Origin of the sequence: Embleya scabrispora (genome assembly GCF_002024165.1) — a bacterium.
GTDB classification, from domain to species: Bacteria; Actinomycetota; Actinomycetes; order Streptomycetales; family Streptomycetaceae; genus Embleya; species Embleya scabrispora_A.
In genome coordinates this window covers 344936-575621 of record NZ_MWQN01000003.1, presented here as the reverse complement: position 1 = coordinate 575621, position 230686 = coordinate 344936, and the positions used below count along the sequence as shown (strand labels likewise).

Below are 230686 nucleotides of genomic sequence, written 5' to 3'. Positions count from 1 at the left end.
GTGCCGTTCCACTCCGCCGTCACCGGCACAGTGGTCGAGGGCACCACCCTGGACGCCGAATACTGGTACACCAACCTGCGCCGGACCGTACGCTTCGACGAGACCGTCCGGGCCCTGCTGGACCAGGGTCACGACACGTTCGTGGAGGTCAGCGCCCATCCGGTGCTGACCACCGGCGTTGTGGAGACGGTCGAGGCGGCCGGTTCGCGGGCCGCGGTCCTGGACACCCTGCGGCGCGGCGAGGGCGGTCCCGACCGGTTCACCGGCGCCCTCGCCCGGGCGTACGCGCACGGCGTGCACGTCGACTGGCGGGTCGCCTTCGCCGACACCGAGCCGAGGGTGACGGACCTGCCCACCTACGCGTTCCAGCGGGAGCGGTACTGGCTCCGGGGCGACTCGGGCACCGCGACCGACGCGCGGGGACTGGGCCTGACCGCGACCGGACACCCCGTTCTCGGCGCGGCGATCGACCTGCCCGACGCGGCCGGGATCGTCTTCACCGGACGCGTCGGCCGGCACACCCATCCGTGGTCGGCGGAGTCGCCGTTCCCGGGCGCGGCGCTGCTGCCCGGCGGGGCCTTCGTCGAACTCGCCCTGCACGCGAGTCGATCGACCGGGCTCGGCACGCTGGAGGAGCTGACCCTGACGGCGCCGCTGCCGCTGCCGGAGCGCGACGGGGTACATCTGCGGGTGGTGGTCGGTGCGGCCCGCCCCGACGGCCGCCGGACGGTGGCCGTGCACTCCCGGCCGGACGCCCCGGCGGAGGCCGGTACCTGGACCCGGCATGCCGAGGGCCTGCTCGCCCCCGATGAGAGCGCGGGGGAGGACGCGTCCGGGCCCGAGGACGACCTGCTCGTCTGGCCTCCGATCGGTGCGCTGCCGGTTCCGATCCCGGTGTTCGTACCGACCGGTGACGAGGGGGCGGACCCGGCCGACCACGTGCTGCGCGGCGTGTGGCAGTCCGGGGCGATCCGGTACGCGGAGGTCGCGCTCCCCGCCGACCGACGGCAGGACGCCACCGGCTACGGGCTGCATCCGGTGCTCGTGACGGCCGCGCTGCGAGCCCTCGGCACGGGGGCGGCGGCGGGGGAGAGCGACGCGACGACGCGCATGCCGTTCGTATGGTCCGGCGTCACGCTGCACGCGCCCGGCGCGACCTCGTGGCGGATCCGGTTGGAGGCGGCGGGCGACGACTCGGACACCCTGTCGCTGGTCGCGGCGACCGCGACCGGCGCGGCGGCCTTCACGGTGCGCTCGCTCGTACTGCGCGCGGTCTCGCCGGAGCGGCTCCGGGCCGCGCTCGCCGAGGCGCGATCCTCGGCGGCGAGCGATTCGGTCCTGCCGCCGCGGCCCGTGGCGGTTCGGACGGTGGACGACGCCGCGGTGCGGGACGAGGCCGGCGCCCTGCCGCGCCGGCCGGCCGCACTGGGCGGGGCGGATCGGCGGCGGGCGTTGCGCGACCTGGTGGTGGCCCATGTCGCGGCCGTCCTGGGGCGGCCCGAAGCGGGCGTGCCCGCGGACAAGCCGCTGCGCGACCTCGGCCTCGACTCGATGGCCGCGGTCGAACTGCGCGGTCGGCTGAGCACCGCCCTCGGCCTGCACCTGCCGGTGACCCTCGTGTTCACTCACCCCACCGCGGCCGCGCTGGCCGCCCACCTGGACACCACCCTCGATCCCGAGACCGCGACCGAGGCCGGTCCGGCGCCGATGGCGTTCGGCCGGCTGGAGCAGGCGCTGTCCCGATTGCCCGCCGACCCGGCGACACGGGCGGCGGTCGCCCGGCGCCTGGAGACCCTGCTGTGGACCTGGCGCGACCCGTCGGACGCCGAGGCGTCGGACGCCGTCGCCCTGGACGGGGAGGCGCTGGCCGCCTCCTCCGCCGAAGACATGTTCGACCTGCTCGACCGGGAACTGGGGCCCGACAGCGCCTGACCCGACGTATGAGGACTCCCTCCGGCTTCCCTCCGGCCACCTGGCGAAAGTGGGCTCGCGTGTCGACCAACGCATCGAGCGACGCACCGATGGACGCATCGACCAACGCTTCGACCAACGCTTCGAGCGACGTATCCACGAACGCTTCGAGCGACGCATCGACGAACGCGTCGACCACCGAGGGAAAACTCCTCGACTACCTCAAGCGGGCCACCGCCGATCTCGGCCGGACCCGCCGCAGACTGCGCGAGGTCGAGGCGGCGGCACACGAGCCGATCGCCGTGGTCGCCACCGCCTGCCGCTACCCCGGCGGGGTGGACACGCCCGAGGAGTTGTGGCGGCTCGTCGCCGAAGAGGCCGACGCGGTAGGCGACTTCCCGCGCGACCGCGGCTGGGACGTCGACGGCATCTACGACCCGGACCCCGCCCGAGCCGGGCACACGTACACCCGGCGCGGCGGATTCCTCGCCGGCGCGGCCGACTTCGACGCCGAACTGTTCGGCGTCAACCCGCGCGAGGCACTGGCCATGGACCCGCAACAGCGGTTGTTCCTGGAGACCTCCTGGGAGGTGATCGAGCGCGCCGGCATCGATCCGACCTCGCTCGGCGGCAGTCGGGTCGGGGTGTTCGCCGGCGCCGTCTCCTCCGGCTACGCCGAGCGGATCGCCGACGTGCCGGAAGAGGTCGAGGGATACCTCGGCACCGGCGGCATGGTCAGCGTCGTCTCCGGGCGCGTCGCCTACACCCTCGGCCTCGAGGGGCCGGCCGTCACGGTCGACACCGCGTGCTCGTCCTCGCTCGTGGCCGTCCACCTCGCCGTGCACGCGCTGCGTCGCGGCGAGTGCACGATGGCACTGGCCGGCGGGGTGACCGTGCTGTCCACGCCCGGCATCTTCGTCGAGTTCAGCCGGCAGCGCGGCCTCGCCCCCGACGGGCGCTGCAAGGCGTTCGCCGCGGCGGCCGACGGCACCGGCTGGGCCGAGGGCGCGGGTGTGCTGCTGCTCGAACGGCTCGGCGACGCGGTCCGGGCCGGACACCCCGTACTGGCCGTCATCCGGGGCAGCGCGGTGAACCAGGACGGCGCCAGCAACGGCCTGACCGCCCCCAACGACCTCGCCCAGGAACGGGTCATCCGCCAAGCCCTCGACTCCGCACGGCTGAATGCCCACGACGTCGACGCGGTCGAGGCACACGGCACCGGTACGGTCCTGGGCGACCCGATCGAGGCACGGGCCCTGCTGGCCACCTACGGCCGCGACCGGCCCGCCGGACGACCGCTGCGCCTCGGCGCGGTCAAGTCCAACATCGGCCACACCGGCGCGGCGGCGGGCGTGGCCGGCGTGATCAAGATGATCGAGGCCATGCGGCACGAACTGCTGCCGCGAACACTGCACGTGGACGAGCCGACCCCGCACGTCGACTGGTCGTCCGGCGGCGTCGAACTCCTCACCCGGGCCCACCCCTGGCCGAGCGACGGCCGTCCGCGCCGGGCCGGGGTCTCCTCCTTCGGCGTGAGCGGCACCAACGCACACGTGATCGTGGAGGAGGCGCCGCGGTCACCGGCGGAGCCGGCACCGGGCGAACCCGACATGCCGACCGGCGCGGATATGCCGGCCCTGCCGTGGGTTCTCGGTGCCCGGGGCGACGAGGCGTTGCGGGATCAGGCCGCTCGGCTCGCCGCGCATCTGCGGGCGCGGCCGGGGTTTCGTCCGGCCGACGTGGGCTATTCGCTGGCCGTGTCGCGGGCCGCCCTCGACTCCCGTGCCGTCGTCGTGGGCACCGGTTCCGACGACCTGCTCGCCGGGCTCGACACGCTGGCTCGGGGCGAGGACTCGACCCGCGTCGTGCGCGGTCGGGTCGGCCAAGACTCCCGTGTGGCCTTCCTGTTCACGGGCCAGGGCAGCCCGCGTCCGGGCATGGGCCGGGAACTGTACGCGGCCTGGCCGGTGTTCGCGAGCGCCTTCGACGCGGTGGCCCGGGAACTGGACGCCCGGCTGGCCGGACACGTCGAACGGCCGCTGGCCGAGGTCGTGCTGAGCGTCGACGATCCGGGCGCGGGGGAACTGCTCGGACGGACCGTCTACGCGCAGACCGGCCTGTTCGCGCTCCAGGTCGCCCTCTTCCGACTCTACGAATCGTGGGGCGTGCGACCGGAGTTGCTGCTCGGGCACTCGATCGGCGAGTTGTCGGCCGCCCACCTGGCCGGGGTATGGCCGCTGCCCGACGCCGCGGCGCTGATCGCGGCCCGTGCGCTCGCGATGCAGGAATTGCCCTCCCGCGGCGCGATGGTCGCGGTCGCCGCGAGCGAGGCGGAGATCCGCGCCGCGATCGCCGAGCACGGCGTCGCGGCGGACGTGGCGGCGGTCAACGGCCCGGCCGCCGTCGTGGTCTCCGGCGACACCGAGCCGGTGCTCGCGCTGGCCCGGCGATTCGCCGAACAGGGCCGGCGAACCCGACGGTTGGCCACGAGCCACGCGTTCCACAGTGCGCACATGGACGGCCTGTCCGATCGGTTCCGCAAGGTGGCGGCGAGCGTCTCGGCGTCGGCCCCGCGCATCCCGGTGATCTCCGACCTGAGCGGCCGCCCCCTCACGGCGGAGGAGGCGGGCAGCGCGGACTATTGGGTCCGGCACGTGCGCGGGACGGTCCGGTTCGCCGACGGCGTCGCCGCACTTGCCGACGCGGGCGCGACCGCGCTGATCGAACTGGGCCCGGACGGGGTGCTGACCGCGCTCGCCCGGGACTTCCTGGCCACCCGGTCGTCCGGATCCGCCGCGATCCCGGTCTGCGTCCCGGCCCTGCGCCGGGGCCGACCGGAGGCGGTCACCGCGGTGCACGCCCTCGGCGCCCTGCACGCCTGCGGCAGCCGGATCGACGGCGAGCGGTTCTTCGCCGGCACCGGCGCCCGTCGGATCGACCTGCCGACCTACGCGTTCCGCCGCAGGCGATACTGGCTCGACGTCGACGCGGGCGCGCCGATGGGGGCCGGCCCGGGGGCGACCGCCACCGGTCACCCGCTGCTCGGCGCCGAACTGAGCCTGGCGGCCGGCGACGGACCGGTCCTCACCGGACGCCTGTCCCGACGTACCCACCCGTGGTTGGCGGACCACGCCGTCGGCGGCAGCGTGCTCTTCCCCGGCACCGCGTTCGTGGAGGTCGCGATCCGGGCCGGTGACCGGGTGGGCTGCCCGCACGTGGCCGAACTCATGGTGGAGGCACCGCTCGTCGTTCCCGAGGACGACGCGGTGTGGATCCAGGTCACGGTCGGACCGGTCGAAGAGGCCGGCCGCCGTCGGGTGGAGGTGCACTCCCGGTGCGAGGACGGCGGTGGTCACGGGTCGGGTACGAACGACGCGTGGACCCGGCACGCGGTCGGCGTACTCACGTCCGAAGCCGCCGTCGAGACCGCGCCCGACGCGGATCCCGTCACCTCGGGGCCGTGGCCGCCACCCGGGGCCGAACCGGTCGACCTCGGCGGCTTCTACGCCGACCTCGCGGCCGGCGGCTTCGGCTATGGCCCGTCCTTCCGCGGTCTGCGCGCCGCCTGGCGGCTCGACGACCACGTGTACGCCGAGGTGTCCCTCCCCGCCGAACGCCGTGACGAGGCAGCCGGCTTCCTCCTGCACCCGGCGCTGTTCGACGCCGCCCTGCACGCCGGCGGCCTGATCGAGCACGGGCACGATCCCGGGCAGCCGCGACTGGTGTTCTCCTGGCGCGGGGTGAGCGTGCACGCCGTCGGCGCCGGGGCACTGCGCGTACGCATGTCGGTCACCGGCGCCGACGCGGTCGAACTGGTCGCCGCCGACGGCGCCGGCAACCCCGTCGTCTCGGTCCGCGAACTGGTGACCCGCCCCACCCACCCCACCGGCCCCGCCGAGACGGCCGGCGGCGAGCTGTACCGGCTCGACTGGATCCCGCTCGCCGCACCCGAGCGGCCGCAGGACCCGGCCGGCGGCCCGTGGGCCGTGCTCGCCCCCGATCCCTTCGGCGTGGGCGGCGCACTGGAGCGGGCCGGGATCGCGGCGCGTGAGCATCCCGAACTCGCGGCGCTCGCCGACGAGTCCGTGGCCCCGGCGGTGGTCCTGCTCCCGCTCGCCCCCGAGCCCCCGGCGGCACTGCCCGACTCGGCCGGCCGGGCCGTGGAGCGCATGCTGCACACCGTCCGACAGTGGTTGGCGCACCCCGCGTGGGCGGCGACCCGCCTGGTCGTCCTCACGCGCGGCGCCGTCGCGGCCCGCCCCGGTGAGGGCGTCGCCGACCCGGCCAACGCGTCCGTCCGGGGCCTACTGTGTTCGGTACAGGCCGAACACCCGGGGCGCTTCCTGCTCGTCGACATCGACCCGGACGCCGACACACCGACCACGCTGCCCGACGCCGTCCGGACGGCGTTCGCCGCCGGCGAGTCGCAGATCGCACTGCGCGCGGGCGCGGCGCTGGTCCCGAGGATCGTCCGGGGCGACGATTCCGGACTGCTGCCCCTCGCCCCCGACGGCCCCTGGGTGCTCGACACCACCGGCGCGGGCGACCTGGACCGCCTCGCGCCGCTGCCCTTCCCGGACGCCGCCCGCCCGCTCGCCCCGCACGAGATCCGGCTCGCGGTCCGCGCCGCCGGCCTCAACTTCCGCGACGTGCTGGTCGGTCTGGGCGTGGTACCCGCGCACGTCGGCATGGGCACCGAGGCCGCCGGGATCGTCACCGAAGTCGGCTCGGCCGTTGGCGACCGGCGACCCGGCGACCGCGTGACGGGCCGGGTGCCCGCCGCGCTAGGCCCGGTCGCCGTCGTCGACCACCGGGCCGTCGTGCGCATTCCGGCGGGATGGACGTTCGCCGAGGCCGCCGGCATGCCGGTCGCCTTCCAAACCGCCCACCACGCCCTGTTCGAGGTCGCCGACCTCAAGCCGGGCGAATCCGTCCTGATCCACGCGGCCGCCGGCGGCGTGGGCATGGCCGCCGTACAACTGGCCCGACACCTCGGCGCCGAGGTCTACGCCACGGCGAGCCCCGGCAAGTGGGACATTCTACGCGAACTCGGCCTGGACGACCGGCACATCGCCTCCTCCCGCTCGCTCGACTTCGAGCACGCCTTCGCCGGCGCGGGGGACGGCCGCGGCGTCGACGTCGTCCTCAACGCGCTGGCCCGGGAGTACGTGGACGCCTCGCTGCGCCTGCTGGCACCCGGCGGCCGGCTGGTGGAACTCGGCAAGACGGACCGGCGCGACCCCGAAGCCGTCGCCGCGCGGTACCCGGGGGTGACCTACCACCCCTTCGTCGACCCCGGCCCCGAGCGCATCGGCCGCATCCTCACCGAGATCGTCGACCTCGTCGAGGGCGGCGCCCTGCACCTGCTCCCGGTGCGCACCTGGGACATCCGGGAGGCTGCGCACGCGTACCGGTACATGAGCCAGGCCAGGCACATCGGCAAGATCGTGCTGACCGTGCCCGCCGCACCCGACCCCGACGGCACCGTACTGATCACCGGGGGCACCGGCGCCCTCGGCGGCCTGCTGGCCCGGCACCTGGTGACCGAGCACGGCGCCGAACACCTGCTGCTCACCGGTCGGGCCGGCGAGCGGGCCCCGGGCGCGCGGGCACTGCGCGAGGAACTGTGCCGGCTGGGCGCCCGGCACGTCGAGATCGTCGCCTGCGACGTCGCCGACCGGGAGCAACTGGCCGACGTACTGGGCCGGGTGCCCGCCGCGCATCCCCTGACGGCCGTCGTGCACGCCGCCGGCGTGGTCGAGGACGGTGTCGTCACGTCCATGACCGGCGACGGGCTGCGCCGGGTGTTGCGCCCGAAGATCGACGGCGCGATGAACCTGCACCGGCTGACCGCCGACGCGGACCTCGCGATGTTCGTGCTGTACTCGTCGGTGGCCGGGGTGCTCGGCGGCGCGGGACAGGGCGCCTACGCGGCGGCCAATACCTTCCTGGACGCACTGGCCCACCACCGCCGGGCGGCCGGGCTGCCCGGCGCGTCGCTGGCCTGGGGGTTGTGGGACCAGGCGAGCGGGATCACCGCCGGCCTCGGTCCGGCCGACCGGGCCAGGGCGGCGCGCTCCGGGATGGTGCCGTTGTCCGCCGCGCAGGGGTTGGCCCTGTTCGATGCCGCCACGAACCTGCCTGATCCGCTGCTGCTGCCGCTGCGTTTCGACGGCGCGGCCCTGGAACGCGGCGCCGGCCCGGTGCCCGCCGTGCTGCGCGGCCTGGTGCGCGGCCCGGGGCGGCGAAGTGCCCGCACCACCGCCCGAGCGGAGCCGGCCGCCGATCTGGGGCGGCGCCTGGCCGCGTCGACCGAGGCGGACCGGCGCAGGCTGCTGATCGACCTGGTCCGCGGCCACGCGGCTACCGTGCTGGGCCTCGGCGGCGCGGACGCGGTGGACCCTTACCGAGGCTTCACCGACATCGGCTTCGACTCGCTGACCGCCGTGGAACTGCGCAACCGCCTGGACGCCGCCACCGACCTGCGGCTGCCCGCCACCCTGGTCTTCGACCACCCGACTCCGGCCGACCTCGCGGACCACCTGTACGCCGAACTCGTCCCCGACACCGACACCCCCGCCGTAGTACCCGCACTGCTCGCCGAACTCGACCGCCTGGCCGTCCGGCTCGCCGAGGTGCGGGCCGACGAGGACGACCGCGCCGAGATCGCCGGCCGGCTCGACCGGCTGCGCACCGAGTGGCGCGGCCGAGAGGAGTACGCCGCCGGAGCCGCCTCGACATCCGTCGCCGCGCGGCTCGAGGAGGCGAGCGCGGACGAGGTGCTGGACTTCATCGACCGTGAACTCGGTTCGCCCTGAACCCGGTTCGCCCGGCTCTGTTCAGCCCGTAGAGCCCGTATGGCCCGTACAGCCGTACAGCCGTACAGCCGTACAGCCCGTACAGCCCGTACAGCCCAGGAAGGATCGACACGACCATGCCGGACCGCGACCCGCCGGACAATCGGAAGCTGGTCGGCTACCTCAAGCGCGTGGCCGCGGAACTGCATGACGCGCGCGCGGAGTTGCGTCGCGTGGAGGAGCGGGAGAGGGAGCCGATCGCGATCGTCGGTATGGCCTGCCGCTTCCCGGGCGGCGTCGGCTCACCCGAGGACCTGTGGCGCATGCTGGCCGACGGCCGCGACGGACTGACCGACTTCCCCACCGACCGGGGATGGCCGCTGGACGGGCTCTACCACCCCGACCCCGACCATTCCGGCACCAGCTACGTGCGCTCGGGCGGTTTCGTCGAGCACGCGACCGACTTCGACGCGGGCTTCTTCGGCATCTCGCCGCGCGAGGCGTTGGCGATGGACCCGCAACAGCGCCTCCTCCTGGAGACCTCCTGGGAGGTGTTCGAACGGGCCGGGATCGATCCCGCCACACTGCGCGGCTCCGACACCGGCGTGTTCGTGGGCGCCGTCGACATCGGCTACCCGACGGGAATGCGGGTGCCCGACGAACTCGGCGGCTACCTCGGCACCGGGAATACCGCGAGCGTCGCCTCCGGCCGCCTCGCCTACACCTTCGGCCTGGAGGGCCCGGCGATCACGGTCGACACCGCCTGCTCGTCCTCGCTGGTCGCGCTGCACCTGGCCGGTCGGGCGCTGCGTGGCGGGGAATGCTCCATGGCGCTGGCCGGAGGTGTCACGGTGTACGCGAACCCGGCGGCGTTCGTGGAGTTCAGCCGGCAGCGGGTGCTCGCCGCCGACGGCCGGTGCAAGCCGTTCGCGGCCGCCGCCGACGGTACCGGCTGGTCGGAGGGTATCGGCATGCTGCTTGTCGAACGACTGTCCGACGCGCGCCGCAACGGCCACCGCGTGCTGGCGACCATCCTCGGCTCGGCCGTCAACCAGGACGGCGCGAGCAACGGCCTGACCGCGCCCAGCGGGCCCGCGCAACAGCGGGTGATCCGGAAGGCGTTGGCGAACGCCCGACTGAACGCGCGGGACGTGGACGCCGTCGAGGCACACGGCACCGGCACCCCGCTCGGCGACCCGATCGAGGCCCAAGCCCTGATCGCCACCTACGGCCGGGAACACCACGCGGACGAGCCGGTCCGATTGGGCTCGCTCAAGTCCAACATCGGCCACACCACCGCCGCCGCGGGCGTGGCCGGAGTGATCAAGATGGTGTTGGCGATGCGGCACGGCGTGCTGCCGAAGACGCTGCACGTCGATGCGCCGACGCCACACGTGGACTGGTCCGCCGGCACGGTGGAGTTGTCGACCGAGGCGCGTCCGTGGCCGGAGACGGGCCGGCCGCGTCGGGCCGCCGTGTCGTCGTTCGGGATCAGCGGGACGAACGCACACACCGTGCTCGAATACCGCCCGCCCGAGCCGGCCGACGCGCCGAGCGCCGATGCGCGGGTCGACCCGGGCGTACTGCCGTACCTGCTCTCGGCCACGACACCGCAGGCGCTTCCCGCCCAGGCCGAACGGCTGCACACGCACCTCACCGGCGAAGGCGCCGGGATCGCCCCGGACGACCTCGCCGCCGCGCTGGCCGGCAGCCGCGCCGCACTGGAGCACCGGGCGGTGGTGACGGCCGTGGACCGCGCCGAGTTGCTCACCGGCCTTGCCGCCCTCGCGACAGGAGACCCGATCGGCACCGTCACCGTCGGCCGCGCACGGGCCGACCGCCGACCGGTGTTCCTCTTCGGCGGGCAGGGCGGTCAGCGCGTCGGGATGGGACGGGAACTGCACGCCGCGTACCCGGTGTTCGCGGCGGCCTTCGACGAGGCCGTGTCCGCGTTGGACGACCGGTTGGCCGGGCACGTGGCGTATTCGGTGCGGGACGTGGTCTTCGGGACGGAGGGCACCGAAGGGCTCCTGGACGAGACGGTGTTCGCCCAGGCCGGCTTGTTCGCGGTGGAGTGCGCGCTGTTCCGCCTGGTCGAATCGTTCGGTGTGCGGGCGGAGTTGCTGCTGGGCCATTCGATCGGGGAGTTGGCCGCCGCGCATGTCGCCGGTGTGTGGTCGCTTGCGGATGCGGCGACGGTCGTGGCGGCGCGGGGGCGGTTGATGCAGGCGCTGCCTGCGGGTGGGGCGATGGTCGCGGTGCGGGCCGCGGAGGACGAGGTGCGCGGCGTCCTGGACGGGCGCGGCACGGTGAGTGTGGCCGCGGTGAACGGGCCGGCGTCCGTGGTGGTTTCGGGGGACGAGGGCGCCGTACTGGCGGTGGCCGCGCGCTTCGCGGAGCGGGGGCGGCGAACCAGGCGGCTCCGGGTCGGGCACGCGTTCCACTCGGCGCGGATGGAGCCGATACTGGCCGACTTCCGCGCCGTGCTGGAGGGCGTCTCCTACGCCGACCCGCAGACCCCGATGTTGTCCAACCTCACCGGCGCCGTGGCCGGCGACGGCGAGCTGGCGAGCCCGGACTACTGGCTGCGCCAGGTACGCGAACCGGTCCGCTTCGCGGACTGTGTCGCCTCGGCGCGGGCTTTGGGCGACCTCGTACTGGTCGACGTCGGGCCCGACGGGACGCCGACCGCGATGGCCCGCGAATGCCTCGGCCCGGCCGTCCGGCCGGCCGACGAGGCACCGGCCGACGAGACGCCCACCGCCGCGCTGCTTCGCCGGGATCGGCCGGAACGGGCCACGCTCATCGCCGCTTTGGGTGCGCTGCACGCGTACGGGACACCCGTCGACTGGTCCGCACTGCTCACCGGGCGCGGTGCGGCGGTCGACCTGCCCACCTACCCGTTCCAGCGACAGCGCTACTGGCTCGACCCGTTGCCCGACACGCGCACGACCGGAGACCCGGACAGGTGGCGCTATCGCGCCGAATGGGCCCCGTGGACCGAACGATCCGGCGTCGAACCGTCCGGCACCTGGCTCGTGCTGAGCCATGCGACGAGCCCGTATGCCAACGCATGCGTGCAAGCGCTCGAAGGGCGCGGTGCCGCCGTGATCCCGCTTCGGGTCGACGCGGCGCAGTGCGATCGCGGCGTCCTCGCCGAGCACCTGCGCCGCCTCGGCCCACTCGACGGTGTGCTCTCGCTCCTGTCCGACCTGCCGGGCGAACGCGCCGACCTGCCGGGGCTCACCCACGGCTTGGCGGCCACCCTCGCCCTCGTCCGGGCATTCGCCGACACCCGACCCGGAGGCAGATTGTGGTGCCTGACCTCCGGCGCGGTGTCCGTCGCGGAGCGTGACCCGCTCGGCTCCGCCGACCAGGCCCGGATCTGGGGCTTCGGCCGTACCGCCGCGCTCGAACTGCCCGGCCTCTGGGGCGGTCTCGTGGACCTCCCCGACCCCACGCGGCCCGCGGTCGACGCCGTCGCGGAGGAGTCCGACGCCGTCCGGTCCCGGCTCGCCGCCGTGCTCGCGCACGCCGCCGAGGACCAGGTGGCGATCCGTGCCGACGGCGTCCACGTGCGCCGCCTGGTCCGCGCGCCCGCCGCCGGAACCGCCGACCGGCCCTGGCGGCCCGCCGGCACGGTACTGATCACCGGCGGCACCGGCGGCCTCGGCGCCCGGGTGGCGCGCTGGGCGGCGGGCGCGGGCGCGGAACGTGTGGTCCTGGCCGCGCGTCGGGGTGCGCGGGCCCCGGGCGCGCAAGACCTCGCGGCCGAACTGTCCGCCCTCGGCGTCGCCGTGCTGATCGAGAGGTGCGACACGGCCGACCGGCACGCCGTGGAGCGTCTGATCGGGCGGATCGACGCCGACGGGCCGCCGCTGAGTGCGGTGGTACACGCCGCCGGGGTGGTCCAGGCCGCCCTGATCGCGGACACCGATCCGGTCGAGGCGGCGCGCGTGATCGCGGGCAAGGCCGCCGGCGCCGCCCACCTGGACGCCGTGCTGGGCGAGCGCCCGCTGGCGGCCTTCGTGCTCTTCTCGTCGATCGCCGGCATCTGGGGCAGCGGCGGCCAGGCCATCTACGCGGCCGCCAACGCACACCTCGACGCGATCGCGCGGGACCGTCGCGCGCGCGGCCTGGTCGCCACGTCGATCGCCTGGGGCCCGTGGGCCGGGGGCGGCATGGTCGAGCAGGCCGACGGGGACCGGCTCGCCCGGCTCGGCCTGCGCGCGATGGACCCACAGGCCGCGGTAGCCGCGATGGCCCGCGCCGTGGGCCGGGACGACGCCGATGTGGTCGTCGCCGACGTCGACTGGCGCGCCTTCGCCGCGAGTTTCACGTCGTCGCGCCCGAGCCCGCTGCTCCGCGGCCTGCCCGAGGTCGACGCCGCGCTCGCCGCACCGGCCACCGGCGCCGGCTCGGCGGACCCGGGCCTTGTCGGGCGGTTGGCCGCGGCGGGACCGGCGGAACGCGAGACGATCCTGCTCGACCTCGTACGCCGACAGGTCGCGGCCGTCCTTGGCCACGCCTCGACCGAGCGGATCCGGGCCGACCAGGCGTTCGGCGACCTGGGCTTCGACTCGCTGACCGCCGTCGACCTGCGCGACCGGCTCGGTCGGGCGACCGGCGTCGAGCTGCCGAGCACGCTGGTGTTCGACCATCCGACACCCGTTGCCCTGGCCGCCCGGCTGCGGGCCGCGCTGACCGACGGCGACGAGTCGGTACTCATCCCGGTGCTGGCGGAACTCGACAGCCTGGAGGCCGCGTTCGACCGGGTGGCCGACGAGGACCCGCAGGTCCGGGCTCGGGTCGCGCTGCGCATGCGGCGCTTCGTCGAACGGCTCGGCGCCCTCGACCGGCACGACACCACGAGCCTCGACGGAGCCGGCGTCGAGGCCGCCTCCGACGACGAACTGTTCGCCCTGCTCGACCACCATCTCGAAACCCCCGGGCAGGCCCCGAAAGGTGACCACTCATGAGCGGCGGCGAAGACCGACTGCGGGACTACCTCAAGCGCGCGATCGTCGACCTTCAGCGGGCCCGCGCCCGCATCGCCGAGTTGGAGCGGCCACCCGAGCCGATCGCCGTGATCGGTATGGCCTGCCGCTACCCCGGCGGCGTGCGCTCGCCCGAGGACCTGTGGCGGCTGGTGGCCGACGGCGTGGACGCGGTGAGCGGCTTCCCGAACGATCGCGGCTGGGCAGTGGACGACCTGTACCACCCCGACCCCGAACACCGGGGCACCAGTTATACGCGGGAGGGCGGATTCCTGGCCGAAGCGGGCGAGTTCGATCCCGGATTCTTCGGGATCTCGCCGCACGAGGCGCTGGTCATGGACCCGCAGCAGCGGTTGCTCCTGGAGACCTCGTGGGAGGCGTTCGAGCGGGCCGGGATCGATCGGCGCGCCCTGAAGGGCAGTTCCACCGGAGTCTTCGTCGGCGGCACCCCCAGCGGCTACGGCTTCGGGGTCGAGCGCCTGCCCGACGGGGTCGAGGGATACGCGCTCACCGGCGGGGTCGGCAGCGCGATGTCGGGCCGGGTGTCCTACGTGCTCGGCCTGGAAGGCCCGTCGCTGACCGTGGACACCGCGTGTTCGTCCTCGCTGGTGGCGCTGCACCTCGCCGTGCGGGCGCTGCGGGGCGGCGAGTGCACGATGGCGCTCGCGGGCGGGGCGAGCGTCATCGTGAACCCGGCCGTCTTCGTCGAGTTCAGCCGGCAGGGCGTGTTGTCCGCCGACGGCCGGTGCAAGTCGTTCGCCGCCGCGGCCGACGGCACCGGGTGGGCCGAGGGGGTCGGGATGCTCCTGGTCGAGCGGCTGAGCGACGCGCGCCGCAGGGGCCACCCCGTACTGGCCGTGGTACGCGGCAGCGCGGTCAACCAGGACGGCGCGAGCAACGGCCTCACCGCCCCCAACGGCCCCGCACAACGGCGGGTGATCGAGGCGGCGTTGGCGAACGCGGGCCTGGCTCCCGCCGACATCGACGCGGTGGAGGCGCACGGCACCGGCACCCGGCTCGGCGACCCGATCGAGGCCCGGGCGCTGATCGCCACCTACGGCGGCGGCCGGGACTTCGAACGGCCGCTGTGGATCGGCTCGGTGAAATCCAACATCGGCCACACCGCCGCCGCCGCCGGCGCGGCCGGGGTCATCAAGATGGTGATGGCGATGCGCCACGGCGTGCTGCCCGGGACGCTGCACGTGGATGCGCCGACCCCGCACGTCGACTGGAGCGCGGGCGCCGTCGAAGTACTCGCCGAGGCCAGGAGTTGGCCCGGCGAGGGAACACCGCGCCGCGCGGGCGTGTCGTCCTTCGGGATCAGCGGTACCAACGCGCACCTGATCCTCGAACAGGCCCCCGAGGCGGCCCCGGTCGCCGGCGCGGAAGGGGAGCCCGGCGCACCGGTGTTGCCCGACCCCGCCGTACTGCCGTTCGTCCTGTCCGCGGACAGTCCCGAGGGCCTGCGGGCCCAGGCCGCGCGCCTGGACGCCCACTTGGACACCGACGCCGGCCGGGACGCCACACTGCCCGACCTGGCCCACTCCCTGCACGCCACCCGGTCCGCGCTGGACCACCGCGCCGTGGTTCGGGTCGGCGGCCGTGACCGACTGAGAGAGGCGCTGGCGGGCCTCGCCGCCGGCACCCCGACCGCCGCGGTGACCAAGGGCCAGGCCCGATACGGCGAACGCGTCGTGTTCGTCTTCCCCGGCCAGGGCTCCGAGTGGTACGGGATGGCGGTCGAACTACTCGACCGCGCGCCGGTGTTCGCCGCGCAGATAGCGGCGTGCGAGCAGGCCCTCGCACCGCATGTGGACTGGTCCCTCGAAGAGTTGCTGCGCGCCGACGCCGACACCGCGCGGGCGTGGATGACCCGCGTCGACGTCCTGCCGGCGGTGTTGTGGGCGGTGATGATCGCGCTGGCCGAACTGTGGCGCGCCTGCGGCGTCGAACCCGCCGCCGTGGTCGGCCACTCGCAGGGGGAGATCGCCGCCGCCTACGTCGCGGGCGCCCTGAGCCTGGCCGACTCCGCGAAGGTCGTCGCCCTACGCGGCAAAACCGTCGCCGTATTGGCCGGCCGCGGCGGCGTGCTCTCCGTCGGGGAATCCGCCGCCCGGGTCGCCACGCGGTTGCGACGGTGGCCCGGCCGGTTGTCGATCGCCGTGATCAACGGCCCCGGTTCCACCGGGATCTCCGGCGACACCGCCGCCCTCGACGAACTCACGGCGCAATACGCGGCCGAGCGCATCCGCCACTGGCGCATCCCCACCACGTACGCCTCGCACAGCCCCCAGGTGGAGGAGATCCGTGACCGGCTGGTCGACGTCCTCACCGGGATCGAACCGCGCCCGGCCCGCATCCCGTTCCACTCGACGGTCACCGCCGGCCGGTACGACACCACCGGCCTCGACGCCGACTACTGGTATCGCAACCTGCGGCAGACCGTGCGCTTCGAGGAGACCGTACGCGGCCTCGTCGACGCCGGACACACCGCCTTCGTCGAGGTCAGCCCGAATCCCCTGCTGGTACCGGGCATCGAGCAGATGCTGGACGAAACGGACCGCACCGCGGTCGCGCTCGGCACGCTGCGCCGCGGCCGGCCGGACGTCGCCCGTTTCCTCGGCTCGCTCGCGGAAGCCCACGTGCACGGGCTGCCGGTGGCGTGGAACGCGGTCCTGGGCGCCGGATTCGGACGGCGGGTACCGCTGCCGACGTACGCGTTCCGGCACCGGCACTACTGGCTGGAATCCGGCGGTGGCCGGGCCGGCGCGGACGAGGTCGGCCTCGCCCCCGTGGACCATCCGCTGCTGCGCGCCGGAACCACCCTGTCCGGCCTCGGCCGGTCGGTGCTGACCGGGTCGATCTCGGCGCGTACGCACCCCTGGGTCGCGGAACACGCCATCGGCGACGCCGCCGTGCTGCCCGCGACGGCCCTGGTGGAACTGGCGATCCGGGTGGCCGACGAGGTGGGCTGCGGCCGTGTCGACGAACTCGACCTCGACGCGCCGCTGATCCTGCCGCCGACCGGCGGAGTGCGGCTACAGGTCGTGGTGGACCCGCCGGACGGGACGGGCCGTCGCGAACTGACCGTGCACTCCCGCCCGGTCGGCAACGGCGGCTCGGCCGAAGGCGGTTGGCAGCGCAACGCCACCGCCGTACTCGATCCGCGGGGCACCGCGGCGGACTTCGACCTCACCACCTGGCCGCCGACCGATGCGGTCGCGGTGGACACCGATGCCGTCCGGGATCGGGCTCGGGCAGGCGGCCGCCCGTACGGGCCCGCCTTCCAGGGTCCGGAACAGGCCTGGCGGGTGGGCGAGGAGGTGTACGCGGAGGTCGTGCTCGGTGAGCGGGAGCGTGCCGAGGCCGGGCGCTACGGCCTGCATCCGGTGTTGCTCGACCTCGCGCTCCGGGCGTACGACCGGATCGAGTCGGGCGCTCCGGGCGACGGGGTCCCGCTGCCGTGTGTCTGGCGTGGCGTCTCGCTGCACGCCTCGGGGGCACGACGGCTGCGCGTGCGACTCGTTCCCCGGGGTGTGGACGCGGTCACCGTGCTGGCGGCCGACGGCACGGGTGCTCCGGTGTTGCGTGCCGAGTCCGTGGAGATGCGCCGGGTTCGGGTCGAGCGGGCGATCGGTGGCGATGTGCCGCGCGCTCCCGCCCGGAGGCCGGCTCGGCGGGTGGCGGCGGACGAGACGACGGGCTCGGGGCCCTCGCTCGGGCGGCGGTTGTCCGGACTGTCCGCGACGGACCGGGAGGACGTCCTCGTCGACATGGTCCGCGCGCAGGTCGCCGCGGTGCTGGGCCACGGGTCGGCGGGCGCGGTGGATCCGGACCGGGCCTTCCGCGACCTCGGCTTCGATTCGCTCACCGCCGTGGAACTGCGCAACCGCCTCACCGCCGACACCGGACTGCGGCTGCCCGCGACGCTGGTCTTCGACTACCCCACGTCCGTCGACCTGGCGCGTCGACTGCTCGCGGGTCTGGCTCCGGAACCGGCCGAAGGGCCACCTCCGGGCACGGCGGGTGCGGACACATCGGGTACCGGCGACGCGCCGGCCCTCGACCGCACCGAGGAGGTGGTGGCGTCGATCGCGCGGATGGACGCCGACGAACTCGTGCGCCTCGCGCTCGACGGGCTCGAGGAAGGCTGAGTGCGCGGCCGGGCTCGCCCCGGCCGTCGTGCCGCGACGGGAGTACGGCGCGACGTCACCGCGTCCGCGACGCGCCCAGCCAGTACGGCTCGCGTTGGAACGGGTAGGTCGGCAGGTCGATCCGCCGGGCGGGTACGTCCCGGAACAGCGCGGCGGCCTCCGGGTCGGCGCCGGCGGTGTACAGCCGGGCCACCGCCAGCGCCACCGCCCGAGGGGCAGGCAGCGTGTCCGACAGCAGGTACACCGTGCCCGGCCGGTCGAGGCCGGGGGCACCGAGTACCACGACGAGGTCGGCGCCGGGCGTCCCGATCGCGGCGCCGTGCCCCTCGCCCGACGCCCGGACGTCGCTCGCGGCACCGGTGTCGCTCGCCGACCCGGTGTCGCTCATCGCACCGGCGTTGCTCGTGGCACCGGTGTCGCTCGCCGCCCGGGCGTTGCCTACCTCACGGACGCCGCGCTCCGCACCGGCGAGCAGCGCCGTGACGTCGAGCCGCGTGCCGTCGTCCGCCGCCAGGACGGGAACGCGCGGCGGCGCGACCGCGCGGTCGTTCGGGCCGGCGGCACCCCGGGCCGCCACGGCGGCGGCCTGCCGCAGGGTCAGGCTGCCGCCGAGGTGGGCGGCGGCGAGCCGGCCCGCGCCGTGCCCGGCGATGGCGTCCGGGTGCAGCCCCAGGCTCTCCAGCAGCCGATACGCGGCGATGTGCGCCGCGAACGCGGCGGCGCCGGTGTGCGGTTCGGCGTCCTTGCCCGGCGTGGGCAGCGGTCGATCCAGGTGGGGGGCGAGGGCGCGGGCGGCCTCGTCCCAGGCGTGCGCGTAGGCCGGGAACGCCGCGTAGAACTCGGCCTCGGCGGCGGGCGAGCGCTCCTCGGCGGCGGGCAGCAGTGCCACCAGGCGGGCATCGTCTCCGCCGGCCCGGCCGGTGAGCACGGCGGGATGCCCGGTGCCGGCAGCCAACGCGGTCAGAGCGTCCAGGAGTTCCACGCGGTCCGCGGCCAGGATCGCGGCGCGTTCCTCGAACGTGGTGCGGGTGGTGGCCAGCGACCGGGCCACCTCGGCCGGGGTGGCGGTGTCCGCGCCGGCCGCCAGGTGCTCGCGCAACCGGCGGGCCTGTGCGGCGAGCGCGGGTGCGCTGCGGGCCGACAACAGGCAGGGCGGCGAGGACCATCCGGCGTCCGGTACCGGCGTCGCGGGCTCCTCGGGCGGCTGCTCCAGGATGAAGTGCACCTTGGTGCCGTTGCCGCCGAACGAGGACACCCCGGCACGACGCGGCCGTCCCGTCTCCGGCCACGGCACCGCCCGGTGGGGCAGGGCGATGCCGCTGTGCTCCCAATCGACGTCGGGCAGCGGCTCGGCGGTGTGCAGGGCCTCGGGTACGACGCCGTGTCGCATGGCCAGGATCGTCTTGATCACGCCGATCACCCCCGACGCGGCGTGCGGGTGGCCGATGTTGGCCTTGACGCTGCCCACCCACAGGGGCTGGTCGGCGGGACGGTGCCGGCCGTACGCGTCGATGATCGCCTCGGCCTCGACGGCGTCGCCGAGCGGCGTTCCGGTGCCGTGCGCCTCGACCATGTCGATGTCGACCGGACCGAGTCCGGCCTCGGCGAGCGCGAGTCGCATCACCCGGCTCTGCGACGGGCCGTGCGGTGCGGTCAGCCCGTTGCCGGCGCCGTTGTGGTTCAGCGCCGAGCCGCGGATCACCGCGAGTTCCGGGTGCCCACGCCGGCGGGCCTCGGAACGCCGTTCGACGATCAGTACGCCGGCGCCCTCGCCCCACCCGGTCCCGTCGGCGGCGGCCGAGAACGACTTGCACCGGCCGTCGGGCGCGATGCCGCCGAGGTTGTCGAAGGCGGCCGGGAACGCCAGTACGGTCACCCCGCCGACGAGCGCGGAGTCGCACTCGCCGCGCCGCAGCGCCTCGCAGGCCAGGTGCAGCGCGACAGCGGAGGACGAGCACCCGGTGTCGACGGTGAGCGTGGGCCCCTCCAGACCGAACGTGTAGGCCACCCGGGCACAGGCGAACGCCGAGCCGGAACCGGAGGACACGTAGGGCAGGCTCGCCGGCGGAACCGCCCCCGGGTCGGAGACATAGTTCTGGTGGAAGGTGCCCAGGTAGGCGCCGGTGCGGCCGGTGTCCACCCGCCGGGGGTCCTGCCCCGCGCGTTCCCACGCCTCCCACACCAGTTCCAGCAGCAGCCGCTGTTGGGGGTCGATCACCAGTGCCTCGTCCGGCCCGATGTCGAAGAACGCCGGGTCGAAGCCCGAGGCGCCGGTGATGAACCCGCCCTCGGGCAGCAGGCCGACGCCCGGCATGGCGTCGGTCAGGGCGGCGAACCGGTCCCGATTCCAGCCGCGATCGTCCGGGGCGGGCCCGATGGCGTCGCCACCGGTCGCCAGTAACTCCCAGAGTGCTTCCGGTGATTCGATGCCGCCGGGGAGGCGGCAGCTCATTCCGACGACGACGACCGGATCGTCCTCGCCGACCGGCTCGGTGTGACGGCGGGCGGTGCCGACCGGGGCGGGTTCGTCCGCATCCCCGATGAGTCGGGTGCGCAGGTGTCGGGCGACGGCGCCGGGTGTGGGGTGGTCGTAGATCAGGCCGACCGGTAGGCGCAGTCCCGTGCCGGCGGCCAGCCGGTTGCGCAGGTCGACGGCGTTGAGCGAGTCGAAGCCCAGTTCGCGGAAGGGCCGCCCGGGGCCGACCGCGTCGCCGTCGGTGTGGCCGAGGACGGCGGCGGCCTGGGCGCGGACGAGGTCGAGCAGGATCCGGGTGCGCTCGGCGGGCGGTTCGCCGGCCAGTCGGGCGGCGAGGTCGGCGCCGTCACCCGCGCCCGCGCTCGCGCCGGCGCCGACGGCACGGCGCAGCGGGGCGCGGATCAGGCCGCGGTACAGCGGCGGCGGGGCGGTGCCGGCGAGTTTGCGGGCGAAGGCGTCGAGGTCGATGCGCAGCGGTACGAACAGCGCGGTGTCGGTGCGCAGCGCGGCGTCGACGACGGCCATGCCCTCCGCCGTCGACAGGGCCAGGACCCCGGCGTCGACCATGCGCTCGCGGTCGGCGCTCGACACGCGGCGGGTCAACTCGCTCAGCTCCGCCCACGGGCCCCAGGCCAGCGAGGTGGCGGGCAGGCCGTGCGCGCGGCGGCGGGCCGCCAGGGCATCCAGGAAGGCGTTCGCGGCGGCGTAGTTGGCCTGCCCGGCGGTGCCCAGCACGCCGGCGGCCGAGGAGTAGAGCACGAACGCGGCCAGGGGCGCGTCGCGGGTGAGTTCGTCGAGGTGCACGGCGGCGTCCACCTTGGGGCGGAAGACGGTGGCCAGGCGCTCGGGGGTCAGCGCGTCCACGACGGTGTCGTCGACGGCCGCCGCGGCGTGCACGACGGCGGTGAGGGGGTGCTCTGCGGGGATGGCGGCCAGGACGGCGGCGAGCGCGTCCCGGTCGGCGGCGTCGCACGCGGCCACGGTGACGTGGGCGCCCGACTCGCGTAGTTCGGCGGCCAGTTCCTCGGCGCCGGGGGCGGTCGGGCCGCGCCGGCCGAGCAGGACCAGGTGCCGGATGCCGTGCCGGGACACCAGGTGGCGGGCCACGAGTCCGCCGAGGGTGCCGGTGCCCCCGGTGATCAACACGGTGCCGTTCGGGTCGAGCGGGGTGTGTTCGGGCGCGGGGGCGGTCACGGCCCGACCGAGGCGGGGCGCGCGAAGGGCGCCGTCGCGCACGACCAACCGGGGTTCGCCGACGGCCAGGGCGGTGCGGAGGAGGTCGGCACAGAGCGGGGCGGCGGGGCCGGTGCCGGTGCCGGTGTCGGTGTCGAGCAGCAGCAGGCGTCCGGGGTGCTCCGCGGCGGCCGAACCGATGAGCCCCCACAGGGGCGCGAGGTCCGGGTCCGGGATCTCGCCCGCGTGCGCGGCGATCGCCGCTCGGGTGAGCAACACCAGTCGACTGTCCGCGAGTCGGTCGTCGCGCAGGAACGCCTGTACGGTCGCCAGGGCGGCGCGGGTGGTGGCCTCGGGCCCGCCGTCGCCGCCCGGGAGCGGTACGACGACGGCGTCCGGGACGCGGGCGCCCGCGGCGACGGCGGCGCTCAGCGCGTCCTGGTCGCGGTGGACCCGAACCTCGGCGCCGGCGGTGCGCGGAGCGGCGGACGGGCCGATTCGGTCGGGGACTTCGGTGAGCAGCGCCCACTCCGTCGGTGCGTCGTCCGGCGTCGCGGTCACCGGGGCCCACTCGACGCCGAACAGCAGGTCGGGCGGGAGCGAGGTCGCCGGGGCCGCCGTGGCGACCCGCTCGAAGGCCACCGGGCCGAGGTCGGCGAGGGGTTGCCCGGCGGCGTCGGCGAGCGTTGCGGTGACCGTGCCGTCGACGCCGGGGCGAAGGCGGACGCGGGCGGTGTCGGCACCGACGGCGTGTACGGCGACCCGGCCGAGCGAGGTGGGCAGGAGGTCGCGGCCGCTGCCGTCGTCCAATGCCGGTCGAGCGAGCCGCCAGGACCGAAGCGCGGCGTCGAGCAGCGCGGGATGGATGCGGTAGCCCCGTACCTCGCGGGCGTCGGCATCGAGCGCCACCTCGGCGAACACCTCGTCCCCGCGCCGCCACAACCCGCGGATCGCCGCCGACCCGCCTTCCGGGTCGGACGGTACGAGCGCGTCCGCGCCGCGCGGCGGCCACTCGTGCTCCACCGCGACCGGGGGCGGCACCGGTTCGGCGAGGGCGGCGCCGGCGTACCGGACCCAACGGCCGTCCCCGACGTCGGGGTGGCGGGCGTGCACGGTGAGCGTACGGGCGGCGACGGTCACCTGAATCCGGGTCGCCCCCGTCGGGGACACCACCAGCGGGCGGTCCAGGGTCAACGCCGCGACCGTGCGGCGCACCTCGTCGGCGGCGCGCACCGCCAACTCCGCCAACGCCCCGGCGCCGAGCGTGGGTACGCCGCGCGGGTCGGGTCGCACGCACGGGTCGAGAGCGGCGACGGCGCCGGTCAGGACGACCTCGTCGCGCTCGGCCGACTCCAGCACGGCACCGAGGATCGTATGGTCGGCGGCCTCCAGTCCGAGTGCGGCCGGCTCGCCCGCCGGGCCGCCCGGCATCAGCCAGTAGCGGGTGCCCTGGAACGGGTAGGTGGGCAACTCCACGTCCGCCGTGTCGACTTCGGCGAACAGCGAGCCGAGATCGATCCGGGTGCCGCGCACCGCCGCCTCGGCCAACGAGGTACGAAACCGCAGCAGGGAATCGTCGTCGCGGCGCAGCGTCGCGAGCGCGACGGCATCCGCCTCGGTGCTCTCGATGCACTCCTCGACGGCCGCCGTGAGCACCGGGTGCGGTCCCATCTCGACGAACACCCCGTGCCCGTGTTGCCGGAGCAGCGCCCGCACACCCTGCTCCAGCAACACGGGCCGGCGCAGATTGCGGTACCAGTAGTCGGCGTTCAGGTGCGCGGTGTCGATCCAGTCGCCGGTGACGGTGGACCACATCGGCACCTCGCCGGCGCGGGGCACGAGGTCCGCCAATTCGGCGATCAGTTGCTCGCGCACGACCTCGACCTGCGGCGAGTGCGAGGCGTAGTCGGCCGGGATGCGGCGCACCCGCACATCGTCGGCCTCGCAGGCCCGGACGAAGGCGTCGAGGCGGTCCGGCGGGCCGGAAACCACGGTGGAGCGCGGGCCGTTGTGGGCGGCGACGGACAGTTCGGTATTGGTGACGGCGATCCGGGTCAGGACCTCGTCGGCGGTCAGGGCGACCGAGGCCATCGCGCCGCGACCGGCCAACGCGGCCACGGCTCGACTGCGCAGCGCGACGACCTTGGCGCCGTCGGCCAGGGACAGCGCGCCGGCGACGCAGGCCGCGGCGATCTCCCCCTGGGAGTGGCCGAGTACGGCGGCCGGCCGCACGCCGTGGTCCTGCCACAACCGGGCGAGGGAGACCATGACCGCCCACAGCGCCGGCTGTACGAGGTCGACCCGGGCGAGCGCGGCCTCGTCGTCCAGCACCCGACCGAGCGGCCGGTCCAGCCAGGGCGCGAGGGCTTCCTCGCAGGCGGCCAAGTGGGCGGCGAACGCGGGGCATTCGGCACGCAGCCGGGTCGCCATCCCGGTCCACTGGGAACCCTGGCCGGGGAAGAGGAAGACCACTTTGCCGCGGACGGTGGCCGCTCCCTCGACCGACAGCGGCGACACGGCGCCGGATGCGAGCGCGCGCAGCGGCTCGAAGGCCCGGTCGAGGTCGTCCACAAGGACCACCGCCCGGTGCTCGAAGGCGGCCCGGCGACAGGCCAGGGCGGCACCGACCGCGACGGGGTCCGGCCGGGGATCACGCGCGCACCACTCGGCCAGTTGCCGCGCGCGGGACCGCAGCGCCTGCGGGGTGGCCGCCGACAGCACCCACGGCACCGCTCCGGTGCCGAGCGGACCCTCGGGACGCCGCTCGCGGGGTACGGCCGGCGGCGGATCGTCCGCGGGGTCGGCCTGTTCGAGCACGACGTGCGCGTTGGTGCCGCTGACCCCGAACGAGGAGACCGCGGCGCGGCGCGGCCGCTCGGTGTGCGGCCACGGGTGGGCCTCGTCGGCGAGCCGGACGTCGCCGGCCGACCAATCGATGTGCGGCGAGGGCGCGTCGATGTGCAGGGTGCGCGGCACCTGCCCGTGGCGCAGCGCCAGGACGGCCTTGATCACGCCGGCGACCCCCGCCGCGCCCTGGGCATGGCCGATGTTGGACTTGATCGACCCGAGCCACAAGGGCCGCCGCGGATCGCGTCCCTGCCCGTAGGTGGCCAGCAGGGCCTGCGCCTCGATCGGGTCGCCGAGCGTGGTGCCGGTGCCGTGCGCCTCGACGAGGTCGACCTGATCGGGCGTCAGCCCCGCGTCGGCGAGGGCGGCTCGGATCACCCGCTGCTGGGACGGGCCGTTGGGCGCGGTCAGTCCGTTGGACGCGCCGTCCTGGTTGACCGCCGAACCGCGCAGCACGGCCAGTACCCGCCGGCCGTTGCGGCGGGCGTCCGACAGCCGCTCGACCAGCAACAGGCCCACGCCCTCGGCCCACGCGGTTCCGTCGGCCGCCGCGGCAAAGGGTTTGCAGCGGTTGTCCGGGGCGCGCAGGCCCTGGTCGCCGAAGCCGTGGAAAATGGCGGGGGAGGCCATCACGGTCACCCCGCCGGCCAGGGCCAGCGAACACTCGCCGGAGCGCAGCGCCCGAACCGCCAGGTGCAGTGCGACGAGGGAGGACGAGCAGGCGGTGTCCACCGTGACCGCCGGGCCCTCGAGGCCGTAGACGTAGGAGAGCCGGCCCGAGAGCACACTGCTGGACGCGCCGCTGAGCAGGTAGGTGGCCACGCCTTCGGGCACCTCGGCGACGCCGTGGCCGTAGTTGCTGACCGTGGCACCGACGAAGACGCCGGTGGCACTGTGCTTGAGCGAGGCCGGCACGATGCCGGCGTTCTCCAAGACCTCCCAGGAGGTCTCCAGGAGCAGCCGCTGCTGGGGGTCCATCGCCAGCGCCTCGCGGGGCGAGATGCCGAAGACGGAGGCGTCGAAGTGGTCGGCGTGGTGGAGGAATCCGCCCTGGAGCCGCGAGTCGATGCCGAGCCCGGCCGCGGCGAGGTCGGACAACTGCCGTTCCCAGCCGCGATCGTCGGGTGGGTCGCCGATGGTGTCGACGCCGTCGGCGAGCACCCGCCACAGGTCCTCGGCGGAGGACACCGACCCGGGCAGGCGGCAACCCATCCCGACGATCGCGATCGGTTCGCTTGCGGCGGCGGTCAGTTCCGCGTTGTGCGCACGCAGCCGTTCGTTCTGCGTCAGGGCCGCCCGAAGCGCCTCGACGAGCCGATCGGAAGGAGCGTTGGCACGCGGGGGTGTGGCACTCACGCCGAACTCCGCTCGTCGCAGTGAACAGGCCGGCACCGGCACGGGCCCCGGGGGAGAACAGAACCGTCCCCAACCTAATCGCCGCGATCCGCGATCCCCGACCCCACCTTCCCGCCCCCGGACCCCTGCCCACCGCGCCCCGACCCCTATGGTCGGGGAATTCCGGCCAGACCCCTGATGAAGACGTCGAGGCCGAATTCGATCCTGGCCTCGCGGTCTCCGCTGACCATGTGCGGCATGAGCGCGACCAGGGTCGGGAAACGTTCCGGCGGTAGGGCGGTGATGACCTCGCCCAGATACGCCTGCGCCATCGCCATCGGGTTCTCGCCCTCTTCGGCCCGCGACAGGTACAGCGCCGCCTCGAAGACGTCGGCCGATATGTAGAGCTGAAGCACGTCCAGCACCCACGCGCTCGCCTGCTCCGGCACGCCGCCGCCGCGCATGACGGCCAGCAGCCCCTCACTGATCCGCAGGGCGTTGGGCCCCGACGGGATCGCGGCCAGCGCCGCGCGGCCCAGGTCGTTGTGCGAGGCCAGGACGCGACGGAAGTCCAGTACGACCTCCTTGAGTTGCTCCTGCCAGCGGGCGGGGTCCGGCGCCGGGATCCGCACCTCGCCGAGCACGTGGTCCAAAACCAGTTCGAGCAACTCCTCCTTGCCCGACACGTGGACGTACAACGACGCCGGCCCGGTGTGCAGCTCGTCCGCGACCCGGCGCATGCTCACCGCCTCCAGCCCACCGGCGTCGAGCACGGACAGCGCCGCCGCGACGATCGAGTCCCGGCTCAGCGGCGGTCGCACCGGCCCGGCGCGACGTCGGCGCCACGGGGGCGCGGGCAGGTCCGGTGCGTCCGTGGCGGTGGATTCCGGTTGCCGGTCGCCGTTGGCGCGGGGCCCGGTCCGCGACGTTTTCGCCATGTGATGCCCGTCCTGCGTCGATCGAGGGTTGCGATCAGCGTAGTTGACCCGAACACTGGCAGACGAAGGAACGCCGTTCGTTGTAACGAACGCCATTCGTAAAGGAGTTGCCATGAACACGGACCCCACCGGCACGGGAGCCACCCGATGACGTACGACGTCGACGTCGCGGTCCGCGAGGAGGACCGCGACGCCGCGGCGGACCTCCTCGCCGAGCACTACGCCCTCGGCACGCTGGACAAGGAGACCCTGGAGGCCCGACTGAGCGACGTGCTGGGCGCCGCGACGCTCCGCCAACTGTCCGCGGCGACAGCCGACTTGCCCACACCCCGGCCAACCCCCACCCCGCCGACCTGGACCACCCGACGGCGGCACGAACGCCCGGGCCACTCCACCTCCCGGCATCGAGGCAGCCGCAAATACGCCCTCGCCGCCCTGCTGGTCGTGGCACTGTGCCTGGTCGTCGAAGACCCCACGGCCCGAATCCTCGTCGCGATCCTCGCGGCGACAGCCCTCACCCGAAAACTGCACCACCACCGAAGGACCTGACACCACCGACGGCGATCGCGAGGCGGGCGGGGCGAGGATCCGGCCTCCCGAACCCTCGCCCCGGTCGTGTGCGCCGGCGACATCACCCGCCCCAGCCCCACGCGTAGCCGGCCGAGCCTACGAAACGCGACAACGCCGGCGGTGGCGAGCGCGGCGGTGTTCGGAGGGCTCGAAGTCTGCGAACCCCGGCATTGCTCTATCTCTTCTCGCGCTTCGGAACGCGGGAATACCCGGCGTCACAGATTCTCCGATCCTCCCGATCTGCACGACTGCCTCAGTCGGTTGTGGTGATGTCGGAGGTGGTGGGGCCGTCCGTCGTTACGGCGGACTTGCCGCCGATGGCCGACATGCACGCGGGGCACAGGAGGTCGGACAGGGCGTCGTCGACCGCCGCCGTGGTGTGGTCCGGCAGCCCGACCCCACACGCGGCGGTGCGGAAGTGCGCGACGGCGTGCCACCAGCGGGTGTCCTTGCTTTCCACTGCTCGCAGGATGTGCATGACAACCTCCAGGGTGTCGGATCATCGCCGTCGTCCATGCAACTACCGCCGCTCGCCGGCCGCACCCGCACCGTGGTGTCGGGTCCGGTCGCAGAGCCGGGCAGGCGGGACACGGCCCGGAACCGGCCCACATCCGCCGGTGTCGGCCGAACGGGTGCGGCGCGGCCGGACACGCGGGCCGTCCGCGTCGTGCCCGAGTGCGTCCCCTGCCGCTCGGCATCGCGCCGGAGGCGGGAGAGACGCCGCCGATTCCCGACGGATTCCCGGCGGCGCCGGCTTGTTTTCACTGCCGCCGCCGGGCCGTCGAAATTTGACCATCGGGACGGGACGATCTTCTCGTGAATTTCGATCCCGCGAGATATGCGAAAAAGGGCGGGGCGCGCCCCGAACTCGATATACCGAGTCGAGCCGCGCCCCGCCCTGACGTTACGGCAGCGGTCTACCAGCGATACCAGCGCCCCCGCCTACCGCCGGTGCCCGCCGAGCGGAAGACGAAGCCGAGGGCCCAGACGACCAGGACGATCACGGCTATCCACCACAGAGCCTTCAGTGCGAAACCTGCGCCGAAAAGGATCAGCGCGAGAAGCAGGACTACCAAAAGGGGAATCATTGTTTTTACCTCCGACCCACGTCTGCCCCGCCCGCCGAGACACATTCCCGGGAATTACCTTGTTTTGTCTGCCGCTTCCCGGAAAGACTCCGCCGATGCCCACGTGCGCCCGGCCTCTAAGGTGTGGGAACCATGGGACTGGTTGAGATGGAGACGGCCCGGTACGACTGGAAGGCCATGTCCTGCGGATGCGGCGACACCGCCGAACACCTGGCGCCGGACCTGCTGCGGCTTGCGGGCGCCGATCCCGGACGGGAACCGCGCCCGGTCGACTTCGAGGAGCACGTCTGGTCCCCGGTCGTCCTGTGGGAGCCGGCTCCCGCGGTGACGTCGGTGGCCCTGGCAGCCCTCGCGGACGATGTGGCGCCGACGGCACGGGAGTGGTTCCTCGACCTCCTGCAGCACATGGTGGCGGGCGAGGGCACGGATTTGGCGTCGGCTCGACGAGGCCTGGATCTGCCCGAATCGTGTCGAGAGGCCGTCGAGCAGGGCCTTTGGCTTCTCTATCGCGAGGTGCTGTCGAATCCGTCGGTCGGGGCCGCCGGTGCCGCGTTCGAGATCCTTGCCGTGGTGGAGGCCGACCGGGTTCGGCTGCGCCGGGTTCGCGAGATCGCGGCCGAGCGGCTGCCGGTGTGTTGCCGAGCCGGACTGTGTGACGACGACTCGCGTGGGCCGGGTTGATCGTTGAGACCGGAAACGCTCGCGGAGCGCCGGGCCGGCGTCGACCGCGGCCACGCTCGGGGCCGCCGTTCGGGTCGGTTTGTAGGCCGCGTCCGTCGCGTTCCGTGCCAGGCGGGTGGGGCTTCGTGCATCGTGGGGAAGTGGCCCGAGCGGAGCGAATCGGGTCCACGACATGGGCGCGGCGGATGGGCTGGGGTGGGGTCGAGTGCGGGCAGGGCGTGCGGCGGTTCCGGGATCGGGCCGGGTGTCGTCGGAGCGGCGGTGGGTTGCCGTTCCGCCCGCGTTCGGGTCGGTGGTGATGGCCACGGGCATCGTGTCGATCGCGCTGTTCGCCGCCGGATTCCGCACGCTGTCGGCATTGTTCATGTGGCTCGACGTCGGTGTGTGGGTGCTGCTCGCGGCGGCCTTCGGCACCCGTGCGCTCGGTGACCCGCAGGGCTGGAGGGCCGCCGCCGCCACGCCGCCGGCGCTGACCGCCATCGCCGCGACGACCGTTCTCGGTACCCGGCTCGTGCTTTTCGGGTGGACGGGTACCGCCTGTGTGCTCCTGGCGCTGGCCGTGGTCGTCTGGCCGGTTCTGCTCGTCGACGTCGTCACCCACATGGGGCATCGCATGCCGGGCGCGGTCTTTCTCGTCTGTGTCGCCACCCAGGGTCTCGGCGTCCTGGCCGGCCAACTCGCCCTCGTGGGGGAGGGCGACTGGCTCGCGTGGGCGGCGCTCGTGGTGTACGGGCTCGGGTTGGCGCTGTACGCCCTCGCCTGCACGCGCTTCGACTTCCGGCAGGTGCTCACCGGCGCGGGGGATCACTGGGTCGCGGGCGGTGCCCTGGCCATCTCCGCCGTGGCCGGATCGAAACTGGTCGCCTCACCCGTGTGGACCGGGCTCGCGCACGACACGCTGCGTACGCTCACGCTGGCCGTCCTCGGCCTGGCCCTCGCCTGGTACGCGGTACTCGCGGTGGGCGAACTCGTGCGTCCACGCCCGCGTTACGACACGCGCCGCTGGGCCACCGTCTTCCCCCTGGGCATGACCGCGGCGGCCTGCCTGCTCCTGTCCACCGCCGCGCACGTGTCGTGGCTGGACCCGCTGGGCCGGGTCCTGCTGTGGATCGCGGTGGCGGCGTGGACGCTGACCGGTATCGGGCTCCTGCGTTCCCTGGCCGGCCGCGGCGCCCTCGGGTAGCTCCGAGCGCCGCCGACCCCGAGGACGCCGCGCCTTCACTGCCGGGCGGCGCGGCGTTCGCGCTGGGGGATCACCGTGTACTTCGGATCCTCCGCCGAGGCCATGCCCGCGGCGAACACCCCGAAGCGGGTGCACACCGAGCCCGCGAGCAGGGCGGTGCCGGCGACGGCGGCGGTGACGCGGCGGGTGGTGGGCGCGCCGCGGAGCACCCCGGACAGGGCCGCGCCCACGGCCCCGGTGACGGTGAGGGCTTCGGCGGCGCGGGTCAGCCGGCCGGCCCTGCCGGTGCGGTAGGTCTCGGCGACGACGCCCATGCGGGCGCGCATGCGGCGGGCGGCGAGCAGGTCGAGGAGCGCGCCGCCGATCGCGGTGCGGCGGGCGGGACCGGCCTGGTGGGGCGGGACCGTGAGCAGGGCCAGGCCGGATGCCGCGCCGGCGGCCGATCCGGCGAAGAGGAAGGGCAGTTCGCGGTAACCCTCGTGCCAGGCCGGTACGGCCGTGTCGGCGAACAGGACCGCGGTGTAGGTGGCCACGGCCGGGCCGAGCAGGGCGGCGCCCGCCGTCGCGGCCCGGCCGAGCCCGGGCAGCCGGCCGCTCACGTCGGTGGCCGCCGCGACGCCCGCGGCCGGTCCGTACGCCGCGAGCAACCACGAGCCCATGTTCATCGGCGAGGTCGGCTTGAACACGCGCAGCATGTTGACGAAGCGCTCCGGCCGGCCCAGGTCGTGCACGAGCGCGACGACGGACAACGAAATCCCGCCCAGCGCCGCCACCTTGCCGGTCCGCGCCAGCGCCGGCCGCCCCGTCGCCTCCGCGCCCGCCGCGAGCAGCGAGGACGCGCCGGCCAGGCCGCCCAGGAAGACGTAGCCGGCGATGTCGGTCGCCGCCCACACCGGAGCCTTGATGATCGGCCGGCCGTAATACGACGTGGTCTCGACCTTCGGCACCATCCGCGCCTCGCCGCGCGTCATCGCCGTCCTCCCCGGGACCCGAAGGCGAGCGCGACCCCGGCCGCGAGCGTGAGCGCCGCCGCACCCGCGTGCCGCCACATCGCCGGCAGGTCACGCGTGGTGACCACCGGATCCGGCGGCAGCCCGTAGACCTCGGGCTCGTCAAGCAGCAGGAAGAACGCCCCGTCGCCGCCCACGCCGTCCTCGGGATCGTGCCCGTACAACCGGGCCTCCGGGACACCGTCGGCATGCAGATCGCGCACCCGCGTCTCGGCCGCCGCGCGCAACTCGTCCAGTGGGCCGAAGCGGATCGACTCGGTCGGACACGCCTTCGCACACGCCGGCTCGGCCCCCACGCCCAGCCGGTCGTAGCACATGGTGCACTTGAACACCCGCCCGTCCTCGGGCCGTTGGTCGATCACCCCGTACGGGCAGGCGGGTACGCAGTAGCCGCAACCGTTGCAGATGTCCTGCTGCACCACGACCGTGCCGAACTCGGTGCGGAACAACGCGCCGGTCGGGCACACGTCCAGGCACGCGGCGTGCGTACAGTGCTTGCACACGTCGGAGGACATCAACCAGCGCATCGAATCACCCGAGCCCGAGCCCGAGCCCAAGCCCGAACTCGAACTCGAACTCGAACCCGACTCCGACCCCACATTCCCGTCGGCCCCGACCGCCACCGGTCGTTCCTGTTCGATGAACGCGACGTGGCGCCACCTGTTCGCGCCCAGCCCCTCGCTGTTGTCGTAGGACATCCCGGTCAACGCGAGGCCGTCCTGCGGCACGGCGTTCCACTCCTTGCACGCCACCTCGCACGCCTTGCACCCGATGCACACCGACGTGTCGGTGAAGAAGCCCATCCGCGGCGGGTGTTCGTCCCCCCATCCGGCCGCGCCCGCCGGGTCGCCCGGTCCGTGTCCGATCCCGCCGATGAACTGTGCCATGTCAGACCTCCGTCCCGGTCTGCTCGGTGATCCCCGCCCGATGCCGGTAGTCGGCGACGAACCGCAACAGCTCCGGCCCGCGCGGGCGTCGACCCGGTCGGATGTCCGCGCTCATCGCCTTGACCTCCTGGATGTGCACGTTGGGATCGAGCGTGATCGACGCCAGTTCGTTGGCCGCGTCGCCCCGACTCATTCCGTTGGGACCCCAGTGGAACGGCAGCCCGATCTGGTGCAGCGTGCGCCCGTCCACGGTCAGCGGACGCATGCGGCGCGTGATCATCACCCGGGCCTCGATGGCGGTGCGCGCGGTCACGATCGTCGCCCATCCCATGTGTTCGAGTCCGCGTTCGGCCGCCAGTTCGGGGGAGACCTCGCAGAAGAACTCCGGTTGCAGTTCGGCCAGATACGGCACCCAGCGGCTCATCCCGCCGGCGGTGAAGTGCTCGGTGAGCCGGTGCGTGGTCACCACGTACGGAAACACCTCGCTGCCCGGCTCGTCCCCGCTGGGATGCGAACGGTTGTGCCGCCGGCTGAACACCTGCCGGACCGGGTTGCGCGAGTGCTCCGGGTGCAGCGGATTGGTGAACGGCGAGTCCTGCGGCTCGTAGTGCGTGGGCAGCGGGCCGTCCACCAGCCCGCCCGGCGCGTACAACCAGCCCTTGCCGTCCGACTGCATGATGAAAGGGTCGTCGCCCGCCAACGCCTCGACGCCGCGCGCCCCTTCGGGAGGGCGATAGTCGGGGGCCCGGTCCGGTGGGAAGTCCGGGACGTCGGGCCCGGTCCACCTCCCCGCGTCCGCGTCCCACCACAGCAGCGCCTTGCGTTCGCTCCACGGCCGACCCTCCGGGTCGGCGGAGGCGCGGTTGTACAGGATGCGCCGATTCGCCGGCCACGCCCAGGCCCACTCGGCCGCGAGCCAGTCCTGTTCGGTGTGCGGCCGGCGCCGCGCTGCCTGATTGACGCCGTCGGCGTATACGCCGCAGTAGATCCAGCACCCGCACGAGGTGGACCCGTCGTCGGCCAACTCGGTGTAGGCCGAGAGGTGTTCACCCTTCGGCCCGAAGCCGTTGATCTCCGCGAGCACGGCCTCCGCGCTCGGGTCGTCGTAACGCCCCTCGGTCGGGTAGTCCCAGGTCAGATCGAGCACCGCGCGGTCCATCGGGTCGACGGAGTCCGCGAGTTCGGCGCGGATCAGCCGGCCCAGGTGATAGGTGAACCACAGGTCGCTGCGTGCGTCGCCGCGCGGTTCGACCGCCTGGTGGTGCCATTGCAACCAGCGGTTGGTATTGGTGAACGAGCCGGACTTCTCGGTGTGCGCCGCGGCCGGGAAGAAGAACACCTCGGTGCCGATCTCCTCGGTGCGCAACTCGCCCGTCTCGATCTCCGGGCCGTCCTTCCACCACGTGGCCGACTCGATCAGCGAGAAGTCGCGCACCACCAGCCAGTCCAACTCGGCCATGCCCAACCGCTGCATGCGCGCGTTCGCCGAGCCGACCGCCGGGTTCTCGCCCATCAGGAAGAAGCCCTTGCAGATCCCGTCCAGTTGCGCCATCACCGTGTCATAGGTGCTGTGCGATCCGGTCAGGCGCGGCAGATGCCCGAAACAGAAGTCGTTGTCGGCGGTCGCCGCGTCGCCGTAGTACGCCTTGAGCAGACTCACCGTGTACTTGCGCATGTCGGCCCAGTAGCCCTTGTCGGCCACCATGGTCTCGATGTAGGCGTCCAGGTCGTCGTCGACGTGCGCGTGCGGCATCGGCAGGTAGCCGGGGAGCAGATCGAACAGGGTCGGAATGTCGCTGGATCCCTGGATGCTCGCATGCCCGCGCAGGGCCTGGATGCCGCCGCCGGGCCGACCCACGTTGCCCAGCAACAGTTGCAGGATCGACGCGGTGCGGATGTACTGCGCGCCCACCGAGTGCTGCGTCCAGCCCACCGCGTAGACGAAGGCCGAGGTGCGCTCCCGACCCGAGTTCTCGGTCAGCGCGCGACACACCGTCGCGAACGCCTCCCGCGACACGCCGCAGGTGCGTTCGACGAACTCGGGGGTGTAGCGCGCGAAATGGCGCTTCAGGATCTGGTACACGCAGCGCGGGTGGGTCAGCGTCTCGTCGCGCGGCCCGTCCGCGTGCATCTGTGCGCCGCCCGAACCGTGTGACTCGCCGCGACCGGCCTCCGCGACCGACTCGCGTACCTCGCCCACCCGTTCGTCGTAGCGCGCGTCGCGGTCGCCCACGGCCGGCTGGACCGAACCGCCTTCGTAGGCCCACGACGTCTGGTCGTAGTGCCGATGCTCGGCGTCGAGGCCGGAGAACACGCCGCCCAGGTCCTCGGTGTCCCGGAAATCCTCGCGCACCAGTGTGGCGGCGTTGGTGTACGCGAGCACGAACTCGCGGAAGTCCTTGCCCTCGGTGAGCACGTGATTGATCACGCCGCCCAGGAACGCGATGTCGGAGCCCGCCCGGATCGGTACGTGCAGGTCGGCGAGCGCACTGGTGCGGGTGAACCGGGGATCGATGTGGATCACCGTCGCGCCGCGCTTCTTGGCCTCCATCACCCACTGGAAACCCACCGGGTGGGCCTCGGCGTAGTTCGAGCCCTGGATCACGATGCAGTCGGAGTGCTGGAGATCCTGCATGAACATCGTCGCGCCGCCGCGGCCGAACGTGGTCCCCAGACCGGCGACCGTCGAGCTGTGACAGACCCGGGCCTGGTTCTCCACCTGCACCATGCCCAGGCCCGTGAACAGCTTCTTGATCAGGTAGTTCTCCTCGTTGTCCAGCGTCGCCCCGCCCAGACTGGCGATGCCGAGCGTGCGGGCCACACGCATCCCCTCGTGTTCCCACTGCCAGGTCTCGCGCCGGGTGCGCACGACCCGTTCGGCGACCATGCGCATCGCGGTGTCCAGGTCGAGTTCGCCCCAGTCGCTCGCGTACGGCGCCCGGTACAGGACCCGGTCGCGGCGGGCCGAGCCCGTGGTCAACTGAAGCGTGGCCGAGCCCTTGGGACACAACCGGCCCCGGCTGACCGGCGAGTCCGGGTCGCCCTCGACCTGGACCACTCGTTCGTCCTTGACGTAGACCTGCTGTCCGCAGCCCACCGCGCAGTACGGGCACACCGAACGCGCCACCCGGTCCGCGTCGGCGATCCGCGGCCGCAACCCGGCGGTCGCGGCCGAACGCGCCGCGGCGCCGCGGCCGAGCCGATCGGCTCCGGCGAATTGGCGCCGCACGGGCCAGTCGCGCCACCACGTGCGTGGGTCCACGTCAACTCCTTGCCGGATCCGGGGCATCGACGCGGGGCGACTACCCGGGGTGACGGCGGGCATGCGCCGCGGCTGGGCCGAATGGGATCGGGCCCGGAGCGGGGGAGCGCGGCGTCAGCCGGCACCGGGGAGGCGTACGCGCAGTTCGTCCCCGTCCACTCGCGTCTCGAAGACCGGTTGCGGGGCCGTCGCCGGGCCGTGTACGACCTCCCCGGTGCACAGGTCGAAGACGCTGTCGTGCCAGGGGCAGGTCACTCGACCGTCGCGGACCTCGCCCTCGGACAGGGGGCCGGACAGGTGCGCGCACCGATCGGCCAGGACGTCGACCCGATCCGCGCCCCGCACCACCAACACCGGCGTCTCACCGACGAATCGGCGCACCGGCTTGCCGACCGGCAGCGCGGACAACAGGCCGATCGAGTGCCACCGCGACCCGTCGCCGACCACGTGGGGCACCTGTTCCGCGTGATTGACCCCGGTGGCCTGCCGGTACGCCAGATGTCCGCCGAGCAGGCCGCCGACGCCCACGGCGGTCAGGCCGGTCAGGGCCAACAGGCGCCCGCGGATCGGGCGTCCGCGCAGGCGGGCCCACAGGGATGCGGTGTACAGCCCGACGGCGACCGAGTTGGCGGCGGCGTGGACCAGGCCGACGCGTTGCTGCTGTTCGTGGGTCTGCGCCCAGTCGAGGGCCCCGGTCGCGGCGGCGGGCAGCGCGGCGCCCAGACCGACGGTGATCAGGACACCCGACGCGGGGCCGGTGCGCGGTACGAAGTCCAGCACCGAGGCGGAGATCCAGGCGCCGATGGGGACCTGAACCAGCACCGGGTGCACGGGGTGTCCGATGGGGACCCCGTGTGCGATGTCCCGGATCCTTCCCGCGGGCACCCGCCCGACGAGGCCGCGCAGCACGGAGGCGGGCCGATCGAGGCCCCGGGCCTCCTCCAGTCGGGTCGTGATCGCCGTTGTCATTCTCATGCCCGTCCGCTGCCCCGGGATCGGCACACCATGTCCGGCAGGCGGATGAACGGCGGGCGGGGCGAGGGCGGGTACGACGATCGACGACCCGACCCCTCGCGCCCGCCGCCCCGCCGCCGCGGTGCGTGCACGGCTCGGCTCAGGCCGTGATGACCTTGTGGTCGGCGCCGCCGCCGATCGAGATCTTGCGCGGCTTGGCGCGCTCGGCGATCGGGATCCGCAGCGTCAGCACGCCGCTTTCGTAGTCGGCGCGGATGCGCTCGGTGTCGAGCGTGTCGGCGAGGACGATCTGCCGGGAGAAGACGCCGACGGGTCGCTCCGAGAGCTCCATCTGTACGTCCCTGCCCTTGTCGCCGTCGTTGCCCCTGGCGATCGGCTCGCGCCGGGCCTTGACGGTGAGCATGTTGCGTTCGACATCGATGTCGATCGCCTCGGGGGTGACACCGGGCAGATCGAAGACGACCACGTACTCCTCGCCGTCACGGTAGGCGTCCATGGCCATCGCCGTCGGCCGGGCCGGGGTGCCGGGAACGAGGAGCTGCTGCGCGAGCCGGTCGAGCTCGCGGAAGGGGTCGGTACGCATCAACATCGCGAAAACACCTCCGAAAGTTTCGGTCGGAAGCGCCCTGTCGGGCTGCCTGGAACTGTTGTAGCATGTCATCGAAGCGATGACAAATGAAGACGTCATCCAAAGAGTGACGGGTGATCAGGTCGTCGAAACGATGACCATGCGGAGGTCATCCGAATGATGACGAACCGAGAGGAGTCCGATGGATACGATCGACCCCCGACGCGAACCGACCGCCGACGTCGCCCACCAGGTGGGGCCGGCCTCCTTCCTCGCCGCCGCGGCGGCCCTGGAGGTCATCGACGAGGCCGTCCGTGGCGCGCAGGAGCAACGGGGCAGGCAGTCCGGAGCGGACGCGGACCCCCGTCGGGCGCTGGCCTCGCTCCTGCTGCTGCGCGAGATTCGCGAACGACTCGCCGGATGGGAGACCGGATTGATCGAAACGGCCCGTGACGCCGGGGCCAGTTGGGCCGATCTGGCCGGGCCGCTGGGCGTGGCCAGCAGACAGGCGGCCGAGCGCCGCTATCTGCGCCTGCGTCCGGGGCCGGTCGGCAGCACCGGCGAGCAACGGGTCACCGCCACCCGCGAACGCCGGGCCGCCGACCGCGCCGCCACCGCCCGCGCCCGCGACAATGCGGCCGACCTGCGCCGCCTCGCCGGGCAGATCACCGCGCTCACCGACCTGCCGCCCGGCTCCCGGGCCCTCGTCGCCAAACTCGATCGGGCGCTCGGGGCGGACGACCCCGCCGCACTCCTGGACCCCCTCGGCGCGGCCCGCCCGCATCTGGCCGCCGCCCACCCGGATCTGGCCACCCGGATCGACGCCCTCGTGGACCCGGCGGGCGAGGGGCCGGCCGGGACCTGAGAGCCGTGTCGATCGCGGGACGGGGGCGGATCAGGCGAAGTCGGCGACGTGGTCGGCCGCCCAGCGGGCGTAGGTGCGGGGTGTCGCGCCGGTGAGGCGGGTCAGGGCCGGGGTGATCTCGGGGCGGGTGTCGACGGTTTCCTCCATCAGGTCGAACAGCGCGTGGACGAAATCGGCGTCCATGAACGTGGCCATGCCCGCGCGCACCGAGGCGGCGTCGGCCTCCTCGAAGACGAGCCGTCGGCCGAGCGCCTCGCCGAGCAGCCGCACCTGGTCGGCCTGGGTCAGCGCCTCGGGGCCGGTCAACAGGTAGGTGCGGCCCGCGTGTCCCTCGTCGGTGAGGACCCGGACGGCGGCGTCGGCGACATCGCGCTCGTGCACCGGCGCGGTGGTCGCGCCCGCGTAGGGCGCCTGCACCACGTCGCCGTGGGCCAACTGCATCGCGAACGCCAGCGAGTTGATCGCCGGGAAGAACAGCCGCAGGAACGTGTGCGCGATCCCCGTCGCGGCCACCGCCCGCTCGACCCGGGCGTGGTAGGCGGCGATCACGTTCGGCTGGACGGGCGCGCCGTCGACCACCGCGCCCGAGGACAGGAACACGACGCGGCGCACCCCGGCCTCGCGGGCGGCGTCGAGCAACGCGTCCGGGGCCGCTCCGTACGGCAGCGTCAGGAACAGCGCGGTCACCCCGTCGAACGCCTCCGTGAGCGTGGCGGGATCGGTGAAGTCGCCGCGGACCACCTCGGCCTCCGCCGGCAGCCCGGCCCGCTCGGGGTCGCGGCTCAGGGCGCGCACCGGGATCTTCGCCGCGGCCAGCGCCTCGACGGTCTGCCGGCCGAAGTGTCCGGTGGCTCCGGTGACCAGGATCATCGTCGTTCCCCTTTCGTGACGGGCGAGGACTTCGTTGGGGTCCCCGTCCCGCTCGACAACGACAGTAGGACGCCATTAGGAACATTACGTTCCGCATGGCGCCGTCGGTCCGCACGGGCCGGCCGGACCCCCGGGGATGAAGCGGGCGCCCACGGGGCACACGACGCCGGTACCGATGGCCGACATCCCCGTGTCGGCCCGTTCGCAGGGAACGAAGGGAACACGGCATGAAACTCCGGAAGAAGGCCGCGCTGCTCGCCGCGGCGACGGCGCTGCTCGCGGCACCCGGCGTCGCGGCAGGTCAGGCGGCGGCCGCGGCCGCACCCGGTCCCGGCTGGCACCACGTGCAGGACTTCGCGCCCGAAGACCTCGGCGGATGTCACACGAGGGGGCAGTGGTATCTGGAGAACGGGGCGAACAGGTACGAGTGCCGACCCGCCGGCGTATGGCAGTTGTGGGTGCTCACCGACGGGTGACCGGCACCTCGCGCGCCCGTGGTCCCGGGGCACCCTCGGCGCCCCGGGATTCCACACGGATTCCACACCCGGCCGCGTCCCCACCCCGACGCGGGCGTTACGGCCGGCCCGGGACGCCGAGTGCGAGCAGCGCGGTGTCGTCGTCCAAGCCCTCGCGGAAGCTCTCCAACAGTCCGGTGAGCGCGGCGATGATCGACGGCGCCGTCGCGGGGGCGTGCTCGGCGGCGAAGGTGAGCAGGGCGTCCTCACCGAAGAGGTTTTCGCGCGTGGCGCCGGTGCGGGCCTCGGTCAGGCCGTCCGTGTAGAGCACGAGGGTGTCGCCCGGTGCGAGCGTGGTGTGCGCGGAGCCGAAGCCGGCGTCGGGGAAGACGCCGACGAGGAGCCCTCCGGGCGTGGGCAGGAACTCGGCGCGACCGTCGGCCCGCATCACCAGCGCGGGCGGATGACCCCCCGAGGCCAGGTGCACGCCGGCCGGGCCGCCGTCGGTACTCGGCTCGACGACGCCGAAGACGACGGTGCAGTAGCGGGGGTCGGTGCCGGCGGCGTACCGCTCGTGCAGGACGGCGTTCAGCGTGGCCAATACCGCGGCCGGTTCGGAAGTGTGCAGCGCCGCCGCCCGCAGGGTGTACCGGGTCAGCGACGTGACGGACGCCGCCTGCGGGCCCTTGCCGCACACGTCGCCCATGAAGAACGCCCACCGGCCCCCGCCCAGGGGGAACAGATCGTAGAAGTCGCCGCCCAGAAGATCGGGTGCGGCGGTGTGATAGTGCGCGGCCGCCGCCAGGCCCGGCACGGTGGGCAGCGACGAGGGCACGAGGGACTGCTGCAGTACGGCGAGCGCGTCCGCCAGCCGCTCCCGGTCCGCCTCGGCCTGCCGACGGGCCTGTTCCGCCTCCAGTTGCGCCCGCTGCGCCTCGGCGCGGGCCTGCTCGGCGTCCCGGCGACGGCGCAGCAGCTCCTGCTCGTACGCGCGCCGGTCGGAGGCGTCGAAAACGGTGGTGCGGATCAACAGTGGTTCACCGCCACCGCCGTGCTTGAGCACGGAGGAGACCAGCACCGGCAGGCGGCGCCCGTCGGTCCCCTTCAGCTCCAACGCGATGCCGCGGAGTTCGCCCTGCATGCGCAGCAGCGGCGCGAAGTGCGTTTCGTGGTAGAGCTTCCCGCCCACGGTGAGCAGATCGGGGAAACGCAGCCGGCCGACCACCTGCTCGCGGTCCATGCCGAGCCAGTCGAGCAGGGTGGCGTTGATCTTGGCGATGGTGCCGTCCATCAGCGTGGACAGATAGCCGCAGGGCGCCGCCTCGTACAACTCCTCGGCACTGTCTTCGAGCAGCGCGGTGAACGCGGCGTCGGTGTCCCAACCCTGCGCGGGATCCGGCTCGTCGCCGGAGCGGCACATCACCGGTGGGCCGCCAGAAAGCCGAGAATCGCCTCGGCGGTGGCCTCCGGCGCGCTCAACTGCGGGCAGTGCCCGGCGGCATCGAGAGTGACGAGGTGGGAGGAGGGGATCGCGGCGTGCACGTACGCCCCGACCTCCCGGGGCGCGATCACGTCCTGGGAGCATTCGAGGACCAGGGTCGGCACCGTGACGTCGGGCAGGTCCGCGCGACTGTCGGACAGGAAGGTGGTGCGGGCGAAGACCGCGGCGATGTCGGGGTCGGTGGCGCAGAAGCTGTTGGTCAGCTCCTGCCCCAGCTCCGGCCGCTCCGGGTTGCCCATGATCACCGGGGCCATGGTGGACGACCAGCCCAGATAGTTCGACTCCAACGAGGCGAGCAGCTCGTCGATGTCCTCGGCGGTGAATCCGCCCCGGTAGTCGCCGTCGTCGATGTAGCAGGGGGAGGGGGCGACCATCACCAATGCCCCGATCCGCCGCGGTGCCGTCCGTGCGGCGAGTATGCCCACCATGGCGCTCACCGAATGCCCGACGAACACCACGTCCTCGACATCCAGCTCCTCGCAGATCTCCACCACGTCCTGGGCGTAGCCCGCGAGCGAGGAGTAGCGCTCCCGGCTGAAGGTCGACAGGTCCGACCCGCCCGAACCGACGTAGTCGAACAACACCACCCGATACCGCTCCGCCAGCGCCGGCACGACCAGTCGCCACATGTTCTGATCACAGCCGAACCCGTGTGCGAGAAGCAGCACCGGCCCGTCGGGGAGGCCGGTGACCGTCACGTTGTTCCTGCTGCGAACATCCATACGATCCAGTGTCTCACCCGGCACACGAGGCCCCGGAGGCTCACGCCGCCGCCGGGGGCCCGGTGTCACCGTGCGTGCCGGTGCCTTCGCGGCGCGCGGGGCCGTGGTGGAGGTCAGAGGAGCTCCCGCAGGCGGGTGGTGAACCGGGCGGGGTCGTCGACGAAGCCGGTGTGGTCGCCGGGGAAGAGCACGGGTTCGCTGCCGAGGGCGCCGGCGAGGGCCCGGGAGGTGCGGTCGCAGAGTTGCCCGGCGGAGGCCTCGCCGATGCCGACGACGATGCGCGTGCCGACCGTACGCAGTGCGGCGAGGTCCGGGCGCCAGCGGGTGGTGGGGCGCAACTCGTGGGCGAACCAGCGGAGTTCATCGGCCTCCTCGCGCGGGGTGCGTTCCGCGCCGAACATCGTCTCGAGCACGCCGTCGGGCGGCACGATGCCGGCCTGGGCCAGGAACTTCGTCCAGGCGCCGGTGACATCGCCGCGCAGGCGGGTGGCGATGATGTCGTCGGTGCCGGCGTGGAGGCGCTCGCGGTCGTCGAGGAGTTCGACGAGCGGGGGTTCGTGGGCGACGACGGTGTGCACGCGGTCGGGGTGGGTCCGGGCGAGGGCCAGGGCGGTGACGGCTCCGCCGCTGGAGCCCAGGACGGCGGCCGGTCCGAGGTCGAGCCGGCCGATGAGCCGGGCCAGGTCGGCGGCGCGCAGATCCGGGGTGGAGTCCTGGTCGGGATCGTCGAGGGGGCTGCGGTTGATGCCCCTGGGGTCGGTGGTGAGCACGGTGTGGTCGACCGAGAGCAGGTCGGCCAGTGGCGCGAAGGCGGCCGCGTCCATCGGGGCGCCGACGAGTGCGATCAGGGGGCCGGCGCCGCGTACCTCGTAGTGCAGGCGGGCGCCGGCGACATCGAGGGTGTCGGTGGTGACGGAAACGTGCGTGGTCATGGGTCCTCCTCGGACGGCGAGGCGGTCGTTGCGCCTCCTCACCATGACGACGAACGCGAACGGGCCCGATCGACACGGGCGTCGGGATTTCTTCCGCCGCGGGCCCTTCAGGCGGGGTGACCGGGGTGCAGGTCGCGCACGGCGGAGAACATCAGCGGGGCGTGGGAGTCGCGCGGCGGGTCGGCGTCGTCGGTGCCGGCGTCGGGTTCGATGGGGTCGAGGACGAATCCGGTGTGGTCGCCGAGCCCATCCAGGCGGTGCAGGACCGTGCCGACGATGCGTACCGGGCAGTCCGTCAGCAGTGGCACCCCGGCCGGACCGGGTTCCCAGGCGCAGTCGGCGAACTTGTCGACGCGGTCCCCGGTGCGCTCCCCGAACAGCGCGGCCAGGTCGTGCTGCCGCTCACCCAGTGCGTGGACGGCCAGCACCGGCGAGGCGAGCGCGATCGCGTGGGTGTGGTTGACGACGGACACGCACACCAGGAATCGCACCGGCTCCATGCCGCACTGCGACGCGAACCCCACCAGGCATCCGGATCGTTCGCCGGTGACGGGTTGGACCGCCGTGACGACGAACATGGGGTAGTCCAACCTGTCCGCGAATCGTTCGAACAACAACACCGGGTCTACCCCTTCAGGGACGGCGGGCCAGCAGGTGCGTGTCGAGGAAGCCCCGTTCGGAGGCCGGGTCGTGGAGCAGGCGGGCGAACGGGACGAGGCCGGCCTCGGTCAGCAGCGCGGCGAAGCGGTCCGCCGGCCAGCTGTAGGCGGGCGCCACCTTGTGGTCGAAGCGGATCGGCTCCGGCCCGTCGGTCCCGAAGAACGAGACCAGGAGCAGGCCGCCCGACGCCAGGACCCGCACCTGCTCGGCGAGCAGCGCCGGCAGCTCGTCGGGCGGGGTGTGGATCATCGAGTAGTGGGCCAGTATGCCGCCGAGCGCGCCGTCCTCGATCGGCAGGTCCTCCATCCGCGCCTCGTCGAAGCGCAGCGTCGGATGTGCCCGCCTGGCGTGGTCGACCATGCCCGGGGAGAGGTCGAGCCCGAAGGCGTCCAGCCCCAGTTCGCACAGCATGGCCGTCAGATGTCCGGGCCCGCACCCGACGTCGGCCGCCCGCGGGTTGCCCGTCCCGCGCACCAACTCGGCGAAGGTGCCGATCATGTTCCGCGCGAACGGATGCGCCTCCATCCGGTCGGCGAACATCGACGCGTACAACTCGACGACGCCGTCGTAGGCCGCCCTGGTCTCGTCCCGGTGCTCCGCCATGGGTAGGCAAGCTAGCACCCGCGCGCGCCGCTCCGGGCGGGAGGGCGCGGGCAGGCGGACGGCTGCCGTGACGGTATCGCCGGTTTTCGGTCGCTCTCGCCGGGCACCGGCCCTCCCATGGTGAAAATCGGCTACACGATGATGACCGAGCAGGCCGGTCCCAAGGATCTGGTCGAGCATGTGGTGCATGCCGAGCAGGTCGGATTCGACTTCTCGGTGACGTCGGACCACTACTTTCCGTGGCTCGACGTCCAAGGGCACGCGCCGCACGCGTGGACCGTCCTGGGTGCCGCGGCGCGGGCCACCTCGACGATTCCGTTGATGACGTACGTGACCTGTCCCACGATGCGCTACCACCCGGCGATCGTGGCGCAGCAGGCCGCCACGCTCCAGCTGTTGTCGGACGGGCGGTTCCGGCTCGGCCTGGGCTCCGGCGAGAACCTGAACGAGCACGTGGTGGGCGGTGGTTGGCCTGCCGTGGACGTACGGCAGGAGATGTTGGCCGAGGCGGTGGACATCATCCGCGCGTTGTTCGCGGGCGGCTATGTCGATCACCACGGCACGCACTACGACGTGGAGTCCGCGAAGTTGTGGGACCTGCCGGAGTGGCCGCCGCCGATCGGGATCGCGGTGTCCGGCGAGCAGGGTTGTGCGCTCGCCGGCCGGTCGGCCGACCTGGTCGTCGCGACCGAGCCGGACGCGGATCTGTTGGCCGCGTTCGACCGGCACGGCGGTGCGGGCAAGCCGCGGGTGGGGCAGCTTCCGGTGTGCTGGGACCCCGATCGGGACGCGGCGATCCGGCGCGCGCACGAGCAGTTCCGCTGGTTCGGCGGGGGGTGGAAGGTCAACTCGGAACTGCCCGGTACGGCGGGCTTCGCGGGTGCGACGCAGTTCGTGCGTCCGGAGGACGTGGCCGCGGCGATCCCGTGCGGGGACGAGGTGGACACGTTCGTCGAGGCGGTACGCCCCTACGTCGAGGCCGGGTTCACCGAGGTCGCCCTCATCCAGGTCGGCGGCGATACGCAGCACGCGTTCCTGGACTGGGCCCGCGACCGGCTGCTCCCGGCGCTGCGCGAGTTGTGAAGCACGCTTGGGTGGATTCGGCCCGGAGTGGAATCGCGATCGAGGGGAAGCAGTCGGTCGCGACGCCGACGTTCGGGGTCGCGTGACCATCCGCCGGAACTCGAGACGCCCGGGGAGCGCGCCCCCCGCGTCCCCCGGGCGACTCGTTCGGGCGGGACCGCGAAACCAGAGGGCGAGGAGCTGTCCGGTGATCACTCTCGGCGTCGAGGAGGAATACCTCCTGGTCGACCACGACAGCGGTGTGCCCGTCCCGCGTTCGGTGGCCGTGCGCGCGGCCGCGGGGTTGCAGGCCGCGCTGGACGACGACGAGGTCCAGCCGGAGCTGCTCCAGGTACAGGTCGAGGTCGCCACGCCCGTGTGCGAGACGCTCGACGAGATCGGCGGCCACCTGCTGCGCCTGCGCCACGCGGTGGCCGAGGCCGCGGAGCAGTGCGGCTGCCGGCTGGCCGCGGTCGGCACCGCGCCCTTCGCGCCGGACGAGCCGGTGCCCGTCACCGACAAGGAGCGCTACCGGTCCCTGCACGTCGACGCGGCGCGCCTGGTGGACGAGGCGTTGATGAACGGGATGCACGTACACGTGGCCATACCCGATCGTGAAGCGGGGGTCGCGGTCCTCAACCGGATCCGCCCCTGGTTGTCGGTGCTGCTCGCGATGTCGGCGAACTCGCCGCTGTGGCACGGGGACGACACCGGGTTCGCCAGTTGGCGCACGCTGGTCTTCGGGCGCTGGCCGGTCACCGGTACGCCGCCCCGGTTTCGGGACGCGAACGACTACGATCGGCGGCTGGACGGGCTCACCCGAGCCGGAGCGCTGGCCGATCGGGGTCGGGTGTACTGGTCGGCGCGGCTTTCGGAGCGATTCCCCACCATCGAAGTGCGGGCCATGGACGTGCAGTTGCGCGCCGACGATGCGGTCATGCTCGCGGGACTCGTACGCGCGTTGGTGGCCACGGCGCTGCGCGAGGAGGCGGAGGGCCGCCCCGAATTGGCTCCCGCGCCCGAAATCCTGGAGGCGGCCGTCTGGCAGGCGGCCCGCCACGGCCTGTCCGACACCCTGATCGCTCCCGACGACGCCCGCCCGCGACCGGCCCCGAGGTCGTCGCCGAGTTGCTCGCGCACGTCGGGCCGGAACTGGATCGCGCCGGCGACACCCGGCGGGTGAACTCCCTGACCCGGCGGCTCCTGAGCGAGGGCACCGGCGCCCACCTACAGCGCCGAGCACTCGCGGCGACAGGGCGTTCGGGCCTGACGCGCATGATCACCGATCACACGGCCGGCCTGTCCCCGGACGAGCCGCACGCGTGAGCCCCCGGCCCGACGTCGCGGAGTCGGGTCGTGACCGGTCACGGTCGCAGAGGCACCGCGAGCGGGGCGAACAGGTGTGCCGTGTTCGTGATGGCCAGGATGCGCCGCACCCGGTCGCCGGGTGCGAGGGCGAGCCCGACCCGGCTCTGGGCGGCCTTGGTTCGTGCCCGCAACAGGACGTGGAGCGCGGTGCTGTCGCAGAAGGTCACCCCTCGCATGTCCACGTCGACGCGGGGTGCGCCGTGATCCAGCGCGGTGTCGAGGGCGGAGCGGAGCAGTGGTGCGCTGTCGATGTCGATCTCCCCGCTGACGCGCACGAGCAGGCGGTCGCCGTACGGGGTGACCCGTACGCGCAGGTGTGTGGCCGTTTCCCGGTGACGACGGCCGGGGCGACGCGCCGTGGCGGCGGGAGCCGGGCGGCGGGTGTGGGGTCGGCGTGAAGACATGGGTTTCCCTCACACGTGTGCCAGGTGGGGCCATGGATGGTCGCAAGCGCAATAACGGAACAATGCAGACAATATGGACCGAGTCGGGTCGATCGTTCTCGTCAAGCATCGGGCGCAACCCAACATGCGTCAAGTTATTCAGGAACTTCATTTCAGGTATCGTGTTGCCGGAATGAACGACCTTACGATGGCCCCATGAGTGATGCGGACGCGTCCCGACCGTCGTGGACGTTCTTCACCAGCCATGCCCGTGTGCTCTCGGTGATCGCCCGGGATCCCGAGGCGAGGGTGCGCGACATCGCGGCCGTGTGCCTGCTGACCGAGCGCGCCGTCCAGGGCATCCTGGCGGACCTGGAAGCCGGCGGATATCTGACCCGACAGCGCAACGGACGGCGCAATACGTACCGGGTCGTGCCCGGAACGGAGGTGCGGCACCCGGCGGACCGGGGCCGGGCCGTCGCCGACGCGCTCGACCTGCCGGTGGAGCAACACACCGGCGGTTCCGACCCGCCGGCCACTTCCGGCGGCTCGGGCGGCTCCGGCGGGTCGGGGGATCGTGACGCGCCCGGCGACCGTGACGCGCACGGCGACCGTGACGCGCCGGGGCGGACGGACGAGGGACCCTTCGGACACGAGGCGCATTGACGATCGCCGGCGGATGCGTCGGCGTCCGGCGTCGCCGTACGCCTGAAACCCGTGGCAGCGGGCATGCGCATGGTTCGAACGACCCGGATTTCCGAGAATCCGCCGAAAGGACTGCGTGAGATGAGCGATCCGCTTGCCCTGCCGTTCGTCGACGAGGCCGAGGACGGCGAACTCGACCCCAACCAGGTGCCCTTGGGGGCGACGGTGCGGGTGCCGGCGTACGCCGGGATGGCCGCCGGCGATGTCGTCACGGTGCGCTGGGAAGGTTCCGACGGAGCCGTGTTCGAGGAGTCCGCGCCCGTCCCGGGCAAGGGAGTCGGACACCCGGTGGTCTTCCGGATCCCCGCCTGCGAGTTGCTGCCCCACATCGGCTCGGTGATCCGGTTGAGCTACGACGTCGACGGCGCGGCCCCCGCACCGCGGCGCTCCTCCGATGTGGTGGCCGTGCGGGTCGACCTCCGGGAACGGCTGTTCCCCACCGCCTGATCCGCATGGATTGGGCGATACCCGGACAGGGTTCGCGCCGCCGGGCGGGTCCGGCTGCGGCTACAATCCGCCGGGAAGGGCGGTGGGGCTGTAGTGGCGATGGTCTATGCGGACGGGGTGCTCCGGGTCGAGCGGGTGGGGCCGCCCTCGGTCGTGCGCCTGGCGGGGGAGGTCGACGCCGACAACTGTGTGCACGTACGTTCCGCGTTGGACGCCCAGCGGACCGGCTATGCGGGGGATGTGTGTGTGGACGCGGCGTTCCTGGAGTTCATCGACGTGGCGGGTGTGCGGACCCTGGTGGAGACGGCGGGGCGCATGCCCTCGGGCCTGTCGGTGGTAGTGCGCTCGGCCTCGGTGGAACTGTGCGACCTGGTCTCACTCGCGGGCTGGGACGGGGCGCCCGGGCTGGTACTGGAGAAGGCGGTGCAGCGATGACCGCTCCCGTACCGGACTCGTTCCGTCACGACGCGCTTCTCTACGCAGGTCTCGACGACTTCGTCGACCGCACGGCCACGTTCGTCCGCGCGGGGCTCGAAGCGGACGAGGCCGTCGCCGTCGCGGTGATCGAGCCCCGAGCCGGTGCCCTGCGCAAGGCGTTGGCGGGCGACGCCGAGCACGTCACCTGGATCGACATGGAACGTGTGGGCCGCAACCCCGCGCGGATCATCCCCGCCTGGCGCCAATGGACCTCCGACCAGGGCACCCGGGCGTTCCGCGGGATCGGCGAGCCCATCTGGGCGGGCCGCTCCGAGGCCGAACTCGTCGAGTGCCGACACCACGAATCCCTGCTCAACCTCGCGTTCGACGGCGTGCCGTGGCAACTCCTGTGTCCGTACGACGTCACCTCCCTCGCCCCCTCGGTCATCGACGCCGTCCGGCACTCCCACCCCCGAGTCCTCGACGCCGGGACCGAACACCGGCACGCCCACCCCGGTCCGGACCACTACGCCGCGACGCTGAGCGGGCCGCCGCTCCCGGGCGCCCCCGAACACGCCGAACACCTCGCCTTCGCCGCCGGGGAACTCGCCCGCGTGCGCGCCTTCGTCCGCGGTCGACTGGGCGAGGCTCCCCGCGCGTACGTCGGGCACGTGCTGTTGGTCGTCACCGAGATCGCCGGCAACAGCATCGTGCACGGCGGCGGACACGGCGAGGTCAGCCTGTGGGACGAGGGCACGACGCTGGTCTGCGAGATCCGCGACGCGGGCCGAGTGGACGACCCGCTGGCCGGACGGCACATCCCGCACCCGGATGTCGAGGGGGGACGCGGCCTGTGGATCGCCAACCAACTCTGCGACCTCGTCCAGATCCGCTCCACCGGCTCCGGCACGACCGTGCGGCTGCGCCTGAATTCCGACCGGTAGGGGGTGCGCCGCGGCGCGAGTGTGGCCTCCGCCTCACTCGAATGGGTGTACTGGTCAACGATCAGGGTAGGGGGCCCGTGCCGATTCGATGACCCTTGGGAGCCAACATGACCTTGTCCACGGTGAGCCCCTCGACCACCGCCGACTCCGCGAGTGCCGCGCCGGAGGGTGGGGCGGTCGGTGGTTTCCCGCGGATCGAGGACCCGACGGCGGTGGGGGCGGTCGACGCGCGCGCGATGTCGAAGGTGTTGTTCATGCGGCTGCGGGCGCTGGAGGAGGGCACGCACGAGTACCAATACGTGCGCAACACCCTGGTCGAACTGAATCTGCCGCTGGTGCGCTACGTCGCCGGCCGGTTCCGTTCGCGTCCCGAGACCACCGAGGAGATGGTGCAGACCGGGACGATCGGGCTGATCAAGGCCATCGACCGGTTCGATCCCGCACGCGGGGTCGAGTTCCCCACCTTCGCGATCCCGACCATCTCCGGCGAGATCAAGCGCTTCTTCCGCGACACGTCGTGGTCGGTCCATGTGCCGCGCCGACTTCAGGAACTGCGCCTGGAACTGGCTCGGGCCCGCGAGGCCTTCACGACCGAACACGACCGGGAGCCCACCTCCGCCGAACTCGCGGAACGGCTGGGCGTGAGCGTGGAGGAGGTCGACGAGGGCCTGATCGCCTCCGCCGCCTACTCCACCGTGTCCCTCGACGCCCCCGCTCCCGACGACGAGGGGTCCACGCCCGCCCTGGCCGGCCGGGCGGCGTTCGTCGAGCCCGGCTATGCGATGACGGAGAACCTGGTCGCCCTCAAGCCGCTGATCGCCGCGCTCGGCCCGCGCGATCGGGAGATCCTGACCCTGCGTTTCGGCGAGGAGCTGACCCAGTCCGAGATCGGCGAGCGCCTCGGCATCTCCCAGATGCACGTCTCTCGGCTGATCAGCCGCACCGTCGCGACCCTGCGCACCCAGCTCCTGGCCGACTGAACCGCGGGGCGCCCGCCGGGGAGCGGTGCTTCCGCCGCCCCGGCGCTGCCCGAGCGGGTCAGGCGTCGGCGACCCGGGCGCTCCAGCCGTCCTCCAGCTCGGCTCCGTCCACGGTGATGGCCTCGACCGTGCCGGTGGTCGGATCGATGTCGGCCTGCACCCCGTCGCCCGCGTAGCGCGGATGGCCGGTGGCCCCCTCCTCGCCGGTGGGCCGGACCGTCGCGGACCGTACGGCCGGCCCCCGCGCCGTCGGCGGCATGTCCTGCGGGTTGTACGGATAGATCAGCACCTCGAACGTTTCCATTCCGCGCGTCTACCCCGGAACGGCTCGGCCCACGAGCGGAGCGGTCGACGAATTCGGGACCGGTCAGTCGGGGAGGTACGCGGCTGCCTCGGACCGGGCTTCGGGGTACGGGAGGGTTGCCGTGACCGGTTCCGCGGGCGGGTTCGCCGCTGCGCCGAGCAGGGTCGGGAGGTCGGTGCCGGCCATCCAGCGGCCGAGGGTCCTGCGGTCGACGGTCACGATGTCCTGGGCCCGGGCGAGGCGACGGGCGGGAGCGGTGAAGCGCGAGCTCGTGACGAGCATCGCGACGTCGGCGGCGTGTACGGGGCGGGCGGTACCGACGAAGCGTTGCATGTCGGGACTGCCCACGGCGCGGGTGCGGCCGAGCCGCTTGCACTGCACGACGAGACTGCGGCCGTCGGGCAGCCGGGCGACGACGTCGGCCCCCAGGTCGCCGGCGCCACCGCTGACCACCACGTCGCTGCACGCGTCACGACGGCACAACTGCGCGACGTGCTCCTCGAATTCGGAACCCGTCATGGCGTCGACGGTGGCGAACGAGACCGCGCGTATCCGAGGGTTCACCCGCCTGCGCGGCTCCCACCGCCGCGCCTCGGATCGCGTCGCGGCCCGGAACAGGCCGCACGCGTACAGCGCGAGCGTCGCCACCACGCCGACGCCCGCCATCGCCGCGAGCAGATCCCACTCCCGCCGCACACCGCAGTACGCCGCGACGACACACACGATCGGGGCCAGCCACCAGAACACCCGGTCGTAGCGGACGAATCCACCGGTGTGTACCGCTGTCCCGATGTGGGAGCCGGGCAGTCCCGCGCCCGACGCGGATTCGGAATCGTCGATCGTGGGACGTATCGCACTCAAAGTCCGCTCCTTGCTTACCGATCCCTGCCGACTCCCCGCCGAAGTCACCGAACGCGCCGGGCAACTCACCGACGTGCCAACGAAGTTCGGGCGCTTTTGCGGTTGCCCGCGATCATCGACTCCAACCCTCGCGTTTTCGGCGACACGCCGGCGGCGGGCGGACGCGGCGTCGCTCCCGCACTCGCTGATCCGGCTACGGCTGCCGCCCGCGCGCAATGCCCTGTTCGGATGCGGGATCGCCACCGCCGAACCCCGGCGCATCCGGGGGGAAATCGGCCGGGTGGAGTGGCTATTGTCGAAGGCATGGGTGAATCGGTGGGGGTGCGGGTCGAGGTTGACGGTCGGGCCACGACGGTGGATCGGCTGCATGCCATTGCCGTGGGGGCTATGGGCACTTCACCGCGATGCAGGTGCGTGGTGGGCGGGTGCGTGGGCTGGCGGATCATCTTCGGCGGCTCGACGCGGCCAATCGGGAGTTGTTCGGCAGCGCCCTGGACGGGGAACTGGTTCGCCGGTATATCCGGCACGCCCTGGCCGACGACGTCTTCGACGCGTCGGTGCGGGTGCATGTGTTCGCGGCGGACGAGGACGGGGCGGTCGCGGTGCTGGTCACGGTGCGGCCACCCGGGGACATGTCGGGCGCGCCGCAGGCGTTGCGGTCCGTTCCGTACCTGCGCTCCGTGGCGCACATCAAGCGGGTCGGGGACTTCGGGCAGGCCCACTATCGGCGGCTGGTCGCCCGCGAGGGCTTCGACGAGGCGCTCCTGACCGGTCCGGACGGGGTCGTCGCGGAGGGCGCGATCACCAACATCGTCTTCCACGACGGCACTTCGCTGCTCTGGCCGAACGCGCCGGTCCTGGAGGGCATCACCATGCAGTTGCTCGAACGGGCGCTCTCCACAGGGCCGTTGCCCTCGCGACGCGGCCCGGTTCACCTGTCCGAGGTGGGCTCGTTCCGGGCCGCGTTCGTGACGAACTCGCGCGGCATCGCGCCGGTTCGGCTGATCGACGACGTGCCGATCCCGGTCGACACCGCGCTGGCGGCGACGCTCGGCGAACTGTACGAGTCGGTCGAGTGGGACCGGATCTGACGACCCGTCGGCGGACGGGCTACTCCCAGACCGTGGCTTCGAACGTGAGCGCGGTGCGCGTGGGCACGCCGGCGATGCGCAGGTAGGCGATGTGGCCTTCGTCGGTCTGGAAGCAGACGCGCATGCCCTGGGACAGTTCGCCGCTCGTGTAGGTGCCGCGCTTGGCGATCGCCTGGGCGCAGTCGTCCCGGGTCGGTTCGGGGCCGTCGGGCGGGGCGATGGCCACGACGTCGCCCGACTTGATCGGGCCGAGGGTCAGATCCGGGAGGTTGAACCCGACCGACGCGTCGGCGCCCTTCGATCCGGGTTGGCCGAACGGTGACGAGGTGTCCAGGTCGATGTAGTCGGCGCCCGGCTTGAGGGTGATCTTCGCCGGACCGGACAGCTTCTTCGCGGGTGCGTTCGCCGCGGGTGGGCTCGCCGGGTCGGTCGCGGGTTTGGCCGCGGGCGATCCGCTCCCACCGCCCGACGCGGGGGTGCCGATCGGGGCGCTGTTGTTCGTCGACCGCGACGTGTCGTCGTCGGAATCCGATTTCGCGGCCACCTGGACCGTCACGATGATCCCCACCACGGGAATCACGATCCCGACGACCCACCAGGCCCACTTCGGCTGATCGCTCACGATACCCCCGTATATACGTCGTCCGAGCGCGGTGAGCGTACCATCGGCTTTCGGCCGAGGAGCCGGCCCGAACGCGCGGGTCGGGGCACGTGTCCCATCACCCATATGCAACCATTGGTTGCGCGTTTCCGACGGTGTCGGCTAAGCTGACGTGCAACCAAACGTTGCAGAAGGTGGCGGACATGGAATACGGAACGATCGAGCGCGAGATTCATATCGACGCCTCACCCGAGGTCGTCTTCGACGTGGTGAGCAGCCCCGAGCACCTGCGCGAGTGGTGGCCGGACGAGGCGGAGTTCCCGGCCGTACCCGGGGGAGAGGGGCGCATCGGCTTCGGGGACTGCGCGCAGGGCGGCGGCACCTGGATGCGGTTCACGGTCGTCGAGGCCGTGCCGCCGCGGCTCTTCTCCTTCCGGTGGACCCACCAGGAGGGGGAGTCGGCCGATTCGGGCAACTCGAACCTGGTCGTCTTCGCCCTCGAACCCGCCGGGACGGGGACGCTCCTGCGGATGACCGAGAGCGGCTTCCGCGAGCGCGGCTGGGACGAGGCGAAGATCGCCGCCGAGTACGCCGAACACGTCACCGGCTGGGACTACTACCTGCCTCGGCTGCCGACGTATGCCGCGAAAGTCGGAGCGGGCGCATGAGCGTGATGGTGGACGACGACCTCTGGTCTGCGGTCGGCGACCCGATCCGCCGCCGCATGCTCGACCTGCTGCTGAACGACGGCAGCGGGACGGCGACCAGCCTGAGCGAGCACCTTCCGGTGACCCGCCAGGCGGTGGCCAAACACCTCGTCGTGCTCGATCGGGTCGGCCTGGTACACGCCACCACCGCCGGCCGCGAGCGGCTGTTCCGTGTCGATCAAAATCAACTCGCCCGCGCCGTCGCCCAACTCGCCGATGTCGGCGCCACCTGGGACGCCCGCCTGCGGCGCATCAAGCGCATCGCCGAGACGATCCAGCGCGCCAAGGAATCGACCGACGAGACCGGAAAGCAGTAGAGAGGAACACCGACATGGCAGACATCCTTCACCGCATCGGCGTCGAGCACGCCTCGCCGGAGCAGGTGTACGAAGCACTCACCACCGTGGCCGGCCTGTCCGGCTGGTGGACCGAGAAGACATCGGGGGAGACCGACCTCGGCGGCGTGCTCGAATTCCGGTTCGGGCCGGGCGGGTTCGACATGAAGGTCGTCGAACTCGACCCGGGACGGTTCGTGCGCTGGGAGGTCGTCGGCGGGCCGGAGGAGTGGGTCGGCACCGGTGTGGAGTGGAACCTCCGGCGGGAAGGGGACTTCACCATCGTGCTGTTCAAGCACGAGGGCTGGCGTGAGCCGGTCGAGTTCATGCACCACTGCAGCACGAAGTGGGCCATCTTCCTGATGAGCCTCAAGCAACTTCTCGAGACCGGGGAGGGTGCCCCCGAGCCGCGCGACGTGCGGATCGGCGACTGGCACTGACCGACCGGCGCGGACGGGGCAGTGTGCGCGGAGTACGACGGCGCCGACCGGTTGGTCGGCGCCGTTCCCGTTGTTCGCCCGCGCCGGACTGTCGGGCTCAGTCCTTGCGCCACAGTTCGTCGTAGCGCTTCGCCGAGGGCGGCCGGCCGGGGAGGGGGAAGTCGGTGTTGTCCGGGCGGGCGCGCAGGCCGTCGAGGACCAGGGCGACCAGGCGCTCCCGGGCGTCGGCGTCCGCCGTCGTGGGTACGGGCGCGCGTCGGGAGAACTGTTCGATCACCTGGAAGACGTCGATGGTGGTGGCGTCGGCGCGTAGGACGCCCGCGGCGTGGGCGCGGGCCACCACCTCCTCCGCCAATCGATCCGAGACGCGGCCCGCCTCGGCCATCTCCGCCGTGAAGCGGACCGTCCCCGCGATCGGGGCGAGGGACCCCGGGCCGAAGTCGACACACTCGCGTACATAACCGGCCAACCCCTCCCAGGGGTCCTCGGCGGCGAGTGCGGTACGCGCGGCCTGCGAATACTGCTCGGCCGCCGACACCGTGAGTTTTTGGAGCAGTTCCTCCTTGGTGCCGTACCGCCGGTACAGCGTGGCGATGCCCACGCCCGCGCGCTCGGCGACGGCGGACACCGGGGCGTCGGGGCCCTGGCTCGCGAAGACCTCGCGCGCCGCGGCGAGCAACCGCCGGTCGTTGCGCGCCGCCTCGGCCTGGCGGCCACGCTTGCGCGGCTGTTCGTTCGTGCTCATGGTCACCAAAATAATCCATTGCGGAGCGAATCACTCCGTTATAGTTTAACGGAGCATTCCACTCCGTTATTTTTTGCGGCGGCAGGACCACGTCACGTGCGTGGTCGCTCCGCCGTTTCGGTCGCCGAGGAGGCGGAGCCATGAAGGCCGCAATCGTCAGGGAGTTCGGCGGGCCCGAGGTCTTGCACATCGCCGAGATCCCCACCCCGCACGCGGGTCCGGGCCGGGTGCGCGTCAGGGTGCGCGCGGCAGGCGTCATGCCCTTCGACACCGCCCTGCGCGCCGGGCGGTTCCCGCCCGCGATGACGCCCCGCTTCCCGGCCGAACCCGTCGTGCCCGGCAACGAGTTCGCGGGCGTGATCGACGAGGTCGGCGAGAAAGTCGCGGGCCTCCCGCCCGGCACAGAGGTGCTGGGCTTCGCGACCACGGGGGCGTACGCCGAGTTCATCGTCGTCCCCGCCGACCAGGTCGCCCGCAAACCCCCCGGCATGCCCTGGGAGATCGCCGCGGGGCTGTCCGGCAACGGGCAGGGCGCGCACATGGCGCTGAGCCAACTCTCCGTCGGTCCCGGGGACGTCGTGCTGATCAACGGAGCCGCCGGCGGTCTCGGCACCATCGCCGTGCAACTCGCCAGGGCACGGGGAGCCGCGACCGTCATCGGCACGGCGAGCGAGCGAAACCACGACTACCTGCGCTCCCTGGGCGCGATCCCGGTGACCTACGGCCCGGGACTGGTCGAGCGGGTACGGGCGATCGCCCCGGACGGCGTCGACGCCGCACTCGACGCGGCCGGTCCCGAAGCGCTCCGCGACTCCGTCGAACTCACCAGGGACCGCGATCGCGTACTCACCATGATCTCCGACGAGGCCGCCCGCGAACTCGGCCTGCGCGCGTGGAGCGGCGCGCGCAGCGGCGAACTGCTCGACGAACTGGCCGAGTTGTGGAGCCGTGGCGAGTTCGCCGTGCACCTTCGCGACACATACGCGCTGGCCGACGCGGCGCGGGCGCATCGCGCCGTCGAGACCGGCCACGGTCGCGGCAAGGTCGTTCTCGCGGTCGACCTGCCGTGACGGCGGTGCGCGATGCGGCGCCGGTGGGTGGGGTGCGGGGCCGTGACCTCTTCGCCGACGGGCGGTTCCGACTCCTCTTCCTGGCGCGCACGATCTCCGTACTGGCCGCCGCATTCGGCCCCGTGGCACTGGCCTTCGGTGTCCTGGACCTGCCGGGCGCCGGTGCCACCACCCTGACGATCGTGCTGACCGCGCAGACGGTGCCGCAGATCGCCCTCATGGTGTTCGGCGGGGTCGTCGCCGACCGGATCTCCCGCACCAGGTTGATGCTGACGGCGGAACTGGCTTCCGCCGCCGCGTTCTTCGGCCTCGCGGCGATGTTCGTCACCCGACACGCGCCGGTGTGGGGGATCGGGCTCCTCGCCGCCGTCACCGGCATCGCACTCGCCCTCTACTACCCGGCGCTCACCGGCGTGGTACCGGAGATCGTCCGGGACGAGCACCTCCAGACCGCCAACGGCGTGCTGCGCCTGGGCGTCAACTGTGCGCGCCTGCTGGGCATGGCGGCGGCGGGCGGCGCGGTGGCACTGGTCGGCGCGGGATGGGCGCTTGGTGTCAACGGGGTCGGGCTCGTGGTGTCCGCGGCGCTGCTCGCCGCGCTGCGCCCGACGCCCGGGACGAATCGGGGGCGGACCTCCATGGTGAGCGATCTCCGGGAAGGCTGGCGGGAGTTCGCCTCCCGCCGCTGGTTGTGGGTGATCGTCCTCCAGTTCTCCTTCGTGATCGCCGCGATGCAGGCCGGCTTCGGCGTCCTCGGTCCCGTCGTCGCCAAGGCCGATCTCGGCGGAGCCCCGGCCTGGTCGACGATCCTGGTCGGACAGGGACTCGGCACGATGGCAGGCGTGTTCGTGGCCATTCGCCTCCGCCCCCGACGTCCCCTGCTGGTGGCCACGTCGATGGTCTTCGCGGTGGCCCTGCCGATCACCCTGCTGGGCATCGGCGCCCCGGTGTACGTCGTCGCCCTCGGCGCGTTCGTCACCGGCGCGGCCTTCGACGTCTTCGGCGTGATGTGGGAGACCACGATGCAGCGGGAGATACCGCGCGAGGCACTGTCGCGCGTGGCGGCCTACGACGGCCTCGGCTCCTTCATGTTCGGACCGCTCGGCCTCCTCGCCGCCGCCCCCCTCGCGGACGCCGTCGGCGCGCACCACGCGTTGCTGCTGTGCGCGGCGCTGATCGCGCTGGTGACGGTGGGCGCGCTCGCCGTGCCCGAGGTGCGAAACCTCCGCGCCCCGACACGAGTGGTCGACGACCGGGCCGTTGCGCCGGGGTGACCAGGGCCTCGTGGGCACTGCGCGCGTCCGTCGCCCGGTATCCGTCGGCGATATTCCTCCCGCGGGGGACCGCGTTCGGTGACCGGACGGCAGTTCGGAGTTGCCCGGCCCGGGCACGTCCGCTCGGGTGCACGCCCGGCGCGGTCCGGGCAGTTCCCGGTGCCGGTCGGCGAGGAGTTCCGGGTGTGCGGGGTCGGTGTACACGCCGACCGGGTCGGCGCGGCACGGCGATGGAGATCGGCCCGGTCGGCACACCGCGCCGCGAGTGTGTCCGGTCCGCGTCACGATCGGCGGAAGAATCGGCGATTGTTCGCTCAGAGGTGTGAAGACCTGTTACAGAATGCGAGGCGTCGCCCGTTCGCCTGCCCGGCGACGTGGGGAAGACGAAGAAGCCGGAACCCGACACCGGAAGGAACGAAATCCTCGATGACACCGCTGATCCTCGGTCGCCGCGCCACACCCCCGGCCCGCGCGGCGGGTCCGCTGCCCGAGCACCACTACGACGACGCCGTCTGCGCGAACGTCGTACCCGACGGCCGACTCCTGATCCACGTCGTCGACGCGCGCACGATCGCCGCGTACACCCGGACCCAGAAACCCCTCGGGCGGAAGAAGGACGACTGACCCGCCCGGGTCACCGGCCCCGAGAACGCGGACGTCATCGTGGATCCGCTGCCGGCCGCGGCCGTCGAGGGCCTGGGCGTCACCGAACCCCCGCCACTACTAGCGCCTTTCCGGCAACCCCTCTTACGGTCGCGTCGGCGGCCGCCCGGGTGATCGGGCGAGGCCGGTTCGCGACGACGGGGGAGGTGGGGCCGGGTGGTGGCGCGGGTTCTGGACGAGCGGTACGAGCTGGTGCGGTTCGTGGGCCGGGGCGGGATGGGGGAGGTGTGGGAGGGCCGGGACCGCAGGATCGGCCGGCGGGTCGCCGTCAAGCTGCTCCCGCACGGCGGCGGCGACGCGTCCGCGACGACGCTGTTCCTGCGTGAGGTCCGCACCGCGGGAGCGCTCGACCATCCGGGCGTGGTCACGGTGTTCGACGTCGGGCACGACGCGGCGGACGACGCGCTGTTCATGGTGATGGAGTTCGTCCAGGGCCGGGATCCGGCCGCGGTGTTGCGCGAGGACGGTGTACCGCCGGTCGCCGTCGCGGTCGACTGGACGGGGCAGGCCACGGCGGCGCTGGGCCGGGCGCACGCGGCGGGGATCGTCCATCGCGACCTGAAACCGGCGAACCTCATGCGCACGGACGAGGGGCGGATCAAGGTCCTGGACTTCGGGATCGCCCGGTTCATGGAGACGACGAACCACTCCGGCAAGGTCATGGGCACCCTCGCCTACATGTCTCCCGAGCGGTTCGACGAACACCCCGGCGACGCCCGCTCCGACCTGTACTCCCTCGGCTGCGTGCTCTACGAACTGCTCACCGGAAACGTGCCGTTCGAGGCCACCGGCCCGGTCGGCATGATGAACGCGCACCTGCTCAAGCCCCCCGCCCGCCCCGGCGAACAGCGCCCCGGCATCCCGGCCGCGCTCGACCGGCTCGTGCTCGATCTGCTCGCCAAGAATCCCGCCGAGCGGCCCGCGTCGGCCGAGGAGGTCGGCGAGCGCCTGCGGGCCGCCATCGCCCCTGCGCAGATGCCGCCGGTGCCGCCGGCGCCGGGACCATGGCACGCGCACGGTGGTGGGGGTGCGGTGCCCCCGGGACCCGGCCCGGCGGCGCGGCCCGCGATCGGGGACGGCGCGGCCGGTGAGCCCACCCGCGCCGTACCCGTCGCCGACCCGGGCCGGCCCGCCGTGGGCCGGGGGATGCCCGACGGCGGCGGAGTGGCGTCCCCGGCGCCGGCCGTCGGACGCCGTCGGTTCCTGTGGCCGGCCGCAGGCGCGGCGGTGACCGCCGGCGGCATCACCACCGCCGTCCTGCTCGACGACCGCGACGACCCGTCGAAGCCGGCCGCCTCCACTCCCGCCGGCGGCGGTACTCCCGGCTCCGCTCGCACCTGGCGCTTCACCACCGGCGGCTGGGTCCACTCGTCGCCCGCCGTCGCCGACGGGGTGGTGTACGTCGGGAGCCTGGACAACCGCCTGTACGCCCTCGAGGTGGCCACCGGGGCGAAGAAGTGGGCCTTCCCCACCGGCGGCGGGATCACCTCGTCACCCGCGGTGGCCCGAGGGCTGGTGTACGTCGGCAGCACGGACGAGAACCTCTACGCCCTGGACGTGGCCACTGGTCTGGTGAAGTGGCGGTTCCCCACCGAGGGCAAGGTCGCCTCGTCGCCCGCGGTGGCCGACGGGATCGTCTACATCGGCAGCGAGGACCAGCACGTCTACGCCCTGAACGCGGACACCGGGACCATGAAGTGGTCGTACCCCATGGGCCACGTCTACACCTGGCCCGCGGTGGCCGACGGCGTGGTGTACGTCGGCAGCAACGACCAGAACCTGTACGCCATCGACGCCGCCGGCGGAGTCAAGAAGTGGGCCTTCCCCGCCGCCGGCGCCGTCAACGCACCGCCCAGGGTGGCCGGCGGGGTGGTCTACGTCGGCAGCGAGGACAAGAACGTGTACGCCATCGACGCGGCGACCGGCGCCAAGAAGTGGTCGTACCGCACCGGTGGCAAGGTCGACTCGTCCCCCGCGGTGGCCGGCGGGGTGGTGTACGTCGGCAGCGACGACAAGAACCTGTACGCCGTCGACGCGGCGACCGGTGCCAAGAAGTGGTCGTATCCCACCGGCGACAAGATCGACTCGTCTCCCGAGGTGGTCGGCGGAGTGATCTACTTCGGCAGCCGGGACAAGAACGTGTACGCCCTGGACGCGGCCACCTCGAACCGGAAATGGACCTATTCGACCGGTGGCGAGGTCAGGTCCTCGGCGGCGGTGGTCGGCGGGGTGGCGTACATCGGCAGCGGCGACGGGAACGTATACGCCATCGACACCACCACCGGAGCGGGCCCGACCTGACACCGCGATCGCGCCTGGTGGGACGGGCGCCGGGTTCGAGCATCGGACCGTCGTGTCGGATTCCGGTTTCGCGAGCGGGCCTCGCGGTCAACGCGGTGGCTCCGGTACGACTGAGTGGTTGTCGATACGGGTACACGCCGCCGACCGGCCGCCGGGGGCGAGTCCGGTCCGGTGCGGGCGCGGTCCGGCCGTTTTTTCACCTGTAGGGAGGAAGTCGTGACGTTCGCATCCGACCCTGAATCACCGACCCCGACACCGGCCCATCACGAAGCCGCCGCGGCCGCCGCGCACTTCGAGACATGGGCGCCGCCGCCCGTGCCGCCCGCACTGCCCCCGCGAAACACCTCGCGGGCCAACCGGCCGAGGCGGGATCCGACTCCGTGGCAGCCTGCCCCGACGCCCGGGCGGCCCACGCCGGAGACCCGGGGGCCGGCGGTGGGGGCGCCCGGCGCCGCGGTCGAAGATCCGTTCGACCAACCCATGCAGGGGCCTCCGGCGGATGCGGCGGAGCGGCTGTTGCGACTGGTGGCGACCCATCGGTCGGTTCCCGATGTCGCCCGGATGGTCGCGATCCTGCGGGACTACTCGGAGGCCGCCGCCGACGACGCGTTGCGCGAAGCGGCGATGACGCGGCCGGTGAGCGATCTGGTACTGCTGGCCGATCTGTTGCGGGACCCCGGCCGCACCGTGGAGACCAAGCGCCCCGTCACGGATCCCGAACGTCGCTGACGCGTCGGTGAGCCTCCGGCCGAAGACCGAGACGGGGCGTCGTTGCGGCCGACCGGCGGAGTGAACGCGGATGCCCGTCACGACCGGACTCGAACCGGCCGTGACGGGCATCGTGATGTCGGGTGACCCGGATGGTGGTCTCCGGGGTCAACCGAGCATGCGGGTGGTCCTCGGAGGGCGGTTCTCCAGCATCGTGTCCTCCCACGGCTCGAAGGCGACCGGGGGCTTGGGCTGCCGGGCGTTCGGCTTGTCGCCCGGTCGTGCCAGGAACGCCGCCGCGCACAGGGTGGTGATCGAGCCGGCGCCCAAGGCGATCAGACCCGACGTGTCGAGCCACGCGGCGGCGTGCCGCCCGGAAGTCACTTGGGGTACGACGGCTGTGGCGATGGTGGCGCATCCCGCCGCCAGGGCGGCCAGACGCGCGCCCCGGCCGGCGCGTACGGAGGTCAGTCCGGCCAGGAACAGACAGGTCAGGGCCACCGTCGCCAACCATCCGGCCGTGTACGGAGGCGTGCGGTAGGTCGCGGGGATCGCGCTGCCCAACGCCACCCCGGATACCGCCAGGCCCACCGCCATGACCCACCGCAGGCCCGCCCCGCCGGCGGCGGACGAGGGCTTCGGCGCGGATTCGGGTGCACTCGCGGCGGTGCCTTCCGGTGCGCGCGGGTCGGACTCCGTGGCGGGCCGACCGTCGTGCGTGGCGTAGGTGGGGTTGCGCAACAGATCCGTCAGCAGTACCAGATCGCTCACCGGCCGCGTCATCGCCGCTTCCCGCAACGCGTCGTCGGCGGCCGTTCCCGAACCGTCCTCCAGGATCGTGATCATCCGGGCGAGGTCCGGGATCGACCGGTGCGTTGCCGCGATGCGCAGCAGTTTGTCCGCGGGGTCGTTGTAGGCCCCCTGCGGGTAGCCGGACGGTTCCTCCATCGGGACGCTCGGTGCGGGGTGCGCGACGGGCGGCCCCGGGTGTTCTGCGGCCGGAGCCGGAGCCGGAGCCGGAGTCGGGGCCGGGGACGGGGCTGGGGGCGGGGCCGGCGCGGAGGCGGAGGCGGGCCACGCGGGTGCGGGATCCTCCGGGTGCGCCTCCGGGGGGCGATTCTCCGGACGAGCCTCCGGGCGGGACGGGGGTTCGGCCGGTCGCGGCGGTGCGGCGGGGGCGCCGGGCGGGGTGGGCCACGTCCCGAAACGCCGGGTGGGCGCGGCAGGTTCGTGATGCGTCGGTGTCGGTGTCGGTGACTCGGGATCGAATGGAAACATCACAAAACTCTCCCTGAACATGGAACCGGCGGAACACGCCCGTACCGGACACGTCCCGGTACCGGGCAACGGCGTGTACCCGCACCGGCGACCGTTCAGACGCACGGTCCGTCACCTCGAACTCCCGTGCGATATCGATGCTCTTCGTCGCCACCGCATCCCTCGAGCGACGGGTGCCGGGTGTCAGCGCGGTACGCCGAGGCCGTCGAGGACGATGCCGACGGCTCGGTCGAAGGCCTCCTCTTCGCCGAGGTCCGCGGCGTGGGCGAGGGCGCGCAGGAGGAGGGAGACGTCGTCTCCGGTGACCCCGGGGCGTGCGGCGCCGACGGCCTGGGCGCGGCGGAGCGCGCCGTCGAGCGCCGCGCGGAACGCGTCGGCCGCCTCGGTGACGGGTCGGGACAGGCCCGTTCCGTCGTCGTCGTGCGGAGGCAGCAGATCCATCAGGGTCATCTTCACCGGGCCGGCCGCCGCGAGGGTCCTCATCAGGGAAGCGAACGCCTTGCCCGGGTCCTGGCTGTCGGCGAGCCGCAGCGCCTCGGCGGTCAGCTTTTCCAGGTAGCGCACCGCGGTGGCCTCGATCAGGTCCTGCTTGGTGGCGAAGTTCCGGAACACGGTGGCGATGCTGACCCCGGCCCGCCGGGCGACCTCGTCGGTGGCGGCGGCGGCTCCCTGCTCGGCGAACACGTGCTCGGCGGCCTGCAGGACCTTCTCCCTGTTGGCGGCTCCATCGCGGCGCATACCGGACCCCTTTGCAAACGTAGTGTGCACTACGTATGATCCGTAGTGAGGACTTCGCTTAAGCGTATGTCGTCACGCCCCCACGCGCCAAACGTGCGCGCGGCGGGCCGTCTCCGGCGACCGTCACCACGCTCGCCGGCAGCCACACGGAACCAAGGAGCACCAATCCATGTCCGTAACGGACGAGAACACCACCGTCGTGATCGTGGGCTCGGGTGTCGCCGGCCTTGCCCTCGGCAACTTTCTCCTGCGCGGCGGGATCGACTGCGTCGTGCTGGAGCGGCACAGCCGCGAGTACGTGGAGCAGCGCCAACGTGCGGGGGTCATCGACTCCCGGGCGGTGCGCATGTTCCGCGAATGGGGTCTGGCGGACCGGGTCGTCGGCGGCGTCCCCTTCGAGCCGGTGCTGAACTTCCGCATCGACGGCGAGACGCGGCCCCTCGAGTACGTGACCGACGACCACGGCGACGGACGCTTCTGCCCACAGCAGGTGCTCGTGCGCAACCTCGTCGACGTGTTCGTCGGCGACGGCGGCGACCTCCGCTTCGAAGCCGCGGATGTGGAACTCGAGAACATCACCGGGCCCCGGCCGCGCGTGCGCTACCGCGACAACGCGGGTGCGACCCGCACCATCACCTGCGACTTCATCGCCGGTTGCGACGGAGACCGCGGCGTCAGCCGGGCGAGCATCCCCGAGGAGGAACTGACCCGCCACTGCCACGAGTACGGGTACGCCTGGCTGACCGTCCTGGCCGACACCCCCGCCAACCACCAGTCCCTGATGGTGATCCACGACCGGGGATTCGCCGGCCGGTTCGCCCGCGGTCCGCAGGCGAGCCGCTTCTACCTCCAGTGCCCCCTGGACGCCTCCGTCGAGGAGTGGACGGACGACCGCGTCTGGGAGGAGATCGAGGCGCGCTTCGGCGAACCGGTCACCGTGAGGGGACGCATCGCGAGCAAGACGCTGGTGCCGTTGCGCAGCGTGGTCCACGACCCGATGAGCCACGGCCGCCTGTACCTCCTCGGCGACGCCGCGCACATCGTGCCGCCCATGAGCGCCAAGGGCATGAACCTGGCCCTGCACGACGCCGACGTATTCGCCGCAGCCGTCCTGAAGCAGGTCGAGGAACAGGACGAGAGCCTGCTGAAGGCATACTCCGACACCTGCTTGAAGCACGTCTGGAACTACCAGGCATTCGCCGCCTGGTTCACCGACCTCATGCACGACGCGGGGGACGTCTCCTATCGAGGCCACTTCCGCCGCCACCTGGCCCGCGCCGAATTCGAGCGCCTGTACACCTCGGAAGCCGCCAACCGCCTCTTCGGCGAATTCCTCACCGGCCTGAACTGAGCCCTGCGCGAGTGTTGTTCGGGGCGTGTCGAAAAGGGCCGGGGTTTCGCGTGGGGGTGCGCGAAGATGCTCGGATGGACGTTCGGTTTCTCGGCATCGGTGATCTGGGTGGAGTCCCGTCCGTGGCGGTCGTGGTCGACGTCATGCGTGCCTTCACCGTGGCCGGCTGGGTCTTTGCTCGGGGGCGGATCGCATCGTTCTCGCGGAGTCGCCGGCCGAGGCTCTGGCGCTCAAGGCGCGGCATCCGGATTGGGTGGCGATCAAGGATGGCCCGGCCGCGCCCGGGTTCGACTTCCCCAACTCGCCGGGGCTGCTGCGGTCGGTCGACCTCGGCGGGCGGACCGTTGTGCAGAAGACGACGGCCGGGACGGTCGGTGCCCTGGCGGTCAAGAACGCGTCGTTGGTGCTGTGCGCGAGCTTTGTGGTCGCGGAGGCCACGGCCCGGCTCCTGCGGGCGCGCGGGGGCGACGGTGTCACGTTCGTGGTCACCGGTGAGGACGGGCGGGCCGATGAGGATGTGGCGTGTGCCCAATACATCGCTCGGAGGGCCGTCGGGGCCGATCCGGATGCCGGCGGGTTTCTCCGCCGTGCCGGTGCGTCGCGCGCTGCCGCCGAGTTGACGGAGGGGCTGCGTCGCGGAGTTCACCCCGATGACGTCGCACTGTGTCTCGAACTCGACCGATTCCCCTTCGCCATGGTGGCGGCCTTGGAGGACTCGCTCATGGTGCTGCGTCCCCATGCGATGGGAGACCGGTCGTCGTAGGTCACGCGCCGCATGGGCCCGCCCCTGATCGAGGCGGGCCCACGGTGGCGGTGGGGATCAGTCCGTGCCGAGTTCCATTGCTGCGCGGTCGAGGAGTTGGTCGTCGTCGGACACCTCGCCGCGGGAGGCGATGGCTTCGGCGCCGCCTTCCGGCATGTCTTCGATCAGGGCGGTCGGCGGGGCCTGGAGGGCGCCGATGAGCGCGGGGTGGGTGGTGCCGACGATGCCCAGGCCGGCGTACTGCTCGAGCTTGGCGCGCGAGTCGGCGATGTCGAGGTTGCGCATGGTGAGTTGGCCGATCCGGTCCACCGGGCCGAACGCCGAGTCTTCGGTGCGCTCCATCGACAGCTTGTCCGGGTGGTAGCTGAACGCGGGGCCGGTGGTGTCGAGGATCGAGTAGTCTTCGCCGCGCCGCAGCCGCAGGGTCACCTCGCCCGTCACCGCGGAGCCGACCCAGCGCTGCAGCGCCTCGCGGATCATCAGCGCCTGCGGGTCCAACCACCGGCCCTCGTACATCAGTCGGCCCAGCCGGCGGCCCTCGAACTGGTAGTGCGCGAGGGTGTCCTCGTTGTGGATGGCGTTGACGAGGCGCTCGTACGCGATGTGCAGCAGCGCCATGCCGGGCGCCTCGTAGATGCCGCGGCTCTTCGCCTCGATGATCCGGTTCTCGATCTGGTCCGACATGCCCAGGCCGTGCCGGCCGCCGGTGGCGTTGGCCTCGGTCACCAGGTCGACGGCGGAGGCGAACCGCTTGCCGTTGATGCTGACGGGGCGGCCCTGGTCGAACCCGATGGTGACGTCTTCGGGGGCGATCTCCACGGTCGGGTCCCAGAACCGCACGCCCATGATCGGCTCGACGGTCTCGACGCCGGTGTCGAGGTGCTCGAGCGTCTTGGCCTCGTGGGTGGCGCCCCAGATGTTGGCATCCGTCGAGTAGGCCTTCTCGGCGCTGTCGCGGTAGGGCAGCCCGTGGGCCACCAGCCACTCCGACATCTCCTTGCGGCCGCCCAGTTCGGTGACGAAGTCGGCGTCGAGCCACGGCTTGTAGATGCGCAGGTGCGGGTTCGCGAGCAGCCCGTAGCGGTAGAACCGCTCGATGTCGTTGCCCTTGAACGTCGACCCGTCGCCCCAGATCTGGACGTCGTCCTCCAGCATCGCCCGCACCAGCAGGGTGCCGGTGACGGCGCGGCCGAGCGGGGTGGTGTTGAAGTAGGCGCGCCCGCCGGAGCGGATGTGGAACGCGCCGCACGCGAGTGCGGCCAGGCCCTCCTCGACCAGCGCCGCCCGGCAGTCGACCAGGCGGGCGATCTCCGCGCCGTAGGTCCGCGCGCGGCCGGGCACCGAGGCGATGTCGGGCTCGTCGTACTGGCCGATATCGGCGGTGTAGGTGCACGGGACGGCACCCTTGTCGCGCATCCACGCGACGGCGACGGACGTGTCGAGGCCGCCGGAGAAGGCGATACCGACGCGTTCGCCGGTGGGCAGGGAGGTGAGAACCTTGGACATGGGAAAGATATACAGGATTCCGCATGACTATGCAATTCGGTGGCGTGTCGATCGCCGCCGGCCGTCCGTCGTGCGCGGGACGGCGCGTCGTGGGTGATGCCGGTCACAGGAACCGCCGTGTGGCTCCGGACAGGACCAAGGGCATGACGACGAAATTGCGGTCGCGCATTCGCGACGGGGACGACGAAGCCTTCGCGGCGCGACGGTCGGAGAGGGGGTACCCACCACCCTCTCCCCCCTGCACATGCGCGAGGCGTGGAAGGCGGTGGACGGGGCCCGTCCGGGCCTGGCCCGAGAGCCCGGCCGACCGCGTCGCGCCGACGAGGAGCCGATCGAGGCGGACGCGCGCCCCGGCGAACTCGGCTACAACCGCAGCACCAACTATCGGCATCTTTCCACCCTGCCCACCGACCCCGACGCCATGTACCGCTGGCTGCGCGCCCAGGCGGACGACAACGCCGACGACCGCAACCCGGATCAGGACGACTTCGTTCTGGTGAGCGAACTGCTCGACGAATCCCTGATGCCACCGAAGGTGGGGGCCGCGCTCTATCGGGCTGCCGCCCGGATCCCGGGTGTGCTCGTCGTACCGGACGTGGTCGACGCCGCCGACCGCCACGGTGTCACCATCGTGCGCTACGACTCCTACAACCCCGGTGTCCGGGACGAACTCATCTTCGACAAGGACACCTTGCGGTTCATCGGTTCGCGCAGGGTCGCGACGAAGGCGACCGACAGCATCGAGGCGGGACAGGTGCTCGCCACCTCGGCGGTCTTGGAAACCGCGGTCGTGGACGGGCCGGGCGTCCGGCCGTAGCCGCGGCGGCGGCCCCCAGGGCCGGTATCCGGTATCCGCCGCTACGGTGGAGCGATGGCATCGATCAAGAAGTTCCAAGTCACCTTCGACTGCGCGGACCCCGAGCGCGTCGCCCGGTTCTGGTGCGAGGTGTTGGGATACGTCGTACCGCCGCCGCCGAAGGGGTTCGACACCTGGGACGACTTCACGCGCTCGTTGCCGCCCGAGCGCCAGGGGGCGGGGTTCGCCTGCATGGACCCCACGGGCGAGGGACCGCGCATGTACTTCCAGCGGGTTCCCGAAGGCAAGGTCGTCAAGAACCGGGTGCACCTCGACGTGCGGGTCGGCACCGGGCTCGTGGGTGAGGAGCGCCTTGCCGCGCTCCAGGCCGAACGGGCGCGACTGGAGGCGCTCGGCGCGGTGTGCGAGCGGGTCCTGCTCGCCGACGGCTTCAACGAGTCGTGCATCGGGATGCGGGACATCGAGGGCAACGAGTTCTGTATCGACTGAGCTCGACCGAGGCGGAGGGCTCGCCGGGCGCGGCCGGGGCGGTCCGGCACCTGGCGCCGGGCTGCGCCGGGCCCGTCCCGGCCTGTCGGTGGACGAACCGCCCGTCGCCGACGGCGGCGCGGCGGCACGGCTGTGGTGAACTCGCCCGGGGCTGCGGCCTGTCGCCGCTGTCGGGGCGGGAGCCGTCGGTGGCGCGGGTTCGGGGCGTTGGCGGCTTGGGCGCGCGGCGTCGCCCCGGCGTCGACAACCTGCCCGGCCCGCGGGCGGCGGGTGCGGGGCGGGGGGTGCGATTACGCGGATCGGGTGATCGTCTCGGCGACGTGCACGGCGATCTCGATGGCCCGTGTCGCGAGGGGGGAGTGGGTGCGGCCGGCCTGCCAGAGCAGGAAGATCTCGCGGGCGGGGAGTTCGGGCCGCAGTTCGTGCAGGCACAGCATGTCGTCGGCGCGGACGTCGCCGCCGTGCACGACGAGTCGCGGGAGGATCGCCGAGCCCATGCCGGCGCGCACCATCGACAGCACGCTTTCGTTGCCCGCCGTGCGGAAGACGATGTGCGGCCGGACCCCGCGACGGGCGAGTTCCCGTTCCATCCGGGCCTGGTCGCAGATCGGCGGGTGCGCCACCATCGGTGCGCCGTCGAGATGGGCCGGGCGTACCGGGCCGTCGGGAAAGGTGCCGCGGCGGGCCACGAGTACATAGGGATCGTCGAGCAGTTTGAGGTGTTCGACGTCGCCGTCGCCGCGGCCGTCGAAGAACATCAGGTCGAGGTCGCGCAGTTGCGGCGTGTCGGCCTCCTCCTCGAACAGTCTGATGTCGCAGCCGGGGTGCTCGTCGCGGAGCGTGCGCACGATCGGCGGCAGGATCACGTTGGACACGCTCTGGAAGGTGCCGATGTCGACCCGGCCGTCGCCGGCCTTGAAGCGGTCCACGGCGGCCGTCATCGCCCGGGCCTGCGCGAGCAGTGCGCGTGCGTGTTCCAGGACCACCGCGCCCAGCGGGGTGAGCCGCACCGCCTTCGGGCCGCCGGGCCGGTCGAACACGGCGCCGCCGACGGCCTTCTCCAGGGCCGCGATCTGCTGACTCACCGTCGACTGGGTGTATCCGAGCCGCACGGCCGCCCGCCCGAACGAGCCCTCGTCGGCGACGGCCGCCATCGCGGCGAGATGCCGCAGCTCCGTGTCCCGCATGGGTCTCACCCTAAACGTGGAGCATCGAACGGCGCGATCGAGTCGATCGAAAACCATCGCTTTTTGCGATGGAATCCTCGGTCTAGCGTGGCACTCATGAGCGATCACGACATCCCTCGGAGCACCCCCGACGACAAGCCGGACGAGACCCCCGACGCCGAGTCGCAGGCCGAGGCCCGCGCGGACCCCGCCGACTCCGCCGGCCCGACCGCCCCCGCCCCCGCGCATCTCGGCCGGCCGGCCGCGCCCGGGCTGCGTTCGGCGCTGTGGTTGCCGCTGTTCGACGAGCTGGCCGAACCCGCGGCGGTCGCCCGCCTGGCCGCCGACGCCGAGGAGGCCGGTTGGCACGGCCTGTTCGTCTGGGACCACCTGAGCTGGCGGTCGCCGATCCGCGACGTGGCCGACCCGTGGATCACACTGGCCGCGATCGCCGGCGCCACCGACACGCTTCGGCTCGGCCCCATGGTCACCCCGCTCGCCCGCCGCCGGCCGACCAAGGTGGCCAGGGAAACCGCGACCCTGGACCGGCTCAGCGGCGGCCGCCTCACCCTCGGCGTCGGTCTCGGCAGTGACCGCTTCGCCGACGAACTGCGCGCCACCGGCGACGAAACCGACCCCGTGCGGCGCGGGCGCATGCTCGACGAGTCGCTGGAGATCCTCACCGCCGCATGGTCCGGCGAACCGGTGCGGCACCACGGCCGCCACCACACCGTCGACGACATGACCTTCCTGCCCCGACCGGTGCAGCGGCCCGGCGTGCCGGTGTGGGCGGCGGGATTCCCCGGCAACGCCAAACCGCTGCGCCGCGCCGCCCGGCACGACGGCTTCTTCCCGATCAATCTCGACCACCCGGACCGGCTCGCCGCCATCGTCGACACCCTCACCGATCTTCGGCCGCCGAGCACGACCCCGTACGACATCGCCGTGGCCCTCCCGCCCGGCACCGACCCGACGCCCTACGCCGAAGCGGGCGCCACGTGGTGGCTGGCGGAGTTCGCGCCGGACACCGTGTCGGTTGACCAGGTGCGAGGCGTACTCCACGACGGCCCGATACGGCTCTGAGGCCCCGCCCCGCACATGCCGACGAACACATCGACACCCGTAGCGACAGAAGCCGGTGACCACCATGCCCGACAAGAACCGCCGTACCCAGGCAGCGCCCGACACCCGGCCGCCCGCCGACGAGCACCCGATCGAAGACGCCGACCTGTTCGACTACGACGCCGAGCTGCGCCCGCACAACGACCACCTCCGCGCCGCCGCCCGCATCGGCCCGCGCGACCGCGTCCTCGACATCGGCTGCGGCACGGGCCAGACCACACGCGAGGCCGCCCGCGTCGCCGTCGCGGGCAGCGCGCTGGGCGTCGACGTCTGCGCCCGCATGCTCGACCGGGCCCGTCGGCTCAGCCACGACCAGGGACTGAACAACGTCGCCTACGAACAGGCCGACGCCCAGACCCACCGCTTCCCCTCGACCCACTTCGACACCTGCATCAGCAGATTCGGCACCATGTTCTTCGCCGACCCGGTCGCCGCCTTCACCAACATCGGCCGCGCCCTGCGCCCGGCCGCCCGCCTGGTACTGCTGGTCTGGCAGGACCGCGACCGCAACGAATGGGCCACCGCCATCCGCCGAACCCTTTCCGACGCGACGCGCGCACCCACCGACCCCACCCCGCCCACCGGCGGCCCGGACGCCTTCTCCCTCGCCGACCCCACCGTCACCGAACGTATCCTGACGGCCGCGGGCTTCACCGACGTCACCTTCACCGACGTGCACGAACCCGTCTACTACGGCCCCGACAGCGCCACCGCCTTCGAGGCCGTCCGCCGCCTGAAGGAGTTCGACGACCGCCTCGCCGGCCTCGACCCCACCACCGCGGCGCAGGCCCGCACCCGCCTACGCGCCACCCTGGCCGCCCACGACACCGGCACCGGCGTGTACTTCGACTCCCACGCCTGGCTCGTCACCGCCCGCCGCCCCTGACATCGCGCCGCGCGGACGACCTCTAGACTCGACGGCTGTGTCAGACACCCAGTACGAAGACCTGTTGCGCCTGGTACTCGACTCCGGGACGGCCAAGGCCGACCGGACCGGCACCGGTACCCGAAGTGTCTTCGGGCACCAGCTGCGCTACGACCTCTCGCGGGGATTCCCGCTGGTCACGACCAAGAAGGTGCACCTCAAGTCGATCGTGTACGAACTCCTGTGGTTCCTGCGCGGCGACTCGAACGTGGGCTGGCTCCGAGAGCACGGCGTCACCATCTGGGACGAATGGGCCGATGCGAACGGCGACCTCGGACCGGTCTACGGCGTCCAGTGGCGCAGCTGGCCCACCCCGGACGGCCGGCACATCGACCAGATCGCCGACGTTCTCGACACCCTGCGCCGGGACCCGGACTCCCGCCGGATGATCGTCTCCGCCTGGAACGTCGGTGAGCTGGCGAACATGGCGCTCGCGCCGTGCCACGCCTTCTTCCAGTTCCACGTGGCCGACGGCAGGCTCTCCTGCCAGCTGTACCAGCGCAGCGCGGACCTGTTCCTCGGCGTCCCGTTCAACATCGCGAGCTACGCCCTGCTCACCCACATGGTGGCGCAGCAGGTCGGCCTCGAACCGGGCGACTTCATCTGGACCGGCGGCGACTGCCACATCTACGACAACCACGTCGAGCAGGTGACCGAGCAGCTCTCCCGCACCCCGTTCGAGTTCCCCACCCTGCGCCTGCGTCGAGCCGACTCGCTCTTCGACTACACCTACGCCGACGTGGAGGTAGTCGACTACCTCCACCACCCGGCCATCAAGGCCCCGGTCGCGATCTGACCCCCGCGGCGGCGTCCGCCGCCCCGGCCCGACGCGGCCCGGGCCGGGGACGCCGCGCCGCGACATAGCGCGGATCCCGGCTCCCTTTCGGCATGGTTCACCCGGTGTCGGATGACGGAAACCTGCAGGCGACTCGGAACTCGCCAGTGCGTCAGGACGGGAGTGGACGTGCCTGTGTTCAAGGGGAGAGGGCGCATCGCGGCGATGGTCGCCGTCGTGGCGCTGTTGGTGTCGGGCACCGGGGCCGCCGACGGCGCCGAGGAATCGTACGGTCGTCCGGGCGACTGGCCGACCTGGCAGGGGGATCGCACCGGTTCCCGGCACAACGCGGCGGAGTGGCGGATCAATACGCACACCGCGGGCAAGCTGATCCCGAAGTGGGCGTTCGCCTATTCCAAGACCGGTTTCCCGGCGAAGAGCCAGCCCGCGGTGGTCGACGGTTCGATCTACTTCGGCAGCCCCGATGGGAAGTTCCATGCCCTGAACGCCAAGTCCGGTGCCACCGAGTGGAGTTTCGACCTGAATACGGTCGACCCCAACGGCGTGGTCATCGACGGCCCCACCGTCGCGCGCGGCAAGGTCTTCTTCGGCGACAACCGGGGCTTCCTGTACGCACTGGACCGGAAGACCGGACGGGTCGCCTGGGCCGAGAACACCGAACCGCACGCGGCCGGAATGCACACCAGTTCGCCCGTGTACCACAACGGGCGCATCTACGTCGGCGCGTCCAGCGGCGAGAACATCAACCCGGACCGCACCTATCCGTGCTGCACCTTCCGGGGCCACATCGACGCCTTCGACGCGGACACCGGGCAACTCGCCTGGCGCCACTACACGGTGCCCGAACCCCAGGCGGTCGGCACCTGGCCCAGCGGGGCGACCCGCTTCGAACCCTCCGGCGCGGGGGTGTGGAGTTCGCCGATCATCGACCCGCGTACGGACACCCTGTACGTCGGCACCGGCCAGCTCTACTCCGGCACCACCGGCGACTTCGACTCGCTGCTCGCGCTCGACGCGCGTTCGGGCGCGGTGCGTTGGAAGCAGCAGGTGACCAAGGCCGATACCTGGCGGCTGCTGTGCGGCTTCCCGGACAACGACGGATACTGCCCGGGGCAACGGGACGGCACCGCACTGGACTTCGACATCGGCGCGACCCCGAACCTGTTCAAGGTCAAGGGGCGCACGATGGTCGGCGTCGGCCAGAAGAGCGGTGTCTACCACACGTTCGACGCGCGCACCGGCGAGGTCAAGTGGCGCCGGCAACTGTCCGTGCCGATGCCCGGGGGCGGGCTCTCCGGACTCCAGTGGGGGAGCAGCTACGACGGCAAATCCCTGTACATGGCCACCTATCAGGCCAATCCCGGCACGCTGTTCGCGCTGAACCCGGCCAACGGCGACGTGCGGTGGCAAACACCCAACCCGGCCGACGGCTGCACCACGGGCGGCGCCGCGAAGTTCCCCGACGTGTGCCGGCTCGCGCATACCCCGGCCGTCAGCAGCACCCACGGACTGGTGTACGAGGGCAGCAACGACGGCAAGATGCGGATCTACGACGCCCGTGACGGCAAGGTCCTGTGGACCTTCGACACCATTCGCGAATTCGCCGGGGTCAACGGCCCGACCGGTTTCGGCAGCGCGATCTCCGGCAACGGCGGCGCGGTGATCGCCGACGGCATGTTGTACGTCCAGTCCGGTTACTACCCCGGCTATCCGAGCGAGCACGGCACCGTGTTGCTCGCCTTCGGGCTGTGAGCCGCGCCGTGCGGCGTCGACGCCTGCTCGGCGCGGCGCGGGTGTGCGCCCTGGCCGTCGTGTTGATCGCCGGCAGCACCGCGGCGGCCGGGAGGTCGGGTACCGACGAACCCTCGGTGGACACCACCGAGGTCACGGTCACCGAGGGCACCAATCTCGCCGTGGCGGCCGCCCCCGGAAACGGTCCGTTCGTCCTCGATCTCCAGGGGCAACTGTTCTCGCTGCCCCGCGAGGGCGGCACCGCCACGCCGATCGCCGACGAGCTGCTCGACCCGTTCCGGCCCGCGGTGTCGCCGGACGGCCGGCGCGTGGCGGTGCAGTCCTTCGCCGACGGCATGTTCCACATCCGGATCGTCGGGGTCGACGGCCGCGGCTCGCGGCAGCTCACCTTCGGCGACCACGACGACCTGCATCCCGCGTGGTCCCCGGACGGCACCCGGATCGTGTTCGCGTCCGACCGCGCCGGCGGGCAGGACATCTGGACCGTGGACGCGCGCGGCGGCGAACCGCGCCGGGTCACCACCGCGCCGACCCAGGAGACCCAGCCCACGTGGTCGCCGGACGGTCGCACCATCGCCTACGTCCAGGGCAACACGGTGGAGAGCGTCGACCCGGAGACCGGGGCCGTGCGCACCGTGGTTCCGGCCGCCGGCGCGTCGTTCGTCACCGCGCCGTCCTGGTCCCCGGACGGGCGCCGGATCGCGTTCGTGCGCTGCGACCGCTCCGGCGGCACCTTGTCGGTGGCCGAGATCGAGACCGGCGCGATCCGCAGAGTGGGCGGGTACGACGACGTGTTCCCCTTCCCGGCGCAGTGGTTGTCCGCCGACGAGTTGGCGTACGGCGCCAACGGTCGGCTCGTGGTCTCGCGCCTCGGGGTCGGGACGGACGGGACCGCGGCCGACGGCGCCGGGGCCGACCGCACCGTGCCGTTCTCCGCGACCTTCCGACTGAAGCGGCCCCACTACCCGCCCAAGAAGCACGACTTCGACTCCCGCGCGCCGCGCACCGTGCGCGGCATCGTCGGCCCGGCGTTGTCCCCCGACGGCCGCTCGGTGGTGTTCAAGGCGCTCAACGACCTGTGGTTGTCGCCCATCGGCGGCCGGCCCCGACGGCTGACCCGGGACGCGTTCTACGAGGTCGACCCGGCCTGGTCGCGGGACGGGACCCGGATCGCCTACGCGTCCGACAAGGCCGGCACCGAGGACCTGTACGTACTCGACCTCGTCGGCGGCCGGGAAAGCCGGGTCACCAGCCTGCCCGGCACCGAGTTCGCCCCCGCCTGGTCCCCCGACGGCCACACCCTGGCCTTCCAGGACGAGGTCTACCGGACCCTGACCGTGGATACGAACACCGGCGCGGTCACCCCCGTGCTCGCCCCCGCCCTCCCGAACGTGCCCGGTCGCCCGAGCTGGTCGGCGGACGGCAGGACCCTGGCGCTCACCGTCAACGACGCCGAACGCAACCGGATCATGCTCGCCGACGTCCCGTCGGGCGCCACCCGCATCGTCGACCCCGCCCCGCTCGGCTCGATCACCACCCGAGGCGACGACGGCCCGGTCTGGTCCCCGGACGGGCGCCGACTCGCCTTCACCATGGACGGCGCGATCCACGTGTTGCCGGTCGACCCGGCGGGCAATCCCACGGGTCCGGCCCGCCGTGTCACCCGGGACGGCGGCGACGCGCCGACCTGGAGCGGCGACTCGCGAACGTTGCTGTACCTGCACAACGGCACACTGCGCACCACGACCCCGGACTTCGGGACCGCCGGCACGGACGATGCCGCCGACGCCGGGCGGCGGACCCGTGACATCCCCGTACACCTCACCTACACCCGCGACCGGCCCGACACCCGCATGGTGATCCACGCCGGCCGGCTGTGGGACGGCCGCAGCCCGGACGTGCGCACCGACGTCGACATCGTGGTGGTGGGCAACCGGATCCGCGCCGTCGAACCCCATCGAGCGCATCGCCCCGGCAAGGGCTGGAAGTTCGTCGACGCGAGCGCGCTCACCGTCACCCCCGGACTCACCGACATGCACAACCATCAGGAGATGCGCTCGAAGTCCTTCGGCGACCGCCAGGGCCGGCTGCTGCTCTCCTACGGCATCACCACCACCCGCTCGACCGGCGATCCGGCCTACCGTGCGCTGGAGGACCGCGAGTCGTTGGACTCCGGCGCACGGATCGGACCGAGGTTCTTCGCGACCGGCGAGATGCTCGAAGGCTCCCGATTCACCTGGGAGTTCGCGCGTCCGGTGCGCGACGAACGGCAACTCGCCCTGGAACTGGACCGGGTGCGCGCGCTCGACTACGACCTGGTCAAGACCTACGAACGGTTCCGGGTGGACTGGCAGGCCAGGGTCACCGAGCAGGCACACCGCTCGGGCATCCCCACCACCTCGCACTACCTGTATCCCGCCGTCGGCATCGGCGTCGACATGAAGGAACACTTGGCCGCACCGTCCAAGTGGGGGTTCGGGTTCGCCCGCGAATCCTCCCTCGGCAACGCCTACGAGGACGTCTTCAAGCTGGAGGCGGCCGGTGGGATGCCGGTCAGCTCCACGCTGTTCAGCTCCGGTTCGCTGCTCGCCGACGACCCGGGCATCGAGCAGGGCCCGCGCGTGCGGGCGCTGTACCCCGCGCAGGAGCGCCAGGCGCTGCATGCCAAGGTGTTGTGCGCGCTCGGTCGGGGACCGTGCGGATTCCTGGACGGGACACCGGAGCAGGCGCGCCGCGACGTCGGCGTGGCCAAGCGGCTGATCGCCGCCGGCGGCACGGTACTTGCCGGCACCGACGCGCCGCTCGACTCCGCCGCCGTCGCGCTGCACCTGAACCTGCGGGCGATGGTCACGTACGGCATGACCCCGTTCCAGGCGCTGCGCAGCGCGACCCTGCTGCCCGCGCAACAGCTCGGCGTGGCCGACGACCTGGGCAGCGTCGAACCGGGCAAACTCGCCGACCTGGTGATCACGGGAGGCGACCCGTCGCACGACATCGCCGCCCTGGCCGACGTGCGTATGGTGGTCGAGAACGGCGAACCGCACACCCCCGAGGACCTGATCCGCCCCTTCGCGGAACCGACCGGCCCGTGATCCACCGCCGTCCGACGGACGATCAAGGCACGGCGCCCGAAGCCGCCGTCGTGGAAGGCGTGTTCGGGTTTTCGCTTCGCATCGGGCGCCGGGGGCCGTGTGTCAGTCCCGGAGCCGGCGGCGGAACAGGGGGAGTGCCGCGGCGAACGCGGCGGCGGCGCACAGGGCCGCCGCCGCGAACGCCGTCGCGATGCCGTGCGTCAGTACGTGTCCGGGGCTCGCGTCCGAGGACGTGTCGCGGGTCGCGGCGCCGAAGACCGTCACCCACACGGCGAGGCCGAGGGTGCCGCCGATCCACTGCATGGTCTGGAGCAGACCCGACGCGGCCCCGGACTCGCGCGGGTCGACGCCGGACATTCCGTAGGTGCTCATCGTCGGCATCGCCGCGCCGATCCCGATGCCGATCGCCAACAGCGGTCCCAGGACACCGCCGACGTAGGTGTCGTGTTCGTCGAGTCGCCCGAGCCACGCCAACCCCGAGGCCATCAGCGCCAATCCGAGCACCGCGGGCCATGCGGTCCCGACTCGGCGAACCAGTGCCGGGGACAGGCGCGCGACGGTGAACTGGGCGACCATCAGCGGCAGGAAGGCGAGGCCCGCCCGGACCGGGCCGAAGCCGCGCACGTCCTGGAAGTACTGCGCCAGCAGGAACAACACGCTGAACATCGCGGCCGCCGCCGCCGTGATCGTGGGCAGTACGCGCGCCAGCGTGCCACGGGTGGCCAGGCGCAGCGGGGTGAGCGGTTCGCCGGCCCGCCTCTCGACCCCACGAACACGATCAACAACACGGCGGCGGCGATCAGCGACCCGATCGTGCGGGCGTCCCGCCACTCGTGCGCGGCGGCGCGGATGAACGCGTAGACCAGGGCGCCCATTCCGGCCGTCGCGGTCAGCGCGCCCGCGACGTCGAACCGTTGTGGCCGATCGGTCCGGGCCCGCGCGGGTTCGGTGATCACCCGTGCCGCGAGCCCGATCATCAGCGCGCCCAGTGGCACGTTGATCAGGAACACCCAGCGCCACGAGGCGAGATCGGTGATCACGCCGCCCAGAACGAGCCCGACGGAGGCGCCGCCGCCCAGGACGGCGGAGTACCAGGAGATGGCCCGGGCGCGGGCATGGCCGTCGAACGTGCTGACGATCAGGGCCATGGTGCTCGGTCCCGCAAGCGCGCCGCCGAGGCCCTGGAGGACGCGCGCGGTGATCAGCCACCAGGCCCACGGGGCGCAGCCGGCGAGCAGGGAGGCGCCGGTGAACACGGTCGCGCCGGTGAGGAAGGCGCGTTTGCGGCCGAACACGTCGCCGAGTCGTCCGGCGAGCAGCAGGGAGCCGCCGAAGGCCAGGGTGTAGGCGTTGAGCACCCACGAGGCGGATGTGCGCGACATGTCGAGCGCGTCGCCCATGCGCGGGAGCGCGAGGTTGACCACCGTGACGTCGATGCCGATCAGCAGCATGAATCCGGTGATGACGGCCAGTACGAACCCGGGTCGTGGCGGGGACGGCGGGGATGCGTGGGGCGGTTGCCCGGCGGTGGGCGCGGTGGCGGGCGTGGACATGGTGGATCCCCCGAAGTGTGGTGGTGGTCGCGGGCGCGGACACGGCAAGCGATGGCATGCCGATGCGCGGGCGTGGTGTGACGGCGCGCACGAGCGCGCAACGCCGTATTGGAGACGTTGGCGTCTCTAGTGACACGACGAGATTAGGAGACTCTTTGGTCTCTTACAAGCCTTCGGCGATAATCGGTGCACGACTTGAGAGAGGTGATCCGCCTTGGCCTCCGCTCCCGACCGCTCGGGTGTCCACGAGCCGCCCGGCCCCGCCGCCACGCCCGTGCGGCGTCGTGGCCGGGCGCTCGAACAGGCCATCTTCCAGGCGGTGTTCGACCAGTTGCTGGAGGTCGGCTACGCGGGCTTGACGATGGACGGCGTGGCGGCGGCGGCCGGGACCGGCAAGGCGCCGCTGTACCGCCGCTGGCCGGACAAGGAGGCGCTGCTGTCCGACGCCCTCCGCGACCGGCTCCCGGACGCCGACGACGTCGAGATCGTCGGTGACCTGCGTCGTGACCTGCTGGCCGTGCTGCGTTTCATGTTCAGCGCCTGTACGGTGGCCGGCGATCCGGCGCTGCAATTGGCCAAGGCGGAGGCCGACGCCACCCACGACGTGGTCCGCGCCCGGGTATCCGTACCGGCCCGACGGATGATGCTCGACGTGCTCCGGGCCGGCGAGGCCCGCGGCGAGGTGCGGCCGGGCGCGGCGACCCCGCTGGTCGCCCGGGTCGGCATCGCGGTCGTCGTGTACCAGAACCTCACGGGCGGGGACGGTCTCGACGACGCGTTCATCGAACAGGTCGTCGACGAGGTGCTTCTCCCGCTGGTCCGCAACCCCGACGGCCCGGCGCCGGGGCAGGGCGGGTAACGGCCGGACCGCCGAGGGTGTGACGCCCGCCGATGCGGGGTGTCCGCCCTCCGCGCGCGGCAACGGGTACGGACGTCCGGGGGGACGTCCGTACCCGTGCGGTGCCGAACCGCCGTGGGTGCGCTCGGCGGTGTCGGACCGGGGTCAGGGCTTGCTCACCCCCAGGGTGTAGCTGCCCGAGCCGCTGTAGGCGAGCACGATGTAGCGGTAGCGGCCGGCGGTTCCGTTGTAGGAGATCGTCTCGTCCGCTTCCGGAGTGGTGCCTTCGGCCACCGCGTTCCAGGTGGAGCCGTTCCACTTCTGGAGGGTGAGGTCGAAGTCCGCGCCGGCCGGTCCGGTCAGGCAACCGGTGTGCGTGCCGGACGTGGTGGTCTCGTAGTACGAGTTGTCGGGCTGAATGGCCTGGGCGCCCGACGCGAGGGTGCCGGAGTAGGTGTTCTGCGCCCCGGCGCAGCCCGTCGGCGGGTTGCCGCCGCCCGTGGTCAGGGTCAGACCGTAGGTCTGCAGGATCTCGTTGACCGGCTGGTGATACGTCTCGCCGCCGGACGAGCAGTTTCCGGATCCGCCCGAGGTGACGCCCTGGGCCTGGCTGCCGGAGATGAACGACCCACCGGAGTCGCCCGGTTCGGCGCAGACGTTGGTGCGGGTGAGGCCGGTGACGGTGCCCTGCGGGTAGGTCACGGACGTGTTGTGCTGTTGGATCGTGCCGCAGTGCCAACCGGTCGTGGAGCCGGAGCGGCAGATCGAGGACCCGGCCGGTGATTGGGTGGACCCGGCCACCGGTACCGTGCCGGGATAGCGGTTGACCAGCGCGCGCGGGGTCCAGTTGGCGTTCGTGGCCACCCACGCGTAGTCGTTGCCGGGGAAGGACGATCCCTGGAACGTACCCTGCGCCGCGCCGTTGCCCGTGGTCGTGGCACCGGCCCGGCCGCAGTGTCCGGCGGTGACGAAGCCGCCCTGGGTGCCGCGGGTGATCGGGAATCCGATGGAGCAGCGGGTGTTGCCGTTGATGTTGTACGCGTCACCGCCGCGCAGATCGGCCAGCACGCGTGGTTGTACGGCGGAGGGCAGGATCTCGACCGCGGCGGCCTCGACTCCGCTGTCCGCGACGAACGCGCGGGTGCGGGCGGGGTTGTGGGACTGGATCACGACCTTGTTGGTCGCGACGTCGACGTACCACAGCGGTGTGTCGGCAGGGGCCCGACGCTGTGCGGAGCGGTCGAGTGCCTCGCGGACCCGATCGAGGTCGGCGAGCGAGTGCGGGACCACCCGCGCGGTGGCGCCGTTGGCCTCGATGGCCCGTACGTCGTGTCGGTCGGTGGTGGCGATCACGAATTGCGCGGTGTCGCCGCTCAGCCAGGCTCCGGCCCAGTGCGCGCCGAGACGTTGGCGCAGGAGCGGCTCTTGGACGGCGGCCCGATATTCGTTCGCCAGGCGGGATTTCGCGACGTCCGGGGTGAGGCCGAGGTCGCGTTGGAGGGCCTCGACGATGCCTTGGGGGGCGGCGGGGGCGGGCCCGACGGGGACGACGAGGGCGTCGTCGCCGGTGGACGGGGGAGTGGGGTCGGTGGTGGCGACTGCGGTGCCGCCGAGGGACAGGACAGTGAGCAGGGCGGCACAGGACGTGGCCGCGACATGCTTGAGACGCATGGGGACTCCTGTCGAGGGGGACGACAGAAACGTATCTGCGAGCCGGGGTGACGAGGTACCTGTCAGTCGACCCCTAACACGGTGATATGGGGGAAAGGTTGGGCCGGTGGGGAGGGTCAGTTCGCCGTTCCGTACCCCTCGTGGTCGGCGAGCCAGTCGGCATAGTCCGGGGCCTCGCGCACCGCCGCCGCGTGTGCGGCGCGGGCCTGTTCGGTCACCAGGGACGCGGTGCGCGCGGCGGGGGCGTGCGGATGCCAGCCGATCAGGTGTCGCCACGAGAGCGGGGTGCCGGCCAGCGCCACCCGGGCGATGCCCGGCATCGGCGGCATCGTCGCCCGACACAGGCCGACGGCGCGGCCGACCTGGCTCAGATACACGCACGCGGCCACGTCCGTCTCGTAGACCGCCCGTGGGGTGAAGCCCGCCCGCGCGCAGGCGGTGAAGAAGCAGTCCTCGAAGCACCCTTCGCCGGGCACGGCGGCCCACCTGTCGTCGGCGAACGCGGCGAGATCCACCTCCCGTTCGCCGGCGAGCCGGTGGTCGAGCGCGAGCATCAGGAAGACCGGATCCGTGCCCACCTCGCGCCACGCCAGCCCACCGCCGTACGCCGGGCGGCTCTCGCCGCACGCGCCGAGCAGTACGTAGTCCAGTCGCCCGGTCGCCACCATGGCGGTCAACTCCTGGTTGGACCACGACATGTGTGTGGTCACCGTGTCGGCGCGATGTTCCTCGGCGAGCCGGTCGACCAGACCGCCGAACAGCGGTCCGTGCGTGCCGCCGAGGCGGAATCTGGGTGTCACCCCCACCCGATTGGCGAACCGTACCGCCTCCTCCTGGAGTTCCCGGGCGGCGGGTAACAACATCCGGGCCCGGTCCAGCACCAGTTCGCCGAGCGGAGTCAACGTGACCCCCTCGCGGCCGCGCTCGAACAGCGCGCCGCCCAAAGCCTTTTCGATCCGTTTGAGTTGCGTACTCAGTGCCGGCTGAGCCAGACCCAGCACGGCGGACGCGCGGGTCAGACTGCCCGCATCCGCGATGGCCCGAATGGTGCGCAGATGGCGTAGTTCCATGTCCATGCCCGGCAAGGTACGGCCGACCGGCGACGGCGAACAAGATGTCGCCGGATCGGCCGCGCCGTCGTCACCAACCGCGTTTGCAGGCTTCGATGCTCGTGCGGAGGGTCGCGCCGATCGGGGACAACGTCTCGGGGACGAAGCCGGCCGTCGCGGAGGCGGGAGCGCCGAGCAGTTCCCACGGGGCGGTCGCCTCGAACGTGTCGGCGGGCGCCGAGGCGCCCTTGGCGGCCGTCACCCACGCCGTACAAGCCATCGGGGCCTGCGCGCCCAGGAGCAGATCGATCACGAACGGGCCCTCCACGCAGGTGATTTGGGGCGCGACGTGGTGCTTCCAGTGGTAGGGCGGGTGCATGCCGCCGCTCGGCGCCACCACCCAGCGTTTGCACAGGTGCAGCCTGGCCCAGTCCGGGTGGGTGTTCTCGAACCACTCGCAGACGGCGTGCGCGAGGAATTCGCAGCCGTCCTGCGCCGCGCTTCGCGGGACGACCAGCGAGCCCGTGAGTGCGCGCCACACCGCGGTCAGTTCGGCGAGGGTCGGTGCCGGGGTCGCGGGTGCCGCGAGCGTGGACGCCTTCGCGTCGCACAGCGGGATCACGTCGGGGACGAGGGCGGCTCGGGAGTGGAGCCAGGTGTGCACCTGACCGACGCACATGGTGCTTTTGGCCAGCGGCAGGTCGTCGCCGAGTACGAGCGCGGTTTGACGGAAGGTCAGGAGAGGGGTGTCGGGGGTCAATCCGCCGAAGTTCTCCATACGGTCCTCGATGGCCTCGGAGAGCTGATCCGGCGTCATGCGGGCGATCACCTTCGGGCTCAGTTCCGCGAACCGCACATCGGGCAGTGTCGAGGAGTCCTTCTTCGGTTCGGCCATGGGAGCGGGAGTGCGAGGTTCGGGCTTGGTGGAGGCCTCCGCCCCGGCCTGTTCGGCCCGGAGTTGCCCCTGCCGCCTTTCCTCCTCGGCCTCGGCGCGCTTTTGCTCCGCCTGTTGCGCGAGGAGAAAGCCCGGGGCCCTGGTGAAGCGGAAGGGCTGGGGTTGCGCCGGCGTGGGGTCCGGTGCGGGTTGCACGGCCGGTGAGTCCGCCGCGGGCGCGGGATCCGTGGTGTGTGCGTCGGTTCGGGCACGCTTGGTGTCGTCGTCCGGGCCCCGCTCGCCCGTCGGCGCCGTGACACCCTGACTGCTCGGATTCTTCAGATCGCGTTCGCGCTTCATGGATCATCCCCCCGGAAGTCCGCCCACTCTTGGGACTCGAGCGTAACGACCGAGATGTCGGCCGACTCGGAAACCGCGATTCCGCTCGGCCGTGTTCGGATCGGCCCGGTCCGATGACGGATGGCCGGATCCGGGTGCATGCGAGGTACTTTCCAATGGTGCGTCCGCCGGGTTTCCCGGCGATTGTCCTTCGGTGGTGTGGAGCCGGAACTTCCATGCATGGAAGCGGAGTTACCGGGTAGCCAAGGAACGCACACCCGCGCTTCCGGTTACGCGAAGACAGGACACCCCATGTCGACTCCCTTGATTCTCGGGCGCCGCGCGGAACTTCCCACCGAGCAGCATCGGTCGCGGTTGCCCGAACACCACTACGACCCGATCGCATGCGTCAATGTCGTCGCCGACGGCAGACTCCTCATCGCCGCCGCGGCCCCCGGCCTGATCGCCGAATACACCCGGACCCAGGAGCCCTCCGGCCTCAAGCACGACGACTGAGCCGAGCCCCACGCCCCGCCATACCCGCGCGCCGGACCGAGATCCGGGCGGGGGCGGCGGGGCGTGTCACTGTGCGGCGCAACCGTGCGCCGTCAGGTGAGGGTGATCAAGTCGAGGTAGGTGTCGCTCCACAGGTCCTCGTCCGCGTCGGGGAGAAGCAGGACGCGGTCGGGGCGCAGGGCATCGATGGCGGACGGGTCGTGGGTGACCATCACGATCGCGCCCGGGTAGGTGCCGATCGCGGCCAGGACCTCGATGCGGGACGCGGGGTCGAGGTTGTTGGTGGGTTCGTCGAGAAGCAGGACATTGGCGCCGGAGTGGACCAGTCCGGCCAGGGCCAGACGGGTCTTCTCCCCGCCGGACAGGACTCCGGCGGCCTTGTCGGCGGCGTCTGCGGGAAACAGGAACGCGCCCAGTACGTGCCGCACTTCACCATCGGTCAGGTGCGGGGCCGCGGCGGCGAGGTTGGCCCGGACCGTACGAGTGGGGTCGAGCGTGTCGTGTTCCTGGGCGAAGTAGCCGAGGCGCAGGCCGTGTCCGGGCACCACCCGCCCGGCGTCCGGTTGTTCGTGGCCGGCCAGGATGCGCAGCAGCGTGGTCTTGCCCGCGCCGTTGGGGCCGAGGATCACCAGGCGGCTGCCGCGGTCGACGGCCAGGTCCACGCCGTTCAGGACCGTGTGTGCGCCGTAGGACCTGGTGAGGCTTACGGCGCCCAGCGGCATGCGGCCGCACGGGGCGGGTTCGGGCAGCCGGATGTGCGCGGTCTTGTCCGCCCACCGGGTGGGTTCCAGTTCGGCGAGCATACGGTCGGCGCGGCGCGCCATGCTCCTGGCGGTGACGGCGGTGGCCGAGCGGGCCTTCATCCGGTCGGCCTGAGCATGCAGGGACGCGGCCTTGCGCTCGGCGTTCGACCGTTCCCGGGTGCGACGGCGCCGGTCCGCCTCGCGCTGGGTCAGGTGGGTGGCCCAGTCGGTGTTGTGGATGTCGATGGTCGCGCGCTGCGGGTCGAGGTGGAAGACGCGGTTGACCACGCCGGCAAGGAGATCGGTGTCGTGGCTGATGACCACCAGGCCGCCCCGCCGGCCCTGCAGGAAGGTGCGCAGCCAGGCGATCGAGTCGGTGTCGAGGTGGTTGGTCGGCTCGTCCAGGAGGAGGGTGCCATCGGATCCCGCGAACAGGATCCGGGCCAGCTCGACACGGCGGCGCTGTCCGCCGGAGAGTGCGCCGATCGGCTCGCCCAGTATCCGTTCGGGCAGCCCGAGTCCGGCCGCGACCCGGGCGGCCTCGGCCTCGGCGGCATAGCCCCCGCCGGTCTGGAAGGCGGCCTCGGCATGGTCGTAGGCGCGCATGGCCCGCTCCAGCGCGGCCGGCCCGGCGGCCTCGGCCATCGCGATCTCGGCCTCGCGCAGGGTACGCAGCGCCCGGTCGAGGCCGCGGGCGGACAGGATCCGGTCGGTGACGGTGACGCCGGGATCGGCGGCGCGGGAGTCCTGCGCGAGGAAGCCCACCGGGCCGGTGCGGGTGATCGTCCCGGCGGCGGGGCGTGAGCGGCCGGCGAGGGCGGTCGCCAGGGTGGTCTTGCCCGCGCCGTTGCGGCCGACCAGGCCGATGCGGTCGCCGGGGGAGACGGTGAAGGAGATGTCGGAGAGCAGCAGGCGGGCGCCCGCGCGCAGCTCGACACCGCGAACGGTGATCATGAAGTAACGCTCCGAAAAAGCAAAAGGACACACTTCTGACGCGGAAGTGGGTCCTTCGCTAGGAGATTCGGGGCGTAGACATGCCACCACCCTAACCGACACCGTCGGGCCGCCGCGGTTCACATCGTGGAGGCCCGCGCGGCGGCACCCGCGCATACCGGTACCACCGAGGCTTCGGCACAACCGGCACCATCGGCCGACTCGTCGGCGCCTTCGTCGTGTTGCCTCGCCTCAACCCGCCTGGGGCGCGGAGTGTGTCGCCGTCGGTCCTATCGGTGTCGTGACCGGCGCGGATCGGTCGTATTCCGTGGGCGGGTAGACCTGCGTCGCGCTTGCCGACGTCGCGCCGATCAGGACGAGCAGGGGAGTGGCGGCCAAGGTGAGGGCGATGGCGATGCGGGGTGACTTCACGAGTGATCGACCCTTTCGAGACGACGGACCGGGCGGGTGGTCGCGATTCCGATGCGTCGACAGTGCCGGCATCCGCCTTGGGGGCGTAACCCGCGAAAGTCGGTGATGGTGAGCCGAAAGTTGCCGATGGGGTGACCGAGCCCCTACCCGGCCGCGCCCGGGCCCGGTAGGAGGTCGACGTCGGTTGCGTGCATCGGGTTGCCGCAGTGGGTGCAGCGCAGTTCGGCGCCGCTGATTTCGCCGCACGTGTGGTGGCGGTACAGCACCGGTGGGCCCGCCTCGCCCGCGAGCCACTTGTCGCCCCAACCGGTCATGACCATCAGCAGGTCGACCAACTCGGTGCCCTTCTCGGTCAGCACGTACTCGTAGCGCGGTCGCCGGTCGTACGGGCGTCGCTCGAGCACACCCTGTTCGACCAGGTGGTTCAGCCGCTCCGTCAGGACCTTGCGGGAGATTCCGAGGTCGGCCTGGAGCTGCTCGAAGCGGGTGACCCCGACCCATACGTCGCGCAGCACCAGTGGCGACCAGGGCTCGCCGATGACATCGAGGGTTCGGGCGATCGAGCACGCCATCTTGCTGAAGTCCGTCCGCTGCATGAGGGCAGTCTAGCAATTGGGGTTCCCTGAAGGAACTCGAACTGCTACGGTTTCGAAGTCTCCTGAAGGAACTCCAGAGAGGATGCCGACGATGAGCAAGGTCATCAGCAGCCACGCCGTATCGGTGGACGGCTACATCACCGGTCGCGAGCCCGGCCCGGGGCGGGGGCTCGGTGCCGGGTCGATGCTCTTCGACTGGTACTTCGACGGCGACGTCCCCAGCCGGGTGTTCGACGGTTTCCGGCAGAGCGAGCCGAGTGCGCGGGTCTTCGACGCCCTCGCGAGCCGGATCGGCGCGGTCGTGGCCGGGCGCAACACCTACGAGGACTCCGACCGCTTCGGCGGCGGCAGCCCCCACCCGACGGCCCGGCTGTTCGTCCTCAGTCACCGCCCGGCACCGGAGATCACCGAGCGGCAGACCCTGATCACCACCGGCATCGCGGACGCGATCGCCGCGGCTCGCGAGGCCGCCGGCGACAAGGACGTCGCGCTCATGGGCGGCGGCGTCCTGACCGAGGGGTTGGCGGCGGGGCTCGTCGACGAGGTGATCCTCCATCAGGTGCCGATCCTGCTGGGCGAAGGCCGCCCGTTCTTCCGGGAGTTGCCCGAACACGTGCACCTGCGCCTGGTCGACGCCGTCCCGGCACCCGGCGTCACCCACCTCCACTACGCGGTGGAGCGATGACCCGCGCCGCCGACCCGCTCGCACCGCTCGCCGACCACGACCACGAGCACGAGCAGGACCACGCAATGCCCCACCGGAACCGACCCGAGGAGACCACCGCCATGCTCGACCCCGAAGTGCGCCGCGTGCTCGACGGAACCCCGATCGCCCACCTCGCCACCGTCCTCCCGGACGGCGCGCCGCACTCGGTCCCCGTGTGGATCGGTACGCACGGCGACCACATCGTGATCCTGACCGGCCCGGACAGCCGCAAGGCCCGAAACCTGCGCCGCGACCCCCGAGTCGCGCTGTCCCTGACGCCGGAGGACGACCCCTTCCGGCCGATCGCCATCCGCGGCCGGGTCGTCGAATGGCTCGACGGCGACGCGGGCTGGACGGTGGTCGACCGCGTGGCCGCCAAGTACATCGGCCGGCCGTACTCGCGAGACCTACGGCGCGTCGTCGCGATCATCGAGCCGGAGCGGCAGGCGGTGGGGATGTCATGACCCGCAACGGCCAGCGCGGGGAGGGCCGTTCGAGATCGGCGGGCCCGTCGCCGGCGCCGTTTCGGCCCCGGCCGCCGCGCTCCTGGCAAGGATGGGCGTGCGGCGCCTGCGCTACGGCCCTGTGGTCAGGTGGATCAGCCCGGCATCCGTGCCGCGGAAGCCGCAGGCGTCGAAGTAGAAGCGTCGCAACTCCGGTTCGAAGTCCACGTGCAGCCACTCGCACCCCGCCGCGCGCGCCTGCTCCGCCGCCAGGCGGACGACGGCCGTTCCGATGCCGCGATGCCGGTACGAGCCCCGCGTCTTGGTGTCGAGCAGGAACGCGTGGTCCGCCCCGTCCCAGGCCACGTTCACGAAGCCGACCAGGAGTCCCGCGCCGTCACGGGCGCTCACCCAGCCGAGGCTGTGCGGCTCGATCCGGTTCCACCAGCCGGCAACGGCGCTGCCGCCGTGCGACCGGACGAGGTCGACCATCTCGTCGTCGGTGAGGGGTTCGCGCCAGGTGTAGGAGATCGTTTCGCTCATCCCGTCAGCATCACTGGCCCGAGCTTTCGCGCAACTCGTTTTGATCCGGGAGGCGACCGCGCCGGTCGAGGTGCTGTCGTCGTCGACGCCCTTGGCGTAGACGGTGCCGTTGATGGTCAGGGCGGGAGCGGGGCCGGACCGGGGGCGGTGCGGTGGACGACCGTGGCGTGGGACGGTACGGAGGCGCTGATCGTGCCGGTGGTGTTCGTGGAAGGGACCTTGGTCCACGGGTCCTTCAGCCGGTACGGCCCACGGTTGGCGATGCCCAGCGCGTCCGCGGTGGTGGAGATCGTGGCGGTACTCCCCGTCTCGTTGGTCAGCGAGACGGCCCGGTCGCCGTCGGCCAATTCCTTGACCATGACCACCAGGCCGGCGTTGTTCGCGACCACGGTGCCCCGCCTGCCCAGGGGATGCTGGTCGACGGCGATCACGTCATTGGACCCCGTGAGGAGCCCGCTACGTCGGCAGCCCCACCGCCCGTTCCCCGTTGCGGCGTTGTTGAATGACGACGGCGACGACCAGGAGGGCTCCCTGCGCGACGTTTTGCCAGAACGAGTTGACGCCGACGACGTTGAGGCCGTTCTCCAGCGCGCCCAGGAGGAAGACGGCCAGGAGTGTGCCGCCGATGCCGCCCTTGCCGCCCTTGAGGGCGCAACCGCCCAGTGCCGCCGCCGTGATGGCCTTGAGCTCCAGGCCCTCGCTGCCGGAGGTGGGTTGGCCGGACCCGGTGCGCGCGGTCAGGATGACGCCGGCAATCGCCGCGACGACCCCGACGAGGGCGTACACGGACACCAGATACTTGTTGATGTTGATGCCCGCGAGGCGCGCGGCGGTGTCGTTGCCGCCGATCGCGTAGAGGTTGCGACCGATGTCGGTGTACTTGAGCAGGACGTGCACGGCGACGGCGACCACCGCCAACGCCCGGATCTGGACGGACAGTCCGAGGATCTTGCCGCGCGCGACGAAGATGAAGAAGTCGTCGCCGAGCACGTAGCCCTGGGCCCGGCCGCCCGCGAGGAGTTGGGCGACACCCTTGTACGCGGCGAGGGTGGCGAGGGTGGCGATGACGGGATTGACCCGGCCGTACACGATGACGATCCCGTTGACCACGCCCGCCGCGATGCCGACGCCGATCGCGGCGAGGATGCCGAGGGCGGCATTGCCGTCGGTGGAGGTGAAGGCCATCGCGCTGACGACGGAGGCGACGCCGGCCTGCGAGCCGACGGAGATGTCGAGCGCGCCGCAGATGATGACCACGGTCTGGACCACGGCGAGCAGACCGGTGACCGCGACCGTGTCGCCGATGACCGTCATGTTGGCCCTGGTGAGGTAGCCGTCGTCGAGCCAGGCGAAGGTGCCGACGACGACGATGAGCGCGCCGACGAGGCTGGTGTTCTGCGCGCCGACGGCGCCGGCGACCCGGCGGGGCAGCGCGCGGGCACGGGCGCCGCCGGCGGACGTGGCGGGCGTCGGCGGCGATGCGTCGGTCGTGGTGGTCATGTCGGGTTCCCCTGGGTCGGTTCGGCGAGGTCGAATGCCATGGCGAGGGCGAGGACGGCCTCCTCGTCGGCGTCGGCGCGGTCGAGTTCGCCGGTGATCCTGCCGTTCTGCATCACGACGATGCGGTCCGCGAGGCCGAGTACCTCGGGCAGTTCGGAGGAGATGACGAGGATGGCGATGCCGGCCGCCGCCAACTCGTCGATCAGGCGGTAGATTTCCGCCTTGGCGCCGATGTCGATGCCGCGCGTGGGCTCGTCCAGGATCAGGATCTCGGGTCGGCGGGCGAGCCGGCGGGCGAGGACGACCTTTTGTTGGTTGCCGCCGGACAGTTTGCGCACCTCGTGGTCGAGGGACGGGGTGCGTACTTCGAGGCGGTCGACGAACTCCCGCGCGAGGCGCCGTTCGCGGCGCGCGCCGACGAAGCGGAAGCGGCGCAGCCGGTCGAGGACCGCGATGCCGATGTTGTAGCGGACCGAGCCGGTCAGGAACAACGCCTGCGCCTTGCGCTCCTCGGGTGCGTAGCCGATGCCCGCGCGTACGGCGTCGCGGGGGCTGCGCAGGCGCAGCCGCCGGCCCTCGACGCGTATCTCGCCGGAGTGGATCGGCACGTCGCCGACGAGTGCGGCGGCGAGTTCGGATCGGCCGGCGCCGACCAGCCCGGCCAGGGCGACGACTTCGCCTTCGCGGACGTCGAGGTGTATGTGCGAGACGTCGTCGGTGGTGACGTCCCGGACCTCCAGGACGACCCGGTCGCGCGCGTTGCGGTTGCGTGCGAACAGCGCCGACAGGTCGCGTCCGACCATCAGCCGAACCACCTCGCCCTCGTCGGTGCGTCCGGCGTCGCGGATGCCGGCCAACTCGCCGTCGCGCAGGACCGCGACGCGGTCGGCGAGGCGGAAGATCTCCTGCATGCGGTGCGAGACGTAGATGATCGCCAACCCCCGGTCGCGCAGGCGTCGGATGAGGCCGAAGAGCGTTTCCACCTCGTGTTCGGACAGCGACGAGGTCGGCTCGTCGAAGGCCAACACGGCGGCCTCCGTGGTGAGGGCACGCAGGATCTCGACGAGTTGGCGCTGGGCGGGGGAGAGCCGCGAGCCGAGGGTTTCGGGGGCGATGGCGTGCGCGAATCCCAGGCGTTCGAGGTCGGAGCGCATGCGCCGGTACAGGGTGCCGCGGTCGAGGAGGCGGCCCGGTTTGCGGGGCAGCGCGCCGATGTAGACGTTCTCCGCGACGCTGACGTGCGGGACGATCTCGGGTTCCTGGGGGATGACGCGGATGCCGTGTCGGCGGGCGTCGGCGGGGCTGTGCAGTACGCGGGGGATGCCGGCGACGAGGACCCGGCCGCGTCCGGGTCGATGGTCGCCGTTGAGGATCCTGATGAGGGTGGACTTGCCGGCGCCGTTCTCCCCCATGAGCGCGGTGACGGTGCCGCGGGGGAAGTCCAGCGTGATGCCGCGCAGGGCGTGGACTCCGGCGAAGTCCTTGTGGATGTCCTCGACGGCGAGTGCTGGGCCCGGGAGGGCGGGGGACGGGTTGTTCGTCATGGCTGGACCTCGAGGGCGTCTCGGGAGGTCGCGGCGGCCCGTGGGGGTACGCCGGGTCGCCGCGACCCGGTCAGGGGCGACGGCGCTCGGGTGGGCGCGGCCGCGAGTCGGGCCCGATCACGTGCACTTGAGGCCGGATTGTCGCCAGTCGGCGGGGTCGACCATCTTCGTCGTCGCGAACGCCTCGGCGGGGAAGGGTTTCCCGTTCCTGAGCCGATCGACCATGGTCTGTACCGCGAGGCCGCCGACCTCGTAGCCGTTGATGAACAGCGCGGCCTTCATCCCGCTCGGCTTGCCCGAACCCCAGTCCTTGCACGCCAGATAGCCGCCCAGTCCCACGCCGATCACGTCGGCGGCGCCGTAGCCGCCGTTCTGCAGCGCGGTGACCGCGCCGGTGACGTTCTCGTCGTTGCAGCCCCACACGATCCAGTGCTTCACCGAGCGGTTGCCGCTCATCGTGGCCGCCGTCTTGTTCTGCGCGTCGGGCGGGGTGTTGTCGGTGCCGACCCTGAGCACCTTGACGTCCGCGCCGGTCGCCTGCCTGAAGGCCTCGCGGGCGGCGTCGACCCGGTCGGTGCACACGGTCACGTCCTGTTTCCAGGCGGCGATGATCGCGGTGTCGGCGGGATTCCAGCCCGACTTCCTGAATTCGTCGGCCGCCCGCCCGCCCACCTGGGTGCCCATCTGCGGGCCGCTGAAGCCCACGCGCGGGACGAGTTTGTCCTTGGCGCACTTGGTCGGGTCCGGGCCGGTGAGGCAGATCTGGTCGTCGGACGCGAGCAGGGGCGCGCCGCCGTTCGTGGCGATGTCGACGACCTGCGGTCCCACGGCGGGATCGGGTACGACGATCACGACACCGTGGTATTTCTGGGCCGTCGCCGCCTGGACCTCGCTGACGGCCTTGTTGGTGTCGTTGCCGAGATTGACGACCTTGAGGTCGACGCCGAGTTCCTTGGCCTTGGCGCGGGCACCGTCCGCTTCGTCGACGAAGTACTGCTGATCGCCCTGCTTTTGCAGGTACGCGATCTTGACCGTGCCGGATAACGAAGCGGGCGGGCCCGAGGGCGAGCCGGATCCGGTCTTGTCGTCCTTGCCGGACGAACACGCGGTGAGCGCCGCGGCGAATGCGAACGCCGCCACCATCGCCGCTGCCCGCCGGGTGCGTCTGCGGTGCGTCATGATCAGCCCCTGTGAAGGTCGGCGGCCTGCGAGGACCGCGGGGAAGTGCCGTGACCTGCGAAAGAGCGGGACGTGCGCGGCAAGATCTCCGCGCGCACGGAGAAAGTCGATCTTGTCGTCGAAACGTCGATCTTGAAATCGAACACGGTTGGCGCCGTATTCACTCGTAACACGACTCACATATCTAGCAGTTCAAACATTAACCAACAAGACCCGATTTGGTAAAACTCCTGTCGCCGGCCCTCTTCACGTGCGGGAATGGCCGTGCGCACCCGAGCATTTCCCGATGCCGAAGTCGGGTGCGATAAACGAACACTGCTATGTTGGAAATTGTTGGATATCCAGGGGCGGGAGGATCGGGGATGCTGGCACGGCAGCGACAAAACACGATCTTGGAAATGATCGCCGATCAGGGATCCGTTCGGGTCGCCACGCTGGTACGGAAGTTCGGCGTCTCGGACATGACGATTCGACGCGACCTCGAGGTGCTGGCCGGGCAGGGACTGATCGCCAAGGTGCACGGCGGGGCGACCTCGCGGGACGGCAGTTCGACCGAGGAACCGGGGTTCGTACGGAAGTCCGGACTCCAGGCGGCGGAGAAGGAGGCGATCGCCCGTCGCGCCGCCGCGATGGTCGCGCCCAACAGCGCCATCGCGCTGTCCGCGGGGACGACGACCTGGACACTGGCCCGGCAACTCGTCGACGTCCCCGGACTCACCGTGGTCACCAACTCGATTCCGGTCGCGGACGTCTTCCACCAATCCGGCCGCTCCGACCAGACCGTGGTGATCGTCGGCGGCGTGCGTACACCCTCGGACGCGCTGGTGGGCCCGGTCGCGGTCGCGGCCCTGCGCAGCCTCAACGTCGACATGCTCATGCTGGGTGTACACGGCATCAGCCCGCGCGTCGGATTCACCACGCCCAACCTCTTGGAGGCGGAGACGAACCACGCCCTCGTACGGGCGGCCCGCCGCCTGGTCGTGGTCGCCGACCACACCAAGTGGGGCCTGATCGGAATCAGCACGATCGCCCAACTCGGCGACGCCGACACGCTGATCACGGATACGGGCGTGCCCCAGGAGGCGCGCGAGCAACTGGGCGAGCACATCGAGGACCTCGTCGTGGTCGACCCGGTGGAACCCGCCTCGTCCTGACGGAGAACCAGCGATCGACGCCCCGTGCCGGGTCGGTGTGCGGGGTCGGCGGCGCGAGGACCTCCTCGGCGCCCGGTGCGGCGCGGGTGCACTGTGCCGCCATGTTCAAATGTCTGACGTTTGTATGTATGCTCTTTCCATGAAGCGCATCAGCACACCGCGGCGGTCCGCGAGCCTGGCCTCGCAGCTCGTGGACAGTCTTCGTTCGCACATCGAGGCGGGGGGATGGCCCGTGGGCACCCGAATCCCGCCGGAGCAGGCCCTCATGGAGGAGCTGGGGGTCGGCCGCAGCACCCTGCGGGAGGCGCTCGGCGCGCTCGTGCACCTGGGCCTGCTGGAGGCCCGGGTCGGGGACGGCACCTATGTCCGCGCGTCGAGTGAGCTCCAGTCGGTCATGGTGCGGCGGGCGGGTTCCGCGCAGCGGGACAACGTTCTCGAACTGCGCACCGTCCTGGAGGAGTACGCCTCGGGGGCCGCCGCCCTGCGCCGCACCGACGAGCAACTGCGCCGGCTCAGGGAGCTGTTGGCCGACGCCGACGCGGCCTGCGCGGGGGCGGACGTCGCCGCGGCCGGGAACGTCGACGCGCTGTTTCATCGGGCCGTCGTCCGGGCGAGCGGAAACGACCTCCTGATCGAGGTGTACGACCATCTCGGTACGGCCCTCACCGCCCACCTGGGCGGCCTGTCCTGGGACGCCGCCGGCGCCGAGAAGCACGCCGGACTGCACCGGCGGCTCGTCGACGCGATCGAGGCCCGGGACGAGGGCGGCGCGCGCGCCGCGGCCGCGGCGATCGTCGGGCTCACCCGCGACCACGAGGCCGAGGTGTCCCGGACGGCGGAGGCGCGGTGAGCCCGCAGTCGTCGATATCCCGCCCGCTCGCCCCCTCGACGTCGCCGGCCCCCGACAGGACCCTGCCCGCCGTGTCGATCGGGCTCGTCGTCGCGATCTGCCTCGTGGCGGCGAATCTGCGTACGAGCCTCACTGGCGTCGGCACCCTGCTGCCGGCGATCGAGAACGGCAGCGGTTTGACCGCGAGCTGGGGCGGGCTGCTGAGCACGCTCCCGCTGCTGACGTTCGCCGCGACATCGCCGCTGGTGGCCCGGGCCTCGCACCGGTTCGGCAGCGCGCGCCTGCTGGTGGCCGCACTGGGCGCGCTCACCGTCGGCACCGCGGTCCGCTCGCTGCCCTCCGTGATCTGCCTGTTCGCCGGCACCGTGATCCTGTCCGCGGCCATCGCGTTCGGCAATGTGCTGCTGCCCGCGTTGATCAGGCGCAGCGTGCCCGCGCACCGCATTCAGGGGGTCAGCGCCCTCTACATCACGGTCATGGGCGTCACTGCCGCGGTCTCCTCCGGGATCTCCGCGCCGCTTTCGCACACGCTGCCGGGTTCCTGGCACACCGCTCTGGCCTGGGGCGTCGCGTTCAGCGTTGCGGCGTTCTTCGTCTGGCTGCCCCGGATGCGGGGCGACAAGCCGCAGGCGGGGGACGGGGTGACCCGCAGTCCGGTCCCCTGGCGATCGGGCCTCGCCTGGCAGGTCAGCATGTTCATGGGTCTGCAGTCCCTGGCCTTCTACACCGCCGTCGCGTGGCTGCCCAGCATCTTGATCCACCATGGCACCAGCGGCACCACGGCCGGATGGATGCTCTTCTACTACCAGCTGATGTCGCTGGCTTCCGGCAGTCTCCTGCCCCTGTTCACCCGGGGCCGGCACGACCAGCGCTGGACCGCGGCCGGGGGTTCGGTCGTGCTGGCCGCCGGCTTCGTGGTGCTGCTGTCCGCCCCCGGGCTGTCCGTTGTCGCGTGCACCCTGCTCGGCCTGGGCACCGGAGTGTGCCTCGTCCTCGCGCTGACCTTCCAGAGCCAGCGTGCCGGCAGTGCGGGCGAAGTCGCCGCGCTGGCGGGCATGGCGCAGTCCATCGGCTACCTGGTGGCGGCCTCGGGGCCGCTTCTCCTCGGCATCCTGCACGACGCGACGAACAGTTGGACCCTGCCGCTCGTGGTCCTGGTCGGGCTCTGCGTCGCGATGGCGGGTGCCGGGTACGGCGCGGGTCGGGATCGTCTGGTGCGGTATTCCGCTCGCTGACGGAGTGCGCGTGGCGTGTGCGTCGGGTGCGGCGCGCACGGTGGCGGCGACGCGGGTGCGCGCGGCGCCGGGATGGCGGCGTTGAGCGGTGCTGAGGGGATCGAACACGAGCCGCTTCACCTGTGCGACGTGTTCCGGCGCGCTCGCGGCGAGCTTTCGGCTGCCGGTGTCGGTCAGGGTGGCGAGGGTGTACCGGCCGTCGCCGGGGTCGGGCCGCCGGACGACCCAGTCGCGGGCCTCGAAGCGGTCCATCCGTCACGGCGGTGGACGCACCGCAGAACGCGGAGCGGCTTCCTGAGCCGGTCTGACCCGGTCCGACGTGACCCGACTCGGCCTGGGCGGCTGATCGACGGAGTCGGCGCGGTTCGTGCGGAGCGCGGGTGCCCCGACGGGTGCCCGCGCTCTGTCGTTCCGCGGTGCGCGGGAGCGGAGTTTCAGCCCAGTTGGGTGTAGCGGGTCAGCGCCGTGCGGAAGGAAGTCGGGTGTACCGCCAGGGGGTCGGTGTAGGGGTTGCGGAGTTGCAGGACGAACAGGACGGCGAAGGCGATGATCGCGCCGACGAAGGCCAGGGCGGTCGCGTGGCGGCGGTCCGCGGTCGGGCCGACCAGGGCCGGGAAGACGATCGCGAAGACGCCGGTGACGATCATGGCGACCGGGAGCACGACCGGGGTGATCGAGGACGGGTCGGCGAGGCGGGCGTGGCGTTTGACGTACAGGTCGGCCACCGCCGCCTCGGTGTCGGCGGTCCGGTCGTGCGCGGTGGCGGCAGCGGCGTCGACGCGGGAGGCGATCAGGTCGAGTTGGCGCCATGCGCGGGGGGTGTCGTGCCCGTCGGCCAGGGCCGGCCACTCCTGGTCGATCACCGTGTGGGTGTAGTCGCGCAGTCCGGCGCGCACGGCCTCGCGGTCGGGGGGCGGGAGTGCGCCGGCCGCCGCGTACGTCTTGGTCAACACCCGGGCCTCGTCGCTCGCGTGTTGGCGGACCGTGGCCTGGAGCTCCCATGCGCCGACGATCTGAAAGCTGGTCAGGAGCACGAAGGAGGACAACACGGCGCCGCCGCAGAAGGACAACAGTTGACCGTCGGTTCCGCTGGACTTCGTCTTCTCGCCGCGGCTCAGCAGGACGAGGGCTCCCGCCGCGACGCCGGCGCCGAGCAGGGCGGCGAGGATCCACAGGATCACGGGCGCACCCCGCGTCGGCTCGGGCCCGGCAGCAGCGCGGCGAGGGCGGCGGGCAGGATCGACACGATGAGGGCTGGGGCGAACCCGTCGGCGAAGCCGGAGCCTGCGGCGGCGTCGTCGGGTGGGGCGGCGGCCGGTCGCGACGGCCGGGACGCGGGCGGTGGTTCGGCGGAGGGCGCCCGGGTGTTCGGCGGCTCCGGGGTGGGGATCGCCTCGACGGGGGCGTGGGTGCGGGCGGGGGCGTTGACGCCGGCGGGCGCGGCGGGAGGCGGCCCTCCGGTCCGGATCGGTGCGGCCGGGGCCCGCTCGGTCGACGGCGGATGGCTGCTCGGCGGCCGGGACGGCCGAGACGCGGGCGGCGGTGTGGCCGGCCGGCTCGGGCATCGGCATCCGGGTCGTACGGTCACCGCGACGTCGTCGCCGATCCGGACCGAGGTCACCACACCCGGCTGGTACACGACGTGCACCCGGCCGGCGTGTACCTCCGTGCGCGCCGCGCCGGGCCGATTCCCGTCGGGTGGTCGGCCGTCGGCCGGCACGATCACCGCGACGGCGTCGTCGGCCGATGCCTCGAACGCCGCACCGCTCGCGACCAGGACCGGCAGACAGACGCACACGACCAGCAGACACCGAGCCGCACATCGAGGGTTGCCCATGGCATCAGAGTGACGACGCCACCTCGACACACTCCGACGAATACCGTCGAAACCCCACTTTCGAGTGACATCCGGTGAGGGCCGGCGCCCCTGTCCGTACTCGCTGTGACGATCGCGAGTGGTGGGTGCCGGTCGGTGCGGGAACCGGCCGACCGGGTCGCCGGTGCGGCCCGTCGCAGGGGCGAAGTGGGTTTCGCTTTAGGGGACTTGGCGTGTGGGTGAGGGGTTGGGTGGGGTGCGTGGGGCGGGGGACACTGTGGCCATGCGTGTTGCTCTCATGACGTCGGGTTCTCAGGGTGATGTTGCTCCGTTCACCGGGCTGGGGGCCGGGCTTCTCGCCGCCGGGCACAAGGTGACCCTGGTGACGCATGGGCGGTTCGAGCCGTTGGTGGCGGATACGGGAATGCGGTTTCACGCGTTGCCGATCGATCCGCAGGAGCAGATGCATTCGGAGCAGGGCCGGGCGCTGCATCGCAGCAACACCGGTGCGGGCAAGTTGGTTCGGGTGTTGGCGCTGGCCCGTTCGTTGGCGTGCGAGATGGCCGACGGTCTGGTCGAGGCCGCGCAGGGGCAGGACGTGATCGTGGCGTCGGCGTCGTTGGCGCCCGCCGCGTGCACGATCGCCCTGGGGTTGGGGGTGCCGTGCGCGGGGGCATATCTGCAACCGCTGCATCCCACAAGGGAGTTCGCGCCCGCGATGGTCTCGGAGCACTCTTTGGGCCAGGTGGGCAATCGGTTGGCCGCCCATGCGGTCGACATTGCCCTCGACCGGGTCTACACCGATGTGACCCGCGACCTCCGCAAGCGCCTGGGGCTGCCGGCGGCCGGTCCGACCACGGCGCGGCGGGCGCGGGAGCGTCGAGGCTGGTCGGTGGTGTACGGATACAGCCCGATCGTCGTGCCGCGCCCCGCGGATTGGCGGCCGGGGTTGGATCCGGTCGGCTATTGGTGGCCGTACGACTCGCGCGAACTGACCGCGCCGGTCGAGGATTTTCTTCGGGCCGGTCCACCGCCGGTGTTCGTCGGCCTGGGCAGCGCCACCGTTCCCGATCCCGAACGGGTGAGTGAGCAGGTGGTACGCGCGCTGCGGGCCGCGGGGCTGCGCGGGATCGTGCAGCGGGGGTGGGCCGATCTCGGCGCCGTGGGCGACGACATGCTCACCGTCGACGACATCCCGCACCACCTGCTGTTCCCCCGCGTGGCCGCGGTCGTCCACCACGCCGGGGCCGGCACCGCCGCCGCGGGGCTGCGCGCGGGCGTGCCGAGCGTACCCGTGCCGATCCAGCTCGACGGCGCCTTCTGGAGCGATCGGCTCGTGCGACTCGGTGTCGCGCCGCGCGCGGTGCCGCTGCGCCGGCTCGCCGCGGACACCCTGCGGGCGGCCCTAGTCGAGGCCACCGGCCACCCGCGCTACCGCGACCGCGCCGGCGCGATCGCCGCCCGGCTCGCCGTGGAGGACTCCGTCGGACCCGTCGACGCGTTGTTGGGCCGGCTCGCGGGCGGCGGCGGGAGAAGTCGCCGCGGTTGACGGCTATCGGTCGTCGTCCCGGACCGCCTCCCGGACTGCCTCCCGACCCCACGAGGTCTCCCGCAGGCCCGCCGGGGCGCCGCCGGCGGGCACTGGTTGACTTGGGCCGTGAGTACTGACGTTTGGCAGGTGGACGGTCTCGACCTCGGCGGCTATCTCGGGCGGCTCGGCCTCCCGGCGAGGGCGCCGGGGCGGCAGGCGTTGGACGAGTTGCACGAGGTGCATGTCCGGACGTTCACGTTCGACGACATCGACGTGTTCCTCGGGCGGCCCGGCGGGGTGGATCTGGCGGCCGTGCAGGAGAAGTTCGTGGGCCGGGGGCGGGGCGGCTACTGCTTCGAGCACTCGACGCTGTTCGCGGCCGCGCTGGAGCGGCTGGGCTACGACGTGATCCGGCGGCTCGGGCGCGTCGGCGATCCGGCCGACGGCAGTCTGCAGGGCCGGACCCACATGGCCGTCGAGGTCACCGTGGACGGACAACGGCTGCTGTGCGACCCGGGGTTCGGGATGAGCGTGCTGCGCCCGATGCCGGTGGCGCACGGAGCGCAGGACGACCACCTCGGTTGGCGCTACCGCATCGACCGCGACGACGAGGTGTGGCGGATGCGCCGTTGGCGCGACGGCGGCTGGCAGATGATGCACTCCGTCGACGAACTGCTCGTGCTGCCCGTCGACGTCGAGATCGCCCACTACTACACGAGCACCCACCCGACGTCGCACTTCAAGCGCACCCTGATGATCACCCGCCACCTGCCCGGCCGGCACGTCACCGTCACCCATGCCGCGCTCACGGTGCGCCGGACCGACGCGCCCACCGAGCACCGCCCGCTCCGCGAGGGCGAACTCGCCGACTGGCTGCGCGTCCTGGAGGTCCCGCTCACACCGGACGAGGAGCGACTCCTGCTCACCCGCGCCGCCGAGGAAGCCGCGGCGCAGGCGTGAGTCGTCGGGGCGGCGTTCGTCGTCGCGTGGGTTGTCGGTCGGGGCGCGTAGCGTTCGGGAAATCGGGGGTGGGCCTCGAAGTCGCGGATCCGTGAGGGGAATTCATGTATCGCCAGGGTGACATTCTGCTGCTTCCCGTCGACGAGGGTGCGGTGCCCGTCGGGGTGACCGGGTTGCCGGCCAAGCCGCGCGACGGGCGTGGCCGGATCGTGCTCGCGCTGGGCGAGGTCACCGGGCACGCGCACGCGGTCGTGGGCGCCGGCACGCTGTTCCTCGACCCGGAGCCGACCACCATCGGCCACCTCAAGATCGACGCGCCGACCCGGCTCGTGCACGAGGAACACGCGACGATCTCGCTGCCCAAGGGCTGGTACAAAGTGGTCCGCCAGCGCGAATACATCCCGGGCGCCGTCCGTATCATCGCGGACTGACCCGCCACCCCGACCGCCGACCCGCCACTTTCCCGGAGCCTTTCGTGACCGCCGCCCCGACCGTTTTCCCGCAGCTCACGCTCGCGCACCGGGCGACCCTCGCCGAGTCCGCCGACGGGTGGGCCGAGGTCGCCGCGGCCGCGCGGCCCGCCGATCGGGACGCCGCCGAGCGCGGCATCCGGGCCGCCTACCGGGCCGCCGGGCTCGCCGAACCCGGCAAGATCCTGTGGTACGCGTCGCCGCTCGCCGCCGCCGTGGCCGCGACCGTGGTGTCCGGCGCCTTCAAGCCGCAGGAACTCGCCGCGCTGCGGTTGCCCGTGCGCGCCCCCATGGCGTCGCGCGCCGGGGCGAGCGTGCGCGACCGGATCCGGTCGGCGAGTTGGGAGCGTGCCCGGGCCGACGCGGTCGCGCTGCTCGGCCACACCGGCTGGGCGCAGGCCTGGGGCGAGATCGCGGAACGCCTGTGGGACCCGACCACGAGCCTGTCCGCGCGCATCCGCGACGGCATCGAGGAGGCCGTGCTGTCCGCGACCGGCACCGACCGCGGCCCGGCCCGGCGCGGCACGGTCACCCCGACGGCGCCCGTGGCCCGAGAGGCCCGCGCGGCGACCCTCGACGCGCTCGGCGGCCAGCACGACGCCGCCTGGCTCGCCGCGTTCGACGGCCTGCGGCGGTGCTTCCCGCGTCTGGACGCCTCCCCGTCGGCGGCCGCGCTGGACGCCGTCGCCGAGGTCGCGCGGTCCGCGGGCTGGTGGTGGCCGTACGAGAACGTCGTCCTGGTCGCCGAACGCCCCACCGTGCTGCACCGCGACGAGTCCGCGCGCCTGCACAACGGCGAGGGCGCCGCGTTGGCCTTCCCCGACGGCTTCGCGCTGCACGCGTGGCGCGGCATGCCCGTCCCGGCCGACTTCGTGACCACCCTCGGGCCGGCCGGCGGCGCGTTGAACGCCCAGCGGATCCGTGACGAGGACAACGCCGAACTGCGTCGCGTCATGCTGGAGATCTACGGCTACGACCGCTACCTCGCCGAGGTCGGCGCCCGCCCGCTGCACCGCGACGAGACCGGCGTGTTGTGGCGCATCGAACTGCCCGGCGACGAGCCGATCGTGATGGTCGAGGTGCTCAACTCCACCCCGGAGCCCGACGGTTCGGTCCGCGTCTACTGGCTGCGCGTCCCGCCGACCACGCGCACCGCCCGCGCCGGCGTCGCCTGGACCTTCGGCCTGACCGAACAGGAATACCGCCCGGCCCGGGAGACCTGAGCCGCCGCCGACGCAACCGGCGGCACCGTCAAGCGGTTGCCGGGCCGGCACCGGTCGGCCGAGCCGCGCCGCCGTCCGGGCGCGGCCCGGTGCCGTACCCCGCCGGAATGCGCTCCAGGATCCCGCCCGCGAAGACGTCGTACAGCGGCAGCGCGTCCATGTGGACGTAGCCGATGTGGCAGTCGCACAGCGGGCGCGGACACGGGCGGCGCCCCAGGGCCGCGCGGAACGAGCCGTCGTAGAGGTTGCCCAGCACCTCGGGTACGAAGTGGCACCGACGCACCACGCCGTCGCCGTCGACGCTGACCACCGTGTCCCCCGTCCGGCACGCCGCCCCCGCCGAGACGTGGGCGTGCCGGCTGAAGCCGAAGTGCGGGTCGAGGTCGGTCCACGCCGCGGCCTCGGCGTCGGTGTACGTACGGCCCTCGGCGGCGTTCACCCACAGGTACACCTCGGCCGGCAGGTCACCGCGCAACCTCCGGGCGGCGGCCAGGTGTTCGGGGAGGCCGACGACCCCGACGCCGAAGCGCACGCCGCGCGCGCGGAGTTCGCGGCAACGGCCGAGGAAGCGCTCGTACGGCACCTGGTCCGGGTGATACGTCCCCCACAGCGCCAACCGCCGCAGGTCCGCCGCCTCGGTCCACGACGGCCGGGCACCCAGGTTCGTCTGCACGGCGACACGGTCGACGTTCGGCAGGTGCGTCAACTCGGCCAGGGTGCGCCGGTACCAGGGCCGGACCAGTGCCTCGCCCCACGGCGTGAACAGCACCGAGATCCGCTCCGGGGCCGCCGCGATCCAGTGTGCGAAGCGCGCCAACGCCTCGCGGTCGGCCAGGAGTTGCGCCCGCGAGTCGCGGCGCTTGGCGAACGGACAGTAACCGCAGTCGTAGTCGCAGGAGGCGAGTGGCCCGCGATACAGGATCGTCAACGGCCGCGCGGCTTCCCGGGCCGAGGCGAGGGAGAGCGACAGCGGCACGCTCACCGCGCCCGATACCCGTCCATGAGCGCCGCCGCGGCCGAGGAGAACAGCGCGGGGCCGATGGCGTCGGACCGGCCGAGGCCGTCCTCGGTGAGTGCGATGCGATCCGCGTCGACGCTCAACAGGCCGTGCTTGGCGAGGGGTTCCAGCTCCCGGGCGAAGTCCGCGGCGGCGTCGGAGTCGAACCGGGCGCGGTACTCGGCGACGTCCACGCCGTCGACCTGGAGCAGCGAGGTCAGCAGGTGCCGGCGTTTTTGCTCGGCCGCGTCGAGGCGGTAGCCGAACCGGGCGCGGGAGAAGGCGTCCCGGTCCAGGGCCACATACTCGTCGATGATGCCGCGCACCTCGCCCACGTTCACCGCGTAGTCGAACGAATAGTGTAGCTCGCTCGTGTACGACCGGGCGCCGCAGCCCAGCCCCACCATCCCGTCGCGCTGGCACCGGTATCCGGTGTCCGCGTCGGCCGGGGCACCGGCACGACGGAACATCCGCATCGACACTTGCTCGTATCCGGCCGCGCGCAGGTGGTCGCGGCCCGCGCGGTAGAGCGCGAGCCGGTCGTCGTCCCAGTCGGCGCGCGAGACGGCGCGTCGGCCCAGGCCGGTGAGCGGGCGCACGTACAGCGGGTACAGATAGATCTCCTCGGGCCGCCAGGCGAGCGCCGCGTCGAGGGAGTCGAGCCAACTGGCGTGCGTCTGGCCGTCGATGCCGTAGATCAGGTCGATGTTCAGGGTCGGGATCGCCGCCTCGCGGATCGCGGTGAGCGCCGCCTCGACCTCGGCGCGCTTCTGCGGCCGCCCCGCGGCCCTCGCCTCCGCGTCGAGGAACGACTGCACGCCGATGCTCACCCGGGTCGTGCCGTGCGCGGCCAGGACCGCGAGCCGGTCGGGCGTCGCGGTCGCCGGCGAGGTCTCCACCGACAGCGGCATCGATCCGAACCCGGCGCCCATCACCTCGGCGGCGATGCGGAACATCCGGGTCAGCTCGGCGGCTTCCAGGTAGGTCGGCGTGCCGCCGCCGATTGCCCCGACCGCGAACCGCGCGTCGGGCACCGCCTCGCGTACCGCGTGCGCCTGCCGCTCCAGCGCGTCCAGGTAGCGCGCCACCAACTCCTGTGGCGCGCCGGTGCGGGTGAACAGGTTGCAGAACCCGCAGCGCATCTCGCAGAACGGTATGTGCAGGTACAGGAACAGCGCGGACAGGTCCTGCCCGGCCCACACGTCGCGCAGCGCGGGCGCGGGTTCGAGCGGCCGATAGGCGGTCTTGTGCGGGTACGAGTAGACGTATCCGGTGTACGGGGACCCGATGTCCACGGACGGGGCCTCGGCGGCGGTCGGGGCCATGGGACGGGTACCTCCGGACGTGCGACGGGTATTGCGACGAACCCCGCGAGCCTAGGCGGCCGACCCGACACGGTGGGCACCCGGGGCCGACACCTGCGGCACCGCCGCCACCCGGGCCCGTTCCGGTCCGCCCGGGGCCGCGCTCACCACTGGCCCGGGTCGAGGGTGAAGTGGGCGTACGGGACCGTCCACACCACCTCGTGGCCGAGCCGATGGCCGGTGTACCCGTCCTCGCCGTAGGCCGTGCCGTGGTCGGACGTGACGATCGCGAAGCAGGGGCGGCGGCCGCTCATCGCCCGGAACAGCCGGCCGATGTGCCGGTCCACGTACTCCAGCGCCGCGGCGTGCGTCTCCCGGGTGTCGCCGTCGGCCGGGTCGGCGCCCGCCAGGTGGAACCAGTTCGGCTGGTGCAGCGCCGAGACGTTGACCAGGAGAAACAACCTCCGGTCGGGGTCCAGCGCACCCACCACCCGCTCGGCGCACGCGACCTGGGCCTCGAACGAGGTGGGCGAGGCGACGCCGAGTTCCGGATCCCAGTGGCTCTCCGCGAACATGCCGGGCAACACCGAGCCGAGCGCGCCCCGCTTGTTGAAGAATCCGACGCCGCCGATACAGGCCGTGTGGTAGCCCGCCGCGGCCAGTGCGGTCGGCAGGTCCGCGTCGTCGAAGACCCACGTGTGCGGCGCGGTCGACTCGCTCCCGCCGAACCGGGCGGCGAACAACCGCGGATGCGGACCCCGGCCCACCGGCGTCGGCAGGAAGCCGGCGAGGAAGGCGGTGTGCGCGGCGTAGGTGAAGCTCCCCGGGGTGTGCCGCCGCTCCCACCGGCCGTCCGGGAGCACTTGCGCCAGGTTGGGCAGGCGCCCCGCGGCGACCAACTCGGCGGCTACGTCGTAGCGCAGCGTGTCCAGGGTCACCATCAGCAGATCGTGCCGGCCGACGACGGCGTTCATGTCCACGGGCGCGGACCGGCCGCCGCGATCCCCGGGTTCGGGCGGTCGAGGTGTCGTCATGTCGGGCACGGAACTCGATCCTCGTCTCGGGGCGCCGCACCGGTGGATCCGGCCGGCCGCCAACCTTCTCCCAGGGCGTGGACCTGCTCCCCCCACGTGTCCCGCCCCTGATGCAGCACACCCGGCAGCAGGTCCCCGAACGCGTTGACCTCACCCACGGCGTGCCGGCGCCGGTCCACCGCGAACAGCAGGTCGACGCCGACGTGCAGCGTACGGGGGAAACATCCGGCCGCCCGGACGCAGGTCGCCATCGCCCGTGCCCACGCGTCCTCCCCGACCGCGCCGCGCACCGCCGCGACATCGCCGCGCGCGTTGCCCAGGTGCAGGTTCGTCATCGGCGACCGGCTCGACCGGGCCACGACGTGTGTGGCCCGTCCCGCGACGACCAGGACGCGCAGGTCGGTCGCGCGCCCGTCCAGGGTCAGCTTCGGCAACCACGCCTCGACGTGCAGGCCGCCCGCGTCGCAGTCGGCGCCGAGCGCGTCCACGAGCGCCGCGACGTCGGCTTCGTCGCGATATCTGCTGATCCGCAGCGAGTTGTACAGGGCGACGCCGGCGGCCTCGCGCACGAGTTCGACGGACGTCGTCGCCTGGACGCGCGTCGTGCCGTGCGTCTCCAGGGCCACCACACCCGACGCCGACGACCCGTGCGGCGGCTTGACGAACACCCGGGGGCAGCGCGCGTCGGCCATCCGCCGCCGCAGGTCGGCGTACGAGCGCACCGGCTCCGCGCCGGGCCCGGTCAGCGCGCGCGGCAGCGGAACCCCGCGCGCCTCCAACAACGCGTGCGCCCGGCGCTTGTCGAACATCACCGCGATCTCCCCGGCGTCGTTCACCGACCACGCCCCGGGGGAGGCCGCCACGGCGGCCTCGATCCGTGCGAGGGCGGCGACGAACGCGGCATGCCGGGCGCTGCCGCCCTCGACCCGGAACGGGTCGGCGGGCGCGCCGCTCAGCAGTGCGTGCACGGCGGCGTCCTCGCCCGGCGAGTCGATCCGCACCGGCCCGGCGGGGAACCCGAGCGGCCTCCGGGCGAGGACGTCGCGCCAGGCGAGCAACCGCGGCTCCGGCAGCCCCGCGGCCTCGGCCGCCGCGGCGAACCCGGCCACGCGGCGGTGGCCGGGATTGCCCACGACGGTGACGGCAGGGTGTGCGATCACGCCGCCACTCCCGCGCGGCGGGTCATTCGGCGACCTCGACATAACGGCCCGAGCCCCAGTCCCGCAACTCCTCGGGGCGGCTGATGTCGACGGTGACCCCGTGCGGGCGCAGCGTCTCCCGCAGGCGCTCGGCCATCGTGTCGGACACGAAGTGGTGGTTGACGCGCAGCGTCTTCAGGTGGGTGAGCGGCTGGCCGGCGAGCAGCGCCTCGACGCCCTCGTCGCCCAGCGTCCCCATCGACAGGTCGAGGGATTCCAGGCGGGCGGTCAGCGGCGCGGCGGCCACGGCCGCGGCCACGGCGTCCTGGATCTCACTGTTCATCAGACCGAGCCGGCGCAGCGCCGGGACGCGTACGCCGGACATCAACTCCGCGAGATCGTCGACGGTCGCGGTGCCGTCGTAGTGGCTGACGCCCAGCCAGATCTCCAGGTCCTCCAGGGCCGGGAGGTCGCAGAGGCCGATGGCGCCGACGAGGCGTGCGGACAGGCCGCCGCTCTCGAACCGCAGGGTACGCAGCGCGTCGTGCCGCAGCGGCTCCAGCGCAGGCGCGGTGTCCGGGTTGCCGTCGAAGGCGCTGCCGCGCACGACGAGTTCCTCGAGTCGCGGGTACGCCCGCAGCACCGGGGTGAGGGTGCCGATGCCCATCCACGAGATCTCGGACTCCTCCTGGACGACGTCGCCGAGGAACAGGTGACGCAGGTTCGGGAAGCGGTCCGCGTGCTCGACCAGGAGCGCGAGCGCGGGACTCTCGGCGGACAGGTCGTCGCTCCAGCACCCGCACAGCAGCGCGGTGACCCGGGCGGTGTCGACGGTGTCGAGGAAGTACCGGAAGAGCTTCTCGAACTCGGCCTCCTCGTGTTCCCACGGGTCCACCCGGATTCGCCAGGCGACGGCGTCCGGCGCGTGGTCCGGCGTGGTCGACGTCGCGGTGGAGTCGCGGTGTTGGAGGTCGGCGACGGGCAGGCCGCCGAAGTGTGCGGTGAACTCGTAGAGCGACATGCGCTGTTCTCGGCTTCCGGGCGATGCGGACGGCCGGACGGCGGGATGCCGTTCGGCCGATGGGGGTGTGCGGGGCGAGCGGGTCGGTCACTCGGCGACGGCGATGTAGCGCCAGGCCTCCTCGCCGTCGTCGTCGGGCTCCTGCGGGTCGCCGAGGTCCAGCGCGAGGCCGGGTGCCGCGAGGGCCGCGGTGAGTCGTTCCCGCATGGCGGGGGTGATGAAGTGGTGGCTGAGGTTCAGCACCCGCAGGTGTCCGAGGGGCTGGCCCAGGAGCAGCGCCTCGGCGCCCTCGTTGCCCAACGCGCCCATGGACAGGTCGAGTTCGGTCAGCCGCCCGAGGACGGGGGAGGCCGCGACGGCGGCCGCGACCTCGTCCTGGATCTCGCTGTTCATCAGGCCGAGCCGGGTGAGCGCGGGCAGGCCGCCGGCACGCAGGATGCCCTCGATGTCGCGCACGGTCGCGTCGCCGCCGTACTCGTCGGTGCCCAGCCACAGCTCCAGCGTGCGCAGCGCCGGGAAGGTGCTCGCGCCGACCGCGCGCACCACGCGCCCGGGGAGCCCGCCGGTACGGAACTCCAGGTGCCGCAGGCTCTCGTGCCGCACGGGATCGAGCACGAGGTCCTGGCCGCCCTGGACGATCAGCGTCTCCAGCCGGGGAAACGCCTCGAACAGCGGCGTGATGTCCGACTGGAGGATCCACGAGATCTCGTTCTCCTCCGGCGCGATGTCGCCGAAGTAGAGGTGTCGCAGCGCGGGCAGCCGGTCGGCGGCGTCGACGAGCGAGCGCACCGCCTCCTTCGAGTCCTCGCCCGGCTCCCACATGCCGACCAGCAGGGCGGTGACCCGCGGTGTGTCGACGGTGTCGAGGAAACGCGCGACGTGCTCGGCGAACTTCTCCGTGCTCCGATACCCCTCGATCCGCAGCCGCCACGCCGCGTCCGCCGCGGCGGGGAGCGGCCGCGCGTTCCTCGCCGCCGCGTTCTCGGCCCGCGTGGCCTCGGGGTTCGCCTGCGGGGGAAGCTCGGCTATGGGCAGTCCGGCGAACCGCTCGTCGCCGTCGTAGTTCGACATGGGCCATGCCTACCAGAGCCCGGTGACCACGGAGCGGGGGGTCTACCAGTCGAGCCGGCCGCCGAGGCGCAACCGCAGCCACAACACCAGGCGTTCGTCCGGGTCGGCGAGATCGAACCCGAAGATCTCCGTGGCCCGGGAGAGCCGGTAGCGGATCGTGTTCGGATGTACCGACAGCAGATGCGAGGCGGCCGCGACATCGCCGTCGGCGTCCAGGTAGGCGAGGATGGTCGACGCGTAGGTGGTGCCGTGTTCGACGTCGTGGGCGCGGATGGCCGGTCCGAGCCTGCGGGGGACCACCTCGTGTGTGGCCAGCATCGCGGCCAGCGCGGACAGTGTCGCGCCGGCCCACATCTCGTCGATCGAGGCCACCTCGCACGGTTGCGGATCGCCCGGCCGCTCGGACAGCGCGCGCAGCACCAGATCCGCGTCGGCGCGCGAACTCTCGATCGAGCGCAGTTCCTGGACGGGCGAGCCGAGTCCGGCCCGGACGGGCACCCGGAGCGCGCTGTGCGCCCGCCGCGCGATGTAGGCGACGAGTTCGCGGTGCGCGTTCGGCGACGGTTCGCCCGGGAGCAGCGCGTAGACCGTTCCGTCGATCAACGCGCAGCCGTGTCTGCCGTAGCGCGCCTCGCAGTGCAGGCTGACCAGGTCCGCCAGCCGGGTGGCCGCGTGGGCGGTGAGCGCGTCCTCGGCATCGACCGAGGCGACGGCGAACGCGGCCATGGCGACGGGCAGGTTCGGGTCCAGGCCGAGCTGGGGGGCCACCGCCGTGACACTGCTCGGGTCGGCCAGCAGCCGCCGCAGCAGGTCGGCGTACCTGCGCCGGACGGCGGACTCCGTGGTGCGGGCCGCGAGCAGGTGCAGCGCGACGTTGTCCGCCACATCGGACAGGGCCTGTTCGGCGGCGGAGTCCAGGTGTTCGCCGGCGTCGACGACCCAGATCGACCCCAACACCTCGCTGCCCACCCGCACGGCGACGCCGAGCCGGGGAAGTCCGCCGGGAACGGCGGGGAATCGGCAGGTGCGCCCGAGCCGGGTGAGCACGCGGTACTGCTCGTCGTAGTCCGGGCCGTCGGGCACCTGGAGGCCGAGGATGCCCTGGCGGCGGCCCTCGTCGACGGCCTGGCCGGGCAGGGTCGAGTAGGCGAGGATGCGCCGGTGCGGATCCTCGATCACGGTGGCTCCGCCGACCATGCCGGCGATCGCGTTGGCCAGCGCGAACAGGTCGCCGAAGGCCGGGGCGCCGGCCGCCTGCCCGAAGCGCACGGCGGGGGTGAGGGCCGAGGAGATCATGGCGTCCAGGTGGTGCCAGGCCACCGCCTCGTTGGCGGCCAGGAGTACGATGCCGGCCTGCCGGGCGGCCTCCACCAACGCGGTGACCGGCTCGCCGAAGCTCTTCACCACCAGGCAGGCGTACCCGGCCTGTGCCGCCGAGCCGATCAGGTCCATCGCCCGCGCCTCGTCCATCCCCACGCCGACGGCGAGCAGGATCGCGTCGGTGACGGCCGGGAAGGGGAGCGGGGCGCGTCGCTCGTGGATGAGTACGCCCGAGACCGGCACCGGCTTTTCCGGCGGTTCGGTCAACGGCCGCAACAGTGACGAGCCCAATACCTCCAGGACCTGTCCGAGATCGGGAACCCCGGTACCGAGCATTCTCACCTCTTTGGCCGGACCCACAAAGCATTCGGGAAATCTCTGGACCGGCATCACATGCCCCCGGCCGATCCGGGCGCCACGCTTTCCGCATGCACAATTCGGCAAGCGTGCGGCGGGCGCATCCAGTGACCGTACCTGCTACGGCCCCATGGAGCGCAACCGACCGCAGCCGGCCGTGACGAGCCGAATGCCGCAGGTGACCGTCGACCGTTTTTGCCGCTCGCCGATATCGAAATCCGTGTCCGTCGGGCGTTATCGATTACGGCACACGTATAGGTGCCGCAGAAGGAGACATTGTGCGATACAGGACGAGTGCGGTCGTGGCCTTGGCGTGTGCGGCGTCTTTGTTGACGGTGCCGGCGAAGGCGGGCGCGGCGGCGCCGCGGTGTGACACCACGCCCATCCGGGCGGCGATGAAGGCTTTGGAAGGTGTCGGCGCCACGGGGATGACCGTGACGGTGAAGAGCCCGAACTGCGGTGTGCGCACGGGCGGTGTCGGCGTCGCCGATCGCAGGACGGGCCGCAGGGTCGTCGGCGACGAGCACAGCCGCATCGGCAGCGACACCAAGACGTGGACGGCCACGGTCGTGCTGCAACTCGTCGGCGAGGGCCGGATCGGCCTCGACGACACGGTGGACGACTACCTGCCGGGTCTGATCCGCACCAGGCTCTACGACGGGCGCACCATCACGATCCGACAGCTTCTGCAGCACACGAGCGGCCTGCCCGACTACCTGGACGCGCCGTTCTGGGAGGACGAGGACGCGCACCGGTGGGATCACATCGAGCCCCTGCAGACGGTCCGGCAGGCGCTCGCCCTGCCCAGGCCCGAGCGCGCGCCGTCGGGCTTCGCCTACTCCAACACCAACTACAACCTGGTCGGCCTGATCGTCAAGGAGGTCACCGGCCGCGACATCGCCACCGAGATCGAGGAGCGGATCATCGCACCGCTCGGGCTGTGCGAGACCGAATGGGCGGGTGATCGCACCACGTTGCCCAAGCCGGAGTTGCGCGGTTACGCGGAGCGGGGCAAGACCCTGGTGGACCGGACCGAATGGAACACCTCCGAAGCCGACGCGTCGGGTGCGCTGATCTCCGACGGTGCGGACACCACCGCCTTCTGGACCGCCCTGTTGACCGGGAAGCTGCTGGCCCCGGCCCAACTCGCGGAGCTGAAGACGACGGTCGCGGAGGACGTCGCGAACGAGCGCTACGGGCTGGGCGTCGAGCGCCACGAGCCCTACCCGGGCTTCGTGTTGTGGGGACACAGCGGCAGCATGTCCAGCGGCCACAAGTTCCGGAACGCCGTCACCGACGACGGCCGACGGTCGGTGACGCTGCTGATCGGTTCGGAGTCGTTCGACTCGGACCGGGTGGACGCCATCATGAGCAAGCTCCTGCGCGACCTGCGCTGACGGCGACATCATCGCGGCGGGGCCGGTTTTCGGCTCCGCCGCGATGACGCGTGGTCGGTCGGTGCGGTCAGTCGGTGGGATGCGTCGTGGCGCCCTCCCAGGCGAGGTAGCGGTCGACGGAGCGGCGCAGGACCGCGTTGCCGTCGGCGGTGACCACGCGGTCCCACCAGGCGCCGTAGATGCGTTCGAAGCGGTATCGGCCGAGGAGTTCGGCGGCACGGCGGACGGCGTCGGGGTGTTCGGGGATGTGGTTCGCGTAGCTGTGCATGACGGTGATCCAGCGGCAGTCCGGACAGACGTTGAGGACATCGCCCGAGAAGAGTGCCCCGCCGCCCGCGCTCCAGTGCAGGACGGCGCTGCCCGGGAAGTGGATCCTCGGGTTGATCAGCGTGAGTTCGTCGGTCAGTCGACGGGTCTCGCCGGACCAGAAACGCAGCGCCGGGTCGGGGCGTCCGACCCAGGAGCGGTCCGCTTCGTGCAGGTGGACGGGCGCGTCGAAGGCGTGCGCCCACTCGACCATCACGGAGTAGAAGTGGGGGTGGCTGATCGCGATGGCGGTGATGCCGCCGAGGTCGGCGACGGCCTCGGCCATGGAGTCGTCGAGGTAGGGCGGGCAGTCCCAGAGGATGTTGCCCTCGGTGGTGCGCAGCAGCAGCGCGCGTTGGCCGATGGCGATGGACTCCGTGGTGCCGATACCGAGGACTTCGGGGCCCTGTTCGGCGAACTTCGCGGTGTGGCCCGCGGCGCGCAGCTCGGCGAGGGTGGTCCACCGCTGGCCGGCGACGGGGACGTACTGGCGGTCGTCCCGGCAGACGGGGCAGTCGGGGCGGGGGCCGGCGTACTGGGTGCCGCAGGCGGTGCAGATGGGGAGAGCGGCGCCGGAGGAGGTGCGCCGGGCGGGCACGGCGGCGGGTGCGGGGCCGGTGTCAGGCACGGTCGCCGGCGGCGAGGTCGGTGGTCGGGGAGGCCTGGGTGGGCCGCCAGCCGAGCAGGCGTACGGCACGCTCGCCGGAGACGGCCTGGTCGAGGGCGAGTGCTTCGGCGAACGGGAAGCCGAGGGTTTCGGCGGCCTGTTCGAGCGGCCACGGCTCGGCGCGGCCGATACCGCCCGCGGCGACGTCGACGGCGGCGGCGAGGGCCGGGGTGGCGACGGCCTCGACGCCGACGCCGTGCCACAGGGTGCCGGCGTCGGCCTTGGCGAGGACGAGCGCGTACAGGGCGGCGAGGTCGTCGACGTGGACCATCGGCCAGCGGGTGCCGGGCGTTCCGACGTAGCGGCCGGTGCCGTGCTCCTTGGCCCAGCCGAGCATGAGGGCGGGTATGCCGCCGCCGTGGCCGTACGCGATGCCGGGGCGGATGACGGCGCTGCGCACGTCGTCCCGGGCGGCGGCCAGGACCTGCTGCTCGATGCGGGGGCGGTAGCCGACGATGTCGATCGCGTCGGTGGGGGCGTCCTCGTCGACGGCCTGGTCGCCGGTGGCGCCGAGCACCCAGATGCCGCTGGTGTAGACGAAGGCGCGGCCGGTGCCGCGCAGCGGTGCGGTGAGGGCTTCGACGGCGTCGGCGTCGGCCTGTTCGTCGCCGGTGGGGGTGGCGAGGTTGACGACGGCCTCGATGTCGTCGGTGACGGCGTCGCGGAGGCCGGCCGGGTCGGTGAGGTCGCCGAAGCGCACGTCGAGGCCGGGCTCGGACGGGGTGCCGGTCTTCAGGAACGGGACGACGGTGTGGCCGTCCTCGATGAGGCGGCGGGTGACGGCGGTGCCGATGTAGCCGGTGGAGCCGAGGACGAGGACCTTCATGGTGTGCCCCTGGTGCGTGTGGGTCCGTGGGCCGATCCGGTGGTGATCGGCCTTGTCGGGACGACACTAGGGACGCGTGGGGGTGTGGCGGATCCGTCGAATGACCGGGGTGGGTACCGGGTCGCCGGGGTCCGGCCGATCGTCGCGGGTGCTTTGTCGTGCCGGGCGTCGGGTGCGCGGTCAGGTGCTCGGCCAGTCGAGGGTGCCCAGTGCGGCGCGGGAGGTGATGCCGAGCTTGGGGTAGGCGTTGGAGAGGTGGTAGCCGACGGTGCGCGGGCTGAGGAACAGGCGGGCGCCGATGTCGCGGTTGCTGAGCCCGGTGGCGGCCAGGCGGGCGACGTGTAGTTCCTGCGGGGTGAGCCGCGCGGTGGCGTCGGTGGGGTCGCCGGTGCCGACCGGGCCGGCCGCGGGGGCGCCGACGGCGCGGAGTTCGGCGGCGGCGCGGTGGTGCCACGGGCCGGCGCGCAGGGTCTCGAAGGCGGTGAGGGCGGCCGTGAGGTGGGTGCGGGCGGCGGCGCGCTGCCGGTTGCGGCGCAGCCATTCGCCGTAGAGGAGTTCGGTGCGGGCCCCTTCGAAGGGCCGGCCGTCGCCGCGGTGGGCTTCGAGGGCGGAGCGGTACAGGTCGCCGGCGGTGTCGTCGGCGGCGAGCAGGGCCCGGCAGCGCAGCGCGACGGCGCGCGCCCACGGGGTGCCGGTGCCGTGTGCCCAGGCGGCGAACCGCTCGGCGGTGCGCCGGGCTTCGTCGGGGCGGCCGAGGCGGGCGGCGGCCTCGACGTGGTCGGCGAGGCCGTGGATGGCGACGGCGACGTGGGCGCGGGGGCCGTCGGCGATGTCGGTGAGCCGGGTCAGCGCGGTTTCGTGGCGGCCCCGGCCGAGATCGAGGAGGGCCTCGGCGCAGGCCGTCCAGACGGCCGGCCCGCCGCCGGCGCCGGCGTGGCGGGCGGCGGCGCGATACCCGTCCTCGTCGCCGTCGATGGCGGCGAGGACGGCGAGCACGCCGTGGAGCATGGCCTCGTGGTGGTGGTTGGCGGTGCTTCGGGCGATGTCGAGGCCCTCGACGGCGGTGCGGTGCGCGTGTTCGTGGCGGCCGAGGAACAGGCGGCAGCGGGCGAGTCGGAGCAGCAGCGTGGGCAGGGTGCCGATCGCGCCCTGTTCGCGGGCCCGCCGTTCGAGGATCTCGGCGCGGTCGTGCACGCCCCGGTAGTCGCCGAGGAGCATGTCCCAGCCCTGTAGGCGGGTCTCGTCCGCGAGCGGGCGGGTGCCGCCCGCGGCCCGCGTGCCGTCGGTGAAGCGGCGCAGGAGAGGGTGGCCGGCCTCGGGGTTCTTGGTGGCGAGGTGGTGGAGGGCGAGGGCTCCGGTGTGCGCGGGGCCGGCGCCGAAGTCGAGGCCCGCGAGCGTGTCGAGGATGCCGGTGGTGGCGCCGGCCGGATCCGGGGTGTCCCAGGCGGCGGCGACGGCCTCGAAGAGGATCCCGGCGGCGGTGTCCGGGTCGTGCGGCGCGGTGGCGCGCGCGGCCTCGACGAGGATGAGGCGGGCGGCGTCGGGGCGTCCGGCGGTGTGTTCGACGGTGGCGCGGATCGACGCGAGCCTGGCGGTCACCGCCGGACCGTCGGCGTACGGCGCGGCGGCCTCGGCGAGCGCGGCGGCGGTCTCGGGGCGACCCGCTTCGGCGGCGGCGAGCGCGGCCTGGGTGAGCCGGTGGGCGCGGAGCCGGGGGTCCTCGGTGAGTTGGGCCGCCCGCCGGTACGCGGTGGCGACCGTCGCGCGCCCGCCCCGGGCGCGGAAGTGTTCGGCCGCCTCCTCGAGTCGGTCGGCCACGGCGGCGTCGTGGCCGACCGTGGCGGCGGCCAGGTGCCAGGTCTGCCGGTCGCGGTCGCTCTCGGGCAGCGCCGCGGCGAGCGCGTGATGGGCCGCGTTGCGCCGGCCGAGCGTGGCGCCGTGATAGGCCGCCGCGCGGGCGAGCGGATGGTGGAAGGCGAGGTGGGTGGGGGTGAGATGGATCAGCCCGGCGTGTTCGGCGGGTTCGAGATCCTCGGGCAGGGCGCCGAGTTCGCGTCCCGCGCGCAGGACCAGGGCGGGGTCGCCGGTGTCGTCGGCCGCGGCGAGGGTGAGGAGCGTGCGGGTGGCGGCGGGCAGGGTCCCGATGCGTTCGTCGTACAGGCGACGGACCCGCCAGGACGCGGGCAGCACCGCGATCTCGTGGTCGTCGAGCAGGTCCGCCTCGGTGCGCAGACCGGGCGTGAGGGCGGCGGCGAGTTCGACGAGGGCGAGCGGATTCCCGGCCGCTTGGCGCAGCAGCCTGCGGCGCACGGCCGGGGTGAGGCCGGGGGCGTGCCGGTCGAGCAGCGCGGCGCCGGCGTCGTCGTCCAGCGGCTCCAGGCGGTGCACGGGCAGCCCGGGTGCGTCGAAGTCGGCCGACCCGTCGCGGGCGGCGAAGACGATCGCCACGGGCTCGGCCGCGAGCCGGCGCGCGGCGAACAGCAGGGCGTCGGCGCTCTCCTGGTCGAGCCAGTGCGCGTCGTCGACGAGTACGATCAGCGGCTGCTCGTCGGCGAGTTCGCCGAGCAGGCCGAGCGCGGCGGCGCCGACGAGGAACCGGTCGTAGTCGCCCGGCACGGCCGGATCGGCGGCGGACCCGTGCACGGCGCGGCGCAGCGCGTCGGCCTGATGCGGGGGGAGCCGGCCGGCCAGATGCAACGCCTCGCGAAGCACGACATGCAGGCCCGCATACGGCAGCCGAGCCTCCGACTCGACCCCAGCCCCCCGCACCACCCGCACCCCCACACCGGCATCGCGCGGCACGCACAGACCCGTCCCCGACTCGCCCCCGGCGTCGCGCGGCGCGGGCAGCCGGGTTCCGGCCTGCCCGTCGGCGCCGCATGGCACGTGCGGCCCCGTTCCGGCTTCGGGCTCGGCGCCGCGCAGCACCCGCACCCCCACACCGGCCCCGCGCGGCACGCACGGACCCGTGCCCGACCCGTCCCCGGCGTCGCGCGGCGCGGGCAGCCCCGTTCCGGCCTGCCCGTCGGCGCCGCATGGCACGTGCGGCCCCGTTCCGGCTTCGGGCTCGGCGCCGCGCAGCACCCGCAGCCCCACACCGGCATCGCGCGGCACGCACAGACCCGTCCCCGACTCGCCCCCGGCGTCGCGCGGCGCGGGCAGCCGGGTTCCGGCCTGCCCGTCGGCGCCGCGCAGCACCCGCAGCCCTGCGGTGGCCCCCGCCCCGGCGTCGCGCGGCGCGCTCAGGGCCGTTCCCGACTCGCCCCCGGTGTCGCGCGGCGCGGGCAGCCCCGTTCCGGTCTGCCCGTCCGTGGCGTGCGGCGGGCGTAGGTCCTTTGCGGTTTCGGCTGCGGCGTCGAGTAGTGCGCTCTTGCCGGTGCCGATGTCGCCGATCAGGACGACCGCGCCCCCGTGTCCCCGGGCGGCGGCGCGGACCAGGGTGTCGAGGGCGGCGGTGTGGGGCGTTCGTCCGTGCAGCACGAAGGTCAACTTATCCGGGGGCCGAGGCCGCGACCGCGACCGGGCGTCACGGCCGCGTGGGCGCCACCTGCGCAGTGGCGACCGCGCCCGTGTCCTGCGGGGCCCGGTCGGCGGTGTTCTCCGGGTGATGGCAGGCCACCTGTTGACCCGGCCGCAGCTCCTCCAACGGCGGCTCGGCCGTCGTACACACCGACGTGGCCTTCCAGCACCGAGTGTGGAAGCGGCAGCCGCTGGGCGGGTCGATCGGCGAGGGCACGTCGCCTTCGAGCCGCACCCGCTCGCTCCGGTCCTTTCTGCGCCGCGGGTCCGGGATCGGGACGGCCGACATCAGCGCCTTCGTGTACGGGTGCATCGGCGCCCGGTAGAGCAACTCCCGGTCGGCGAGTTCGACGATCCTGCCGAGGTACATCACCGCGATCCGGTCCGAGACGTGCCGGACGACGGACAGATCGTGCGCGATGATCACGTAGGTCAGGCCCAGTTCGCGCTGCAGGTCGTCCATGAGGTTGACGACCTGGGCCTGGATCGACACGTCGAGCGCGGACACCGGCTCGTCCGCCACCACCAGCTTCGGCCCGAGGGCGAGCGCGCGGGCGATGCCGATGCGCTGGCGCTGACCGCCGGAGAACTCGTTCGGGTAGCGGTTGTAGTGCTCGGGACTGAGGCCGACCACCGACAGCAGTCGCTGCACCTCCTTCTTGATGCCGCCCTCGGGCTCGACGCCCTGGAGCCGGAAGGGGGCGCCGATGATCGTGCCGGTGGTGTGGCGCGGGTTCAACGACGAGTAGGGGTCCTGGAAGATCATCTGCACGTCCCGGCGCAGCGGGCGCATGCCCCGCACGCCGAGGCGCGTGATGTCCTCGCCCTCGAACTCGATCGTGCCCGAGGTCGGTTCGAGCAGGCGGGTGATCAACCGGCCCATCGTCGACTTGCCGCAGCCCGATTCGCCCACCACACCGAGCGTTTCGCCCGAGCGCACCTCGAAGTCGATGCCGTCCACGGCCCGCACCGCGCCGGCCCGGCGCTGGAAGAGGCCCTTGCGGATCGGGAAGTGCTTCCGCAGCCCGGTCACCTTCAACAGGACCTCGCCGCGCGCGGCGCCCCCGGCGAGGGTGGTCGCACCGTCGGACGAGCCGACGGCACCGGCGGGCCGGGCGTGCTCGTGTGCGGGGTTGCCCACTGCGTCGTCCTCCGCGTTCTCGTTCACGATCTCGGCGCAATCTCTTCGGTCCGGATCCGCTCCCGCTGCTCCCGCGTCAAGTGGCAGGCGACCCAGTGCCGCTCGCCGACCTCGGTGGGTTCGGGGCGGACCGTGCGGGTGACGTCGTCCTTCGGCACGTCCGCGTACGGGCAACGCGGGTGGAAGGCGCAGCCGGACGGCGGGTTGATCAGCGAAGGCGGAGAGCCCTCGACCGGGACCAGCCGGTCCTGCTGTTCGCGGTCCAGGCGCGGCATCGAGCCGAGCAGACCCCAGGTGTAGGGGTGCCCGGGTTCGTGGAACACCCGTTCCGCCGGGCCCCGTTCGACGCAGCGGCCGGCGTACATCACCAGGACGTCGTCGGCGAGTTCGGCGACGACGCCCAGGTCGTGGGTGATCACGATGACCGCGGAGCCGAACTCCTTCTGCAGGTCCAGGACGAGGTCGAGGATCTGCGCCTGGACGGTGACGTCGAGGGCGGTGGTGGGCTCGTCCGCGATGAGCAGTTCGGGGTTGTTCACCAGGGACATCGCGATCATCGCGCGCTGGCGCATGCCCCCGGAGAACTCGTGCGGGTAGGCGTCGACCCGCTTGTCCGGCTGGGGGATGCCGACCCGGTCGAGCATTTCCACCGCCCGTCTGCGGGCGGTCCTGCGATCCACGTCGTGGTGGATCCGGTACGCCTCGACGATCTGCCGGCCGATCGTGTAGTACGGGTGCAGCGCGGACAGCGGATCCTGGAAGATCATCGCCATCCGGCGGCCGCGCAAGCGGCGTACGTGTTCGGGTCCGGCCGACAACAACTCGGTGCCGTCCAGCCAGATCTCGCCGGAGATCCGCGCCTTGCGCCTGCCGTACTGCCCGGTCGTGTGCAGGCCCATGATGCCGAGCGAGGTCACCGACTTGCCGGAGCCCGACTCGCCGACGATGCCCAGCGTCCGACCCTTCTCCAGGTGGAAGCTGAGCCCGTCGACGGACTTGACCACGCCGTCGTCGGTCGGGAAGTGCACCCGCAGGTCGCGCACGTCCAGGAACGGGCGCGGCGCGGTCGAGGCGCCGGCGGGCCGGTCGGATACGGCGGTGCTCGTGTCGGAGGTGGTCACGCGAGCCTCACACGGGGATCGATCACGGCGTAGAGCACGTCCACCAGGAGGTTGGCCAGCAGCACCGCGAGGGAGGTGATCAGGACGACGCCCAGGATGATCGGCAGGTCCTGGTTGCGGATGGCGTTCAGCACGGCCTGGCCCAGGCCCGGCAGGTTGAACGTCGACTCGGTGAGGATCGCGCCGCCGATGAGGGCGCCGAGGTCCATGCCCAGCATGGTCAGGATCGGCGTCATCGTGGAGCGCATGGCGTGCTTGCCGACGACGGTCCGCTCCGGCAGGCCCTTGGCGCGCGCGGTACGGATGTAGTCCTCGCCCAGCACCTCCATCATCGTGGCGCGGGTGATGCGCGCGTACATCGCCGCGTACAGGAAGGCGAGGGTGATCCACGGCAGGATCATGCCGCCGAACCAGCCGCCGGGATCCCGGCCGAACGGCACGTACTGCGCGTCGAGCCACTTCAGTCCGAACGCGAAGGTCGCCAGGGAGAGCATGCCGGTGAAGTAGATGGGCAGGGACACCCCCGCGAGGGCGGCGACCATCGCGCCGCGGTCCCACAGGCTGCCGCGCTTGAGCGCGGAGAGCACGCCCGCGGCGACCCCGAAGACCAGCCACAACACGGCGGCGCCGAGCGCGAGTCCCAGGGTCACCGGGAAACGGTCGGTCAGCACCGGCCAGACGGCCTGTTCGCTCTTGAACGAGTAGCCGAAGCACGGCGCGGAGCAGTGCACCACGTCGCCGCCGGTCGAGTAGGTGCGGCCCGCGAAGATGCCCTTGAAGAACTCCCAGGCCTGGACCTGGATGGGCTCGCTCAGACCGAGCTTCTCCCGCACGGCCTCGACCGCGGCGGGGTCGGCCTGCTTGCCGACGAAGCTCGCGGCGATGTCGACGCCCGTCCATTCGGGGACGAGGAAGAAGATGCCGAAGACCACCATGATGATGACCACCAGCATCACTGCGGCGGCGAACAGCCGCCTGATGAGGTAAGTGAGCACAGCTAACGGCCCGCCGCGGAGCACGGGCCGCCGGGTTTCCGGCGGCCCGCGGTCACGCCGCGCCGGCCTTCACCTGCCTTTCGTGCCGTTCGACGGGTGTGCCGGGGTTCACGGCGAAGTCTTCGAGGACTTGCCGGAGTCGAGGCCGAGACTGACGAAGTCGTAGCCGTTGTACGCGTCCGTCATGTAGACGTTGGTGAGTCGGCCGCCGCGCCAGTTCAGATACTTCTCGTAGGTGAAGGGCAGGTAGTACCCGCCCTCCATGACCTTGTGGTTGATCTGTGTGGCGATCCGGCCCTTGGCGCCCTCGTCGGGCTCCTTGGCGAAGGCGTCGAAGAGGTCGTCGATCGCCGGGTCCTTGATCAGGGCGTAGTTGACGTTGCCGCTCTCCAGGACGTACTTGCCGTCCCACAGCGGCCGGCCGAAGCCCTGGACGGACGGGAAGTCGGCGGCCCAGCCGTCGATGACGATGCCGTAGCCCTTCTTCGCCACGTTGTCGGGGCTGCCGACGATGCCGGAGGTCTGCGCGCCGTCGTACTGGTCGATCTGCGCGTCGATGCCGATCTTCTTCAACGACGCCTGCAGGGACTGGGCGGTGGCCACCTCGACCGGCTTGTTGTTGCGGACGGCGATGGTGGTGGTGAAGCCGTCCGGCTTGCCGCAGGCCACCAACTCCTGCTTGGCCTTGGCGACGTTTCCGTTGCGGTCGGCGCCGGCCATGTCGAACGGGTCGTACGTGACGCCCTGGGCGCCCGGGACCGTCGGCGGCAACATGTTGGTTCCGATGTCGCCGCCGGCGACGGGGCCGCCGCGCGCGGTCTGCAGGGACAGGTGGTCGGCCCCGTGGATGACCGCCTTGCGGCAGTGCTCGTTGTCGAACGGCTTCACGTTCTGCGGGAAGGCCGCGTAGCGGATGTAGCCGGAGAGCGGGTTGTCCAGGTTGCCCTTGTGCTGCTTGAGCGCGGTCTGGCGGCCCTGCGGCGACAGGCCGGACTGGCCGAGATCCAGGTCGTAGTCGCCGGCGATCAGCCGCTGGTCCATGTCGTTGGCGTTGGAGAAGAACTTGACGCTCACGGTGTCCGGATAGGCCCTGCGCACCGGGTCCGAGGCCTGCTTCCACTGCGGATTGCGGACCAGTTGCAGGTCCTTGCCCGGGTCGTACGACTCGAACCGGTACGGGCCGCTGGAGAACGGACGCAAGCCGTACTTGGACTTGGTGTCCTTGTCCTGACGCACCGGGGAGGCGGACGGGATCGCGAGCATCTGCGCGAAGTCGCTGTTGCGCTGCGGCAGTCGGAAGACGATCGTTTTGTCGTCGGGCGTCTCGATCGTTTTCAGACCGAGCTTGTCGGCGGACTCGTCCCGGTACGGGCCGTGATACTCGCCGTCGGGGTCGAGGATGTCCTTGAGGTAGACCGGGCCGCCCGACAACACGTCCTGCGCCCACTGGCGTTCGATGCCGTACTTGACGTCCCTGGAGGTGATCGGCCTGCCGTCCTCCCACGTGACCTCGTCGCGCAGGGTGAACGTGTACGTCTTGCCGTCGTCCGACACCCTGCCCATGTCGGTGGCGAGGTCGGGGGTCAGCGTGGCGCCCGCCTTGCCGGGTTCGGTCTTGTAGGTGACCAGTTGGCGGCTGTAGAACCGCATGAAGTTCCAGGCGAAGCCGTAGTAACTGCGCGTGGTGTCCCACGAGTCGCCGTCCTGGGTGCCGGCGAATCTCAGGGTGCCGCCTTTCGTCGTGGCGGTGTTGACGACCTTGGTGGTGGCGGCGTCGTAGCCGGCCGCGCTCGCCGTGTCGCCGTCACCGCCGCACGCCGCCGTGGTCAGCAGTCCTGCGACCACGGCCGCCGCGGCCAGTGCCTGCTTGCGCCGCTTTGGGGCGTGTCGGGTAGTCACGATCTCGGATCCTCCGGATTGTGTGCGGTGCCCCGGGAACGTGCCGCGGGTCGCCTCGGGTGGCCTGGGGTACGGCGGTTCAGCGCGAGCCCTTGGGGTCGAGCGCGTCGCGCACGCCGTCGCCGAAGAGGTTGAAGGCAAGAACGGTGGTGAAGATGGCCACGCCCGGAACGATCATGTACAGCGGATCCGAGTCGTAGTAGTCGATCGCGTTCGAGAGCATCTGTCCCCACGAGGCGGTGGGCGGTTTGACGCCCACACCCAGGAAGCTGAGCGCGGCCTCGGTCAGGATGTTCGTGGGGATCATCATCGTCGTGTAGACGACGATCGGGGCCACGAGATTGGGCAGCAGCTCCTTGGCCAGGATGTGGAAACGCCCGGCGCCCAGCGCGCGGGCGGCCTCGACGTACTCGCGTTCGCGCATCGACAACGTCTGGCCGCGCACCACGCGCCCGATGTAGGGCCATCCGAAGAAACCGATGACCAGGATCATCACGAACACGCGGACGCTCGAACCGGTCATGCCCAGCATGTCGTTCGGCATGACCGAGACCAGCGCGATGATGAACAACAGTTGTGGGAAGGCGAGCAGACCATCCATGACGCGGCTGATGGCGGCGTCCACCCAACCGCCGAAGAAGCCCGCCACGATGCCCAGGACCGTGCCCAGGACGACCGCCACCAGGGCGGACAGGAAGCCGACGAGCAGCGAGATCCGGGCGCCGTGGAGGATGCGGGCGAAGATGTCCCGGCCGTTGACCGGCTCCACGCCGAGCAGGTGCTCGCCGCTGACGCCGCCGAGGGATCCCTTGGGGGTGCCGAACAGCGGGTCGATCGTGTCCTCGTGGAAGACGTCCGGATCCTGTCCGACCAGATCCGAGATCACCGGCGCGAGCACCGCGATCACGACGAGCGCGAGGATGACGGCGCCGCCCGCCAGGGCCAACCTGTCCCGCCTGAGTCGTTCCCAGGCGATTCGCGCCGGCGAACGGCCCTGTACGGGCCCGGTGCCGCCCCCGGCCGCCGCCGCTTCGTCGACCACGCCGGGGGCCGCTGCCGCGACCGGGCTCGGGGCCGCTTTCGCGGTCGGCTCGTGCAATGGTGCCGTCATCTGACAGGGACCCCTCTCGACCGGCGCGGGCCGGACCGTAGTGGATGTGCACCGGGTGCGGGGCGACCACACCGCCCCGCGGAGCTCGGCCATCGGGACCGGAGTGCGGGTTCGCCACCGCTCACACCGGCACTTCCCGCGGGGCGGGACGGGCCCGCCGTACGTTTGCCGGATAGTGCCTGCGGAAAGCGTGGCTCCTGGATCCGCCGGGGGCATGTGATGCCCGTCCAGAGATTCCGCGAATGCTTTGGATGTCCGGCCAAAGAGGCGCGTAGGCGCGATACCGGGGGGTGCCGATCCCGGAAAACTCCCGGAACTACCGGATACGTGCGCCCCCGAGCCGCGCCGGGGCACGGGAATACCGAATTTCCGGGCGCACGAATTCCGTCGCGCGGCGGACCCGCCGCCGTTGTTCCGGCGTACAAATCGGCGGGCGTATCCCGGTAGCCCGAAACAAAGGCGCGGGAACCCCGACGGTTTTAACCTGCGGAAGTGACGTGAACGCGTTCGGCCACGGCCCACCGCGGCGGCCGGCTTCCGTGTGTCCCGATACGGCAACCACCCCGCCGGGGTGGGGTGTTCCACGCCCGACGGTCCCGGCGAGGCCGGCCGCGCCGCGTACACCGATCACCCACACGCCCCCACCGCCACCGTGCCGGCCCCTGCCCGGCCACCGGCCCACCCAGTCGGAGCACTGCGATGAACGGATCCACAATCCGAGAACTGCGCATGATGGAGGACCTCGACGCCGTCAGCCTCCTCTATGCCGGCATCTGGGGGTCCCGACCCGGCAACTCACCCATCTCCGCCGAGGTCATGCGGGCGCTCGCGCACACCGGCAACTACGTGGCGGGAGCGTACGAGGACGGCCGCCTGGTCGGGGCGTCGGTCGCCTTCTTCGGCGAACCCGTCGGCACCAGCCTGCACTCGCACATCACCGGCTCCGTCGTGGGCCGCGGCGTGGGCCTCGCCCTCAAGATGCACCAGCGGCAGTGGGCGCTCGCCCACCGACTACGACGCATCACCTGGACCTACGACCCGCTCATCCGCCGCAACGCCTACTTCAACCTGACCAAACTCGGCGCCCTGCCGGAGGACTACCTGCCGTCCTTCTACGGCGCGATGCACGACACCATCAACGGCGGCGACGAGTCCGACCGCGTCCTGGTCACCTGGGACCTCACCGCACCCACCCCGCCCGAGGCGGTCGAACCGCCGCTCGGCGCCGCCCACGGCGTCCGCAATCACCGGGGCCGCCCGGAGATCGCCGCGACCGACGCCGAGACCGTACTCGTCGACCTTCCCGACGACATCGAGGCCCTGCGCCTCACCGACCCCGGCACCGCCCGGGCCTGGCGGCTGGCCGTGCGGGCCACCCTGGGCGGTCTGCTCGCCGAAGGCGCCCGCGTCGTCGGCTTCCACGAACGCCGCCGCTACGTGGTGCGACGCACCACCTCCACCACCCGCGTCTGACCCCAGGTACAGGAGCCACCAGTCATGAAGACCAGGATCACCGGCATCGAACTGCGTCGGATCGCGATGCCACTCGTCACCCCCTTCCGCACCTCCTTCGGCGTGGAGACCACCCGCGATGTGCTGTTGGTCCGCGTCGTCACCGCCGATCACGAGGGGTGGGGCGAGTGCGGGGCCATGTCCGAGCCGCGCTATTCCTCCGAGTACGTCGACAGCGCCCAGCACGTGCTGCGCACGTTCCTGATCCCCGCCCTGCCGAAGGACGGCCTGCACGTGCACGAGGTGGCCCGGGTCCTGGCGCCCTTCACCGGCCACCGCATGGCGAAGTCGGCGCTGGAGACTGCGGTGTTGGACGCGTATCTGCGCACCGCCGGCGAGTCCTTCGGCACCTACCTGGGCGCCGCGCGGGACCGGGTCCCCTGCGGTGTGTCGGTCGGAATCATGGACTCCGTGCCGGAACTCCTGGACGCCGTGGAGCGGTACATCGCCGAGGGCTATGTACGGATCAAGCTGAAGATCGAGCCCGGGTGGGACCTCGCTCCGGTACGTGCGGTGCGCGAGCGCTTCGGCGACGATCTGCAGCTACAGGTCGACGCCAACGCGGCCTACACCCTCTCGGACGCGCGACACCTCGCCGGACTGGACGACTTCGGCCTCCAGTTGATCGAACAGCCGCTGGCCAACGACGACCTGGTCCGGCATGCCGCACTGGCCGAGCTGCTGCGCACCCCCATCTGCCTGGACGAATCCATCACGTCCGCGGCCGACGCGGCGGCGGCCATCTCCCTCGGCGCCTGCTCGGTGGTCAACATCAAGCCGGGGCGGGTCGGCGGCTATCTCGAAGCCCGCCGCATCCACGACCTCGCCCGGGCCCACGGCGTCGCCGTCTGGTGCGGCGGGATGCTGGAGACCGGCCTCGGCCGCGCCGCCAACGTGGCCCTGGCCGCACTGCCCGGCTTCACCCTCCCGGGCGACACCTCCGCGTCCGGCCGGTACTTCGCCACCGACATCACGAAGCCGTTCGTGCTCTCCGACGGTCACCTCGACGTCCCCACCGGCCCCGGCCTCGGCGTCGAGCCCCTGCCCGACGTCCTCGACGCGGTGACCACCTCGGTCGAGTGGATCAAGATGTAGGGCGCGCGGCCGGCGGAGGACCAGCGCACCGACCGTGTCGAAACGATGGGCCGACTGCTCCCGGGAATCGGGGACCCACGTCAGCGTCATCGCCAGGGCCACCACGCCCAGCACGACAGGCAGTACGAACAGCCGGCGCCAGTCCGCGACGTCGACGAGGAGCGCGGACGGGAACATGCCCAGGATGCCGCCGCCCCCGGCGACACCCGTCCACACGCCGATCGCCCTGCCGCGCTGCGCCTCGGGGAAGCCTGCGGCGATGACGGCCAGGGTGATCGGCGTGATCGTCGCGGTGCCGACGCCGGCGGCCGCGCGGGCGGCGAGCATGACCGTGCCCTGCGAGGCGTCGACCTCGACCGGCATGTGGGTGTGGGCGACGTTTCAAGCGCTCTCGACGCCAAGCCGCGTTGCATCAAAGGCATACGATGTTGCCCATGACGCAAGAAGACGGGGATCTGGACGGCCTCGTGCGCAAACGCATCCGCGCCCTGCGGGTGGCCCAGGGCTGGTCCCTGGAGGATCTGGCGGGCCGCGCCAACCTCAGCCAGTCCTCACTGAGCCGCATCGAGAACGGTCGGCGCCGGCTCGCGCTCGATCAGCTGGTCACCCTCGCCCGCGCGCTGGACACCACGCTGGACCAGCTCGTGGAGACCGCCGCCGACGACGTCGTCGTCAGTCCGATGATCGACGGCGCGCACGGTCTGATGCGTTGGCCCGTGAAGGGCGACCCCGGCATGAGCGTGGTGCGTCAGCGCATGACGGAGCCGCCGCCGGACAATCCCGCGCGGATGCGCGCCCACCCGGGCCGGGAATGGCTCGTCGTGCTGTCGGGGACGGCGATCCTGTTGCTCGGCCATCGCCGCTTCCGCATCGAGACGAACCAGGCCGCCGAGTTCCCCACGATGTTGCCGCACGCGATCGGTACGGCGGGCGGGCCCTGCGAGATCCTGGGCATCTTCGACCGCGACGCCCGTCGCGGCCACCAGCGCGAGGGCGGCGATTGATCCAGCGGATGCACCCCGCCCGAACGAGTGTGACGCTGGAGAGCAGGACCACCACGTTCGAGGAGGGCCACGATGTCCGTCATGGACAAGCTCAAGCAGATGCTGAAGGGCCACGAGGACAAGGCCGGGCAGGGCGTCGACAAGGCGGGCGACTTCGTCGACGACAAGACCCAGGGCAAGTACAGCGGTCAGGTCGACTCTGCCCAGGACAGGCTCAGGGACCAACTCGGCCGGGACCGGGACGCTCCGCCCCAGTAGCGGCGGAGACGAGCACGACGGCGGTCCCTGCCATCCACATCGGATGGCAGGGACCGCCGTCGTGCTCGGGGTTGCGGTGGTTCACCTCGGTTCAACGGCCGGCGGAGCGGCTCACTTGTACCGCGTGCTCGCGGTCACGCCGTCGAACGTCTGCGCGGCGGCGAGGGTGAAGTAGACCCAACCGGACGGTGGATCGGTGATCGTCAGGGTCTCGCCGTTGCCGGCGTTGGCGGACTTCGCCCGGTAGTCGGTGGTGGTGGCCCAGGTCCCGCCGCCGTAGTACAGATCGGCGTTGCCGGTGCCACCGCCGGTGGTGATGGTCAACTCCTTGACGCCGGCCGGCAGGTACAGGAAGTGGTAGGCGGCGTTGCCGGTGGTGGCCGCGAGGTTGTCCCGGCGGCAGTTCTTGTCGAACTGTCGGGGGTCGGGATTGGTGCACAGCGCCACGGCCGCGGCCTCGGGAAGCGGCCCGCAGTCGGCGGTGGCACAGGTGGTCGTCAGCCAGCGGGCGAAGTCGGCGTCGTAGCCGGTGCCGATGGTCTGCTTCAGGAAGGCGCGGGCGCCGGCCCAGTCACCGGTGCGGTACTCGGCGAGCACGGTCTCGACGTCGGCGGGGTGCGCCTGGAGCATGTAGCGCACGGCCAGCCAGCCCCAGCGGTAGACCCGGGCCGAGTTGACGTCGGGGTCGTCGTCCTGGTCGTAGACGGTGTCGAAGAGTTGGCTGAGCGTGTAGGTCTTTTGGCCGGCCGCGGCGATGGCGTCGTCGTTGCGCTGGTTGCGGTAGCCGTACGAGATGTTCTCGGCGATGCCCTCGACCCACCAGATGGTCGGCGTGGTCATGCCGGCCTCGAAGTCGCCGTACATGTTGTAGCGGCCGTCCAGGTAGTGGGTGTATTCGTGGTTGAGGTTCCAGATCTGGAAGGACGGGCGCAGCCAGTCGGCCTCGTGGGCGATGAAGCGGGCCTGATTGCCGGCCAGGTTCGGGTTGCCCTCCTCGTACGTACCGCCGTTGTCGACGTCGATGTCGTAGATGGCCCAGGCGTAGAGCGAGTACTGGGTGTAGTCGTCGAAGACGACGACCTCGAGGTTGGTGTTCACATCGCCGGGGATCGCGCCCTTGTCGCCGATCACCCGGTGGAAGTAGGCGTCCTGGTTGATCAGACTGGTACAGGTGCCGGTCAGTTGCGCGGGGACATGTCCTGGGCGCGGATCTTCAGGTTCGGGCTACAAGTGTGCTGGTACGGCAGAACCACCGGAAGCACCCGGGCACCCAGGTCGCATATGGCGTACGCCGCACAGTTGTTCCGGTCGAACTCGCGGGTGTACCAGGCCAGGTTCATGGTGATCGGTCCGGTGGGGCCGATGTTCGGGTAGCGGTTGATCAGGTCCTTCAGCAACGGCCGGACCCGATCCTTCAGTTCGGGGATGTCGAGGGCGTAGCCGAGGAAGCGACCGACGTTGCTGACCACGTCCAGGCGGTTGAGCTGGGAGTTGTTGCGGGTGATGAAGTCGGCCCAGGTGTTCACGATGGTGGGGTCGGCCCTGAGTGCGGCACGCCAGCCGCGGGCGTCGTTCTTGGCCTTGAAGCCGTTCTCGGCGACCCACTCGACGTGCGCCACGGCGAGGGCCATCCCGTCGGGCCAGGTGGCGTCGTAGCCGGCGAGGAGCCACTTGACGACGCCGGCGTACCGGCCGGCGGTGCGCGTGCTGTCGATCAGCGTGACGACCTCGTTGAGGGTCGCGCCGTTGGCGTCGGTGACGTCCTTGCTGTGCGGGGAGGCGAAGAAGGCGTCCAGTGCGGCGCGGGCCGCGGTGTCCAGCGCCGGGCCGTAGGCGCCGACGGCGTTGGGGTTGTTCTCCTGCACGTAGTAGCCGGCCCGCAGGAACAGCACCAGTTGCCCGATGGAGGTGGCGTTGGTGCCCGGGTAGGCCGCGGAGGCGTCGCGGAGCGCGTCGGCGACGGTGACCATCTTGGCTTCGCGGAAGGCCGCGCCCGCGGTCTGGCCGGTGAGGTTGAACAGCGGGTAGGTGCACGTGACGTCGGGGAGAGCCGTCAGTTGTCGGATCAGCTCGGCGCCGCTTGCGTCGATCACTCCGGACAGGTCGCCGCATCCGTTGGCGGCGGCCGCGAACTGCCCGCCGGTCGCGCCGGGTTCGGTGGTCGGGGCGGCCTGTTGGGCGGACTCCTCGGTGCCTTCCTGCGAGGAGATGTCGAAGCCGGAGGCGTCGGCCCGGGCATCGGGTGACCTGGGGACCGGGATCGATCGGGGGCGGTGGGTGGGGTCTTGCCGGCTGTTGCGCGGGCCGGGGCGGTGCCGGCTTGGGATTGACCTTGGCCCTGGCCCTGGGCCTGGGCCTGTGGAGCGAACAGGCCGAGGGCCAGGAACAGGGCTACGCCGAGCGCGGGAAGTCTTCGCGCGGGGACCGTCGATATCCGGGAGAGACGCATGTGCGGGGACCTCCGGAGCTGTTGTGGCCGCGTGCCGGGACGCGACCTTCCGATGTGCGACATGTAACATGGCACATGTCGCACCGCGCCGGAAGAGTCTCGACCGGAATGCCGGCGACTACGCCTGAAACGCCGTCATATCGCGGGTGCCGAACGGGCGTTGACGTGGTTTCCGGCGAAGGCGCGGCGGGCGGGGCCGGTATCCGGGAGTCGCCACCCGCGGGCGGTGGCAGGATCGAGGCCGTGGCGAGTGTTTTCGGGGACTTCGAGTTGACCATGGACGAGCTGCGCGTCGTGACGCGCTTTGCGGCGGAGAGCGCGTGGGACGTCCTGCCCGTTTTCGAGGAGAGTGTTCCCGACGACCCGCGTCCGCGCGCCGCGCTCGACGCCGCCCGGGAGTTCGCCGACGGTGCGAAGCGGACCAGGCTCCAGCGTGTCACCTCGCTGGACGCGCACCGGGCCGCGAAGGACGCGGGCACCGAAGCCGCCCGCCTCGCCGCGCGGTCCGCCGGCGATGCGGCCGCCGCCGCCTACCTGCACCCGATATCGCGGGCCACCCAGGTCGGACACATCCTGCGCGCCGCCGCGAACGCCGCCCGCATCGGCGAACTGCGCGCGGGCGGCGACCCCGCGGTCGGGGACACCCTGATCGAACAGGCGCGACGACGTGCCACGCCGGAACTGGTGTCCGTACTGCTGCGATACCCCCTCGCGCCGACCTCGAGGAATCGTGTCGGACAACTCATGAGTGCCCTCGACGCCGCTCTGCGGGCGGGTGCCTGAAACCACGGGGCCGCCGCGAGGGTGGGGACAGGCCCACCGGGGGCCGGGGCGCAGCGCCATCGTCGTGGCGCCGGGTCGGCGGGAGGCTGGACGCACAGTCCACGAAACGGAGTGTCGTCATGAACAGCCCCACACGGCGGACCGTCCTGCGCGGCGGCGCACTCGCGGCGGGCGGGATCGCCGCGGGCGTCCTCGGAGCGACCGGCCCGGCCTTCGCCGCCGGGTCGCAGGCCGATCCCGACGCCGTCGACCGTCGCCGATTCCCGTTCCTGGAAGGCGCGTTGGCCCCACAGCGCGAGGAGATCACCGCCTTCGACCTGCCGGTCACCGGTCGCCTGCCGCGCGCGCTCGACGGTCGCTACCTGCGCAACGGGCCCAACGTCCTGGGCCTCGAAGACCCCCGCGCGCACCACTGGATGATCGGCGCGGGAATGGTCCACGGCGTGCGGCTGCGCGACGGTCGGGCCGAGTGGTACCGCAACCGCTGGGTGCGATCCGCCGCCGTCGCCGCCCGGCTCGGGGAGCCGTACCGGGGCCCCCAGCCGCCCCCCGTCGACGACTTCGCGGCCAACACGCACGTGATCGGGTATCGCGGGCGGATCCTGGCGTGCCAAGAGGGCGGGCCGCTGCCCTACGCGCTCGACGGCGACCTGAACACCGTCGGCCTGTGCGACTTCGACCGCACTCTCGACGGATCCTTCGCGGCGCACACCAAGTTCGACCCGCACACCGGCGAACTGCACGCGGTGACGTACGCCATCGACTGGGACCACGTGCGCCACATCGTGCTGGACCGGGCCGGACACGTCGCCCGAACCACGCGCGTCCCGGTGGCGGACTCGCCGATGATGCACGACTTCGGCCTCACCGAGAAGTACGTCGTCCTGTTCGACAACCCCATCACCTTCGACGCCGAGGCCGCCGCTGCCGGGGCCCTGGTGCCCTACGCCTGGAACGAACGACACCCGGCGCGCGTCGGCCTGCTGCCACGAGCGGGCGGCACGACGGCATGGTTCGACATCTCGCCGTTCTACTTCTCGCACACGCTCAACGCCTACGACGACGGCGCCGGCCGTGTCGTCGTCGACTTCACGCGCATGCCCGCGCCCTTCGAGCCCGCCGGACGCGGACTCGGCGGTCCGGCCGCGGCCGGGCCACCCTCGCTGCATCGCTGGACGATCGACCCCGTGCGCGGCGTCGTGCGCACCGAACGTGTCGACGATCGCCCGCAGGAGTTCCCCCGGATCAACGAGGCGTACCTGGCGAGGCGGCATCGATACGGCTACACCGCGGCGTCCGTCGAGCTGTACCGCGCCTACGGGCCGTCGGTGGGCGAGAGCGGCGTGCGGGCGGGCAACGCGCTGGTCAAGCACGACCTGCTGCGCGGTACGACCGCGGTGCACCGACTTCCGCGCGGCGCGGACGCGAGCGAGCCGGTGTTCGTTCCGGCCGAGCGGGGCGCGTCCGCGGGACGCGCCGAGGACGACGGCTACATCCTCGCCTACGTGAACAACCCCGAACGCGACGCCACCGACCTGGTCGTCCTGTCCGCGCAGGATTTCACCGGCAAGCCGGTGGCGCGCGTACACCTCCCCGTCCGGGTCCCGCTCGGCTTCCACGGCAGCTGGGTCCCGACGGAGTGACGCCGCGATGTGTCGCCCGCCGGGTGTCCGCTCATGAACATCGCGAATACATAAGGTTGTTGGTGTATTGCCGTGCGTGACAGGGGTAGTTGTACGGGTGTGCCGGCTCCCCCCGTGGCCGGCACCCGCGCGGCCCGACGTCGGTTGACCCCCGTCCGACTGTCGGGCCGCGTCCGTGCCGGCCGCGGGTTCGCCGGCGGGCGGCGCGGTTGTGGGTCATTCGAGTGAACCGGAGTGATGGTGGTTGCCGGAGGCGGGCGGTCTCGTTGAACCGGGTGCGCGTCGCGGTCCGGCGGCGCGGATGGTGCGCTATCCGGGAGATTGTCGTGAACTCGTTCAAAAAGGCCGGAGCCCTGGCCGTCGGTACCGCTGCTCTGGTGATGGCGGGTACGGGCGCCGCGAGCGCGAGCTCCGAGGCCGACGCCGCCGCGGTGAAGTCCTCGGGTGTCTTCTCCGGCAACATCGGCCAGTCTCCGTTCCACACGCCGGCCGAGGGCTGCGCCAATACCGCCAACGCGGTCGCCGCGCTCAACCCGGCGTTCGGGAGCGAATGCGTCATCGCCGAGATCGAGAACAACGACTACGACGACGAGGACTACGACCACGAGGGCGACCACCACCGTCCCCAGGGCCACCCGCACGGCGGCGGTGGCTACCAGCACGACGACGGCCACCGCTCGCTCCTGGAGCGTGTCGGGGTCTGACGACCCGCCGCAGAGGGAGCCGGCGCTCGCGCGGTCGGCCCCCATCGTCGAAACGGACGCCGTTGGTCGAAGGCGGTTCCCGTTGCCTCGCCCCGTCGGATCCCACGCGGATCCGGCGGGGCGAATCGGTTGGCGGGGGCGGCGCTCGGTGGGGGACGGTGCGTGGCGTTCGTCATCCGTTCCACACGACGACGTCGGCCTCCGAGACCACGATTCGGGTCTCGGGGGCCGACGTCGTCGCGTGGGCGTGCGGGCTACCGCTCAGCGGGGTTGGTCGATGTGGTCCGCGTGGAAGTGCACGGCTCCCAGCACCTGCGGGTCGAACACGTCCAGGAGACCGCGCAGCGGCTCGTCGGACTGTCCGGGGCCCCACAGTTCCAGGGCCATCTCGCCGTGGTAGAGCATGGGCCAGCGCACATAGTGGCGGGTGTCCGCGGGATCGTGCAGTGCCCGCGAGGCGGCCAGTGTGGAGCGGGCCACGTCGATCATCAGGTCGGTGCCACAGCCGAACCCGTACGGATAGCGGTCCCGGTCCGGCGGGATGCTCTCGATCAGCGCCGGGTCGGCATACGAGACACCGACGTGCGCGTGCAGGCCCGCCCGAATGGCCGGCACCTCGTGGGTACCGTTCGGATCCCACCGCCAGTGCCCCGCCGCGTTCTTGCCCACGCGTACGGTGGGCGCCGCCTCGAACAGCGCGCAGACCTCCCAGGCTTCCACCGACGGTGCCATCGGCTGCATGCCCTCGGGCGCCAGGACGCGCACCCGGCCCCGATCCAGGCGATGGTCGACGGCCACGAGGTCGCCGGCGGACAGGTCGCGTTTGTCGACTCCCCAGCGTCCGGACGCGGTGACCACGAGCGCGTCGAGATCGGGATCGAACGCGAAGAGCATGCCCTCGCTGAAGCCCTGGAGGTTGAGGTACATCGCGTAGGTGCGGGTCAGCCGGGGCGAGACGAAGTCGCGCATCGCGTGCGGCGCGGGCAACAACCCGAGGTCCCCCATCCGGGTCCCGGCCGCCACCAGGCTCCGCGGTGCGCGGGCCGCGGCCCACGCCTCGGCGGTGATCGCGTCGCGCACCACGTCGTGCCGGCCCGCCACCTCGTGCGCACACGCCGCGGCGACCAGCCGATCGCAGATCCCCTGGGCGACGTGCTCGGTCTCGGTGGGGTGTCCGCCCTCCATCGTGCACAGCGTCGCCTCGGCGACCTCCCCGGGCAGTGTGCCGGGGGTGATGAACACGACGGTGAACACGCCGACTCTGGCCATCAGGATCCGGGCGACGCGCACCACCTCGGGATGCGCCATCTCGCTCATCCGCTCGGGTACTTCGGCGACCGCGACCAGTCGCCCGACCGTGCCCTGCCGGCCCTGGTCCTTGCGGAGCCTGAGCAGCAGCGGAGTCGGCTCCTCGACGATCCGGTCGGCCAGCGGGGCGGGGCCGTCGGGTACGGACACGCCCATCAGGACCACGTCGAGCCGCGTCTCGCGATCCGTCGGCGGGATCAGCCGGTGCCCGCCGCGGACGAAAGCAGCCGTCAGATCGTCCAGGAACGACCGCAGCACGCCGGAGAGTTCGGGAGCCGGGTCGACGACCCGGACGCTGCACGAACGCCACCAGTCCAACTCTTCCAACCGCCGCCCGGAGGCCGGGGCGGCGCAGTGCGCCGACGTTGTTTCCGCTCGGGTCACGGTCATGCGGGGGCTCCTGAGATTGCTGCGCGGAAGGCGAGGACGGCGTTTTGGCCGCCGAACGCGACCGAGGTGGAGATCGCGGTGTTCAGGCGGGTGGGGCGGCGCGGGGCCTTGGCAACCACGTCCAGATCCATGTCGGTGTCGGTGCGATGGTGATTGGCGGTGGGTGGGATGCTCCCGTGTTCGAGGGTCAGGACGGTGACGGCCGCCTCGATCGCGCCGCCCGCGCCGCCGGAGTGGCCCAGGACGCTCTTCACCGCGGTGACCGGCGGGCAGCGCTCGAAGGTGGCCGCGAGGAAGCGGGCCTCGGCGGCGTCGTTGAGGACCGTTCCGGTGCCGTGCGCGTTGACGTGGTCGACGTCGCCCGGGCTCCAGCCGGCGTCGGCCAGGGCCGCGCGGGTGGCGAGCCGGGCGCCGCGGCCGTCGGGGTGCGGCGCGGTGACGTGGTGGGCGTCGTTGGCCGAGCCGTACCCGGACAGCAGGGCCCGCACCCGGGCCCGACGGGCACGAGCGTGCTCCAGCCGCTCCAGGACCAGGACGCCGATGCCCTCGCCCAGTACGAAGCCGTCGCGGTCGGCGTCGAACGGCCGACACGCCTGCTCCGGGTCGCCGGGGCGGGTGGACAGCGCGCCCAGTTGGGCGAAGGCGGCCGCGGTGAGGCGGTTGCACATCGTGTCGGCGCCACCGGCGAAGACGACGTCCAGGGTGCCCGCGCGTACCAGGTCGCGGGCGACGCCCAGCGCGGTCGCCCCCGACGCGCAGCCGGCGGCGGGCGCGAAGTTGGTGCCCTGGGCGCCCAGGTCGAGGGCGACCTCGGTGGCCGGGTTGTTCGGCAGGGAACGGGGCAGCGCGGCGGGGGAGATGGCGCCGGCCCGATCCGCGGTCAGTCTCGCGATGGCCTCCGTCAGCGACTCCATGCTCGGACCGCCCGAGCCGATGATCACGCCGACGCGGGTGGGGTCCCAGGCCCCCGGGTCGAGGGCGGCGTCGGCCAGGGCCTCACGGGCGGCGGTCACGGTCATTTGCGCCGTCCGGTCCATGCGACGGGACAACCGCCGCCCCAGAACGGCGTCTCCGTCGAAGCCGGGGACGGCACAGGAGACGTCGACGGCCAGGCCGGCGAGGACCGGGTCGTGGCGGGCCGTCGACACGCCCGCACACAGGGTCCGCCAGGTGGCTTCGACGCCGATCCCACCGGCGGTGACCAGGCCCAGACCGGTGACCGCGACCTCGGCCGAGGCCACCTCAGCCCTCCGAGGACGGGGCACCCGAAGCGGAGGCCGAGCCGGAGGCGGCGCCGGCGGGACCGGGCGCGTCGGACGAGGCCGCGGTGCCGCGAGCCCCCGGAACGAACGCCTCGCTGCGCGGGGCGGCCTCGAACGCCGCGGCGGCCTCGACCAACGTGGTGTCCTTGTCCAGGTTGCCGAGCCCGCGGAAGTCCTTGTCCGTCCGGTCCGCGACGATGACGGCCAGCTCCGCCAGTGACAGCGAGTCCAACTCCAGCGTGGCGAACGTCGCTTCGGGAACGATATCTGCGGCGTCGATGCCGAACTCCTCGACCAACAACTCACACAGCATCGCGTACACGGGGAATGCCTTCCTGCTCGGTCGGACCGGGCACACCCGGCGGCGCGTCGCCGTTCAGCAACCCCGATCGGGTATGCGATCGAGCATCTTGTGTATCGGTGGCGAGGTCGGGCGCAAAACTCCCGCGCGACCGCCGCCGCACCCCCGAACCGGCCCCCCACCTGGGGTGATGCGCCGAGAACGGCGCCGGGAGCCCGCCCGGATGTTCACCCGCAAGTACGCAACCGTCAGGGTCGCGAACGCACGACCGCCGCCGTGGCGTGACTTTTCCGAAGTCCCCGCGGTTAACCGACTTTCGAGAAGGAGGCAGTAATGTCCACGGCCCTGGTCACCGGCGCCAGTTGTGGTCTCGGCGCCGACCTCGCCCGCGCCCTCGCCGCCCGCGGCCACGATCTGATCCTGGTCGCCCGCACTGCCGAACCCCTCGACCGCCTCGCGACCGAACTGGCGGACGAACACGGCATCGGGGCCCGCGCGTTGCCCGCCGATCTGACCGTCGATGCCGACCTCGAACGGGTGGCCGAGGCGGCGTGTGACAGCGACATCCTGATCAACAACGCCGGCGCCGCCCTGGGCACGCCCTTCGACCGCACGACCTGGGCGGACGAGCGGCGCATGCTCGCGCTCAACGTCGTCGCCCCGTCGCGACTCGTGCACGCCGCGCTGCCGCACATGCTCCGGCGCGGCTCCGGCCGGATCCTGGTCGTCTCCTCGGTGGCCGCGCTCGGTCCCGCCTGGCAGGGCACGGCGTACGGCGCGACCAAGTCGTACGAGTTGGCCATGACCCAGTCGCTGGCCTACTCCCGGCACATCCGCACCTCGCCCGTGGCGCTCACCGCGCTCGTCCTCGGCTACACCGCGTCGCAGTTCCATGCGCGGGCCGGCATTCCCGCACCGCCCCCCTCGCTCACGCTCGCATCGGCCTACGTGGCGAAGCAGGCGGTACGGGCCATCCATCGGCGGCGTCCGCCGGTCGTGTGCGTACCGAGCCTGCGCTACCGGGTGCTGGCCGGGCTTTTGCGTCACGCCCCGTACCGGTCGCTGACCGTCCCCGGCTTCGCCAAGGACTTCACCGCCGGCCCGGCCGATCTCGGCGGCCCCGACGCCGGTCGGGTGGTGTCACCGCGCGACGAAGGCGCGAGCGAGGTACCCGTCGTCGAGGGCCGACAGGACGGCCGGGCTCGATCCTGACGGCTTGCTCCGGAATCCGGCGAGCGTCCGGAGCGACGCCAAGGCGAGCCGGCAAGGCCGCAGTTGCCCGATTCGGCGCAACGAGAGGAGCGATGGGGGGTGCTACTGCGCCGAACGAGTGACCGCCATTCAGGCGATCATCACGCCCCGGAACTCGGCTCTCATCGATATGCCCTGGTCAGGCGCGTGCACACGATGGCTCGTGAGCATTTCCCGTGCGCCGCGCCCGATAGCCTGCCCCGTCTGCGACCCGGCCGCGGTCGGTGGACGGAAATGCCGTCACCGCCGGAACCGCCCCGTCGCGGCGCGCACATCGTTGGTTCCACAGGAGGTTCGGTCGGGTGTTCAGTCGTGTCGCCATCGTCAATCGTGGGGAGGCCGCGATGCGGCTCATCCACGCCGTCCGGGAGCTGGCCGCGGAGACCGGCACCCGGATCGAGACCGTCGCCCTGTACACCGACGTCGACCGTACGGCCACCTTCGTGCGCGAGGCGGATCTGTCGTACGACCTGGGGCCGGCGTCGGCGCGTCCGTATCTGGACCTGAAGGCCCTGGAGCGGGCGTTGGTGGCCACCGGCGCCGACGCGGCGTGGGTGGGGTGGGGTTTCGTCGCGGAGGATCCGGCGTTCGCCGAGTTGTGCCGGGAGTCGGGCATCGCCTTCGTCGGCCCGAGCGCGGAGGCCATGCGCAGACTCGGCGACAAGATCGGCTCGAAGCTGATCGCGGAGGAGGTCGGCGTCCCCGTCGCGCCGTGGAGCCGCGGCGCCGTCGAAACCCTGGACGCGGCGCTCGCGGCCGCGGCCGAGATCGGCTACCCCCTGATGCTCAAGGCCACCGCCGGCGGCGGCGGGCGCGGCATCCGTGTGATCACGGGCGACGCCGAGTTGGTCGACGCGTACGAGCGCACCAGCCAGGAGGCCGCGCGCGCGTTCGGCAGCGGCGTGGTGTTCCTGGAGCGTCTGGTCACCGGCGCCCGGCACGTCGAGGTCCAGGTGATCGCCGACGGGCAGGGCACCGCGTGGGCGCTGGGCGTGCGCGACTGCTCGATCCAGCGACGCAACCAGAAGGTCGTCGAGGAGTCCGCCTCCCCCGTCCTGGCCCCGGACCAGGTCGCCGAACTCAAGACGTCCGCCGAGCGTCTGGCACTCGCCGTCGGCTACCGCGGCGCCGCCACCGTCGAGTTCCTCTACCACCCCGGCGACCGACTGTTCGCGTTCCTGGAGGTCAACACCCGCCTCCAGGTCGAACACCCGATCACCGAGTCCACCACCGGATTCGACCTGGTCAAGGCCCAGTTGCGGGTGGCGGCGGGGGAGCGGTTGGTCGGCGCGCCGCCCGTGGAGCGCGGGCATGCGATCGAGGCCCGGCTGAACGCGGAGGACCCGGACCGCGACTTCGCGCCCTCGCCGGGTCGGATCGCCCGCCTGGACCTGCCGTCCGGACCCGGCATCCGCGTGGACACGGGGGTGAGTGAGGGCGATACGATCCCCGCCGACTTCGACTCGATGATCGCCAAGATCATCGCGTACGGTCACGACCGCGAGGAGGCGTTGGGCCGGTTGCGGCGGGCGATGGCGCAGACCACGGTGATCATCGAGGGCGGCGCCACGAACAAGAGCTTCGTGCTCGATTTGCTGGACCAGCCCGAGGTGATCGACGGCAGCGCCGACACCGGCTGGATCGACCGCGTACGCGGCGAGGGCCGCCTCGTCTCGCACCGCCACTCCGCCGTCGCCCTCGCCGCCGCCGCGATCGAGGCCTACGAGGAGGAGGAGCGCGCCGAACGCCGGCGGCTGTTGTCCACGGCCGCGGGTGGCCGGCCGCAGGTGCGGCACGAGAGCGGTCGCCCCCTCGACCTGAAGCTGCGCGGCGTGGGCTACCGCGTGCGGGTGGCGCGGGTGGGTCCGCAACGTTTCCGGGTCGGCATCGAGGCGGGTGGGGTGGTGCGTACCGCCGATGTCGAGCTCGACCGGTTCGACCGGCACACCGGCCAGATCGTGGTCAACGGCACCCGCTACCGCCTGCTCACCGCCACCCACGGGCCGACCCACCTGGTCGAGGTCGACGGCGTCACCCACCGCGTCGGCCGCGACGAGGGCGGCGTCGTACGCTCCCCCGCCCCCGCCCTGGTCGTCGCCACCCCCTGGCGATCGGCGACGAGGTCGAGGCCGGCGCACCGGTCCTGGTGCTGGAGAGCATGAAGATGGAGACCGTGCTGCGCGCACCGTTCCGGGCGCGGTTGAAGGAATGCGCCGTGTCGGTGGGTAGTCAGGTCGACGTCGGTGCGGCGCTGCTGCGTCTGGAACCGCTCGCCGCGGCCGGCGCCGGAGCCGAGGACACCTCGTCCGTCGAACTGGACCTGCCGGCCGCCCCGGAGGCGATCCCGACCCGGGAGCGCGCCGCACGCGGCCGGGAGGACCTGCGCGGCCTGCTGCTGGGCTTCGATGTCGACCCGCACGACGAGCGCCGCGTGCTCGACGACTACCTCACCGCGCGCCGGGCGGCTCTGGCGGACGGCGACGAACGGCCGCTGGCCCGTGAGCTCGAACTCGTCGAGATGTTCACCGATCTCGCCGAGTTGGGCCGCAACCGCCCGGCGGATGACGACGGGGGTGGTGAGGGGCACGTGCACAGCGCCCGTGAACACTTCCACACCTACCTGCAGAGCCTCGATGTCGAACGGGCCGGGCTGCCCGAGGCGTTCCGGGTCAAGCTGGCCAAGGCTCTCGCCTACTACGGCGTCACGGAAGCGGGGCCCTCGGCCGAGCTGGAAGCCGCGGTGTTCCGGATCTTCCTCGGCCGGCAGCGCGCATCCGCCGACGCCGCGGTGGTCTCGTCGCTGCTGCGGGTGTGGTTGCGCGAGGCGCCGCCGGACGCGACGTTGCGCGAGCCGGTCGGCCTCGCTTTGGAACGCCTGGTCGCGGCCACCCAGGTGCGCTTCCCGGTGGTCGCCGACCTGGCGCGCGGCCTGGTGTTCGCGTGGCTGGCCCAGCCGTTGTTGCGGCGCAACCGTGCCCGCGTCTACACCGACGTCCGCCGGCACCTGCGTCACCTGGACGCGCACCCGGACACCCCGGACCGCGCCGAGCGCATCGCGTCGATGGTGCGCAGCACCGAACCGCTGGTGTGCCTGCTCGGCCGGCGGCTCGTCCGCGACGGCCTGGACAACACGATCATGCTGGAGGTGCTGACCCGCCGGTACTACGGCAACAAGGGCCTCGCGGACGTGCGTTCCAGCGAGGTCGCCGGCTGCGCGTTCGTGGTCGCGGAGCGGGCGGGCACACGCCTGGTCTCCGCGGCGGTCAGGTTCGACGAACTCGGCGGCGCGTTGTGCGGGCTCGCGGAACTCGCGGACGGGGAGGGCGCGGTCGAGGCGGACATCTATCTCGCGTGGGAGAAGCAGCCGGCGGACCCGGACGCGATGGCCGCCGCCCTGCACGAGGTCGTGGACGGCCACCGGCTGTCGGATCGGGTCCGCCGACTGACCACCACGGTGGCCGGTCGTGGCGGCGCGGTGATGCACCACCACTTCACGTTCCGCCCGTCCGACACGGGGATGGTCGAGGAGCGGTTGATCCGGGGTCTGCACCCGTACATCGCGCAGCGCATGCAGTTGGAGCGGCTGAGCAAGTTCGACCTCACCCGGCTGCCCTCCTCGGACGAGGAGGTCTACCTCTTCCAGTGCGTGGCCCGGGAGAACCCCGCCGACGACCGCCTCGTCGCCTTCGCCCAGGTCCGCGACCTCACCGAACTCCGCGACCACGAAGGCCGATTGGTCGCACTGCCGACCGCGGAGAACGTCGTCGCCACGTGCCTCGACTCGATCCGCCGCGCCCAGTCGCGGCGCCCCGGGCGCAAGTACACCGACACCAATCGGATCGTGATCTACGTCTGGCCGCCGACCGAGATCACCCGCGCCGAGTTGGAGACGCTCGTCGACCGCGTATTGCCGACGACGGAGGGCGCCGGACTGGAGGAGCTCCTGGTCATCGCCCGGATGCGCGACCGGCGCACCGGTGACCTGGACAAGATCGCCGTACGGATCTGCGTGGACGCCTCCGGCGGAACCGAACTCACCGTCGACGAACGCTCGTTCGAGCCGATCGAGCCGATCGACGAATACCGGCGCAAGGTGCTCCGCGCGGCCGCTCGCAACACCGTCTACCCGTACGAACTGGTGCGCCTGCTGGGTGACTTCGTCGAGTACGACCTCGACGACGAGCAGGTCCTGGCGCCGGTCGACCGACCGAGGGGCACCAACACGGCGGCGATCGTCGCGGGCGTGGTCACCACGCCGACCGCGCTGCACCCGCAGGGCATCGACCGGGTCGTGCTGCTGGGCGACCCGACGAAGTCGCTCGGGGCGCTGTCCGAGCCGGAGTGCCGTCGGGTGATCGCGGCGCTGGACCTGGCCGAGCGGATGCGGGTGCCGGTCGAGTGGTACGCGCTGTCCTCCGGCGCCCGGATCTCGATGGAGTCGGGCACGGAGAACATGGACTGGGTGGCCGCCGCGCTCAAGCGGATCGTCACGTTCACCCAGGACGGCGGCGAGATCAACATCGTGGTCGCGGGCATCAACGTCGGCGCGCAGCCGTACTGGAACGCCGAGGCCACCATGCTCATGCACACCAAGGGCATCCTCGTGATGACCCCCGACTCCGCGATGGTGCTCACCGGCAAGCAGTCGCTGGACTTCTCCGGCGGCGTCTCCGCCGAGGACAACTTCGGCATCGGCGGCTACGACCGGGTGATGGGCCCGAACGGGCAGGCGCAGTACTGGGCGCCGAACCTGGGCGCCGCGCGGGACGTGCTGATGGAGCACTACGACCGGACCCATGTGGCGTCCGGCGAGGCGATGCCGCGGCGGGCGCCGACGAGCGACCCCGTCGATCGGGACGTGCGCGACTTCCCGCACACGTGGGCGGGCAGCGACTTCACCACCGTCGGTGAGATCTTCTCCGCGGAGCACAATCCGGACCGCAAGAAGCCGTTCGACATCCGCACCGTGATGCGCGCGCTGTCCGACCAGGACCACCCCGCGTCGGAGCGCTGGGCCGGCATGGCCGACGCGGACACCGCCGCGGTACAGGACGTGCGTCTGGGCGGTGTGCCGGTGTGCCTGATCGGGATCGAGTCGCGGTCGGTGCCGCGGCTGGGTTTCCCGCCCACCGACGGCCCCGACACCTACACCGCCGGTACGTTGTTCCCGCAGTCGTCGAAGAAGGTCGCGCGGGCGATCAACGCGGCGTCCGGCAACCGGCCGCTGGTGGTGCTGGCCAACCTGTCCGGGTTCGACGGCTCGCCCGAGTCGATGCGCAAGCTGCAACTGGAGTACGGCGCGGAGATCGGCCGGGCGGTCGTGAACTTCCGCGGGTCGATCGTGTTCTGCGTCATCTCGCGCTACCATGGCGGCGCGTTCGTGGTGTTCTCCAAGGCGCTCAACCCGAATATGACGGTGCTTGCGCTGGAGGGTTCGTTCGCCTCGGTCCTGGGCGGCGCGCCCGCCGCCGCGGTGGTGTTCGCGGGCGATGTGCGCGCCCGTACCATCGCCGACCCGCGGGTGCGGGCACAGGAGGCCCACGTCGCGACCGTCTTCGGCGCGGAACGCGCCGCGGCCAAGGCGGGGCTCGACGAGCTTCGCGCGTCGGTGCGGGCGGAGAAACTCGGCGAGGTGGCGGCGGAGTTCGACCGGGTGCACGATATTCGACGGGCGGTCGAGGTCGGCTCGGTCGATGCCGTCATCCGCGCCGAGGAATTGCGTCCTCGGATCATCGAGGCCATCGAGCGCGGGTTGCGCGGCTCGACCGACGGCGACCCGTCCCCGTCACCGGTCGCCCGAATGCAGCAGTGCGCGGCGCGTCCGTAGGGGTGGTTTCGAAAATTGCCGACGTACCCGGTGAGCAGCGACAATGCCGGAAGTCTCGGCATTTGTAGGGTTATTCGGGGAGGTTCGGGTGCCCGCCGCCCGCGCATCCGCGTTCAGGATGAACCCGACCGCCTCGGGCGAGGTGGTCTCTTCGAGGACAAGGGGATCTCATGCGTAGGATCACGCGCGCTTCCGGCACCGTTGCCGCCGCGCTGCTCATGGCCGGTGTGGCCGCCGGCCCGGCGTTCGCCCTGACGGCGCACGCCGACCACGCGGCGCCGGCGTCGGTTCCGCAGGACGGCGGTTGGGGTGGCGGCGGTGGCCTGGGCGGCTGGGGCTACGGCGGCGGTGACGAGCACGGCGGCGGCGGAGCCGGCGGCTGGGGCCCGTTCGGCGGTGGGGGCGGCTGGAGCAGGCCCTAGGGTCGGTACGTGGTCCGGGCGGCGCGGCTCACCGGGCCGCCCGGACCGCACGCCTTCGCGGCACCGCGACGTGTCGGCGCGAGAGGTTAGGGTCGGGGCCCCGTCCCACGCGCCGTCAGGAGTGTCCCCGTGCCCCGAGCCGAACTCGTCGCCGCTCCACCCGTGATCGAGCTCCGCCAGTACACCCTGCACAACGGGCGGCGGGACGAACTCATCGCGTTGTTCGACCGCGAACTCGTCGAGACCCAGGAAGCGACCGGGATGACCATCCTCGGGCAGTTCCGTGATCTCGACGATCCGAACCGCTTCGTCTGGCTGCGCGGATTCCCGGACATGGACACGCGCCTCCACGCGCTGACGGCGTTCTACGGCGGCCCCGTCTGGGCCGAGCACGCGCACCGCGCCAATGCCACCATGGTCGACTCCGACGACGTTCTGCTGCTGCGCCCCCTGGCGGCCGGGAGCGGCCCGGCCGTGCGCCCGTCCGAGCGGGCCGCGTTCGGTACGCCGGCGCCGGACCGATTCGTATCCGCCACCGTGTGGTCCTTCCCGCCCGGCCGGGACGAGGGCCCCGCGACGGTCCGGGACCGACTCGTCCCCGTGTTGCGCGAGACCGGGCCGGCCCCGCTCGCCGTGCTGGGTACCGAGAGCGCCCCCAACACGTTCCCCGGGCTGCCGGTGCGCACCGGGGAGAACGTCGCCGTGGTCCTCACGTCCTACCCCGACGAGAGCGCGCATCGGCGGCACGTCGCCGAGTTGCGGGCCCATCCCGTCGCCGGCGCCGAAATCCTGCCGGCCATCGAGCGCGAGCAGGTCGCGCCCGTCCGCACGCTCCGACTGACCCCCACGGGCCGCTCGCTCGTTGCCTGACGCCGCACGCGGACGTCGGCCTGCCCGATCCGATCGGATCGGGCAGGCCGACGTCTTTCCACCGGGCCGTGCGGCTGCGCCGGGTCAGGACAGCGGGGCCGCCTGGCGTACGACCTTCGCCCGCGCCCGTCCGATCGAGGCGTGTACGACCGGTTCGAAGGCGGAGCCCAGCAACCTGGTGCCCAGGTCCATGACCTTCGCGTCCAGGCCGATGCACACGCGAGTGCGGCGCTTGCGGACACTGCCGAGGATGACGCGCGCCGCGTGCTCCGGCGAGGTCTTGGACAACGAGTCGTGCACCGCCACGACCTCGGCCCGGTCGGTGCCCGGCGCCGCCCGCGAGTTGCGCACGATGGAGGTCCTGATCCCGCCGGGGTACGCGGTGGTCACCCCGATCGTGCTGCCCTCACGGCGCAGTTCGTTGCGTACGGACTCGGAGAAGCCCCGCACGGCGTACTTGGTCGCCGAGTAGGCGCTGCGCTGGGGCATGCCGAACAGCCCGAACGAGGAGGAGACGTTGACCAGATGGGCGCCGCGCGCCGGATCGGCACGGCGCAGGTGCGGCAGGAAGGACTTCGTGCCGTGGGCCACGCCCCAGAAGTTGATGCCCATGATCCATTCGAAGTCGGCCCACTCCATCTCGTCGACGCTCGCGGTCAACGCCACCCCGGCGTTGTTGATCACCAGGTTGACCTGGCCGAAGCGCTCCGCGGTGGTGTCGGCCCAGTCCTGCACCTGCTCGCGCCGCGCGACGTCGACCACGTCGGCGTGTACCTGTTCCGCGCCCAACTCCCGGGCCCGCCGCGCGGTCGCGTCCAGGCCCTCCGCGTCGATGTCGGCGAGGGCCAGTCGCGCGCCGTGTTCGGCGAGGGCGAACGCGAGTGCCTGTCCGATTCCGGAGGCGGCTCCCGTCACCGTGCACGCGCGTCCTGCGTAGTCTCGAATCACGGGTTCACTCCAAAAACTCGACTGCACGGAAACGAGGGGACATCGGCTCCGTAATTCAGGAGAAGGCGCCGACGGTGGAGCGCAGATCGGTGGAGAGATCGGTCAACAGACTCGGCAATGCCTCGTGCACGTACAGATGGCCGCCGGGATAGGTGCGCAGTCGCAGCGGCCGCGTCGTTTGCTCCTGCCAATTCGACAGGGATTCCACCGCGACCAGGGTGTCGTCCCGGGCACCGAACACACTCAGCACACAATCCAACGGCGCCTCGTGGACGTACCGGTGCTGCAGGGCCAGCAGGAGGTCGGCCATCATCGCCGGTCCGAAGGCCGCCATCGCGCCCTGGTCCCGAAACACCTCGGGCGGCAGCAGGTCGGTCAGTCCCAGTTGCCGCCAGGGCTGGTCGGAGATCAGGATCGGCTGGCACGCGCGCGCGAACGCGCCGCCCTGCGGCGGCGGCACGGCCGACAGGGCCAGCAACGACGGCATCGTGTGGCCGCATCGGCGCAGGTCGCGCACGGTGTCGAAGGCGATCATCGCGCCGATGCTGTGGCCGAAGAAGACGTACGGCCGGCCGTCGTCGGATTCGAGCACGAGTTCCGCGACCATCGCGCTCAACTGGGCGGGGTCGGTGAGTGAGACCTCGCCCGTGCGTGCGCCGCGACCGGGAAGTCGTACGGCCGTCACCTCGACCGAATCCGGCAGGTAATCCACCCACGACGCGAACATCGTGGCGTCCGCGCCCGCGTAGGGGATGGTGAACATCCGTACCGGGGCGAGGGGTCGGGGTGTATAGGTGACCAGGTCCGGGCGCGGAGAGCGAGTGCCGAGCGGGCGGCAGATGGATTCCACAGGCGATTCTCGATTCGTCCTACGCGAACTACGCGAAAAGGCGGGGGTGGGTTGCGTTCGGCGAATGCCGGCCGATCGCGGAGACTCTATGCCCTCGGGGGAGCCCGGCCGGAAACACGATCGCCCGAACGGGTAATGGCGCGGGTTTCGGCACGTGATATCCGAACAGCCTTGTGGGTCGGACGATTTGCCGTTTCGACCCGGCACCCGAGAGGGCGGTCAGCCGGCGGGTCGGTCGCCCCCGTCGGCGGCGGAGTCGGCTGCCTGACCGACGAGTTCGGGGCGGGCCTCGGTGCGGGCGTCGGGCAACTTCGCGCCGGTGTCGCGGGGGCGGCGGGGCAACGACCACGAGGGCGCCCACCAGTTGGCCCGGCCGGTGAGCCGCATCAGGGCGGGGACCAGGACGCCGCGCACGACGGTGGCGTCCACCACGACCGCGACCGCGAGGCCGACCCCGACCGTTTTGAGCATGGTGACGTGGGACATGGTCAGCGCGACCATGGTGGCGGCGACGATCAGCGCCGCGGCGGTGAAGAGTCGACCCGTGTGCTCGATTCCGAAGACGATCGACCGGGTGTTGTCGCCGGTGCGTACGAACTCCTCCTTGATGCGGGCGAGGAGGAAGACCTCGTAGTCCACGGAGATGCCGAAGGCGACGGCCAGGGTCAGCAGCGGCATCGTGGTCTCCAGCGTGCCGTCGGTGGTGAAGTGACCGACCAGCGATCGCAGATGACCGTCCTGGAAGACGTAGACGATGGCCCCCAGGCTCGCGGTCATGCTGAGCAGGCCCATGACGACCGCCTTGATCGGCACCAGGACGCTGCGGGTGAACAGGAAGAGCATGACCAGGGTGCCGAGCAGCATGATCGCGGCGCCGTAGGGCAGTGCGTCGCGCAGGGCATGCTTGGTGTCGGTCAACTCGGCCGCCTTGCCCGCGACCAGGTGGGGCTGCGGGGCGGGCAGGGTGCGCAACCGGTGTACGAGCGCGACCGTGTCGGGCGACTGGCTGTCGGCGGTGCCGACCACGCGCAGCACACTGCCCACGACGGCCGGGCGGGACGGCTCCGGCGGCGCGGCCGGGCGTACGTCGACGCGCGTCGTACCGTCGGCGGCGGTCTCCTCCGGCTTCGGTGCCGACTCCGCTGTCCGGACCGGGAGTCCCGCGCGGTAGTCGCCGGTGTCGGCGAGTACGTGCGCGACGTGGGGCAGTGCGGACAACCGTCGGGCGTAGGCGTCGATCGCCGGCGCGTCGGTCGCCGCGTTCGCTCGGGGCAGGATCACCGGGATGATCCGGTCCGGCGGGTCGGCGAAGTCGCCGCGCAACAGCTGTGCGGTGCGGTGTGGTTCGGAACTCGCCGGCAGGATCTTCTCGTCGATGGTGGCGAACCGCGCGTGCAGGAAGGGCAGCGCCAGGGCCAGAAGAAGGGCCGCGGCGGTGCCACCGCACAGGAGCGGCCGGGCGGTGGCGAGCGTGGCGATGCGACGCCAGACGGGACTGCCGCCGCCCACCCGTCCGCGCCCGCGCCGGAAGCGGCGGAAGGGGTCCAGTCGATCCAGACGCGGCCCCAACACGGCCAGCAGCGCGGGCAGTACGAGCAGGGACGTCAGCGACGAGATGCCCACCACCAGGATCGATGCCCACGCCAACGAGCGCAGCAGTTCCAGCGGGAAGACGAACAGCGCGGACAGACACAGCGCCACCGTCGCGGCGGAGAACAGCACGGCCCGCCCGGCGGTGGCCATGCTCAGCGCGATGGCCCGGCGCGACTCGACGCCCCGGGAGAGTTCCTCGCGATAGCGGGTCACGATGAACAGGGCGTAGTCGACGGAGAGGGCGAAGCCCAGTGCCGCGCAGATGTTGATCGCGAACACGGTGATCGGCATCGTGAGGGTCAGTGTCGCCAGCACGGCCAGGGCGCCGGCCACGGAGACCGCGCCGACGGCGAGGGGGATTGCCGCCGCCGTCAGTGAGCCGAACGCGAGCAGCAGGATGATCATGGTCAGCGGCGCCGCCAGCAACTCCCCGCGTTCGAGGTCGCGTTCGGACTCGTCGGTGGCCTGCGCGTTCAACCACGCGGGTCCGGTGGCATCGACCCGCAGACCGGCGGCGGCCTTGCGCACCGCGGGCACCAGGGCGCGCGAGGCGACCGCGCCGTCGCGTTCGCTCCCGGCCAGGTCGACGCGGATCAACGCGCCCTCGCCGTCGCGCGAGCGCAACAGGGAGGAGCCGGTGGTCCAGTAGGACTGCGCCGCGTTCACGCCCGGGCGGCCGGCGACCAGCGCGGTGATCCGGCGGCCCGCCTCGGCGACTTCGGCGTCGTCCACCGGCTTGTCGGCGCGGATGTAGAACACCAGGTCCGCGGCGTCGGCCCCGTAGCGGGCGGCGACCCGCTCGGCCTCTGCGGCCCGGGTCCCCGTCGCGGTGAAACCGCCGTTGGCCCAGCGGTCCTTGGCGCCGGCGACCACGGCGGCGGCCAGGAGCAGGACGATCAGCGCGCCGGCCAGGAGCGGGCGGCGGTGCCGTACGCACAGCCCGGCGAGGCGGCCGAGCGGGTCGCCGGGCGGGTCCGGCGTCTCGTGTTCGGGAGGTGGGACCGGGATGGTGTCGAGCATTGTGTGTCCTCCCAGGACGACGTCGTCTGTGCGATGGGCGAGGACGCCCGTGAACCGGGCTCGGTGCGGGCGCGGCGAACTCCGGGCCGCCATCGCGTCGGGCGGCCGGGCAGGGGCGAATACCGTTGCCGACGGTCCGCGGCGTCGACGGATATTCGGAGGAATTGTGCGCACCGCAAGCGAAGGGTACCGCGCGTGCGGACCCCGACTCGTTATTGCGCCCGCGGGCGCCGCATCGCAATAAATCGTATGTATTAAGAATCGGACGTGTCCGGCCGGCGCGCGAGTGGATGCCTATGCCCATCGACACCCCGGCTCGGAACTAGCCCATACCGGTGAATCTGACTTCCCCCGCCGCAGCGTGGACTTTTCCAGCGCCCGCGCATGGATAGTATCGTCGTCGCATTAGCCGGCGTCGGTTCCACGAGAAGAGGAATGAGACCGTGCAGGTTGTATTGACCGGAGGCACCGGTTTCCTGGGTCTGCGGCTCGTTCGTGAACTCGTGAATCGGAATTGTTCCGTCACCCTGCTCTCACGCCGCGGCGGCGCGAGCGCCATCGACCGAATCTCGCACGCCCTGGGCCGATTGGGCGAGACACCGGAATTCATTCAGAAATTTCGGCGCCGTGCCGACGAACTGGACATCGAAATCGAGCGTCCTCTGTTCGGCCTCCCCGACGACCGGGTGGAAAAACTCGTCCGGCGTACCGACATGTTCCTGCACAGTGCCGGAAACATCGATCTCAACACCGGCGCCCGGGCGATTCGACCGGTGAATGTAAACGGAACGCAAAACTTCCTCGACATCGCCTCCAGGAGCCCGCACGGCGCGCCGTTCTGCCATGTCAGCACCGCGTTCGTGGCGGGCGCCCGACGCTCGGGCACCGTCGCCGAAGCCGACCTGATCGACACCTACGGATTCGAGAACGAATACGAGCGGTCCAAGTGCGACGCCGAATCCCTGGTCGGCCGATGGGCCCGGGAAAGCGGAATGCCGGCACTGATCATGCGCCCCAGCATTCTCCTCACGGACCGGCCCCCCACGCCGGGCCTCCCGGCACACCCCTTGCAGACCATCAGCGGACTGCTGCGTGCGTCGACGATCGAAAGAGGCATCGCCGGACTCTCCATTCCACGGGGCCTGCGGCCGGTCATCCACATGCAGGGGCAGGCCGACGCGCGGCTGAACTGCCTCCCCGTCGAGGACGCCGCGAGGGCCATCGTGAGCATCGCGGCGGAACACCGGTCCACGAAGGCGGAGACATACCACATCGTCCACCCGGACGACGTCTCCGCCACGACGCTCATCGAGCTCTTCGAAAAATTCGCCCCGATCCGCATCGTCCTGCGACCCGAGCTGCCCGAAAGGCTCTCCCCGGCCGAGCAGCGCTTTCACAGCTACGCCGGGTTCGCCGCGTACTTTCGGCACACGCGGGTCTTCGACGACCGCAACGCACGCCGCGTCCTGGGTGCGCCCTGTTCCCGGACGACCGTCGACATGGCCTATCTCCTGGCCGGTACGCACGGGATTCTCTGACGGTCGACGAAACCCGAGTTCGACACCCTTTCCGAAAGGCCACAGGAGAAACCGTTCATGACCATCGGACTGCAGGCATCACCCCGTCGTGACGTGTCGGATCCCACCGCCGACGGTCTCCTGGCCGTGCTTCGCCAACCGCGGAGCATGGCCACGATCGTTCGGCGCCTGTCCGACTCCGTGACCGGCGCCGTCCTGGGTGACGCGCCCGTCGACGGCTGCGAAGTCGTCGGCACACTCTCTCCGCTGTATCCCGAATGGCTCGGGGATCGTTCGTTCACCACCGACCACGGCGTGCGATTCCCCTACGTGGCCGGTGAGATGGCGCAGGGGATCGCGGGCGTCGCCATGGTCGAGGCGATGGCGCGCGCCGATCTGCTGGGCATCTTCGGAGCGGCCGGACTGCCGATCGACGCGGTTCGCCGGGCGATCGAGGAATTGCGCCACAAGCTGCCCGAACACGCCCCGTGGGGGGTGAACATCATCCACAACCCGCACTCGCCCGTGTGGGAGGACGAGGTCGCCGCCCTCGCCATCCGACACGGTGTGCGGTGCGTGTCGGTGTCGGCCTTCAGCAAGGTCACCCGCGCCCTCGCACACTGTTGCGCGGCGGGCCTCCAGGTGCGCCCCGACGGCCGGATCGTCCGTCCCCGGATGATGATGGCCAAGGTCTCGCGGCCCGAGGTCGCCGAACAGTTCCTCGCACCGGCACCCCCCGAGCTGCTGCACGAACTGCTGACGCGGGGCCTGTTGACCGCCGACGAGGTGGCCCTCGCGGCCCGCGTGCCGATGGTCGACGACCTGACCGTGGAGTCCGACAGCGGCGGGCACACCGACGGCAGGCCGCTGTCCACCGCGCTCCCGCAGATCCTGGCCCTGCGCGACACCGTTGCCCACCGGCACGGCATCGCGCCGCGCACCAGGATCGGCGCGGCCGGCGGCCTGGGCACCCCGCACGCCGTCGCCGCCGCGTTCGCGATGGGCGCCGCGTACGTGGTGACCGGATCGGTCAACCAGCTCAGCCTGGAGGCCGACACCTCCGACCGGGCCCGCACGATGCTCCAGGCCGCGGACACGATGGACGTGGCCATGGCGCCGTCCGCGGACATGTTCGAGATGGGCTCGAAGGTACAGGTCCTCAGCCGCGGCACGATGTTCGCCGCCCGGGCCTCCCGGCTCTTCCAGCTGTACCGCGACCACGAGTCGCTGGAGGACATCCCCCCGGCCCTGATCGCCCGACTCGAACGGGAGATGTTCCGTCAGCCGGTGGCGCAGGTGTGGGCCCAGACCGAGGAGTTCTGGCGCGCCAGGGAGCCCGCGCAGGCCGACCGCGCGGCCGTGGACGGCAAACACCGCATGGCGCTGGTGTTCCGCTGGTACCTGGGCATGTCCAGCACCTGGGCGACCACCGGGGTCGCCGACCGCAGTGTGGACTACCAGATCTGGTGCGGCCCCGCGGTGGGCGCCTTCAACGACTGGCGCAAGGACGGATTCCTCGCCGATCCCGCGAACCTGTCCGTCGTGCAGATCGCCCGCAACCTCATGGAAGGCGCCACGGTGCTGACCCGCGCGCAACAACTGCGCAGCCACGGTGTCGACCTGCCCGCCCAGGCGTTCACGGTCCACGCCCATGAACTCCTCTGACTCTCATATCGCAAGGAGTCCCGTGCCCGAGAGTTCCCGTCCCTCCCAACCACCCATCGCCGTCGTCGGCCTGAGCACCCTGCTGCCCGGCTCCTCGGACGCCGGCGGGTTCTGGCGCGACGTGGTCCACGCCCGTGACCTCATCCGAGACGTGCCGGACACCCACTGGCTCGTGAGCGATCACTATTCGAGCGACCCCACCGCCCCCGACAAGACCTACGGCAAGCGTGGGGCGTTCATGTCGCCGGTGGCGTTCGATCCCTTGGCCTTCGGCACCCCACCGTCCACGATCGACGCCACCGACACCGCACAACTGCTGAGCCTGGTCGCGGCCGAGCGGGTCCTGCGCGACGCCTGCGGCGACGACGGCCCCTCCGAGACGATGCGAGAACGCACCGGCATCATCCTGGGAGCCAGCCCCACCGAGCTGGCCTTTCGCATGTCGTTTCGATCCCAGCGGCCGACCTGGCGCCGGGTCATGCTCGCGCGCGGCGTGCCGGAGGCCAAGGCCGACGAGCTGTGCGAGGCCATCGCCGCCTCCTACCCGGTGTGGAAGGAGAGCTCCTTCCCCGGCATGCTCACCAACGTCATCGCCGGCCGTGTCGCGCGCCACTTCGACCTGCACGGCAGCAACTACACCACCGACGCGGCCTGCGCCAGCTCGCTGTCCGCGATGAGCGCCGCCATCGACGAACTCACCCTCGGCCGCGCCGACATGATGATCACCGGCGGCGTGGACCCGCTGTGCGACGCCTTCGGGTTCACCTGCTTCAGCAAGACCCCGGCGCTGTCCCCGTCGGGCGAGTGCCGACCCTTCTCCGTCGACGCCGACGGCACGCTCCTGGGCGAGGCCGTGGCCATGGTCATGCTCAAGCGCCTGGCCGACGCCGAACGCGACGGCGACCGGATCTACGCGGTGATCCGCGGCGTGGGCACCTCCTCCGACGGACGCGGATCCTCGATCTACGCCCCCGCCGTCGCCGGGCAGGTCCGCGCGCTGCGCCGGGCCTACGCCAGCGCGGGCTACAGCCCCGCGACGGTGGAGCTGATCGAGGCCCACGGCACCGGCACCAAGGCCGGCGACACCGCCGAGGTCACGGCCCTCCAGGAGGTGTTCGGCTCGGGCGACCCGGCCGACATCGCGCGCTGCGCGCTCGGATCGGTCAAGTCGCAGATCGGCCACACCCGCACCGCCGCCGGCGCCGTCGGACTGGCCAAGGCCGCCCTGGCCCTGCACCACCGGATCCTGCCGCCCACGATCAAGGCCGACCGCACCGATCCCGCCCTGGAGATGGAGAAGGGCCCCTTCTACCTGAGCACCCGGACCCGGCCCTGGATCCGCGGCGACGACCACCCGCGTCGGGCCTCGGTCTCCAGCTTCGGGTTCGGCGGAACCAACTTCCACGTCACCCTCGAAGAGCACCGCACGGCGGAAACCGCCCCGGCGGGCGAGCGGTACACCCGCAGTGCGCCCAGCGAACTGCTGCTGCTGAGCGCCGAGTCCGGTCCCGCGCTGGTCGCGGCGCTGGACGCGCTGGCCGCCGACACCGCGCCGCCGGCCGACCTGGCGCGCCGTACCCAACTCGCCTTCGACGCCGCGGCAACCCATCGGCTGTGCCTGGTCGTTCGCGACGAGGAAGACCTCCGGGCCCAGGCGGCGGACGCGCGGCGCCGGATCGCGGCCGACGCCCGGGCGGCCTTCCACACGCCCGGCGGTGCGCGCTACGCGTGCGGCCCCGCCTCGACCGACAAGATCGCGTTGTTGTTCCCGGGGCAGGGCAGTCAGTACCCCGAGATGGGCATGGACGTCGTGATGCACCAGCCGCTCGCGCTCGCCGCGTGGGACCGGCTGGCCGGCTTCGAGATCGACGGACACCCGCTGCACCGCCTCGTCTTCCCGCCGCCGGCCGTGGACCAGGCGGGCGAACGCGCGCAGGCCGAACGGCTCAAGGCCACCGAGTGCGCGCAACCGGCGCTCGCCGCCCACGCGTTGGCGATGCGGGAGATCCTGGGCGCGGTCGGCTTCGAACCCGACTGCGTGGCGGGACACAGTTTCGGCGAACTCTCCGCACTGCACGCGGCCGGCGTCTACGACGACGACACCCTGATGGCCCTGGCCCGGGCCCGCGGCGAACTCCTGCGCGACGCGGGCAAGGTCTCGGGCGCGATGCTCGCCGTCACCGCCTCCGCGAAGGAGGCCGACGACCTGGTCCGCGGCATTCGCCGAGCCTGGGTCGCGAACTACAACTCCCCGACGCAGCACGTCGTCTCGGGCGCGGAATCGGCGATCGCCAAGGTGGAGAAGCGCGCCTCGGAGCAGGGACTCGAGACCCGACGGCTCGCCGTCTCCTGCGCCTTCCACAGCCCGCTGATCCAGTCCGCGACCACCGGGTGGCGGCCCACCCTGGAGCGGTACGAGTTCGCGACGCCGCGCATGGCCGTCTACGGCAACGCCGACGCCCGACCGTATCCCGACAAGGCGTCCGCGATCCGCACCGTGCTGCACGATCACGTGACCTCCTCCGTGCGGTTCGCCGACATGATCCTGGCCATGCACGACGACGGCGTCCGCACGTTCGTCGAAGCCGGCCCGGGCACCGTACTCACCGGCCTGGTCGGCAGGATCCTCGCGGACCGACCCCACCTCGCGCTGAGCGCGGACCAGAACCGGGGATCCGGACTCGCCGCACTGCACCGCGTCCTGGGCGCGCTGGCCGTCGCCGGTCGCCCCCTGGACTTCGCCCCGCTGTGGGCCTCGTTCACCTCGAGCACTCCTTCGCCATCGCTGACAAGGACGGGTATGACCATCCCCATCTCCGGTCCCAACCCCGAAGTGGGCCACCGCGAGAGCACCCCCGCCGTGCCCGTGGCCCAACAGTCGGGCACCGGGTTCCAGCCGGCCGTCGCGCCGACGAGCCCGGCGCCGCCGGTCGCCGCCGCGCGGCCGATGCCGCCGGCGCCGTCGGCCGTCACCCAGGCGGCACCGCCGGCTCGGGTGCAGGCGGCGCCGCCGGTCGCGCCGGCGCCGGTCGCCGCTCCGACCGCGGCCTCGGCTCCGGTTGCCGCCGCGGCCCCCGCGCAGTACGCGGCGCCGGCGCCCGCCTACGTGCCGGCGCCCGTTCCGGTACAGACGGCCCCCGCCGTGCCGGTGCGCTACGACCCGCCGGCCGCGGAGCCGACGGCGCACGACGTCACCTCGTCCGGTTCCACCTGGTCACCGGTGACCGCCTCCGGCGCCTGGCTGCACGCGTTCCTGGAGGTCCAGCGCCAGGCGGGCGACGCGCACAGCGCCTACCAGAGCACGACTTCGGCCAGTCACGCCTCCTACCTGGACCTGGCCAAGACCTCGCTGGACGCGCTGATGGCCTGGCGGCCCGGAGCCGAGCCGCGAGCCGCGGCCGCGCCGATGCCCGCCCCGGTCGAGATGCCGGCGCCCGTCGCACCCGGCCCGCGCGCGCTGGAGGCCCGACCCCCGGCCCTGGAGATCAGCCCCGCGCCGCCGACGCCGACGGCGTACCAGGCGCCGGCCCCGGTCACCCAGGCCCCGCCGCCCGCTCCGGCGGCGCCGGTTGCCGCGGCTCCGGTCGCGCCCGTCGTGCACCAGAGTGTGGTCCAGGCACCGCCCGCGATGGCGCAGATCCCCGCCCCGACCCAGGCACCGGCCCTCGCGGCCGCGCCCGCCCCGGCTCCGGCCGCCGCTCCCGTCCCCACCCCGGCCGCCGCGCCGGCGCCGGCTCCGGTTCAGGAGAGCGGTGCGGACGTGGCGTTGGCGATCGTGGCCGAATTGACGGGCTATCCGGTCGAGATGCTCACGCCCGAGATGGATCTGGAGGTGGACCTGGGTGTCGACTCGATCAAGCGGGTGCAGATCCTGACCCGGTTGCGGGACCACTTCCCGGGTGAGGCCGACGTGGACCCGGCCGACCTGGCCCGGCTGCGCACCATCGCCGAGATCGCCGAGAAGATCACCTCGCTGCGCACCCCCGGCGGTGCCGGCGCGCAGGCTCCGGCCCGGACGCAGGCCCTGGTTCCGGCTCCCGCTCAGGCTGCCGCGCCGGCTCCGGTTCAGGAGAGCGGTGCGGACGTGGCGTTGGCGATCGTGGCCGAATTGACCGGTTACCCGGTCGAGATGCTCACGCCCGAGATGGATCTGGAGGTGGACCTGGGTGTCGACTCGATCAAGCGGGTGCAGATCCTGACCCGGTTGCGGGACCACTTCCCGGGTGAGGCCGACGTGGACCCGGCCGACCTGGCCCGGCTGCGCACCATCGCCGAGATCGCCGAGAAGATCACCTCGCTGCGCACCCCCGACGCCGGCCCCGCGCAGCCCCAGGCGCCCGTCGTCGCCCCCGCCGCGCCTGCCGCCCGTACGCAGGAGCAGATTCCCGCGCAGAGCAAGCACGAGGCGCCGCAGTTCACCGTCCTGCGCACCGGCACCGCCCTCGTACCCGTCGAGGCCGCGGCCGGCAGCGCGCTCAAAGGACTGCGCGAACAACCGCTGCTGATCACCGACGACGGCACCGGCGTCGCCGAATGCCTGGCGGAGACCCTGCGCCGCGAAGGCATCAAAGCCTCCGTCACGGACCGCGTGACCGAGGACTCCACCGCCGTGATCTCCCTCGCCGGCCTGCGCGGGATCGACCCCGAGCAGGACCCCGACGCACCCACCCGCGAGGTCTTCACGACCCTGCGCACCATCGCCTCGGCGATGGACCGCCGCGGCGGCGTACTGGTCGTCGTCCAGGACACCGGCGGCGCGTTCGGCACCTCCGGCGTCCGCGGTCGCGAGGGCTGCGCGGGAATCGCCGCGCTCGCCCGCACCGCCGCGAACGAATGGGCCCACGCCTCGATCAAGACGATCGACATCGACCGGGCCGGACGCGCCCCGCAGGACATCGCCCAGGCCATCGCCGCCGAACTCCTGCACGGCGACGACGTCACCGACGTCGCACTGGCCGCCGACGGTTCGCGGGCGCTGCTGCGCGGCAGCACCGAGCCGACGGCCGCACCCCGCCCGCTCGACCTCGGGCCGGACCCCGTGGTCGTGGTCACCGGCGGGGCCCGCGGGATCACCGCGTCGTGCCTGTTCGCCCTCGCCCGCGCACACCGGCCGAAGTTCCTGCTCCTGGGCCGCACCCGTCCCGTCGACGAGGACGACGAACTGCGCGGCGCCGCGGACGAGACCGCCATCCGCCAGATCCTGGGCAGCCGCCGCGACGAGCACACCGGCGCGACCCCGACCCTGGCCGAACTCGCCGTCGCCTCCGGCCGCGTGCTCGCCTCCCGCGAGATCCGCGGCACCCTGGACGAGTTGGCCGTCGCCGGCGCGGAGACCCGATACGTCACCGCCGACGCCACCGACCGCGAGCGCGTCGCCGAGGCACTGGCCGAGGTACGCCGCGACTGGGGCCCGATCACCGGGATCATCCACGCCGCCGGCGTGATCGCCGACAGCAACATCTCGGCCAAGACCGAGGCCCAGTTCACCACCGTCTACGACACGAAGGTGCGCGGATTCCGCACCCTCCTCGACCTGACCGCCGACGACCCGGTGCGCCTGGTGTGCGCCTTCTCCTCGGTCAGCGCACGACTGGGGACCGCCGGACAGTGCGACTACGCGGCGGCCAACCAGGCCATGGAGCAGATCACCGCCACCGAGGCGGTGCACCGCCCGGGGACCACGGTCAAGGCCGTGGCCTGGGGCCCGTGGGCGGCCGGCATGGTGTCCCCGGCACACGCCGAGCACTTCCGCCGGCTCGGCGTCCCGCTCCTCGAAGAAGCCGCCGGCGTCAAGGCGTTCATGACCGAACTCGAACAGCCCGCCCCGGCCTGCGTGTCGATCGCCGCCGGCACGGCCGCCCCCGCCGGTGACCCGGCCGACCAGCCCGACGTCACCGAGATCGTCGTCGGCGCCGACACCCACCCCTACCTGATCGACCACAGCATCGCGGGACGCCCCGTGGTGCCCGTGGCACTGGTCCTCGAATGGTTCGCCGCCGCCGCGCGCAACGCGCTGCCGGACAACGGTTCCGTCCTGGTCCGCGACCTGCGCGTGCTGCGCACCATCGCACTGGACCGGTTCGGGACCGAGCAGACCCGACTGCGGGTGCACGTGCGTCCCGACGGCACACACCCCGACACCACGCTGCGCCTGGAACTCAAGAGCCCCGACGGCGCGCTGCACTACTCGGCCCTCGCCGGTCCGGGCGAGGCCGCGAAGCTGACCGCCCCGGCGGCGGAGCCCGTCGACGAGAACTTCGAGGTACACCCCGGCAGCGCCGTCTACGACGGAGCGATGCTCTTCCACGGCCCGAGCTTCCACGCCATCGACTCGATCACCGGACTGAACTCCACCGGGGCGACCTGCGACCTGATCGGCGCGCGGCAACGCGGCTGGGCACAGGACACCTGGCAGACCGACCCGCTCGTGATGGACGGCGCACTCCAGGCGGCCTGCCTGTGGGTCCTGTCCTCGGCCAGCGTGCAGTCGTTGCCGATGGGCATCCGTGAGGTGCGCGTGGTGTCCACCGGTGCCGTGACGGCGCCGGTGAAGTGCACCGTGCGCAGCGTCAAGCAGGGCACCGACGACGCGGTCTGCGACATCTGGCTCACCACCGAACAAGGCGGCACGGAACAGGTCCTGGCCGTGCTCGGCGGCGTGGAGATGATCTACCGTCCGGACCTGTCCACCGCGACCCGGCCCGCGCTGATCTCGACGGACGCGTGAGGGGCATGGACTTCCCCGCAATCGCCATCGTGGGACGCGGCTGCGTCCTGCCCGGAGCACTCACGCCCGCCGAACTGTGGGACACCGTGGTCTCCGGCGCGGTACGGCTGACCCCGTTCTCCATCGGGCGCCCGACGGCGGGGCCCGAGTGGAGCGGGGCCGACCCCGCGAGCACGGTGTTCGGCCACGTCACCGGGTTCGAGGAGCGCTTCGACCCGTACGGCCTGGCCATCGACGCCGAGCAGATCAAGGGCCTGGATCCGACCGTTCGCTGGGTCGTGCACGCGACCCGGCAGGCGCTCGCCGAGGTCGATCGGCTCGGGCTGCACCGACGCACCGGCCTGGTCCTGGGCAACATCTCGTGCCCGACCACGTCGATGGTCGCGTACGCCGAGGACGTCTGGCTGCGCTCGCAGCCGGCCGAGGTCCGGGCCGAGTGGCCCCGGCACGACCGGCATTCGCCGATTCCGATGAGCCGATTCTGCTTCGGCCTGCCGGCGCAGCTCGTGGCCCAGGCCTTCGAGCTGCGGGCCGGCGCGGTGGTCCTGGAGGCGGCCTGCGCCTCCGCGCTGTACGCGATCGAACTCGCCTGCCGAAAGCTGCACTTCCGGCAGGCGGACCTGATGGTCGCCGGGGCGCTGAACGGCGGTGCGCCCGAGATCATCAGCCACGGCATGGGCCGGCTCGGGGCACTGAGCCCCAGTGCGCGCTCGCGGCCCTTCCACCGGGAGGCCGACGGCCTCGTGCCCGCCGAGGGCACCGCGATGGTCGCCCTGATGCGGCTCGAGGACGCGCTGGTCGCGGATGTCCCCGTGCTGGGCGTGATCCGCGGGATCGGGGCGACCAACGACGGCGGCCGGGGCGGCATGCTCGTCCCGGACGGCGGTCAGCAACAACGCGCGATGAGCCTGGCCTACCGGGCGGCGGGGATCGACCCCAAGACGGTGTCGCTGCTGGAGTGCCACGCCACCGGCACGGCGGTCGGCGACACCGTGGAACTGGGCTGCGCGGCCCGGATCTTCGCGGAGCGTACGGATCTGCCGATCGGGTCGGTCAAGGGCAACCTCGGCCATCCGCTCACCGCCGCGTCGGGGGCCGCGCTGCTCAAGGTGCTGGGCGCGATGGAACACGGCACACTGCCGCCGACGGTCGGTGCCGACGACGCCAACGAGGCCCTGCGCGGCACACCGCTGCGGCCACTGGCCCGGCCGGAGGAATGGCGGGGGCTGCGGCGGGCGGCGGTCAGCGGCTTCGGGTTCGGCGGGGTCAACGCACACCTGGTCGTGGACGCCTGGAACACCGCCGACCGGGCGTCGACCTCCTTCCCCGGCGTGGCCGTGCCCGGCCCCGCCGGGCGCCGCCGGCACCGAGTGGCGATCGTCGGCCTCGGCGCCCGCGTCGGGGACGGCGACACCACCGGCGACTTCGTCGAGGCGCTGCTGACCGGTGAGCCGAGGCTGCGGCCGCCGCGCACGGTGGAACTGCGCGTGGACGGCCTGCGCATGCCGCCCAACGACATGCTGCAGACCTCCGGGGAACACCTGTTGGTCCTGGAGGCCGCCCGCGACGCCGCCCGCGCGCTGACCCTGCCCGACGAGCGCACCATGGTGCTCGTGGGTGTCGGCAGCGCGACCGTGCACGCCGAGTTCTCCGTCTGGCACAACCGCACGACCCTGGAGGCGCGGCGTTCGGCGGCGGCCGCGGCATCCTCCGAGGATCGTGTCGCCGATCCGTTGAACTGTCCGCCGTGGTCCCTCGGGGGCCTGGGCAACATCGCCGCCAACCGGATCAGCGCGCAACTTCGACTGACCGACGCCAGTGTCGCGGTCTGCGCCGAGGAGGCCTCCGGGATCCGGGCGCTCGACCTCGCGGTCGACGCGATCGGCAGCGGAGCGAGCGACGCGGCGCTCGTGGGCGCGGTCGACCTCGCCTCGACGGTGGTGCATCGGTCGGTCGTCCGCGACCTCGGGCTCCCCGGAGCCGAGGGGAACGCGGCCGTGGTGCTGGCCCTGAAGCGGCTCGACCACGCGCGTCGGGACGGTGATCCCATCCTGGCCGTGATCGGTCCGCAGGGCGAGGACGGGGACGCCGACGAGGCGAGTCAAGGCACCGTCGACCTGGTGGTCGGCGACCTCGATCCCCTGTCGGCGCCGGCCGAGCGGCCGGATCGGCTGGATCCCTCCGGCCTGTTCGGGCGCCCGCACTGCGCGGCCGGGCTGTTGAGCGTGGCGTGCGCCGCGGTGGCGCTGTACCACCGGACCGTGCCGGTCGTGGGGGCGCAGGCGTCTTCGCGGGCGGAACTGGCGAGGGCGAAGGTGACCGTCGCTCCGCTGGGCGCGCCTCCGGCCGAACTCCTGCTGAGTGCGGGGGATACCGCTCCGGCGGCGACGGGCGTGGCGACCCTGGGACGAAGGGCGGAGGGGCAGACGCCTGCCAGGCGGTTGTCCAGCATCGCGTTCTTCGACCTCAGAACCGTGCTTCGGCTCCAGGACGCGCGGCCGGCGCGGGAACTCGTGACGCTGCCCGCGGCTCGGAGGGTGCCGGCGGCGGAGATCGGCGGAGCCGCGGGCCCGGGGGAGGCTCCGGTCGCGGTGGCCGTGCCGGTGGCGGCTCCGGGTCCCGCTCCGGCTTCGAGTCCTGCTCCGGCTCCTGCACCTGCTCCGGTTCCGGCTCCGGTACCGGTGTCCGTGCCGGTTGCGGTTTCGGTGGAGGAGACTCTGGTGCCGACCGCGCTCAGTGCCCATCAGCGGGCCGTCGGCAGGTCGCATGTGCACTTCATGAACACCCGGCATGAGAATCACCTGCTGTTCCTGGAGGTTCAGCGGCAGGCGACCCGGGCGTTGCTGGAAGTCGCCGGCATGTTCCAACAGTCGTACGGTCCGCAAGCGGATGCATTCGTGGCGGACTCGGGGGGGCCGGTCGCCCCGGTCGCTCCGGTTGGCCGAGGCGCCCAGGCCGTCCCGGTCGCCTCGGTTGCCTCGGTCGCCCCGACCCTGCCGATTCCGTCGGCCCCGCCGACCCCGCCGATCGAACCGGTCGCCGAGGTTGCCGCGCTCGTCCCGGAGCCGCAACCCGGCCCGGCCGAACGCGAGTTCATGGTCAGCCCCGATGCCGATCCGTGGGTGCTCGACCACTGTCCCACGTGGACGCTGCCGGTGCTGCCGATGATGTGCACGGTGGATCACCTGTTCCAGGCGGCGAGTACGTACACCGGCCTGCGGGCCACCGGCCTGCGGGAGTTGCGCCTCCAGCGCTGGATCCCGGTGGTGAGCCCCACCCGGCTGCTCACCCGAGTCGAGCCGATGGCCGGCCGGGGTCGGGATGTGCACGTCAGCCTGCTGATGTGGCGACCGGCCCGGAACGAGGCGCTGTCCAGGTTCGAACCCGTCGCCGAGGCGACGATCACGTTCGACCGGCCCGACACGCCGGCTCCGCTGCCGCCGCTCACCGATGCCCGGCGGGCCGATCTGCCCTACCTCACCCACCGGTTGCCACACGGTCCGGCCTTCCGGTACCTCACCGAGGTCGGCTACGGCAGCGGCGGTGCCTTCGGCATCCTGGACGCGCAACGGGGTTCCGTCCCCGGCACGTTCACCCACCCCGGGCTGCTCGACGCGGCGACGCACATCATCGCCGATCGGGTGTTCTGGTTGCCCTATCCGCAGGTCGGGCCCAATGTGGTGCCGTATCCGCACGGTCTGGTCCGCATGGACCTCTTCGCTCCGTTCCCCACGGAGGGGCAATTGCGCGTGGAGGCCCGGCCGGGCGGATCCGAGGGTGATCTGCTGTTCGTCGACTTCCAGGTCCTGGCGGGGGACCGGCTGTGCGCCGCGTTCCGCAACGTCAGCATGGTGTCCCCGCCGAGTGTGCTGGAGCTGCAATCCGGCGCCGATCGGCGGGCCTTCCTCCTGGAGCGCCGACCCGCGCCGAAGATGAGCCTGTCCCAGGTCGTCGGCGGCGCCAGCCGGTTGGATCGGGCGGTCCTGGAGACGGCCGACTGGCCCACCGGCGGGCTGGCCTACGTCTACGGTCTGCCCGCGGGCGCCCCGGCCCGACTGCACGCGGAGGAGGTGGCGATGCGCGAACACGTGGCCCGGGCGCACGGCGAACACCCCGCCCGGGTCGTCGTGGACGTGCGGAACCGGATCGCCTGGCTGTCCGACCAACCGGACACGCGGCACCATCTCGTGGTGCATGCGGACGCCGAGTCGATCACCGTGGAGGACCGGCCGTAGCCGACACGGGTACACGGTCGACGTCGTGACGGTGGGCGGGCTCCCCTCGGGCCCGCCCACCGTCACATGCCCGGCCCCGTCACGCCGGGGCGCACGCCCGCTTGCGCCGGGGCGTCCCGTACGCGACGTGGAACGAGTGAACCTCCCGGCCTTTTCGCGGCGAAGGCGTGTCAGCACCTCCGGACGGCTCGTTTGTCCCTGTGACACGACCGCCTCAGCTTGGGGAAAGCCATGACCTTCGGCACAGAAGAGCCGCCTTCCGTCCGGAACGACCGGCATCGCGGGAACGGGGAAGGCGGCGACGGCAACAGCGGCGTCGTGCCGGTACAGCGGAGCGTGACCGGCGGGAGCCGAGGGCCGGCGCTCGGCGGTACCGGGACGGCGACCAGGGTCGCGGTAGCGACGGCGGACGGGCAGGACCCGATCGGGATGTTGCGTGCCCACGCGGACCATCCGAGCGCCTTCCTGGCGGTCAATTCCGGGACGCGGCACCACTACGGGAGCGGCGTCCCGGGGCTCGTCGCCTTTCTGCCCGGGCGGCGTCACCACATCCAGTTCGGCGGGCCGTTCGCGGCGCCCGCGCACCGAGGGGCGCTGCTCGACGAATACCTGGACACGCTCGACCGCGGCCCCGGGCGGCGCAGGGTGCTGACGGCGGTTCAGCTCCGTTCGCACGACGTCGCGCTGTACGCCGATCGCGGCTTCGCGGTCAACCAACTCGGCGTCGCCTACGGCATCGACCTCTCTCGCTTCACGCTGCGCGGCAAACCCCTCGCCAAGGTTCGGCAGAACGTCTCCCGGGCCCGACGGGAGGGGGTCGTCGTCACGGAGGTGGGAGCCGACGACGTGCCCGACCGACGCACCCTGGAGCGGATCGACCGCGAGTGGCTGCGCGAGAAGGGCCGCCTCGTGCGGCAACTGTCCTTCATGGTCGGCGAACACGGCGGAACCGGCCGGACGCTGCGCCGCACGTTCCTGGCTCGACACCGCGGCGAGATCGTCGCCTACATCACCTACGCGCCCGCCTGGGGACGCCGGCCGGGGTGGTTGTGCGACCTGTCGCGCCGCCGCCCCCAGGCCCCCGTCGGCACCCACGAACTGATCACCCTCACGGCGTTGAACACCTTCACCGAGGAGGGTGCGGGCTGGCTCCACCTCGGGCTCGCGCCGTTCGTCGGGCTCGCGGACGAGCACGAACCGGCCGTCGCCTCTCCCCTGTTCGGATGGACGCTGCGGCAGGGGACCAAGCGTGGGCGCGAGCTGTACCCGGCGCGGACCCAGGAGGCCTTCAAACTCAAGTGGGCCCCACACGTGTGCGAACCCCAGTACGTGGCCTTCCAGGACCGCGTCCGGGTGGCCGCGGTATGGAACCTCGTGCGCTCCACAGGCCTGTTGTGATCGACCGACCGTGTCGCGGGGAAGGCGCCGCCCGCCGGGGGTAGATCGCAGCTCCCCCGGGCGGGGGAGGTGGGTGCCTTCGCGCCCCCTGGGCGGGGAAGGGGAATTGGCTCTGGTGCGGGAGGACGGGCGGGGCGTGGGTTCGTAGCGTTGTCGGGGAGGGCACGGACGGTCCGTGTCCGGTCCGGGGCTTCGGGGGGCGTGATGGTACGGATGTCAGGGGTGCGGGCCTCGTGGTGGCGGGGGCGGCGGTCTGCTGTTCCGGTCTGGGTGTCGGCCGTTGCGCTCGTTGTGACGGGCTGCGGGGGCGGCGGGAAGAGTGCCGAGGCGGCGGGGACTTCCGCGAGGGCGGGTGTTTCGGGCGGTGCCGTGTCGACGGGCGTCGCCGGTACGACCGCCACCGTCGCGATGGCCTCCGGGCGGGCGAGGGCCGTTGCCAGGTATCTCGACGCGAACTGGCCGACCGGCGCGAGCGGGGCGATAGCCACCGCCCGGGACGGCGAGCCGGTCGGGTGTCAGGGGCGTGGGAAGGCCAATGTCGAAACGGGCGCGGACGCCGGGTGCGACACCGTCTTCGACATCGGCTCGATCACCAAGTCCTTCACCGCCGCGGCAATCCTGAAGTTGGAGACGACGGGCGCGCTGCGGGTGACCGACCCGATCGGCACCATTTTGCGCGCGGTCCCCGCCGACAAGCGGGGCATCACCGTGCACCACCTGCTCACCCACACCTCGGGCCTGCCCGAGGGCCTGGGCGACGACTACGAGCCGGTGCGGCGCGACGCCATGATCGCCCGCGCGCTCGCGGCTCCGTTGGACGCGGTGCCGGGTCGCACCTACGCGTACTCCAATGTCGGCTACTCCCTGCTGGCGGCGATCATCGAGAAGGTGTCCGGAACCGGCTACGGCGACTACCTGACCCGGAATCTGTTCACCCCGGCCGGGATGACCCGCACCGGCTACCGGCTCGCCGATCCGTGCCGTGACGACATCGCGGTCGAGTACGACTCCGACGGTCGCAGCCAGGGCACGCCGTTGGACCATCCGTGGGCGGCGGACGGCCCGTTCTGGAACCTGCGGGGCAACGGCGGCCTGCTCTCCACCGCGCGTGACATGCTCCGCTGGTATCGCGCGCTCGAAGGCGAGTCGGTGCTGCCCGCCGCCGCGAAGGCGAAGATGTTCACGCCGCACGTCTCCGAGGGCGTCCCGACGCAGTTCTACGGCTACGGCTGGACCATCGTGACCACCCCGTCGGGCCCGATCGTCACGCACAACGGCGGGAACGACTGGTCGTATGCCCGCGTCGCGATCCGGCCCGCCGACCATGTCATGGTCTTCTGGGTCGGCAACCAGGCCGTCCGCGACGGCATGTGGAACCTCGAGGACCTCGACCACACATTCACCCTGGGCCTGCTCACCCTGCTCGCATCGCACCCGTGAGGCCGGTGATGCCGGCGACATCGAAGGTCCCACCGACAGCGGTACCCCGCCGGCTCAGATCCAGGTGCCGAACCACAGGCGGTCCAGCCACGCGCTTCGACCGATCGTCTCACCGGCGAGGATCGGGTAGAAGTAGAGGAAGTTCCAGGCGATCAGGGCGATGATGGCGACGACTCCGGCGGTGCCCCATGCGCGTCGGCGTTCGGTGGCGCCGGGTGGGCCGAGGAGTGCGCCGAGCATCATGGTCACGGCCAGGCACAGGAACGGGACGAACGCGACGGCGTAGAAGAGGAAGATCGTGCGCTGCTGGTATGCCATCCACGGGAGGTAGGCGGCGGCCAGGCCGCACAGGATCGCGCCCGCGCGCCAGTCGCGCCGACCCGCCCAGCGGAACAGCAGATAGCCGACCGCGACCACGCCGGCCCACCACAACAACGGCGTGCCGATGGCGAGGATGGTCCGGTAGCACTCCTGCTCGCCGCACCCGGCCGTGCCTTGGCGCACAGTCTCGTTGTAATAGAGCACCGGCCGGCCGAGAACCAGCCAGCTCCACGGGTTGGACTGGTACTGGTGTGGGGTGTCAAGGCCGGTGTGGAAGGACCACATTTCGGCGTGGTAGTGCCAGAGGCTGCGTAGTGGTGCGGGTACCCATGACATGCCGAATTGGGGGAGTGGGATGCCGAGGATGTGGTCGGGGGACAGTCCCGGGCGGTCGTCGGCCCAGTGGCGGAAGTAGCCGTTGTCGGTGAGGAACCAGCCGGTCCAGGACCAGGTGTAGATGGCGAGGGCGATGGCGACGGTGGACAGGAACGCGGGGAGGACGTCGTGGCGCAGGGTGGCGCGGTAGGGGCGGCGGGCGCCGCAGGCGCGGCGGGTGCCGGCGTCCCACAGGACGGTGAGGATGCCGAGGGCGGCGAGGACGTAGACGCCGCTCCATTTGGTGCCGCAGGCCAGTCCGAGGCAGATGCCGGCGACGATGCGCCAGGGGCGCGGGCCGAGTTTCGTGCGTGCGGCGCGGGCGGCGTCGGGGCCGTTGTCGAACATGCGGGCGGCGAGGGTTCTGGTGTCGTCGCGGTCGATGAGCAGGGCGCCGAAGGCGGCGAGGATCCAGAACATCAGGACGAGGTCGAGCAGGGAGGTGCGGCTCATCACGAAGTGCAGGCCGTCGAGGGCCATGAGGAGTCCGGCGACGCAGCCCAGGAGGGTGGAGCGGAAGAGGCGGCGGCCGATGCGGCAGAGCATGAGGACGGACAGGGTGCCCAGGACGGCGAGGGCGAAGCGCCATCCGAAGGGGGTGAGTCCGAAGAGTTGCTCGCCGAGGGCGATGGTCCATTTCCCGATGGGCGGGTGGACGATGTAGGAGCCCTGGGTCTGGAGGCTGTCGGTGTTGCCGGCGAGGATCTGGTCGTTGGCCTCCTTGGGCCAGGTGCCCTCGTAGCCGAGTTTGAGGAGCGACCAGGCGTCCTTGGCGTAGTACGTCTCGTCGAATATCACCGCTTTGGGCTTGCCGAGGTTCCAGAATCGGATGAATCCGGCCAGGAGTGTCACCAGGATGCACGGCAGCCAGCCGCCACCGGTGTAGGCGCTGTTGTCGGTGTACGCCGGCACCAACCGCTCACGCAACGACGTCGGCGGCCGATCCCGATACCCGAACCGGGCCAGTGACCAGGCCCAAGCCCCGGCCTCGACCCCGTCCTGCGCGGCACCGCGTGCGCCGGGGAACTCCGCATCCCTCCGCGGTGGTTGCTCACGGGGCGCCCGGCCGGTGGCCACGTCACTCGTCACCCGTGCATCGTACTGACGTACGAACCGCCGGATTGCCCGTTCGGCAACCTCCTGAACTGCGGAGGGAACCGGCACCGAGGCGAGAACGTGCTTGGAGACGCACCGGACGCACCGGTATCCCCACGCCGTCCCCGATCCCGGGCGATACCCGCGTGTCCGGGATCGGGGCGGCCGAGGTCGTGGGTCAGGTCTCCTCGCCGTGGCTGTTCGCGACGAACAGGGCCACGACCGCCGCGCCCGCGAGGAAGAACGCGCCGACCAAAAGGGCCTGCTGGAACCCGTCGGTGTAGGCGGTGGCCCGATCGTGTCCGTGCGCCAATTGGTGGGTGGTCTTCGACGTCGCGACCGCCGACAGCACCGCGAGGCCGAACGCGCCGCCGAGTTGCTGTGCGGTGTTCATCAGCGCGGCGGCCAGTCCGGCCTTGTCGGCCGGGACCCCGGCGTTGGCGGCGGTGGCGACACCCACGAACACGAAGCCGAGGCCGAAGGACATCACCATCAGGCCCGGGAGCAGATCGGAGAGGTAGGAGCCGTCGACCGGGACGCGGGACAACATCCAGACGCCGACCGAGGCGACGAGCGCGCCGCCGACGATCAGCGGCCGTGTGCCGACCCGGGCGATCAGAGCCTGCGCGATGCCCGCGGCCATGCCCACGCCGACCGTCACGGGCAGGAACGACGCCCCGGCCTTGATCTCCGAGTAGCCCATGATGCCCTGCACGTACAAGGTGACGAAGAAGAACATCGCCAGGAAGCCGGACATGGCCACGAACTGCGTGATGTTCGCCGCGGCGAGGCCCTTCACCCGGAAGATGCTCAGCGGCATGAGCGGGTTGCGGCTGCGCGCCTCGTTGATCACGAAGGCGATCAACAGACAGGCGGCGATTCCGAGTTCGGCGACGGTACGGGTATCGCTCCAGCCCTGCTCGGGAGCCTTGACCAGACCGTAGACCATGAGGATCAGACCGCCGGTGGCCAACAGCGTGCCGGCGATGTCGAAGCCCTGCCACGACGTGCGACGGTGGTCGTTCGGCAACAGCTTCGGGATGGCGGGCAGTACGAGCAGGCACACCGGCACGTTGACGAACATCACCCAGCGCCAGCCCGGGCCCTCGGTGAGCACGCCGCCGAAGAATACGCCCGCCGCCGAGGCGAACGCCCCGGTGCCGGCCCACGCACCGAGCGCCTTGTTACGGTCCGGGCCGTCGCTGAAGGACGTGGTCAGGATCGACAGCGCGGCGGGCAGCATCATCGACGCGCCCACCCCCTGTGCGAGACGTCCGGCGATCAGCACCTCCGAGGTCTGGGCGAAGCCGCCGATCAGAGAGGACGCGGAGAAGACGACGGTGCCCACGATCAGGACCCGACGCCGCCCGAGCAGGTCGGCCGCACGACCGCCGAGCAGCATCAGTCCGCCGTACGTCAGCAGGTAACCGGACGGCACCCACTGCAGGTTCTGGTTCGACAGGCCGAGGTCTTCCTGGATGGCGGGCAGTGCGATGTTGACGATCGACGCGTCGATGAAGTCGAGAAACGCCACCGCGCACAGGAGCAGGAGGGTGAGTTTGCCGCGCGTGGTGGCCAGGAACGAGTCGGATGCGGCGGCGGGCATCCCCGCCGTCGATTTCGCCTTCGTCGGATCGGTCGATGCGGATGTTTCGGTGGACATGGGGGCTCCGAAAGCGGGATGGGATGGTGTCCGGGCATGACGGGATGGGGCGGCGGCCGTAGAAGCCGGCGCCCTGGTGGGATCGTGGGTTACGCGGCCGCGCGCGCGGGGCTGTGATACCGCGGGGCCCACACGCGGCGGTACAACACGCGGGCCGGCAGCGGAAGTTGCTTCAGGACGGCCGCGATGAGGGCGCTCGGTGCGTCGTCCAGCAGCCAGGGCAGGTATTCGGCCGCACCGCGCAGCCCCTGCTCCTTGCGTATGCTGCGGCCGAACGCGTCCCAGCCGGCCCGCCCGAGGCGGGCCTCCAGGAGCGGCAGGGCGCGTCGTTCCTCGTGCCGCATGTGCGCGCCGAGTTCCTCGGCCGATTCGTGCAGTGCGACGAGGGCGCCGCCGTAGTCGGCGTCGGCCAGTGCCGCGTCGATCAGGTCGAGCAGTGGGTCGATGCGCGCGTGTTCGACATCCATCGCCGCGAGCATGTCGAGGTCGAGGGGGTCGTCCACGGCCGCGCGCAGCGGTAGGAAGAGCACGGTGTCCTCGGTGCGGTGGCGCAGCAGCAGGAAACGCTTGAACCGATCCCACGCGGCGGTGTTCTCGGGAGCGAGTGCCCGACCCGACTTGCAGGCGGTGATCATCCGCGCGATGTCACGGGAGAAGGCGTCGTGGGCGGCGAACATCATGGTGAAATCGACGGTCCCGACAAGGTCGGAACGGGCGGACCAATCGGTCGGCTTGTCCATGGGGACTCCGGTGGTGGATGCCCGGCCGGGGGGTGTGCCGGGCGCGGTTCAGGTGGCGTCGGATCGGGTGGTGTCGGGCGGGGTGCCGTCAGGCGTGGTGCCGTCGGTTCGGGTGGTGGCGCGGCGGGCGGCCTGGGATCGGAGGTCGTCGAGGAGGTCCAGGGAGACGTCCCTGAGCTTCGCGGGGTCGGCGACGACATCGATGCGGACGATCCGGTCACCCGCGACGGTGAAGCCCGCGATGCCGGTGGGCGCGTCGGAGTCGCCCACCAGGCGTCCCGGCGAGCCGTTGACCAGGACCGGACGCGACATCGGCAGGAAGACCTTGGCGTTGGCCAACATCTGCCGCGCGACCTTCTCCGCGCCGACCACGGCGGAGGGGCCGGGACCGGCGACGGGGCCCAGGTCGACCTGGAAGGAGACGTCCGGGTCGAGTGTGGCCAGGAGCGCGTCGAAATCGCCCTCGCGGGCAGCGGACAGGAACGCGTCGACGACCCGGCGCTGCCGAGCGAGGTCGGCGTCCGGTTGCGGCGCGGATCGCACCCGCCGCCGGGCCCGACTGGCCAACTGCCGGGCCGCCGCCGGGCTGCGCCCCACCACCCGGCCGATCTCGGGGAAGGTCATGCCGAAGACGTCGTGCAGTACGAAGGCGAGCCGTTCGGCCGGGTTCAGCGTCTCCAGGACGATGAGGAGGGCGAGTCCGATGGCGTCGGCCTCGACGGCCCGGCCCTCCGGGTCGTACGCGTCGGCGTCGGCGGGCCGCACGATCGGCTCCGGCAGCCACGTCCCCGGATAGTCCTCCCGCCGCAGGCGCCGGGCGCGGAGCATGTCCAGGCAGATCCGCCCGACGACCGTGGTCAGCCACGCCCGCAGGTCGCGGATGTCCTGGTGCTCGTTGCGCGACACCCGCAACCAGGTCTCCTGGATCGCGTCCTCGGCGTCCGTACGCGAACCGAGCATGCCGTACGCCACCGTCCGCAGATGCGGGCGCACGACCTCGAACCGATCGGCGAGCCACGCATCGCGAGGCGTGGGTCCGGACGGTCGGGCCTGCTCGGGCCCCGCTTCGTTCTCCATGCAGATCAGACGAACACGCCGGCAAAAGTGTGACGAGCCCCGGGAACTCCGTGGATGCGTGACGCACCGCCCGGAGTCGACCCGGACAGGATCGTGATCCGGAGCTTGCCGCTCTTCGGCGCACACGTCTTCCGCGTCGCCGCACCCGATCCCCGACTCGGCGCCCGGACCGCCCGGACCGCCCGAACCACCCGGACCGCCCGGATGGCGCCGGTCGACGGTCGTGCCGCGGCCCTCGATGTCTCGCGTCATCACAAACCCCTCGTCATGCCGCGGCCCACCGGCCGCGCAGTCCTCGACGCCGGCGGCGCCTTGCTCGGCGTCGCCGACGCGCGCACGGACTCGCCGGACGACCGGCCCTCCCGACCGGTCGCCGCGTGTCGCCGCCGGTCGGGAAGGCCGGGTACGCCGCGGCCGGTCGGATCGGGCATCAGAACCCGATGGCCTCGCGCAGGAGAAGTACGGTGACCCGGCCGGGGTAGGGCTCGGCGTGCATCACGAGCAGCCGGTTGATCGCGCTCGGGACGCCGTAGACCCGGCGGGCGCGCTCGTTCTCCAGCGGCAGGGCGTGTTCCTCCAGGCGGTGCATCGCGGTCGGCAGGTCGGGGACGACCTTCTGGGCGCCGATGATCCAGATCGCCCGGCCGGCGCCGCCGGAGTAGGCGGGCAGCTGGCTGCCGCTGCCGGAGGCGACCACCACCGAGCCGGTTTCGGTGACCGCCGCGACGCTGCCGACGACCACATCCGGGGTGCTGGTGAGCCGGCGGATCTCGGCGCTCTCGGTGGCCCGATCCATGGCCAGTACGCGAGGCCGGATCGCGTCGTAGCGGCCGCCGGTGTTGAGGTCCTCGTCGATGCCGGACAGCCGCAGCGTCTCGCTGGCCCCGGTGAACACCGACGCGCCCTCGGGAATCAGCTCGCCCACGCGGCTGCGTGCGGCGGCCGCGTCGGCCAGGATCTCGACGGCGAAGCCGTTCCCCCGCAGCGCTGCGGCCGCCCGCTCGAGCCGCGGCACGGGCGCGGGTTCGGCGAAGTCCGGGGCGGTCGTGATCGTGGTGGGCGTGCTCATGCTTCCTCCGGATCATGGGGGGTCTGGTCGGCGGGCGCCGCGGACTCGGGCTGTGGTGTACTCGCCGCCACCCCCTCGACCAGGCAGCCGCTCGGAATGTGAGGCGGCGCGGGCGATCCGCGGCCGACCTGACATCCCGGCCGCCTGTCCGGTCGAACAGGTGTGATCGAACGGATGAGGGCGACGGACGGGGACGCGATGTACGAGAGCGGCGTGGCGGCGGTCATGGAGGAGCGACAGCGGCTGATCAACCTGGCCTATCGGCTGCTCGGCTCGCTCGCCGACGCCGAGGACGTGGTCCAGGAGACCTACGCCCGCTGGTACGCGATGACCGACGCGCAGCGCGACGAGATCGAGGTTCCGGCCGCCTGGCTGACGAAGGTGGCCGGTCGGGTCTGTCTGACCCTGCTCGGTTCGGCGCGGGCTCGGCGGGAGACCTACGTGGGTGAATGGCTCCCCGAGCCGTTGCCCGAGCCGACCGAGTGGATCACCGGGGGAGCGGCCGGCGGCGGCATGGACCCGGCCGATCGGATCACCCTGGACGAGTCGATCAGCATGGCCTTCCTCGTCGTGTTCGAGTCGATGACACCGGCCGAACGTGTGGCGTTCGTCCTGCACGACGTCTTCCGCTACCCGTTCGCGGAGGTCGCCACGATCGTCGGGCGTACCCCCGCGGCCTGCCGTCAGTTGGCCTCGTCCGCCCGGCGGCGGATTCGCGAGTCACGCGTCGAGGCGGACCCGAGCGCCGGGCACGCGGCGGTGGTCCGCGACTTCAAGGCGGCCTGGGACGCGAAGAACATCGGCGCGCTGATCGGCCTGCTCGACCCGAACGCCATCTGGGTCGCGGACGGCGGCGGCAAGGCCCTCACCATCCTGGATCCGATCATCGGCGGCGAGCAGATCGCCCACGCCTACCTGCGACTCGCCACCGTCGCACCCGACTACACGCTGCTGGAGCGCACCGTCAACGGCCTGCCCGGCCTGGTGGTCCAGCAGAACGGCCGCGCCGTGACCGTATTCGCCTTCCACGTGGTGGGCGAGCGCATCAACCGCATCTGGACGGTCCGCAACCCGGACAAACTCCGCCCGTGGACAACCCGCTGACCCGAACGCGCGGCGGCACACGCCGTCCGGACGTGCCGTTCTTCCTAGCGCTCCAGCACCAATCGCTGGGCGGGGCGGACCGGGCGGCCGAAGTGGGCGCAGCGCTCCTCGAACCCCGGCGGGAGCCAGGTGCCGCCGAGCAACCGCGGATGGGACGGAAACGCCGCGAGGGCCGCCAGCGCGAACACCAGGGACGCCCACGGAGTGGCGAGGCGCACACACATGTACCCCTTGCCGTACATGTCGTGGTAGCGGGCCTCGAAGACGCCGGGCTCGGGCAGGTCGATCTGGTCGAGCCCGGTGAAGCCGAGACTCAGCGGATTGCGGGGATGCGCGAGATACGCGGTCAGATGTGTGATGGTCAGTTCGCCGCCGCCGTCGTTCACCCAACGCGGCACGGTGTCCTGCTGCGCACGCTTGCGGCGCGCCGCGTTGCCCAAGGCGTTCACGGCAAGCGCGCCCACCACGAACCCCGGCCTGCCGATCGCGGCCACCCCGGTGCTGCGGTAGGTGCCGTTGCCCACCGCGCGCAGCCGGAACTGCTCTCCCACCCCGGTCGCGAGTACCCGCTCACCCGGCGCGATCCGGGCCGTACTCGCCACGAGCGGGCGGCGGTCCGCCTGGCCGGTGACGACATCGGCCACGATGTCGCAGGTGTACCAGAGGAATTCGTCGGTCTGCGTCCACCCGTCGGCCGGCTGGGAGCCCATCCGGTTGCTCACGCTCGTCCCCTTGCCCGGCGAGCCCCGTGCTGCGCCGTGATTCCGAGTCCAAGCGTCTCTGATATACCAGGGCTTGAACACACGCCCCCACAAGTTCCTCGTCGGCGAGTCGCCGAGGCCGTACGGACCCTCCGTGGTGCTCTTTCGCCGTGTTACGGGGGTCGGTCGGAGGCCGACTCTCGTCGCGGACGGGCGCCGGCGTCGGAGCACCACGGGTGATGTCGCCTCGGCTATCGGGGCGGGGTCAGCCGGCGGATCGGCCGAACCAGCGGGAGAGGTGGTCGTTCAGGTCCCGTTGATCGTCGCCGATCCAGGCGATGTGGCCGTCGGGGCGGAGCAGGACGCACGGAGCGTCCAGTGCCGCGGTGGGGTCCGCGGCGTGATCGACCCGGTCCGACCAGCCGCCGACGGTCAGGTGTTCGGTGCGGTCCAGGAGCAGGCCCCGGCCGTGTCGCAGCAGATCGTAGAGCCTGCCCTGTTTCACGTCGATGTCGCGCATGCGGCGGCCGAGGAGGTCGGGGCCGTCGCCGAAGTCGTAGCGGATGTCGATCGCGGTGATCTTCTCGATGAGACGGCGGTTCACCTCGTCGATGTCCATCAATTCGGTGAGGAGCCTGCGCACGGCCTGCGGGCCCGGGTCGGTGGAGTGCAGTTCCGTCTGGGCGCGGGTGTTGTCCAAGACGTCGGCGGCGACCGGATGGCGTTCGCTCTGATAGGTGTCCAGCAGTGTGTCCGGCGCCCAGCCGCGGACGTGCGCGGCCAGTTTCCAGCCGAGGTTGAAGGCGTCCTGAACGCCCAGGTTGAGGCCCTGTCCGCCGGTGGGCGGGTGGATGTGTGCCGCATCGCCGGCCAGCAACACCCGCCCGACGCGATAACGTTCGGCCAGCCGGGTGGCATCGCCGAAGCGGGACAACCAGCGCGGGGAGTGCACGCCGAAGTCGGTCCCGGCGATGGCGCGCAACTGTTGCCTGAAGTCCTCGAGGGTGGGCGGTTCCGCGCGATCGGCGACACCCGCGGCCGGGACCAGGACGCTGTACGCCCCTTCGCCGAAGGGCCTGAGCCAGAATCGCCGGTTGGTGCGGCTGATTTCGGCCACCTTGGCGGCGATCTCCTCCGGCGGCACACCCACTTGCATCTCGCCCATCAGCGTGTCGTTTCGCGAGGGCTCGCCGGGGAAGCCCACGCCGAGCAGTTTGCGCACCGTGCTGCGCGCGCCGTCGCAACCGACGAGATGGCGCGCACGCAGCAGTTCGCCATCGGCCGTCTCGACCGTCACACCCTCGTCGTCCTGCTCGAAACCGGCCACCGCGCAGCCTCGCCGGACCTGCGCGCCCAGTCGGGTCGCGTGCTCTTCGAGCAGACGCTCGATGACCGGCTGCGGGATGCCCAGCAGATAGGCGTGCGCGGAATCCAGGCCCTGGGGCGCGGGTTTGTCGATGGCGGCGAAGAAGCCGCCGGCCGGACGCCGCCGGCCGCGTTCGAGCATACGATCCAGCAGCCCGCGCATGGCCATCAGTTCGAGACTGCGAATGTGCAGACCGACGATGCGGACGAACGATACGGGTTCGGTCTCCTTCTCCAGAACGAGCACCCGCACGCCGTGCAGCCGCAGTTCGGCGGCCAGTATGGCGCCGGTCGGCCCGCAGCCGGCGATGATCACGTCGAACTCGGGGCCGCACGATCGGCGCCGCCGGCGGCCGAGGGGCGGAGTTCGGGGGCGACCTGTGGAGATTGCATGGGTATTGCCTTTCGGGAGTGCCTTGTTGGCGAGGCGCTCCCGGCGATACCTACGTCAATCGCCGGCCGTGACCGCAAGGGGGAGCACCCGTATCGCTACTGCGTTCATGGGTCTCACCTCCTCGGGCGGTGTCACGGTCGAGTGCAAGGTATAACCCTGAGAGCCACCCGTCCAATTCTTTTCCGGCCACGCGATCACGTCCGCGAACGGGCCGGCGCGGCGGGGACGGTACGACCGGAAGGAGTCTTGATGACCGTGCCGAAGCGGCTCGACGAGGAGGTGTTGGCCGGTGGCGGCGTCAACCACGTCGTGCGGATCGGATCGACCGTTCGACGGCCGGCGGGGCCTTGGACGCACACCGTGCACGCCCTGCTCCGGCACCTGCGGGCGGCGGGGTTCACCGGTGCGCCGCGGGCGCACGGCTTCGATGCCGACGGACGGGAGATCCTCGATTTCCTTCCCGGCCATGTCGCGCACGATCCGGCGCCGGACCACGTGCGATCGGACACCACGCTGCGGGCCGTGGCGGTGCTGCTGCGCGACTTCCACGATGCCGGCGCCGACTTCGTTCCCGCGGCGGACGCCCGCTGGTACTGGCCCGGTCGCGAGCCGGCCGAGGTGATCTGCCACGGCGACGTCGCCCCCTACAACTGTGTCTTCCGCGGCGAAAAGCCGGTCGCGTTCATCGACTTCGATACCGCCCATCCCGGTCCTCGGATCTGGGATCTCGCCTACGCCGCCTATCGGTTCGTGCCCCTGGCCGATCCCGGCAACGGCGACTTCACCCTGCCCGTGGAGGAACAGGCCCGACGACTGCGGCTGTTCGCGGACGCCTACCGACTCGACGACGAGGGCCGCGCGGCGCTGGCCGACACGGCCCGGGACCGCCTGGACCACCTGGTCCGCCACATGCACGAGCAGGCCGACGCCGGCAACGCCGCGTTCGCCGAGCACATTTCCGCCGGACACGACCGCCTCTACCGCGCCGACGCGGCCCACATCGTCCGCCACGCCGCGACCTTCACGACGGCGTTGCGGCGCGAGCGGTGAACTCGTGCCGACGGTGGCCGCGCCCGGTGCGACACGCCGACGCACCGAGACGCCGCCGTCCGGGTCACACGCGAGTACAGGCGTCGATGGCGTTCCGTTCCGGGTCGCCGATCACGATGCGCATCCCCGGCTGGTAGCCCGGCACGATCGCCGGTGGGAGCAGCAACTCCCAGGGGAATCGCCGTTCGAGCAGCCCGGGCGGGGGATTGTGGGTCCTGATCTCGGCCTGCCACGTGGCCAGGGACACCGGCCCGTCGGGAAAGAGCGACAGGTCGAACACGTAGTCGCCGTCGGCGAAGTGCAGCACCGGGGCGACGTGGTGGTTCCAGTTGTCGGGCGGATGCAGGTTCCCGTTGGGGGCGACGATCCAGAACTTGGTCAGGTGCAGCCGGGCCGAATTCGGGTGCACGGCGTGGAACCACTCACAGATGGCATGCGCGAGGTATTCGCAGCCCTCGCCCGCGGCGCCCTGGGGGTTCACCCGTCGGGCGAGGTTCAGCGCGGTCCAGACGGCGTCCCGGGTGGCCGCGAGTGGTGCGGGTGTGGCGGGCAGGGTCAGCTGTCCCGCCCGCGTCTGCACGATGGCGAGCAGATCGCCCGTCAGGGCGGCGCGGGTGGCGAGCCAGTCGGCCACGGCCCGACAACCGGTGGTGCTGAGCAACCACGCGGCGTTGCCGACGTGTTCGAGCGCTGCCACTCGGAACTCCAGCGCGGGCATGTCGTCGGTCTGCGCGCCGAACCCGCCGATGCGGGCCGTGAGTGCCGCGTTCGCCTGCTCCAGATCCAGGGCGGCGATCTCGGCGTCGGTCAGCACCGGGAGTTGCGCCTCCTCGTCGTCGTCCTGGGGTGGCAGTTCCACTGCCGGCACCTCGGGGACACCTCCGGTGTCGTCCCGGCCCTCGGGTTCGATGTGTTCCGGGTCGTCCTCGGGGATTTCGGGCTCGCCGGCCGTGTCGTCCCCGGACGACTGATCGTCGATGTCGGGGTCCGGCGCGGGCGCGTGCGGCCGTTTGGCGGCCGGGGTGGTGAGAGGCTCGTAATCGTCGCGCGTCGGTTCCTCGTTCGGCTTGCGTTTCACATGCCCCCCGGGAGTGAATCGGTCGATGGCGGGAGCCTATGCCGCGTCGACGGAGATTGTCCGTGAATCCGGCGAATCCGGCCAAGCGCGTTTTCCGGACCGGGAGTTGGGAGTCGCATCGGGCGCGGACACCCGGACGCGCGAACCGGGGTGTGTCGCAGGATGGGGCGTGTGAACATCTCCGATGAGAGCGCCGGGGCGAGTGTCGCCCTGACGCTGTGTGATCCGGCCTGGGTGCCGGACCTCGCGGCGCGGCTGCGTGAGCCCGTCCTGGCCGCCCTCGTCCGGGCGGCGCATCTGCCGCGGGAACTGGTCCGGCGTTTGCTGGCGAGCGCCGATCCCGACACCCGGGCGGCTCTCGCCCGCGACGCTCTCGCGCGCGGGAGCGTGCCGCCGGCGGACGTGGCGATCGTGCTCGCGGAGCTGGGGTGGCCGGAGTTGGCGGTGCGGCTGTATCTGGCCGAATTCCCGTTGGGCTTCGAGTCTCCCCGTCGATCCGTCTCCGACCCCGGGCCGAGGCCCGCCGGCTACCGCGCCCGCGCCGACGAACGGCGTGCGACGGTCCGGGAGCGCACGACCGCCGCGCTCCGCGTCGGGTCCGCGGTACTGGCCTCGGCGGATCCGACCGATCCGCGGTGGCGCGAGCCCGGCGGCCTCGTGGAGCGGTTGTCGGATACCCGGGCGGACGTCCGGCTCGTCCCGGCGCTGCGCGGCCCGTTCCCGGAGTTGATCGCGCACGCGCTCCGCGTGTTCGGCGACGATCCGACCCCGGCCGTACGGCTCGACGCGAGGCGCCGGCTGCGGGCTGCCGGTGGCGAGGATGCCCTCGCGCGGGACGGACGAGGCGATGCCGCTCCGGATGCGCCGCCGCTCGACGACGCGGTGTTCGACGCGCACCTGCTCCTGCTCGGGCTGCGCCACCTGGACCGGAGCCCGCCGAGGCAGGACCGGTACACGAACGACGAGGACGAGGACTGGAACACCGATTTCGCGGTCTACGCGTGGACCGAGTTCGTGTCGGCCGCCGACGAACTGCTGCCGTGGGACCTGATCCTGGCCGAACACGCCCGCCGCCCGTTCACGGGTGCGGGCCTGGCGGCGATGACCATGCGTCCCGGATGCCCGGCCGACCTGGCCGCCGAGGCGTACCGCGCGGAGCCGTACCGGGTCCTGGCCGCCGCGCCGGACGTCGTCCCCCTGGAGTGGATCACGTCGTTCGTGGCCGACACGTCGAGCGGCGTCGTATGGGAGCCGCTGCTGGCACGCGCCCTGACGGAAGGCCGATACGACCCGGACGAGGTGCTGGACACGGTCGCCCCGGCCACCGCCGTGTTCGCCGCCCTTCCCCTGGCCGCGCCCGGCGTGCGCGACGCGGTGTCCCGCCTCGCCGCGCGCCTGGGCACGGACCCCGCCGCGTGGAGCGCGATCCGCACCGGAAAGGCCTGGTTCCCGGGTACCGTTCGGCAATTCGTCGAGTCGGCGGTCACCGGACGCGTCCCCGAAGACCACAACACCACGTTCGCCGGCTCGCCCGCCTCCGCGAACCCCGTCGAGGCGGCCTTCCGGGTCCTGTTCACGTGCGCCGCGCCGGATGTACAAGCCGCGCTGATCCCGACGCTGCCGTCCCGGGCGGTGGAACTGCTGTGCATGCCCGGCGGTGCGAACGCGACGGTGCGCGCCGCGCTCCTCGCCGAACACGGCCGGCTCGCGGCCCTGGCCCTGGCGACATACCCGGCGGACCTGTCGGACGAGGAGATCGCGCGGTTGCTGGACCGCGACGACCCCGGGGTCAACGCCGAGCTGTATGCCCACGCCCGGCTCACCCGCGAGCAACGCGTGCGGGTGGCCTCCGGGGCCGACCGGCACGGGCGTCCGCGCGCGGTCCCGGTCGCCGAAAGCGTCGCCTCCTGGGCGCGGAAGCCGCCACCTGAGCAGGTCCTCGACCGGATCGCGGCCGTGCGGTGTTCGGGGCATCCGCTGTTGCTGCGACATCTTCCGGCACACGCGGCCGGGCTGACCACGGCGCCGCGCCTGGCGATGCTGGTGCGGCTGTGGGAGTACGGCGGGCCGCGGGACGTGCAGGAGTTGCTGGACCCGACGAGCAAGGCCGCGAGAAGCCGACCGATCGACCGATGGACGTGGCCGCCCCACGTGTGCGAGGTGGCGCGGCGGGCGCTGGCCGCCGGGCCCGACACGGGACTTGACCTGCTGCGCGCGGCCGCCGCCGAGGCGGCGCGTCCCGAGGCGGTGATCGCGGATCTGCGCGGGGCCGCCCATGTGGTGCGCCCGTTCCGGGACGAGCCCCTGCCCTGGCCGGAAGTCCTGCGCGCCCAGGCCGAGGAGCCGTTCGGGGACAACCCGATCCGAAGCCTTTTGGACCACCCGGACTGCCCGACCGAACTCCGGAACGTGGTGCTGTACGGTCCCGTCCCGTACCGGACGTTGGGCCAATGGATGGAGACGGGCCTGGAGTCCGGCGCGCCGACCGTACTGGACGTGGCGGCGACCGCGTGCGTGGACGCCCCGCAGGCGGTCCGCATCATCACCGAACACGCCGCGTGGAAACCGGGTTTCCTCCGCGACCCCGCATACCGCGAGCTGATCCGGCACGTTCGCGCCCGACTCGACCGGCCCGACGCGTGGGTGGTCGCGGTGCGCCTGCTCTTCGGCTTCCCCGGCACCCTCCTCGAACTCCTCGACACCGCCGACGCGACGACCGCGGACGGCACTTCGTCCCGCTGACCGCGGCCGAGGTCACACCGGCGCGGTCGTGGCCGGCTCGTGGGCCACGCTGCGGTACGCGCCCGGGGTGCGGCCCATGGTGCGGGTGAAGGTGTCGATGAACGCACTGGTCGTGGCCCAGCCGCAGCGCCGCGCCGTCTCGGTGACGGTGGCTCCTTCGGCCAGATGGATCATCGCGTGGAAGACCCGGGTGTTGGTGCGCCATTGCGGGTAGGTCGTGCCGAACTCGGTGTGGAACAGGCGGGTCAGGGTTCGTTCGCCAACGCCGACATGGCGGCTCAACCAGGCGATCGTGCGGGGACGGCCCAGGTCCTCCTCGACCATCCGGCACGCGTGCGCCAGGCGCGGGTCCCGGGCCGTCGGCAGGGTCAGGGGCCGGACGTGGGCACGGCGCAGCCGGTCGTTCAATACCGCGCGCAGCCGCCGCGACTCGACCGCCGGCAGGTCCGGTTCGGTGCAGGCGACGAAGAGCTCACGGAGCAGACCGTCGACGGCCACCACCGTGGGCGAGTCCACGGGCAGGGGAATGTCGTCCGACGCGAAGCCGAGAGTGTGTACGGAGCTGCGGCCGAAGACCCGGTGCTCGTGCCACGTGTTCGCCGGGATCCAGACGGCACGGTCCCGGCAGGCCACCCACGATCCCCGCCCCGTCCGGATGGCCAGTACCCCGGCGCTGACGTGGATCAGCTGATGGAAGGTGTGCCGGTGGCGGTCGATGACCTCGCCGGCGGCGTGGTCGTGGACCGTCGAAGGCACGACCGAAGGGTGTTGGCTGTTTTGCGACACAAGTAGGCAGATTAATGGAAGAAAGCCATTGCGGCCTCGTGACAACGTGGCGCCATGAGCACGACACCGGGGGATTCGCGTCGACGGCGGCATCGACCCCGTCCAGGGGCGGGGTCGCCCGCCTACCAGGCAACGACGTCGGGGCGATCCGCCCACCGCGCCACGACGTCGGGGACGGAGGCCCGATGACGCCGACGCCCGCAGCGAAGGCATCCCGGGGCATCGGCGCCCGGATACGTCGCGCGGCGGTGGACACGCGTCCGTTCGCCGTGCCGGCCTATCGGCGGGTGCTGGTCGGCCAGGGGGCCTCGCTGGTGGGCACGATGGTCACCGAGGTCACCGTCCCGGTGCAGATCTACTCCATCACGCACTCGTCGTTCTACGTGGGCCTGGCCGGACTCTTCGGCTTCGTGCCCATCGTGGTGTTCGGCCTGTACGGCGGCGCCGTCGCCGACCGGGTCGATCGCCGCCGCCTGTGCCTGTGGTCGTCGCTGGTGACCTGGGCGGTGACCATCGCGCTGTTCGCCCAGACCCTCCTGCACGCGCGCTCGGAGTTCCTGCTGCTCGGCCTCGTCGCCGTTCAGGGGGCCGGCTTCGCCACGGCCTCCTCGGCGCGCGGTGCGATCATTCCCCGCATCGTGCCGCACGAGTTGATTCCCGCCGCGAACACCCTGAGTTTCACGGTGGGCAACATCGGCCAGATCGCGGGTCCGCTGGTCGCGGGCGTCCTGCTCACCCTTCCGCAGGGGTTCGCCTACGCCTACGGCGCCGACGCCATTCTGTTCACCCTATCCCTCTACTCGACGTGGAGACTTCCGCCGATCCCGCCGGCGGGGGCCGCGACGGGCACGGGGACAGGTGGCGTGTTCGAGGGCCTTCGCTTCATCGGCGGCAGTCCCATACTCCTGATGTCGTTCGCCGTGGACATCGCCGCCATGGTGCTGGCCATGCCGAACGCGCTGTTCCCCGAGGCCGCCGCCACCCGCTTCCACGGCGGGATCGGCGTGCTGTACTCGGCGGTCGCCATCGGATCCCTGCTGGCGGGCCTGTGCAGCGGATGGATCGCGCGCGTGCGCCGCCAGGGCGTCGCGCTCACCCTCGCGGTGGTCGCCTGGGCGAGTGCCATCACGTTGGCCGGCTTCACCCGTGCCCTCTGGCTCGCCGTCGCCCTCCTCGTCCTTGCCGGCGCCGCCGACCTGGTCAGCGCCGTGTACCGGCAGACGATTCTCCAGACCTGGGCGCCGGACGAGATGCGCGGACGTATGCAGGGCGTCTTCACCGTGGTCGTCGCCGGCGGGCCGCGCCTCGGCGACCTGCGCGCGGGAGCCATGGCGGCGACCACCACCCTCGGCATCGCATGGTCGGGCAGCGCCATGCTGTGCATCGTCCTGGTCCTGGTGGGCGCCCTGGCCGTACGCCCGTTCTGGCACTACGACGCCCACCGGAGGCACCCCGAGTGCCCCCCGCCGGCTCCCGACCCGCCCATCCCGCGATCCCAGTCCCCGGCGGAACCGGCCCGGTAGCGCGCGCCCGTGCGGGTGCCCCGGCTCGGCTCGCCGGGGCACGGTGGCGGGCTCAGGGCGCGAGGCCCGCCGTGGGGCCGTCGTGACGGGCACTGGAGCGCCAGTCGGCGACGCGGACCAAGGACTCGAGGTACGCGAGCCGAAACGGCCCCAGGTCGTCGCGGTCGCGCAGTGCCAAGACCTGCGGCGTCCACGAACCGCCCGGGCGGAACACCCCGGTGTCGAGCGACTGCCCGGGGAAGTGATCGCCCGTGGACACGGCGACCGGTGGTGTGCGATCACCGTCACGGACGCCGAGCAGCGCCTGCGCGTCCTCGTCGGCCGCCGGGCGCACCGACACACGGACCCGACCGTGGTGCGCCGCGACCAGGTAGGTCACCAACTCGGGGTCTAATCCGGGGGTATGCCAGTGCTCGCCGTTCGACAGGATGAGCGCGCTGACCAGTTCGTGCCGGAAATACGCCCGCGTGGAAAGCCCGTTGTTCCACGGCGCCTTGGACTTGGCCAGCAGGTGATCCGGCGGCTCGCCGCCACCGCCGCCGCGCAGCATGGCCTGGAACACGTCGTGGCACTTGCCGAGATCGTGGAACCTGGCGGCGCGGGCCACGGCTTCGCGATGCTCGTCGGTCAGCCCGGGAAGGGCGGCCGTGACCGCACGTGCCTCCTCCTCGGTCTCCAGCAGGTGCCGGTCGAGACTCACCCACGCCACGCACGCGATCGCGGGGGGCGTGCGTCCGGCGAAGAGCGAGGGCACCGGCGCGTCGCTCTCGGGCGCCCACCCCACCTCGGGGAGGTAGCCGCCGCGCGCCGCGTCGAGCACCACGGATGTTCCGGGGCGGAGATCGTCGGCCACGGCGTGCCGCCACCGGCCGTCGACGGGATCCCGCAGCCACACTCCCCGGTCGGCCGGCATCTCCCGGACGTCGGCGAGCGGCGCCTCGCACTGCTCGCCGCGCGCGGCTTGCGGCTCGTCCTCGGCGGGTTCCCCCGACTCCCAGACCCGCCACGCGACGAAGACCGTGTGCTCGTCGTCGGCGCAGACCCACGGACTCGCGTCGGCCGGAACCGCGCCGTATGCGTTGTCGAACATCGCCAACACGTCGTGCTCGCGCAGGATTCGGGAAGACGCCGCGCCTTGCTCGACCCGGGCGCGGAACAGGTCGACGGTGGTGACGGCCTCGCCCTCGTGCGCGTCCAACCAGGCCGCGACGCCCGCGTCCGGTCCCGGTCCGTCCGGAGGCACGCACCACAACAGGTCGCCGCCATCGAGGTGTTCGCCGTGCCGGTTGCAGCGACCGGCACGTTGCACGAGCGCGCTCCACGGGGCGAGTTCGGTCAGGAGCGTACGGCCGGACACGTCGGATCCGACGTCCAGCGCCCGCGTCGTGACCAGGATCCGGTCCCGGCCGGCCTCCTCCGAAACCGCCGCGCGATTTTGGCGGTCGACGGAACGCGCGTACGGATGCACCAGCACGATCTCCCGGCCGGGATGCGCCGCGCGCAGCGCACCGTGGACCGCGCGCGCCCGCCGCGCGGAGCCGAGCACGGCGATGGACTGCGTGCCGGGCAGGTGCGCGGCGCCCAGCGCGTCGACGAGGTCGTCGACGTACCGCGTGGGGTCCGGGTCCAACCGCCTGATCCGCCGAACCGCCGCGAGAGGAGCGCCCGCCGCCACGTCGGCGCCGTCGGTCGGGTCCCCGCCCCACGTCGAAGACATCCACGTGCTGCCGGTCGGCGCGGTCGTGCCGAACGATTCGCGCAGCGACTGCAACCGCTCACTCGTCGGCAACCCCGGTCCCAGCAAGTGCATTTCGTCGAACACCCAGTGGGTGTCGGTGTTGAGCAGTCCGAAGGACACAGGTGCCATCGCCCGCGCGTCGGCGAACCCGCGCATCAACGCCCGGCTCAGCAGCCCGTCGTGCGTACCCACCAGGATCGCGCTCCGCTCGGGAAACCGCCGCCACGTGCCGTTCTGCGACTCCGGACCGGCGAGCAGGTGCAGGTCCACCTCGTCCGCACACCCGAGGCGGCGCAGCCACTCGGCGACGCGCGCGTGGGTCGGCTCCGCGAGGCTGCCCTGCGGCAACACGTACACCAATCGCCTCGGTGTCACCTCGCCCGCGGACACCAACCGCCGGTACAGCCAGGCCAATACGACGGCGGCGCTCTTCCCGCCCCCGACGGAACGCGAACCAGCCGCGGCAGCCCGCGCTCCGCGAACCCGACCTGATAGGCATAGGGTCGATGGCCGGTCGCCGTGTGGAAGAACTCCCCGAATCGGTGCGTCACTCACGACTCCCTCGTCCGCCGGACTCCCGACTCTAGACGAGACATCCGACGGGCCGGCCGATTCCTCCGATCCAGCCGACTCGGCCCGACTCAGCCGAGGATGTGGTGGATGCGACGGTGCTGCTCCGGCGACAGGCGCTTCGCGTCGGGGCCGCGACGGTCGGCACGCCATGGTCCGCCCTCGGCCGACGACTTGCTCGCGTGGTTTCGCTGGGAAGTCGCCGGGTGGATCCCGTACTCGGCCAACCAGTCGGTGAATTCGGCTTCCGCGAGGACCAGGCCCCGCAGAGGCCCGTCGAAGACGTCGACGCCCACGGGCGGGACGCCGAATCGCGTCTTGGACAGCACCCTGGCCGGCAGCGTGGCCAGCAGGTCGTATTCGGCCGCTGACAGGTACGTGTTCGTGATCAGCCCCTGAATGGCGCCCGGTCGAACGACCGGCACCTTCTGGGTGAGTTTGAACTCGCAACTGCCGTCCGGCCGCTCGACACGTCGCAGTCGCAGGCGGGTTCCCGTCAGATACCGGTCGCCGATGGCCCAGGTGGTCGTGACGTCCGCCGGGGCCGGCGGTGCGGCCAGGAGGAACCGCCGTTCCCGTTCGATGCGCGCGTACTTGCCCGGGTGAGCCCACCGACCTCGAGACCCACCGGCTTCGCCCGTCATGAGGACAGTGTGCCGGCCGGCCGCAGCTTGGGTACCGCCTGGCGTCAGCGGGCGATCAGAGCCGGCACTCGGCAGGGCACCACCGACGGCATCGCCGGAATTCCGCTGCCGGACGGGGAGGCCGGCTCGGGCCTCGCCGTGTCTGTGGCGCGAAGCCCGACTGCCTGGTTTCCGACGGAGTTCGAGCATACGTACGTACGTCCGGGGCAGTCCTTCGCGACACGATGATCCGACCCGACAGGGAGGTCCCGATCGTGCGCAGGCTCCCGGCCGGACGCCCGGGTCGGCTTCTCGCCGTCGTGCTCGCCGCGACCATCGCCGGCTGGTCGACCGCCGGCTGCGACGCTTTCCAGGAGCACGTCTGCGGTGGCGGAGAGTACCCGGTCAAGCAGATCGGCAGCGCCACGGGAAGCCAATGCGTGCCCGACGACCGGGATCCACCGCCGGGCACCGTGCGCTATCCGGCCGGCAAGGTGCCGCGAACCGTGGGCGACAAGTGGGACAAACGCTGGAGCAGAACCATCTTCGACGCCAACGGCAATCCGGCCGCCGAGGACCCGACCCTGCCCCCACCCTGATTCGCGCGAAGGGCCGGCCGGCTCGTCTCCGGTCGGCCCGCAGGGACCAGGGCGTCGGCCCCGACCCCTCGAGGCTTCATCGACGACGGCGGTCGTGGCGCCGAAGTCGGGCGCGCGGCTCGGCGCACGACAGTACAGTCGCGCTGTGACCGACCTCGTGCTGTTGGCGACCGGCCGAGATGCCGATGTCTTCGCTCTCGACGCGCGGCGCGTCCTGCGCCGGTATCGGGACGGAGGCGACGTGGCCGCCGAGGCCGCGATGATGGCCCATGTCGGCGGGTTGGGATTTCCCGTGCCACACGTCTACTCGGCCGAGGGCGGCGATCTGGTCCTCGAACGACTCACCGGCCCTACCATGCTGCACGCGCTGGGCACCGGGGAGATCACCGCGTCGGCGGCCGCGGAACTGACTGCCGGCCTGCTCGCCCGCCTCCACGCGCTGCCGCCACGGATCCCGGGCAGGTCGGACGAGCACCCGGTGCACCTGGATCTGCACCCGGCGAACATCATGCTCGAAGCGCGCGGACCGGTGGTGATCGACTGGCGCAACTCCCGAGCGGGCCCACCCGAGTTCGACGTCGCCGTGTCCGCGCTGATCCTCGCCCAAGTCGCGGTCGACCCCGCCGGACCGGAGGCCGCGCTCGCCGTCGCGTTCCTCACCGCGTTCCTGGCCGCTGTCGGGGCCGTGCCTGCCGACGCGTTGGATGACGCCGTACGCTTCCGCCGAGCCGACCCCAACCTGACCGACCACGAGACCGACCTGCTGGGCGAGGCGGTCGCCTTGCTCGGTCGGTGTCGTGAGCACGGCCGAGGAGGGCCGGCTCGGCCCTCCTCGGCGCGGCGGTAGGCCCGGTGGGATGGGGTAGGCCTGCCTGTGGGTGGTCGCAGGGGTCAGATGCGGGCGCCGTTGTCGTGCGGGGTGTGGCCGGCGCGGGGGGCGCGTGGTGGCGTGGGCGTTGTGCGCGACTCCAGTGCGACTGCCACGGGTGTGGCGACGGTCACCGTGGAGACGGTGCCGGCGACTACTCCGATCAGCAGCGCCACTGCGAAGTCGGCCAGTGAGTCGCCGCCCAACACCGCCAGTGCGATCAGGACGAACAACGCGCCGGAACCGGTGTTCACGGTCCGCGGCAGGGTCTGGAACACCGCCGTGTCGGCGATCCGGGCGAGCGAGCGCTCACCGGGAGCGCGGCGCAGTTCGCGGAGCCGGTCGAAGACGACGACGGAGTCGTTGACCGAGTAGCCGATCACGGTGAGCAGCGCGGCCAGGAACACCGCGTCGACGGTGCGCCCCAGCCACGCGAAGGCGCCCACCACGATCAGTACGTCGTGCGCCATGGCGACGACCGCGGCCACCCCGAACGTCCAGCGGAACCGTATCGCCAGGTATGCCAACTGGGCGGCGAGCGCCGCCCCGAGGGCGATCGTGGCCTCGAGCCGCAGTTCCTTGCCCAGGCTCGGCCCGATGAACTCGTCGCGCACCTTCTGTGCGCCGTGGCCGAGTTCGACGACCGTCGCGGTGATCAGAGCCTCCTCGGCCTCGGTCGGCCTGCCCGTGCGTACGGTGAGTTCGTGATCACCCGAGGCCTGGACGACGGCCTTGGGGAATCCCGCGTCGGCGAGTGCCGTCCGGACCCGGTCCGGCTCGACCGCCCGCGTGGTCGCGTACTCGACGAGCCGGCCACCGGTGAACTCCACGCCGAAGTCGACGCCGCGTACCGCCACGCCGGACACCGCCAGGCCCAGCGCGAGCACGCCGGATACGACCGTCATGCGCCGGCGATGCCGCATGAGGTGCGGATCGCGCCCGGCCAACCACTCGCGTACCCGGCCCGCGTGCGCGATGCCGCTGATCCGGGGCCGGCGTCGTACCGCCGCCCGGGTCACGGCGAACTCGGCCAGGACCCGGGTGACCACCAGCGCGCTGACCATCGACGCGAGCACGCCGATGCCCAGCGTCACCCCGAATCCGCGCACCGGGCCGCCGGCCAGGAAGAACAGCAGACCGGCGGCGATCAGGGTGGTGACGTTGGAGTCGGCGACGGCGCCGAACGCGTTGCGGAATCCCCGGGCCAGGGACGGACGCAGCGCCGGTGCGGCTCGTGCGAGGTATTCCTCGCGGGCCCGTTCGAAGACCAGCACGTTGGCGTCGACCGCCATCCCGACGGCCAGTACGAACCCGGCGAGTCCGGGCAGGGTGAGGGTGGCGCCGACGCCGACCAAAGCGGCGTACGCGATCAGCCCGTAGCCGACCAGGGCCAGTGCGGCGAGGACGCCGAGCAGGCGATACACACACGCGATGAACAGCGCGGTCAGCGCCGCGCCGACGATCGCGGCCCATCCGGCGGCCTCGATGGCCCGTTCGCCCAGCGTGGGTCCCACGGTGCGATGCTCGACCGTCTCGACCGGCACCGGCAGCGCGCCGCCGTTGATCAGCAGCGCCAGTTCGCGCGCCTCACGTTTGTCGAAGTCGCCGCTGATGCGGGTGGACCCGCCGAGGATTCCGGTACCGCACCGCACCGACTGCTCGACCTGGGGCGAGGAGACGACCCGGCCGTCCAGGGCGATCGCCACGCGCCGCGCCGGGGTTCCCGACGGTGCGCACGCGGCGTCCGCGGTGAGTTCGGCCCAGGCCCGTTCGCCCCGGCCGCGCAGGTCGAGCGTGACGTGCCAGCCGCCGCCGGCGGGATCCAGGAGCGCCTGGGCGCGGTCGACGTCGGCTCCGGTCATCCGTGCCGCGTCCAGTTCCAGCATGTGGCCCGACTCGTCGGGCAACACCCGGCGTCCCTCGGCGTCGGGTGTGGTCGGGGCGCCGGTCGCGTCGACCCCGTCGAGAACGGGGTGGAAGGTGAGCTGCGCGGTACGGCCGAGCACCTCGGCGGCGCGGCGTGGGTCCTGTACTCCGGGGAGTTCGACGATGATTCGTCGTTCGCCCGAGCGGACCAGGGTGGGTTCGGTGACGCCGAGCGCGTCGACGCGGCGACGCAGCACCTCCAGGGTTCGATCGGTGGCGTCGCGGTCGGCTTTCGCGGTGGGCGAGTCCCGGGTCTCCAGCACGATCTGGGTACCGCCGCGCAGGTCGAGGCCCAGTTGCGGTGGCACGGTGGCGGCGATGTAGGTGGACATGACGAGGATGGCGAGGGCGAACAACGCCCGCACCACGGTGGCACGTGGCAAGGATGGTCTCCACGGATACACCGCGGCCGGTGGTCGGCGCACGGCGATCGGACTCAGGGAAGGTCTGGAGCCCGGGGAGACGGTGGAGCGCGGCCCGGCGGGAGCGCGTAACGGCGCGGCGAAGGATCGGCGTCGGCGCCGAGTGCGGACGTTCGATGCCCCGCCTGTGGCGGGAGCACGACGGCGCGGCCGGTGAGCGCCGCGTCGTAGGGGTGGTGGAGGTGGTGCCGCTCGTCGTGGAGGTCGCGGGCCGCGAGCGGTGCCGGCGGGCCGCGTCGCACGTCGCGCGTCGCCTCGTCGGCGGCGTCGCGTACGTGCCCCGGATCGGCGACGGTGTGCGCGGAAACGGAGACGGAGGCACGGTCGGGGTCGGGTGCGCCGGCCGCATGGGCGGACGCGGGGGCGGCCGACGCGCCGAGCAGCGCGAGGGCGACGGCGAGCAGCGCCCCGAGCCACCCATCGCGCCGGAAGCGCGCGGCGCGCCGGGTGCGGGCGAAGGCATGTGCGCTGCGGCTGCGGCGGATACCGGGAGAGCCGACGCGGGGAGGACGTACGGCGACGTGTCGCCGGGTCATCGCGCCCTCCTCGGTCTGCGCCGTTCCCACGTCGACGCGGGCACGATCCGGTTCACGGTCGCAACGCCCGGCCCGCCGCTTCGAGTTCCCGGGAGGCGGCTACCGGGGCCGAGCCGCCTCCACGGAAGCGGTGTGTGCGTCGAGCGGACCCGGGTGGCGGTGGCGGTGGCGGGTCTCCAGCATGCCGTACGCGATCAGGATCGCGGCGATGGCGGCGATCTGGACCAGGGCCGAGCCGAAGCGGCCGATCGGGATGGTGGCGAGCAGGGTCATTACGGCGCCGATCCGGTAGCCGTTCGGGGTGATGCGGAAGGCGCGGCGGGTGGCCACGACCGAGGCGAGGTAGAGCGCGAGTCCACCCACCAGCGTGCCGGCGTGGACCGTGTCGAGGCGGTCCGAGGGACGCGCCATCGCTCCCTTGACGCCGGCCGCGAACAGCAGCATGCCGAGCAGCAGTCCGTAGTGCACGTACCCGTAGATGTTGAGCGCGCGCAGATTGCGGGCCTTGGGCTCCAGCCGCTCCAGGACCGCGACGGCCCGCTCGTCGTCCTCGGCGCCGAAGTACGCCCACCAGATGGCGAAGCACACCGTCAGGGTCGACGCCGCCGTCGCGATCAGCGTCGCGTTCAGCGCGAGGCCCTGCGCGCCGACGCCGATCGCGATCACCGACTCGCCCAGCGCCACGATCACCACCAGACCGTGTCGTTCGACGAAGTGCGGGACGCTCAACCGGAAGCCGTCGTTGCCGGCGACGTAGGGCGTGATGATCTGCACGACCAGCGCGGCGGCCCACACCGCGAGTTGCGCGGTGGTGTCGAGGAAGCCGCCGACCACGATCAACGCGGTACTGGACATGTTGAACGGGGCGATCCGTACGAACGCCCGCCGGGTGCCGCCGGAGGCCAGGAACATCGCGAAGTGCACGCCGGACAGCATCAGATACCCGAATCCGAACGCCTCCCCGGTCCCGTCGAAGGCGTGCGGAACGGCCAACGCGACCACGAGGAAGCCCGCCATCCCGACCATCAGGAGCGCCTGGCGCACGGGCGTGGTCGGCGGCACGGTGTTGGTCAGCCACACGTAGCCGCTGTACATCCACCAGATCAGCGCGAGCATGAGCACCACCCGGGTGATCCCGGTCGGGTTCAGCTCGTGCGCGATCGCGGCGGTCAGCTGGGTCACCGTGAACACGAAGACCAGGTCGAAGAACAGCTCCAGGGTGGACACCCGCACGGTGGGCTCCACCGGGGCGGCCGGTGTCGCGGGCGTCGCGGGCGTTGCGGAAGTCGCGAGCGGCGCGGCGGGCTCGGGACGGGGATGGTCACGGCGACATTATGGGGACGCGGGTGAACGCCCGCGTCCTCGGGGCCGGCAATGCCGCGGTCGGGGCTTCACGGGTCGTCGCGGGGCGGTGCGGGGCGGGGCAGGGGCGGGCCCACACTCCGCCCGGACCACCCGAAGGAACGGCCCGCCGCCGACGAAGAGCGAGGGTGATCGGATCGCGGTACGGCCTGCGGCCCCGGGACGGGGTGTGGTCAGCGTCCGGACGCGCGGTTGTGGGCGGCCGTGGAGCGGTCCGCGTGGATGTCGTCGAGGGAGGGCTCTCCGGTGATGATCCACAGATGGTCGAACGGGTCACGGATGCGTCCCGAGCGTTTCCCGTACGGCCGGTTCTCGATGGCCACGACCACCTCGGCTCCGTGGGCGGTCATGCGTTCGCCGACCTCGTCCGGGTCCTCGACCTCGATCTCCAGCAGGACCGGCGAGCCGCCCAGATCACGTGGGGATACCCACCCCCACGCGGAAACGGCGGGGGAGACCCGGAACGACCACCCGGCGAGACGGAGCTCCACCACGGTGGGGCGGCCGTCGTCGCCCGGCGCACGAAAGACTTCCTCGGCGCCGAGGACTTCCCGGTAGAAGGCCGACGCACGGTCGGGGTCGGACACGATCAGGCGAGGGAGAATTCGGGTTTCCGTCATGTACCGATCATGAGACGGAGGAGGCGGCCGAGTCTTGAACATTTGGGATCGGCACCGCTCCCGATCCCGGGCCGACCGAAGGTCGACCGGACGTGATCGTCCCGCCGGAGGACCGGTCGAGGGCCGACGGCTTACCGGCGGACGCACCTTCGGCCCGCAGCCACTCGGTGGGCGTGCATCCGGCCATGGCCCGCCACTCCCGGGAAAGATGCGCCTGATCGGCGAACCCCGACGCGGCGGCCACGTCCGCCAGACCGGCCCCTGCGGTGCCGACGGCCGCGAGCCGGCGTCGGACGGCCTCGAAGCGGACCAGACGCTGGTACTCCTTCGGCGTCACCCCGCACTCCGCACGAACCCTGGTGCTCAGGTGCCGCCTGGAACATCCGAGTCGGCGCGCGGCCTCGTCCACCCGGGCGGTGCGGGCCAGGGCCGCGAGCATGGCACGCAACTCGCCGGCGTCGTCGCGCTCCCCGTGCCGGGCCGCACCGGCGAGCAGGGACCGTTCGACCAGCGCGCGACGTTGCGGCCAGGTCCGACAGCCCGCCAGCCGCTCCGGCAGATCCGCGAGCGAGGGAACGACGTCGGCGAGATCGACCACGTGTCCGGCCAGCGCGGACGCGGGCAGCCCGAGCAACGCCCTGGCCCCCACCGGGTCGAGCGTCAGGTACACGCCACGCGTGCATCCTCGCTGCCGCAGCTCGGCCGCATCCAGGTGCAGGCCGGCCACGACGGCACGGAGGCGACTGCGCGAGTGCGAACGTGCGACCCAGTCGACCTCGAGAAAGTCGGCCTCGGGAATGGTGATCGACACGGTGGACGACGGCAGCCCACGATGAACGCCCTCCGAGCCCGACCCGAGATCGTACGCATCCAACGTCGCCGCGAACGGCCCCAGGGAGGAGCCTTGCCTGATCATCACCCCAGTCTCCCACCACACCCGACGCAAGACCCGACCCCTGCCCACGCGCGGGCCGAAGCCCGTCGGGCGAACCCCTCCGACGCCCCGGCGACGGCGGTGGTCGATCAGCCGTCGTGCCCGACCCGGGTCATGCGCGGGTGGAGGCCCGGTCGGCGGTGGGGGCGATGGCGACCGAGATGTTGAAGTCGACCGGGCCCAGGACCCCGTACAGGCGCAGCCACAAAGGCATCAGGAGTTCCGTCGCGCGGGCGCTGGACAGGTCGCCGAGGTCGATGATCTGGGCGGTGGTCCATCCGAAGGAACCCAGCAGGGTCGCGACTTCGGCCTTGGCGGCTTCGTCGTTGCCGCTGAGGAACACGTTGTGGTGGCCCGGGACGAGGCCGGGCTCGACCATGACCGTGTTGTTCATCGTGTTGAGGGTCTTGACGACCCGGGTTTCGGGGAACGCCTTTTGCAGTTGCTCGGCGAGGCTGCCGCCGTCCGGGGTGAAGACCTTGGGCGGGAAGCCCTCGGAGAAGTCCAGTGCGTTGGACACGTCGACGAGGATCTTGCCGCGCAGATTGTCGGCCCCCGCCGCCTCCAGCACGGCCGCCGAGACCAGGCCGCCGGTCGCGTTCACCACGAGTTCGCCGGCGCCGGCCGCGTCGGCGAAGGTGCCGTGCGCGCCGCCGTTGTCCGCCGCCCACTGGCGGGCCTCGGCGTTGTCCGCCGTCCTGGAGCCGAGCGTGACGTGATGCCCCAGTGAGGCGAGCTTGCCGGCGAGCCGTCGTCCGACCTCGCCCGTGCCCAGTACGCCGATCCTCATGTGCTGTTCCCTCTCGTACCAAAACGCCGAGCGACCACGGCAGCAGACGATGCGGTGGCCGGCCGGTTTCGTTCGACCGATTGATCCATGCGACCGTAGATCGCACCCGGCCCGGGCGGAAGTACGCACTATTCGGTACCTCACCGGCCGGATCCCGCAGAGCCCGCGCGCGTCGGATCGAACCCCACCAACGCACGGACGTGTCGGTCGGTGCCTCGGGGCCCTCGAAGTGGAACGGCACACCGAGTCGCTCCGCGAGGACCCGCCCGACTGTGCCGGCCTCCTCCGCGCCGAGTGGAGGGGTCAGCCTCGGAATGTTCGTCGGTACGTGCCCGGGGAGACGCCGATCGCGGTGTGCAGGTGTTGTCGCAGGGATACGTCGGTGCCGAAGCCGGCGCGTTCGGCGATTCGGGATACCGGTAGGTCGCTGGTCTCCAGCAACTCCCTGGCCAGGTCCACGCGTTGCCGGGTGAGCCATTGGCCGGGGCTTTGGCCCACCTCGGCTCGGAAGCGGCGGGTGAAGGTGCGGCGGCTCATGCCCGCGTGTCGGGCGAGGTCTTCCAGCGGCAGCGGTTCGTGCAGGCGTTCCAGGGCCCATGCCCGGGTGGCGGATGTGCCGGTGTCGGCGGCCGGGGGTACGGGGCGTTCCACGTACTGCGCCTGGCCACCCTCGCGCTGTGGCGGTACGACGCAGCGGCGCGCGACCAGGTTGGCGATCGCGCTGCCGTGGTCGACCCGGATCAGATGCATGAGCACATCGATCCCGGAGGCCGCGCCCGCCGAGGTCAGGACCCGGCCGGCGTCCACGTAGAGCACGTCGGAGGTCACCCTGACCTGCGGATACAGGCGACCCAGGCGCTCCGCGTGCCGCCAGTGCGTGGTGGCCGGCCGGCCGTCCAGCAGGCCGGCGGCGGCCAGTACGTAGGTGGCGATGCAGATCGAGACGATGCGGGCGTCGGGCGGGATGAGGCGCAGCGCACGGGCCAGCGGCGCGGGCATCGCGGCGCCGTCGACGATCTCCGCGAATCGTTCGGACGCCGGGATGACGACCGTGCCCGCGCTCGCGAGCACCGCGGCGTCGTGTTCGACGGTGATCGCGAAGTCCGCCGCGGTGCGCACGGGGCGCCCGTCGATCGAGCAGGTCACGACGTCGTACAGCGGCCGGTGCGCGGCGTCGGTGGCGGCCCCGAACAGACGTGCGGCGAGACTCAGCTCGAACGGGATCACGTCGTCGACGGCGAGTACGACCACGCGGTGCGGAACCGGCGCGGGCTCGTCCGAGACCGGCGCGGGGATGCACGGGAACGGCGCGGAATCCGCGTCGAGCGCGACGGAAGCGGACGATGTGCTGACGATGGCCATGGCCCGATCATTGCACATGATGACCTTCGGGCCACTGTTTTGCCTGCTCGCACCCCGGACATGCTGGGTCCCATGACAAGCACGGATGCCACGACCGCACAGGATGTGAAGCGCACCATGAAGGCGATGAGCCAGGACGTATACGGCGGGCCCGACGTCGTCCACGAGACCGAACTGCCCAGGCCGGTGCCGGGCCCGTCCGAGATCCTGGTGCGGGTACACGCGGCGGGCATGAATCCGACCGACTGGAAGCACCGCCGATTCGCCGGCTTCCTGGGCCGGCTTCCGCTGGTGCTGGGCTGGGACGTCTCGGGCACGGTCGAGGCGGTCGGCATCGGGGTGACGCTGCACGAGCCGGGCGACGAGGTGTTCGGCATGCTGCCGTACCCGTCCGGGGCCGGGGCCTTCGCCGAGTACGTCGTGGCCCCCGCGCGGGCGATGGCCGCCAAGCCGAAAAGCCTCGACCACACGCAGGCCGCGGCCGTGCCGCTGGCCGCGCTCACCGCCTGGCAGGCCCTCGTCGACACCGCCGGCGTGCGGCCCGGTCAGCGGGTGCTGGTACACGCGGCCGCGGGCGGGGTCGGCCACTTCGCGGTGCAGATCGCCAAGGCGCGCGGCGCCCACGTGATCGGGACGGCGAGCGCCGCCAAGCACGACGTGGTCCGCTCGCTCGGTGCCGACGAGATGATCGACTACCGGACGCAGGACTTCACCGCGATCGAACCCGTCGACATCGTGCTGGACGCCCTCGGCGGCGACACCGCCACGCGGTCGCTGGACGTACTCGCGCCGGGCGGACAACTCGTGTCGATCGCCCTGACCCAACTGCCCGACGACCTGGCCGACCGGGCGGCTCGCGCCGCGGCGGGCCTCCGGGTACGGCCGATCCTCGTCGAAGCCGACCAGGAAGGGATGCGCGCGCTCGCCGCCATGATCGACGCCGGATCGCTGCGCCCCGTCGTGGAGGCCGTGTTCCCCCTCGCCGAGGCCGCCAAGGGCCACATGCTGGGCGACACGGGCCGGGTGACCGGCAAGGTCGTCCTGACGGTGCCGTAGGGTCCGCGGGGTCGCCGCGAGTGCTCCCGGCGGTGGACGGCACCGGTCGTAGCGCAGTTTCATGGCGGCCATGATGCGTAGAAGGTTGTCCGCCGCTGTCGCCGCCGCGACTGTCGCCGTCGTGTTCGCCGCCGTGACGTCGTGTTCCTCGGATTCCTCGGATTCCTCGGGCGGATCCGCCGCCGAGGGCCGACCAGGCGCGTCGGGAGCGGGGTCGCCGGCATCCGACCCCGCGCCGACGTCGACGGCGACCGTCGCGACGTCCCCCGCCCCGACCGGGCCGTGCGCCGGCGGGACCTGCGAGATCGAGGTCGCCGTGGGGGATCGCGTGACGGTGCCGAAGACGTACGGCCTCGGACCGATCGAGGTGACGGCGATCACCGGCAAGTCGGTCGAGATGGTCGCGCCGGTGACGGGGTCGGGCTTCAGCATCTCGGGGTGTTCCGGTGGCGGCGGCGTGTCGTCCCAGGGCGGTGGCGGCGTAAGAATGCGCTGCGACCGGGGGACTGTCGCGACCGTCAACAACACCATGAGCCTGGAGGTCGTCGAGATCCGCGACAAGACGGCCGTCCTCAGTGTCAAACCTGCCGGCTGACCGGCCCTGGCCGCTTCCACGGTCGGAGCGATCAGCGTCCACGTCGGACTTCGGGGATGTGGGCCGGGTCATCTGCGGAGGAATGCCGCCGTGGTTGCCACGAACCGGCCGGCGTCGTCGAGCCACGGATAGAGGCCTGCCCCCGGCTGCACCACGAGTGTGGCGTCGGGGAACACCGCCGCGAACTCGGCCGCGGCCACGGGCGGACTGTTCACGTCGAACTCTCCGGTGAGCAGCAGAACGCGAGCCTCGCACGAGGCGAGCGCCGCACGAGTGCTCTTCGGGGTGAAGGCGCCCTCGGCCCCGAAGAGAGCGACAGCGTCCCGGTTGCCCGGCCGCGCGGCTGCGTGGTGCTTCCGTGTCGTGGCATCCCACCGGCCCCAGAAGAAGGGGGCGACGGTTTCCCAGTCCGGAGTTGCGCGAGCTCGCGCCGCGCCTCTCCCGTGATGGTTGTGTCGACAGCTCTGGGGCTGGGGCCGATGAGGGCGAGCTTGTTGACCTTTTCCGGTGCCGAGCCGCATATTGCGTCGCAATGTTCGTGCCGGCGGAATGGGCGAGCAGGTCCATCCGCGGAAGGCCGAGGTGATCGCGCAGTGCCTCGACGTCGTCGACCAGGCGATCGCAACTCGATCAGCACGATGCGCCCTGGCTCCAGGGACGGCTCTGGGGCCTCGCCGAGGGATCTCCGAGACTCTCGATGAAACCGCGCGCTGCACCCGCTGTGTCAACGCGCTCACCCGGGGGAGGAAACGCTTCACGCCCCACAATGTCGACGAGCTGAGGCGTCTCGTCGAGGAGGATCTGAGGCTGAACCGGGCAGAACGTCCGGCGGTTGGCAGGCCGCGTACGACGAGATCAGTCGCGGTCTCGACCTTCCCCCGAAGGTCGCCATCGCCACCGCCACCTCGTCGGCATCGGTACGCGCTCCGTGGCTCGCCAGATCCAGCGCGACGTACTCGAGGGTTGACGCCTCAGCCGTTCCGACAACGACCCGGACGCAAGCCGTTGCCCGGGTCCGCGCCGATCGCGCGGGCTCCGGAACGACTGACCCCGTCCGTCGCCGCTCGTTACCGCGAGCCGGCGGCCACCAGCTTCGCGGTGATGGGTTCCAGCTCGGCGATCAGCTCGTCGAGTTCGGCGGGGGACAGGGCGTCGTACGGCGGAGCGGCGAGTTCGTCGGTGAGAGTCTCGACGCGTTGTTTGGTCTCGCGGCCCGTGTCGGTGAGTCGGCCGTCGGCGTCGAGGAGTCCGCGCTCGCGCAAACCGCTCATGATCGCCGTCAGCAGCTTCTTCGGCAGGTGGTGGACGCGTCCGAACGACTCCGGCGGATGGATGCCGCGCGCCGCCGCGTCCAGCAGGTGGGCCTCCGTACCGCCGATGCGCGCGCCGACGAGCGCGGCGATGTGCCCGTCGCAGCGGTGCTCCCGCAGCATGGTCGCGGAATGCCACAGCCGGGTGACCGGGTCGCTCGGCACCGCAAGGGAGCGCATCCCGGCGTACATCACCCGACCTCCCACGGGAGCGCTCGTCGCGGCCTTGGTGGCCAGGTCGGCGGCGCGCACCAGGCCCGGGGAGCCGGCCGTTTCGTCGCCGAGGATGCGCCGCAGGGAGGCCGCGCTGCCCCGCTCGCGCGCGGCCAGGGACGCCTCGGGCGGGATCGTCTCCCACGCGCTCGGGATGTGCCGCGCGGCCTCACCCTCGGCGAAGCTGTAGAAGGCCGCGTGCACTACCTGTGCCGGCACCCGCCCCAACGGCGCGGCGCGGCTCGCGAAGTAGCCGTCCCAGTAGGTGCGGTGGCCGAGCGCGGCCAACTCCTCGTTGCACTCGTCGGCGAAGAAGGTGACCAGGCAGATCGGCTCCAGAAGCCCGAACATGCGACGGGCGATGTGAGTCATGGCGCACATCATGCCCGCGATCACCAAACCGGCGGGCTTCCACCGGGAACCGATTCGGACGGACCCCGCTCCAGCCCCGCGACCGAAAGCGCAAACCTCGGTAGGGCCGGACGGTGCAGGACGGGGTGCAGGCCGATGGCCGTACAGGTACACGCCGTTGCCGCCGACGGTGTCGCTCGCGGGCGCGGTGAGCGGGCCGCGCACGCGTGGTGCCGGTGGTGACCGGGACGGGTGGGGCGAAGTTCGCCTGCTGCCGGCCCGATTCGGACTCGTCGGTGAACGTGGCCGTGGCCGGTCGATCGCCGGACGCCGACCACAGGGTGCCGGTGTGCGTTCCGGTATGGGTGGCGCCACCCACGCGCCGCGCGGCCCGCCGACGATGAGTCCGACCGTGCGGGGACGCTGCTCGGCGTCACGGGAGGACGGCGACGGCGAGCGGGAGTCGGCCCACGGGGAGGCGCGCGGTGGTGCCGGTGGCGGTGTCGACCAGCGTGAGGCCGTTCCAGCCGCCGTCTCGGGTGAAGCCGCCGGAAACGTAGGCGGTGCGGCCGTCGAGGGAAAGGGTGACGGTCTCGTGCGGCCCATCGAGCGGGACGACGCGTTCGGTTCCGTCGGGGGCGCGGATGGTGAGCGACGGGCCGGCGTCGACGTCGGAGTCGATCGGGCCGGTGGCGACGACGTACAGGGTGCCGTCGGGGGCGACGGTGACGCCGTGCTGGTGCGCGTTGGCCGTCATCGGTTCGACGGTGACCCGGTCGGTCGCCGGGTCGACGACGGCGAGCCGTTCGCCCTCGAAGGGGAGCAGCAGGGCGCCGTCGGACGGGCGGACGGCGGTGTAGTGCGGCTTGAGCCAGGAACCGAGGCCGCCTCGGGTGCCGTACGGGGCCACCTCGATCCGGCGCGTGGCCCAGGTGGCGGTGTCGACCGTGCGCACGTCGAAGGAGTCGTGGTCGGTGACGTAGACGTGGCGACCGTCGGCGGAGACGTCCACGTCGAAGGGGCGGCGGCCGACCGGAACGACCCGGGTGACGGCGCGGGTCGCGACGTCGACGACTTCCAGGGCGCCGTCGCCGCCGGGCACGTTGACGCCGACGTAGATCCGCGTGCCGTCGGGGGAGAGGGCGATGCCCATGCCGCCGCCCCGGTACTCGCCGGTGGTGACGCGGCCGGTCCCGGTCGCGTACGGGATCCGCGCGACGAGTGCGCGGGCGCGGGTGTCGACGACGGCGACGCCCTCGGCGGTGGCCACCCACGCGGTGCCGTCGAGGACGACCACGAGCCCGTACGGCGCGGTGCCGACCCGGACGGAGCCGAGGTCGGCGGCGCGGCCGGCGCGGGTCGGATCGACGAAGGTGACGGTGTCGGCGCCGAAGTCGGTGACGAGCAGGGTGGTGGAGGACGAACCCGGTCGGGCCGGGACCGAGGCGGCGGAGGTCGTGACAGGGGCAGGGGCAGGTGCCGGTGCCCGGGCGGGGGCGGGCCCGCCACAGCCGGCGAGCAGAGCGGCGGCCAGTACGGCGAGTACGCCGGCCCGAACGGCGCCGTTCGGGCCGGTCACGCCCCATCCCGGCGCGAGGCGTCGGTGCGTCGCTCCGCAGCCCGCAGGGCGGCGGCGATCTCCCGGAAGCCGCGACGCTCGGCATGGGCGCGGGCCGTGATGCGGTCGCCGTCCGGCAGCAGCGGATCGGCGCCGTGGGCGAGCAGAACGTCCACCACGTCGCGATGGGCCGGCCCGCCGTCGCCGAGGATGACGGCCTCCAGCAGGGCGGTCCAGCCGAGGTCGTTGACATGGTCGACGTCGATCGCGGTCTCGGCGAGGACGGCGCGGACGTACGCGACGTGACCGCGCTCGGCGGCCGGAATCACCGACACCCCGCCGAACCGGTTCCGAAGCGTGACGTCCGGCCGGCCGGCCGGCAGCGCGCGCATCATCGCCACGCTGCCGGTGACCCCGGTGACCAGCCACGGGCTGTCCAACCGGTCGTCTCGGGCATCGACGTCCGCCCCGGCCTCGACCAACAACTCGGCGACGGCGACGTGATCGGCCAGGGCGGCGCACAACAGCGCCGTGCGGCCGAGGCCGTCCCGCGCTGCCGGATCGGCGCCCGCAGCGAGCGCGGCACGCACACCGTTCAGATCACCGCGGCCGGCCGCATCGGACAGGGCCCGGTCGGCCGGGGACATGGGACGTTCGGTCATGACGGCTCCTCCACGGGGCAGAACGGCAACTCCCATCCTGCGCCCGGCCCCTTCACCCGCCGTCGGCGACTCGACCGATCCCACGACGACGGCCGACCGACATGGGGGTCATCCGATCGGATGATCCCCGCCCTCACGCCGCCGGGTCGGCTGCGCGCACGACCACACGTTCCGGCGGAACGTGCATCCGCAGGAGGGTTCCGTACTCAGCGGGTTTCGACCACGACCTTCACCTCCGTCGCCAACGCCCGGTGACATGGGATTTCAGCAGGGTGGGCCGAGGTCGTGGCGGTGGCGGCGGCTTTTTGTTGGGCGCTTCGCGCCGGCTCGCGAGGGACCACTTTTCTGCTCCCCCGCTTCGCTCCTCCGCAGAAAAGCGGCCCCTCGCTCGGGGTCGGCTGTCCCTCCGCTTCGCTCCGGGCCATCCGACCCAAACTTTGCGGCTCCGCCGCTCTCCGCGCTTCGCGCGTCGATCGCGTGGGCGGCCTGGGTCGTGGGCGCTGACGCGCCACGGGGTGAGTGGTCGGGGAGGCCCGGTCCCGATGCGACGCGGGCCCCTCCCGAGGCGGCCACCGTCGCGACACGGGCCTTGCCCGGTGACCCGAGTCGTCGGTGCATCCCGTCGGCGCGTCGGAGTGCTCAAGCCCGCGCTGCTTGCGGGCAGGTCGAATCGGTGCCGTCCCCACCGCATGTGGTGGCGGTGGGGACGGTGTCCGAGTGGCGGTGGCACGGCCCGGTTCGGGACCGACGGGTCTCGGTGCGTGGCGGGGGTGCCCGGGTATCGCGGGTTCAGTGCTTGAGGGCTACTTCACCCACAGTTCGTAGTTCTCGAACTGGCCCCCGCCGGTGCACTGGTAGGTCGACCAGCGATGGGCGTTGATCCCCTGGTTGCCGGTGTCGTTGCACGCACTGGCCCAGTAGTAGTCGGTGATGTAGGTGTAGCCGGGGCTGGCCGGCGGGTGACACGGGTGGTCGCAGGCGACCGTCGCGGGGGCGGCCTGGGCGGGAGCCGCGCCCAGCACGGTGCCGGTGAGGATGGCGCCACCGGTGGCGAGACCGAGTACGAAGTTGCGGAGACGCATGATGATGTCCCTTCGAAGCACGATGTGTGGACATCCCGTACACGGTCGGTGACGGCTCCTGGTATGACGCAAATGGTGTGACCTGCGTCACATTGTTTGGTTCGTGCGATAGCGTCTTCATGTGGGGTCGTTCGTGTGGCGGGCGCGAAACGCTGCTGCCTTGACCCGGTTTTGGCAGGCCGTGGAGCAGAACTGGCGGCCGGCGTTGCGTGAGGTGTCCACATAGGCCCGGTCGCAGCGCGGGGCTCCGCAGAGCCCGAGGCGTAGGAGTCGTCGGCGCCGTGGAAGTGCACCTGCCAGGGTTCGCCGGGTGCTGATCATGTGCCGGGTCTACGCGCTCGTCACCGACCTGGCCCCATCGACCGGAAGCGGCCGGTACCTGGCCGTCTTCGGCACCGGTTGGGGCATTGCCGCGACCCTCGCCCCCCTGTGCGGCACCCAACTCCTCGCCCGCACGGGAGCGATCGCGCTGTGGTCCACGATGGCCGCCCTCTGCCTGCTCCTCGCCGCGACGCACCTCCGCACGACGCCGCGACCCCCGGCGCTCCACCGTCCCTCGAAGCCGACCAGCCCCGGAGAACCCGACAGCGCGTAGGAGTTGCCGGCCCTATGCTGCCGATCATGGGGAGTCTTTGGCGAATACCCGCATGGGTGCCGCGCGGTGCGGCCGCCGGGGCCCTGGGTACGGCGGTCGTCGGCGTGTTCGTGGTGGTGTTCACGATCGTGGACATGGTGCCGATGGACGGATCGGACGCGCTGGGCCTGGTGCCGGTCTTCGCCGCGTGCGCCGCGCTGTTCGTCCGGCGGGAGTACCCCGTCACGGTGCTGCTGCTGACCCTGCTGGCGTCGGGGGTGTACTACCCGTTCGTGGTGGCGGACGGGCCGCTGTTCGTGACCTTCGCCGTGGCCCTGTACAGCGCGGCGGCGCGCGGGCGGCTGGTGATCGCCATCATCGTCGGCGCCGGTTTCGCCACCGCCGTCGGCGTCGCCGAACAGCGCAGCGGTGAGAACCATCTCGACGACGCCGCGCTGTTCCTGATGTTCGGCTGGATCGTCGCGGTGATCGCGATCGGCGGGATGCTGCACAACCGCAATGCGTACCTGGCCGAGGCGCATCGCCGCGCGGAGGAGGCGGAGCACACCCTGGAGGCGGAGGCCCGGCGCCGGGCGGTCGAGGAACGACTGCGCATCGCACGAGAGTTGCATGACGTGCTGGGCCACCACCTGTCACTGATCAACGTGCAGTCCGGGGCCGCGCTGCACGGTTTCGCGCGTGCTCCGGATCGGGCCGAGCAGGCGCTCGACGCGATCAAGCGGACCAGCCGCGACGCGCTGCGCGAACTGCGCGAGACACTCGGCGTGTTGCGGCAGGTGGACGAGGAGGCGCCGACCGCGCCCGCCCCCGGCCTGGCCGCGCTCGACGAGCTGATCGCGCACATGGCTCGGGCGGGTATCGGGGTGCGCCTGGAACTCCCCGACGGCTCGCCGCCCTTGCCGCCGGCGGTGGACCTGGCCGCGTATCGGATCGTGCAGGAGGCGCTGACGAACGTGACCCGGCACTCGGGGGCGGCGTCGGCCGTGGTGCGGATCGAGTTCGAGGAGAGGCGGGTACGAGTGCGGATCGACGACGACGGGCGGGCCGGCGCGGGGGGTTCCCGGGACGGCCGCGACGCGGAGCGGCCGGAGGACACCCGTGGCGCGGCGGGCGGACCCGGCGGCGGAAGCGGGGTCGCGGGCATGGGAGAACGGGCCCGAGCCCTGGGCGGCGAGTTCGAGGCCGGCGCGCGACCGGGCGGCGGGTACCGGGTCAGCGCCACGCTGCCGCTGCGTCGGGAGGGCGCCGCGTGATCCGGGTGTTGCTCGCGGACGACCAGGCGTTGGTCCGCGCCGGCCTGCGCTGGATCCTGGACAACGAGGACGACATCACGGTGGTCGGCGAGGCCGCCGACGGCACGGAGGCGGTGGCGCTCGCGGGCGAACTGCGGCCGGACGTCGTGTTGATGGACATCCGGATGCCGCGACTGGACGGCCTGGAGGCAGCCCGACGGATCATCGCCGACGAACTGCTCGCGGAGGTGCGGGTCGTCATCCTGACCACCTTCGACCTGGACGAATATGTGTACGGCGCACTGCGCGCGGGCGCGAGTGGCTTCCTGGTCAAGGACACCGAACCGGTCGAATTGATCCACGGCGTACGCGTGGTCGCCCGCGGCGACGCGCTGATCTCGCCGACGATCACCCGTCGGCTGATCGCCGAGTTCGCCGGCCGGGTTGCGCCGCCGGAACCGGACCCCCGGGTCCAGGCGTTGACCGATCGCGAACGTGAGGTGATGACCCTGGTCGCGGGCGGGTTGTCCAACGACGAGATCGCGGCCCGGCTGGTGTTGAGCCCCGCGACGGCCAAGACACACGTGAGCCGGATCATGACCAAGACCGCGGTCCGCGACCGCGCTCAACTCGTGGTGCCGGCCTACGAGTCGGGGATGGTGACGCCCGGCCGGCCGAGCTGATTCGGATCCGGTCGGCGTGCGATTCGTCGGCCGATCGAGGGCCGGGGGTCGGCCGGCGGCGACCCACAACCGTGGGTGTACACCAAACGCAACCGTGGGGGTATCCGCCGCCGCGACGGGCCCACCGGGGGCGTCCGGCCGTACCGTGCCCGCGCAGGACGCCCGGCGCCCGCCCCGCCGAGAGGCTTGTGGACAAGAGACACCACGTCCCCAAGCCCCGCACGCGGATCGAGGAAACAGTGCCCGAGACCCCGATGTCCTATCCCCCGCCCGGCGCCGACCCCGGCGCGCCGACACCGCCACGCACCGACCGTCCGAGTGTGTTCGAGCGCATCGCCGGTTGGGCGCACCGGCGTCGCAAGGCGGCCCTGCTGACGTGGGTCGCGGTGCTGATCGCGGTCAGCGGCGTCGCGATGGCGATCGGCAGCGATTTCCACAACGACTTCTCGCTCCCGGGCACCGAGTCGCAGCAGGCCGCCGACACGCTGAAGCGGCACGGCGCCACCCAGGCCGGCGACAGCGTACAGATCGTCGTGCACGACAAGGCGCCGGTCTCGGCGCCCGCCACCCGGGAACGGGTCGAGCGCATGCTCGGCGCGGTGCGCGAACTCCCGCACGTGGCCGAGGTACGCAGCCCGTACGACGACGCGAACGCCGTCTCGCGCGACGGACTGACCGCGTACGCCACGGTCACCCTGGACGGCGTCGGCACGGACGTGCCCAAGGACGCGGTGACCCGGATCATCGACACCGCGCAGGCCGCCGAGACGCGCGACGCGACGCTGCGGGTCGAACTCGGCGGTGACCAGATCCGCGGCGCCCAGGAAGGCGGCGGCGGCGCGGCCGAGGGCGCGGGCATGCTCGGCGCGCTGGTCGTCCTGGTGTTCCTGTTCGGCTCGCTCGTGGCCGCCGCCGTACCGCTGTCGACCGCCGTCTTCGCGGTGGGCAGCACCCTCGGCCTGGTCGTCCTCGCCTCCCACCCGGCCGACATCGCCGACTTCACACCGCCGGTGATGATGCTGGTGGGCCTGGGCGTCGGGGTGGACTACGCGCTGCTCATCTTCTCCCGCTACCGCGCCGAACTGCTGCGCGGCGCGGACGCCGAACAGGCGACCCGGCGCGCCCTGGACACCGCCGGCCGGACCGTGTTCTTCGCCGCCTGCACGGTGATCATCGCGCTCCTCGGTCTGGTCACACTGGGCCTGGGATCGCTGCGCGGTGTGGCGCTCGCGGTCGCGCTGACCGTACTGATGACCATGCTCGCGTCGTTGACCCTGCTGCCCGCGCTGCTCGGCCTGTTCGGCAAGCGCATCCGGCGCAACGTCGAGCGCCGGGCGGCCAAGCGCAAGGTCGTCGAGGGCACCCGCCGGCGTTCCTGGGCCGACCGGGTGCAGCGCCGTCCGTGGCTCGCGCTGATCGTCCCGGTCGTCGCGCTGGTCGGCCTGGCCGCACCCGCGGTCGACATGCGCCTCGGCTTCGCCGACGCCGGCAACGACCCGGCCGCCAAGACCAGTCGACAGGCGTACGACCTGCTCGCGGACGGGTTCGGACCCGGCTTCAACGGGCCGCTTTTCGTGGTCGTCGACGGCGACGCCGGCGCGGCGGAGCAGACCCGAGGCACGCTCGTGGGCACGCCCGGGATCGCCGCGGTGAGCCCGATCCTGCCGTCCCGCGACCCGCGGGTGTCCACGGTGATCCCCTACCCGACGTCCGCGCCCCAGGACGAGGCGACCACCAGGCTGGTCGAGCACCTGCGCGAGGACGTCATGCCGGGCGTGGAACACGGCACCGGTGCCACCGTCCTGGTCGGCGGCGGAACCGCCGCCGTCGAGGACTTCGCGACCAAGGTCGCCGACCCCTGCCGCTGTTCGTGGCGATCGTGGTGGGCCTGTCGTTCGTGTTGCTCCTGCTGGTCTTCCGGTCGATCCTGGTGCCGCTGAAGGCCGCGCTGCTGAACCTGCTCAGCATCGGTGCGGCGATGGGCGTGATCACGCTGGTGTTCCAACACGGCATGTTCGGTGTGCAGGAGGGCCCGATCGAGGCGTTCATCCCGGTGATGATCTTCGCGATCGTGTTCGGGCTCTCGATGGACTACGAGGTCTTTCTGCTCGCCCGAGTGCACGAGGAGTGGCAGCGCACCCGGGACGCCGGTCACGCGGTGCGCGAGGGGCTGGCCACCACCGGCAAGGTGATCACCGCGGCGGCGGCCATCATGATCGTGGTGTTCGGCGCCTTCGTGCTGAGCGAGGACCGCATGCTGCAGCAGTTCGGCCTCGGCCTGGCGGTCGCGATCCTGCTCGACGCGCTGGTGATCCGCTGCCTGATCGTGCCGGCCGTGATGCGACTGTTCGGCGCCCGGGCCTGTTGGCTCCCGCGCCCGCTGGACCGCGCACTGCCGCGCATCGCCCTCGAACACGACTGACCCACGAGGCGTTCCGCACACCGTTCGGCCGGCGGTGGCGGTGAAGGACCCCATCCTTCACCGCCACCGCCTTGCGTACGGCGTGCGGTCGACCGACGAGTTCGGCCGGGTGTCAATCGATGAGGGCGTGCCACAGCGGGGTCGGGTCGGTGAGGGCGAAAAGGTGGCCGGCTTCGGGGAGGATGCGGAGGTCGGCCTCCGGGAGCCGTGCGTGGAGCCAACGGGCCACGCCCACCGGCACGTTCGCGTCGAGATCGCCGTGCACGATCGTGGTCGGCGCGGTGATCGTGGCGAGCGGGTCGGGCAGCGCCCGGTGGTAGCGGCGCATGTCGGCCACGGCCGCCCCGGGCCCCTGGCGCAGTGCCGCCTCGGCGTCGCGGGCCGTCGACGCGCGGATCGCCGGGTCGTTCAGGGCGAGCCGGTCGGACTCCGGCAACCCGTTCGGTGGTTTCGCCGGGTCCGTCGCGGCCGAGGACCGCCGGGCGAGGAGTATGCCCAGCAGGCCCGGTACCCGCCGGGCCAGCCAGTAGGCGAGGGTCACCACGGGGAGCCGGCCCCGGGTGGCGGAGGCGGGGGCGCCCGGGACCATTCCGCAGGCCACGACCAGGTGTTCGATCCGGTCGGGCGCGCGCTGCGCGACGGCGAGCGCGTAGCCGGCGCCGCCCGAGATGCCGATCAGCGACGCCCGGTCGAGTTCGAGCGCGTCGAGCAGCGCGCCGAAGTCGCCGTCCCACGCGTGGAAATCGTCGATGTCGACGGGATCGGTCTCTCCGAACCCCGGCCGGTCGGGGCAGATCAACCGGACTCCGGCCGCGGCTGCCGAGGCGTCGAGCGTGAGGGCCTGGAAGCGGCTGCCCGGAGTACCGTGCGCGACGATCGCGGGGACGCCGGTGGGGTCGCCGTAGACGCAGTAGGCGATGCGCCGCCCGCCGGGCGCCGGGGCGAATCGGGTCGGCGGCGCGGATATCGTCACGCCCGCCCCCGCGGGTGTCCCGCCGGGTTCGCCGGTCGTCCCTCGGCGATCGTGGACTCGATTCCGGTGATCAGGAGTTCGAGGCCCTGGCGGAAACGTTCGGCGTAGTCGTGGTACCGGGCGAAGACCGACACCGCCTGCCGCTCGGGCGACGCGTCGTAGTGTTCGAGTTCGCCTCGACCGAGCCGGATCGCGACATGCCCCGTGACGAAGTCGTGGACGGCGGCGTATGCGTACGCGGCGCGCTCCTCGTCCAGCCCCGCCGTGCGCAACACGCCCGCGACGCGGTGTGCGACCGCGTCCGCGCCCGGTGCGTCGAGGGCGGCCCTGCGGTGTGCCTCCAGGACCAGCGGGTGGCGCATCAGCAACGCGCGCAGCTCCTCGGCGAAGACCCGCACGACGCCCTGCCAGTCGTCGGGCCACACGATCGATCGGGTCACCCGACCGACCACCTCCGAGACCATCGTGTGGCGCAGGGCCTCGATGCCGCCCGTCGTGCGATGGATGGCCATGGGCGACACGCCCAGCCGGTCACCCAGTACACGAAACGACACGGCGTCGAGTCCACGGTCGTCGGCGATCTCGGTCGCGGCGCTCAGGATCGCCTCGAGCGATACGGCCCTGGGTCGACCCGGCTTCGCCGCCTCCGGTGCGCCGTCCGGTGAACTGGAGGAGGCACCTGCTGAACCCGCTGAACTCGGCATTGACGATTCCATGAAGAGACCCTAACAATACGCGTAACGAAACGCCAAGCGAGGTGCGCTGCGCATGTCTGAATTTCACGAACTATCGGCCCTGGACCTCGGTTCCGTCATCGCCTCCGGAGAAACCTCACCGGTGGACGTCGTGGACCATTTCCTCCGGCGCGCCGCCGAGGCGGACACGGTCGGGGCATTCACCACGATCGCCGGCACACACGCCAGGGAATCGGCACGCCGGGCCGAACGAACCCTGCGCGACCGGCGCGACGAGCCGCTGCCCGCGCTCTTCGGAGTGCCCATCGGCATCAAGGACCTCGAGGAGACGCGCGGAATTCGCACCACCCTGGGCAGCAGGGTGTTCCAGGACTGGATCCCGGACGCGGACGGCGAAATCGTCACCATGCTTCGGGCCGGCGGCCTCATCGACATCGGCAAGACCACGGTGCCCGAGTTCGGCGCGGCCTGCTACACCGAGCCCGACATCGCCCCGCCCGCGCGCAGCCCGTTCGACCTCGCGTGCGGCGCCGCCGGCAGCAGCGGCGGCGCGGCGGCGTCGGTGGGCGCACGATTGGTGCCGCTCGCGCAGGGCAGCGACACCGCCGGGTCGTTGCGGTCCCCGGCGAGCGTCTGCGGCGTGATCGGCCTCAAGCCGAGCCGGGGCCTGATCACCACCGGCCCCGACCGCGGCGACAACATGGGCCTGTCGGCGCGCGGACCACTGGCCAGGACCGTACGCGACACGGCCGCACTCCTGGACGTCCTGGCCTCGCGGCCCGGCGCGAACACCGTGCATCCCCCGGCGCCTTCGGCCGGCGGCTACCGGGCGGCCTGCGACGGGCCGTTGCCACGCCTGCGGATCGCGGTCGCGCACGGGTCGATCTCCGGTGGCCCGGTGGCCGCCGAGTCGGCGGAGGCGGTCACCCGTACCGGGCTGCTGCTCGAATCCCTCGGGCACACCGTGCTGCGTCGCGACCAGGCCGAGGACCCGGTGTTCACCGAGTCGTTCACCCTGGCCTTCGCGTCCCTCGCCGGCAGCCTGCCGCTGCCGCCGGGCGCGGAGCCCCTGCTGCGCCCGATCGTCCGGCATCTGCGCGCGATCGCGACCCGGACCACGGCGGCCGAACTGGCCGCGGCACTCGGCACGTTGCAGGCGCGGGCCCGAGCGTGGACGCTCGACCACGCCGACGTGGACATCGTGATCACCCCGACCATCACCCGCCCGACACAGGCCCTCGGCGAACTGCGCGACGACGCGGACCCGGCGGGCGAACTCGCCGCGATGACGGCCTTCACCGGAAACACCATCCTCGCGAACGCGACCGGTTTTCCGGCCCTGAGCCTGCCCGTGGAGTGGAGTGCGCGAGGCATGCCGATCGGCGTGATGTTCACGGCGGGGTGGGGGCGGGACGACACGTTGTTGCGGCTGGCGGCGGAGGTCGAAGAGGCCGCCCCTTGGGCGGAGCGCTACCCGAACATCTGAATCGAAGTCGGCACCGGATTCCAGATGATCCGAGACAACCCCTGTGTTCTCGGTGCCATCCGCCCGCGCGGGCGACCACGCGGGTTCATTTGGCGTATCCGGATACTCGCGTGAATTCCGTTCGGATCGGGATTCGGATCCGGTCCGGATCTCGCGTGGATCTCGCGTGGATTCCCGTTCGGATTCCCGTGCGTATCCGCCCGGATCCCGGGTGGATCGGGCAAAGAGAAATGAGACGCACGCAATGACACGCTCCGCCTCCGCCGGAACGGCCGACACCCCGTCCGGAAGACGCGCCACCTTCCTGCTCATCGCGTTGGCCGGCACCGCGATGGCCGTCGCGGCGCTGGAGAGTCTGATTCTCCCCGCGCTGCCGATGTTGCAGAGCGATCTGGACATCAAGCCCGCCAAGGCCGCGTCGTGGGCGGTCGCGCTGACCGTCAGCGCCGCCGTCTCGACCCCTCTGGCCGGCAGCCTCGCCGATCTCCACGGTCCGCGCCGGACCATGGCGGGCGTACTGTTCCTGGTCAGCTGCGGTGGACTCGTATCGGCCACGGCGCATTCCTACACGATGTTCCTGGTCGGTCAGATCCTGATGGGCACCGGCACGGGAGTCATCCCGATCGGCTTCGTGGTGCTGCGTTCGCTGTACGCTCCCGACCGGTTGAAGGCGCCGATGGGCATGTTCATGGCGGCGATCACGGCGGGCAACTGCGCGGGCGTGCTGTTCGCCGGCCCGATCGCAGATTCGCTGTCCCGGGCCTGGATGTACATGCTCCCGACCCTGAGTGCGGTGGCCGGGGGCGTGCTGTTCCACCTGACCGCCGCCGGGCTGCGGACGTCGGTGTCCGAGGAGACGGGGCCGGGCGGGAAGGCGGGTCGGTCCCGGGTCGACTGGCCCGGTGCGGCGGCCCTCGCCGTCGGTCTGGCGCTGCTGTTCATCTGGCTCGACCGCGCGCCCAAGGACGGCTGGGGCGCCGCGACGAGCCTGGCCCTGGTGGCGTCGGCGGTCGTGGTCCTCGTTGGATGGGTGTTCGTGGAGAACCGGGTCGAACATGCGATGGTGGCACCGGTACTGCTCCGGAGGCGCGGTATCTGGGGTCCGGTGAGCGTCGGCGTGGCGCAGGGCTGGACCTACAGCATGGTCGTCTACCTCGTCCCGCAACTCCTGGCCCTGCCGAAGGCCACGGGCCTGGGGCTCGGCGCGAATGCCTCCGAGATCGGCTACTACCTCTGTGTGGCTCTGGCCGCGGCGGTGCTGAGTTCACCGCTCGCCGGCCTCGTGGCCCGACACGTGGGCAGCCGGGTCGTCGCCGGTGTGGGCATGCTGTCGCTCGCGGCGGGCACGCTGACCCTGGCCTATCACCACCAGCCATGGCAGATTGTCTGCGGACTGGTGCTGACCGGGATCGGCGCGGCGGCCGGCTCGACGGCGATCTTCGTCGTGGCGGCCTCGGCCGTGGCACCCGAACAAGTGGGTGTCGCGACCGCCTTGATCACCGTCGCCCGGGCGCTCGGCGGAGCCGTCGGGACCCGGATGGCCGCGTTGATCATGACCCACAACCCGATACTCGTTCCTGGTGGACCGCCCTCCGACGACGGCTTCCGGATCGCATATCTGACCGCCATGGGCATCGCGGTGGCCGCCCTCGGCCTGGTGTTCGCCTTCCCCCGCGACGCCCCGCGACGACCGGCCCGACCACGGGTACGAGTGCCCGCCGCCGCGTCCTCGCTCCCGGACGGCCCACCCGCGTAGCGCGCCCGATCCCGGCGTGGCCTCGTGTCGGCGATCTCGGTGCGCAGTTGATCGTCCCGACTCGTCGCGACGAGGGACTCGTGGCGCAGGAGCAGGTCCGGATCGTGTGCGCCGCCCGCACACGGTGAGCGCAGGATCGATTCGACGACCTCCGCCGGGTCTTCCCGGGTCAGGGCCTCGCCGACCCGGTCGAGAGAGAACATCCGGATCCGGCCCGCCGCGGCGATGCGCCGGAGTTCGCCGATGCTTCCCACGCGGTAATGGATCACGCCGGTGTTCACGCCCGCGCGTTCCGCGACCCGCCTGCTGGTAGAGATCTGTCCGCCCGTCGGATCGGACGATCGTCCAAATCGACCGCGCCGACCCCGGACGCGGCGGTGCCGCCCCGCTTGGGCGGGGCGGCACCGTTCGGGTCGCCTGTCGGTTCGGCCGGCACGGTCGGGGCCGGGGAGCGGCTCCGACCGCCGCGACCGGTTCGGGACTTACGCCGGCAGTGCGACCGGCGGGAAGTCGACCTCGGTGCGGCCGACCGAGTTGAAGTAGTTGGTGAACACGTTGAGCGCGACCGCGCCGATGATCTCGCCGATCTCGCCGTCGTGGTAACCCGCCGCGCGTACGTCGGCGAGTTCGGCGTCGGACACGAAGCCCTTCGTACGCAACACCGCCCGCGCGAAGCGCAGTGCCGCGGCGGCCTTGGGGTCGGATGCCTCTGCGTGGCCGCCCGATGCCAGGTCCGCGTCGTTCACCCCGGCGTTGGCGCCGAGTACGTGGTGCGCGGCGTAGCAGTACTCGCACGCGTTCTCGGCGGCCGAGACCAGCGCGATCTGCTCGCGCAGCGCGCCCGACAGCGAGCCCTTGGAGAGCGCGCCGGCGAAGGAGAGGTAGCCGTCGAGGACGGCGGGCGATACAGCCATCGCCCGCATCATGTTCGGCGTCACGCCGAGGGCGCTCTCCACCTTCGCGAGCAGACGACGGGCATCGGGGGCAGCGGTGGCGGGGTCGACCGTGGACAGACGGGGCATGGCGGTAACTCCTCGACTGGGTACGCGAAACCGGGCCTTCGGTGGCGTGCGCCGAAGGACTGTTGGCAGTGCCAAATATAGTTGGCACTGCCTAGAATGCAAGGGACGGGGCGATCCGGAACGGGAAGAAGACACGAAGGAAGGGCGGCACGCCGATGCACGGACCACCGGGGCTCTCGCCCACCGAGCACCTGCTGCTCGGCCTGACCCGGCTCGGTCAGGCGGTGCGCCTGACGGCCTGGCACAACGGCGGTCCGGCGAGGCTCAGTCCGTTGCAGGCCGACATCCTGCTGTATTTGGCCGCGGATGCCCGGCCGCGCAGGCAGGGCGAGATCGTCAAGGCGCTCGCCTCCACGCCGCCGACGGTCAGTGACGCCATGCGCGCGCTCACCTCGAAGGGCCTCGTCGACCGGCGGCGCGATCCCGTCGACACGCGCGCGGTGACGCTGACCCTGACCGACACCGGTCGGGCGGAGGCGGATCGGCTGAGCGTCATCCCCGTGCCGCTGCGCGAGGCGCTCGACGCGCTGTCGGACGCCGACGTCGCGGCGATGCTGCGCGGAACCACCACGATGATCAGGGTGTTGCAGGAGCACGACGCGATCCCGGTCTCGCGTACCTGCGTGACATGCCGCTTCTTCCGACCGGACGCGCACCCGCAGGACCCGGACCGGCCCCACCACTGCGCGTTCGTCGACGCGCCGTTCGGACCGGGCGAACTACGCGTGGACTGCGCGGACCACGAACCGGCGGACGCCGGACAGGGTGCGGCCGAGTGAGCGGCCGGACGTACTCGGGATCGGCGACGGCCCATCACCCGTGAGCGGGCCTACACCCAGCCGCGCCGCACCGCCTGTACGCCGGCCTGGAACCGGTTCTCCGCGCCCAACTCGTCGAGGAGCACCCGCATTCGCCGGCGCAGGCTCCGGGTGCTGGTGCCCAGCTGCCGGGCGATCGTCTCGTCCTTCAGTCCGGACAGCAGCAGATTCAGGATCCGTCGGTCCTCCGCGTCGAGTGGATCGCCCGCCGACTCGGAGCCGGCGGCGGTGAGTGGAACGGCCTGTGTCCAGAGCCCTTCGAACAGGGCGACCAGGGCGTCGACGAGGGTGGTGCCCCGGATGACGACACTGCGGGTGATGGGCGAGTCGAGATGCAGCGGCAGCAGGGCGATCCGGCGATCGGCGACGGACATCTTCAGCGGGAGGCCGGCGAGGACCCGGGCCTCTTCGCCGGCCTGCGACAGGCCTGCCACGACGTCCAGGTTGCCGGGTATCTCCAACGACTCGGGGGCGTAGATCGTGCGGTACCGAACCCCGCGGCCCAGCAGGGTGTGTTGGAGCGGGTTGCCGTGGGCGAGGACGTACGGCGGCCGGTCCAGACTCATGATCTCCTCGGTGGCCTCCTGCTGGAGCCGGGCGAACCACCTGCCGAGTTCGTCGGCGCTGGTCAGCAGTTCGACGCCCTCGCCGGGGCGGGCGGTCTCGCCGAGCGCGCGGTAGACGGCCTCGAGTTCGGCGGCCGTCTCGGTGACCCTGCCGAGGTCGGCGTGGGCGTTGCGGACCAGGGCGGCGAGCGCGGCGGTGGGGCTGACGGCCGCCCACCGGGTGGGGCGGCCCGAGAGCCGACTGACCAGACCGTGACCGCGCAGCCGGGCGAGGGCCGACTGCAACCTCTCGGCTCCCGAGCCGGTGCGCTCCGCCAAGTCGCGCACGGTGACCGGCGGTCCGGCCAGAACGGTGCGATAGACCCGCTCGTCGAAGGGCGCGACCCCGACGGCGCCGAACACCAACTCGTCATTTTCCATGGCGAGCGAGCATGGCCGATTCCGGCGCCGGCCGCAACCGGCCGGCGGCCACACCTGGCCGATCGTCGCGGGCCGCGACTACAAAGAGCACACCACCGGCCCCATGGGAGACGGAATGTTCAACGCACAGCGTCCACGGTCGAGTTCAGCGAAGGTGTCCCGGCGCCGACTACTCCTGATCGCCACGGTGGCCTTCGGCACCGTTTTCGGCGCGTTCGGCGCGGCGCCCGCCGGAGCGGATCCCGCGGACCCCGCCGACCCACCGACGACCCTGGCCACCCGGGGCAACGAATGGCGGCAGGTCGGCCCGAACGGCAGCGGCGGCAAACTGGCGTTCACCCCCGCCCGGCCCGAACGGGCCTACGTGCAGACCCCGATCGGCAACGTCGTCTTCCGCACCGACGACCGGGGCACCACCTGGCAGCAGAGCAACGCACTGCCCGTGGACGCCACCGACGCCGGCGGCGTCGCGGCCAGCCCGCTCCGGCCCGACGTGGTGTTCGCGGGCGGCGTGGAGAAGGAGCACTGGCGCGGGTACGTGCTGCGCAGCACCGACGCCGGCAAAACGTTCACTCAAGTGCTGGACACCCCGGGCCGGGTCAGCGGCGTCGTGTTCGACCCGGCCGGCGCGCGGCTGTACGCGATGGCCGCCGACGGTGTGCACGTCACCACCGACAACGGCAACACCTGGCGGCTGCTGGCCGGTTCCCCCGCCGACGCGCGGAACCCGAAGTTCACCGGCGGCGACCTGTACTTCACCGCCGGCGCCGACGTCTGGGTGCTCCGCCGGGGCGCGCGTACCCCGGTGAAGCTGCCCCGCCCCGGCTCGACCGGCGCGGGTGTCGACCAGTTCACCGGCACCGGTTCCACCCTGGTCGCCAGGGGCGACCTGCAGGTCGCGCAGGTCTCCACCGACCGCGGCGCGCACTGGCGGGCGCTGCGCGGGCCGTGGGGCACCGACGTGGTGGTCCTGGCCGCGATCGTGGACGGTTCGGGCCGGCTGCACATCCAGGTCAACCAGTCCACCGGCGAGATGCAGCAGTGGGGCAGCCGCGACAACGGCCGCACCTGGCGCCCCGAGGCGGGCCTGGCCCGCATCGACCTGTACGAGAGCACCGGCACGTTCCCCGGACGGCCCGGCACGGACGTGATCTCGGCCGGCGCGGGCATCTACACCACCGACGACCACCAGTCCTTCCGCCGGATCGGCGTGCCCGGCTCCGAGGTGTTGTCGATGACCGTCGCCCAGGGCAAGTCGGGCCCGGCGGTCGTCGCGGGCACCATGACCGGCACCTACCAGTCGACCGCGCCCCTGAAGAGCCGACTGCCGCGCGGGTACCAGGAATGGGGATTCTCCGGCGCCGCGCCGCACACCTTCGGAAACCGGATCGACGGCCTGGCCACCGATCCGTCGAACCCCTCGACGGTGTACCGGGTACGCAACACCTGCACCTCCGAGCAACCCTGCTTCTACCTCGAGAAGTCGACCGACGCGGGCGTGCGGTGGACCATCACCCAGACAGCCGTACCGGGCAAGGCACTCGGCATCGCGGTCAGCCCCAGCGACCCGAAGCGGCTGTACGTCGCCACCCACTCGCCGTCGGCCGTGTACACCAGCAACGACGGCGGTGAGAGCCTCGTCCAGAACGGGCACGACGACCTGGAGGGCTTCACCAGCGTCGCCGTCGACCCCGTCCACCCCGACAGCGCCTGGCTCGGCGGCCCGAACGGGCTGTTCCGCACCACCGACGGCGGCGTCACCCTGACCAAGCTCCTCGACGGCTGGGTGAGCGCGATCGCGCCGAACCCCCGCACTCCGGGCCACGCGATCATCGCCGCCAGGGACGCGATATACGTGACCACCGACGACGGCAAGAACCTGACGAAGGTGGCGGGCGACCTGACCGGTTACCTGGGCTCGCTGGCGTTCACCCCGGACGGCTCGACGGTGTTCGCGGGTTCGCACGAATACCACACCCCGGCGCTCGGGGTGCTCCGCAGCACCGACGGCGGCCGGACCTGGGGCTCCATCACGAAGAACCTGCCGGAACCGTCGGTATCGTCGCTGACCGTATCGGCCGACGGCCGGTGGCTGTTCGCGGGAACGACCTACGGAAGCGTGCACCGTCTGGCGGTGTGACCGGTATACGAACGCGCGCCGCCTCTGCCCGAACTTCGGGGCAGAGGCGGCGCGTTGGCGTTGTCGGAGGATTGCGCACGGTGTCCGCTCCCGGCGGGGCCGGCCGGCCGGCGTGTGCGCGGCCGGTGGCCGCCCCGGAGGGCCCGGGGCGAGCACCGGCAACACCCGATACGAAAACGCTCACCAGCCCCCCGGCCGTACGCCGGCGGCGGCACATCGCCGACTCGGACACAGGTCCCGCACCGGCACTCCCCAACCGCAGCGCAAGCCTCAGTGGCGTCGCAGGCCGCGGTCCAGTGCGCTCACGGCGCTTCCGCGTGAATCGTCGCCGTCCAAGGCCCAGATCATCACGCCGGCCAGGTCGTTCCGGCGCGTGTAGCGGGCCTTGGCGGTGAGGACTTCGGAGTTGTCGAAGCTGTAGAAGGTGTCGCCGTCGTATTTCCACGAGGCGCCGTGGGCGCGGTCGACGTAGGTCCTGCCTGGGCGGGCACCGAGTTCCTTGTAGGTGAGGTCCGGGGCGGTGCCGGTGGCCTTCTGGTAGAGGCCGTTGCGGTCGCCGGCCGGCACGCCGGTCCATCCGTGGCCGTAGAACGGGACGCCCAGGACCGTCTTCCGGGACGGCAGTCCGAGTTGGGCGTAGTGGTCGACGGCCTTGTCGGCGCTGCGTTGGCGGACGTCGGGGTCGGTGGGGTCGGAGTAGAGGTTGGCGTGGTGGTTGGCGGGGCCCTTGGCCTCCCAGGTGCCGTGAAGGTCGTAGGTCATCAGGTTGATGTAGTCGACCGAGGCGGAGACCGCGGGGATCTCCAGGCGGTCGGCGACCACGGAACTGGCCGGAAGGGCAGCGGTCAGCAGGTAGTGCCGGGGCTTGCCGTGGGCCTGGGTCTTGGCCCGCTGTGCGGCGTACTCGTCGAGTTGCCTGCGGAACTCGGCCATCAGCAGGGTGAAGTTGCGGCCGTCCTCGGGGCGCGAGACGTTGCCCTCCGCGCCGCCGCCGCCCGGGTACTCCCAGTCGACGTCGATACCGTCGAAGACACCTTCGGCGGCGCCGGGGCCGCCTTCCGGGGCGCCGTCCAGTTTCGGCACGTTGCCCTTGATGTAGAGGTCGACGCAGGAGGAGACGAACTTCTTGCGTGATTCGTCGGTGGCGGCCGCGTCGGAGAAGTACTTGGACCAGGCCCAGCCGCCGAGCGAGATGACGGTCTTGAGCTGCCGGTTCTCGCCCTTCAGTTTGCGCAGTTGGTTGAAGTGGCCCTTGAGCGCCTGATGGGGCGCGTCGGCCACGCCGTCCACCGACTGGGCGGCGGTGTAGGGACGTTGGTAATCGTCGTAGGCGTAGCCCTGGCCCTCGATGTTGGCCTCGAAACAGGTCCCCTCGGCGGAGACGTTGCCGAACGCGTAGTTGATGATGGTCAGCTTCGCGGCCTGGCCGGTCTCCTGAACACGTTTGGCGGAGCTGTCGGCGCCCCACTGGGTGAAGTAGCCGATCCGCTGGCCTTTCAGCTTCGGCCCCTGGGATCCGTGGCCGGCGGCGTCGAGGGCGTCCGGGGCGTTCGCGGCGGTCGCGGTGGTGGTGGCGGCGGTGGCAAGCAGCACGGCGGCGGTGACGGCCGCGAGCAGACCGGAGGGACGAACGGGCATACACGATCTCCTTGTTCCGGCGATGCGTCCATACGCCAGGGCAGGCGTAGCAATGGTCTAGTCCATTCGGTTCCACGCGGACAAGGGATTCGTTCGGATCGACGCACCATGCAAAACGGCGCCCTGGCGTCCGAGGTCCGTCCCCGGTACGGTCGGTGCGTTTGCATCCAGGGTTCCGCTCTCGCTCGTGCGTCGTCGTGGCACACGGATCGGCGGGAGGTCCGTGACCGAGCGATGCCAGCGTCGGTGGATTCCTCCGGCGTCGCAACTGACGGGACAAAAGCCCTGAGGTCACTTCGTGTCGAGTGATCCGAGGAGACTTCGGTGCCGTCTGCCGGCTGGAATCCCTTCCGCGTCTATCTGCGTGTTCTTCGAACACCCCAGGTGCCCCGTCTGGTGGTGCCGATGTTCATCGGCCGCCTGCCCAACGGCATGTTTCCGCTGGGCGTCGTGTTCGTGTTGCACCGCTCGTCGGGCTCGTACTCGGTGTCCGGCGCGGCGTTGGCCGCGCTCATGCTGGGAACCACCTGTAGTGCCCCGTTCCGGGGACGTGTGGTGGACCGGTGGGGACAGTCCCGCACCCTGATCCCCTTCGTCCTCGTGCAGACCGCGGCGATGGCAGGCTTTCTCGTCGCGGTGTCGACCGAACAGGGCGCATGGGCCCTGCTCCCGCCGATCACCCTTGTGGGCGCCGCGAGTTCGACGCTCGGCGGTTCGATGCGCCGCCTGTGGCCGGTGCTGGTGCGTTCGGACGAGGACCTGCCCGGCGCCTACGCGGTCCAGGCGCTGCTCGAAGACCTCATCTCCGTATCCGGCCCACTGATCGCGTCACTGGTGCTCACGTTCGCTTCGCCGGTGGCCGTTCTGGTCCTCGCCGAGATCGCGGCGTTGATCGGCACCACCGTCTTCGTCCTCGCCGGACCGTCGCGCTCGGTCGGGACGTGTGCCGCTCACGCCCCCGGAGCCCTCGGCGCGTTGAGCGTGCCGGGGATGCGCACGTTGGTGCTGACCCTCGCCGCCGCCGGGATGGTGATCGGGATGTTGTACATCGAGGTTCCCGCGTTCGCGGCCGGCACCGGGAGCGCAACTGCCGGACTGCTCCTGGCCGTCATGGCCGGTGGCAGTATGGTCGGCGGGCTGTGGTACGGCGCGCGCACGTGGGTCTCCGGCGTCGACCGCCGCTACGTGTGGCTCTCGGGCGCCTTTGCCACGAGCGTGGTGCCTCTCGCGTTGGCGCGAACCGCCCTGCACCTCGGCATACTTCTGTTGTTCGTCGGCGCCGCGTACGCGCCCCGGATGATCTCGGCGTATCTCATGCTCGACCACCTCGCACCGCGCGATTCCCCGACCGAGGCGTACACCTGGCTCGTCAGCGCCGGCGCCGCGGGAGTCGCGTCGGGCTCGGCACTGGCCGGCCCTCTGGTGCAACACATCGGCGTCCGGCGGACATTCGTCGTCACCGCACTCTGCGCGGGCACGGGCCACATCATGGCACTAACCGGCCGCACCACCCTGACCCCACCCACCGACGCGCATCCGCGCCCGTGTGCCCGATCCACGCCCGGCGGCGGCGACGCACCGGAACGCAGCGGGTGTGGCCGTTGTGGGGGTGTGGGTCATTCGGGTGCCGGTACAGCCCGGCGACGATCTTCGCCGGAGTGGACTTGCCGGAGCCGTTCTCGCCGACGAGGGCGATGACCTGGCCACGTTCGATGGTCGGGGAGACGGCGTCGACCGCAGGAGGCCGGGAAACGGGGTCACGGTGGGGGGATTTCGCGGCGATCGTCGGCGCTGTCGCGGCGCCGGGTACGCGTTATGCGCGGGACCGCGCTTCGATGTGACGATCGTGGTTTCGGGGCAGGTGATGTCGAATATTCGTGCGGATGAGGGGGAAATCGAAGCCGTCAATTCCGCGCGTGAAAATGCGTCATTGCATCATTCAATCAAGCCAATCGCTATTTGTATGATTGCTTGCCCCCTGGCCGGCACGACAGGTTGATCAATGGCATCGGAAGGTGATCGTCGCGATCTCGCACCGCCCTCGGGTGCCGAACCCTTCGTCGTGATTTCAGGGTGGGTGACGGCTGTGGTGATACAGGTCCAGGCCTTGCGGAAGTTGCTCGACGATATTCGGCCCGGGGGAGTTCTCGATGTCGCGCCGGAACTCCTCGGTCCGGATGCGCCTCTCGTTTTTCCCGACGGCGTGCTGCGCATCGAAAACGTCGTGTGCGACGCCAAGGGGTTGCACGCGGCCGGGCGCGCGGTCACCACCGCCGCCGCCGAACTCCTGCCGGTACGAGTCGACTTCGGCCATGAGGGCGAACAGGTATCCGGTGTACGGGTGCTCGTGGACCTCGGTGGCGCCGGTGGTGCCGGCGGCCTGGTGCTGGTCGACGGAACGCCGAACAGTGACGGACTCCCGCCCGGTGCCTGGCTGGTGACGGGCGATCAGGTCCTGCCGCTGGCCACACCTCCCCGGCGAGCAACCGAATCCCCGTCCGACACCGCACCCGACACCACAACCGACCCCGCGCGCCGCGATGCCCTCGGCCGACCCCTGCCGCCCCGGCGCCACCGCACCCCCGACGAACGACGGCGCAAGCCGAGGGCATTGGTCACCTCACACGGCATCGTCGTCCCCCGCGCCGCGGCCGTCCGCCGCAAGGGCGTCACGACGCTCGACTCGCCGATGGTCCGCGGCTGGTCCCCGCCCGAGCCGCCGCCCGGCGCCAACGGCATCAGCATCAACCTCGAACGCCGTACGTTCCGCCTCGTCGGCGCGCTCACCGCGCTGCCCGCCACCCCGCCGTACAAGACCACCATCGCCGGCCTGCTCATCGTCGGCGCCGGGCCGTTCACCGGCACCGCGATGGGCGCCTACGTCGTCCCCGACGGCGGCACCGATCCGTCGATGTTCGTGTACGCCGCCCTCACCGGTGATCCGCTCATCGGCGCCCCGCCCTTCGAACTCAACGGTGTCTCGGCCGGGTTCGGCTGGAACAGCAAGGTCCGCGTGCCCGCCGCCGAGGCGCTCGCGAGCTTCCCGTTCCTCAAGGCCCTCGACGACCCCGGCTCGATCGGCCACGACGAGGAGGCCACCGATCCCCTCGACGTCCTCGCCACCCTCGTCGGCGGCGGGAGCCTCGCCTGGGTGCAACCCTCCGAAGGCAACGTCTGGATCGCCGCCGGCTTCGCCTTCGGCATCTTCGAACTGATCAAGGGCCGCGCCATGGCCATCGGGCAATTCGGCGACGACCTGGCCATCAGCCTCCTGGGCGCGGGCGGCGCCGAACTGCCCACCAAGAGCGCGAAGAAGATCGCCCGCGTGGAGATCGGCATCGAGGCCACCATCCGCCCCGCCTCCGGTGAACTCAGCCTCGGCGTCGGCCTCACCGAGAACACCTTCGTCATCGACCCGGACTGCAAGGTGCGCGGCGGCGTCGGCCTCAAGGTGTGGTTCGGCGCCAACCCCAACGCCGGAGACTTCGCGTTCATCCTCGGACGCATCCCCGCCGGGCGCGAGGTCCCCGCACGCTATCCCAAGGGAGCCGAAGCCGCGCTCACCTGGGCCCTGGGCTCCACCGTCACCATCTCCGGCAGCGCATACGCCGGGCTCACCCCCAAGTCCCTGATGGCCGGCGGCGCCCTCGAACTCGTCTTCCAGTCCGGCATGTTGCGTGCCTGGCTGATCGCCAAGGTCGACGCCTTCCTCCAGTGGAAACCCTTCTACTTCGACGTCGGTATGAGCGTCCGCGTCGGGGTCTCCGCCACCGTCAAGATCTGGTTCGTCCGGATCAGGATCTCCATCGAGGTCGGCGTCAGCGTACGCGTCTGGGGCCCACCGGTCGGTGGCGAGGCCACCGTCCACCTGTGGTTCATCTCCTTCACCATCGGCTTCGGCAAACCGCGCGACAACACCCCGCCGCCGCTGGACTGGGGCGGCTTCCAGGGCACCCTGCCCGCACCCCAGCACATGGTCCGCTCCACCGCCGGGCCCGGCCTCATCGGCGAAGGCCCCGCCCCCGCCACCCGCAGCGGACGCAAGCCGTGGATCGTGGACAACGCCGGCTTCCGGTTCACCGCCGATACCCAGGTGCCGGTCACCAAGGTCTACCTCGGCAAGACGGGAACCGTGGACGTCGCCGGCGGCGGACCGATCGACATCCTCCCCATGGGGCTCAGGGACCGGCAGAGCGAACTGCGGGTGTGGATCACCTTCAACGGCGACGACGCATACGACCTCATGCGGTGGGGGCGCAAGATCCTCCGCGGACCGGTCCCGCGTGCCCGATGGGGAGACAGTGCCGCCGGCGGCGAACTCATCCCCGACCGGGTGATCGGGATCGACCTCGCCTCACCACCGGTCGACCACGGCACCGACACCGGCTTCATCGACGAAAAGGGCATCTCCTTCGACCAGGTGAGTCCAGCCGGAATCCAGCCCCTCGATCCCGCCGCCGCGCCCGTCGGCCCGGTGCCGCAGCGACCCTCCCGGAGCGTGGTCGAGGCCATCGTCACCGGGGTGAACAGCGATCCCGTCAAGGCCCGCCGCAGTGCCCTCCTCGACGCCGTCGAGACCCTCGGCCTCCTCGACCGCGGCCCCGTCGACACCGACCTCGCCGCGTACAAGTCCGCCGCCGGCACGGCCTTCACCGCCGACCCGATGCTCATCCCGGCCTGAGCCGCCCGTCAGGAGGACCACCGTGACCACCGCACCCGAGACCGGGGCCCGGGACCAGACGCCCCCGGCCACCGCTCACCGCACCCGCTTCTTCGACCACCGGATCCCGTCGCTCCACGCGGGCCGCTACGAGATCCACACCAGGCAACTGCTCCGCGCCACCGACGGCGCCGACCGGCCGCTCGACGGCAAACCCCAGCCCTTCGACGTCATCCAGCCCCGCTTCTCCATCGCCCCCACCGCCGTCAACGCCCGATACCCCGTGCCCGACGCGGTCGGCACCTACAGCGAGGTGCTGCCGCACATCAACCTCGACATCCCCGAACTCCCCTGGTCCCGGCCGCTGGGCGACATCGACGAATACGACGACGGCATCCCCTGGATGGCCCTGTTCGTCTTCCGCCCCGGCGAACTGGACGAAGACCCCGAGGCGGTCGGCGCCGTCACCGTCGACACCGTACGCAGACTGCTCACCGGCGAACACGGCCCCGGCCGCCCGCCGCAACTCGACCCCGACAGCCTGCGCCCCGACGAGTACGACGAGACCTGCGTCAGCATCCACGTCCCCGCCGTTGTCTTCGACCGGGTCAAGCCGCTCCCGGCCGAAATGGCCTACCTCGCCCACGTCCGGGAGGGCGGAAAGCCCGACGCCGTCCGCGCCCGCAGCAACCCCGAACCCGACATCGACCAGCTCAACGCCGTCGTCGTCGCCAACCGATTCCCCGACCAGCGAGGCGGCCTGCACGTCTGTCACCTCGTCAGCCTCGAAGGCCACGACCACGCCCTCACCGAACGCGCTCCCGAGGAAGGTGTTCGGCTGGTCTCCCTCACCTCCTGGACCTTCGAGACCCGACCCGACGACGGCACCGGCTTCGGCGACGTGGTCCAAGGCCTCGCCACCACCGATGGACTGACGCCACGTCAGGACCTGCGCCTGCGCGTCCCGGTCACCGAACCGGGCAACGTGACGGAACATCAACGCGAAGCGCTCGACCGCATCGCCGGCGGCGCGACCACCCTTCCGCAGCGCCTGCCCACCGGGGAACGCACGATCGCCTTCCACCGTGGGCCCTTCACCGCGCTGAAGCCCCAGCCGCTGCCCGACCCCGGCGAAGGCCGCGTACGCCTCGACTCCTCCGGGGAAGCACTCGTCTACCTGGAGAAGTACGGCGTCTTCGACACCTCGTACGCCGCCGCGTTCACCGCGGGACGCACGCTCGCCCTCGCCGACGCCGACTACCGGAAGGCGCTCCTGGAGTTCCGCAGGGCCGCCCGGTTCGCCGTACGCCGCCTCGCCGCCCACCCGGATCCGGTCGGGCGCGCCGTCTCGGCCCGCCACCTCACCGCACCCCTAGCGATCGAGTCCTTCGACCGCATGCTCCGGGACGACGGCGGCGCCCGGCTCGGCCGGGCCGTGCGCGAAGCCCCCGCCGCGCTGCGTGCCGGCCGCCGGCGCACCACGACGCGGGCCGCGCGCACCACCGAGGACGCCGGGTCGCTCCTGGCCGATGCCGGCGTACGGTCCGTCCTCCGCGAAGCGGCCGGTGACGAGTTCGTCGGCGTACGCGGCCGGCTCGACCGGCTGCGCCTGCTGGAGACGACGACCTTCGACAACCTCGTCCCGGACAGCCGCATGTTGCCCCAGGAGAGCATCCGCTTCTTCCACGTCGACCCGCAGTGGATCCGCGCCGCCGTCGACGGGGCCCTGAGCATCGGTGTCGGCCACGCCCTCGACGCCGACCTCAACAGCCTCGCCCTGGAAGGCGGACCGATCCCGGCGTGCGGCGTACTCATTCGCTCGTCGCTGATCCCCGGCTGGCCCACCACCATCCACACCGGGCTGCGCAACGGAGTCGAGGTCGAGCCGCTGCGCACCGCCGTCTACGGCACGGACGTTCGACTCGTGCTCTTCCCCGTGGTGATCGACCGGTTCGAGATCGCCGAACCACCGCGCGGCATCTGCTTCGGCATCGGCAACCTCGGCACCATCGAACTCCGCGAGATCGAGGGCGACGAGATCGGCCATGGGAAGGGCGAGTTCCCGGCGGACCGTGACTTCGGCGCGTACCTCCGCGACCGGGACACGGGAGTGCTCAACATCTGCGGCCCCGGCACGGCCCTGCTGGACGGCCTCGAGGCCGCGCACGGCGGTGTCCGGCTGTCCTCGGCCCGGTTCGCCCTGCAGATGATCCAGGCGCCGCAGGTCCAGTCCTTCATCCGCCCCTGAAAGGAGGCCCGGCATGTCCGCGGACAGCATCCTGGTCGTTCCCGTCGAGGTGGCGGCACTCGCCGTCAACCGGCAGACCCGCGACACCGGCGACGATCACGTCTTCCAGCGCTGGACCACGAACTTCCGGGGCGTCGCCCAGGGCAGCCCGCCCGAACCCGCCCCCTTCATGGGCCTGGAGGCCTGGCCCGGAAAAGAGGACAAGCTCGGCGTCTACCTCCAGTGGGAACTTCCCGCCGCCCTCACCCGCGGCAGGCACGACGAGGACGAAGGTGTGGGCGACTTCCCCCTCGTCCCCAACCGCTGGCTGGTGGTGCGGCACGAGGACGGCACGGCCGAGGTCAGGGCGTGGATCGTCGAGAGCGACTACCTCGACCCCATGAAGGGCACGGTGTCCTTCCAGAATCCGGACACCGCCCATCCCGAAGCCACCCTCATCGGCAAGTGCCACGACCTGACCGGCGCCTGGAAGGAACCCGTCGACCGGCACGACCCGTTCCTTACGGCGGTCGGTCCCGGTCTGCCGACCTTCTCCGTCTTCCAGCCGTACAACAAGAACGTGTTCTCGATGCACGACACGCTGGACGGCGTCGAACCCACCGAACGGCTCGGCTACTTCGTCGCCGGTTGGTACGCCCAGCCCGACAGCGACATCCTCGCCGCGCCGGACGAGCTCCCGGCTCTGCTCGACCGCCTCCGCTGGACGGCGCCGCCCGGATCCGGCGGCGGTATCCGCACATCCGTCTACTCCGGCACCGTCCTGGGCCTCGACTGGAACATCGACGGAGGGGTGCCTCCGTCGAAATGCCCGCACCGCACCGAGGTCACCCCCACCGTCGCCAACAGCGTGATGGAGGCCGTGGGCGAGACGGGAGCGTCCGCCGAAGGTGTGCTCTCCGCCGAAGAGGCCCAACTCTTCCGGGCGTTCCTGCTCGGCGGTACCGAGGCACTGGCCGAGCGGGACCTCCCCGAAGCGGACATCCTCACCGACCGCCGCGCCCACGACATCGGCTTCGGCCCGGTTCCCGGCGGCTACCACTGGTTCATCGGTGCCCGCGGCGCGATCGAACCCGATGACCCCTCCGCACCCGCCGGCCGGACCTTCCGCCCCCGGGACGAGGACGAGAGCGCCCTGCTCCGGCAACTCAACGAACTCCAGGCTCAGGCGGACGCCCGCGAACGCGACCTGCGCGCCGCCCGGGAACGCCTCTACCAGCTGTGGTGGCTCACCCGACGCGAGGACCAACCGCCCGTCTTCCACGAAGGCATCGACGACGCACTGGCACAGGCCAAGGCGGAGGTCGAACGGCTCTCCGGAACGAGCACCCTCGACGCCCTGCTGCCGACCGGTCGGACCGTCGACCAACTCGCCGCCGACATCGAACGGAAGTACCCGCGATACGGCGCCCGTTCGGCCCGCACCCTGATCCGCGCGCCCCGCCAGGACTTCGAGTACAGCGCCGACCCGGTCCTCGCCCTCGAAGGAGCGAACCTGCACGCCCCGCTGGTCCGCGAGGAGTCCCTGCCGTGCCGCACGCCGGACCGACTGGTGACCGCGGCCTCCGGAGTGACGGGCAGTCAGGTGGCCCCGCTGGTCGCGAAGCTCACGCTGACCGACCTTCCGCCCTGCTTCCCGGCCCTGGCCACCGAGTTCTTCATCCTCGGCAAGGCGCTGAAGACCGGCAACTACACCAACGTCACCGGCATGATGCCCATTTACGGTACGAGTGCGTGGGAAATGCCGTGGCAGCCCCTGTTCCTCATGTGGAAGGCGGAATACTTCCCGCTGCCCTTCCACGACGAGGACGGCGATCACTGGGAGTTCATCGAGCGCTCCCGCTACCGCTGGAAGGGTTGGCCCGAGGAACGACGCCCGCAGGAGATTCGCACCGTCATCGCCTCCGGCCGGCAGTTGCTCGCCCCCACCGCCGGGCACGTCATGGAAGGCGAACTCGACGTCCACGCCCGTCGACGCGACGGCCTCATCCCGGCCGAAACCCTGCGCAGACTGCGGTCCGACGCCAAGGAGACCGACGTACTGTCGCAGGTCCTCGACGGGTTCGGCGCGGCAATCGCGCAACGACAGCCCTCCGGCGCCACGCAGCCGCCTCCGGACATCGCCGACCTGCTGGGTGACGGGGACTTCGCGCCGCCCGACCCCGGCGGCGCGCCCACCGACGACTGGGGGGAGTGGCCCCCTTCGCGGTTCCAGGAGCTTCGGGCCGGACAGATGGCGTTCCTCGACCTGTCGGTCGTGGACCGGTTCGGCCGGGCCGTCGACCTGATCGGCGACTCGCTGCACTTCCGGCCGGAGATCGTCCGCACGATGCAACCCGCGCACTTCGCCCAGGACCAGGACGCCGACCGGCTCATCGAACTGGGCCCGCGGCTGCTCCAACCGGCCCGGCTGCGCTTCGACTTCCTGTCCGCGATCGGGGACGAGGACGTCGAGGCGGCCCCCGGGAGCAACCCGGTGTGCGCGTGGCTGGTGCACAACCGGCTGGACAGGTCGCTGGTCGTGTACGAAGCGACGGGTTCGGCGCTCGGGGAACTGCGGGTGACCCGCAACGCCCAGTCGGTCAGGGAGGTTTCGTGGTCCGTGCTGCCCGGATCGGAGGTCACCGACTTCGAGCAGTTGCGGGGGATCTCGGTACATGCCCACGACTTCCTGAAGCCCGTCAAGACCAGGGGTCCCGAGGTGTTCGACGCCTTCCGGGCCACGGTGGACAAGGCCCTGCAAACCATCGACCCGGCCGGCCCCGCCGACCCCGGTCTCGGCTTCCTGCTGGGTCGCCCACTGGCCCTGATCCGGACCCGGCTGGAGATGGAGACGCACGGCCCGCTCGCCTCCGACGTGAGCTGGAGGATGTTGTTCGAGGACACCGAACGCGAACTGCCCTCCTACCCCTGGGTGGTGCGCATGGGCGAGGCGGACGAGACCGAGGACGGCGTCGTCGGCTACGTCACCGACGGCGACTACGAGCGCTTCGACACGATCGTCGACCCGGCGGCCGGCGGCGGCGACTACCTGCGCCCCATCGGTGATGTACCGAAACTGTGGCTGAACTTCGGCGACCGGAACACGGCGGTGCTGACCCTGCTCGTCGACCCGCGCGGCGCGGCCCATGCCACCACGGACCTCCTCGCGACGAAGAAGGTCGTCGTCCCGCAGGAGTTCACGGACGCGGCGCTGGCCCGCATGTCGGTGAACTTCCGCACCGGAGACCTCCTCGCCGGGAGCGTGGACCTGTACGGCCCGTCCCGCGAGCCGCAGGAAACCGTCCTGATGCCCGTCCCCGCGACAGTGCTCGGCGAGTGGTCCTGGAGCGAGAACCGCGGCGGCACGTGGGAGAAGCTCGCGATTCAGCCGCAGGACACGAGCGACCTGCCGCCGGTGGAACCGGAGATCAGATCCGGGTTCCTGACCCTTGACAACGCGGCGGCGCACAGCCGCTCCACCGAAGGGAGTTGATACGCGATGAGTCTGGTCGCCCAGAGCTTCACCGTGGTGTCCGCGGACGAACCGCTGCTGTCGTACGACCTGACGACGAATCCGGACCCGGTGGAGGCGTCACCGGAGAATCCGGAGACCCCGCCGGAGACCTGCGAGCTGATCCTCGTGGCGGCGCGGCGCAGCGGTACGGCGGCCGACGTCGAGTCCATCAAGGTGAAGATCCCGGCCGGTACGGCCGCCCCCGACTTCGCCCTCGAACTGAGCAAGGCCGTGGCGACCATCAGCCTGTCCGGGTGGACGGTGGCACTGAACACCTCCACCAAGGAGTTCGTCTTCACGCCGACGGCGGCGTACGAGACGATCGGTCCGGACCAGGGGATCACCATCCAGATCTCGGAGCTTCCGGTGAGCCGGAAGGTCGGCAGCTCCCCGGTGACCGTGACCGAGCGCTCGCGCACCGGGAGCAGCGCCTTCCAGAATCGACAACTGGTCTTCAGCGTGGGCAAGTTCCCGCCCGGCTTCTACATGCGGAACCTCATCTGCGACCCGTTGGTGATCAACAACGGTGGCGACGTCACGCTGACCTGGGAGCGCTCGGCGAACGCGGCGTACGAACTGCTCTACGGCGGCACATGTCTGAACGTCGGCAACGAGTCCACCCGGAAGATCACGAACGTCAAGTCCGACACGACGTTCTACCTGCGCGGCACCGTGGGCGAGACGCCGGACCAGGTGGTGCGGATCCTGACCTGCCAGGTGACGGTCATCAAGCCGGACCTGGAGGTGGGAAACCTCGTGGTCCACGGCACGACCACCGCCAAGGGCGACGTCACGGTGGACCAGGCCAAGACCTTGTACGCGCGCACCATGATGGGGTTGGGGCAGTATCCGACGATCGACGTCGGCGGCCATCTCAACCTGTCGTCGGCGGACCGGACGACCACCGTCAAGGGGCCGTTGGTGGTGGCGGGCCCCACCACGGCCAAGGGCGATGTCTCCGTCACCGAGGACGGTACGACCGTCCGGATCAGGGACCTGCGCGGACCGTACGGCCTGTCCCTGAAGATCAACAGCCACACGAGCGTGCTGCCGGGGAACAACGTCACGATCGCCGACAACCTCACGGTGTCCGGCACCAGCCTGCTGAACGGCAACGTGACGGTGGCCGCGGGCAAGCAGTTGTCCGCGCCGAAGATCATCGCGGGCGCCGACGGTCTGACGGTCACCGGACCGTTCGCCGCGACCGGTTCCATCATGGACATCGTCGGTCCGGCGCAGGTCTTCCAACTGAGCTACGGCAGGACTTTGACGTTCACCGCCCCGACCGCGGGTCTGGCGATCGGCGAGGTCCACACCACCGGCAACTCCCGCAACTCGATCGTCAAACTCTCCGGGAACGGGACCAACATCACCGCCTCCGCGATGCGCAGCGACGGCCGCACGGCCGCCAACGTGGCGGTGCTGCCGATCCGCAAGGGCGGTTCGTGCAGCGTCTACTTCGGCATGCAAGGGGGCGATTCCGGTCCCGATTACAGGTACGCCTGGCTCATCTGGGTCCCTTTCGGCAAGGGCGCGATCACGCCGTCCACGGTCGCGGGCGACGTCGACCTGTCGGACTCCGAACCCAAGGAGGCGCCCGAGGAACCCACCTCGCGGATCTGAAGGGATCGGCCGCCGTTTCCGCCGTCGAGCGGGGTGTCGGCCGGGCGGTCGGGTTTCGGGGCTGTGCGGTGTCAGGGCAGGAGCCGCGCGAGTTCGGCCATGTCCGCCTCGGGGTTCACCACGGGTTGGATCAAGAGTTCGTCGACCCCCGACTTCTCCAGCGCGTCGATCCGCTCTCCGAGTTCGTCCCTGGTGCCGACCAGACCGAACCTGTCCACCAGTGAGGGCACGACGAGATCGCGCTCCCCGGGGGACAGTCGGCCGAGATAATTGTGGTAGAGCGTGTGGTGGCGGTTGGGGTCGGTGGCGGAGGTACCGCGCAGGTGCAGCAGGCGGTCGACAGCCGCGGCCTCCTCCCGGGACAGGGCCGCGCGGAAGGCCGGGTTCTCCACCGCGAGGATCAGTGCGGTCACCGCGATGTGCCCCATCGCGTCCTTGACGGCATCGCCGTACCGGTCCTCGCCGTCGGCGAGGACATACAGGGAGGAGACGAGGTACGAATGCGCCTTCTCGCTGTTGCCCGCGGCCTGTGCCGCCGCCCGGCGGGCCCGGCCGAGCGCGGACCAGGCCTCGGGGGCGTGCAACGCGAAGGAGATCATTCCCGTACCCAGGCGGCCGGCGACGGCGGCGACTCTCGGGCCGAACGCGGCCACGACGAACTCCACCGGGTCCTCCATGTCGACGTAACCGTCGACGTGCAGGAAGCGGACCCTGCTCGACCGGGTTCCCTCGTGATGGTCCGACTCGCGGCCCGCGGTGAGGTCCTGCAAGGCTGCCGTGAACGACGCCAGTTCGACCGTCTTCGCCGGCCGCATGCCGAGCGTGCGGCGCGCGGTGTTGCCGGTGCCGACGCCGCAGATGATGCGGCCGGGAGCGAGGGCGTTGAGACTGCCGAGCGCC

At 72.1% G+C, this 230686-nt stretch carries 171 protein-coding genes and 9 pseudogenes (2 of these 180 cut by a window edge); 86 read left to right on the top strand and 94 right to left on the bottom strand.

What is annotated here, in order from left to right:
* From B4N89_RS52115 to B4N89_RS38200, 4 genes and pseudogenes are all read left to right on the top strand, one after another.
* A pseudogene (locus B4N89_RS52115) lies at positions 1 to 1932 on the top strand (SDR family NAD(P)-dependent oxidoreductase) (its annotated part extends 8526 nt beyond the left edge of the window); the annotation flags it as partial.
* 8 nt (positions 1933 to 1940) lie between these two features.
* Positions 1941 to 8729, top strand: coding sequence for a type I polyketide synthase (locus tag B4N89_RS50910; protein WP_201261109.1), 6789 nt, complete (start codon positions 1941 to 1943; stop codon positions 8727 to 8729).
* A 155-nt stretch (positions 8730 to 8884) separates the two neighbouring features.
* Positions 8885 to 13687 (top strand): annotated as a pseudogene (locus tag B4N89_RS53160) (SDR family NAD(P)-dependent oxidoreductase); the annotation flags it as partial.
* Between the two features lie 8 nt (positions 13688 to 13695).
* Positions 13696 to 17859 (top strand): annotated as a pseudogene (locus B4N89_RS38200) (type I polyketide synthase); the annotation flags it as partial.
* Positions 17860 to 17914: 55 nt separating this feature from the next.
* On the opposite strand, the pseudogene B4N89_RS38195 reads toward B4N89_RS38200, so the two are convergent.
* Positions 17915 to 25657, bottom strand: a pseudogene (locus B4N89_RS38195) (SDR family NAD(P)-dependent oxidoreductase); the annotation flags it as partial.
* Between the two features lie 200 nt (positions 25658 to 25857).
* On the bottom strand, positions 25858 to 26628 hold the full coding sequence (locus tag B4N89_RS38190) for a TetR/AcrR family transcriptional regulator (protein ID WP_078981134.1): 771 nt from the start codon (positions 26626 to 26628) through the stop codon (positions 25858 to 25860).
* Positions 26629 to 26775: 147 nt separating this feature from the next.
* Between B4N89_RS38190 and B4N89_RS38185 the strand changes: the two genes are divergently transcribed.
* The gene (locus B4N89_RS38185) at positions 26776 to 27177 is read left to right on the top strand and encodes a DUF1707 SHOCT-like domain-containing protein (protein WP_078981133.1); all 402 of its coding nucleotides are present in this window, start codon (positions 26776 to 26778) and stop codon (positions 27175 to 27177) included.
* Positions 27178 to 27451: 274 nt separating this feature from the next.
* On the opposite strand, the gene B4N89_RS38180 is transcribed toward B4N89_RS38185, so the two are convergent.
* Together B4N89_RS38180 and B4N89_RS38175 are read right to left on the bottom strand one after the other, a co-directional pair.
* The gene (locus tag B4N89_RS38180; RefSeq protein WP_078981132.1) at positions 27452 to 27676 is read right to left on the bottom strand and encodes a hypothetical protein; all 225 of its coding nucleotides are present in this window, start codon (positions 27674 to 27676) and stop codon (positions 27452 to 27454) included.
* A 439-nt stretch (positions 27677 to 28115) separates the two neighbouring features.
* Positions 28116 to 28286, bottom strand: a complete 171-nt coding sequence (locus B4N89_RS38175) for a DUF5670 family protein (protein WP_078973839.1) — start codon at positions 28284 to 28286, stop codon at positions 28116 to 28118.
* Positions 28287 to 28418: 132 nt separating this feature from the next.
* On the opposite strand from B4N89_RS38175, the gene B4N89_RS38170 reads away from it, so the two are divergent.
* Both B4N89_RS38170 and B4N89_RS38165 read left to right on the top strand, forming a co-directional pair.
* Positions 28419 to 28967, top strand: coding sequence for a hypothetical protein (locus tag B4N89_RS38170; RefSeq protein WP_143658230.1), 549 nt, complete (start codon positions 28419 to 28421; stop codon positions 28965 to 28967).
* Between the two features lie 172 nt (positions 28968 to 29139).
* Positions 29140 to 30150, top strand: coding sequence for a tellurite resistance/C4-dicarboxylate transporter family protein (locus B4N89_RS38165; protein ID WP_078981130.1), 1011 nt, complete (start codon positions 29140 to 29142; stop codon positions 30148 to 30150).
* Between the two features lie 35 nt (positions 30151 to 30185).
* Here B4N89_RS38165 and nrfD read toward each other — a convergent pair whose 3' ends face one another.
* From nrfD to B4N89_RS38140, 5 genes are all read right to left on the bottom strand, one after another.
* Entirely contained in the window at positions 30186 to 31121 is a 936-nt protein-coding gene (nrfD, locus tag B4N89_RS38160) for an NrfD/PsrC family molybdoenzyme membrane anchor subunit (RefSeq protein ID WP_078981129.1), read from the bottom strand.
* Positions 31118 to 32047 carry a 4Fe-4S dicluster domain-containing protein gene (locus B4N89_RS38155; protein WP_078981128.1) on the bottom strand — a complete coding sequence of 310 codons (930 nt, stop codon included), beginning with the start codon at positions 32045 to 32047 and terminating at the stop codon, positions 31118 to 31120. Before B4N89_RS38155 ends, nrfD begins: the two co-directional genes overlap by 4 nt.
* Position 32048: 1 nt before the next feature.
* Positions 32049 to 35336: a formate dehydrogenase gene (gene fdh / locus B4N89_RS38150; RefSeq protein ID WP_078981588.1), complete on the bottom strand. Its 3288-nt coding sequence runs from the start codon at positions 35334 to 35336 to the stop codon at positions 32049 to 32051.
* 87 nt (positions 35337 to 35423) lie between these two features.
* The gene (locus tag B4N89_RS38145) at positions 35424 to 36284 is read right to left on the bottom strand and encodes a Rieske 2Fe-2S domain-containing protein (RefSeq protein WP_078981127.1); all 861 of its coding nucleotides are present in this window, start codon (positions 36282 to 36284) and stop codon (positions 35424 to 35426) included.
* A 139-nt stretch (positions 36285 to 36423) separates the two neighbouring features.
* Complete coding sequence (locus tag B4N89_RS38140; RefSeq protein ID WP_078981126.1) at positions 36424 to 36873, bottom strand: Hsp20/alpha crystallin family protein; 450 nt, start codon at positions 36871 to 36873, stop codon at positions 36424 to 36426.
* 181 nt (positions 36874 to 37054) lie between these two features.
* Between B4N89_RS38140 and B4N89_RS38135 the strand changes: the two genes are divergently transcribed.
* Entirely contained in the window at positions 37055 to 37717 is a 663-nt protein-coding gene (locus B4N89_RS38135) for a type III effector protein (RefSeq protein ID WP_078981125.1), read from the top strand.
* 30 nt (positions 37718 to 37747) lie between these two features.
* Here B4N89_RS38135 and B4N89_RS38130 read toward each other — a convergent pair whose 3' ends face one another.
* Positions 37748 to 38587 carry an SDR family oxidoreductase gene (locus B4N89_RS38130; RefSeq protein ID WP_078981124.1) on the bottom strand — a complete coding sequence of 280 codons (840 nt, stop codon included), beginning with the start codon at positions 38585 to 38587 and terminating at the stop codon, positions 37748 to 37750.
* 227 nt (positions 38588 to 38814) lie between these two features.
* On the opposite strand from B4N89_RS38130, the gene B4N89_RS38125 reads away from it, so the two are divergent.
* Positions 38815 to 39063 carry a hypothetical protein gene (locus B4N89_RS38125; protein ID WP_078981123.1) on the top strand — a complete coding sequence of 83 codons (249 nt, stop codon included), beginning with the start codon at positions 38815 to 38817 and terminating at the stop codon, positions 39061 to 39063.
* A gap of 97 nt (positions 39064 to 39160) precedes the next feature.
* On the opposite strand, the gene B4N89_RS38120 is transcribed toward B4N89_RS38125, so the two are convergent.
* From B4N89_RS38120 to B4N89_RS38100, 5 genes are all read right to left on the bottom strand, one after another.
* Positions 39161 to 40462, bottom strand: a complete 1302-nt coding sequence (locus B4N89_RS38120) for a PP2C family protein-serine/threonine phosphatase (RefSeq protein WP_078981122.1) — start codon at positions 40460 to 40462, stop codon at positions 39161 to 39163.
* Positions 40462 to 41265, bottom strand: coding sequence for an alpha/beta fold hydrolase (locus B4N89_RS38115; protein WP_078981121.1), 804 nt, complete (start codon positions 41263 to 41265; stop codon positions 40462 to 40464). Before B4N89_RS38115 ends, B4N89_RS38120 begins: the two co-directional genes overlap by 1 nt.
* A gap of 113 nt (positions 41266 to 41378) precedes the next feature.
* Positions 41379 to 42197 (bottom strand): alpha/beta fold hydrolase, encoded by an 819-nt coding sequence (locus B4N89_RS38110; RefSeq protein WP_078981120.1) that lies wholly within the window; start codon positions 42195 to 42197, stop codon positions 41379 to 41381.
* Between the two features lie 107 nt (positions 42198 to 42304).
* Entirely contained in the window at positions 42305 to 42817 is a 513-nt protein-coding gene (locus tag B4N89_RS38105) for a flavin reductase family protein (RefSeq protein ID WP_235619200.1), read from the bottom strand.
* A gap of 13 nt (positions 42818 to 42830) precedes the next feature.
* Positions 42831 to 43460: a class I SAM-dependent methyltransferase gene (locus tag B4N89_RS38100; protein WP_078981119.1), complete on the bottom strand. Its 630-nt coding sequence runs from the start codon at positions 43458 to 43460 to the stop codon at positions 42831 to 42833.
* A gap of 117 nt (positions 43461 to 43577) precedes the next feature.
* Between B4N89_RS38100 and B4N89_RS38095 the strand changes: the two genes are divergently transcribed.
* From B4N89_RS38095 to B4N89_RS53155, 3 genes are all read left to right on the top strand, one after another.
* Positions 43578 to 44543, top strand: a complete 966-nt coding sequence (locus B4N89_RS38095) for an LLM class F420-dependent oxidoreductase (protein ID WP_078981118.1) — start codon at positions 43578 to 43580, stop codon at positions 44541 to 44543.
* Between the two features lie 187 nt (positions 44544 to 44730).
* Complete coding sequence (locus B4N89_RS38090) at positions 44731 to 45705, top strand: glutamate--cysteine ligase (RefSeq protein ID WP_321170746.1); 975 nt, start codon at positions 44731 to 44733, stop codon at positions 45703 to 45705.
* Positions 45702 to 45848: a hypothetical protein gene (locus tag B4N89_RS53155; protein WP_321170745.1), complete on the top strand. Its 147-nt coding sequence runs from the start codon at positions 45702 to 45704 to the stop codon at positions 45846 to 45848. Before B4N89_RS38090 ends, B4N89_RS53155 begins: the two co-directional genes overlap by 4 nt.
* A 38-nt stretch (positions 45849 to 45886) precedes the next feature.
* Here the strand turns inward: B4N89_RS53155 and B4N89_RS38085 are convergent, their stop codons facing one another.
* A complete protein-coding gene (locus B4N89_RS38085; RefSeq protein ID WP_078981117.1) occupies positions 45887 to 46294 on the bottom strand; it encodes an STAS domain-containing protein in 408 nt (135 codons plus the stop codon).
* Between the two features lie 195 nt (positions 46295 to 46489).
* Between B4N89_RS38085 and B4N89_RS53150 the strand changes: the two genes are divergently transcribed.
* The 5 genes from B4N89_RS53150 to B4N89_RS38060 all read left to right on the top strand — a co-directional run bounded on the left by B4N89_RS53150 (position 46490) and on the right by B4N89_RS38060 (position 49766).
* A complete protein-coding gene (locus B4N89_RS53150) occupies positions 46490 to 46939 on the top strand; it encodes a MarR family transcriptional regulator (RefSeq protein WP_078981116.1) in 450 nt (149 codons plus the stop codon).
* 120 nt (positions 46940 to 47059) lie between these two features.
* The gene (locus tag B4N89_RS38075; RefSeq protein ID WP_078981115.1) at positions 47060 to 47425 is read left to right on the top strand and encodes a hypothetical protein; all 366 of its coding nucleotides are present in this window, start codon (positions 47060 to 47062) and stop codon (positions 47423 to 47425) included.
* A gap of 99 nt (positions 47426 to 47524) precedes the next feature.
* Complete coding sequence (locus tag B4N89_RS38070) at positions 47525 to 47860, top strand: STAS domain-containing protein (RefSeq protein ID WP_235619255.1); 336 nt, start codon at positions 47525 to 47527, stop codon at positions 47858 to 47860.
* Positions 47857 to 48786, top strand: a complete 930-nt coding sequence (locus B4N89_RS38065; protein ID WP_078981113.1) for an anti-sigma factor RsbA family regulatory protein — start codon at positions 47857 to 47859, stop codon at positions 48784 to 48786. The genes B4N89_RS38070 and B4N89_RS38065 overlap by 4 nt, the downstream gene beginning before the upstream one ends.
* Positions 48787 to 48893: 107 nt before the next feature.
* Entirely contained in the window at positions 48894 to 49766 is an 873-nt protein-coding gene (locus B4N89_RS38060) for an RNA polymerase sigma factor SigF (RefSeq protein ID WP_078981112.1), read from the top strand.
* A gap of 58 nt (positions 49767 to 49824) precedes the next feature.
* Here the strand turns inward: B4N89_RS38060 and B4N89_RS38055 are convergent, their stop codons facing one another.
* Positions 49825 to 50070: a hypothetical protein gene (locus B4N89_RS38055; RefSeq protein ID WP_078981111.1), complete on the bottom strand. Its 246-nt coding sequence runs from the start codon at positions 50068 to 50070 to the stop codon at positions 49825 to 49827.
* A gap of 63 nt (positions 50071 to 50133) precedes the next feature.
* On the bottom strand, positions 50134 to 50931 hold the full coding sequence (locus tag B4N89_RS38050) for a restriction endonuclease (protein WP_235619199.1): 798 nt from the start codon (positions 50929 to 50931) through the stop codon (positions 50134 to 50136).
* A gap of 404 nt (positions 50932 to 51335) precedes the next feature.
* Between B4N89_RS38050 and B4N89_RS38045 the strand changes: the two genes are divergently transcribed.
* On the top strand, positions 51336 to 52022 hold the full coding sequence (locus B4N89_RS38045; RefSeq protein ID WP_078981110.1) for an aminotransferase class IV: 687 nt from the start codon (positions 51336 to 51338) through the stop codon (positions 52020 to 52022).
* A gap of 19 nt (positions 52023 to 52041) precedes the next feature.
* On the opposite strand, the gene B4N89_RS38040 is transcribed toward B4N89_RS38045, so the two are convergent.
* Positions 52042 to 52644 carry a hypothetical protein gene (locus B4N89_RS38040; protein ID WP_078981109.1) on the bottom strand — a complete coding sequence of 201 codons (603 nt, stop codon included), beginning with the start codon at positions 52642 to 52644 and terminating at the stop codon, positions 52042 to 52044.
* A gap of 182 nt (positions 52645 to 52826) precedes the next feature.
* On the opposite strand from B4N89_RS38040, the gene B4N89_RS38035 reads away from it, so the two are divergent.
* The 3 genes from B4N89_RS38035 to B4N89_RS38025 are packed head-to-tail and all read left to right on the top strand — an operon-like array spanning position 52827 to position 54105.
* On the top strand, positions 52827 to 53291 hold the full coding sequence (locus B4N89_RS38035; protein ID WP_078981585.1) for an SRPBCC domain-containing protein: 465 nt from the start codon (positions 52827 to 52829) through the stop codon (positions 53289 to 53291).
* Positions 53288 to 53647, top strand: a complete 360-nt coding sequence (locus B4N89_RS38030) for an ArsR/SmtB family transcription factor (RefSeq protein ID WP_078981108.1) — start codon at positions 53288 to 53290, stop codon at positions 53645 to 53647. Before B4N89_RS38035 ends, B4N89_RS38030 begins: the two co-directional genes overlap by 4 nt.
* A gap of 14 nt (positions 53648 to 53661) precedes the next feature.
* Positions 53662 to 54105, top strand: coding sequence for an SRPBCC family protein (locus tag B4N89_RS38025; RefSeq protein ID WP_078981107.1), 444 nt, complete (start codon positions 53662 to 53664; stop codon positions 54103 to 54105).
* A 97-nt stretch (positions 54106 to 54202) separates the two neighbouring features.
* Here the strand turns inward: B4N89_RS38025 and B4N89_RS38020 are convergent, their stop codons facing one another.
* A complete protein-coding gene (locus B4N89_RS38020; protein WP_101897480.1) occupies positions 54203 to 54850 on the bottom strand; it encodes a TetR/AcrR family transcriptional regulator in 648 nt (215 codons plus the stop codon).
* A gap of 140 nt (positions 54851 to 54990) precedes the next feature.
* On the opposite strand from B4N89_RS38020, the gene B4N89_RS38015 reads away from it, so the two are divergent.
* The 5 genes from B4N89_RS38015 to B4N89_RS37995 all read left to right on the top strand — a co-directional run bounded on the left by B4N89_RS38015 (position 54991) and on the right by B4N89_RS37995 (position 60887).
* Positions 54991 to 55920: an NADP-dependent oxidoreductase gene (locus B4N89_RS38015; protein WP_078981106.1), complete on the top strand. Its 930-nt coding sequence runs from the start codon at positions 54991 to 54993 to the stop codon at positions 55918 to 55920.
* Positions 55921 to 55952: 32 nt separating this feature from the next.
* Positions 55953 to 57194 (top strand): MFS transporter, encoded by a 1242-nt coding sequence (locus B4N89_RS38010; protein WP_201261108.1) that lies wholly within the window; start codon positions 55953 to 55955, stop codon positions 57192 to 57194.
* 426 nt (positions 57195 to 57620) lie between these two features.
* The gene (locus B4N89_RS38005; RefSeq protein WP_078981105.1) at positions 57621 to 57818 is read left to right on the top strand and encodes a hypothetical protein; all 198 of its coding nucleotides are present in this window, start codon (positions 57621 to 57623) and stop codon (positions 57816 to 57818) included.
* A gap of 195 nt (positions 57819 to 58013) precedes the next feature.
* Complete coding sequence (locus B4N89_RS38000; protein WP_078981104.1) at positions 58014 to 60158, top strand: PQQ-binding-like beta-propeller repeat protein; 2145 nt, start codon at positions 58014 to 58016, stop codon at positions 60156 to 60158.
* A gap of 480 nt (positions 60159 to 60638) precedes the next feature.
* Entirely contained in the window at positions 60639 to 60887 is a 249-nt protein-coding gene (locus B4N89_RS37995; protein ID WP_143658229.1) for a hypothetical protein, read from the top strand.
* 147 nt (positions 60888 to 61034) lie between these two features.
* On the opposite strand, the gene B4N89_RS37990 is transcribed toward B4N89_RS37995, so the two are convergent.
* Together B4N89_RS37990 and B4N89_RS37985 are read right to left on the bottom strand one after the other, a co-directional pair.
* Entirely contained in the window at positions 61035 to 61814 is a 780-nt protein-coding gene (locus tag B4N89_RS37990) for a hypothetical protein (protein WP_161500957.1), read from the bottom strand.
* A gap of 513 nt (positions 61815 to 62327) precedes the next feature.
* Positions 62328 to 62882: a TetR/AcrR family transcriptional regulator gene (locus tag B4N89_RS37985; protein ID WP_078981101.1), complete on the bottom strand. Its 555-nt coding sequence runs from the start codon at positions 62880 to 62882 to the stop codon at positions 62328 to 62330.
* 169 nt (positions 62883 to 63051) lie between these two features.
* Between B4N89_RS37985 and B4N89_RS37980 the strand changes: the two genes are divergently transcribed.
* Positions 63052 to 64233 carry a 4-hydroxybenzoate 3-monooxygenase gene (locus B4N89_RS37980; protein WP_078981100.1) on the top strand — a complete coding sequence of 394 codons (1182 nt, stop codon included), beginning with the start codon at positions 63052 to 63054 and terminating at the stop codon, positions 64231 to 64233.
* A gap of 74 nt (positions 64234 to 64307) precedes the next feature.
* Positions 64308 to 64996, top strand: a pseudogene (locus B4N89_RS37975) (2-phosphosulfolactate phosphatase).
* A gap of 57 nt (positions 64997 to 65053) precedes the next feature.
* On the opposite strand, the gene argG reads toward B4N89_RS37975, so the two are convergent.
* The gene (gene argG, locus B4N89_RS37970; RefSeq protein ID WP_078981099.1) at positions 65054 to 66502 is read right to left on the bottom strand and encodes an argininosuccinate synthase; all 1449 of its coding nucleotides are present in this window, start codon (positions 66500 to 66502) and stop codon (positions 65054 to 65056) included.
* Positions 66503 to 66656: 154 nt separating this feature from the next.
* On the opposite strand from argG, the gene B4N89_RS37965 reads away from it, so the two are divergent.
* The gene (locus B4N89_RS37965) at positions 66657 to 67319 is read left to right on the top strand and encodes a CU044_5270 family protein (RefSeq protein WP_268812588.1); all 663 of its coding nucleotides are present in this window, start codon (positions 66657 to 66659) and stop codon (positions 67317 to 67319) included.
* Positions 67320 to 67373: 54 nt separating this feature from the next.
* A complete protein-coding gene (locus tag B4N89_RS37960; RefSeq protein WP_078981097.1) occupies positions 67374 to 67808 on the top strand; it encodes a VOC family protein in 435 nt (144 codons plus the stop codon).
* A 290-nt stretch (positions 67809 to 68098) separates the two neighbouring features.
* On the opposite strand, the gene B4N89_RS37955 is transcribed toward B4N89_RS37960, so the two are convergent.
* Positions 68099 to 68995: a LysR family transcriptional regulator gene (locus B4N89_RS37955; protein ID WP_078981096.1), complete on the bottom strand. Its 897-nt coding sequence runs from the start codon at positions 68993 to 68995 to the stop codon at positions 68099 to 68101.
* A 96-nt stretch (positions 68996 to 69091) separates the two neighbouring features.
* Between B4N89_RS37955 and B4N89_RS37950 the strand changes: the two genes are divergently transcribed.
* The 5 genes from B4N89_RS37950 (at position 69092) to B4N89_RS37930 (ending at position 76661) form a co-directional block, all read left to right on the top strand.
* On the top strand, positions 69092 to 70057 hold the full coding sequence (locus tag B4N89_RS37950; protein ID WP_078981095.1) for an LLM class flavin-dependent oxidoreductase: 966 nt from the start codon (positions 69092 to 69094) through the stop codon (positions 70055 to 70057).
* Positions 70058 to 70121: 64 nt separating this feature from the next.
* Positions 70122 to 70982, top strand: a complete 861-nt coding sequence (locus tag B4N89_RS37945) for a class I SAM-dependent methyltransferase (protein ID WP_078981582.1) — start codon at positions 70122 to 70124, stop codon at positions 70980 to 70982.
* A 37-nt stretch (positions 70983 to 71019) separates the two neighbouring features.
* A complete protein-coding gene (locus B4N89_RS37940) occupies positions 71020 to 71817 on the top strand; it encodes a thymidylate synthase (protein ID WP_078981094.1) in 798 nt (265 codons plus the stop codon).
* 168 nt (positions 71818 to 71985) lie between these two features.
* Positions 71986 to 73569 (top strand): PQQ-binding-like beta-propeller repeat protein, encoded by a 1584-nt coding sequence (locus B4N89_RS37935; RefSeq protein WP_201261107.1) that lies wholly within the window; start codon positions 71986 to 71988, stop codon positions 73567 to 73569.
* The gene (locus tag B4N89_RS37930) at positions 73566 to 76661 is read left to right on the top strand and encodes an amidohydrolase family protein (protein WP_201261106.1); all 3096 of its coding nucleotides are present in this window, start codon (positions 73566 to 73568) and stop codon (positions 76659 to 76661) included. Before B4N89_RS37935 ends, B4N89_RS37930 begins: the two co-directional genes overlap by 4 nt.
* A 102-nt stretch (positions 76662 to 76763) precedes the next feature.
* Here B4N89_RS37930 and B4N89_RS52810 read toward each other — a convergent pair whose 3' ends face one another.
* Positions 76764 to 77492, bottom strand: a complete 729-nt coding sequence (locus B4N89_RS52810; RefSeq protein WP_268812571.1) for an MFS transporter — start codon at positions 77490 to 77492, stop codon at positions 76764 to 76766.
* A gap of 95 nt (positions 77493 to 77587) precedes the next feature.
* A pseudogene (locus B4N89_RS52805) lies at positions 77588 to 78061 on the bottom strand (MFS transporter); the annotation flags it as partial.
* 367 nt (positions 78062 to 78428) lie between these two features.
* Between B4N89_RS52805 and B4N89_RS37915 the strand changes: the two are divergent.
* Positions 78429 to 79073, top strand: a complete 645-nt coding sequence (locus B4N89_RS37915) for a TetR/AcrR family transcriptional regulator (protein WP_078981090.1) — start codon at positions 78429 to 78431, stop codon at positions 79071 to 79073.
* A 144-nt stretch (positions 79074 to 79217) separates the two neighbouring features.
* Here B4N89_RS37915 and B4N89_RS37910 read toward each other — a convergent pair whose 3' ends face one another.
* The 3 genes from B4N89_RS37910 to B4N89_RS37900 form a co-directional block, all read right to left on the bottom strand.
* Positions 79218 to 80723, bottom strand: a complete 1506-nt coding sequence (locus B4N89_RS37910; RefSeq protein WP_078981089.1) for a S1 family peptidase — start codon at positions 80721 to 80723, stop codon at positions 79218 to 79220.
* 116 nt (positions 80724 to 80839) lie between these two features.
* Complete coding sequence (locus tag B4N89_RS37905; protein WP_078981088.1) at positions 80840 to 81799, bottom strand: LysR family transcriptional regulator; 960 nt, start codon at positions 81797 to 81799, stop codon at positions 80840 to 80842.
* A gap of 64 nt (positions 81800 to 81863) precedes the next feature.
* Positions 81864 to 83006, bottom strand: a complete 1143-nt coding sequence (locus tag B4N89_RS37900; RefSeq protein WP_078981087.1) for a protein-glutamine glutaminase family protein — start codon at positions 83004 to 83006, stop codon at positions 81864 to 81866.
* Between the two features lie 291 nt (positions 83007 to 83297).
* Between B4N89_RS37900 and B4N89_RS37895 the strand changes: the two genes are divergently transcribed.
* A complete protein-coding gene (locus B4N89_RS37895; protein ID WP_078981086.1) occupies positions 83298 to 83501 on the top strand; it encodes a hypothetical protein in 204 nt (67 codons plus the stop codon).
* A gap of 92 nt (positions 83502 to 83593) precedes the next feature.
* On the opposite strand, the gene B4N89_RS37890 is transcribed toward B4N89_RS37895, so the two are convergent.
* Both B4N89_RS37890 and B4N89_RS37880 read right to left on the bottom strand, forming a co-directional pair.
* Positions 83594 to 85198 (bottom strand): ABC-F family ATP-binding cassette domain-containing protein, encoded by a 1605-nt coding sequence (locus B4N89_RS37890; RefSeq protein WP_201261105.1) that lies wholly within the window; start codon positions 85196 to 85198, stop codon positions 83594 to 83596.
* Between the two features lie 554 nt (positions 85199 to 85752).
* Positions 85753 to 86205, bottom strand: a complete 453-nt coding sequence (locus tag B4N89_RS37880) for a winged helix-turn-helix transcriptional regulator (RefSeq protein ID WP_078981084.1) — start codon at positions 86203 to 86205, stop codon at positions 85753 to 85755.
* Positions 86206 to 86296: 91 nt separating this feature from the next.
* On the opposite strand from B4N89_RS37880, the gene B4N89_RS37875 reads away from it, so the two are divergent.
* Positions 86297 to 86890 (top strand): dihydrofolate reductase family protein, encoded by a 594-nt coding sequence (locus tag B4N89_RS37875; protein ID WP_078981579.1) that lies wholly within the window; start codon positions 86297 to 86299, stop codon positions 86888 to 86890.
* Positions 86887 to 87375, top strand: coding sequence for a PPOX class F420-dependent oxidoreductase (locus tag B4N89_RS37870; protein ID WP_235619198.1), 489 nt, complete (start codon positions 86887 to 86889; stop codon positions 87373 to 87375). The genes B4N89_RS37875 and B4N89_RS37870 overlap by 4 nt, the downstream gene beginning before the upstream one ends.
* 111 nt (positions 87376 to 87486) lie before the next feature.
* Here the strand turns inward: B4N89_RS37870 and B4N89_RS37865 are convergent, their stop codons facing one another.
* The 5 genes from B4N89_RS37865 to B4N89_RS37845 all read right to left on the bottom strand — a co-directional run bounded on the left by B4N89_RS37865 (position 87487) and on the right by B4N89_RS37845 (position 92120).
* The gene (locus B4N89_RS37865) at positions 87487 to 87897 is read right to left on the bottom strand and encodes a GNAT family N-acetyltransferase (protein WP_078981083.1); all 411 of its coding nucleotides are present in this window, start codon (positions 87895 to 87897) and stop codon (positions 87487 to 87489) included.
* 116 nt (positions 87898 to 88013) lie between these two features.
* Complete coding sequence (locus B4N89_RS37860; RefSeq protein ID WP_078981082.1) at positions 88014 to 88328, bottom strand: hypothetical protein; 315 nt, start codon at positions 88326 to 88328, stop codon at positions 88014 to 88016.
* Between the two features lie 25 nt (positions 88329 to 88353).
* The gene (locus B4N89_RS37855; protein WP_078981081.1) at positions 88354 to 89397 is read right to left on the bottom strand and encodes an ABC transporter permease; all 1044 of its coding nucleotides are present in this window, start codon (positions 89395 to 89397) and stop codon (positions 88354 to 88356) included.
* The gene (locus B4N89_RS37850; RefSeq protein WP_078981080.1) at positions 89394 to 90941 is read right to left on the bottom strand and encodes a sugar ABC transporter ATP-binding protein; all 1548 of its coding nucleotides are present in this window, start codon (positions 90939 to 90941) and stop codon (positions 89394 to 89396) included. Before B4N89_RS37850 ends, B4N89_RS37855 begins: the two co-directional genes overlap by 4 nt.
* Positions 90942 to 91058: 117 nt before the next feature.
* Positions 91059 to 92120, bottom strand: coding sequence for a substrate-binding domain-containing protein (locus B4N89_RS37845; RefSeq protein ID WP_235619197.1), 1062 nt, complete (start codon positions 92118 to 92120; stop codon positions 91059 to 91061).
* A gap of 398 nt (positions 92121 to 92518) precedes the next feature.
* Between B4N89_RS37845 and B4N89_RS37840 the strand changes: the two genes are divergently transcribed.
* The 3 genes from B4N89_RS37840 to B4N89_RS37830 all read left to right on the top strand — a co-directional run bounded on the left by B4N89_RS37840 (position 92519) and on the right by B4N89_RS37830 (position 95359).
* Positions 92519 to 93274, top strand: a complete 756-nt coding sequence (locus B4N89_RS37840) for a DeoR/GlpR family DNA-binding transcription regulator (protein ID WP_235619196.1) — start codon at positions 92519 to 92521, stop codon at positions 93272 to 93274.
* A gap of 139 nt (positions 93275 to 93413) precedes the next feature.
* Complete coding sequence (locus B4N89_RS37835) at positions 93414 to 94124, top strand: FadR/GntR family transcriptional regulator (protein WP_078981077.1); 711 nt, start codon at positions 93414 to 93416, stop codon at positions 94122 to 94124.
* A gap of 71 nt (positions 94125 to 94195) precedes the next feature.
* Positions 94196 to 95359: a CynX/NimT family MFS transporter gene (locus B4N89_RS37830; RefSeq protein ID WP_235619195.1), complete on the top strand. Its 1164-nt coding sequence runs from the start codon at positions 94196 to 94198 to the stop codon at positions 95357 to 95359.
* Positions 95360 to 95793: 434 nt separating this feature from the next.
* Here the strand turns inward: B4N89_RS37830 and B4N89_RS37820 are convergent, their stop codons facing one another.
* Entirely contained in the window at positions 95794 to 96540 is a 747-nt protein-coding gene (locus B4N89_RS37820; protein ID WP_101897479.1) for a DUF4239 domain-containing protein, read from the bottom strand.
* Entirely contained in the window at positions 96537 to 97196 is a 660-nt protein-coding gene (locus B4N89_RS48285; protein ID WP_143658227.1) for a hypothetical protein, read from the bottom strand. Before B4N89_RS48285 ends, B4N89_RS37820 begins: the two co-directional genes overlap by 4 nt.
* A gap of 262 nt (positions 97197 to 97458) precedes the next feature.
* Here B4N89_RS48285 and B4N89_RS37815 point away from each other — a divergent pair, with 262 nt between their 5' ends.
* The 4 genes from B4N89_RS37815 to B4N89_RS37800 all read left to right on the top strand — a co-directional run bounded on the left by B4N89_RS37815 (position 97459) and on the right by B4N89_RS37800 (position 101359).
* Positions 97459 to 98724, top strand: coding sequence for a glycosyltransferase (locus tag B4N89_RS37815; RefSeq protein WP_235619194.1), 1266 nt, complete (start codon positions 97459 to 97461; stop codon positions 98722 to 98724).
* Between the two features lie 108 nt (positions 98725 to 98832).
* Positions 98833 to 99666 (top strand): arylamine N-acetyltransferase family protein, encoded by an 834-nt coding sequence (locus B4N89_RS37810; protein ID WP_235619193.1) that lies wholly within the window; start codon positions 98833 to 98835, stop codon positions 99664 to 99666.
* Between the two features lie 104 nt (positions 99667 to 99770).
* Positions 99771 to 100097 (top strand): hypothetical protein, encoded by a 327-nt coding sequence (locus B4N89_RS37805; RefSeq protein ID WP_078981072.1) that lies wholly within the window; start codon positions 99771 to 99773, stop codon positions 100095 to 100097.
* Between the two features lie 44 nt (positions 100098 to 100141).
* On the top strand, positions 100142 to 101359 hold the full coding sequence (locus B4N89_RS37800) for a DUF6745 domain-containing protein (RefSeq protein ID WP_078981071.1): 1218 nt from the start codon (positions 100142 to 100144) through the stop codon (positions 101357 to 101359).
* Positions 101360 to 101387: 28 nt separating this feature from the next.
* Here the strand turns inward: B4N89_RS37800 and B4N89_RS37795 are convergent, their stop codons facing one another.
* From B4N89_RS37795 to B4N89_RS37760, 7 genes are all read right to left on the bottom strand, one after another.
* On the bottom strand, positions 101388 to 102341 hold the full coding sequence (locus B4N89_RS37795; RefSeq protein WP_235619192.1) for an STM4011 family radical SAM protein: 954 nt from the start codon (positions 102339 to 102341) through the stop codon (positions 101388 to 101390).
* The gene (locus B4N89_RS37790) at positions 102338 to 103681 is read right to left on the bottom strand and encodes an STM4012 family radical SAM protein (protein ID WP_078981070.1); all 1344 of its coding nucleotides are present in this window, start codon (positions 103679 to 103681) and stop codon (positions 102338 to 102340) included. Before B4N89_RS37790 ends, B4N89_RS37795 begins: the two co-directional genes overlap by 4 nt.
* Positions 103682 to 103824: 143 nt before the next feature.
* The gene (locus B4N89_RS37785; protein ID WP_201261130.1) at positions 103825 to 104634 is read right to left on the bottom strand and encodes an STM4013/SEN3800 family hydrolase; all 810 of its coding nucleotides are present in this window, start codon (positions 104632 to 104634) and stop codon (positions 103825 to 103827) included.
* Between the two features lie 56 nt (positions 104635 to 104690).
* Positions 104691 to 105896 carry an STM4014 family protein gene (locus B4N89_RS37780; RefSeq protein WP_078981068.1) on the bottom strand — a complete coding sequence of 402 codons (1206 nt, stop codon included), beginning with the start codon at positions 105894 to 105896 and terminating at the stop codon, positions 104691 to 104693.
* Positions 105877 to 106854 (bottom strand): STM4015 family protein, encoded by a 978-nt coding sequence (locus tag B4N89_RS37775; protein WP_078981067.1) that lies wholly within the window; start codon positions 106852 to 106854, stop codon positions 105877 to 105879. Before B4N89_RS37775 ends, B4N89_RS37780 begins: the two co-directional genes overlap by 20 nt.
* Before the next feature lie 87 nt (positions 106855 to 106941).
* On the bottom strand, positions 106942 to 107925 hold the full coding sequence (locus tag B4N89_RS48280) for an STM4015 family protein (protein ID WP_101897477.1): 984 nt from the start codon (positions 107923 to 107925) through the stop codon (positions 106942 to 106944).
* Positions 107926 to 107967: 42 nt separating this feature from the next.
* Entirely contained in the window at positions 107968 to 109581 is a 1614-nt protein-coding gene (locus B4N89_RS37760; protein WP_078981064.1) for a PucR family transcriptional regulator, read from the bottom strand.
* A 449-nt stretch (positions 109582 to 110030) separates the two neighbouring features.
* Between B4N89_RS37760 and B4N89_RS37755 the strand changes: the two genes are divergently transcribed.
* The gene (locus tag B4N89_RS37755; protein WP_235619190.1) at positions 110031 to 110999 is read left to right on the top strand and encodes a serine hydrolase domain-containing protein; all 969 of its coding nucleotides are present in this window, start codon (positions 110031 to 110033) and stop codon (positions 110997 to 110999) included.
* A 67-nt stretch (positions 111000 to 111066) separates the two neighbouring features.
* Here the strand turns inward: B4N89_RS37755 and B4N89_RS37750 are convergent, their stop codons facing one another.
* The 8 genes from B4N89_RS37750 to B4N89_RS37715 form a co-directional block, all read right to left on the bottom strand.
* On the bottom strand, positions 111067 to 111933 hold the full coding sequence (locus B4N89_RS37750) for an MBL fold metallo-hydrolase (RefSeq protein ID WP_235619189.1): 867 nt from the start codon (positions 111931 to 111933) through the stop codon (positions 111067 to 111069).
* Positions 111926 to 112798 (bottom strand): NAD-dependent epimerase/dehydratase family protein, encoded by an 873-nt coding sequence (locus tag B4N89_RS37745; RefSeq protein WP_078981063.1) that lies wholly within the window; start codon positions 112796 to 112798, stop codon positions 111926 to 111928. Before B4N89_RS37745 ends, B4N89_RS37750 begins: the two co-directional genes overlap by 8 nt.
* A 180-nt stretch (positions 112799 to 112978) precedes the next feature.
* Positions 112979 to 116278 (bottom strand): helix-turn-helix transcriptional regulator, encoded by a 3300-nt coding sequence (locus tag B4N89_RS37740; protein ID WP_143658226.1) that lies wholly within the window; start codon positions 116276 to 116278, stop codon positions 112979 to 112981.
* A 46-nt stretch (positions 116279 to 116324) separates the two neighbouring features.
* Positions 116325 to 117485 (bottom strand): ABC transporter ATP-binding protein, encoded by a 1161-nt coding sequence (locus B4N89_RS37735; protein ID WP_078981061.1) that lies wholly within the window; start codon positions 117483 to 117485, stop codon positions 116325 to 116327.
* Positions 117482 to 118579 (bottom strand): ABC transporter ATP-binding protein, encoded by a 1098-nt coding sequence (locus B4N89_RS37730; RefSeq protein ID WP_078981060.1) that lies wholly within the window; start codon positions 118577 to 118579, stop codon positions 117482 to 117484. Before B4N89_RS37730 ends, B4N89_RS37735 begins: the two co-directional genes overlap by 4 nt.
* Positions 118576 to 119574, bottom strand: coding sequence for an ABC transporter permease (locus tag B4N89_RS37725; protein WP_078981059.1), 999 nt, complete (start codon positions 119572 to 119574; stop codon positions 118576 to 118578). The genes B4N89_RS37730 and B4N89_RS37725 overlap by 4 nt, the downstream gene beginning before the upstream one ends.
* 108 nt (positions 119575 to 119682) lie before the next feature.
* Positions 119683 to 121473 carry an ABC transporter substrate-binding protein gene (locus B4N89_RS37720; protein ID WP_078981058.1) on the bottom strand — a complete coding sequence of 597 codons (1791 nt, stop codon included), beginning with the start codon at positions 121471 to 121473 and terminating at the stop codon, positions 119683 to 119685.
* Between the two features lie 79 nt (positions 121474 to 121552).
* Positions 121553 to 122584: an ABC transporter permease gene (locus B4N89_RS37715; protein WP_078981057.1), complete on the bottom strand. Its 1032-nt coding sequence runs from the start codon at positions 122582 to 122584 to the stop codon at positions 121553 to 121555.
* A gap of 699 nt (positions 122585 to 123283) precedes the next feature.
* Here B4N89_RS37715 and B4N89_RS37710 point away from each other — a divergent pair.
* Together B4N89_RS37710 and menC are read left to right on the top strand one after the other, a co-directional pair.
* Positions 123284 to 124057, top strand: a complete 774-nt coding sequence (locus B4N89_RS37710) for a GNAT family N-acetyltransferase (protein WP_078981056.1) — start codon at positions 123284 to 123286, stop codon at positions 124055 to 124057.
* Between the two features lie 24 nt (positions 124058 to 124081).
* The gene (menC, locus tag B4N89_RS37705) at positions 124082 to 125191 is read left to right on the top strand and encodes an o-succinylbenzoate synthase (RefSeq protein WP_078981055.1); all 1110 of its coding nucleotides are present in this window, start codon (positions 124082 to 124084) and stop codon (positions 125189 to 125191) included.
* An 18-nt stretch (positions 125192 to 125209) separates the two neighbouring features.
* On the opposite strand, the pseudogene B4N89_RS37700 reads toward menC, so the two are convergent.
* Positions 125210 to 125536 (bottom strand): annotated as a pseudogene (locus B4N89_RS37700) (MFS transporter); the annotation flags it as partial.
* An 89-nt stretch (positions 125537 to 125625) separates the two neighbouring features.
* Between B4N89_RS37700 and B4N89_RS37695 the strand changes: the two are divergent.
* Together B4N89_RS37695 and B4N89_RS37690 are read left to right on the top strand one after the other, a co-directional pair.
* Complete coding sequence (locus tag B4N89_RS37695) at positions 125626 to 126195, top strand: helix-turn-helix domain-containing protein (RefSeq protein WP_201261104.1); 570 nt, start codon at positions 125626 to 125628, stop codon at positions 126193 to 126195.
* A 72-nt stretch (positions 126196 to 126267) separates the two neighbouring features.
* Complete coding sequence (locus B4N89_RS37690; RefSeq protein ID WP_078981053.1) at positions 126268 to 126453, top strand: antitoxin; 186 nt, start codon at positions 126268 to 126270, stop codon at positions 126451 to 126453.
* Positions 126454 to 126564: 111 nt separating this feature from the next.
* Here the strand turns inward: B4N89_RS37690 and B4N89_RS52080 are convergent, their stop codons facing one another.
* Positions 126565 to 127584, bottom strand: a complete 1020-nt coding sequence (locus B4N89_RS52080) for a collagenase (protein WP_235619188.1) — start codon at positions 127582 to 127584, stop codon at positions 126565 to 126567.
* A gap of 47 nt (positions 127585 to 127631) precedes the next feature.
* On the bottom strand, positions 127632 to 128546 hold the full coding sequence (locus tag B4N89_RS52075; RefSeq protein WP_235619187.1) for a M9 family metallopeptidase N-terminal domain-containing protein: 915 nt from the start codon (positions 128544 to 128546) through the stop codon (positions 127632 to 127634).
* A 599-nt stretch (positions 128547 to 129145) separates the two neighbouring features.
* Here B4N89_RS52075 and B4N89_RS37680 point away from each other — a divergent pair.
* The 3 genes from B4N89_RS37680 (at position 129146) to B4N89_RS53145 (ending at position 132032) form a co-directional block, all read left to right on the top strand.
* Positions 129146 to 129685 (top strand): putative immunity protein, encoded by a 540-nt coding sequence (locus tag B4N89_RS37680; RefSeq protein ID WP_349679010.1) that lies wholly within the window; start codon positions 129146 to 129148, stop codon positions 129683 to 129685.
* A gap of 119 nt (positions 129686 to 129804) precedes the next feature.
* Positions 129805 to 131328, top strand: a complete 1524-nt coding sequence (locus B4N89_RS37675) for a carotenoid oxygenase family protein (protein ID WP_078981052.1) — start codon at positions 129805 to 129807, stop codon at positions 131326 to 131328.
* Positions 131329 to 131654: 326 nt separating this feature from the next.
* Positions 131655 to 132032: a chaplin gene (locus tag B4N89_RS53145; RefSeq protein WP_078981051.1), complete on the top strand. Its 378-nt coding sequence runs from the start codon at positions 131655 to 131657 to the stop codon at positions 132030 to 132032.
* A 261-nt stretch (positions 132033 to 132293) separates the two neighbouring features.
* On the opposite strand, the gene B4N89_RS37665 is transcribed toward B4N89_RS53145, so the two are convergent.
* Genes B4N89_RS37665 through B4N89_RS37655 form a run of 3 tightly spaced genes read right to left on the bottom strand, consistent with a single transcriptional unit; the run spans position 132294 to position 135305 of the window.
* Positions 132294 to 133730, bottom strand: coding sequence for a hypothetical protein (locus B4N89_RS37665; protein WP_235619186.1), 1437 nt, complete (start codon positions 133728 to 133730; stop codon positions 132294 to 132296).
* Entirely contained in the window at positions 133727 to 134971 is a 1245-nt protein-coding gene (locus B4N89_RS37660; RefSeq protein WP_078981050.1) for a beta-ketoacyl-[acyl-carrier-protein] synthase family protein, read from the bottom strand. Before B4N89_RS37660 ends, B4N89_RS37665 begins: the two co-directional genes overlap by 4 nt.
* A 1-nt stretch (position 134972) precedes the next feature.
* Positions 134973 to 135305, bottom strand: coding sequence for an acyl carrier protein (locus B4N89_RS37655; RefSeq protein ID WP_235619254.1), 333 nt, complete (start codon positions 135303 to 135305; stop codon positions 134973 to 134975).
* Positions 135306 to 135626: 321 nt separating this feature from the next.
* Between B4N89_RS37655 and B4N89_RS37650 the strand changes: the two genes are divergently transcribed.
* The 5 genes from B4N89_RS37650 to B4N89_RS37635 all read left to right on the top strand — a co-directional run bounded on the left by B4N89_RS37650 (position 135627) and on the right by B4N89_RS37635 (position 143663).
* On the top strand, positions 135627 to 136505 hold the full coding sequence (locus B4N89_RS37650) for an SDR family NAD(P)-dependent oxidoreductase (protein WP_078981048.1): 879 nt from the start codon (positions 135627 to 135629) through the stop codon (positions 136503 to 136505).
* A 341-nt stretch (positions 136506 to 136846) separates the two neighbouring features.
* A complete protein-coding gene (locus B4N89_RS52070; RefSeq protein ID WP_235619185.1) occupies positions 136847 to 138706 on the top strand; it encodes an acetyl-CoA carboxylase biotin carboxylase subunit in 1860 nt (619 codons plus the stop codon).
* Complete coding sequence (locus B4N89_RS37645) at positions 138703 to 142371, top strand: carboxyl transferase domain-containing protein (protein ID WP_235619184.1); 3669 nt, start codon at positions 138703 to 138705, stop codon at positions 142369 to 142371. Before B4N89_RS52070 ends, B4N89_RS37645 begins: the two co-directional genes overlap by 4 nt.
* A gap of 170 nt (positions 142372 to 142541) precedes the next feature.
* Positions 142542 to 142793, top strand: coding sequence for a hypothetical protein (locus B4N89_RS37640; protein WP_078981047.1), 252 nt, complete (start codon positions 142542 to 142544; stop codon positions 142791 to 142793).
* A 129-nt stretch (positions 142794 to 142922) separates the two neighbouring features.
* Entirely contained in the window at positions 142923 to 143663 is a 741-nt protein-coding gene (locus B4N89_RS37635) for an NIPSNAP family protein (protein WP_078981046.1), read from the top strand.
* 84 nt (positions 143664 to 143747) lie between these two features.
* On the opposite strand, the gene B4N89_RS37630 is transcribed toward B4N89_RS37635, so the two are convergent.
* The 3 genes from B4N89_RS37630 to B4N89_RS37620 form a co-directional block, all read right to left on the bottom strand.
* A complete protein-coding gene (locus B4N89_RS37630; RefSeq protein WP_078981045.1) occupies positions 143748 to 144611 on the bottom strand; it encodes an SDR family NAD(P)-dependent oxidoreductase in 864 nt (287 codons plus the stop codon).
* A gap of 55 nt (positions 144612 to 144666) precedes the next feature.
* Positions 144667 to 145461, bottom strand: coding sequence for a thioesterase II family protein (locus tag B4N89_RS37625; RefSeq protein WP_143658225.1), 795 nt, complete (start codon positions 145459 to 145461; stop codon positions 144667 to 144669).
* A 219-nt stretch (positions 145462 to 145680) separates the two neighbouring features.
* Positions 145681 to 148074, bottom strand: coding sequence for an MMPL family transporter (locus tag B4N89_RS37620; protein WP_101897476.1), 2394 nt, complete (start codon positions 148072 to 148074; stop codon positions 145681 to 145683).
* A 455-nt stretch (positions 148075 to 148529) separates the two neighbouring features.
* Here B4N89_RS37620 and B4N89_RS37615 point away from each other — a divergent pair, with 455 nt between their 5' ends.
* From B4N89_RS37615 to B4N89_RS37590, 6 genes are all read left to right on the top strand, one after another.
* A complete protein-coding gene (locus B4N89_RS37615; protein WP_161500956.1) occupies positions 148530 to 149612 on the top strand; it encodes an SDR family oxidoreductase in 1083 nt (360 codons plus the stop codon).
* A 57-nt stretch (positions 149613 to 149669) separates the two neighbouring features.
* A complete protein-coding gene (locus tag B4N89_RS37610) occupies positions 149670 to 151256 on the top strand; it encodes a PfaD family polyunsaturated fatty acid/polyketide biosynthesis protein (protein ID WP_235619183.1) in 1587 nt (528 codons plus the stop codon).
* Between the two features lie 22 nt (positions 151257 to 151278).
* Positions 151279 to 157983, top strand: coding sequence for a type I polyketide synthase (locus tag B4N89_RS37605; RefSeq protein ID WP_161500955.1), 6705 nt, complete (start codon positions 151279 to 151281; stop codon positions 157981 to 157983).
* Positions 157984 to 157988: 5 nt separating this feature from the next.
* Positions 157989 to 162218: a beta-ketoacyl synthase N-terminal-like domain-containing protein gene (locus B4N89_RS37600; protein ID WP_078981040.1), complete on the top strand. Its 4230-nt coding sequence runs from the start codon at positions 157989 to 157991 to the stop codon at positions 162216 to 162218.
* 231 nt (positions 162219 to 162449) lie between these two features.
* Positions 162450 to 163616, top strand: a complete 1167-nt coding sequence (locus tag B4N89_RS37595) for a DUF2156 domain-containing protein (protein WP_078981039.1) — start codon at positions 162450 to 162452, stop codon at positions 163614 to 163616.
* Positions 163617 to 163985: 369 nt separating this feature from the next.
* Positions 163986 to 165056: a serine hydrolase domain-containing protein gene (locus B4N89_RS37590; protein WP_235619182.1), complete on the top strand. Its 1071-nt coding sequence runs from the start codon at positions 163986 to 163988 to the stop codon at positions 165054 to 165056.
* Positions 165057 to 165110: 54 nt separating this feature from the next.
* Here B4N89_RS37590 and B4N89_RS37585 read toward each other — a convergent pair whose 3' ends face one another.
* From B4N89_RS37585 to B4N89_RS37565, 5 genes are all read right to left on the bottom strand, one after another.
* A complete protein-coding gene (locus tag B4N89_RS37585; RefSeq protein WP_078981038.1) occupies positions 165111 to 166841 on the bottom strand; it encodes a dolichyl-phosphate-mannose--protein mannosyltransferase in 1731 nt (576 codons plus the stop codon).
* A 184-nt stretch (positions 166842 to 167025) separates the two neighbouring features.
* Entirely contained in the window at positions 167026 to 168510 is a 1485-nt protein-coding gene (locus B4N89_RS37580; RefSeq protein WP_078981037.1) for an MFS transporter, read from the bottom strand.
* Between the two features lie 89 nt (positions 168511 to 168599).
* The gene (locus B4N89_RS37575; protein ID WP_078981036.1) at positions 168600 to 169250 is read right to left on the bottom strand and encodes a hemerythrin domain-containing protein; all 651 of its coding nucleotides are present in this window, start codon (positions 169248 to 169250) and stop codon (positions 168600 to 168602) included.
* A 48-nt stretch (positions 169251 to 169298) separates the two neighbouring features.
* Entirely contained in the window at positions 169299 to 170327 is a 1029-nt protein-coding gene (sigJ, locus tag B4N89_RS37570; protein WP_078981035.1) for an RNA polymerase sigma factor SigJ, read from the bottom strand.
* Positions 170328 to 170757: 430 nt separating this feature from the next.
* Positions 170758 to 171396, bottom strand: a complete 639-nt coding sequence (locus B4N89_RS37565; RefSeq protein ID WP_078981034.1) for an LUD domain-containing protein — start codon at positions 171394 to 171396, stop codon at positions 170758 to 170760.
* A gap of 174 nt (positions 171397 to 171570) precedes the next feature.
* On the opposite strand from B4N89_RS37565, the gene sigJ (B4N89_RS37560) reads away from it, so the two are divergent.
* Complete coding sequence (gene sigJ, locus B4N89_RS37560; protein WP_078981570.1) at positions 171571 to 172500, top strand: RNA polymerase sigma factor SigJ; 930 nt, start codon at positions 171571 to 171573, stop codon at positions 172498 to 172500.
* A 44-nt stretch (positions 172501 to 172544) separates the two neighbouring features.
* Here sigJ (B4N89_RS37560) and B4N89_RS37555 read toward each other — a convergent pair whose 3' ends face one another.
* On the bottom strand, positions 172545 to 173222 hold the full coding sequence (locus tag B4N89_RS37555; protein WP_143658224.1) for a hypothetical protein: 678 nt from the start codon (positions 173220 to 173222) through the stop codon (positions 172545 to 172547).
* Between the two features lie 244 nt (positions 173223 to 173466).
* Positions 173467 to 174882, bottom strand: a complete 1416-nt coding sequence (rox, locus tag B4N89_RS37550) for a rifampin monooxygenase (protein WP_078981032.1) — start codon at positions 174880 to 174882, stop codon at positions 173467 to 173469.
* 327 nt (positions 174883 to 175209) lie between these two features.
* Between rox and B4N89_RS37545 the strand changes: the two genes are divergently transcribed.
* On the top strand, positions 175210 to 176010 hold the full coding sequence (locus tag B4N89_RS37545) for a phosphotransferase enzyme family protein (RefSeq protein WP_078981031.1): 801 nt from the start codon (positions 175210 to 175212) through the stop codon (positions 176008 to 176010).
* 64 nt (positions 176011 to 176074) lie between these two features.
* On the opposite strand, the gene B4N89_RS37540 is transcribed toward B4N89_RS37545, so the two are convergent.
* Positions 176075 to 177088, bottom strand: a complete 1014-nt coding sequence (locus tag B4N89_RS37540; RefSeq protein ID WP_078981030.1) for a protein-glutamine glutaminase family protein — start codon at positions 177086 to 177088, stop codon at positions 176075 to 176077.
* A gap of 171 nt (positions 177089 to 177259) precedes the next feature.
* Between B4N89_RS37540 and B4N89_RS37535 the strand changes: the two genes are divergently transcribed.
* Positions 177260 to 179830, top strand: a complete 2571-nt coding sequence (locus B4N89_RS37535) for a hypothetical protein (RefSeq protein ID WP_078981029.1) — start codon at positions 177260 to 177262, stop codon at positions 179828 to 179830.
* Positions 179831 to 179842: 12 nt separating this feature from the next.
* On the opposite strand, the gene B4N89_RS37530 is transcribed toward B4N89_RS37535, so the two are convergent.
* Positions 179843 to 180586, bottom strand: a complete 744-nt coding sequence (locus B4N89_RS37530; RefSeq protein WP_235619181.1) for an AraC family transcriptional regulator — start codon at positions 180584 to 180586, stop codon at positions 179843 to 179845.
* 215 nt (positions 180587 to 180801) lie between these two features.
* On the opposite strand from B4N89_RS37530, the gene B4N89_RS37525 reads away from it, so the two are divergent.
* Complete coding sequence (locus B4N89_RS37525) at positions 180802 to 182139, top strand: MFS transporter (protein ID WP_078981027.1); 1338 nt, start codon at positions 180802 to 180804, stop codon at positions 182137 to 182139.
* Positions 182140 to 182191: 52 nt separating this feature from the next.
* On the opposite strand, the gene B4N89_RS37520 is transcribed toward B4N89_RS37525, so the two are convergent.
* Together B4N89_RS37520 and B4N89_RS37515 are read right to left on the bottom strand one after the other, a co-directional pair.
* Positions 182192 to 184252 (bottom strand): CRISPR-associated endonuclease Cas3'', encoded by a 2061-nt coding sequence (locus tag B4N89_RS37520; protein ID WP_143658223.1) that lies wholly within the window; start codon positions 184250 to 184252, stop codon positions 182192 to 182194.
* A 266-nt stretch (positions 184253 to 184518) separates the two neighbouring features.
* Positions 184519 to 185091 carry a hypothetical protein gene (locus B4N89_RS37515; protein ID WP_235619180.1) on the bottom strand — a complete coding sequence of 191 codons (573 nt, stop codon included), beginning with the start codon at positions 185089 to 185091 and terminating at the stop codon, positions 184519 to 184521.
* Positions 185092 to 185345: 254 nt separating this feature from the next.
* On the opposite strand from B4N89_RS37515, the gene B4N89_RS37510 reads away from it, so the two are divergent.
* The gene (locus B4N89_RS37510; RefSeq protein WP_201261102.1) at positions 185346 to 185669 is read left to right on the top strand and encodes an SCO0607 family lipoprotein; all 324 of its coding nucleotides are present in this window, start codon (positions 185346 to 185348) and stop codon (positions 185667 to 185669) included.
* Between the two features lie 145 nt (positions 185670 to 185814).
* Complete coding sequence (locus B4N89_RS37505; protein WP_078981569.1) at positions 185815 to 186516, top strand: phosphotransferase; 702 nt, start codon at positions 185815 to 185817, stop codon at positions 186514 to 186516.
* Between the two features lie 44 nt (positions 186517 to 186560).
* On the opposite strand, the gene secD is transcribed toward B4N89_RS37505, so the two are convergent.
* The 7 genes from secD to B4N89_RS37470 form a co-directional block, all read right to left on the bottom strand.
* On the bottom strand, positions 186561 to 188846 hold the full coding sequence (gene secD / locus B4N89_RS37500) for a protein translocase subunit SecD (RefSeq protein ID WP_078981025.1): 2286 nt from the start codon (positions 188844 to 188846) through the stop codon (positions 186561 to 186563).
* Between the two features lie 53 nt (positions 188847 to 188899).
* On the bottom strand, positions 188900 to 189421 hold the full coding sequence (locus B4N89_RS37495; RefSeq protein ID WP_143658222.1) for a hypothetical protein: 522 nt from the start codon (positions 189419 to 189421) through the stop codon (positions 188900 to 188902).
* Between the two features lie 99 nt (positions 189422 to 189520).
* Entirely contained in the window at positions 189521 to 190654 is a 1134-nt protein-coding gene (locus tag B4N89_RS37490) for a low temperature requirement protein A (protein ID WP_161500954.1), read from the bottom strand.
* 302 nt (positions 190655 to 190956) lie between these two features.
* Positions 190957 to 191403, bottom strand: a complete 447-nt coding sequence (locus B4N89_RS37485; protein WP_078981022.1) for a VOC family protein — start codon at positions 191401 to 191403, stop codon at positions 190957 to 190959.
* Between the two features lie 7 nt (positions 191404 to 191410).
* Positions 191411 to 192319: a helix-turn-helix domain-containing protein gene (locus B4N89_RS37480; protein WP_078981021.1), complete on the bottom strand. Its 909-nt coding sequence runs from the start codon at positions 192317 to 192319 to the stop codon at positions 191411 to 191413.
* 130 nt (positions 192320 to 192449) lie between these two features.
* Positions 192450 to 193127 (bottom strand): NADPH-dependent F420 reductase, encoded by a 678-nt coding sequence (locus tag B4N89_RS37475; protein WP_078981020.1) that lies wholly within the window; start codon positions 193125 to 193127, stop codon positions 192450 to 192452.
* Between the two features lie 303 nt (positions 193128 to 193430).
* A complete protein-coding gene (locus B4N89_RS37470; RefSeq protein ID WP_078981019.1) occupies positions 193431 to 194489 on the bottom strand; it encodes a GlxA family transcriptional regulator in 1059 nt (352 codons plus the stop codon).
* Positions 194490 to 194606: 117 nt separating this feature from the next.
* Between B4N89_RS37470 and B4N89_RS37465 the strand changes: the two genes are divergently transcribed.
* Positions 194607 to 195545, top strand: coding sequence for an NADP-dependent oxidoreductase (locus B4N89_RS37465; RefSeq protein WP_078981018.1), 939 nt, complete (start codon positions 194607 to 194609; stop codon positions 195543 to 195545).
* Between the two features lie 328 nt (positions 195546 to 195873).
* Entirely contained in the window at positions 195874 to 196140 is a 267-nt protein-coding gene (locus B4N89_RS37460) for a hypothetical protein (protein ID WP_235619179.1), read from the top strand.
* Between the two features lie 68 nt (positions 196141 to 196208).
* Here B4N89_RS37460 and B4N89_RS52065 read toward each other — a convergent pair whose 3' ends face one another.
* From B4N89_RS52065 to B4N89_RS37420, 7 genes and pseudogenes are all read right to left on the bottom strand, one after another.
* Complete coding sequence (locus B4N89_RS52065) at positions 196209 to 196355, bottom strand: hypothetical protein (protein ID WP_235619178.1); 147 nt, start codon at positions 196353 to 196355, stop codon at positions 196209 to 196211.
* A gap of 852 nt (positions 196356 to 197207) precedes the next feature.
* A complete protein-coding gene (locus tag B4N89_RS37445; protein WP_078981567.1) occupies positions 197208 to 198035 on the bottom strand; it encodes an SCO6745 family protein in 828 nt (275 codons plus the stop codon).
* Positions 198036 to 198300: 265 nt separating this feature from the next.
* Positions 198301 to 198393 (bottom strand): annotated as a pseudogene (locus B4N89_RS52055) (hypothetical protein); the annotation flags it as partial.
* Positions 198394 to 198447: 54 nt separating this feature from the next.
* Positions 198448 to 199593, bottom strand: a complete 1146-nt coding sequence (locus tag B4N89_RS37435; RefSeq protein WP_078981017.1) for a YncE family protein — start codon at positions 199591 to 199593, stop codon at positions 198448 to 198450.
* Positions 199590 to 200234 carry an ankyrin repeat domain-containing protein gene (locus B4N89_RS37430; protein ID WP_078981016.1) on the bottom strand — a complete coding sequence of 215 codons (645 nt, stop codon included), beginning with the start codon at positions 200232 to 200234 and terminating at the stop codon, positions 199590 to 199592. The genes B4N89_RS37435 and B4N89_RS37430 overlap by 4 nt, the downstream gene beginning before the upstream one ends.
* 803 nt (positions 200235 to 201037) lie before the next feature.
* Positions 201038 to 201316, bottom strand: coding sequence for a hypothetical protein (locus B4N89_RS37425; protein ID WP_078981015.1), 279 nt, complete (start codon positions 201314 to 201316; stop codon positions 201038 to 201040).
* 117 nt (positions 201317 to 201433) lie between these two features.
* Positions 201434 to 201637, bottom strand: coding sequence for a CGNR zinc finger domain-containing protein (locus B4N89_RS37420; RefSeq protein WP_235619177.1), 204 nt, complete (start codon positions 201635 to 201637; stop codon positions 201434 to 201436).
* Here B4N89_RS37420 and B4N89_RS37415 point away from each other — a divergent pair.
* From B4N89_RS37415 to B4N89_RS37400, 4 genes and pseudogenes are all read left to right on the top strand, one after another.
* A complete protein-coding gene (locus tag B4N89_RS37415) occupies positions 201636 to 201911 on the top strand; it encodes an MFS transporter (protein ID WP_107504205.1) in 276 nt (91 codons plus the stop codon). The two genes, B4N89_RS37420 and B4N89_RS37415, sit on opposite strands and share 2 nt — an antisense overlap.
* A 26-nt stretch (positions 201912 to 201937) precedes the next feature.
* Positions 201938 to 203164 carry a sensor histidine kinase gene (locus B4N89_RS37410; protein WP_078981566.1) on the top strand — a complete coding sequence of 409 codons (1227 nt, stop codon included), beginning with the start codon at positions 201938 to 201940 and terminating at the stop codon, positions 203162 to 203164.
* Entirely contained in the window at positions 203161 to 203826 is a 666-nt protein-coding gene (locus B4N89_RS37405; RefSeq protein ID WP_078981013.1) for a response regulator, read from the top strand. The genes B4N89_RS37410 and B4N89_RS37405 overlap by 4 nt, the downstream gene beginning before the upstream one ends.
* Before the next feature lie 254 nt (positions 203827 to 204080).
* Positions 204081 to 206248: pseudogene (locus B4N89_RS37400) on the top strand (MMPL family transporter).
* A 112-nt stretch (positions 206249 to 206360) separates the two neighbouring features.
* Here B4N89_RS37400 and B4N89_RS37395 read toward each other — a convergent pair.
* Together B4N89_RS37395 and B4N89_RS37390 are read right to left on the bottom strand one after the other, a co-directional pair.
* Positions 206361 to 207221, bottom strand: coding sequence for an alpha/beta fold hydrolase (locus B4N89_RS37395; protein ID WP_078981012.1), 861 nt, complete (start codon positions 207219 to 207221; stop codon positions 206361 to 206363).
* Positions 207218 to 207775 carry a TetR/AcrR family transcriptional regulator C-terminal domain-containing protein gene (locus B4N89_RS37390; RefSeq protein WP_235619176.1) on the bottom strand — a complete coding sequence of 186 codons (558 nt, stop codon included), beginning with the start codon at positions 207773 to 207775 and terminating at the stop codon, positions 207218 to 207220. The genes B4N89_RS37395 and B4N89_RS37390 overlap by 4 nt, the downstream gene beginning before the upstream one ends.
* 214 nt (positions 207776 to 207989) lie before the next feature.
* Here B4N89_RS37390 and B4N89_RS37385 point away from each other — a divergent pair, with 214 nt between their 5' ends.
* Both B4N89_RS37385 and B4N89_RS37380 read left to right on the top strand, forming a co-directional pair.
* Positions 207990 to 209402 carry an amidase gene (locus B4N89_RS37385; RefSeq protein WP_078981010.1) on the top strand — a complete coding sequence of 471 codons (1413 nt, stop codon included), beginning with the start codon at positions 207990 to 207992 and terminating at the stop codon, positions 209400 to 209402.
* A 244-nt stretch (positions 209403 to 209646) separates the two neighbouring features.
* The gene (locus B4N89_RS37380) at positions 209647 to 211158 is read left to right on the top strand and encodes an MFS transporter (protein WP_078981009.1); all 1512 of its coding nucleotides are present in this window, start codon (positions 209647 to 209649) and stop codon (positions 211156 to 211158) included.
* Positions 211159 to 211640: 482 nt separating this feature from the next.
* Here B4N89_RS37380 and B4N89_RS37375 read toward each other — a convergent pair whose 3' ends face one another.
* Positions 211641 to 212180: a carboxymuconolactone decarboxylase family protein gene (locus tag B4N89_RS37375; RefSeq protein ID WP_078981008.1), complete on the bottom strand. Its 540-nt coding sequence runs from the start codon at positions 212178 to 212180 to the stop codon at positions 211641 to 211643.
* A 155-nt stretch (positions 212181 to 212335) separates the two neighbouring features.
* On the opposite strand from B4N89_RS37375, the gene B4N89_RS37370 reads away from it, so the two are divergent.
* Positions 212336 to 212959: a MarR family winged helix-turn-helix transcriptional regulator gene (locus B4N89_RS37370; RefSeq protein ID WP_078981007.1), complete on the top strand. Its 624-nt coding sequence runs from the start codon at positions 212336 to 212338 to the stop codon at positions 212957 to 212959.
* 50 nt (positions 212960 to 213009) lie between these two features.
* On the opposite strand, the gene B4N89_RS37365 is transcribed toward B4N89_RS37370, so the two are convergent.
* On the bottom strand, positions 213010 to 213984 hold the full coding sequence (locus B4N89_RS37365; protein WP_078981006.1) for a helix-turn-helix domain-containing protein: 975 nt from the start codon (positions 213982 to 213984) through the stop codon (positions 213010 to 213012).
* Between B4N89_RS37365 and B4N89_RS37360 the strand changes: the two genes are divergently transcribed.
* Complete coding sequence (locus tag B4N89_RS37360) at positions 213983 to 216124, top strand: WD40/YVTN/BNR-like repeat-containing protein (protein ID WP_235619175.1); 2142 nt, start codon at positions 213983 to 213985, stop codon at positions 216122 to 216124. The two genes, B4N89_RS37365 and B4N89_RS37360, sit on opposite strands and share 2 nt — an antisense overlap.
* Before the next feature lie 270 nt (positions 216125 to 216394).
* On the opposite strand, the gene B4N89_RS37355 is transcribed toward B4N89_RS37360, so the two are convergent.
* The gene (locus B4N89_RS37355) at positions 216395 to 217762 is read right to left on the bottom strand and encodes a glycoside hydrolase family 18 protein (RefSeq protein ID WP_078981005.1); all 1368 of its coding nucleotides are present in this window, start codon (positions 217760 to 217762) and stop codon (positions 216395 to 216397) included.
* Between the two features lie 1486 nt (positions 217763 to 219248).
* Positions 219249 to 219458 (bottom strand): hypothetical protein, encoded by a 210-nt coding sequence (locus tag B4N89_RS53505; RefSeq protein WP_414646462.1) that lies wholly within the window; start codon positions 219456 to 219458, stop codon positions 219249 to 219251.
* A gap of 141 nt (positions 219459 to 219599) precedes the next feature.
* Between B4N89_RS53505 and B4N89_RS50255 the strand changes: the two genes are divergently transcribed.
* The 5 genes from B4N89_RS50255 (at position 219600) to B4N89_RS37320 (ending at position 229786) form a co-directional block, all read left to right on the top strand.
* Complete coding sequence (locus B4N89_RS50255) at positions 219600 to 219761, top strand: hypothetical protein (protein WP_161500953.1); 162 nt, start codon at positions 219600 to 219602, stop codon at positions 219759 to 219761.
* 204 nt (positions 219762 to 219965) lie between these two features.
* Positions 219966 to 222443: a DUF6603 domain-containing protein gene (locus B4N89_RS52045; RefSeq protein ID WP_078981003.1), complete on the top strand. Its 2478-nt coding sequence runs from the start codon at positions 219966 to 219968 to the stop codon at positions 222441 to 222443.
* A gap of 22 nt (positions 222444 to 222465) precedes the next feature.
* Positions 222466 to 224670 (top strand): hypothetical protein, encoded by a 2205-nt coding sequence (locus B4N89_RS50900; protein ID WP_201261100.1) that lies wholly within the window; start codon positions 222466 to 222468, stop codon positions 224668 to 224670.
* Positions 224671 to 224683: 13 nt separating this feature from the next.
* Positions 224684 to 228142: a hypothetical protein gene (locus B4N89_RS52040; RefSeq protein ID WP_235619174.1), complete on the top strand. Its 3459-nt coding sequence runs from the start codon at positions 224684 to 224686 to the stop codon at positions 228140 to 228142.
* A gap of 6 nt (positions 228143 to 228148) precedes the next feature.
* Positions 228149 to 229786: a hypothetical protein gene (locus tag B4N89_RS37320; RefSeq protein ID WP_078981001.1), complete on the top strand. Its 1638-nt coding sequence runs from the start codon at positions 228149 to 228151 to the stop codon at positions 229784 to 229786.
* A gap of 71 nt (positions 229787 to 229857) precedes the next feature.
* Here the strand turns inward: B4N89_RS37320 and B4N89_RS37315 are convergent, their stop codons facing one another.
* Positions 229858 to 230686, bottom strand: the 3' portion of a protein-coding gene (locus tag B4N89_RS37315) for an LLM class flavin-dependent oxidoreductase (RefSeq protein WP_078981000.1). Its footprint extends 218 nt past the window's final position; 829 of the gene's 1047 nt are visible here — the last part of the coding sequence; the start codon falls outside the window, past its right edge; the stop codon is at positions 229858 to 229860.

What these genes read in the sequence shown, in the direction of transcription:
- B4N89_RS50910 (WP_201261109.1), top strand. Translation starts at nt 1,941, where the DNA reads ATGAGGACTCCCTCCGGCTTCCCTCCGGCCACCTGGCGAAAGTGGGCT.
- B4N89_RS38190 (WP_078981134.1), bottom strand. Translation starts at nt 26,628, where the DNA reads ATGGCGAAAACGTCGCGGACCGGGCCCCGCGCCAACGGCGACCGGCAA.
- B4N89_RS38185 (WP_078981133.1), top strand. Translation starts at nt 26,776, where the DNA reads ATGACGTACGACGTCGACGTCGCGGTCCGCGAGGAGGACCGCGACGCC.
- B4N89_RS38180 (WP_078981132.1), bottom strand. Translation starts at nt 27,676, where the DNA reads ATGCACATCCTGCGAGCAGTGGAAAGCAAGGACACCCGCTGGTGGCAC.
- B4N89_RS38175 (WP_078973839.1), bottom strand. Translation starts at nt 28,286, where the DNA reads ATGATTCCCCTTTTGGTAGTCCTGCTTCTCGCGCTGATCCTTTTCGGC.
- B4N89_RS38170 (WP_143658230.1), top strand. Translation starts at nt 28,419, where the DNA reads ATGGGACTGGTTGAGATGGAGACGGCCCGGTACGACTGGAAGGCCATG.
- B4N89_RS38165 (WP_078981130.1), top strand. Translation starts at nt 29,140, where the DNA reads ATGGGCGCGGCGGATGGGCTGGGGTGGGGTCGAGTGCGGGCAGGGCGT.
- nrfD (WP_078981129.1), bottom strand. Translation starts at nt 31,121, where the DNA reads ATGACGCGCGGCGAGGCGCGGATGGTGCCGAAGGTCGAGACCACGTCG.
- B4N89_RS38155 (WP_078981128.1), bottom strand. Translation starts at nt 32,047, where the DNA reads ATGGCACAGTTCATCGGCGGGATCGGACACGGACCGGGCGACCCGGCG.
- fdh (WP_078981588.1), bottom strand. Translation starts at nt 35,336, where the DNA reads ATGCCCCGGATCCGGCAAGGAGTTGACGTGGACCCACGCACGTGGTGG.
- B4N89_RS38145 (WP_078981127.1), bottom strand. Translation starts at nt 36,284, where the DNA reads ATGAGAATGACAACGGCGATCACGACCCGACTGGAGGAGGCCCGGGGC.
- B4N89_RS38140 (WP_078981126.1), bottom strand. Translation starts at nt 36,873, where the DNA reads ATGTTGATGCGTACCGACCCCTTCCGCGAGCTCGACCGGCTCGCGCAG.
- B4N89_RS38135 (WP_078981125.1), top strand. Translation starts at nt 37,055, where the DNA reads ATGGATACGATCGACCCCCGACGCGAACCGACCGCCGACGTCGCCCAC.
- B4N89_RS38130 (WP_078981124.1), bottom strand. Translation starts at nt 38,587, where the DNA reads ATGATCCTGGTCACCGGAGCCACCGGACACTTCGGCCGGCAGACCGTC.
- B4N89_RS38125 (WP_078981123.1), top strand. Translation starts at nt 38,815, where the DNA reads ATGAAACTCCGGAAGAAGGCCGCGCTGCTCGCCGCGGCGACGGCGCTG.
- B4N89_RS38120 (WP_078981122.1), bottom strand. Translation starts at nt 40,462, where the DNA reads ATGTGCCGCTCCGGCGACGAGCCGGATCCCGCGCAGGGTTGGGACACC.
- B4N89_RS38115 (WP_078981121.1), bottom strand. Translation starts at nt 41,265, where the DNA reads ATGGATGTTCGCAGCAGGAACAACGTGACGGTCACCGGCCTCCCCGAC.
- B4N89_RS38110 (WP_078981120.1), bottom strand. Translation starts at nt 42,197, where the DNA reads ATGACCACGCACGTTTCCGTCACCACCGACACCCTCGATGTCGCCGGC.
- B4N89_RS38100 (WP_078981119.1), bottom strand. Translation starts at nt 43,460, where the DNA reads ATGGCGGAGCACCGGGACGAGACCAGGGCGGCCTACGACGGCGTCGTC.
- B4N89_RS38095 (WP_078981118.1), top strand. Translation starts at nt 43,578, where the DNA reads ATGGTGAAAATCGGCTACACGATGATGACCGAGCAGGCCGGTCCCAAG.
- B4N89_RS38085 (WP_078981117.1), bottom strand. Translation starts at nt 46,294, where the DNA reads ATGTCTTCACGCCGACCCCACACCCGCCGCCCGGCTCCCGCCGCCACG.
- B4N89_RS53150 (WP_078981116.1), top strand. Translation starts at nt 46,490, where the DNA reads ATGAGTGATGCGGACGCGTCCCGACCGTCGTGGACGTTCTTCACCAGC.
- B4N89_RS38075 (WP_078981115.1), top strand. Translation starts at nt 47,060, where the DNA reads ATGAGCGATCCGCTTGCCCTGCCGTTCGTCGACGAGGCCGAGGACGGC.
- B4N89_RS38070 (WP_235619255.1), top strand. Translation starts at nt 47,525, where the DNA reads ATGGTCTATGCGGACGGGGTGCTCCGGGTCGAGCGGGTGGGGCCGCCC.
- B4N89_RS38065 (WP_078981113.1), top strand. Translation starts at nt 47,857, where the DNA reads ATGACCGCTCCCGTACCGGACTCGTTCCGTCACGACGCGCTTCTCTAC.
- B4N89_RS38060 (WP_078981112.1), top strand. Translation starts at nt 48,894, where the DNA reads ATGACCTTGTCCACGGTGAGCCCCTCGACCACCGCCGACTCCGCGAGT.
- B4N89_RS38055 (WP_078981111.1), bottom strand. Translation starts at nt 50,070, where the DNA reads ATGGAAACGTTCGAGGTGCTGATCTATCCGTACAACCCGCAGGACATG.
- B4N89_RS38045 (WP_078981110.1), top strand. Translation starts at nt 51,336, where the DNA reads ATGCAGGTGCGTGGTGGGCGGGTGCGTGGGCTGGCGGATCATCTTCGG.
- B4N89_RS38035 (WP_078981585.1), top strand. Translation starts at nt 52,827, where the DNA reads ATGGAATACGGAACGATCGAGCGCGAGATTCATATCGACGCCTCACCC.
- B4N89_RS38030 (WP_078981108.1), top strand. Translation starts at nt 53,288, where the DNA reads ATGAGCGTGATGGTGGACGACGACCTCTGGTCTGCGGTCGGCGACCCG.
- B4N89_RS38025 (WP_078981107.1), top strand. Translation starts at nt 53,662, where the DNA reads ATGGCAGACATCCTTCACCGCATCGGCGTCGAGCACGCCTCGCCGGAG.
- B4N89_RS38020 (WP_101897480.1), bottom strand. Translation starts at nt 54,850, where the DNA reads ATGAGCACGAACGAACAGCCGCGCAAGCGTGGCCGCCAGGCCGAGGCG.
- B4N89_RS38015 (WP_078981106.1), top strand. Translation starts at nt 54,991, where the DNA reads ATGAAGGCCGCAATCGTCAGGGAGTTCGGCGGGCCCGAGGTCTTGCAC.
- B4N89_RS38005 (WP_078981105.1), top strand. Translation starts at nt 57,621, where the DNA reads ATGACACCGCTGATCCTCGGTCGCCGCGCCACACCCCCGGCCCGCGCG.
- B4N89_RS37995 (WP_143658229.1), top strand. Translation starts at nt 60,639, where the DNA reads ATGCAGGGGCCTCCGGCGGATGCGGCGGAGCGGCTGTTGCGACTGGTG.
- B4N89_RS37990 (WP_161500957.1), bottom strand. Translation starts at nt 61,814, where the DNA reads ATGGAGGAACCGTCCGGCTACCCGCAGGGGGCCTACAACGACCCCGCG.
- B4N89_RS37985 (WP_078981101.1), bottom strand. Translation starts at nt 62,882, where the DNA reads ATGCGCCGCGATGGAGCCGCCAACAGGGAGAAGGTCCTGCAGGCCGCC.
- B4N89_RS37980 (WP_078981100.1), top strand. Translation starts at nt 63,052, where the DNA reads ATGTCCGTAACGGACGAGAACACCACCGTCGTGATCGTGGGCTCGGGT.
- argG (WP_078981099.1), bottom strand. Translation starts at nt 66,502, where the DNA reads ATGTCCAAGGTTCTCACCTCCCTGCCCACCGGCGAACGCGTCGGTATC.
- B4N89_RS37960 (WP_078981097.1), top strand. Translation starts at nt 67,374, where the DNA reads ATGGCATCGATCAAGAAGTTCCAAGTCACCTTCGACTGCGCGGACCCC.
- B4N89_RS37955 (WP_078981096.1), bottom strand. Translation starts at nt 68,995, where the DNA reads ATGCGGGACACGGAGCTGCGGCATCTCGCCGCGATGGCGGCCGTCGCC.
- B4N89_RS37950 (WP_078981095.1), top strand. Translation starts at nt 69,092, where the DNA reads ATGAGCGATCACGACATCCCTCGGAGCACCCCCGACGACAAGCCGGAC.
- B4N89_RS37945 (WP_078981582.1), top strand. Translation starts at nt 70,122, where the DNA reads ATGCCCGACAAGAACCGCCGTACCCAGGCAGCGCCCGACACCCGGCCG.
- B4N89_RS37910 (WP_078981089.1), bottom strand. Translation starts at nt 80,723, where the DNA reads ATGCGTCTCAAGCATGTCGCGGCCACGTCCTGTGCCGCCCTGCTCACT.
- B4N89_RS37905 (WP_078981088.1), bottom strand. Translation starts at nt 81,799, where the DNA reads ATGGACATGGAACTACGCCATCTGCGCACCATTCGGGCCATCGCGGAT.
- B4N89_RS37900 (WP_078981087.1), bottom strand. Translation starts at nt 83,006, where the DNA reads ATGAAGCGCGAACGCGATCTGAAGAATCCGAGCAGTCAGGGTGTCACG.
- B4N89_RS37895 (WP_078981086.1), top strand. Translation starts at nt 83,298, where the DNA reads ATGTCGACTCCCTTGATTCTCGGGCGCCGCGCGGAACTTCCCACCGAG.
- B4N89_RS37890 (WP_201261105.1), bottom strand. Translation starts at nt 85,198, where the DNA reads ATGATCACCGTTCGCGGTGTCGAGCTGCGCGCGGGCGCCCGCCTGCTG.
- B4N89_RS37880 (WP_078981084.1), bottom strand. Translation starts at nt 86,205, where the DNA reads ATGCAGCGGACGGACTTCAGCAAGATGGCGTGCTCGATCGCCCGAACC.
- B4N89_RS37875 (WP_078981579.1), top strand. Translation starts at nt 86,297, where the DNA reads ATGAGCAAGGTCATCAGCAGCCACGCCGTATCGGTGGACGGCTACATC.
- B4N89_RS37870 (WP_235619198.1), top strand. Translation starts at nt 86,887, where the DNA reads ATGACCCGCGCCGCCGACCCGCTCGCACCGCTCGCCGACCACGACCAC.
- B4N89_RS37865 (WP_078981083.1), bottom strand. Translation starts at nt 87,897, where the DNA reads ATGAGCGAAACGATCTCCTACACCTGGCGCGAACCCCTCACCGACGAC.
- B4N89_RS37855 (WP_078981081.1), bottom strand. Translation starts at nt 89,397, where the DNA reads ATGACCACCACGACCGACGCATCGCCGCCGACGCCCGCCACGTCCGCC.
- B4N89_RS37850 (WP_078981080.1), bottom strand. Translation starts at nt 90,941, where the DNA reads ATGACGAACAACCCGTCCCCCGCCCTCCCGGGCCCAGCACTCGCCGTC.
- B4N89_RS37845 (WP_235619197.1), bottom strand. Translation starts at nt 92,120, where the DNA reads ATGACGCACCGCAGACGCACCCGGCGGGCAGCGGCGATGGTGGCGGCG.
- B4N89_RS37840 (WP_235619196.1), top strand. Translation starts at nt 92,519, where the DNA reads ATGATCGCCGATCAGGGATCCGTTCGGGTCGCCACGCTGGTACGGAAG.
- B4N89_RS37835 (WP_078981077.1), top strand. Translation starts at nt 93,414, where the DNA reads ATGAAGCGCATCAGCACACCGCGGCGGTCCGCGAGCCTGGCCTCGCAG.
- B4N89_RS48285 (WP_143658227.1), bottom strand. Translation starts at nt 97,196, where the DNA reads ATGGGCAACCCTCGATGTGCGGCTCGGTGTCTGCTGGTCGTGTGCGTC.
- B4N89_RS37815 (WP_235619194.1), top strand. Translation starts at nt 97,459, where the DNA reads ATGCGTGTTGCTCTCATGACGTCGGGTTCTCAGGGTGATGTTGCTCCG.
- B4N89_RS37805 (WP_078981072.1), top strand. Translation starts at nt 99,771, where the DNA reads ATGTATCGCCAGGGTGACATTCTGCTGCTTCCCGTCGACGAGGGTGCG.
- B4N89_RS37790 (WP_078981070.1), bottom strand. Translation starts at nt 103,681, where the DNA reads ATGGCCCCGACCGCCGCCGAGGCCCCGTCCGTGGACATCGGGTCCCCG.
- B4N89_RS37785 (WP_201261130.1), bottom strand. Translation starts at nt 104,634, where the DNA reads ATGAACGCCGTCGTCGGCCGGCACGATCTGCTGATGGTGACCCTGGAC.
- B4N89_RS37780 (WP_078981068.1), bottom strand. Translation starts at nt 105,896, where the DNA reads ATGTCGAGGTCGCCGAATGACCCGCCGCGCGGGAGTGGCGGCGTGATC.
- B4N89_RS37775 (WP_078981067.1), bottom strand. Translation starts at nt 106,854, where the DNA reads ATGTCGCTCTACGAGTTCACCGCACACTTCGGCGGCCTGCCCGTCGCC.
- B4N89_RS48280 (WP_101897477.1), bottom strand. Translation starts at nt 107,925, where the DNA reads ATGTCGAACTACGACGGCGACGAGCGGTTCGCCGGACTGCCCATAGCC.
- B4N89_RS37760 (WP_078981064.1), bottom strand. Translation starts at nt 109,581, where the DNA reads ATGCTCGGTACCGGGGTTCCCGATCTCGGACAGGTCCTGGAGGTATTG.
- B4N89_RS37755 (WP_235619190.1), top strand. Translation starts at nt 110,031, where the DNA reads ATGACCGTGACGGTGAAGAGCCCGAACTGCGGTGTGCGCACGGGCGGT.
- B4N89_RS37745 (WP_078981063.1), bottom strand. Translation starts at nt 112,798, where the DNA reads ATGAAGGTCCTCGTCCTCGGCTCCACCGGCTACATCGGCACCGCCGTC.
- B4N89_RS37715 (WP_078981057.1), bottom strand. Translation starts at nt 122,584, where the DNA reads ATGACGGCACCATTGCACGAGCCGACCGCGAAAGCGGCCCCGAGCCCG.
- B4N89_RS37710 (WP_078981056.1), top strand. Translation starts at nt 123,284, where the DNA reads ATGAACGGATCCACAATCCGAGAACTGCGCATGATGGAGGACCTCGAC.
- menC (WP_078981055.1), top strand. Translation starts at nt 124,082, where the DNA reads ATGAAGACCAGGATCACCGGCATCGAACTGCGTCGGATCGCGATGCCA.
- B4N89_RS37695 (WP_201261104.1), top strand. Translation starts at nt 125,626, where the DNA reads ATGACGCAAGAAGACGGGGATCTGGACGGCCTCGTGCGCAAACGCATC.
- B4N89_RS37690 (WP_078981053.1), top strand. Translation starts at nt 126,268, where the DNA reads ATGTCCGTCATGGACAAGCTCAAGCAGATGCTGAAGGGCCACGAGGAC.
- B4N89_RS37675 (WP_078981052.1), top strand. Translation starts at nt 129,805, where the DNA reads ATGAACAGCCCCACACGGCGGACCGTCCTGCGCGGCGGCGCACTCGCG.
- B4N89_RS37665 (WP_235619186.1), bottom strand. Translation starts at nt 133,730, where the DNA reads ATGACCGTGACCCGAGCGGAAACAACGTCGGCGCACTGCGCCGCCCCG.
- B4N89_RS37655 (WP_235619254.1), bottom strand. Translation starts at nt 135,305, where the DNA reads ATGCTGTGTGAGTTGTTGGTCGAGGAGTTCGGCATCGACGCCGCAGAT.
- B4N89_RS37650 (WP_078981048.1), top strand. Translation starts at nt 135,627, where the DNA reads ATGTCCACGGCCCTGGTCACCGGCGCCAGTTGTGGTCTCGGCGCCGAC.
- B4N89_RS37645 (WP_235619184.1), top strand. Translation starts at nt 138,703, where the DNA reads ATGAAGATGGAGACCGTGCTGCGCGCACCGTTCCGGGCGCGGTTGAAG.
- B4N89_RS37640 (WP_078981047.1), top strand. Translation starts at nt 142,542, where the DNA reads ATGCGTAGGATCACGCGCGCTTCCGGCACCGTTGCCGCCGCGCTGCTC.
- B4N89_RS37620 (WP_101897476.1), bottom strand. Translation starts at nt 148,074, where the DNA reads ATGCTCGACACCATCCCGGTCCCACCTCCCGAACACGAGACGCCGGAC.
- B4N89_RS37610 (WP_235619183.1), top strand. Translation starts at nt 149,670, where the DNA reads ATGACCATCGGACTGCAGGCATCACCCCGTCGTGACGTGTCGGATCCC.
- B4N89_RS37600 (WP_078981040.1), top strand. Translation starts at nt 157,989, where the DNA reads ATGGACTTCCCCGCAATCGCCATCGTGGGACGCGGCTGCGTCCTGCCC.
- B4N89_RS37595 (WP_078981039.1), top strand. Translation starts at nt 162,450, where the DNA reads ATGACCTTCGGCACAGAAGAGCCGCCTTCCGTCCGGAACGACCGGCAT.
- B4N89_RS37580 (WP_078981037.1), bottom strand. Translation starts at nt 168,510, where the DNA reads ATGTCCACCGAAACATCCGCATCGACCGATCCGACGAAGGCGAAATCG.
- B4N89_RS37575 (WP_078981036.1), bottom strand. Translation starts at nt 169,250, where the DNA reads ATGGACAAGCCGACCGATTGGTCCGCCCGTTCCGACCTTGTCGGGACC.
- sigJ (WP_078981035.1), bottom strand. Translation starts at nt 170,327, where the DNA reads ATGGAGAACGAAGCGGGGCCCGAGCAGGCCCGACCGTCCGGACCCACG.
- B4N89_RS37565 (WP_078981034.1), bottom strand. Translation starts at nt 171,396, where the DNA reads ATGAGCACGCCCACCACGATCACGACCGCCCCGGACTTCGCCGAACCC.
- sigJ (WP_078981570.1), top strand. Translation starts at nt 171,571, where the DNA reads ATGAGGGCGACGGACGGGGACGCGATGTACGAGAGCGGCGTGGCGGCG.
- B4N89_RS37545 (WP_078981031.1), top strand. Translation starts at nt 175,210, where the DNA reads ATGACCGTGCCGAAGCGGCTCGACGAGGAGGTGTTGGCCGGTGGCGGC.
- B4N89_RS37525 (WP_078981027.1), top strand. Translation starts at nt 180,802, where the DNA reads ATGACGCCGACGCCCGCAGCGAAGGCATCCCGGGGCATCGGCGCCCGG.
- B4N89_RS37515 (WP_235619180.1), bottom strand. Translation starts at nt 185,091, where the DNA reads ATGACGGGCGAAGCCGGTGGGTCTCGAGGTCGGTGGGCTCACCCGGGC.
- B4N89_RS37495 (WP_143658222.1), bottom strand. Translation starts at nt 189,421, where the DNA reads ATGACCCGGCGACACGTCGCCGTACGTCCTCCCCGCGTCGGCTCTCCC.
- B4N89_RS37485 (WP_078981022.1), bottom strand. Translation starts at nt 191,403, where the DNA reads ATGACGGAAACCCGAATTCTCCCTCGCCTGATCGTGTCCGACCCCGAC.
- B4N89_RS37480 (WP_078981021.1), bottom strand. Translation starts at nt 192,319, where the DNA reads ATGATCAGGCAAGGCTCCTCCCTGGGGCCGTTCGCGGCGACGTTGGAT.
- B4N89_RS37475 (WP_078981020.1), bottom strand. Translation starts at nt 193,127, where the DNA reads ATGAGGATCGGCGTACTGGGCACGGGCGAGGTCGGACGACGGCTCGCC.
- B4N89_RS37470 (WP_078981019.1), bottom strand. Translation starts at nt 194,489, where the DNA reads ATGGCCATCGTCAGCACATCGTCCGCTTCCGTCGCGCTCGACGCGGAT.
- B4N89_RS37465 (WP_078981018.1), top strand. Translation starts at nt 194,607, where the DNA reads ATGAAGGCGATGAGCCAGGACGTATACGGCGGGCCCGACGTCGTCCAC.
- B4N89_RS37445 (WP_078981567.1), bottom strand. Translation starts at nt 198,035, where the DNA reads ATGACTCACATCGCCCGTCGCATGTTCGGGCTTCTGGAGCCGATCTGC.
- B4N89_RS37430 (WP_078981016.1), bottom strand. Translation starts at nt 200,234, where the DNA reads ATGACCGAACGTCCCATGTCCCCGGCCGACCGGGCCCTGTCCGATGCG.
- B4N89_RS37425 (WP_078981015.1), bottom strand. Translation starts at nt 201,316, where the DNA reads ATGCGTCTCCGCAACTTCGTACTCGGTCTCGCCACCGGTGGCGCCATC.
- B4N89_RS37415 (WP_107504205.1), top strand. Translation starts at nt 201,636, where the DNA reads ATGTGCCGGGTCTACGCGCTCGTCACCGACCTGGCCCCATCGACCGGA.
- B4N89_RS37420 (WP_235619177.1), bottom strand. Translation starts at nt 201,637, where the DNA reads ATGATCAGCACCCGGCGAACCCTGGCAGGTGCACTTCCACGGCGCCGA.
- B4N89_RS37410 (WP_078981566.1), top strand. Translation starts at nt 201,938, where the DNA reads ATGGGGAGTCTTTGGCGAATACCCGCATGGGTGCCGCGCGGTGCGGCC.
- B4N89_RS37385 (WP_078981010.1), top strand. Translation starts at nt 207,990, where the DNA reads ATGTCTGAATTTCACGAACTATCGGCCCTGGACCTCGGTTCCGTCATC.
- B4N89_RS37380 (WP_078981009.1), top strand. Translation starts at nt 209,647, where the DNA reads ATGACACGCTCCGCCTCCGCCGGAACGGCCGACACCCCGTCCGGAAGA.
- B4N89_RS37375 (WP_078981008.1), bottom strand. Translation starts at nt 212,180, where the DNA reads ATGCCCCGTCTGTCCACGGTCGACCCCGCCACCGCTGCCCCCGATGCC.
- B4N89_RS37370 (WP_078981007.1), top strand. Translation starts at nt 212,336, where the DNA reads ATGCACGGACCACCGGGGCTCTCGCCCACCGAGCACCTGCTGCTCGGC.
- B4N89_RS37360 (WP_235619175.1), top strand. Translation starts at nt 213,983, where the DNA reads ATGGCGAGCGAGCATGGCCGATTCCGGCGCCGGCCGCAACCGGCCGGC.
- B4N89_RS37365 (WP_078981006.1), bottom strand. Translation starts at nt 213,984, where the DNA reads ATGGAAAATGACGAGTTGGTGTTCGGCGCCGTCGGGGTCGCGCCCTTC.
- B4N89_RS37355 (WP_078981005.1), bottom strand. Translation starts at nt 217,762, where the DNA reads ATGCCCGTTCGTCCCTCCGGTCTGCTCGCGGCCGTCACCGCCGCCGTG.
- B4N89_RS52040 (WP_235619174.1), top strand. Translation starts at nt 224,684, where the DNA reads ATGTCCGCGGACAGCATCCTGGTCGTTCCCGTCGAGGTGGCGGCACTC.
- B4N89_RS37320 (WP_078981001.1), top strand. Translation starts at nt 228,149, where the DNA reads ATGAGTCTGGTCGCCCAGAGCTTCACCGTGGTGTCCGCGGACGAACCG.